This window comes from Streptomyces flavotricini (assembly GCF_020639365.1).
GTDB lineage: Bacteria > Actinomycetota > Actinomycetes > Streptomycetales > Streptomycetaceae > Streptomyces > Streptomyces flavotricini.
In genome coordinates, this window is the sequence record NZ_JAINUL010000001.1 from 5,095,431 (window position 1) to 5,325,330 (window position 229,900).

The 229,900-nt window shown below is 70.1% G+C and carries 191 protein-coding genes, 2 tRNA genes and 10 pseudogenes; 118 read left to right on the plus strand and 85 right to left on the minus strand.

Going from position 1 to position 229,900, the window contains the following annotated elements:
• Nucleotides 1-89 precede the first annotated feature (89 nt).
• Nucleotides 90-746 (minus strand): hypothetical protein, encoded by a 657-nt coding sequence (locus K7B10_RS23225; RefSeq protein ID WP_229338729.1) that lies wholly within the window; start codon nucleotides 744-746, stop codon nucleotides 90-92.
• A 250-nt stretch (nucleotides 747-996) separates the two neighbouring features.
• Here K7B10_RS23225 and K7B10_RS23230 point away from each other — a divergent pair, with 250 nt between their 5' ends.
• Entirely contained in the window at nucleotides 997-1,536 is a 540-nt protein-coding gene (locus K7B10_RS23230) for a GIY-YIG nuclease family protein (RefSeq protein ID WP_229338731.1), read from the plus strand.
• Between the two features lie 176 nt (nucleotides 1,537-1,712).
• Here the strand turns inward: K7B10_RS23230 and K7B10_RS23235 are convergent, their stop codons facing one another.
• The 3 genes from K7B10_RS23235 to K7B10_RS23245 all read right to left on the minus strand — a co-directional run bounded on the left by K7B10_RS23235 (nucleotide 1,713) and on the right by K7B10_RS23245 (nucleotide 4,128).
• A complete protein-coding gene (locus tag K7B10_RS23235) occupies nucleotides 1,713-2,495 on the minus strand; it encodes a competence protein CoiA family protein (RefSeq protein ID WP_229338733.1) in 783 nt (260 codons plus the stop codon).
• Between the two features lie 257 nt (nucleotides 2,496-2,752).
• Nucleotides 2,753-3,358 carry a hypothetical protein gene (locus K7B10_RS23240; protein WP_229338735.1) on the minus strand — a complete coding sequence of 202 codons (606 nt, stop codon included), beginning with the start codon at nucleotides 3,356-3,358 and terminating at the stop codon, nucleotides 2,753-2,755.
• A gap of 341 nt (nucleotides 3,359-3,699) precedes the next feature.
• Nucleotides 3,700-4,128: a hypothetical protein gene (locus K7B10_RS23245; RefSeq protein ID WP_229338737.1), complete on the minus strand. Its 429-nt coding sequence runs from the start codon at nucleotides 4,126-4,128 to the stop codon at nucleotides 3,700-3,702.
• Nucleotides 4,129-4,208: 80 nt separating this feature from the next.
• Between K7B10_RS23245 and K7B10_RS23250 the strand changes: the two genes are divergently transcribed.
• The 3 genes and pseudogenes from K7B10_RS23250 (at nucleotide 4,209) to istA (ending at nucleotide 7,884) form a co-directional block, all read left to right on the plus strand.
• On the plus strand, nucleotides 4,209-4,949 hold the full coding sequence (locus tag K7B10_RS23250; RefSeq protein WP_229338739.1) for a class I SAM-dependent methyltransferase: 741 nt from the start codon (nucleotides 4,209-4,211) through the stop codon (nucleotides 4,947-4,949).
• A gap of 71 nt (nucleotides 4,950-5,020) precedes the next feature.
• Nucleotides 5,021-5,923 (plus strand): aminoglycoside phosphotransferase family protein, encoded by a 903-nt coding sequence (locus K7B10_RS23255; protein WP_229338741.1) that lies wholly within the window; start codon nucleotides 5,021-5,023, stop codon nucleotides 5,921-5,923.
• A gap of 486 nt (nucleotides 5,924-6,409) precedes the next feature.
• A pseudogene (istA, locus tag K7B10_RS41640) lies at nucleotides 6,410-7,884 on the plus strand (IS21 family transposase).
• Nucleotides 7,885-7,917: 33 nt separating this feature from the next.
• Here the strand turns inward: istA and K7B10_RS23270 are convergent.
• Nucleotides 7,918-8,205 (minus strand): hypothetical protein, encoded by a 288-nt coding sequence (locus K7B10_RS23270; protein WP_229338745.1) that lies wholly within the window; start codon nucleotides 8,203-8,205, stop codon nucleotides 7,918-7,920.
• A gap of 50 nt (nucleotides 8,206-8,255) precedes the next feature.
• Between K7B10_RS23270 and K7B10_RS23275 the strand changes: the two genes are divergently transcribed.
• Complete coding sequence (locus K7B10_RS23275) at nucleotides 8,256-8,972, plus strand: ATP-binding protein (RefSeq protein ID WP_229338747.1); 717 nt, start codon at nucleotides 8,256-8,258, stop codon at nucleotides 8,970-8,972.
• A 554-nt stretch (nucleotides 8,973-9,526) separates the two neighbouring features.
• Here the strand turns inward: K7B10_RS23275 and K7B10_RS23280 are convergent.
• The 4 genes from K7B10_RS23280 to K7B10_RS40915 form a co-directional block, all read right to left on the minus strand.
• Complete coding sequence (locus K7B10_RS23280; RefSeq protein WP_229338749.1) at nucleotides 9,527-10,843, minus strand: hypothetical protein; 1,317 nt, start codon at nucleotides 10,841-10,843, stop codon at nucleotides 9,527-9,529.
• On the minus strand, nucleotides 10,840-15,639 hold the full coding sequence (locus tag K7B10_RS23285) for a ricin-type beta-trefoil lectin domain protein (protein ID WP_229345313.1): 4,800 nt from the start codon (nucleotides 15,637-15,639) through the stop codon (nucleotides 10,840-10,842). Before K7B10_RS23285 ends, K7B10_RS23280 begins: the two co-directional genes overlap by 4 nt.
• Before the next feature lie 947 nt (nucleotides 15,640-16,586).
• Nucleotides 16,587-16,973 (minus strand): hypothetical protein, encoded by a 387-nt coding sequence (locus K7B10_RS23290; protein WP_229338751.1) that lies wholly within the window; start codon nucleotides 16,971-16,973, stop codon nucleotides 16,587-16,589.
• A 189-nt stretch (nucleotides 16,974-17,162) separates the two neighbouring features.
• The gene (locus K7B10_RS40915) at nucleotides 17,163-21,410 is read right to left on the minus strand and encodes a ricin-type beta-trefoil lectin domain protein (protein ID WP_267501446.1); all 4,248 of its coding nucleotides are present in this window, start codon (nucleotides 21,408-21,410) and stop codon (nucleotides 17,163-17,165) included.
• 1,046 nt (nucleotides 21,411-22,456) lie between these two features.
• Between K7B10_RS40915 and K7B10_RS41320 the strand changes: the two genes are divergently transcribed.
• Nucleotides 22,457-29,047, plus strand: a complete 6,591-nt coding sequence (locus tag K7B10_RS41320; protein WP_229338753.1) for a polymorphic toxin-type HINT domain-containing protein — start codon at nucleotides 22,457-22,459, stop codon at nucleotides 29,045-29,047.
• Nucleotides 29,048-29,759: 712 nt separating this feature from the next.
• Here the strand turns inward: K7B10_RS41320 and K7B10_RS23305 are convergent.
• A pseudogene (locus K7B10_RS23305) lies at nucleotides 29,760-30,272 on the minus strand (tyrosine-type recombinase/integrase); the annotation flags it as partial.
• Between K7B10_RS23305 and K7B10_RS23310 the strand changes: the two are divergent.
• Genes K7B10_RS23310 through K7B10_RS23325 form a run of 4 tightly spaced genes read left to right on the plus strand, consistent with a single transcriptional unit; the run spans nucleotide 30,259 to nucleotide 35,221 of the window.
• Nucleotides 30,259-31,005, plus strand: coding sequence for a site-specific integrase (locus K7B10_RS23310; protein ID WP_229345786.1), 747 nt, complete (start codon nucleotides 30,259-30,261; stop codon nucleotides 31,003-31,005). The pseudogene K7B10_RS23305 and the gene K7B10_RS23310 sit on opposite strands and share 14 nt — an antisense overlap.
• A 54-nt stretch (nucleotides 31,006-31,059) precedes the next feature.
• Complete coding sequence (locus K7B10_RS23315) at nucleotides 31,060-32,757, plus strand: hypothetical protein (RefSeq protein ID WP_229338755.1); 1,698 nt, start codon at nucleotides 31,060-31,062, stop codon at nucleotides 32,755-32,757.
• A 2-nt stretch (nucleotides 32,758-32,759) separates the two neighbouring features.
• Nucleotides 32,760-34,841: a site-specific integrase gene (locus K7B10_RS23320; RefSeq protein ID WP_229338757.1), complete on the plus strand. Its 2,082-nt coding sequence runs from the start codon at nucleotides 32,760-32,762 to the stop codon at nucleotides 34,839-34,841.
• Nucleotides 34,838-35,221 carry a hypothetical protein gene (locus tag K7B10_RS23325; protein WP_229338759.1) on the plus strand — a complete coding sequence of 128 codons (384 nt, stop codon included), beginning with the start codon at nucleotides 34,838-34,840 and terminating at the stop codon, nucleotides 35,219-35,221. The genes K7B10_RS23320 and K7B10_RS23325 overlap by 4 nt, the downstream gene beginning before the upstream one ends.
• Before the next feature lie 13 nt (nucleotides 35,222-35,234).
• On the opposite strand, the gene K7B10_RS23330 is transcribed toward K7B10_RS23325, so the two are convergent.
• On the minus strand, nucleotides 35,235-36,770 hold the full coding sequence (locus K7B10_RS23330) for a tetratricopeptide repeat protein (protein ID WP_229338761.1): 1,536 nt from the start codon (nucleotides 36,768-36,770) through the stop codon (nucleotides 35,235-35,237).
• Nucleotides 36,771-37,076: 306 nt separating this feature from the next.
• Here K7B10_RS23330 and K7B10_RS23335 point away from each other — a divergent pair, with 306 nt between their 5' ends.
• The 7 genes from K7B10_RS23335 (at nucleotide 37,077) to K7B10_RS23365 (ending at nucleotide 44,061) form a co-directional block, all read left to right on the plus strand.
• Entirely contained in the window at nucleotides 37,077-37,562 is a 486-nt protein-coding gene (locus K7B10_RS23335; RefSeq protein WP_229338763.1) for a hypothetical protein, read from the plus strand.
• Nucleotides 37,563-38,261: 699 nt separating this feature from the next.
• The gene (locus tag K7B10_RS23340; protein WP_229338765.1) at nucleotides 38,262-38,978 is read left to right on the plus strand and encodes a tyrosine-type recombinase/integrase; all 717 of its coding nucleotides are present in this window, start codon (nucleotides 38,262-38,264) and stop codon (nucleotides 38,976-38,978) included.
• Nucleotides 38,971-41,433 (plus strand): tyrosine-type recombinase/integrase, encoded by a 2,463-nt coding sequence (locus K7B10_RS23345; protein WP_229338767.1) that lies wholly within the window; start codon nucleotides 38,971-38,973, stop codon nucleotides 41,431-41,433. Before K7B10_RS23340 ends, K7B10_RS23345 begins: the two co-directional genes overlap by 8 nt.
• Nucleotides 41,434-41,551: 118 nt before the next feature.
• Nucleotides 41,552-42,703: a hypothetical protein gene (locus K7B10_RS23350; protein WP_229338769.1), complete on the plus strand. Its 1,152-nt coding sequence runs from the start codon at nucleotides 41,552-41,554 to the stop codon at nucleotides 42,701-42,703.
• A 196-nt stretch (nucleotides 42,704-42,899) separates the two neighbouring features.
• Nucleotides 42,900-43,190, plus strand: coding sequence for a DUF6233 domain-containing protein (locus tag K7B10_RS41325; protein WP_229345318.1), 291 nt, complete (start codon nucleotides 42,900-42,902; stop codon nucleotides 43,188-43,190).
• 23 nt (nucleotides 43,191-43,213) lie between these two features.
• Complete coding sequence (locus K7B10_RS23360; protein WP_372481446.1) at nucleotides 43,214-43,543, plus strand: hypothetical protein; 330 nt, start codon at nucleotides 43,214-43,216, stop codon at nucleotides 43,541-43,543.
• Nucleotides 43,540-44,061, plus strand: a complete 522-nt coding sequence (locus K7B10_RS23365; protein WP_229338771.1) for a hypothetical protein — start codon at nucleotides 43,540-43,542, stop codon at nucleotides 44,059-44,061. Before K7B10_RS23360 ends, K7B10_RS23365 begins: the two co-directional genes overlap by 4 nt.
• Before the next feature lie 10 nt (nucleotides 44,062-44,071).
• Here K7B10_RS23365 and K7B10_RS41815 read toward each other — a convergent pair.
• Both K7B10_RS41815 and K7B10_RS23380 read right to left on the minus strand, forming a co-directional pair.
• Nucleotides 44,072-44,856 (minus strand): annotated as a pseudogene (locus K7B10_RS41815) (IS5 family transposase); the annotation flags it as partial.
• A gap of 42 nt (nucleotides 44,857-44,898) precedes the next feature.
• Nucleotides 44,899-45,120: a hypothetical protein gene (locus tag K7B10_RS23380; protein ID WP_229338773.1), complete on the minus strand. Its 222-nt coding sequence runs from the start codon at nucleotides 45,118-45,120 to the stop codon at nucleotides 44,899-44,901.
• 361 nt (nucleotides 45,121-45,481) lie between these two features.
• On the opposite strand from K7B10_RS23380, the gene K7B10_RS23385 reads away from it, so the two are divergent.
• Together K7B10_RS23385 and K7B10_RS23390 are read left to right on the plus strand one after the other, a co-directional pair.
• Nucleotides 45,482-45,835, plus strand: coding sequence for an Imm51 family immunity protein (locus K7B10_RS23385; RefSeq protein WP_229338775.1), 354 nt, complete (start codon nucleotides 45,482-45,484; stop codon nucleotides 45,833-45,835).
• Between the two features lie 671 nt (nucleotides 45,836-46,506).
• Entirely contained in the window at nucleotides 46,507-47,730 is a 1,224-nt protein-coding gene (locus K7B10_RS23390) for a NucA/NucB deoxyribonuclease domain-containing protein (protein WP_229338777.1), read from the plus strand.
• 51 nt (nucleotides 47,731-47,781) lie between these two features.
• Here K7B10_RS23390 and K7B10_RS23395 read toward each other — a convergent pair whose 3' ends face one another.
• Complete coding sequence (locus K7B10_RS23395; protein ID WP_229338779.1) at nucleotides 47,782-48,300, minus strand: hypothetical protein; 519 nt, start codon at nucleotides 48,298-48,300, stop codon at nucleotides 47,782-47,784.
• Nucleotides 48,301-48,549: 249 nt separating this feature from the next.
• On the minus strand, nucleotides 48,550-48,915 hold the full coding sequence (locus tag K7B10_RS23400; protein ID WP_308284625.1) for a lamin tail domain-containing protein: 366 nt from the start codon (nucleotides 48,913-48,915) through the stop codon (nucleotides 48,550-48,552).
• 906 nt (nucleotides 48,916-49,821) lie between these two features.
• Here K7B10_RS23400 and K7B10_RS23405 point away from each other — a divergent pair.
• On the plus strand, nucleotides 49,822-50,022 hold the full coding sequence (locus tag K7B10_RS23405) for a hypothetical protein (protein ID WP_229338781.1): 201 nt from the start codon (nucleotides 49,822-49,824) through the stop codon (nucleotides 50,020-50,022).
• A gap of 360 nt (nucleotides 50,023-50,382) precedes the next feature.
• Here K7B10_RS23405 and K7B10_RS23410 read toward each other — a convergent pair whose 3' ends face one another.
• Both K7B10_RS23410 and K7B10_RS23415 read right to left on the minus strand, forming a co-directional pair.
• On the minus strand, nucleotides 50,383-50,991 hold the full coding sequence (locus tag K7B10_RS23410) for a class I SAM-dependent methyltransferase (protein ID WP_229338783.1): 609 nt from the start codon (nucleotides 50,989-50,991) through the stop codon (nucleotides 50,383-50,385).
• Nucleotides 50,992-51,223: 232 nt separating this feature from the next.
• On the minus strand, nucleotides 51,224-51,601 hold the full coding sequence (locus K7B10_RS23415; protein WP_229338785.1) for a glycine-rich domain-containing protein: 378 nt from the start codon (nucleotides 51,599-51,601) through the stop codon (nucleotides 51,224-51,226).
• 154 nt (nucleotides 51,602-51,755) lie between these two features.
• Here K7B10_RS23415 and K7B10_RS23420 point away from each other — a divergent pair, with 154 nt between their 5' ends.
• From K7B10_RS23420 to K7B10_RS23430, 3 genes are all read left to right on the plus strand, one after another.
• On the plus strand, nucleotides 51,756-52,067 hold the full coding sequence (locus K7B10_RS23420) for a transposase (RefSeq protein ID WP_229338786.1): 312 nt from the start codon (nucleotides 51,756-51,758) through the stop codon (nucleotides 52,065-52,067).
• Nucleotides 52,068-52,446: 379 nt separating this feature from the next.
• A complete protein-coding gene (locus K7B10_RS23425) occupies nucleotides 52,447-52,797 on the plus strand; it encodes an HNH endonuclease family protein (protein ID WP_308284626.1) in 351 nt (116 codons plus the stop codon).
• A gap of 502 nt (nucleotides 52,798-53,299) precedes the next feature.
• Entirely contained in the window at nucleotides 53,300-54,115 is an 816-nt protein-coding gene (locus K7B10_RS23430; RefSeq protein ID WP_229338789.1) for a hypothetical protein, read from the plus strand.
• A 37-nt stretch (nucleotides 54,116-54,152) separates the two neighbouring features.
• On the opposite strand, the gene K7B10_RS23435 is transcribed toward K7B10_RS23430, so the two are convergent.
• A complete protein-coding gene (locus tag K7B10_RS23435) occupies nucleotides 54,153-55,604 on the minus strand; it encodes an NF041680 family putative transposase (RefSeq protein WP_229338791.1) in 1,452 nt (483 codons plus the stop codon).
• Between the two features lie 206 nt (nucleotides 55,605-55,810).
• Between K7B10_RS23435 and K7B10_RS23440 the strand changes: the two genes are divergently transcribed.
• Entirely contained in the window at nucleotides 55,811-56,170 is a 360-nt protein-coding gene (locus tag K7B10_RS23440; RefSeq protein WP_229338793.1) for a ribosomal protein L7/L12, read from the plus strand.
• Nucleotides 56,171-56,181: 11 nt separating this feature from the next.
• On the opposite strand, the gene K7B10_RS23445 is transcribed toward K7B10_RS23440, so the two are convergent.
• The 3 genes and pseudogenes from K7B10_RS23445 to K7B10_RS23455 form a co-directional block, all read right to left on the minus strand.
• Nucleotides 56,182-56,388, minus strand: coding sequence for a hypothetical protein (locus tag K7B10_RS23445; protein ID WP_229338795.1), 207 nt, complete (start codon nucleotides 56,386-56,388; stop codon nucleotides 56,182-56,184).
• A gap of 158 nt (nucleotides 56,389-56,546) precedes the next feature.
• Complete coding sequence (locus K7B10_RS23450) at nucleotides 56,547-57,395, minus strand: IS5 family transposase (RefSeq protein WP_308284627.1); 849 nt, start codon at nucleotides 57,393-57,395, stop codon at nucleotides 56,547-56,549.
• Nucleotides 57,396-57,475: 80 nt separating this feature from the next.
• Nucleotides 57,476-57,556 (minus strand): annotated as a pseudogene (locus K7B10_RS23455) (RacP protein); the annotation flags it as partial.
• 307 nt (nucleotides 57,557-57,863) lie between these two features.
• Here K7B10_RS23455 and K7B10_RS23460 point away from each other — a divergent pair.
• Nucleotides 57,864-58,313: a hypothetical protein gene (locus tag K7B10_RS23460; protein WP_229338797.1), complete on the plus strand. Its 450-nt coding sequence runs from the start codon at nucleotides 57,864-57,866 to the stop codon at nucleotides 58,311-58,313.
• Between the two features lie 841 nt (nucleotides 58,314-59,154).
• Here K7B10_RS23460 and K7B10_RS23465 read toward each other — a convergent pair.
• Nucleotides 59,155-59,784, minus strand: coding sequence for a winged helix-turn-helix transcriptional regulator (locus tag K7B10_RS23465; protein WP_229338799.1), 630 nt, complete (start codon nucleotides 59,782-59,784; stop codon nucleotides 59,155-59,157).
• A gap of 81 nt (nucleotides 59,785-59,865) precedes the next feature.
• Here K7B10_RS23465 and K7B10_RS23470 point away from each other — a divergent pair, with 81 nt between their 5' ends.
• From K7B10_RS23470 to K7B10_RS23495, 6 genes are all read left to right on the plus strand, one after another.
• Nucleotides 59,866-60,618, plus strand: a complete 753-nt coding sequence (locus K7B10_RS23470; protein WP_229338801.1) for an MBL fold metallo-hydrolase — start codon at nucleotides 59,866-59,868, stop codon at nucleotides 60,616-60,618.
• Between the two features lie 23 nt (nucleotides 60,619-60,641).
• Nucleotides 60,642-61,286: an NAD(P)-dependent oxidoreductase gene (locus K7B10_RS23475; protein ID WP_229338803.1), complete on the plus strand. Its 645-nt coding sequence runs from the start codon at nucleotides 60,642-60,644 to the stop codon at nucleotides 61,284-61,286.
• 3 nt (nucleotides 61,287-61,289) lie between these two features.
• On the plus strand, nucleotides 61,290-62,555 hold the full coding sequence (locus K7B10_RS23480) for a multidrug effflux MFS transporter (RefSeq protein ID WP_229338805.1): 1,266 nt from the start codon (nucleotides 61,290-61,292) through the stop codon (nucleotides 62,553-62,555).
• Nucleotides 62,556-62,824: 269 nt separating this feature from the next.
• Complete coding sequence (locus K7B10_RS23485; RefSeq protein WP_229338807.1) at nucleotides 62,825-63,010, plus strand: hypothetical protein; 186 nt, start codon at nucleotides 62,825-62,827, stop codon at nucleotides 63,008-63,010.
• A gap of 209 nt (nucleotides 63,011-63,219) precedes the next feature.
• Nucleotides 63,220-63,639: a hypothetical protein gene (locus K7B10_RS23490; RefSeq protein ID WP_229338809.1), complete on the plus strand. Its 420-nt coding sequence runs from the start codon at nucleotides 63,220-63,222 to the stop codon at nucleotides 63,637-63,639.
• Between the two features lie 75 nt (nucleotides 63,640-63,714).
• Entirely contained in the window at nucleotides 63,715-63,888 is a 174-nt protein-coding gene (locus K7B10_RS23495; protein ID WP_229338810.1) for a hypothetical protein, read from the plus strand.
• Nucleotides 63,889-64,001: 113 nt separating this feature from the next.
• Here K7B10_RS23495 and K7B10_RS23500 read toward each other — a convergent pair whose 3' ends face one another.
• The 3 genes from K7B10_RS23500 to K7B10_RS23510 form a co-directional block, all read right to left on the minus strand.
• Nucleotides 64,002-65,339 (minus strand): cytochrome P450 family protein, encoded by a 1,338-nt coding sequence (locus K7B10_RS23500; protein WP_229338812.1) that lies wholly within the window; start codon nucleotides 65,337-65,339, stop codon nucleotides 64,002-64,004.
• A gap of 81 nt (nucleotides 65,340-65,420) precedes the next feature.
• Nucleotides 65,421-65,603: a hypothetical protein gene (locus K7B10_RS23505; RefSeq protein WP_229338814.1), complete on the minus strand. Its 183-nt coding sequence runs from the start codon at nucleotides 65,601-65,603 to the stop codon at nucleotides 65,421-65,423.
• Entirely contained in the window at nucleotides 65,600-67,549 is a 1,950-nt protein-coding gene (locus tag K7B10_RS23510; RefSeq protein ID WP_229338816.1) for a prolyl oligopeptidase family serine peptidase, read from the minus strand. The genes K7B10_RS23505 and K7B10_RS23510 overlap by 4 nt, the downstream gene beginning before the upstream one ends.
• Nucleotides 67,550-67,780: 231 nt before the next feature.
• On the opposite strand from K7B10_RS23510, the gene K7B10_RS23515 reads away from it, so the two are divergent.
• Nucleotides 67,781-69,058 carry an MFS transporter gene (locus tag K7B10_RS23515; RefSeq protein ID WP_229338818.1) on the plus strand — a complete coding sequence of 426 codons (1,278 nt, stop codon included), beginning with the start codon at nucleotides 67,781-67,783 and terminating at the stop codon, nucleotides 69,056-69,058.
• 691 nt (nucleotides 69,059-69,749) lie between these two features.
• On the opposite strand, the pseudogene K7B10_RS23520 reads toward K7B10_RS23515, so the two are convergent.
• Together K7B10_RS23520 and K7B10_RS23525 are read right to left on the minus strand one after the other, a co-directional pair.
• A pseudogene (locus K7B10_RS23520) lies at nucleotides 69,750-69,883 on the minus strand (HNH endonuclease); the annotation flags it as partial.
• 202 nt (nucleotides 69,884-70,085) lie between these two features.
• Nucleotides 70,086-71,117: pseudogene (locus K7B10_RS23525) on the minus strand (ISAs1 family transposase); the annotation flags it as partial.
• Between the two features lie 79 nt (nucleotides 71,118-71,196).
• On the opposite strand from K7B10_RS23525, the gene K7B10_RS23530 reads away from it, so the two are divergent.
• Nucleotides 71,197-71,835: a hypothetical protein gene (locus K7B10_RS23530; protein ID WP_229338822.1), complete on the plus strand. Its 639-nt coding sequence runs from the start codon at nucleotides 71,197-71,199 to the stop codon at nucleotides 71,833-71,835.
• A 335-nt stretch (nucleotides 71,836-72,170) separates the two neighbouring features.
• Here K7B10_RS23530 and K7B10_RS23535 read toward each other — a convergent pair whose 3' ends face one another.
• Nucleotides 72,171-73,355: a barstar family protein gene (locus K7B10_RS23535; RefSeq protein WP_229338824.1), complete on the minus strand. Its 1,185-nt coding sequence runs from the start codon at nucleotides 73,353-73,355 to the stop codon at nucleotides 72,171-72,173.
• A gap of 134 nt (nucleotides 73,356-73,489) precedes the next feature.
• On the opposite strand from K7B10_RS23535, the gene K7B10_RS41645 reads away from it, so the two are divergent.
• The 3 genes and pseudogenes from K7B10_RS41645 (at nucleotide 73,490) to K7B10_RS23545 (ending at nucleotide 75,714) form a co-directional block, all read left to right on the plus strand.
• Nucleotides 73,490-73,930, plus strand: a complete 441-nt coding sequence (locus K7B10_RS41645; RefSeq protein WP_372481447.1) for a transposase — start codon at nucleotides 73,490-73,492, stop codon at nucleotides 73,928-73,930.
• Nucleotides 73,930-74,335 (plus strand): annotated as a pseudogene (locus K7B10_RS41650) (IS5 family transposase). The gene K7B10_RS41645 and the pseudogene K7B10_RS41650 overlap by 1 nt, the downstream one beginning before the upstream one ends.
• A 275-nt stretch (nucleotides 74,336-74,610) precedes the next feature.
• Nucleotides 74,611-75,714, plus strand: coding sequence for a S8 family serine peptidase (locus tag K7B10_RS23545; RefSeq protein ID WP_229338825.1), 1,104 nt, complete (start codon nucleotides 74,611-74,613; stop codon nucleotides 75,712-75,714).
• Nucleotides 75,715-75,942: 228 nt separating this feature from the next.
• Here K7B10_RS23545 and K7B10_RS23550 read toward each other — a convergent pair whose 3' ends face one another.
• The 7 genes from K7B10_RS23550 to K7B10_RS23580 all read right to left on the minus strand — a co-directional run bounded on the left by K7B10_RS23550 (nucleotide 75,943) and on the right by K7B10_RS23580 (nucleotide 88,154).
• Complete coding sequence (locus tag K7B10_RS23550; RefSeq protein ID WP_229338828.1) at nucleotides 75,943-76,926, minus strand: IS481 family transposase; 984 nt, start codon at nucleotides 76,924-76,926, stop codon at nucleotides 75,943-75,945.
• Nucleotides 76,927-77,006: 80 nt separating this feature from the next.
• Complete coding sequence (locus K7B10_RS23555; RefSeq protein WP_229338830.1) at nucleotides 77,007-77,168, minus strand: hydrophobic protein; 162 nt, start codon at nucleotides 77,166-77,168, stop codon at nucleotides 77,007-77,009.
• Between the two features lie 821 nt (nucleotides 77,169-77,989).
• Nucleotides 77,990-78,457, minus strand: a complete 468-nt coding sequence (locus tag K7B10_RS23560) for a lamin tail domain-containing protein (protein WP_229338831.1) — start codon at nucleotides 78,455-78,457, stop codon at nucleotides 77,990-77,992.
• 1,160 nt (nucleotides 78,458-79,617) lie between these two features.
• A complete protein-coding gene (locus tag K7B10_RS23565) occupies nucleotides 79,618-81,153 on the minus strand; it encodes an FG-GAP-like repeat-containing protein (RefSeq protein WP_229338833.1) in 1,536 nt (511 codons plus the stop codon).
• 77 nt (nucleotides 81,154-81,230) lie between these two features.
• A complete protein-coding gene (locus tag K7B10_RS23570) occupies nucleotides 81,231-82,793 on the minus strand; it encodes an FG-GAP-like repeat-containing protein (protein WP_229338835.1) in 1,563 nt (520 codons plus the stop codon).
• 224 nt (nucleotides 82,794-83,017) lie between these two features.
• On the minus strand, nucleotides 83,018-84,592 hold the full coding sequence (locus K7B10_RS23575) for an FG-GAP-like repeat-containing protein (RefSeq protein WP_229338837.1): 1,575 nt from the start codon (nucleotides 84,590-84,592) through the stop codon (nucleotides 83,018-83,020).
• Nucleotides 84,593-84,752: 160 nt separating this feature from the next.
• Nucleotides 84,753-88,154: an ALF repeat-containing protein gene (locus K7B10_RS23580; RefSeq protein WP_229338839.1), complete on the minus strand. Its 3,402-nt coding sequence runs from the start codon at nucleotides 88,152-88,154 to the stop codon at nucleotides 84,753-84,755.
• A 544-nt stretch (nucleotides 88,155-88,698) separates the two neighbouring features.
• Between K7B10_RS23580 and K7B10_RS23585 the strand changes: the two genes are divergently transcribed.
• Complete coding sequence (locus K7B10_RS23585) at nucleotides 88,699-89,223, plus strand: hypothetical protein (RefSeq protein WP_229338842.1); 525 nt, start codon at nucleotides 88,699-88,701, stop codon at nucleotides 89,221-89,223.
• 12 nt (nucleotides 89,224-89,235) lie between these two features.
• On the opposite strand, the gene K7B10_RS23590 is transcribed toward K7B10_RS23585, so the two are convergent.
• The 3 genes from K7B10_RS23590 to K7B10_RS23600 all read right to left on the minus strand — a co-directional run bounded on the left by K7B10_RS23590 (nucleotide 89,236) and on the right by K7B10_RS23600 (nucleotide 91,828).
• Nucleotides 89,236-90,453 carry a DUF6545 domain-containing protein gene (locus K7B10_RS23590; protein WP_229338844.1) on the minus strand — a complete coding sequence of 406 codons (1,218 nt, stop codon included), beginning with the start codon at nucleotides 90,451-90,453 and terminating at the stop codon, nucleotides 89,236-89,238.
• A gap of 2 nt (nucleotides 90,454-90,455) precedes the next feature.
• On the minus strand, nucleotides 90,456-90,974 hold the full coding sequence (locus K7B10_RS23595; RefSeq protein ID WP_229338846.1) for a toxin-antitoxin system, toxin component: 519 nt from the start codon (nucleotides 90,972-90,974) through the stop codon (nucleotides 90,456-90,458).
• 116 nt (nucleotides 90,975-91,090) lie between these two features.
• Complete coding sequence (locus K7B10_RS23600) at nucleotides 91,091-91,828, minus strand: hypothetical protein (RefSeq protein WP_229338848.1); 738 nt, start codon at nucleotides 91,826-91,828, stop codon at nucleotides 91,091-91,093.
• A 508-nt stretch (nucleotides 91,829-92,336) separates the two neighbouring features.
• On the opposite strand from K7B10_RS23600, the gene K7B10_RS23605 reads away from it, so the two are divergent.
• Both K7B10_RS23605 and K7B10_RS23610 read left to right on the plus strand, forming a co-directional pair.
• Nucleotides 92,337-92,657 carry a hypothetical protein gene (locus tag K7B10_RS23605; RefSeq protein ID WP_229338850.1) on the plus strand — a complete coding sequence of 107 codons (321 nt, stop codon included), beginning with the start codon at nucleotides 92,337-92,339 and terminating at the stop codon, nucleotides 92,655-92,657.
• Between the two features lie 18 nt (nucleotides 92,658-92,675).
• Complete coding sequence (locus tag K7B10_RS23610; RefSeq protein ID WP_229338852.1) at nucleotides 92,676-92,927, plus strand: hypothetical protein; 252 nt, start codon at nucleotides 92,676-92,678, stop codon at nucleotides 92,925-92,927.
• Nucleotides 92,928-93,114: 187 nt separating this feature from the next.
• Here the strand turns inward: K7B10_RS23610 and K7B10_RS23615 are convergent.
• Nucleotides 93,115-93,701: pseudogene (locus K7B10_RS23615) on the minus strand (IS3 family transposase); the annotation flags it as partial.
• Between K7B10_RS23615 and K7B10_RS23620 the strand changes: the two are divergent.
• On the plus strand, nucleotides 93,598-94,056 hold the full coding sequence (locus K7B10_RS23620; RefSeq protein ID WP_504967664.1) for an NsdA family TPR-like regulatory protein: 459 nt from the start codon (nucleotides 93,598-93,600) through the stop codon (nucleotides 94,054-94,056). The pseudogene K7B10_RS23615 and the gene K7B10_RS23620 overlap by 104 nt on opposite strands.
• 16 nt (nucleotides 94,057-94,072) lie before the next feature.
• Here the strand turns inward: K7B10_RS23620 and K7B10_RS23625 are convergent, their stop codons facing one another.
• The 9 genes and pseudogenes from K7B10_RS23625 to K7B10_RS23665 form a co-directional block, all read right to left on the minus strand.
• Entirely contained in the window at nucleotides 94,073-94,801 is a 729-nt protein-coding gene (locus tag K7B10_RS23625; RefSeq protein ID WP_229345320.1) for an NUDIX hydrolase, read from the minus strand.
• A gap of 327 nt (nucleotides 94,802-95,128) precedes the next feature.
• Nucleotides 95,129-95,695 (minus strand): annotated as a pseudogene (locus K7B10_RS23630) (IS701 family transposase); the annotation flags it as partial.
• Between the two features lie 446 nt (nucleotides 95,696-96,141).
• Nucleotides 96,142-96,477, minus strand: a complete 336-nt coding sequence (locus K7B10_RS23635; RefSeq protein ID WP_229338856.1) for a hypothetical protein — start codon at nucleotides 96,475-96,477, stop codon at nucleotides 96,142-96,144.
• A 17-nt stretch (nucleotides 96,478-96,494) separates the two neighbouring features.
• Nucleotides 96,495-101,114: a putative T7SS-secreted protein gene (locus tag K7B10_RS23640; RefSeq protein WP_229338858.1), complete on the minus strand. Its 4,620-nt coding sequence runs from the start codon at nucleotides 101,112-101,114 to the stop codon at nucleotides 96,495-96,497.
• Nucleotides 101,114-101,677 carry a hypothetical protein gene (locus K7B10_RS23645; protein WP_229338860.1) on the minus strand — a complete coding sequence of 188 codons (564 nt, stop codon included), beginning with the start codon at nucleotides 101,675-101,677 and terminating at the stop codon, nucleotides 101,114-101,116. Before K7B10_RS23645 ends, K7B10_RS23640 begins: the two co-directional genes overlap by 1 nt.
• The gene (locus K7B10_RS23650) at nucleotides 101,677-102,093 is read right to left on the minus strand and encodes a hypothetical protein (RefSeq protein WP_229338862.1); all 417 of its coding nucleotides are present in this window, start codon (nucleotides 102,091-102,093) and stop codon (nucleotides 101,677-101,679) included. The genes K7B10_RS23645 and K7B10_RS23650 overlap by 1 nt, the downstream gene beginning before the upstream one ends.
• 393 nt (nucleotides 102,094-102,486) lie before the next feature.
• Nucleotides 102,487-103,170, minus strand: a complete 684-nt coding sequence (locus tag K7B10_RS23655) for a peptidase inhibitor family I36 protein (protein WP_229338864.1) — start codon at nucleotides 103,168-103,170, stop codon at nucleotides 102,487-102,489.
• Nucleotides 103,171-103,367: 197 nt separating this feature from the next.
• Nucleotides 103,368-104,375 carry a CU044_5270 family protein gene (locus tag K7B10_RS23660; RefSeq protein ID WP_229338867.1) on the minus strand — a complete coding sequence of 336 codons (1,008 nt, stop codon included), beginning with the start codon at nucleotides 104,373-104,375 and terminating at the stop codon, nucleotides 103,368-103,370.
• Entirely contained in the window at nucleotides 104,372-104,938 is a 567-nt protein-coding gene (locus K7B10_RS23665; protein ID WP_229338869.1) for an RNA polymerase sigma factor, read from the minus strand. The genes K7B10_RS23660 and K7B10_RS23665 overlap by 4 nt, the downstream gene beginning before the upstream one ends.
• A 427-nt stretch (nucleotides 104,939-105,365) precedes the next feature.
• On the opposite strand from K7B10_RS23665, the gene K7B10_RS23670 reads away from it, so the two are divergent.
• Nucleotides 105,366-105,578 carry a hypothetical protein gene (locus tag K7B10_RS23670; RefSeq protein WP_229338871.1) on the plus strand — a complete coding sequence of 71 codons (213 nt, stop codon included), beginning with the start codon at nucleotides 105,366-105,368 and terminating at the stop codon, nucleotides 105,576-105,578.
• Between the two features lie 354 nt (nucleotides 105,579-105,932).
• On the opposite strand, the gene K7B10_RS23675 is transcribed toward K7B10_RS23670, so the two are convergent.
• On the minus strand, nucleotides 105,933-106,757 hold the full coding sequence (locus K7B10_RS23675; protein WP_229338873.1) for a hypothetical protein: 825 nt from the start codon (nucleotides 106,755-106,757) through the stop codon (nucleotides 105,933-105,935).
• 161 nt (nucleotides 106,758-106,918) lie between these two features.
• Between K7B10_RS23675 and K7B10_RS23680 the strand changes: the two are divergent.
• Nucleotides 106,919-107,076 (plus strand): annotated as a pseudogene (locus K7B10_RS23680) (transposase); the annotation flags it as partial.
• Between the two features lie 1,884 nt (nucleotides 107,077-108,960).
• Nucleotides 108,961-113,316 carry a golvesin C-terminal-like domain-containing protein gene (locus tag K7B10_RS23685; protein ID WP_229338875.1) on the plus strand — a complete coding sequence of 1,452 codons (4,356 nt, stop codon included), beginning with the start codon at nucleotides 108,961-108,963 and terminating at the stop codon, nucleotides 113,314-113,316.
• Nucleotides 113,317-113,431: 115 nt separating this feature from the next.
• Here the strand turns inward: K7B10_RS23685 and K7B10_RS23690 are convergent, their stop codons facing one another.
• Nucleotides 113,432-114,064, minus strand: a complete 633-nt coding sequence (locus K7B10_RS23690; protein ID WP_229338877.1) for an SMI1/KNR4 family protein — start codon at nucleotides 114,062-114,064, stop codon at nucleotides 113,432-113,434.
• Between the two features lie 170 nt (nucleotides 114,065-114,234).
• On the opposite strand from K7B10_RS23690, the gene K7B10_RS23695 reads away from it, so the two are divergent.
• The 6 genes from K7B10_RS23695 to K7B10_RS23720 all read left to right on the plus strand — a co-directional run bounded on the left by K7B10_RS23695 (nucleotide 114,235) and on the right by K7B10_RS23720 (nucleotide 120,391).
• Nucleotides 114,235-114,534, plus strand: a complete 300-nt coding sequence (locus K7B10_RS23695) for a hypothetical protein (protein ID WP_372481448.1) — start codon at nucleotides 114,235-114,237, stop codon at nucleotides 114,532-114,534.
• A gap of 174 nt (nucleotides 114,535-114,708) precedes the next feature.
• Entirely contained in the window at nucleotides 114,709-115,149 is a 441-nt protein-coding gene (locus K7B10_RS23700; RefSeq protein ID WP_229338879.1) for a hypothetical protein, read from the plus strand.
• A gap of 214 nt (nucleotides 115,150-115,363) precedes the next feature.
• The gene (locus K7B10_RS41330) at nucleotides 115,364-117,109 is read left to right on the plus strand and encodes a D-alanyl-D-alanine carboxypeptidase family protein (protein WP_229338880.1); all 1,746 of its coding nucleotides are present in this window, start codon (nucleotides 115,364-115,366) and stop codon (nucleotides 117,107-117,109) included.
• 144 nt (nucleotides 117,110-117,253) lie between these two features.
• Nucleotides 117,254-119,206, plus strand: a complete 1,953-nt coding sequence (locus tag K7B10_RS23710) for a DUF8823 domain-containing protein (protein ID WP_372481449.1) — start codon at nucleotides 117,254-117,256, stop codon at nucleotides 119,204-119,206.
• Between the two features lie 98 nt (nucleotides 119,207-119,304).
• A complete protein-coding gene (locus K7B10_RS23715; RefSeq protein ID WP_229338883.1) occupies nucleotides 119,305-119,508 on the plus strand; it encodes a hypothetical protein in 204 nt (67 codons plus the stop codon).
• A gap of 253 nt (nucleotides 119,509-119,761) precedes the next feature.
• Nucleotides 119,762-120,391 (plus strand): sortase domain-containing protein, encoded by a 630-nt coding sequence (locus tag K7B10_RS23720; RefSeq protein WP_229338885.1) that lies wholly within the window; start codon nucleotides 119,762-119,764, stop codon nucleotides 120,389-120,391.
• A gap of 53 nt (nucleotides 120,392-120,444) precedes the next feature.
• Here the strand turns inward: K7B10_RS23720 and K7B10_RS23725 are convergent.
• Nucleotides 120,445-120,517: transfer RNA gene (locus tag K7B10_RS23725), tRNA-Arg, on the minus strand.
• Nucleotides 120,518-120,849: 332 nt separating this feature from the next.
• Here K7B10_RS23725 and K7B10_RS23730 point away from each other — a divergent pair.
• From K7B10_RS23730 to K7B10_RS23740, 3 genes are all read left to right on the plus strand, one after another.
• On the plus strand, nucleotides 120,850-120,990 hold the full coding sequence (locus K7B10_RS23730; protein ID WP_229338887.1) for a hypothetical protein: 141 nt from the start codon (nucleotides 120,850-120,852) through the stop codon (nucleotides 120,988-120,990).
• Between the two features lie 112 nt (nucleotides 120,991-121,102).
• A complete protein-coding gene (locus K7B10_RS23735) occupies nucleotides 121,103-121,522 on the plus strand; it encodes a hypothetical protein (RefSeq protein ID WP_229338889.1) in 420 nt (139 codons plus the stop codon).
• 39 nt (nucleotides 121,523-121,561) lie between these two features.
• Entirely contained in the window at nucleotides 121,562-122,458 is an 897-nt protein-coding gene (locus tag K7B10_RS23740) for an FAD binding domain-containing protein (RefSeq protein WP_229338891.1), read from the plus strand.
• 3 nt (nucleotides 122,459-122,461) lie between these two features.
• On the opposite strand, the gene K7B10_RS23745 is transcribed toward K7B10_RS23740, so the two are convergent.
• Complete coding sequence (locus K7B10_RS23745; protein WP_229338893.1) at nucleotides 122,462-122,944, minus strand: RidA family protein; 483 nt, start codon at nucleotides 122,942-122,944, stop codon at nucleotides 122,462-122,464.
• A gap of 133 nt (nucleotides 122,945-123,077) precedes the next feature.
• Nucleotides 123,078-124,355 carry a M6 family metalloprotease domain-containing protein gene (locus K7B10_RS23750; RefSeq protein WP_229338895.1) on the minus strand — a complete coding sequence of 426 codons (1,278 nt, stop codon included), beginning with the start codon at nucleotides 124,353-124,355 and terminating at the stop codon, nucleotides 123,078-123,080.
• Between the two features lie 246 nt (nucleotides 124,356-124,601).
• Between K7B10_RS23750 and K7B10_RS23755 the strand changes: the two genes are divergently transcribed.
• From K7B10_RS23755 to K7B10_RS23765, 3 genes are all read left to right on the plus strand, one after another.
• Entirely contained in the window at nucleotides 124,602-125,354 is a 753-nt protein-coding gene (locus K7B10_RS23755; protein WP_229338897.1) for a TetR/AcrR family transcriptional regulator, read from the plus strand.
• A gap of 93 nt (nucleotides 125,355-125,447) precedes the next feature.
• Nucleotides 125,448-126,986 (plus strand): MFS transporter, encoded by a 1,539-nt coding sequence (locus K7B10_RS23760; RefSeq protein WP_229338899.1) that lies wholly within the window; start codon nucleotides 125,448-125,450, stop codon nucleotides 126,984-126,986.
• A 370-nt stretch (nucleotides 126,987-127,356) separates the two neighbouring features.
• Nucleotides 127,357-128,334 carry a sigma-70 family RNA polymerase sigma factor gene (locus tag K7B10_RS23765; RefSeq protein WP_229338901.1) on the plus strand — a complete coding sequence of 326 codons (978 nt, stop codon included), beginning with the start codon at nucleotides 127,357-127,359 and terminating at the stop codon, nucleotides 128,332-128,334.
• Between the two features lie 75 nt (nucleotides 128,335-128,409).
• On the opposite strand, the gene K7B10_RS23770 is transcribed toward K7B10_RS23765, so the two are convergent.
• Nucleotides 128,410-129,360, minus strand: coding sequence for a helix-turn-helix transcriptional regulator (locus K7B10_RS23770; RefSeq protein ID WP_229338903.1), 951 nt, complete (start codon nucleotides 129,358-129,360; stop codon nucleotides 128,410-128,412).
• Nucleotides 129,361-129,424: 64 nt separating this feature from the next.
• On the opposite strand from K7B10_RS23770, the gene K7B10_RS23775 reads away from it, so the two are divergent.
• The 3 genes from K7B10_RS23775 to pfkB all read left to right on the plus strand — a co-directional run bounded on the left by K7B10_RS23775 (nucleotide 129,425) and on the right by pfkB (nucleotide 132,734).
• On the plus strand, nucleotides 129,425-130,909 hold the full coding sequence (locus tag K7B10_RS23775) for an MFS transporter (RefSeq protein WP_229338905.1): 1,485 nt from the start codon (nucleotides 129,425-129,427) through the stop codon (nucleotides 130,907-130,909).
• A 119-nt stretch (nucleotides 130,910-131,028) separates the two neighbouring features.
• Entirely contained in the window at nucleotides 131,029-131,787 is a 759-nt protein-coding gene (locus K7B10_RS23780) for a DeoR/GlpR family DNA-binding transcription regulator (protein WP_229338907.1), read from the plus strand.
• A complete protein-coding gene (gene pfkB / locus K7B10_RS23785; protein ID WP_229338909.1) occupies nucleotides 131,784-132,734 on the plus strand; it encodes a 1-phosphofructokinase in 951 nt (316 codons plus the stop codon). The genes K7B10_RS23780 and pfkB overlap by 4 nt, the downstream gene beginning before the upstream one ends.
• 27 nt (nucleotides 132,735-132,761) lie before the next feature.
• On the opposite strand, the gene K7B10_RS23790 is transcribed toward pfkB, so the two are convergent.
• A complete protein-coding gene (locus K7B10_RS23790; protein WP_229338911.1) occupies nucleotides 132,762-133,544 on the minus strand; it encodes a DUF6227 family protein in 783 nt (260 codons plus the stop codon).
• Between the two features lie 192 nt (nucleotides 133,545-133,736).
• Here K7B10_RS23790 and K7B10_RS23795 point away from each other — a divergent pair, with 192 nt between their 5' ends.
• Nucleotides 133,737-134,378 (plus strand): vitamin K epoxide reductase family protein, encoded by a 642-nt coding sequence (locus tag K7B10_RS23795; protein ID WP_229338913.1) that lies wholly within the window; start codon nucleotides 133,737-133,739, stop codon nucleotides 134,376-134,378.
• A gap of 108 nt (nucleotides 134,379-134,486) precedes the next feature.
• On the opposite strand, the gene K7B10_RS23800 is transcribed toward K7B10_RS23795, so the two are convergent.
• Complete coding sequence (locus K7B10_RS23800; RefSeq protein WP_229345324.1) at nucleotides 134,487-134,897, minus strand: rodlin; 411 nt, start codon at nucleotides 134,895-134,897, stop codon at nucleotides 134,487-134,489.
• A gap of 281 nt (nucleotides 134,898-135,178) precedes the next feature.
• On the opposite strand from K7B10_RS23800, the gene K7B10_RS23805 reads away from it, so the two are divergent.
• Together K7B10_RS23805 and K7B10_RS23810 are read left to right on the plus strand one after the other, a co-directional pair.
• Nucleotides 135,179-135,790: a hypothetical protein gene (locus K7B10_RS23805; RefSeq protein ID WP_229338915.1), complete on the plus strand. Its 612-nt coding sequence runs from the start codon at nucleotides 135,179-135,181 to the stop codon at nucleotides 135,788-135,790.
• A gap of 168 nt (nucleotides 135,791-135,958) precedes the next feature.
• On the plus strand, nucleotides 135,959-136,198 hold the full coding sequence (locus K7B10_RS23810) for a chaplin (protein ID WP_229338917.1): 240 nt from the start codon (nucleotides 135,959-135,961) through the stop codon (nucleotides 136,196-136,198).
• Nucleotides 136,199-136,303: 105 nt separating this feature from the next.
• On the opposite strand, the gene K7B10_RS23815 is transcribed toward K7B10_RS23810, so the two are convergent.
• The 5 genes from K7B10_RS23815 to K7B10_RS23835 all read right to left on the minus strand — a co-directional run bounded on the left by K7B10_RS23815 (nucleotide 136,304) and on the right by K7B10_RS23835 (nucleotide 139,410).
• A complete protein-coding gene (locus tag K7B10_RS23815; protein ID WP_229338918.1) occupies nucleotides 136,304-136,651 on the minus strand; it encodes a hypothetical protein in 348 nt (115 codons plus the stop codon).
• Between the two features lie 167 nt (nucleotides 136,652-136,818).
• The gene (locus K7B10_RS40935) at nucleotides 136,819-138,015 is read right to left on the minus strand and encodes a chaplin (protein WP_267501448.1); all 1,197 of its coding nucleotides are present in this window, start codon (nucleotides 138,013-138,015) and stop codon (nucleotides 136,819-136,821) included.
• A 119-nt stretch (nucleotides 138,016-138,134) separates the two neighbouring features.
• Entirely contained in the window at nucleotides 138,135-138,368 is a 234-nt protein-coding gene (locus K7B10_RS23825) for a chaplin (protein ID WP_229338921.1), read from the minus strand.
• 246 nt (nucleotides 138,369-138,614) lie between these two features.
• Entirely contained in the window at nucleotides 138,615-139,025 is a 411-nt protein-coding gene (locus K7B10_RS23830) for a rodlin (RefSeq protein WP_229338923.1), read from the minus strand.
• 142 nt (nucleotides 139,026-139,167) lie between these two features.
• Nucleotides 139,168-139,410 (minus strand): chaplin, encoded by a 243-nt coding sequence (locus tag K7B10_RS23835; protein ID WP_229338925.1) that lies wholly within the window; start codon nucleotides 139,408-139,410, stop codon nucleotides 139,168-139,170.
• A 174-nt stretch (nucleotides 139,411-139,584) separates the two neighbouring features.
• Here K7B10_RS23835 and K7B10_RS23840 point away from each other — a divergent pair, with 174 nt between their 5' ends.
• From K7B10_RS23840 to K7B10_RS23880, 9 genes are all read left to right on the plus strand, one after another.
• Nucleotides 139,585-140,697: a DUF3344 domain-containing protein gene (locus K7B10_RS23840; protein WP_267501449.1), complete on the plus strand. Its 1,113-nt coding sequence runs from the start codon at nucleotides 139,585-139,587 to the stop codon at nucleotides 140,695-140,697.
• 19 nt (nucleotides 140,698-140,716) lie between these two features.
• A complete protein-coding gene (locus K7B10_RS23845; RefSeq protein WP_229338929.1) occupies nucleotides 140,717-141,934 on the plus strand; it encodes a glycosyltransferase in 1,218 nt (405 codons plus the stop codon).
• Complete coding sequence (locus K7B10_RS23850) at nucleotides 141,931-143,448, plus strand: exopolysaccharide biosynthesis polyprenyl glycosylphosphotransferase (protein WP_372481450.1); 1,518 nt, start codon at nucleotides 141,931-141,933, stop codon at nucleotides 143,446-143,448. Before K7B10_RS23845 ends, K7B10_RS23850 begins: the two co-directional genes overlap by 4 nt.
• Nucleotides 143,448-144,917, plus strand: coding sequence for an O-antigen ligase family protein (locus tag K7B10_RS23855; protein ID WP_229338931.1), 1,470 nt, complete (start codon nucleotides 143,448-143,450; stop codon nucleotides 144,915-144,917). Before K7B10_RS23850 ends, K7B10_RS23855 begins: the two co-directional genes overlap by 1 nt.
• Nucleotides 144,918-145,084: 167 nt before the next feature.
• Entirely contained in the window at nucleotides 145,085-146,779 is a 1,695-nt protein-coding gene (murJ, locus tag K7B10_RS23860) for a murein biosynthesis integral membrane protein MurJ (protein ID WP_229338933.1), read from the plus strand.
• On the plus strand, nucleotides 146,769-147,545 hold the full coding sequence (locus K7B10_RS23865; protein WP_229338935.1) for a polysaccharide deacetylase family protein: 777 nt from the start codon (nucleotides 146,769-146,771) through the stop codon (nucleotides 147,543-147,545). Before murJ ends, K7B10_RS23865 begins: the two co-directional genes overlap by 11 nt.
• A 5-nt stretch (nucleotides 147,546-147,550) precedes the next feature.
• Nucleotides 147,551-148,780 carry a glycosyltransferase gene (locus K7B10_RS23870; protein WP_229345330.1) on the plus strand — a complete coding sequence of 410 codons (1,230 nt, stop codon included), beginning with the start codon at nucleotides 147,551-147,553 and terminating at the stop codon, nucleotides 148,778-148,780.
• On the plus strand, nucleotides 148,773-149,540 hold the full coding sequence (locus K7B10_RS23875; RefSeq protein ID WP_229338937.1) for a YveK family protein: 768 nt from the start codon (nucleotides 148,773-148,775) through the stop codon (nucleotides 149,538-149,540). The genes K7B10_RS23870 and K7B10_RS23875 overlap by 8 nt, the downstream gene beginning before the upstream one ends.
• Nucleotides 149,537-150,679, plus strand: a complete 1,143-nt coding sequence (locus K7B10_RS23880; protein WP_229338939.1) for a GNAT family N-acetyltransferase — start codon at nucleotides 149,537-149,539, stop codon at nucleotides 150,677-150,679. The genes K7B10_RS23875 and K7B10_RS23880 overlap by 4 nt, the downstream gene beginning before the upstream one ends.
• 5 nt (nucleotides 150,680-150,684) lie before the next feature.
• Here the strand turns inward: K7B10_RS23880 and K7B10_RS23885 are convergent, their stop codons facing one another.
• The gene (locus K7B10_RS23885; RefSeq protein ID WP_308284628.1) at nucleotides 150,685-152,337 is read right to left on the minus strand and encodes a glycosyl hydrolase; all 1,653 of its coding nucleotides are present in this window, start codon (nucleotides 152,335-152,337) and stop codon (nucleotides 150,685-150,687) included.
• 294 nt (nucleotides 152,338-152,631) lie between these two features.
• Between K7B10_RS23885 and K7B10_RS23890 the strand changes: the two genes are divergently transcribed.
• The 5 genes from K7B10_RS23890 (at nucleotide 152,632) to K7B10_RS23910 (ending at nucleotide 157,971) form a co-directional block, all read left to right on the plus strand.
• Complete coding sequence (locus K7B10_RS23890; RefSeq protein ID WP_443735045.1) at nucleotides 152,632-153,936, plus strand: carboxylate--amine ligase; 1,305 nt, start codon at nucleotides 152,632-152,634, stop codon at nucleotides 153,934-153,936.
• A gap of 85 nt (nucleotides 153,937-154,021) precedes the next feature.
• The gene (locus K7B10_RS23895) at nucleotides 154,022-155,284 is read left to right on the plus strand and encodes an NAD(P)-binding domain-containing protein (RefSeq protein ID WP_229345332.1); all 1,263 of its coding nucleotides are present in this window, start codon (nucleotides 154,022-154,024) and stop codon (nucleotides 155,282-155,284) included.
• An 18-nt stretch (nucleotides 155,285-155,302) separates the two neighbouring features.
• The gene (locus K7B10_RS23900; protein WP_229338943.1) at nucleotides 155,303-155,599 is read left to right on the plus strand and encodes a hypothetical protein; all 297 of its coding nucleotides are present in this window, start codon (nucleotides 155,303-155,305) and stop codon (nucleotides 155,597-155,599) included.
• A gap of 12 nt (nucleotides 155,600-155,611) precedes the next feature.
• Nucleotides 155,612-157,699, plus strand: a complete 2,088-nt coding sequence (locus tag K7B10_RS23905; RefSeq protein WP_229338945.1) for a SpoIIE family protein phosphatase — start codon at nucleotides 155,612-155,614, stop codon at nucleotides 157,697-157,699.
• A gap of 92 nt (nucleotides 157,700-157,791) precedes the next feature.
• Nucleotides 157,792-157,971 carry a hypothetical protein gene (locus K7B10_RS23910; RefSeq protein WP_229338946.1) on the plus strand — a complete coding sequence of 60 codons (180 nt, stop codon included), beginning with the start codon at nucleotides 157,792-157,794 and terminating at the stop codon, nucleotides 157,969-157,971.
• A 40-nt stretch (nucleotides 157,972-158,011) separates the two neighbouring features.
• Here K7B10_RS23910 and K7B10_RS23915 read toward each other — a convergent pair whose 3' ends face one another.
• Nucleotides 158,012-158,470: a DUF6299 family protein gene (locus tag K7B10_RS23915; protein WP_229338948.1), complete on the minus strand. Its 459-nt coding sequence runs from the start codon at nucleotides 158,468-158,470 to the stop codon at nucleotides 158,012-158,014.
• 162 nt (nucleotides 158,471-158,632) lie between these two features.
• On the opposite strand from K7B10_RS23915, the gene K7B10_RS23920 reads away from it, so the two are divergent.
• Both K7B10_RS23920 and K7B10_RS23925 read left to right on the plus strand, forming a co-directional pair.
• Nucleotides 158,633-159,235: a DUF4352 domain-containing protein gene (locus tag K7B10_RS23920; RefSeq protein ID WP_229338950.1), complete on the plus strand. Its 603-nt coding sequence runs from the start codon at nucleotides 158,633-158,635 to the stop codon at nucleotides 159,233-159,235.
• Nucleotides 159,236-159,291: 56 nt separating this feature from the next.
• Nucleotides 159,292-159,783 (plus strand): DUF5949 family protein, encoded by a 492-nt coding sequence (locus K7B10_RS23925; RefSeq protein WP_229338952.1) that lies wholly within the window; start codon nucleotides 159,292-159,294, stop codon nucleotides 159,781-159,783.
• A gap of 59 nt (nucleotides 159,784-159,842) precedes the next feature.
• Here K7B10_RS23925 and K7B10_RS23930 read toward each other — a convergent pair whose 3' ends face one another.
• Together K7B10_RS23930 and K7B10_RS23935 are read right to left on the minus strand one after the other, a co-directional pair.
• Nucleotides 159,843-161,111 carry a cytochrome P450 gene (locus K7B10_RS23930; RefSeq protein ID WP_229338954.1) on the minus strand — a complete coding sequence of 423 codons (1,269 nt, stop codon included), beginning with the start codon at nucleotides 161,109-161,111 and terminating at the stop codon, nucleotides 159,843-159,845.
• A 63-nt stretch (nucleotides 161,112-161,174) separates the two neighbouring features.
• A complete protein-coding gene (locus K7B10_RS23935) occupies nucleotides 161,175-162,329 on the minus strand; it encodes a low temperature requirement protein A (protein WP_229338956.1) in 1,155 nt (384 codons plus the stop codon).
• A gap of 195 nt (nucleotides 162,330-162,524) precedes the next feature.
• Here K7B10_RS23935 and K7B10_RS23940 point away from each other — a divergent pair, with 195 nt between their 5' ends.
• From K7B10_RS23940 to K7B10_RS23985, 10 genes are all read left to right on the plus strand, one after another.
• A complete protein-coding gene (locus K7B10_RS23940) occupies nucleotides 162,525-163,949 on the plus strand; it encodes an MFS transporter (RefSeq protein ID WP_229338958.1) in 1,425 nt (474 codons plus the stop codon).
• Nucleotides 163,950-164,212: 263 nt separating this feature from the next.
• Nucleotides 164,213-166,483: a formate C-acetyltransferase gene (gene pflB, locus K7B10_RS23945; protein ID WP_229338960.1), complete on the plus strand. Its 2,271-nt coding sequence runs from the start codon at nucleotides 164,213-164,215 to the stop codon at nucleotides 166,481-166,483.
• 111 nt (nucleotides 166,484-166,594) lie between these two features.
• On the plus strand, nucleotides 166,595-167,380 hold the full coding sequence (pflA, locus tag K7B10_RS23950) for a pyruvate formate-lyase-activating protein (protein ID WP_229338962.1): 786 nt from the start codon (nucleotides 166,595-166,597) through the stop codon (nucleotides 167,378-167,380).
• A gap of 101 nt (nucleotides 167,381-167,481) precedes the next feature.
• Nucleotides 167,482-168,615: an MFS transporter gene (locus K7B10_RS23955; protein WP_229338964.1), complete on the plus strand. Its 1,134-nt coding sequence runs from the start codon at nucleotides 167,482-167,484 to the stop codon at nucleotides 168,613-168,615.
• Nucleotides 168,612-170,930: a molybdopterin oxidoreductase family protein gene (locus K7B10_RS23960; protein WP_229338966.1), complete on the plus strand. Its 2,319-nt coding sequence runs from the start codon at nucleotides 168,612-168,614 to the stop codon at nucleotides 170,928-170,930. Before K7B10_RS23955 ends, K7B10_RS23960 begins: the two co-directional genes overlap by 4 nt.
• Before the next feature lie 7 nt (nucleotides 170,931-170,937).
• Entirely contained in the window at nucleotides 170,938-171,537 is a 600-nt protein-coding gene (locus tag K7B10_RS23965; RefSeq protein ID WP_229338967.1) for a 4Fe-4S dicluster domain-containing protein, read from the plus strand.
• Nucleotides 171,534-172,187: a QcrA and Rieske domain-containing protein gene (locus tag K7B10_RS23970; RefSeq protein ID WP_229338969.1), complete on the plus strand. Its 654-nt coding sequence runs from the start codon at nucleotides 171,534-171,536 to the stop codon at nucleotides 172,185-172,187. The genes K7B10_RS23965 and K7B10_RS23970 overlap by 4 nt, the downstream gene beginning before the upstream one ends.
• Nucleotides 172,184-172,552, plus strand: coding sequence for a DUF6755 family protein (locus K7B10_RS23975; RefSeq protein WP_229338971.1), 369 nt, complete (start codon nucleotides 172,184-172,186; stop codon nucleotides 172,550-172,552). The genes K7B10_RS23970 and K7B10_RS23975 overlap by 4 nt, the downstream gene beginning before the upstream one ends.
• Nucleotides 172,553-172,554: 2 nt before the next feature.
• The gene (locus tag K7B10_RS23980) at nucleotides 172,555-173,982 is read left to right on the plus strand and encodes a NarK family nitrate/nitrite MFS transporter (RefSeq protein WP_229338973.1); all 1,428 of its coding nucleotides are present in this window, start codon (nucleotides 172,555-172,557) and stop codon (nucleotides 173,980-173,982) included.
• 97 nt (nucleotides 173,983-174,079) lie between these two features.
• The gene (locus K7B10_RS23985; protein ID WP_229338975.1) at nucleotides 174,080-174,301 is read left to right on the plus strand and encodes a hypothetical protein; all 222 of its coding nucleotides are present in this window, start codon (nucleotides 174,080-174,082) and stop codon (nucleotides 174,299-174,301) included.
• Nucleotides 174,302-174,305: 4 nt separating this feature from the next.
• Here K7B10_RS23985 and mscL read toward each other — a convergent pair whose 3' ends face one another.
• The 7 genes from mscL to K7B10_RS24020 form a co-directional block, all read right to left on the minus strand.
• Nucleotides 174,306-174,842, minus strand: a complete 537-nt coding sequence (gene mscL / locus K7B10_RS23990; protein ID WP_229338977.1) for a large conductance mechanosensitive channel protein MscL — start codon at nucleotides 174,840-174,842, stop codon at nucleotides 174,306-174,308.
• A 138-nt stretch (nucleotides 174,843-174,980) separates the two neighbouring features.
• Entirely contained in the window at nucleotides 174,981-175,415 is a 435-nt protein-coding gene (locus K7B10_RS23995) for a hypothetical protein (protein WP_308284629.1), read from the minus strand.
• 326 nt (nucleotides 175,416-175,741) lie between these two features.
• Nucleotides 175,742-176,434, minus strand: coding sequence for an orotidine-5'-phosphate decarboxylase (gene pyrF, locus K7B10_RS24000; RefSeq protein ID WP_229338981.1), 693 nt, complete (start codon nucleotides 176,432-176,434; stop codon nucleotides 175,742-175,744).
• A gap of 324 nt (nucleotides 176,435-176,758) precedes the next feature.
• Nucleotides 176,759-177,592 carry an S-methyl-5'-thioadenosine phosphorylase gene (locus K7B10_RS24005; RefSeq protein ID WP_229338983.1) on the minus strand — a complete coding sequence of 278 codons (834 nt, stop codon included), beginning with the start codon at nucleotides 177,590-177,592 and terminating at the stop codon, nucleotides 176,759-176,761.
• 83 nt (nucleotides 177,593-177,675) lie between these two features.
• Complete coding sequence (locus K7B10_RS24010; protein WP_229338985.1) at nucleotides 177,676-177,969, minus strand: FmdB family zinc ribbon protein; 294 nt, start codon at nucleotides 177,967-177,969, stop codon at nucleotides 177,676-177,678.
• 67 nt (nucleotides 177,970-178,036) lie between these two features.
• A complete protein-coding gene (locus tag K7B10_RS24015; protein ID WP_229338987.1) occupies nucleotides 178,037-179,371 on the minus strand; it encodes an MFS transporter in 1,335 nt (444 codons plus the stop codon).
• A 451-nt stretch (nucleotides 179,372-179,822) separates the two neighbouring features.
• On the minus strand, nucleotides 179,823-181,280 hold the full coding sequence (locus tag K7B10_RS24020; RefSeq protein WP_229338989.1) for a potassium/proton antiporter: 1,458 nt from the start codon (nucleotides 181,278-181,280) through the stop codon (nucleotides 179,823-179,825).
• A 289-nt stretch (nucleotides 181,281-181,569) separates the two neighbouring features.
• On the opposite strand from K7B10_RS24020, the gene K7B10_RS24025 reads away from it, so the two are divergent.
• Nucleotides 181,570-184,431 (plus strand): penicillin acylase family protein, encoded by a 2,862-nt coding sequence (locus tag K7B10_RS24025; RefSeq protein WP_229338991.1) that lies wholly within the window; start codon nucleotides 181,570-181,572, stop codon nucleotides 184,429-184,431.
• Here the strand turns inward: K7B10_RS24025 and K7B10_RS24030 are convergent.
• Complete coding sequence (locus K7B10_RS24030; RefSeq protein WP_229338993.1) at nucleotides 184,421-185,071, minus strand: 5-formyltetrahydrofolate cyclo-ligase; 651 nt, start codon at nucleotides 185,069-185,071, stop codon at nucleotides 184,421-184,423. The genes K7B10_RS24025 and K7B10_RS24030 overlap by 11 nt on opposite strands.
• Before the next feature lie 96 nt (nucleotides 185,072-185,167).
• On the opposite strand from K7B10_RS24030, the gene galU reads away from it, so the two are divergent.
• The 7 genes from galU to K7B10_RS24065 all read left to right on the plus strand — a co-directional run bounded on the left by galU (nucleotide 185,168) and on the right by K7B10_RS24065 (nucleotide 190,527).
• On the plus strand, nucleotides 185,168-186,070 hold the full coding sequence (galU, locus tag K7B10_RS24035) for a UTP--glucose-1-phosphate uridylyltransferase GalU (protein ID WP_229338995.1): 903 nt from the start codon (nucleotides 185,168-185,170) through the stop codon (nucleotides 186,068-186,070).
• A 4-nt stretch (nucleotides 186,071-186,074) separates the two neighbouring features.
• The gene (gene glp, locus K7B10_RS24040) at nucleotides 186,075-187,415 is read left to right on the plus strand and encodes a molybdotransferase-like divisome protein Glp (protein ID WP_229338997.1); all 1,341 of its coding nucleotides are present in this window, start codon (nucleotides 186,075-186,077) and stop codon (nucleotides 187,413-187,415) included.
• A gap of 74 nt (nucleotides 187,416-187,489) precedes the next feature.
• Nucleotides 187,490-187,969 carry a cyclic pyranopterin monophosphate synthase MoaC gene (gene moaC, locus K7B10_RS24045; protein ID WP_030865714.1) on the plus strand — a complete coding sequence of 160 codons (480 nt, stop codon included), beginning with the start codon at nucleotides 187,490-187,492 and terminating at the stop codon, nucleotides 187,967-187,969.
• Between the two features lie 128 nt (nucleotides 187,970-188,097).
• A complete protein-coding gene (locus K7B10_RS24050; RefSeq protein ID WP_229345333.1) occupies nucleotides 188,098-188,586 on the plus strand; it encodes a MogA/MoaB family molybdenum cofactor biosynthesis protein in 489 nt (162 codons plus the stop codon).
• A gap of 17 nt (nucleotides 188,587-188,603) precedes the next feature.
• Nucleotides 188,604-189,194 (plus strand): GNAT family N-acetyltransferase, encoded by a 591-nt coding sequence (locus K7B10_RS24055; RefSeq protein ID WP_229338998.1) that lies wholly within the window; start codon nucleotides 188,604-188,606, stop codon nucleotides 189,192-189,194.
• A gap of 154 nt (nucleotides 189,195-189,348) precedes the next feature.
• Nucleotides 189,349-190,377, plus strand: coding sequence for a divisome protein SepX/GlpR (gene sepX, locus K7B10_RS24060; RefSeq protein ID WP_229339000.1), 1,029 nt, complete (start codon nucleotides 189,349-189,351; stop codon nucleotides 190,375-190,377).
• A gap of 76 nt (nucleotides 190,378-190,453) precedes the next feature.
• Nucleotides 190,454-190,527: transfer RNA gene (locus tag K7B10_RS24065), tRNA-Ala, on the plus strand.
• 162 nt (nucleotides 190,528-190,689) lie between these two features.
• Here the strand turns inward: K7B10_RS24065 and K7B10_RS24070 are convergent.
• Nucleotides 190,690-191,187, minus strand: a complete 498-nt coding sequence (locus tag K7B10_RS24070) for a GNAT family N-acetyltransferase (RefSeq protein WP_229339002.1) — start codon at nucleotides 191,185-191,187, stop codon at nucleotides 190,690-190,692.
• 38 nt (nucleotides 191,188-191,225) lie between these two features.
• On the opposite strand from K7B10_RS24070, the gene K7B10_RS24075 reads away from it, so the two are divergent.
• Nucleotides 191,226-192,029 (plus strand): exodeoxyribonuclease III, encoded by an 804-nt coding sequence (locus tag K7B10_RS24075; RefSeq protein ID WP_229339004.1) that lies wholly within the window; start codon nucleotides 191,226-191,228, stop codon nucleotides 192,027-192,029.
• Here K7B10_RS24075 and K7B10_RS24080 read toward each other — a convergent pair.
• Nucleotides 192,011-192,751, minus strand: a complete 741-nt coding sequence (locus K7B10_RS24080) for a MerR family transcriptional regulator (protein ID WP_229339006.1) — start codon at nucleotides 192,749-192,751, stop codon at nucleotides 192,011-192,013. The genes K7B10_RS24075 and K7B10_RS24080 overlap by 19 nt on opposite strands.
• A gap of 148 nt (nucleotides 192,752-192,899) precedes the next feature.
• On the opposite strand from K7B10_RS24080, the gene K7B10_RS24085 reads away from it, so the two are divergent.
• The 4 genes from K7B10_RS24085 (at nucleotide 192,900) to K7B10_RS24100 (ending at nucleotide 196,501) form a co-directional block, all read left to right on the plus strand.
• Nucleotides 192,900-194,426 carry a flavin-containing monooxygenase gene (locus K7B10_RS24085; RefSeq protein WP_229345334.1) on the plus strand — a complete coding sequence of 509 codons (1,527 nt, stop codon included), beginning with the start codon at nucleotides 192,900-192,902 and terminating at the stop codon, nucleotides 194,424-194,426.
• Entirely contained in the window at nucleotides 194,423-195,364 is a 942-nt protein-coding gene (locus K7B10_RS24090) for an alpha/beta fold hydrolase (RefSeq protein ID WP_229339008.1), read from the plus strand. The genes K7B10_RS24085 and K7B10_RS24090 overlap by 4 nt, the downstream gene beginning before the upstream one ends.
• Entirely contained in the window at nucleotides 195,361-196,254 is an 894-nt protein-coding gene (locus K7B10_RS24095; protein WP_229339010.1) for an SDR family oxidoreductase, read from the plus strand. Before K7B10_RS24090 ends, K7B10_RS24095 begins: the two co-directional genes overlap by 4 nt.
• Before the next feature lie 76 nt (nucleotides 196,255-196,330).
• Complete coding sequence (locus K7B10_RS24100; RefSeq protein WP_229339012.1) at nucleotides 196,331-196,501, plus strand: hypothetical protein; 171 nt, start codon at nucleotides 196,331-196,333, stop codon at nucleotides 196,499-196,501.
• 76 nt (nucleotides 196,502-196,577) lie between these two features.
• Here the strand turns inward: K7B10_RS24100 and K7B10_RS24105 are convergent, their stop codons facing one another.
• The gene (locus K7B10_RS24105; protein WP_229339014.1) at nucleotides 196,578-199,859 is read right to left on the minus strand and encodes a S41 family peptidase; all 3,282 of its coding nucleotides are present in this window, start codon (nucleotides 199,857-199,859) and stop codon (nucleotides 196,578-196,580) included.
• A 173-nt stretch (nucleotides 199,860-200,032) separates the two neighbouring features.
• Here K7B10_RS24105 and K7B10_RS24110 point away from each other — a divergent pair, with 173 nt between their 5' ends.
• A complete protein-coding gene (locus K7B10_RS24110; RefSeq protein ID WP_229339016.1) occupies nucleotides 200,033-200,635 on the plus strand; it encodes a TetR/AcrR family transcriptional regulator in 603 nt (200 codons plus the stop codon).
• A 113-nt stretch (nucleotides 200,636-200,748) separates the two neighbouring features.
• On the plus strand, nucleotides 200,749-202,950 hold the full coding sequence (locus K7B10_RS24115) for an MMPL family transporter (RefSeq protein WP_229339018.1): 2,202 nt from the start codon (nucleotides 200,749-200,751) through the stop codon (nucleotides 202,948-202,950).
• 90 nt (nucleotides 202,951-203,040) lie between these two features.
• Here the strand turns inward: K7B10_RS24115 and K7B10_RS24120 are convergent, their stop codons facing one another.
• The gene (locus tag K7B10_RS24120) at nucleotides 203,041-203,466 is read right to left on the minus strand and encodes an SsgA family sporulation/cell division regulator (RefSeq protein ID WP_229339020.1); all 426 of its coding nucleotides are present in this window, start codon (nucleotides 203,464-203,466) and stop codon (nucleotides 203,041-203,043) included.
• 181 nt (nucleotides 203,467-203,647) lie between these two features.
• Here K7B10_RS24120 and K7B10_RS24125 point away from each other — a divergent pair, with 181 nt between their 5' ends.
• The 4 genes from K7B10_RS24125 (at nucleotide 203,648) to K7B10_RS24140 (ending at nucleotide 207,522) form a co-directional block, all read left to right on the plus strand.
• On the plus strand, nucleotides 203,648-204,706 hold the full coding sequence (locus K7B10_RS24125) for an energy-coupling factor ABC transporter permease (RefSeq protein ID WP_229339023.1): 1,059 nt from the start codon (nucleotides 203,648-203,650) through the stop codon (nucleotides 204,704-204,706).
• Between the two features lies 1 nt (nucleotide 204,707).
• On the plus strand, nucleotides 204,708-205,469 hold the full coding sequence (cbiQ, locus tag K7B10_RS24130) for a cobalt ECF transporter T component CbiQ (RefSeq protein WP_229339025.1): 762 nt from the start codon (nucleotides 204,708-204,710) through the stop codon (nucleotides 205,467-205,469).
• Nucleotides 205,457-206,251, plus strand: coding sequence for an energy-coupling factor ABC transporter ATP-binding protein (locus tag K7B10_RS24135; RefSeq protein WP_229339027.1), 795 nt, complete (start codon nucleotides 205,457-205,459; stop codon nucleotides 206,249-206,251). The genes cbiQ and K7B10_RS24135 overlap by 13 nt, the downstream gene beginning before the upstream one ends.
• Nucleotides 206,252-206,358: 107 nt before the next feature.
• A complete protein-coding gene (locus K7B10_RS24140; RefSeq protein ID WP_229339029.1) occupies nucleotides 206,359-207,522 on the plus strand; it encodes a serine hydrolase domain-containing protein in 1,164 nt (387 codons plus the stop codon).
• Nucleotides 207,523-207,616: 94 nt separating this feature from the next.
• On the opposite strand, the gene K7B10_RS24145 is transcribed toward K7B10_RS24140, so the two are convergent.
• The 4 genes from K7B10_RS24145 to K7B10_RS24160 all read right to left on the minus strand — a co-directional run bounded on the left by K7B10_RS24145 (nucleotide 207,617) and on the right by K7B10_RS24160 (nucleotide 211,054).
• Nucleotides 207,617-208,090: a YbaK/EbsC family protein gene (locus K7B10_RS24145; RefSeq protein ID WP_229339031.1), complete on the minus strand. Its 474-nt coding sequence runs from the start codon at nucleotides 208,088-208,090 to the stop codon at nucleotides 207,617-207,619.
• An 82-nt stretch (nucleotides 208,091-208,172) separates the two neighbouring features.
• Nucleotides 208,173-209,807, minus strand: a complete 1,635-nt coding sequence (locus K7B10_RS24150; RefSeq protein WP_229339033.1) for a penicillin-binding transpeptidase domain-containing protein — start codon at nucleotides 209,805-209,807, stop codon at nucleotides 208,173-208,175.
• A 120-nt stretch (nucleotides 209,808-209,927) separates the two neighbouring features.
• Nucleotides 209,928-210,134 carry a DUF333 domain-containing protein gene (locus tag K7B10_RS24155; RefSeq protein WP_229339035.1) on the minus strand — a complete coding sequence of 69 codons (207 nt, stop codon included), beginning with the start codon at nucleotides 210,132-210,134 and terminating at the stop codon, nucleotides 209,928-209,930.
• Between the two features lie 242 nt (nucleotides 210,135-210,376).
• Nucleotides 210,377-211,054, minus strand: a complete 678-nt coding sequence (locus K7B10_RS24160) for a tyrosine-type recombinase/integrase (protein ID WP_308284630.1) — start codon at nucleotides 211,052-211,054, stop codon at nucleotides 210,377-210,379.
• 126 nt (nucleotides 211,055-211,180) lie between these two features.
• Here K7B10_RS24160 and K7B10_RS24165 point away from each other — a divergent pair, with 126 nt between their 5' ends.
• Both K7B10_RS24165 and K7B10_RS24170 read left to right on the plus strand, forming a co-directional pair.
• Nucleotides 211,181-211,663, plus strand: coding sequence for a hypothetical protein (locus K7B10_RS24165; RefSeq protein ID WP_229339037.1), 483 nt, complete (start codon nucleotides 211,181-211,183; stop codon nucleotides 211,661-211,663).
• A complete protein-coding gene (locus tag K7B10_RS24170) occupies nucleotides 211,660-212,133 on the plus strand; it encodes an NUDIX domain-containing protein (RefSeq protein ID WP_229339039.1) in 474 nt (157 codons plus the stop codon). Before K7B10_RS24165 ends, K7B10_RS24170 begins: the two co-directional genes overlap by 4 nt.
• A 181-nt stretch (nucleotides 212,134-212,314) precedes the next feature.
• Here the strand turns inward: K7B10_RS24170 and K7B10_RS24175 are convergent, their stop codons facing one another.
• From K7B10_RS24175 to K7B10_RS24185, 3 genes are all read right to left on the minus strand, one after another.
• Entirely contained in the window at nucleotides 212,315-212,689 is a 375-nt protein-coding gene (locus K7B10_RS24175) for an HD domain-containing protein (RefSeq protein ID WP_229339041.1), read from the minus strand.
• Between the two features lie 25 nt (nucleotides 212,690-212,714).
• A complete protein-coding gene (locus K7B10_RS24180) occupies nucleotides 212,715-213,152 on the minus strand; it encodes a GntR family transcriptional regulator (RefSeq protein ID WP_229339043.1) in 438 nt (145 codons plus the stop codon).
• Nucleotides 213,153-213,275: 123 nt separating this feature from the next.
• A complete protein-coding gene (locus K7B10_RS24185; protein ID WP_229339046.1) occupies nucleotides 213,276-216,140 on the minus strand; it encodes an NACHT domain-containing protein in 2,865 nt (954 codons plus the stop codon).
• A gap of 142 nt (nucleotides 216,141-216,282) precedes the next feature.
• Here K7B10_RS24185 and K7B10_RS24190 point away from each other — a divergent pair, with 142 nt between their 5' ends.
• Entirely contained in the window at nucleotides 216,283-216,483 is a 201-nt protein-coding gene (locus K7B10_RS24190) for a hypothetical protein (RefSeq protein WP_229339047.1), read from the plus strand.
• 166 nt (nucleotides 216,484-216,649) lie between these two features.
• Here the strand turns inward: K7B10_RS24190 and K7B10_RS24195 are convergent, their stop codons facing one another.
• A complete protein-coding gene (locus K7B10_RS24195) occupies nucleotides 216,650-218,446 on the minus strand; it encodes a dolichyl-phosphate-mannose--protein mannosyltransferase (RefSeq protein WP_372481451.1) in 1,797 nt (598 codons plus the stop codon).
• A gap of 161 nt (nucleotides 218,447-218,607) precedes the next feature.
• Here K7B10_RS24195 and rsmI point away from each other — a divergent pair, with 161 nt between their 5' ends.
• The 9 genes from rsmI (at nucleotide 218,608) to K7B10_RS24240 (ending at nucleotide 229,683) form a co-directional block, all read left to right on the plus strand.
• The gene (gene rsmI / locus K7B10_RS24200; protein WP_229345336.1) at nucleotides 218,608-219,477 is read left to right on the plus strand and encodes a 16S rRNA (cytidine(1402)-2'-O)-methyltransferase; all 870 of its coding nucleotides are present in this window, start codon (nucleotides 218,608-218,610) and stop codon (nucleotides 219,475-219,477) included.
• Nucleotides 219,478-219,638: 161 nt separating this feature from the next.
• Nucleotides 219,639-220,139: a hypothetical protein gene (locus K7B10_RS24205; RefSeq protein WP_372481452.1), complete on the plus strand. Its 501-nt coding sequence runs from the start codon at nucleotides 219,639-219,641 to the stop codon at nucleotides 220,137-220,139.
• A 32-nt stretch (nucleotides 220,140-220,171) separates the two neighbouring features.
• Nucleotides 220,172-221,047 (plus strand): TatD family hydrolase, encoded by an 876-nt coding sequence (locus K7B10_RS24210; protein ID WP_229339049.1) that lies wholly within the window; start codon nucleotides 220,172-220,174, stop codon nucleotides 221,045-221,047.
• Nucleotides 221,048-221,168: 121 nt separating this feature from the next.
• Nucleotides 221,169-222,518, plus strand: coding sequence for a resuscitation-promoting factor (locus K7B10_RS24215; protein ID WP_308284631.1), 1,350 nt, complete (start codon nucleotides 221,169-221,171; stop codon nucleotides 222,516-222,518).
• 288 nt (nucleotides 222,519-222,806) lie between these two features.
• Entirely contained in the window at nucleotides 222,807-223,730 is a 924-nt protein-coding gene (rsmA, locus tag K7B10_RS24220; RefSeq protein WP_229339052.1) for a 16S rRNA (adenine(1518)-N(6)/adenine(1519)-N(6))-dimethyltransferase RsmA, read from the plus strand.
• Nucleotides 223,727-224,635 (plus strand): 4-(cytidine 5'-diphospho)-2-C-methyl-D-erythritol kinase, encoded by a 909-nt coding sequence (locus K7B10_RS24225; protein ID WP_229339054.1) that lies wholly within the window; start codon nucleotides 223,727-223,729, stop codon nucleotides 224,633-224,635. The genes rsmA and K7B10_RS24225 overlap by 4 nt, the downstream gene beginning before the upstream one ends.
• Nucleotides 224,636-224,710: 75 nt before the next feature.
• On the plus strand, nucleotides 224,711-226,042 hold the full coding sequence (locus K7B10_RS24230; RefSeq protein WP_229339056.1) for an acyltransferase family protein: 1,332 nt from the start codon (nucleotides 224,711-224,713) through the stop codon (nucleotides 226,040-226,042).
• 27 nt (nucleotides 226,043-226,069) lie between these two features.
• Complete coding sequence (locus K7B10_RS24235) at nucleotides 226,070-227,866, plus strand: ABC-F family ATP-binding cassette domain-containing protein (RefSeq protein ID WP_229339058.1); 1,797 nt, start codon at nucleotides 226,070-226,072, stop codon at nucleotides 227,864-227,866.
• 167 nt (nucleotides 227,867-228,033) lie between these two features.
• Complete coding sequence (locus K7B10_RS24240) at nucleotides 228,034-229,683, plus strand: outer membrane protein assembly factor BamB family protein (RefSeq protein WP_229339060.1); 1,650 nt, start codon at nucleotides 228,034-228,036, stop codon at nucleotides 229,681-229,683.
• Nucleotides 229,684-229,900: the final 217 nt, after the last annotated feature.

Consider the following 229,900-nt stretch of genomic DNA (forward strand, 5'->3'; position numbering starts at 1 on the left):
CTCCACACCTACAACCACCACCGCTGCCACACGGCACTCGGCGGACACCCGCCCATCAGCCGAATCAACAACGCTGCGGGTCAATACACCTAGCCGATGGCGGCTTCGGCGATCTCCGCGGCCGGGGTCCCGGTGTGCTTGGCCCATGCCTGGACGGTGGCGGCCAAGGCGAGAGCGGCCCCGTCCATGACGTGGCGTCCACCGTGCTGGGCGATCAGGCGCTGGTGGCTGCGGTGCGCACGGCCCTTGCGGGCCAGGGCCAGGATGTCGGTGGCGGCCCGCTCGCCGCGCCAGTGGCCCGCGGGAAGAGCTGTGCCGGCCAGCACTCCGGCCGGTGCGCCCCCGGCAGGGGCCGACCAGGCGTCCAGCAGGCTCAGGGACAGGCCGATACAAGAGGTACTCGTAGCGGACTGTTCCTGGCTCGCCTGCGGCCCGAGGGAGTCCAGCAGGCGGGCGGCATAACCTGTCTCGCCCTCGGCGAAGGAGGACGCGACCTGCCGCAGGAGCACTGCGGCTTCCGTGCGAGCCCGGCCGGTCGGGGTGAACAACGCGGTGTTGTAGCGGACGACGGCACGGTCCAGGGCACTCTGGAGCGTCGGCAGATCGGTGGGGTCCGTGTCGGCGGTGATGCCCACTTCAGCCAGGAGCGGCGCGAGCTCGCGCCACATCTCGTCGGCCAGGCCGGCCTGGTGCCGGATGGCAATCAGGGCAGGCGACTCGGGGGCGTCAAGGCGCAGATCCGTCATGGCTCCCATACTCCCCCGCGCCCTGGGCCCTCAGGGTGGGGTTCACCCGAACGAGGGAAACTCGCGGTGCGGGGCGCCGAGGGACCTGGGCTGCGCAGCCGGGGCCGGCCGCCCCCGCGGGCTGTCGGAAGTCGCCCAGCGAGGGGAGCGCTCAACTAGCCTGCTTCTTATGACAACTCCGCGCCAGCGCCCGGGAATCGGCGCATTGCGCCACCACCGGGGCATGTGCCTGCACGTACCGGCGGAAGCCGTGGCCGAGCTGACCGAGACGATCAGCCGTTCCGCCACCGCCGCCGAGCTGGAGGCCTTCGGCTACGGCGGGCCGGTCCTGGTCATGCAAACGGTCCGCACGACACTCCGCGCGGATGGGACACCGATCGACAAGACCCTGATCATGCAGGCCGCCAGCACGCCCATCGTGCGCTACCTGGACCCCGCCGACGCGGATGACTGGGAGCCCGAACAGGCAGCGCAGGCGCCCGATGGCCAGGGCATCCCCCTTCCCCGCAACCCTGCCACGGACATCGGCGCGGGCGCGGGCAAGGCCATCAAGACGTACGTCATCGGGATGGCCGGCTCCCCGATCGTCAAGATCGGCCAGACCTCGACAAGGGCAACCCTGCGGATGAAACAGCTGTTCCCCATCCTGGAAGTGGAAGGCGACTTCGAGAAGGCATTGCACAGGAGGTTCGCAGGGCACCGGGTACGCGGGGACTGGTTCGACCTGACCCCTCTGGGAGACCCAGCCCGCATCGTCATGGACGCGATCGAGGAACTCCGCAACATTTAGGACATGCCTCAGGCTGTGGGGAAGGCCCCTGCAGGGCCGAGTCTGGGCGTCCTGCGCTGGCAGTGGTGCGGGTCAGCTCCCTCGGTTCGGATATCAACTGGCAACCCCAGCACAGCACGTACCGCCGCCCAGACGTGTGGATACGGGTGAATCACCGGTCTGCGCTGTGCGTAGTTTCATGATCGGCTGGATTGGTGGTCGCGGGCTGCCTGGATGTCCTTGGGCGTGGCCCAGTGGTGGAGGCGGGGGTATGGCACCAGCCTGCTGTCGGGGACGAGTCGACCGTGAAGGACGTGGTCGACGAACTCGGATATCGGCTGGCCGGCGGGATGAGTCCAGGCCGCGTGGACGCCGTTGTGCCAGAACGGACGTGGGTCACATTCGCAAGGGCCGGCACTGAACTGGGTCACCGTCTCCAGTGTGTCCCGCCAGGGCAGGTCGGGGCGGTCCGGTCTCTGCAGGAGAACGGAGGGAACCTGGCCGAGCCAGCGGGTGCGGAACGGGGTGAACCACACGACGTCGGCGCCGTCGGCCTGGTAGCGGCGGGTTCGTTGCAGGACATCGTCCAAGGATGCGGAGGAGACCTGGGCTTCCAGCGCGGTGAGGTGCCCGTCGGGGCCGGCGGCCAGGACGTCGGCTCGCCAGCCTCCATGGGCTGCCACGGCCTCCACACTGACGTGGTGCCCGGCCGCGCGCGCGGCGTCGGCCAGGGCCCGTTTGAGCGTCCGGTGGGGTTCGCTCTCGCCCCGAGAGGGGCAGTGTGGGGAGCGGCGGTCGTGGGCGAAGAAGCGTGCGCCACGCGCGGAGGTCTTGGCGTGCATCGGGAAACCGCACGCGGAACAGACCAGCGCAGGCCGCGGGCGGGCCTGGTAGACCATCTCCCAGGGCAGGTCGTGGCCGAGACCCTCAAGAGTTGCGTCGAGCGTGCCGTAGTCGGCTGACGAGGCAGTGAGCGGCATGGGACGGCTCCTTCCTGACGGACAGCATCCACGTAGGTCGGCCCGCTCGTCCTGATCGGGGACTCGGGCACCGGCAAGTCTCACCTGCTGATCGGGGTCGGTACAGCGATTGCCGAGGGCTTGTCCGTCCCGCGTCACTGCACGGCCATCGCCGGCCGGCTCGCGTTCCGCTGCGCCTTGATCCAAGCCGGCACCGAGTCCTACTGCTTCCGCGTCACCGAAGCCGAGCGACGCAGCTGAACTGGCTGTTCGGCTGGTCAGTCGCGGCTCGAAAGGGGTGTCCGCAGTTCCACGCGAAGCCGGATCGAGGTGTCGATGGGCAGCCCGAGGCTGGCGAGCCGCAGATCCTTCGAGTAGGTCGCGATGAGGTCGAGGTCGCGCAGCTGGCGCTGGAGCTCTGTGATGGTTGCCTCGTCGAGGCCGGGTAGGTCCTCTTCTTGCTCAGCGATGTACTCAAGGTGTTCGTCCACAGCGTCCACGGCCCGTCGGCTGGCCCAGACCGCGAAGTCACGACACTCGAACAGGTAGCTGTGCGCGGCATAGAGCGTCGCGGCCGCCGCGTTGTCGTCCGCGTCCTCGGGACCGTCCTGCCCGTCGTTGTGGCAGTACTCGCTGAGCATGTACTCGGCCACACCCCGTTTCACGGCAGTGAAGGCGGTCGAGTCGCCGAGGGCGCCCTCCCACACGGAGTTCAGCAGCGGCCGCAGGCTCATCGTGAACGGTGCCCGCTCCTCTTCCAGCAGTGCCTCATGCCAGCGCATGAGCCGCTCAGCGATGCCAGCGGCGAAAACACCGCGCTCACTCGACGACATGGCCGTCAAGCGCTCTTCCACCGATGCCGACAACTCCTGCCGCATGTTCAAACCGAGCCACCCCCGAGTCGAGATACCAGCGAGTTCACGCCCGCCTCGGGGATCATCGCACCCGCCCCTGACAACGCCAGAAGGGCCGTCCGCCAATCTCGCGCGCACAAAAGACAGGCGGCCCCGTCCGCACCGCACCTGTCACGGACACGGGTCGGCAGGCCAGGCTGTTGGTTGGCCCGGCAGGAGGCTCGTGCGTGTGACGCAATTACACGGCCGGGCCCGTCAGGAGGCGGCCCGGCTTGGCCGGGAGGCGCTGGGTCGACGTGCGGATCACCCGGTGCCAGAAGCTCCTCGCGGCCCTGGGGGGTAGCTCACCCCGCCCCGGGTGAGGCAGCAGGTCATCCGGCGGCGGCGCCGAAGGAGGGTACGTCGTCGACGTTCGTATCCAGGCGCAGGCGTACGTACCGGATCGGGTGGCGGTAGACGCCGCCGCGGTCGATGGAGGTGTCGGTGCTGATCTCCGCGACGAGGTCCGGTTGGACGAGGGTGGTGTCGAGGACGTCGCGAGTGCCCCAGGCCGAGGAGAACTTCGCTCCGGTCCACGGATGTCCGGGGCCGGCCGGGGTGAGGTGCTCGGCGAGCGCCCGGGAAGCGTCGGGTCGCAGTGGGACGGTGCGGCCGACGGGGCGGAGGCGTCCGGTCGCGTCCTGGCGGCCGAGGATGAGGAGCTGGGGGCGTGCGATGGCGCCGGTGATCGCTTCGGTGCTGTTGCGGCGTCTGATCTTGGTCCTTGACTGCACCAGGGCCGGATTGACTAACTTGATCATGAATTCTCGCAGCGACGGGTGAGTGGCTGTTGGGGCATGGAGGTCCGGCCGGGGCATCCTGTAACTACTAGGCTGCGACAATGCAGTCTGCGGATCGGGACCAGGCGAACGACTACGACAGCTTCGCCGAAATGTTCTCGGCGGAGACCGAGAACAGTCTCGTAAACGCGTACTACGAGCGGCCCGCGATGTTGGCCCTGGCCGGAGACCTGACTGGCCGTCGGGTCCTGGATGCCGGCTGCGGCTCAGGCCCCCTGTCCGCTGCACTACGCGACCGCGGTGCCGTCGTCACCGGAATCGACGCCAGCGCCGGGATGCTGGCATTGGCGAGGCGGCGGCTCGGCGACGATGTAGCCCTGCACGTGGTCGACCTCTCCGATCCTCTGCCGTTCGACGACGATGCATTCGACGACGTGGTCGCGTCGCTGGTCCTGCACTACCTGGAGGACTGGGGTCCGACGTTGGCGGAGCTGCGGCGGGTACTCCGGCCCGGCGGACGGCTGATCGTGTCGGTGAGCCACCCTTTCGTGGCCTACGCGCACCGGGATCCTCGGCCCGACTACCACGCGACCACCAGCTACAACTTCGACTGGATTCTCAACGGGCAGTCCGTCCCGATGAAGTTCTGGCGCAGGCCGCTGCATGCGATGACCGGTGCCTTCACCACCGCCGGCTTCCGTCTTTCCGTCATCAGCGAGCCGCAGCCCGATCCGGCTGCCCGTGAGCTGTTCCCGGACGGCTTCCAGGACCTTTCAGCCAATCCCAACTTCCTGTTCTTTGTCCTCGAGGTGCCTCCGTCGGCTACCGGCTCAGGCAGCTAGTCAAGCGCGGTTCACGAGCGGAGCCAGAGTCGGCGCCTGCGCCTGCGCCTGCGCCAGTACTGTGGCTTCGTATGACCGACCTCGAGATCGAGATCACCGCAGACTTGGTCCATGACCTGCTTCAGGAGCAGCATCCGGACCTTGCAGGGCTGGCCATCCGCGAAGTAGTGGGCGGGTGGGACAACCAGCAGTGGCGCCTTGGGGACGATTTGGCCGTGCGCATGCCGCGTACAGAACGTGCCCCGGACCTCCAGCGTAAAGAGTGCCGGTGGCTGCCCATACTGGCTCCGCGCCTGCCGCTCCCGGTCCCCAACCCCGTAAGGATCGGTGAACCGTCCGCTCGGTTCCCCAAGCCCTGGACCATCATGACGTGGGTCCCCGGCGAGCCACTGGACCAGACCTCCATCAGTCGCGGCAACCACGCGGCCGACAATCTGGCGGCCTTCCTCACCGCGCTCCACGTGGAGGCGCCCGACGACGCGCCGATCAGCTCGGACCGCGGCGATCACCCCAAGAAGTGCACCGACGGCTTCGACTACTTCTTCCACGCCGTCGCCCCTGAGCACCTCGCCGACGAAGTCCGCGCCGTCTGGGACGACGCCGTCGCGGCGCCCGAGTGGGAGGGCCCACCTCTGTGGGTACATGGCGACCTTCATCCCGCGAACGTCGTCGTCTCGGACGGAACGCTCTCGGGAGTGATCGACTTCGGTGACATGTTCGCCGGCGATCCGGCATGGGACCTCGCAGCCGCCTGGGTGATCCTTCCCGCGGGCGCCGCCTCACGCTTCTTCGACGCATACGCGCAGGCGGACGCGTCGACGATCCGGCGAGCCCGCGGGCTGGCGGCTCTGAAAGGCCTGTTCCTCATGCTGATGGGCCAGAACGGAGACCGAGGCCTGCCAGGCGGCAAGCCGACCTGGGGACCCGCAGGCCGGGCAGCACTCGATCGCGTTCTGAAAGGCGGTTTGATGTAGGCACGGAGCGACGGTCCTCACCCGATACTCGCCGTCGAAACTGCCGCGATGTCGTGCTCGCGTCGTTCACGACGCCCTCCCCGTGGAGACGAACGGATTGTGCCGCGCCCTCTGGAGGAGTCGGTTACGCGTGAGGGCGATCACGTCTCCTGCCTACCACGAGGCACCAGCGCGGGAATGCCCAGGTCAACGGTTCGGGGCATGCCTGTCAGCCGTACGGCTTCGGTGTGCTTCTGCTGGAGCAGCGTCAGGGTCAGGTCGATGCCCTCGATTTCTCCGAGTGACGGCGGCCGTGGCAAAGTCCAGGTGTGCGGCCAGTTGAGTCCAGGCTAATGGCCACCGGAATTCCCGGCGTATGGCCGTCTGACCTGTGGTGTTCCTGATCGCTTCTTTATCTGAAGGAGACCCCTCCGTCCGGTTTGCTGGTGTTTGCGTGCATCAGCTACCGGCCGGAGAGGTCCTGTGACGAAGTCTGACAGAGAGATCATGGAAATCCTTGAGGCGTACGACCTGACCGGGACGGTCTGGTCGGCGGCGGCCTTGGCGGGGCACGACCCGAAGACGGTCAAGCGGTACGTCGAGGCCCGTGACGGCGGGCGCAATCCCTATGAGCGAGAGCCGCGGCCGAAGATGATCGACGCGTTCCTGGAGAAAGTCGAGGAGTGGGTCGAGCAGTCGAAGGCGACGATCCGCGCCGACGTGGTCCACGAGAAGCTCGTGAAGATGGGCTACCGGGGCAGCGCGCGCTCGACGAGACGGGCGGTGAACGCGGCGAAGACGGCGTGGAAGGCGGGCAAGCGCCGGACCTACCGGCCGTGGATTCCCGAGCCGGGCCGGTGGCTGCAGTTCGACTGGGGCGAAGGCCCTCGGATCGGCGGCCGGCGGACCTGGCTGTTCTGCGCATGGCTGTCCTGGTCGCGGTTCCGGGTCGTGATCCCGGTCTGGGACTGCACGCTGGGCACGCTGGTCGCCTGCCTGGACACCGCATTGCGCCGGATCGGCGGGGCACCGACCTATGTCTTGACCGACAACGCGAAAACGGTCACCGTCGAGCACATCGCCGGGATCCCGGTGCGGCACCCGCAGATGGTCGCCGCGGGCCGGCACTACGGCTGCCAGGTCGTCAGTTGCGTGCCCTACGACCCCGAATCGAAGGGCGGAGCGGAGGCCACGGTCCGTATCGCGAAGGCCGACCTGGTGCCCACCAGCGCGAATCTGCTGGCCGCCTACGACTCCTTCGCCGAGCTCGCTGATGCCTGCCTCGCCTGGTGCGAGCAGGTGAACTCCCGCCGCCACCGGGCAACCGGGCAGATACCCGCGAGCCGTCTGGACATCGAACGCACCACACTGCATGTCCTGCCCATCGAACGCTCGCGCTCGCACTGGGCGAGGAACGAGTGGTCGGCTCGGACCGCACCATCAGCTTCAACTCGGTTCGCTACTCGACCCCGCCAGGCCATACCGGCGCCAGGGTGTGGTGCCGGGTCGTCGGCGAGGAACTGTCCATCACCGCCCGCACCAACTCCGGTGATCTCTCGGAGATCTGGCGCCACCAGCTCTCCACCCCGGGTGTTCCGCAGATCATCGACGCCCACTATCCCGACCACCCTGACGGCCGCGGCATCCACCAGCCGAGGCTGCAGCCCCGCTCGGAAGCGGAGATCGCGTTCGTGGGCATCGGTCCCGGCGCCGGGCGCTGGCTCAAGGAGGCCGGGCCCGCAGGCGCCACCCGCATCCGCGCCAAGATGGCCCGCGCAGTCGAGCTGGCCACCGTCCTGGGCAACGACCGGGTCGACCAGGCCCTGGGCCTGGCGGCCACGGCCGGGCGCTTCGCCGACGAGGACCTGCTTTCGATCCTGGGACACATCGCGGACAGCAAGCCCGCCGGCGAGGTCGTCCGCGCGGACGAGGCTCACTCCGTCCAGAACGGAACTATCGCCTGGCAGGCCTTGGGCCAGTAGGCGATGCCCTCAGGATCACGCACGACTCCGCGGTCAGTCGCCGACAAACCAGAGATACCGGTGGGACCCCTGCTCGACGACTTGGCGCAACTCGCGGGCCCGTTCGACCCAGTCGCCACCGCAAGCGGCCGGGAGCCGGTCGAGTTCTGTCAGCAGGAGCGACACCTGCCGATGGTTGAAGACCGCATCCCCATACGGGATCAGGCCCCAGAGCATCGGGAACAGCCCCGGATCCAAATCACCGAAAGCAGACGTCCACTCCACCCCGCCTGCCCGAGCAACGACGTCGCCGCTGTCACCACGCACCTGCATATCGATCATCCGCCGAGCGTATCGGCGCCTATCCAGACCGACGAAGGAATTTAGAAGCCATGACGTTTCCCCAGGCCCCGGCTCTGCCCGAGGAACTCGACAAGCTCATGCGTCGCATGCGCCTGCCCTACATGCGCAAAGCGGCCCCCGACGTCCTGGCCACCGCACGCGCCCAACGCTGGGATCCCGCAGAGGTCCTGCGGCTGCTGATCTCCGAGGAGGTTACCGGCCGCGACGCTGCCACCCGGCGTCTTCGTCGCCACTCGGCGAACTTCCCCACCGGCAAGACCCTGGGATCCTGGCGGGCCGAGGACTCCACCATCCCCGAACCCACCCAGAACTCCCTGATCACCCTGGAATGGATCGGCCGCGCCGAGAACCTGGTGATCGCTGGCCCCTCGGGCACGGGCAAGAGCCACTTCACCGAGGGACTCGCCCAGGCCGCGATCGAGAAGGACCTGCGGGTGTCCTGGTTCACCTTGGAGACGCTGAGCGCCGCGATCGGCAAGTCGAAGGTCGACGGGTCCACCGCACGGACCGTCGCCCGGATCTGCCGCGCGGACCTCATCGTCATCGACGACATCGGCCTGCTGCCCGTCGGGGAAGACGCCGCCGAAGCGTTCTACCGCATCATCGACGCCGCATACGCGTACGCCGTGCCGCGGGCGACATGCGATTCCGCCTCGGATCCCGCCTCGCCTGACCCACCTCACCGCACACCGGCTGCACTTCGCCGGCGCGGTCTTCACCGGCAGCGCTACCCACTTCGGATGTGAGCGCCCGGCCCCGACCGAAGGAAGGAGCCCCGACACCGAGAAGGCGTCGGGGCTCCCGTCTTGTCCCGCGGCGGCTACGGAGCGGGGGTGAACTCCACCTCCGTGCCTCCGCACCCGGCCGCGATGTCCAGCAGCCGCTCCCGCTCCGCGCCGTCGGCGGCCAGGCCCCAGCGGAGCTTGGACCGGCCCGGGGGAGGACCAGTCGGGGCGGGCCCGGGCCAGCGGGGGGAGGCCGGCTCAGGCGTTTGCAGGTGTGGGCCGAACAGAAGGGGTGGCGGCCTCATGACGGAGGGTACTGAGGGCTTCAGTCGAATGGTTGGGGCGGGCCCGGAGACATCAGCCTCTTTGCCGCCCCACCCACACAGATAAATGAACGGTCAACCATGGCCGGATGTTCCCAGCCCGGACCCTCACCCGGCGGCAGCGAACCGTGGAGCGCCCCCGGGCCCCCGTCCAGGCGCACACATCGCCATGGCTGGTGTGGGCCAGAACGGCGCGAGCGCCCCTCCGGGCGGGAGGGGCGCTCTGATCGGGTAGGTGTTCAGGCGTGAGGGTCAGGTGCGGAGCACCAGGTGATCGACCGAGAAGAGGAGATGGTCTTCGCCGTATTGGAAATGGCGGCTGAGGTCCTCATACCGGGCGTACTGCTCCTGAGTGATTGGCAGCCGCAGGACCTCCAGTGTGCGCAGGAACAGACGGAATCCGAGGTCGGGGTCGACTTGGGTGACGACCTGCGCGAGTGCTTTCATCACGGTGGCGCCTTCGAGGGGGCGGAAGGCAGGGCTGATCACCGTGTCTGCGGCGAGGGGCGCCATTTGCTGAATCTCGCGCAGGACCGCATCACCGATATCGGCGCGGATGGCCGAGGTCACGGGGACGTAAGCGGGCGCGACCTCGGCCAGGTGCTCCTCGCACACGTCTGCGATTTGCGCCAGCCAATCCTGACCGCTGACGCCGCGCTCGTCGATGCTGTAACCCCGGTCCGTCGCCGCCAGCCACAGCAAGATGATCGCGTCATCGGAAAGGGTGGACTGAAGCACCCGCCGGGTATCTTCCAGCAGGATGGCAGCCTCGGATCCTGGAGGGCGTTCGTACCCGTCGCCCGTCACGGCGTTCCTGACAGCCGCACGGGCAGTGCGGTGGTGCCATCCCGCAGTGAACAATCTGGCGAGTCTTGAGAGTCCGAAGTCCCCCTCGATCCCCTGTCGGGAAGTGGTGACGGGCGGCCAGATGATGTGAAGGCCGTCGTGCACCACCGCCGGGGGAAACCCGAGCTGCCAGCCCAGTGCGAGCAGGCGGCGGTATCGCTCATGTTCGACGGGCACGGAACGCGCTTTGAGGACGCGGAGGAACAGCCGTAGTCCGAGGTCGGCATCGGCTCCAGTCGCCACCTGCTCCAGAGCGTCAACGAGGTCCGGCAGAGCCGAAGCACGGTTGAGGTCCGCGGCCATGGCCCGGATCTCCGCCACGACCGCCTGACACAAGACCGCGTCCCGTACTGGTCGAACCGGGGGCGGAGTGTGGGAGCGCCGGTTCTGCCGGAGTCGCGCAGTGGACAACTCCGAGAGCTTCTCCAGCCACTCACGGCTGTTCATACCGTGGTCGTGTGGGTCAAAGCCTTTCCCGGAGGAAGCCAGCCACACCGTGTGGAGAATGTGTTCCGGGAGCTCGGATGCCAGCAGCCGGCGAGCGTCCTCGCCCAGTTCGACGGATGCCTCGCCCTCGTACTGGTTGGCGAGTCCTTCCGCATATCCAAGCGCGGCAGCCAGACCGGTGCCGGAGCCCGAACGGCTGAGAAGCTCGCTCAAGGCAGTCAGTCCGAAATCGTCGCCGTAACCGAGCTGGTAATACGCAGGACGTTCCTGTGTCATGGAGCCACCCCCGTGGGGAAGGAGGTCATGATGGTGAATCCGCCACGTCCCGCACCAGTGTGCCCCGTTACCCGCATCACTTTCAATGTGACTGTGTTACCAGCGTTCGTGACCGTTACACCGTCCGGGTGGTAGGTCTTGCCCAGGGACGGGTAGGCATTCCACTGCCCTGTGATGTCCAGGACAACCTCACCGTCGTTCGCTCTGGCCACCTTCTGTTCGAACCTCTTCCACTTCTCCTTGTCCAAAACCCTCTGGCCACTCTTCACAGTAGTGAAGTGGTCGGCTATCACGCGGTCGATGGCCTGCTGGGCAATCTCCTGGCTGGTCCAGACCGAGTTCGGCATGCCCTTCCTTGCGGCCAGGGCGAAAGCTTCGGCTGGAGTCGGGTTCACGTGCTCCGCGAGCGTGTGTATCTCACCCCGATCCGCGTACCTTTTCAGGCTCGGCAGAAGCTCGTCGCCGAGGTTCATACAGTTGTGCACGAGTACGTCTGACGCTCGGGATCCTTCGGTGCGCACGTAGAACGTGTGCAGGCCGTTGACCGTGAGGTCGTAGACCGGTTGGGATGCCGAGTCGGTGGAGCTGCGGACCCCTGCCACCGTGACCGCCTCGCCGTTGGGACGGAGCAGTCGGTCCCCCGGGCGCAGTTCCGAGGCGAGGATCCATCCGCGCTTCTGGGCGTGGATCTTGTGCCCGGGTGTGGTGTCCAGGCTGCTGCCGTCGGCGAGGCTGATGGTGACCAGCTGGTCGGCCATGTGCTGGAAGGTATCGGTGACCGGCTCTGAGCGGACCATCCCGGTTTTCGGGTTGCCGGCCAGTAGGGCATCGCCAACCCGGAGTGAGCTGATCGGGCGATGTGATCCGTCTGCCATGAGCACGCGTGTGGCAGCCGGGAAGCTGTTCTTCTTGCATGAGGTGAGAACCGCTTCGGCCATGTTGGCCTCGTACTCGATGGCTGCCAGGGCCTGCGGATTGATCCGCAGCGACCTCAGCGCTCGTAGGGCGTCGGCGATGCCGATTCCGGTACGCATGGCGGCGTCGAGAGCCATGACACCGTCGGCGATGGGCCTGAGGATCTTGCCCGAGAACAGGAGCGCGACGTCCACGGCGGCCCAGGCGCATCCGCCCCAGCTTCCGCTCTCACCGCCGGGCCACTTCTGCCCACACTTGATCCAGTGCCCGAAGAGGATGTCCACCGGGTCTACGCCCGACTGGTACTCACCGATCGTGATGGTGTGCGTGACCTCGTGGGACAGCTCGTCTGTCGGGTACTGACCCAGATACATCGTCTCGTCCGCCGGACATGTGGCCCTCGACGGGTCCAGGACTTCTGCGGTGCACAGGTACAGGTCGAGGAACGCCTTATACCGGATCTTCACGGTCATCGTGCAGTCGCCCTTGTAGAAGAGCGCGTCGATCCAGCCTTCACAGCCGGCCGTCTTCTTCAGGGTCTCGGGCTCACCGGTCTTCTCCGTGTGGTCGATGATGTAGAACATGTGACCGATGGATGAGCCGGCTCCGTCAGGGACGGTGCCGGCCCCAATCTGGTTCGCCTTCGCGGCCTTCTCAGCCCTGTCGGCGCTTTCTTGGGCTTCCTTCGCGTACTTTTCGGCGTCCTTCGCCGCCTGTTCGGCTTCCGTGGCGGCAATGGCGGCACGGTCGGCGGCTGCCCGGGCGGCTTTCGCGTCCTGCTCGGCCCGGGTTGCAGCCGCGCGGGCGGCCGAAGCGTCAAGGGCTGCTTGGTCGGCGGAGGCGCGGGCTGCCTTGGCGTGGCCCTCGGATCGTCCGGCCGCTTTGTCCGCGGCTTCGGCGTCCTCTGCGGCTTGGCGGCCGTATTCGACGCTGCGGGCCAGCGATGCGGCGGCCAGGGATGACGACTTCGCGGCGTCAGCGGAGTACCCGAGAGCTTCCTTGGCGTAGGTACGGGCGTCCGATGCGTACCCTGCGGCAGTCGCGGCGTGCTCGTACGCGGCCTTGGTGTCGCCCTGAGCCTGCTCGGCGAGGGCGTTGGCCGCTGCGGCCTCCTCCTGCGCGTTTTTGGCGTGGGCGTCGGCGATGGCCTTCTGCTTTTCGGCGATGGTCTTGGACGCCTGCCCGGTCAATACGACCAGGCCCGCGGCCGAGTCGGTGGTGACGTAGGGCGAGCCGAGCTGGATGGCGTCGTTGGCGGGCTTGGCGACTTGGGCGGCCGCCTTGCCAGCGTCCACCGCGGCTTGGGCAGTCACATACGCGTAACCCGCCGCCTTGGCCGAGGCTGTCCACGCCTTGCCGGCCTCTACGCTCGCCAGTTCTGCCTGGGACTTGGCGGTTTTGGCCTGTTCGTCGGCCTTGTCGGCCTGCGCGACGGCAGCCCTGGCCTCGGACGCGGCGTGCTCGGAGGCAGCGATCGCGTCCGCGGCAGCGCTGGTCGCGGCCGTCACCGCGGCATCCGCCTTCAGCTTGGCGGCCTGAGCGGCGTCGGCGTCGGAGCGCGAGCGCTTGGCTGCCGCTTCCGCGCGGGTCGCAGCCGCATCTGCCTCACCGGCAGCCTTCGTCGCCGCGTCGGCTTCGCCGCGCGCCTTGCCTGCTGCCGTCTCCGCCTCCGTCGCGTACTTGTCTGCCTGATCGGCGGCCGTACGCGCGGCCTGCGCTTCCGTACCCGAATCCAGGGAAGCGGCATAGGCGGCCTTGGCGTCAGCCTTGGCCCGCGCGGCCTCGGCCTTCTGCTCCGCATCCCACGCGTCGTCCCGCTTGACCTTCGCGGCGTCCCGAGCCTTGACGGCGCCGTTCCTCCGCTCGACGGCGGTGGCCTCGGCGGTCTCGGCCTTGCCCCTGGCGTCCTTGGCTTTGGTCGCCTCCGCTTCCGCGCTCTTCTTGTGCTGGGCGGCTTCGGCCTGCTTGGCGGCGGCGGTCTCCTTCTCCTTCTTCGCCGTGGCTTCCTCCGCCTCGGCCGCGAGCCTCTTCGCATGGGCGTTGGCGGCCGCCGCCTTGGCATCGGCCTCCGCCTTCACAGCGTCACCAAGCTTTGCCTGGGCGGTCTCCGCGTCCTTCTTGGCGTTGTCCCTGTGTGTCTTGGCGGCGTCAGCAGCCGCCTTGGCCTGCAGTTCGGCGGTGTGCGCAGCCTCCCGCCGGAACTCCGCCTTCGCCTGCGCGGCCTGTGCCAGCGCGCGCTGCGCGATGGTGTCACTGTCCGCTCCGGAGGCACGGGTGGCGGCCTCGGCGGTCTCGCCCGCCTTCACCATGGCATCGAGCGCGGCTACAGCGCCCTTGGTGACCTGTGCCTTCTGCTGCCCGACCAGCAGACCACGGCCACGCGGCGCGCCGTTCGCGTCGGCTACGGCATAAGCGGCCTGCACAGCGGCGTCCGAGGCGGTGGCCGCCTTCTTCGCGGCCGCCGCCTGCTGCCTCAGGACGTCGAGTTGCTGCTTCGCACCTGCCTGGGCATCCGCAATGCCCTTCGCCGCCTGATCGAACTGAACCTGCGGCTGAACCTCACCGGTGTGACCGGAGGGCTTGATGTTCACCTGCTGCCGCGCGCTGCCGTCGCACCTGCGCAGCACCGCAGCCATGCCGGGCACGAGCGTGGGAATGTTCAGGCACTGGTCCGAGCCCAGATGTTTCAGCGGCGTGGTCGCGCGAGGAGAGTACGCCCAGGTCTGTGCCGGCCCGCTGTTACACGTGGCGACGTTGATCTCCGTGCCGAACCCGGAGCTGGTCTTCGCCACCTCCAGACACTTGAGCGAGTTCGCGTTGCGCAGGTATAGACCGTGATCGTCGGCCTGGAGCTGCCAGCTCTGCGAGGGGGACCCGTTGCACAAGTTGAGCTGGACGGGGGCACCGTCGGCCGTGCCCTGCGAGTCCAGGCACTTGCCCCGGGCGCCGGGAAACTCGATGGCGGAGCCTGCGTCACCGATCCAGCCGACCCCGCCCGCAGACCAGTGGTCGTTCCAACGGGTGAGATGGTCAGCGACCCACGAGTGGCCCAGCATCTGACCCAGGGACTCGGCGCCCGCGGCGAGCGCCTTGACGGCGTCCTCGCCAGCGTCCACGACCTGGTTGCGCTGGGCAGCTTGGGAAGCGATCTCTTGCTGCCACTCGGTGGCAGCGGCGGCGGTGATCGGGCCCAGCACCTTGTCCGGATCCATCGGATCACGCCAGGCACAGGAGGAGAACCGGGTCTTCAGGTCCTCGACCGCTATCCGGTACTCGGCTGTTCCCACCTCCGGCGCTGTTCGGGCGAACCCTCCGGCAGCCAGGAACATGCGTGCGTTGTCCGCGCCCGTGGGCTCCGCCGACCAGCTGGTGAGGTGCTTGTAGGCATCGCGCTCGGCGAGCGCGCGGGTCCAGGCGTCCCCGGTCACTTGCTGGGGGTCGGGATCCTTGCCGTAGAGCGGCGCACCCAAGTCCTTCACAGCTGTGGCGGCGGGCCCGGACGCCTTCGGGGTGGGGTCGTTGTAGAAGTCGCTCTCAGAGGTCCAGAACCGGTCGGCAGTCCACTTGCTCAGCCCGGTCTGGGTGTAGAAGTCCTGCTTCCCGTCACCAGGCGAGCCCGGAGGCCAGTGGAAGTCGGCATTGTTGATGCCGCCCGGGGTCGTCAGCCCCTCCAAGGGCTTCTTCCACGTGTCCCTACGGGAGTTGAGCGCCTTCATGGCGCTGTTCGCTGCGTCCCGGTCCTTCTGGTACGCGGTTGCGAGCGGGGTCTGCTCCCAGCGCTTGCGGTCGGCCAGGACGTGAAGCTTGTCCTGCGACTGATTGAGGCCATCCTTTGCAACCTGAGTCATAGCGGGACCGCCGAGGCGCAGGATGTCGGCCATCAGACACTGGTCCTGCCGCCACTGCTCGGCGGCGGTGTCATCGAGCCAGTCCGCAGAACTGCCCGCGGCACGGGCCCGTGGCCCGGCGTTGTCCACCGCACCGGGCTGAAGGGCCAGGCTGCCCAGAACAGCCAGCGCGACGACAGATGTGACGACCGGGGTTAGATAGGGGGATCTGCGCGATCCGGGTGGGAGCAAGGCTGGCTTGAGACGCAAGAAACCGTTCCTTCATGGCGAATGAAGGCGGGCGGGGAGCCACGAGAGAATGAGAATCAGCCTGCTGTCCCAAAACAGCAGCAGGTCACGCCGCCCGAAGCGGGGTTCCTGATGAACGATATTCGCGGCATGATCAATTACCCCCGTGCAGCGACGCTGTTCCCCCCGGCCGCCACTGACGCGTGCGAAGGCGAACCAGGTCAAGGCTGCCCTCCGCGCGTTGATCACCTTACCGGCGGTTAACTTTGCAGGCCAGGGCAAATTCAGCCGCTCGATGGGCGGCCGCCGGCACAGGAAACAACTCGGCGCTCCAACTCCATAAACAACAGCCGGCCCTCGCCAGCGTCCCAGACGACCAACTTGCGATCGAGGACCAAGCCGTACCGTGACCGGAAGTAGGCGTACGCCCTCCCTGTGAGATCCGGCGCTTCCATCACACGCCGGCCTGACCGGCGGACCCATCTTCCCTCGCCCCTCAAGGGCGGGCCCCGGCACGCAGCGCCTTCACCGCTACGCCGCTACGCACTCGCCACCTCCACGACTGCGCCACCCGACCCGACCGCCCACCACAACGCGATGCCTGAACGACAGCAGCGGACGGGGGCGACAACCGCAGCGGGGCCGTACATGCCCGACGACCAGCGCGTACGGCCCCGCCCTCGGATGGTGCCCTCACAAGCATCGGGCGCGGACGGCGAGGCCCCGCGGCCGCATCGTCGAACGTGCGGTGGTCAGTTCGGCATGTGGCGGGCGTAGCGTTCGTGGGCTGACTGGCGTGTGCAGCCGAGGGCGGTGCCGATCGCTTCCCAGGAGACCATGGCCTGCCGGGCTGTACGGACCGTGCCGAGGGCGAGGGCCGGGGTGGTGTCCTGGAGGCGGGCTACGGCGCGCAGTGCGGTCAGCGGGCTCGTCTTCGAAAGTTCGGTGATCCGGTCCTGGGGGGCAGTGAGCATCTGCTCGACGTCGCGGGGGATCAGGCCTTCGATGGTGGTGACGTGGTATTCCCAGTCCGCGAACGGTCCGGTCCTGGCCTCCTCGCCTTCAGTCGCTGTGACGTCGCCCCACACGACCGGGTGCGTGGCGTCCGCGCGCCAGCCGCATCCGCACGCGCCTTTCACCGCGACAGCGCGTTCGGAGACCGTCCGTCACTGTCCCACCACGCGGTACTCCCGCCCAAAGCCTCCAGTGGCAGGCCCTGAGAAGAGGTGTAAGGACAGGCGGAGTGGATGTTGCCGACCGCAAACGGCCGTCTTCCCCAACCGGGGAAGACGGCCGTCCTCAGGTCGCGAGTCGGAGAAACGGGATCGTCAGGGTGCGGGTACCGGGAGGGGCGCCGCATTCAGGCTGGTGTTGGTCCATCGCTGGGCGTCTGAGCCGTTGCAGTCGAACAACCAGAGCGGGGTGCCCGGGGTGGTATTGAAGTTGCCGAGGTCGATGCAGCGCCCGGAGACCGGGTTGTAGATCGATCCATCGGCCCGGTGGAGGAATTTCTGCGCCGGCGTTCCGTGGCAGGTCATGAGCTGAATCGGCGTCGTGTTGGCGGTACCGGCATTGGCGGCCTCCAGGCACATGCCCTGGATTCGAAGCGCCCCATCATCCTTGGTCTCGAACTTCTGGGCCACGGTGTCATTGCAGCTGGTGACCTGGATCTTGTTGCCGTCCTGGGCGAGGGCCTGGTCGTTGTCAATGCAGGTGGTCGGGGCGGCCGTCATCGAGATCCGGGTGGTGACCGCGGGAGCGGTGGGTGCGGCGGCGTACGGGTAGTAGGCGAAGTTGCTGACGCCACCGGTGAGGCTGTCCTGCGGGCCACCGTCGACCTTGAAGCGGCCGAACACGAGGGGCCCGCTCGGGGCCGGGCTGGTGGAGGCGGCGTGCTGACCGCTACCCGCCAGGACGCCGTTGACGTAAAGGCTCATCTGACCGCTGTCGGCGTTGAAAACGGCGGTCAGGCGGGTCCAGGCATTGGGCGTGAAGCGGGCGCTGTCGTTGACGATGTTGGTGAAGTCGAAGGGCCAGCCGTTACTGTCGGCGTTGGCCAGGGCGAAGTGCCAGAAGGAGTCCTTCGCGTCGGCGTAGAGGATGAACGAGCTGCTTCGGCTGGTGTCCTGGCTGGCGATGATGCCGGTCTTGTCGCCGGGCTTGGCCCAGGTGCTGAGCGTGAAGCTCTTGCGGGTGTCGACGACCGGAACTGCGGTGGAGATGGTCGACTGGGCGCCGTTGAATGCCGCGTACGGGGTCTGTCGGCCGCCGATGGTGTCGACGGTCCATGTGATACCGGATGCGGTTGCCGGGTACTTCTTGCCGGCATCGGCGCTCGGCGCGGTGGTGCTGCCTGGCTGTTCGGCCAGCTTCCACTGGGCAGCGGGCAGGGTCACATTGCCCATGAACACCGGAGTCGAGTCGACGCCCGTGACGGTTGGGCCGGTGGCGCCGTTCGGAGCGGTCCCCAGGCCCTTGAAGGCGAAGAGCTGCTGGTTGGTGTCGACGGCCCACAGATCCGGGATGCCGTCTCCGGTGAGGTCGCCGTCGGAGCCGACGCGGGGGTAGCGCGCGGGGTCGTACTTTCCGCTGATGGTGCCGGCGGTCGGGTTGGTGAAGCCGGTGAGGTCTAGTGCTTCCGGGCTGCCCTTTACCGAGAAGGCGTGCAGGGTGCCGTCGGTCTTGGAGCGGGCCCAGAGGGTGGGCAGGTCGGTGCCTTGTGCGCGGCCGGGTGTGAGCAGTTCGTAGCCGTCCCAGCGGGTGTCGTTGGCCGAGAGCAGGATCGCGCTGGAGGCCAGCTTGTTGGCTTGCAGGCCAGCTTTGCCAAGCCAGAGCCGTCCGTTTTCTATGAAGAGCAGGGAGGTCTTGGCGAGTGCGCCGTCTTGGGCGCTCTCGCCGGCCGGGGAGCCGAAGGCGGCGATCTGGGTGACCTTCGACCAGTCGGTTCCGTAGCTGTTGGTGGCGCAGGGGATGGTCGCGCCTGTGGAGCTCAGGCAGGTGGTCGGCTTGCCGATCGCGATGGGTGCCTGGCCGTCGAATCGGGCAGTGGCGTCGTTGGGGAAGATGTAGAGGTTGGGGTCGGTGGGTCGGTGGGCGATGAGATCGTCCACGTTCTTGGAGCCGAGGCTACCGCGGTGGGTGGTCTGGACGCCGTTCCAGGTGGACCAGCCAGTGGCGAGGTTGGGCCGGGCGGTGACGGCGCCGGCCGGGTCCGCGTCTCCGCCGATCTGGCGGAGGTTTCCGGCGCCGTCGGCGAGGAGGACGTCCGGCTTCGAGTCACCTGTGATGTCGCCGAAGACCGGGGTGGTGTTCGCCTTGGACGGGGCGTAGTAGCTGTAGGCGACGGGTTGGGACATGTTGCCCGCGACGTCCTGCGTCTGCAGGTACACGAAGTTCGTTCCCCAGCGCGGGGGCGTGACCTTGATCGTCGCCGCTCCGCCGGTGAGCTTGATGATGCGCGGGTCGGTGGCGGAGTCGGTGCACTTCCAGCTGGTGTCGGCTGCCTTGACGGGGTCGGTGGTCCAGCGGGCGCAGGCGAGGCCGGAGCTACGTCCGCCGCCTGCGGGGGCGGGGTCGGCGCCGGTCAGGGTGAAGGTGCCTTCGTCCCCGACGTGCTTGGGGAGGGCGCCGACGGTGCCGGAGGCGGGGAAGTCGGTGGAGGTGACGGCGGCGGTGGGCGGGGTGCGGTCGACGCGGAAGTAGCACCATTCGGTCTCGGTGCTGGTCAGGGTGCCGTCGGTGTCGCGGGCCGTCCAGCCGTACTGGTGGCCGTCGAGGAGTCGGCCCGCGTCGACGGTGGCGTCGCCGTAGTCGCCGTTCCAGCCGGTCTGGAACCAGGAGGTGGCGCCGCTCTTGTCGTCGTCCCAGAGCTGGAACGTCGTCTGGAGCTGCCGCTTGGTCGCCGAGTACGTCATGGTGGTCAGCGTGATGTTGTTGTTGGCGCTGACCCAGCCCGGGTTGTCCCACGGGTTCGCGGTGCCGGGCGTGCGGCAGTCGGCGTAGGAGGCGGAGTCGGCGAAGCCGGGGGTCGGCCGGGTGCGGGGCCACCACACCGTGGGCCTGACGGCGTACTCGACGACGACGTGCGGGCTGTTGGAGAACCGCTGGCGGTACTCCTTCTTGTTCTCGTCGTCGGGCGCGAACCCGAAGGTGAAGGTGGACCAGTGTTCCTTCGCGGCGCTCTTCATCTGGGCGGTGACGTCGTACTGGATGTCACCGGTGCCAGAGATGGTCGCGCTGCCGATGCGCGAGCAGCCGCCCATGCGGGAGCTCGCGGCGCACGGCTGGTTGGTCCACTTGGTGGGGTTGCTGATGCCGCCGGTGTGGTAGAGGCCCATGGGGGTGGGGGTGCTGGGGCTGGAGGAGGAGACGACGGTGGCGTTCAGGCGTGCGTCGATGACCTCGGCGTCGTACAGCGAGGAGTTGATCCCCAGTTGGAAGTAGGCGCGTTCGCGGCCGAACCTGGTGCAGGTCGATGAGTAGCCGCAGTAGCCGGCGGCGGGGGTGTTCTGGCCGTCTGCGGTGCCGTTGAACTCGTTGGTGTCGGGGTAGGCCTCCTGGACCTGGGACCAGGCCTGGGTGCCGTTGTCGAGGGTCGGGTTGATGCCGGGGTCGAGGTACCAGGGGCCGACGCCGTGGGTGAGCAGCGCGGCGTCCGGTACGAGCTGGATGCCCTTCGGGTCGACGGTGGTACCGATCTCGGCGATGGCTGCGGCGGAGCCGGGACCGTCGGCGCTGGACTCGGGTGCCCTGTCCGCGGAGGGGGCTGCCAGGAGCGTCGCGGCGGCGGACTTGCCGGAGGTGGCGCTCTCGGAGAAGGCGGGGGCAGCGGTTGCCGAGTCCCACATGAGGGATGTGGGGCTGGAGAAGCGGGCTTTGCCTTGGGCGTCCTTGGCGCTGATGTTGCCCGCGTCGTCGGCGGTCACGTTCAGGGCGGGTGCGTCGACGGCGAGGTGGATCTTGCTCAGGGCCGGGTTGGCTGCGGCTGTGGCGGTGCGCACGATGAGCACCTGGCTCCACCCGCCGAGCGTGTTGACGCTCAGTCGCAGGTCCACGTCTGGCAGGACGTTGGCGTACAGGGCGTCGTTGCCGTTGACGGTGGGCTTGGGCAGGTCGAAGGGCGCCTTGACCGCGAGCTTCTTGCCGTCGTGCGTGGTCATGGTGGCCATCGGGCCGGTGCCGCCGCCCGAGAGGCTGACGTCGGATACTGCGGCGACCGGGGAGAGTGAGCCGTCAGCGTTCGAGTGCAGTGTGGCGTCAGCGGGTCGCCACGCGCCGTCCTGCGTCTTGACGCGCTCCGGCAGGGGGGCCGCGTCGGTGGTGAGTGTTCCGCGCGGTGTGATGAATGTTTGCGAGTTGGTCGTGGTCAGGTGGTCCAGGAGTACCGGCTTCCCTGTGGTCCTGGCCTTTTCCCGGGCCGTGTCCACGGCCTTCTCCTCGGCGGTGGCCGCAGGCTTGGAGGTGGCGGCGGGCCACTGGTTGTCGGCCGGCCCCGTGCCGGCAGCCGCGAAGGCGGGCGGGACAGTGAGCAGGCCGGCTCCCGCAGACAGCACGGCGGCGCCGACCAGATGGAGCATGACCCGGGAGGACCTCCGGTGACGGAGCCCCCTCCGTCTCGGGTTCGGTGAAAGGGAAGGTGGCAGCCCCACGGCAGAGATCCTCGCTGATGGCGTCGGTAAACAGAGTTCAGGCGCACACTCCTTGCCGTCTGCAAACCTGTCAAAAACCTGTGTGGCGTGTATGTCCGGTTGATCACATGAAGCGACAGGTTGTCCAGCGCGTGAGATTGATCATGTAAGGGATTCCTAAGGAAAATCTGTACTGCGGGAGTTCCCCTCCTTAAAGTGCGTTTGATCCGGGCCATAGGTCCGGCTTTTTTGCGTTCTTGATCATGTGGGGGATTTCGTTGTCTCGTCGGAGTGGGCTGTTCGTGCGCGTGCGCACGAGACGGCCCCGTGTTGCGATGGTTGCCGCACTCGCGGTGCTCATCTCTGGTCTGGGGCTTCCCGCGGTTGAAGCCGCGGACAAGCCGCCAAAGGTCTGGGTTCCGCCCAAGACAGCCCTGCCCGGCGCGAAGCCGGTCAAGGGTTCAAACGCCAAGTCCGCTCCCCCGCAGGGGAAAGCACGTAAGAAGTGGACGCCTGACGCAAAGGCCAAGTCCCCTGCCGGGTTGGCCACCGTAGCGGTCGGAAACGGCGCGTCGGCAGGCGGTAATAGCGGCCAATCGGCTGTGCAGGCCGGTGATTTGCCGGTCTGGCTCGCACCTACGAAGGGTGCAAACCGCTCCGCGAAGCTGTCTGAACTCGCGACGGGTGGAAACGGCAGCGGCGACAGTGCCCTTCGGGTCGAGGTCCGCGACGCCGACAAGACGCGCGCGGCCGGAGTCGGCGGCGCGCTGGTGTCCCTGACGGACACTGCGGGCGCCGCCTCCTCCGGCAGGGTGGAGGTCGGTTTCGACGTTTCAGCGTGGGCCAAGACCACGGGTGCCAACTGGGGCGACCGCGCGCGCGTGGTCCGGCTTCCCGAGTGCGCTCTGACCACCCCCGGCGCCGCTGGCTGTACGACTCGTACACCCGTCGCCTCGCACCGGGATGCCTCTGGGCGTCTAGTCGCCGAGGTCGATGTGCCCAAGGCGCCGGCGTCGGGCACTGCCAAGTCACTGTCCGGCGTCCAGTCCGCTCCGGCGGCCGCGCCGCAGATGCTGGCGACGCAGTCCGTCGCGCTCGCCGTCGAACCGGGCCCGTCCGGTGCGAGCGGTGACTTCACCGCGACCCCGCTGCTGCCCTCAGCCTCCTGGCAGGCCGGCGCGAACGCGGCGAACTTCACCTACGGCTACACGGTCGAACTGCCGTCCTCGATCGCGGGTGGCGCGCCGAGCGTCTCGCTCGGATACGACTCCTCCTCCGTGGACGGCCGTACCGCGTCGACGAACGCGCAGGCCGGCCAGTTCGGTGAGGGCTGGGAGTGGCATCCGGGCTCGATCTCGCGCTCGTACAAGCCGTGCAAGGACGCGGGCATCAAGGACTCGGGCGACGAGTGCTGGGCCGGCGACATCCTGTCGCTGAGCCTGGCGGGCCACGCCGGCCAGATCGTCCGGGACGACACGAGCTGCGTCTACCGTCTCCAGGGCGATGACGGTACGAAGATCGAGCGCCTGACCGGCCAGCGGAACTCCGCCTGGAAGGGCGAGGGCTTCAAGGTCACCACGACCGACGGGACCCAGTACTACTTCGGCTCCAACCGTCTGCCCGGTGGCGACGGCACCGACCCGGAGGCCAAGTCGGTCTCCACGGTCCCGGTGTACTTCAACAGCGGAGCGGACAAGTGCCTCGGGGCCGAGACCCCGGCCAATGGCACGTGGCAGCAGCTGGGCTGGCAGTGGAACCTCGACTACGTCGTGGACCCGCACCAGAACCTGGTCTCCTACCGCTACGAGCAGGAGGACAACTACTACGGGCGCGGCGGCGGCCAGAACAACGGCACCGGCACCAACACGCTCTACCAGCGCGCCAGCTACCCGACCTGGATCGGCTACGGCCAACGCCTGCCCGACCAGATCACGGCCAAGGGCACTGCCACCCCGGCCGTCCAGGTCACCCTGAAGAACGCCGAGCGCTGCGTCCCCGGCGGGGCGGTCACCTGTGATCCGTCCCAGCGGAACAAGACGAACGCCAAGTCGTGGCCGGACACCCCGGTCGACCAGGAATGCGCGGCCACCGGCCAGTGCCTGAACCTGTCGCCCACCTACTTCACGACGAAGAAGTTCACCCAGCTCTACACCGAGGTGTGGACGGGGACGGCCTGGCGCAAGGTCGACACCTACGACCTGAGCCACTCCTTCCAGGACCCGGGCGACGGCACGTCCCCGACCCTGTGGCTCGACTCGATCAAGCGGACCGGCTCCAACGGCAAAACTGCGCGCGACCTGCCGCCGGTGACGTTCCAGCCGCTGCAGATCGCCAACCGCGTCGACGGCGTCGTACGGCGCCCGGACGGTACGGACGCCTCGGCGCCGCGGTACAACCGGCCCCGCATCCAGAAGATCACCACCGAGACCGGTGGCCTGATCAACGTCGCCTACAAGGCCCCGGAGTGCTCCCGCCTCAAGGGCACCATGCCGTCCTCCGAGGACGGCAACACGATGGCCTGCATGCCGGTCAAGTGGTACCTGCCCGGCCAGTCCTACCCGGACCCGGTCAACGACTGGTTCAACAAGATCGTCGTCCAGTCCGTCACCCAGCAGGACATGGTCGCCGGCCAGGTCACCACCGTGACCGACTACGAGTACGGCGGCGGCATCGCCTGGCACCGCAACGACTCCGAGTTCGCCGACCCCAAGACCCGGACGTGGGACCAGTTCCGCGGCTTCGCCACGGTCACCACCCGCACCGGCAACGGCAACGCGGCCGAGGCCCCGCGCACCAAGAGCGTGGCCACCTACCTGCGCGGCATGGACGGCGACGTCCTCGCCAACGGCACCAAGCGCAGCGTCAGCGTCCCGGACACCCAGGGCGGCTCGATCAAGGACGAGGACGTCCTGTCCGGCTTCGTCCGCCAGAACGAGACCTACGACGCCGACGGCGGCAAGGTCATATCGGACGAGGTCACCACCCCGTGGATCGGCCCGGTCACCGCCACCCGCGCCCAGTCCGGCGGCATGCCGGCCATCACGGCCCGAACGGTGAACACCTCCAAGGTCACCGGCCGCGCCAAGCTGGCCAACGGAACCTGGCGTACGAGCGAGCGCAGTTCGACGTACGACACGACGCTCGCCACACGCCCGCTGCAGGTCGACGACTGGAGTGACACCTCCCGTCCCGACCAGCGGCTGTGCACCACCTTCGAGTACCCGACCGGGCCTGCCGGTACGGTCGCGGAGGTCGCCTCCCGCACGCTCGTCCTGTCCGGCACCTGCGGCCAGACCCCGACGGCGGCGAACACGGTCGGCGACACCCGCAGCTTCTTCGACGGCCTGGCGTACGGGAAGGTGGGCTCCGCCGGGGACGGCACGGGCACCGAGGTCCTGGAGAAGTACGACGAGGCCGGGAAGCCCGTCTACCGTCTGAACTCCACCTCGACCTATGACGTCTACGGGCGTGTCACCAGTAACACCAACAAGACGCGCACGGACGCAGCCCACACGGGCGGCGCGGTGACGAAGACGACGTACAAGCCTGCCACGGGCGGTCTGCCGACGCAGGTCACGCACACCAACCCGATGGGCTGGAAGTCGGTCACCACCCTCGACATCGGCCGCTCGCTGCCGCTGAAGACGACCGACGAGAACCTGCGGGTTGCCGAGCGCGACTACGACGGTCTCGGCCGGGTGGTCTCCATCTGGCAGCCGGGACAGGACCGTACGAAGAACGACCTTCCGGTCCGCAAGTTCTCGTACGGGATGAACGGTACGAACGCGCCGTCGTTCGTTCTGAGCCAGGCGCTCATGAACGACAACTCGTACACCTCCAGCTACTCCATCTACGACGGTCTGGGCCGCGTCCGCCAGACGCAGGCCAGCACTCCCTCAGGCGTGTCCGGCCGCATGGTGACGGACGCGCTGTTCGATTCGCACGGCTGGCAGGTCAAGACCAGCGCCGCCTACTACACCGACGAGGGCGCCCCGGGCGCCGCGCTGTTCCTGCCCAATGGAGGCGTCAACCCCGACAGCAAGATCCCTGCCCAGACCGTCTCCGTCTTCGACGGTCTCGGTCGTACGACGGCATCCGTCTTCCAGTCCTACGGCGTGGAGCAGTGGCGCTCGAAGGCCGAGTACCCGGGAGCGGACGAGGTCCGGTCCATACCTCCGAAGGGCGGCTTCGCCAGCGCGTCCATCACGGACGGAACCGGGCAGACCGTCGCTGTACGCCAGTACAAGTCGAACACGCCTACCGGCGCGTACGACGAGACCACCCACGGCTACAACAGCCAGGGCCAGGAGCTGTGGCGCAAGGACTCGGCGAACAACCAGTGGACGTTCTCCTACGACCTGCTCGGCCGACCGGTGAAGTCGACCGACCCGGACTCGGGCGTCAGCACCACCGTCTACGACGACAGCAAGAACCTCGTCACCGTCACTGACGCCCGCAACAAGAGCGCCACCACCGTCTCCGACCTTCTGGGCCGCACGATCGCGACCTATGAGGGCACGGCAGTCGACCCGGCCAAGCAGGTGGGCGCTTTCACCTACGACACCCTGGCCGTCGGCAAGCCGGCCACCAGCACCCGCTACATCGGCGGGGCAACGGGCAGCGCCTACACCACGGAGGTCACCGGGTACGACAGCGGCTACCGCCCGCTCGGGACCAAGGTGACGATCCCGGCCGTCGAGAAGGGGCTTGCGGGCACCTACGAGTCCAAGAACACCTACGACGCGTACGGGCAGCTGCAGACCACCGAGCTCCCGGCCATCCCCAACGCGGGCCTGGGCGTCGAGACCCTGGCGTATGGCACTGACATCGCGGGCAACCTGACCTCGATCGACAGCCAGATCGGCGCGGTCGCAACCCCGTACGTCGTGGACCTGCGGTACGACCCGTACGGCCGGGCCATCCGTACCACCATCGGAAAGACGGCCAAGCAGGTCGTCTCCACCATCGACTACGACATCGCGACCGGCCGGCCCGTCCGATCCACTTTGGACAAGCAGACCGCGGCGACCGCCAGCGTCGACGCCGTCGACTACACCTACGACCAGGTCGGCCAGCTGACCTCGATCGGCAACACGCAGGACGGGGCAACCCGCGACCTGCAGTGCTTCACGCACGACTACCTGGGCCGGCTGACGCAGGCCTGGACCGACACCGGGACGCAGGCCACTGCCCCGCAGCCCAGCGTCCGCGGAATCGGCTCGTGCGCCAATGCCGGCGGCCCTGCCGTCGACAGCAAGGGCAAGCCGAGCGTGGGCGGTCCCGCCCCGTACTGGCAGCAGTACGAGTACGACAAGCTGGGCAACCGCACCAAGCTGGTCAAGAAGGACGTCACCGGCAACGCGGCGAAGGACACGACGGTCACCCAGACCTTCGGCGGCCCCGCCAACACCCCTTCCTCCGACCCCAAAACGGGCGGCGGCACCGGCGGCCCGCACGCCCTGATGACCTCCACGGAAACCGGCCCGTCCGGCACCAAGGCCACCTCGTACACCTACGACGCGGCCGGCAACACGGCGGGCATCACCACCACCGCGGGCACCAAGACCCTCACGTGGAACGACCAGGGCAAGCTCGACAAGATCATCGGTACCGGTGAGAGCGCCGGCACCAGCTACCTGTACGACACGGGCGGCAACCAGCTCATCCGCCGCGACCCGACCAGCGCCACGCTCAACCTCGGCACCGACCAGATCACCCTGGACACCGCCACCGGCAAGGTCTCCAACGCCCGCACCTACGGTGCGCCGGGCGGGCTGTCCATCACCCGCGTCACCACCGGCGGAACGTCCACGCTCGCCTACCAGAGTTCGGACCACCACGGCACGGGAGGCGTGCAGTTCAACGCCTCGGACCTCACACAGGTCCGCCGCGCCTCGGACCCCTTCGGCAACGACCGCGGCCCCCAGCCCGCACCCGGCGTCTGGGCGGGCGACAAGGGCTTCGTCGGCGGCACCAAGGAGAAGGCCACCGGCTTCACCCTCCTCGGCGCCCGCGAGTACGACCCGACAACCGGCCGCTTCATCAGCCCCGACCCGCTCATCGACGCGAACAACCCACAGCAGTGGAACGCGTACGCGTACTCCAACAACAGCCCCATCAACGCATCAGACCCCAGCGGACTGATGCCGATCACGTGCACCAACGACTGCGGCTCCGACTGGGAGTGGACAGAAACTCACACGTCTCCTCCCAAGTGGGGCGACGGGGAGCCCGACAGCAGCGATCTGGATGCGGCCAACGCCAAGGTCACCCAGACCAAGAAGAAGCGTGACCACCTCATCGGCCAGGTCGTCGACCTCATCGGTGACCTGATCGGCTACAACGACGCCCGGGACTGCTTCACCAAGGGCGACGTCATGGCCTGCATCAACACGGCCCTCAACTTCGTCCCCTGGGGCAAGATCGCCAAGGCCATCAAGGTCGGCATCAAAGCCTTCAAGATCTACAAGGAAGTCAACAAGGCCTACGACGCCGTCCACGCCGCCGAACGAGGAGCAGCCCAAGCCGCCGAGTCCTTCAGCAAGGCCAAAAAGGCCTTCAAGGAAGCCAAAGACGCCGAAGCCAAGGCAGCCCAGTCAGCATCGGAAAAAGCCGGCAAGGAAACCGCCACCGACAGCGCCGGCACAGAAAGCAAAGCCGGCAGAGAATCCTCGGACGCCGACGTCAAGGGCGGCGGCGCCGAGGCCAAGGCCGAACCGACCTCGTGCAACAGCTTCCCTGCAGGCGTCCGCGTTCTGATGGCCGACGGTACGTCGAAGCCCATCGAGGACGTCAAGGACGGCGACGTGGTCATGGCCACCGACCCGCAGACCGGCGAGAACCGGCCCAAGACGGTCACCACCACCATCACGACACCGGACGACAAGGACTTCACCGACCTCACCCTCACCGACGAGGCGAGCCCCCGCGGCCCGCCGACGGAAATCACCTCCACCTATCACCACCCCTATTGGAGTGAGACCCGCCGCCAGTGGGTCGACGCCGGCGAACTCACCCCGAACGAACACCTCCGCCAGCCCGACGGCACCACCGTCACCGTCACGGCCAAGCGCAACTACCCGTACGCGGTCACCACGCACAACCTCACCGTCGGCGACTTCCACACGTACTATGTGCTGGCGGGGGCTACGCCGGTCCTGGTTCACAATTGCGGTCCCGTATATTCGGAAATTTCCGATGGGCGCCGAGGTGCGGCCTATGCGGAGGTGTCCCCTCAGACTCTGGATGATGCGAGTGCTGGACGCATCGGCAGCGAGCCCGGCAAAAGGAAGCCTGATGGTTTCCGGAGTGGTGTAGGCGATTCTCGGGGCCACTTGATCGGCAGGCAGTTCGGCGGCGATGGGCGCGATATGCGAAATATTATCGTGCAGGGTGGAGTGCAGAATAATGGCGCCATCTCGGCGGCAGAGGACGCTATCGCGGCGCACGTTCGGAGTAGTGGAAATACGATCATGATGAGCGTGACGCCCATCTACGGGGAAGCGAAGTATCGCGCAACGCATGTTCGAATCGAGGCCGTAGACGACTTCGGCTGGTCGTTTGATCAGCTAATTCCAAATTTCTAGGAACTTGCCATGAGCGCGCTAAGTTCACTGACCCGCTTGTGTCCGCCACCGATGACACAAGCGGGATCACCCAGAGGGCTGCCCGGCGAGGCAGGTCTGGTCATCCCGCCAAGCCACACGGCCATGCTTGGACTCTATGGCCCCGGCTGTTTCAATGATTTCCTCTGGATCTACGAAAATTCGCGCCCTGATGTTTGGCCGAACATTGGAGCGCGTAGTCGAGAATCCTCGGAGATCCTTTCAGGGAAGGAGATTCCCGAGATTCGGTCCGTAATGGGGCGACTCGGCGCCGCTCCAGGTGACTTGATCCAGTGGGGGAGTACCGATAACGCGGATTCCCTCTTCTGGATCCCGGTGGGCCCAAAGGATCACTGGCCGACCCTGATTGTCGAAGCTGGGCAACTAGACTTCATACTGGTCGAAGAACAGTCACCAGCAGTCGTCCTCGGTCTCCTTCAAGGAACACTTGACTGTCCATTCTTCCCTGTTGAATTCAGGGATTCCGCTCCTCTTTTTGAGAGGTGGTCGGGCGGTCAGGTGGGTGACGATGGCGATTAGGGTTCCTAGCGCATCGAATTCCCTAGTGGGAGTATGTGAGCGTGGCTAAGGTGAACTGATCTTCCTTGCCATGAACAGGAAAACCGCGAGGCCCCCACAGGAGAGTTTCTGTGGGGGCCTCAGCAACTATTTGACGGCAACGGTGACGGCAACGTCAGCGGACGACAGGTGCGACGGGCGGGTCGTCGGGGCCGTGGTCGGCTGGGCAGAGGGCGTCGTCTAGGGCGTCGATGGCTCGGCGTTGCAGGTGGAGTCTCACGTGGGCGTAGACGCCGGCGGTGACGCCGATGTGGGCATGGCCGAGGAGCTCTTTGATGACGACGAGGTCGACTCCTTGCTCCAGGAGCAGGGTGGCGGTCGAGTGTCGTAGGTCGTGGAAGCGGATTCGGCGGAGCCTCGCGTGGTCGAGGAGGCTGCGGAAGCGGCGGGTGAGGTTGGCCGGGTCGAGAGGGCCGCCCGCCGGGGTGGTGAAGACGAGAGCGTTGTCCTTCCAGCCCGCCCGGGCCTCTTTGCGTTCCACTTCCTGTCGTTCCTGGTGACTCTTCAGTGAGTGGACGCATTCAGTGGGGAGTGCGATGCGTCGTTCGGATGCGCGGGTCTTGGTGGGGAGGGCGGTCAGGCCGCCGGTGTGGGTGCGCTGGAGTGAGCGGCGGATGCCACCAGTGCCGGCGCCAGGCTCGGGGATCGTCAACGCGCGTGCGGTGCTCCCGGAGGCGATCGCGAAGGGCGGGTCGGGACGCGCGGTGTACTGGCCGGTCTCGCTCCTGCGGGATCTGCGGGATTCCATGGAGTTTGACCGGCAGGAGGCGCTGGAGTACGGGCGCTCGCGCGGCTCCTACATCCCGACGCGGCGCTCGCTCCTGGTCGAGGATCCGGCACGGCCGCGGGTGCGAATGGGGGGCCGGTGGATCCCGGTGTCCCGCCTGGACGCGGCGGAGCGGCGCCGGCTGCTGGTGGCTACCCCGGGTGGCGGGTGGGAGCCGGCGATGGTGTGGCTGAACCAGTGGGGTCTGCCGATGTCGGCGTCGGGGTGGAAGCAGGTATTCGCCGACGCCAACGTTCGCTGTGCCGCGCGCGGGGTGGATCTGCGGGCGACGCCGCACATGCTGCGCCACTCCTACGCGGTGATCACGCTGGAGCTGCTTTGGCGGGGGCACCTGCAGGCACTGGGCGAGATGAACGAGCGGCAGCGGCTGACCTACCAGCGGGTCTTCGGGGATCCGCTGAACTGGGTTCGTATCCGGCTCGGTCACCGGTCGGCGTCGACGACGGCGATCTACCTGCACACCTTGCAGGAGCTGGAGATGCGGACCCGGCTGGAACTGGTTCCCGAGGGTGCGTGGGAGGCGCCCGGGTTCAGCGAGGAGGGCTGGCGAGAGCAGCCGGGGGTGGCGGCGTGAGCCGGGCAGGCCGCGGGCATGCGGCGACGGTGCCAGCCGGACCTGGTGCACTTCGTGGGCGAGGACGGCCGATCGCGGACCTTCCGCTTCGACGAGCTGCCGCTGCCGGGGCTGCACCTCGATCTCGCCCATGCTCTCGGAGCAAGGGTCGGGCCCGGCGGCGGCCGCCGTACGCAGCGAGCGGCCACGATCCACTGGCAGTCGATCAAGCGATTCGTGACCCTGCTGGCAACACTGCCCGTGCCGCCCGTGCGGGTGGAGGACTTTCGGGTGCGCCACCTGGAGCGGTACCTGATGCTCCGGCGCGAGACCTGCGGGGAGAAGTCCGCGCGCCGGAGCCTGCAGGATCTGCTGCTTCTCCTGCGGGCCGTACCCGGCCAGGACCGGCTGGACCGCAAGGTCATGGGCTACTTGGTCCGGCGGGGGCACGGCGTCGATGTCCAGCAGTCCTCCCGGCAGGGGTACTCCGACCGGGAGCTGGCCGCCATCATGGCCGCCGCACGCTCCGACGTGGTGGCCATCCGGGACCGCCTCACCGTCGGCGAGGCCTTGCTGGCCCAGTACCTATCGGACCCGGGGTCGCTGTCCGACGATGAGCTGGACCAGGGGGCGCGGCTGGCGGCCATGGCCCGCACAGGGCAGGTCCAGGTGGATTACAGAGGGCTGCCACTCGGCGAATTCGCCGCCGCCCGGCATGCGCAGGCGCGGCAGTTGTTCGTGCTGGATGGCGATCTTGCACCGTTGATGATCTATGCGACCGGGCTGACCGGGCGGAATCCCGAGACGCTCAAGGAGCTGCCTGCCGAGCACCGGCTGCTGGAAGGGCGGGCGGTGGTGGTCACGTTGACCAAGCGGCGGCGGGGCAAGGCCAACGCGCGGACCTCCGTGCACTGGAGCGTCGAGGCGGATCCGGCCCGGGAGCTGAGGGCGTTGGGAAGCTACTACCTGCTGTTGCACCGGATGATGGCCCGCAGCCGGGCCTTTTCGGAGACGGCGGGGGTGTGGTCTATCTGGGCGGGCAACGGCAAAGGGGTGCGCGCCTATGCTCCGGCGGCCGGGCATTGCGGGCCGTTCGACGCCGAGCTGACCCGCAAGCTACACCTGGGCGCCTGGGGTCGGCGGCACGGGCTGGTCGGCGATGACGGTCGGCCTCTGCAGGTGATGCTGACCCGGATCAAGCGGACCGTAGAGGTGCGAACGGCCAAGAGCGTGGGCGGGCACCTGCCCTCCGTCCGGGTCACGAACACGGCCGACACCTCCTTCGCGCACTACCTGCGCGCAGACCCGTTCGTCACCGAATGGGCGGCCGACGTCCTCACCGAGGCGATCACCGACGCCGAGCACCATGCCCGCGAGACCGTGATCCGCCTCGGCGGCGCCGACGCGGCCGACGTCCCGACCCAGATCCGCAGCCGCGCCAGCGACGGTGTACTGGACACGCTCGCGAGTGCGTGCGTGGACATCGACAACGGGCCTTCCGGCGGCCGGTGCCGGGAGTCATTCCTGACGTGCTTCACCTGCCCGAACGCCCTCGTGCTGGAGCGCCACCTGCCGGCCCTGCTCGCGCTCGCCGACACCCTCCAGGCCGACCTCCAGCACCGTGACGCCGCAGAGTGGGCCGACCGGCATGGTGCCACCTGGCAGGTCCTGACCCGCGACATCCTGCCCCGCTTCAGCCCAGCCCAGCGCGCCACCGCGGCTGCGGTGCGGCCGGTGCTGCCCCTGAGCCTGATCGACGGCCCGAAGGAATAGCCATGACCCACCCCGCCACTGAGCCGGTCCCCGAGGCCGGACCTGTGCCCGGTGATGCCCTGGTCCTGACCGGGCGGCCGCTGCGCCCGGAAGCCCGGCTGGAGCAGACGTCCCGCTTCGCCGACGGCATCTGGGTCCTGGACCCGGCCTGGCTGCGAGCCGACCGCAAGCCGATGACCCTGAACTTCACCGGCCTCCCGCAGCCGTTGGCAGTCACCGCCAAGCACCTGTGCCACGCCCTGCTCACCGAAGATCTACCGGCCGGCGAGCCGCCCCTCAGCATCGACAGCATCCGCACCTACTTCTCTTGCCTTCACGCGTTCCTGATGTGGGTCCACGCCCGAGGCCGCCCCCTCGCCGAGCTCAACGGAGACGACCTGGACGCCTACCACCACCATGTCGTGGGACTGCGGCTGTGCCCGAGCTCCACCCGGCGCTACCGCCGCGCGGTCCGGATGCTGTGGGCCTACCGCACCCGCCTTCCCCACCACCTGACCGAGGATCCGGTCCGCCGCCCCGTGTGGCAGGCCTTGGCCCGCGCCCACTCCAGCCACGCGGCAGAAAACCGCACCGACCGGATCTCCGAACCGGTCCTGGGACCATTGCTGATCTGGGCCATGCGCTGGGTCGAGGACTTTTCCGACGATGTCCTCCAAGCCCGCGACGAACGCGACCGGATCGACGCCCGGTCCCCCGCAGGCCCGGACCCGCTCACCGCGCTCGACGGGCTGCTGGCCGACTACCGGCGCCGGGGACAGCCGCTACCGGCAGCCCCGCCACGGTTGGGCACCGGCAGCAAGGACCCCGTGCCGAGTACGGCGTTCCTCGCGCGGCTGCTCGGCTACCCCGAGGACCGGATGAAGAAGGGCCAGGCCCGCCGAGTCATCGCAGGAGCCGCCCGCGAGCTCGGCGTCGACACAGACTGCTACCTCAGCCAACCAGCCCGGGGTCTGCTCGACGGCCGGCCCTGGGCGGACGGGATCTCGTACTACGAGACCGGGAAGCTGGAGAAACTGCTGCACATCGCCTGCTGGATCGTCATCGCCTACCTCTCTGGTATGCGCGACAGCGAGATCAAACACCTCAAGCGCGGCTGCCTGATCCTCCAGCGCACCCCGGACGGGACCGTCTACCGCCACCGCCTGCACAGCCTCGCCTTCAAGGGTGAAAACGCCCACGGTGTGCCCGCCGCTTGGATCGTCACCGCCCCGGTCGCCCGCGCCATCGCCGTGCTCGAGCGCCTTCAGCCCGACAATCAGCCCTACCTGTTTACGTTCCTGCCCAGCTCCCACCACCACCGCCAGTCGCCGACGCCCGGTGCCGTCTTCGACAGCAACACCACCAACACCGGCATCACCGCCCTCATCGGCTGGATCAACGCCTACTGCGCCCGACACTCACGCCCGGACGGCATCCCCACCACGCAGGGCCGTCTGCCGCACCTGACCACACGGCAGTTCCGCCGCACCCTTGCCTGGTTTATCGCCCGCCACCCCGGCGGCACCATCGCCGGCGCCCTGCAGTACCGCCACCAGCGCATCCAGATGTTCGAGGGCTACGCCGGCACCAGCACCTCCGGCTTCCGCGACGAGGTCGAAGCCGAGGAAGCCCTCACCCGCGGCCAGGTACTCGCCGACATGGCCGCCGACCCCGACCGTCCCCGGCTGACAGGACCTGCGGGCGTTGAGGCCGAGGCCCGCCTCACCGCCCTCGCCCAGTACGCCGTCTTCGACGGCAAGGTCGTCACCGACGAAGCCCGCCTGCGCCGCATCATCGCCCGCCACGACCCCCACCTCTACCCCGGCCGCTTCCTCACCTGCGTCTACAACCCCGACCGCGCCCTCTGCCGCCCCGCCACGACCTCGCCCGACATCCCGGCCATGGCCGACTGCCAGCCACTGGCCTGCCGCAACACCGCGCTGACGCCCGACAACCACCGCGCCGTCACCGAGCACATGGCAGAACTGACGGCATCCCTCGCCGACGGCGACCGCCTCGCCCCCTACCTTCGCCACCGGCTCACCGAGCAGCACACCGCCACCGAAGCGTTCCTCACCCGCCACACCCCGGAGACCAGCCCGTGAAACGCCCGCTGCCAGATACCGAGACCGTCAAGGCGGCCATCGACACCGTCCTCGAACAGGCCCTCGCGGCAGGACGCCGCCCGACCGTCACCGCAGTCGAGCGGCACCTCGGCATCCCGCACGCGACCTTCCACCGCCACTACCGCGACCTGGTAGAGGAACACTTCCTGCCCCGCGTCCCAGCCCCCACACAACCGGCCCCAGCCGAAACGATCAGCGGCCGCACGGAGGAGAACCTGAGCCGACTACGGCGGGAGAACACCGACCTGCGCCGCACCCTGGCCCTGTACGAGGCGGCCATCCGCCAGCTCGCCCTCGAAAACGACGCCCTCAGGCGGCAGGGCACGCTCATCGTGCTGCCCACCGGCCGGCACCCATAGAGGAGGGTGATCCTCAGGCGGGCCGGGGTGCTGCAAGCGTCTGGGCAGCCTCTGCGGCCTGGCGCAGATTCTCGGTGGGGTGAGCAAGGCCGTCGAGCATGGTTATCCCCGACCGGAGTGCTGCCTGGGCCACCTCGTGCAGACCGAGCGGCACAGCGGCCTGTGTGATGAGGAAGTGTTCCTCGGCGACCCTCATCCCCAAGCCGAGCTCGCGCCAAGCGAGGGTCTGACAGGACGGTTTCGGTAGATCAAGATCGAGCGCCAGCTGATTGGTAGGCGGCGGTGGCGGCGGGCCGTCAAGTAGCGTGACCGCCCGTTGAAGGGACTGCCAGGCTGCCTCGACCTCGCCGTGGCGGCGTTGCAAAGAGGCGAGGTTGACCAGGGCCGAGCCGCGCTTGTCGGCGTCGTCCTGCAGGGACGCGTGCAGGCTGCGCGCCCGGATCGCCTGCCCGAGATCCCCCAGGGCTTTGAGCTCGTTGGCGAGAGACCCGAGCAGGGCCCCATCACGCGGGCCTGTGTCATCGAGGATGCGTATGAGCGCGGCGCGGGCCAGCTCGGTCTGCCCTTGGCGGCGGGCCAGCGCCGTCCAGGTGAGGTCGTATTCGTCATGGGGATCCTGGCCGTAGTTCGACTCATCCCAGTCGGCCGCCCACTGGGTGAGGGCCCGTGCGGAATCGGGGAAACCGCCGAACAGGAAGTGGAAATCGGCGTCGGACTCCCGCAGAGACCGCAGCAGAGCGTGGTCCTGCGTCTCACCGTGCAGGGCGACCAGGACCGCGGCGAGGCGGAGTTCTTCGGTGGGGCCGCGGCGGACTTCCTGTCGCAGGAGTATGCGCAGAAGCTGCAGGTCGGCCGGCTGCCGGTCGTACTGGGCTGCGCGCAGGACGGTGGCCCGCCGTACCGGATCGCCCGCAATCGCGTCCCAGCAGTCGCGGTCCGCCCGCATCCGGGCCAGATCGGCCCGGCCGGGAGCGAGAACCGCCTGCCAGAGCGGCGGGCGCCGAAGACGGTCCAGCAACGCGTACGCGCAGCCTTCGTCCGCGTTCACCAGCAGGAACTCCGGCTCGGTCCGCAGAAGGGACTCCTGGAGCCTGCGCAGCAGCTCCCTCCTGGAGAGCTCGCGCAGACCCAACCCGCTGAGCAGCATGCTGCGATCGGCGTCCAGCTCAGGGCCGTAAGAGTCCCGAATCTCGTCTTCGGTCCGGTTGAACACCGCCTCCAGCACCTCTTCATCGGCCGCGAGGTCGAGTTCGGTGTAGTCGTGCCAGCCCGGCAGACCGAAGAGAATCTCCAGAGCCTCGTCCATGCCGGCGCCGATGAGGCCCGCTTCGCCCTCGGAGCTCGCGTACAGCACAGCCCCGTCGGCACATATGAAATAGGTTCCGCCGGTGTCATCGCCCGCCACGGCCCTCAGCGGCGCTCCGCTCGCCAGACGGACCTCTTCCACGTGCTCGGCCCGGTCAAGATCAAAATCGAAGGATCCCGCAGCCAGCCTCACCAGATCAGGATTCCGGCGCAGGACAGCAAGTACGTGGTCGGGGCGTGTCATGGCCGGACCGTAACAGCCGCCGCTGACACCAGATCGTGCACGGTCTCAATACTGGAGGGTTTGCTCAGCATGACCGGCCGGACACCGGACACCGCAAAACCCGCAGGGTCTCGGCAGCCTGCGCCAGCATCGGCTCGACCGGCGGCCTGAGCACCATCCCCAACTCCCTCGCGCCTTGGCCCCTATCCCAGAGTCGGCCAGGCCAGTCCCCTTCGGGCCGGTGGCGCGGCCGTCGCATCCACCATCCGAGGGGGCCAGCGGGCCGGTCAGACGGGTCTCCGGGGCCGACTGCGGCACGGTAGCGGCATGCGCCGCTGGTCCCTGCCCCTGCTCCTCGCCGCCCTCCTCACGGCTCCCGGATGCGTCACCGTCCACCCGGCCCCCGCCCGGCCCGCCAAGGTGACAGCTCCGGCAGACCACAAGCAGCCGGCCAGCCCTCGGCCCGCACGGCCGGACACCGGGCCGGGACTGCCCCTCTCCCGCCTGCCCGAGCCACCCACCACCCCCGAGCACGACCGCGCGCCCGCCCCCGCCCGCCGCGCGCCGACCCGCAAGGCATCCGACGAGACCCGGCACGCCCGGACGGCACCCCGGCACAGGGCCGCCCCGCCGAAGCACGCCGCGAAACCCAAGCCCAGGAAGGCCAAGGCGCGGCCGAGCCGTACGCCCGCCCCTCCGGGACGCCCCGCGACGGGCGCGGGGACCGCCGACATGACGGCCCTGTGCCGCGCCGCGCACGGCGTGACCAGCACCCCCATCACCGCCCTGTGCCACCAGACCTACGGCCGGTGACCTGCGCAGACTCGCGCAGAAATTCGAACATGAGATCTAATAGGAGGGACGTCCTCCGCACCGCCAGGAGCCCACGATGACCACCCCCGCACCCCCCGCCAGACCGCAGCCCGTCACCTGGGCTCCGAGCCAGACCGGACCCTGTGCCCGCTGGCCTGTTAACTGCACTAGTGACTCCGATTCCGGAGCGGGCTGATCCATGTCCTGAAGGAAGCTCCTGTTGTTAGACCTGCGCCACCAGCTGATCGAAGGCCGGGCTGATGTGCCCCGTGTCGGTTCGGTCATCGCGCTGGCACCATCCCCTGGTACGCCCTCCTGGACGCTGACGGCGCCGTCGTTACGCACGTTGTTCCGTACCTTCGAGGCCTGATCCTGGACGACAACCGTCCGGCGACCACGAAGAGCTACGCTCACGACCTGCTCCGCTGGCACCGGCTGCTGTGGTTCCTGGGTATCGACTGGGACCGCGCGACTGAGGCGGAGACCTCCGCACTGGTCGGATGGCTCCGCACCGCGCCGAACCCGCAGCGCCGCCGACGGAACCCCAACTCGCCGCAGGCGGGCTCGGTCAACCCGCGCACCGGCAAGCCCTACCTCAAGGCCGGATACGCGCCTTCCACGATCAACCACTGCCTGACTGTGGTCAGCGGCTTCTACGCCTACCACCGGCACTACAACCGCGGTCCGCTGATCAACCCTGTGCCTGAGTCGAAGGCACAGCGCCGGGCCCTGGCTCATCGAGCTCCGGACGACGAACTCCCGCAGTTCCGGCGGGCCCGGCTGCGCCAGCGGGTCCCCAAGACCGATCCGCGCTCGATTCCGGACGGAATGTGGGACGAGTTCTTCGCCGCGCTGACCTGCGACCGGGACCGGGCAGCCGTGCTGCTCTACGTCTCCAGCGGCTCGCGTGCCGGCGAACTCCTCCAGGTCACGCCAGGAGACATCGACTGGGCCAAGCAGCTGATCTGGGTGGTCACCAAGGGCCGGGACGACCGCGAGGCGGTCCCGGTCAGTCCGCAGGCCCTAACCGTCTTGGCCGCCTACCTCGACCGCATTGGGCTGCCGGCGGCCGATCAGCCGGTCCTTCGCACACGCCGGGGTCCGGACCGGCCGCTGACCTACTGGGCGATGCGGCGCGTGATCCAGCGAGTGAACGACAGGCTCGGCACGAACTGGACGCTGCACGACCTGCGGCACACCGCCGCGATGCGGATGGCAAACGACCCGAACCTCACGCTCGCCCAGGTCCGGGTGATCCTGCGGCACAACGACCTTGCGACCACCGGCCGCTACCTCAATGCCAGGGTCGAGGACCTCTTCGACGCCCTCCAAGCCCACTACACCCGACCGCGCGTCGAGCGGACGATCGCACCGGGCTACGACCCCGACGACTTCAAGGCGGTGTTCGGTGCCTAGCCGCGCGACAATCGAGATCTACACCTCCCGGCACCGGCGACGGAACTACAGCGAGCCGCGCGAGGGAACCCAGTTCCAGCGCGCTCTGCTCCAGGCCGAGCCCGCACCCCGGCCAGAGGTTCCGCCGGCCCCGTTCGGAGACCTGTCCTCGATCGGCATCGAGGAGTTCTGTGCCTTGGTCACCGATCTTCTTCGAGATAGAAACCGGTCGGTCGCCGAGAAGCGACGGTCCGGTATCCGCGGTCTCTTCGGCTACCTGGAGACCCTGCCCGGAGCCACCTGGCAGGAACGGTGGGACGCCAGCGTCTTCAAGGGCGAGGACGCCCAACCGGTGAACGTACTGGCCCCGCCCGGCTCGACGGCCCGGCGCAACAGTCTCGTGGCAGCGGTCAAGCTGGCCTTCTGCATGCGGATCATCCAGCCCTGCCTCAGCGGGTTTCGCGCGAACAGGTTCCCCGGGTACGCCGAACAGTTCCGGCTCGCGCAGACAGACCCGCGCCTGGATGCCTTCTTCGAAGCGGCCAGCAACCACCCTCGGCTCAGCACGGTTCATCAAGACCGGGCCAAGTTCGATGTGACCTGCGCGCTCACGACGCAGGGCATCGCTTTGGCGGATCTCACCCCTGCTGCGCTGCTGCACTACTCCGTGGAGAACAAACGGCTCGGTCTCACTCACGGGGCCTGCCACCAGGACAGGACCCGGTATGCGGCCCGCGGGGCCTGGGAGGTGCTGCGCGACATGGGGCACTTCCCGAACGGCACGGCACCCACGCTGCGAAAGACCCTCGCGCAGGGACAGCACTCGGTCGAAGGGCTCGTCGACCGCTATGGAATCCAGAACGCAGAGGTCCGCCAGCTACTCATCGACTACCTGCTGCGTCGCAAGTCCGACACCGACTACACCACCCTGGACCAGCTCTCCCGCCAACTGGCCAGCACCTTCTGGGCCACCATCGAACAGATCAACCCGCAGCAGGCGGACCTGGCCCTGAGTGCGGAGGTCTATGACCAATGGAGGGCGGAGATCCGGTATTGGCAGCACGACAAGTCGAAGGTCCGCATGGACGTCGCGGCCGTGCTACTGACGGTTCGCGGCCTCTACATGGACCTTCACACCTGGGCCGTCGCCGAACCCGAACGCTGGGCCCGATGGGTGGCGCCCTGCCCGATCCTGCCCCGGGACCTCAAAGGCTTCGGGAAACGCCGACGCGAGATCTACCGGCGGATGGCCGACCGCACCCGGGTCCGCCAGCCGCTCCTGCCCGTCCTCGTCGAGCACGTCGAGTCCCGGCACGAGCACCTGAGCAGCCTCCTGGCAGCCGCCCGCCTCGTCCCGCTCGGCACGGCGTTCGTCCACCGCGGCCGCCACTACGCCCGCAGCGATTCCCCAGAAGACCGCCGTCGGATCAAAACCGAGGCCGGGCCGACGATCCGGATCGTTGACCAGGAAACGGGCAAGACGATCCACCTGGACCAGGTCGAAGACCTCGCCTTCTGGGAGTGGGCCGCGGTCGAGATCCTCCGGCACAGCGGGATCCGGATCGAGGAGCTGACCGAGCTCACCCACCTCAGCATCCGCCAGTATCAGCGGCCCACCGGAGAGGTCATCGCCCTGTTGGTGATCGCTCCGTCCAAAGGCGAACGGGAACGTGTCATCCCGATGTCTCCCGATCTCTTCCACGCCATCGCTCAGGTCGTCCGCCGCCAGACCCGAAACCGGCGGGCCATCCCGCTCGTCAGCCGCTACGACCCGCAGGAACGACTCTGGTCGGACCCCATGCCCTTCTTGTTCCAGCGCCAGCGGGGAACAGCCCACGACGTTCTTGCATCACGCACCATCACGGGCATGCTGAGGCGGAGCTGCAACGAGATCGCCCAGACGAATCCCATGTTCACCGACACGAAGTTCACCCCGCACGACTTCCGCAGGCTCTTCGCCACCGACATCGTCAACGGCGGCCTACCCATCCACGTCGGCGCCGCCCTGCTGGGACACCTGAACCTGCAGACCACCCAGGGCTACGTCGCGGTCTTCGCCGAAGAAATCGTCCAGCACTACCAGGAGTTCCTCAACCACCGGCGGGGCCAGCGCCCGGAGGGCGAATACTTCGATGTCACGCCGCAGGAGTGGGCGGAGTTCGAGGAGCACTTCGACAAGCGCAAGGTCGAACTCGGGAACTGCGGCCGGCCCTACGGATCCCCCTGCCAGCATGAACACGCATGCATCCGATGCCCCATGCTGCAGGTCAACCCGAAGATGCTGCCCAGGCTCGCCGAGATCGAAAAAGACCTGGTCCTGCGCCGCAAACGCGCCGAGGAAGAACAGTGGCTCGGCGAGATCGAAGGCATCGACATGACCTTGACCTTCGTCCGCACCAAACAGGCCGACGCCGCCCGAACCGCCCACCGGGCGCCCGTCGCCCTCGGCATCCCGACCACCCGCCGGCCTGAGTAAGCCGACCCGAATACTCGATCTCGGCTCGCTCCTGACCACGCGGCTGACCGCGACCGCCCAGGCACTGAGACCGTCCCTCGCACGCAAGGGCTCGGATGCAGCCAGCTAGCATCCGGGCATGATACGAGACCAACCACCGAGGCCGCTCGCCGTCGGCGACGTCGTCGCCGTGTACTCCGAAGCGCTCGGTGCCTGGACCGCCTCGCAAGTCACCGGCCTCGACGCCGCGGCAAAGTCCGCTGCGGTCCTCGAACTGGACTGGTCCGGCCCCGAGCCGGCGACCGTGGCCGATCTTGGCGACGTGCAGCCGCTCCGACTCACGCACCACAGCTGGGGCGGCAAACTCTCCCACTGCAACCACGGGTGGCTCCTTCCGAAAAGCTTCACGGTGATCGGCTTCCTGCCCCCGCTGGTGACCGGACCCTCGTACGCCTATTCCCTGGCATGGGGGCGGGGCGAACAGCTGGCCAGGCAGCGGCACTGGGACAGCGGCGACCGCGAGGACTGGACTGCCCCGTACGCGCTGACGTGCACAGCCAACGAGCTGGCCGCCGAACACCCTGGCGGCGTCGTACGGGCAAGCGTCAAACACCTCACCGTCCGCGGGATCACCCAGCTTGACTGCGCCCACCTCGTCGCCGACTTCCCGAACCTGACCCGCTTGTCACTGTCGGGGAACCTGGGCACCCTCACATCGGCGGCAGCCCTGAACCAGCTGCCTCGGCTGCAGGGGATCACGATCACAGAACTGTTCGGGATGGGGGCATCAGACTGTCTGCTGCCGCCCCGCGTCCCGAAGCTGGAAGAGGTGTCGCTGTACGGGATTCCGGCGGACTACGCGGCCGCGATGCGCAAGGTCTGGCGTCCCCACGTGCGAGACGGAGTGCAGCTCGACGTCCGGGGAGCCCGCAAGCCGGAATGGGTCGCAGCCAACGCTGCCAACCCGCTCCGCGACTGGGACGGCCGCGAGCACATACCCCGCACTGCGTACCGCAAGACCATTGCCCAGTACAAGGGCACCCGGGACGCCTTCCTCGCCGAGATCACCAGCGGCGAGCAGCACGCCAACATCACGGAGATCGGGCGCGCCTTCGCAGCCGCCCTCAACGCACTGGACAGCCGCTCGCCCTTTATCGAGACCGTGGAACGCGAGGAGCTGTTCGACGCTCTGGACTTCCTGGTGGACGAAGCGCAGACATCTGCCGGACGTGACCTGTCCGCCGCTCGCACGACGCTGATCGAAGGCGTGAACTCCATCCGAGACTGGTGACCGCCGCCCATCTGCTACCACCGATGTCGCTCAGATTTGCTCGCCTTGACTAGTGCAGAGAAGCCACGCCCCCACGTGCCGATACGGAGTCGGGGCCTCGCCGCTCTGCGCGGCATGCAAGGTGCTGCGGCAGGCGCAGTACGGGGGCTGAGCGGTGTCCGAACTCCCGCCTGACCTGCCGCGTCTGCGCACCGTCGTGACGTATCTGCGCGGCGAGCTCGTCCGTGCCGAGCGGGCCCTGAATACGGCGGAGGAGCGCGAGGCCCTCGCCGCGCGGCGCCGACCGCCGACCGAGCCGCCCGCGTGGTTGATCGAGCGCGGTATCGGGGCGGGCCGGCTGCCAGTCCGCGTCCACGTCGGGGGCTGCTGGGACAGCCGAAAGCGCTGCGCTCCCATCGGCACCGATCAGGCACGGCGGGCTCTTGTCGAGGGGATACCCGCCTGCCCGCACTGTCGGCCTGACACAGCCCTCGGGATGCCGGAGTGAACGGCGGGCGGCACGGTGGAGGCATGCCCCCTGACCTGCGCATCGTCGTCTACCCCCCGGATGCCGAGGGCGGGCGCCGCGTCCGCGTCGACGGAGAGATCCTCGGCCGCGCCCTCGACCCCGCCGATCTCCTCGAATTCCTGCGCCGTGCCGGCCTCGACCCTGACGACGTCCGCATGGACGACGAGCTGCTCATCGAGTGGCGCGGCGGCGGACCGGCCATGTGGAGCCCGGACACCGGAGAGCAGTGGCGCAACCAGGCGGACAACACTGCAAGTCCTGGCCCTGCTTCAGCGAGGCCAGGACTTGCAGCTAGGGCGTGTGTCGGAAGTGCTTTAGGTTGGCTGATGTGAGTGCGCGGGGGCGAAGTTACCGATACGTCGGACCGGTTGAGCTGAAGACTGCGGTCCGGCCTGGCAGCGGCGGGTGCCCGATCCGCTCGGCGGCTGACTTCGACGGTTGGATCGCTGAGCGATCGGCAGCAGAGCTGACCGAACCGTTCACCTTCGTGGTCGGCACGGATGGTGTGCTTCGGCTGGCGCCGCGGCGAAGCGAGCACGTGGCCTGCGCTGGTGGGGACATGGTTCTCAGTGCCGGCGAAATCAGCTTCATGCGTGAGGCAGACCGGTGGGCCGTGGGCGAGGTCAGCAACCAATCCACCGGATACTGCCCGGACGTGACCTCCTGGCCGGCAGTCGCTCATGCTCTGGACGACGTAGAACTTGGGCGGCCCTCCGGCTTCACCCACGAGGTGGTGTTCCGGCGGTGTCCCGACTGCCAGGAGCACAACATCGTGCGCGAGGACGACTTCGTCTGCGTCTTCTGCGGCAGCGATCTGCCGGAGACGTGGAACGTGGATCCCACCGTGTGATGGCCATGGGTCACAGCCACTCGTTGATGGCCGCGACGAGGACGGTCGCCTCGTAGCGGACCGCGAGCTTGTCATATCGCGTGGCGACCGCCCGGTGCCTCTTGAGGCGGTTGATCCCGCACTCGACCGCGTGACGTTCGCGGTAGTCGACCGGGTCGAAGTACGGAGGCCGGCCGCTGCGGGAGCCTCTCTTCTGGCGGTTGTGGGCTTGGTCAGCGTTGTCCGGGATGGTGCAGCGGATCCCGCGTCGGCGCAGATAGGCGCGGTTCTTGCGGGAGCGTACGCCTTGTCAGTCCTCACGCGGTCGGGCCGGACGCGTGGCCGGCCCGGCCCGATGCGGGGTACTCGGACCTTGTTGAGCACGGGTTCGAACTGCGGTGAGTCCCCGCGCTGCCCGGCCGTGATCACGATCGTCATGGGCTTCTGGCCCTGCTCAACGGCGCGGTGCAACTTGGTGGTGAACCCGCCGCGTGAGCGGCCCAGCCCGTGATCATCGGGCTCGGTGAACACACCGCCCGGCGGTTCTTTCTGCAGGTCCCCTCGCTTGCGGGCCCCAGCCGCGTGCTGATGAACACGACAGACCGTGGAGTCGACGCTCAGGTCCCATGTGATCGCACCCTTCGCGTCGGCCAAGGACTGCAGCCGGGTCATGATCCGGTGCCAAGTTCCGGTCCGCTGCCACCGACGGAACAAGTCGTAGACCCGACCCCACGGCCCGTACTCGACGGGCACATCCCGCCACGGAACACCGGTGCGGACCCGATACCGTATGCCGTCGATCAACCGCCGCCGAGGTCAGAGTTCTGGCCGGTAGCCGGTGGGGTGTACGGGATCAGGCTAGTGCCGGTCACGACGCCAAGGCCGGTCACCCGGGCGCAGCAGGGTCTCCGGCGGCTGGCCGCTGGCGCGGCGCTGGCTCGCTGTGGCGGCGCCCACGAACAACAGCATCAGGAAACCCACCACGCTCAGCGGCCACCCGATGAACCAGCCGGCGATGAAGAGCAGAAGTCCCACCGCGACCAAACCCCTGATCCAGTCCGGTCCCTGCGCTTCAGCCACTGCCGCCCCCTCAGGTATATCGAGGCCACAGCGTACGCCCGCGATGGTCAGCCCGCGGCCGAACGAACAGACAGACGTACAGCCTGGGCGGTATGGGGGGGGCGGTGGACACGCGCCGCATGGGCGTGCCGACCGCAGGCCGGGGTTGTCGCGCGGGTGCCACCGTGGCGGTTGCACATTGGTAGACGGCGTCCCGGCTGTCCAGCATCGTCGACCGGTTCACCTTCAGCGGCGCGATCGTCGAGACCGGCACCGAGTCATACCGGCTCGCCCGCACCAAGGCGAAGTGGAATCCACGCCCGCTCAGCCTGACGGGCCACCCGCACCGGCCTCGGAACACGGCCCTCTTTACCATCCCTGCATGACCGACGCATCGACCCTGGCCCCGTTTCATCTGGACGAAGGCAGCGAAACCGACCGCTCCCACTGCCTCTATCTCTTCGAGATGGACCAAGTCGCCGACGTCTTCGAGGAACACGGCGCCGAGAGTAACGGTCACGGGTGGGAAGGCCTGGCAGAGTCATTGGTCCATTCCCACATGCCCGAAAGGGCCGACCAGCTCCACTTCGGATCAGAGGGCGACACCTTCGCAGCCACCAGCACCGACCTCACAGCCCTCACGAAGCTGGCCATTCTCCTGCACTGCGCCTTCCACAACCGCGGACTGCTCAGCCACTACATCCAGACGGCCGACCCACGCTTCCTCAACCGATAGAACCCCGCACGCGAGGGCGGAACAGACCCAAACCCAAGGCACCTCAAGCCGTTCCGACAGCACTATCCCGCTCAATGAAGCCACTTCAGACCCGGAAACGCGGGGCCGGAACCGCCGTCCACGGGCGCGCCGTGTGACCAGCTGAGCCAGTCGGTGCCGGGCGCGGGGCTGGCCCCGTTGCTCGAAGAGGCGCCGGCGGAGTGGGCGTTGACCGGCCTCGCCACCGCAGCCGATGCCACACCGCCGCACATGCCCAGACAGCAGCATCAGCCGTCTGCAGGCTGCTCGCAGTACGTGCCCCGTTACCGGCAAGGGGTGCCACGTGGAACCGCCGACACTGCGTCGGTGATCAGCCAAGGAGCTCGTGACATCGCGCCATAGACATGACACCCCCTCCAGATTGGGTCAAATGTTCGATATCACTTGGTGGTTGGGCGAGATCACTTGCCTACTCAACCTTGGGGGGAATCATCACTTTCGCACCATTGACACGTCATGTCTCTCAGTTAGCCGCTCTGGCTGCGGTGGCACTCGTCCTGCCCGGGGCGCCCACGGCCGCGGCAGCAGATGGAAGCACTGAACTCACCGCCCGGACGTACATGCTTGCGCCCGGCGCTGTCACTCCTTCGCTGGCGGAGCTCAAGGCAGGCACCGGGGCGCAGCGTCTGGGGATGGCTGCGCTGCCGGAGGATGCTGAGACGACTCCGATGGAGGTGGTCGGGCCGGCGGCTGCCTACGGCAAGCGGGCCAGCACCCCTGCCGCCGTCGCGCCTGCGGAGAAGCCTGCGGAGGCGCTGACGTTCATGTCGCCGGCGGCGGTGTCCTACCCGGAGCCGGCCCGGGCGCTGACTTTGGAGGAGTGCAGGGGCAATCTGGCGGGTGCCTCCCGGGTGTACGTCAAGTCCCGGTTCGCGGTGTGCACGGGGCTGAAGGTGACGACCGTGTGGGAGAAGCAGAGCGGTGCGGTGGGTACCAGCTCGTACACGGTCTATGTGCGGGGCACTGTTCCCAAGGAAGCCGACCGCACCATGTACTTCGATTACGACGTCACCGATTTCACCGCGGTCGGCAGTACCGGGGTCTCCGGTCTGAAGATCGGCCTCAAGAGCGACATCGCTGCGGACTGGCCGGCGGCCGCGACACCTGTCACGAGCAAGACCTTGCCGGTGACCAAGACGTGGCTGGAGATGCGGTCCAACCCCCACTACACCCATTCCGTGCGCTACGCGCCCGGGCAGGGCAGCGGAGCCGGCGCAGCTGATGTGGTCGCGGCGGTCTACCAGCCGGAGGTGACCTCGACTCTCCCCGCGGGCTGGGTGGGCGAGAGCCCCAAGACGGGCAAGCCCTTCATGTTCGCCCCGCGGTGGGACTCGGCCTCCTATCTGCGCAACTCCACCGGCGCGGGCAATCCCGCGAACAAGGGCGGCGCGGCGTTCAGCATGATCGCCACCCTGGAGTACAGCTCTCAGCCCGGAGCGCCGGAGCAGGCCGTGGCCGAGCACATCAAGCAGGCGTTCGCCAACCCCAAGGCGACCAAGCCGCTGAACGCGCTGAAGAACGTCCCCGGCGACACGATCCAGGAACCGCTGCACCGTCTGTTCCTCGACCAGAAGCGTCTCGAGCGCAACCGGGCCGTCGCCGTCCGGGAGTGCAAGCGCTACTGGGGTGCGAACTACACCGACGGCGGCAAGGAATGCGACGAGTTCCCCTTCGCCTCCACCTACGAAGGCTCCGCGATCGAGGAGTACGACACGCACGTCGAGAGGAACAACTTCTCGGTCCTGCCCATACCCGGTGACCAAAACGGTGCCGGCGGAACCCTGCTGCGCGGCTTCTACAACGCCAACCGCCTCATCGACGGCCCCGAAGACGGCTTCATCGTGAAGATCAACTGACCACGGCCCCACCGCAGTGGGCCCGGCACGCTCCCGTGCCGGGCCCACTGTTCACCCGGCCTTCGGCCAGAAATCGATCACGTACCGCTCCACCCCGTACGCCGTCCCCGTATCCCGCGTCACCCGCTCCACCTCAGCCCTGCCCGCGCACCTCACGCGGACCCTCCACAGACCTGCCTTCCCGAGCCGGATCAGGTCCTCGGACCGGCCCGAGCCCCAGAGGGCGACGTCGCCGGTGACCGACTCGTAGCCGATCTCCGCCCGCTCCTCCCACACCCCCTCAGCCGCGTCGGGCTCGCCGTCCCAGACCCTGGCCGTCACCGAGGCCGTATGCGTATGACCGGCACTGAAAAGATCGAACCGGCGGACGTGCTCCTGCAGGAAGACACCCCACCTGAAATCGTCCGGGAACGGCACGGGCACCACGCTCTCGTCCGACTCCTGGAAGCCGAACGACCGGAACTCCACCCTCGCATCCAACACCTGCTCCCCCAACAGAGCGGCCACAGCCCCCACCCTCCCCCAAGCCCGTACACGTTCACCCGACGGTAGACCACACAGCTCCACCACTCGCGGACTCCAGGCCACCACGGCACAGCCCGAAGCCGCCCCCGGACGCACACGACTGCGATGACCTCGTGCCCAACTACCGCGAGGCCCCGGGCCGGGTGCCTGACCGGTACAGGGCCGTGCGGGCCGCCACCCGAGAAAACGGCGACAGCCCGCACGCGCCCGCCAGTCAGCGTTCCCGCCCATGCGGGCCGGGCACCAACGGGCCGCCCGCCGTCCAGGCGGCCCCCCGGCAACCGGCCCCGCACGTCAGTGGTGGCGCCGACCCCACGACTCGGTGTCGACCGTACGGCCGCGGTCATCCCGGAGCGTGGCGGTGTCGGAGCGGTTGTCCCAGATGTAGTCGCGGCTGTTCTGGAACAGGTCCGTGCGGGTGTCGCGGCCGGATCCGGTGTGGATGCGGATGGTGGCGCGGCCGGCCAGGCGGACGTTGTCGAAGCGGTAGCGGTTGCCGTCGTCGTCGCGCAGGGTCCAGCCGCGCAGGTTGATCACGTCGCGGGTGGTGTTGGTGATCTCCACCCACTCGTTGTTCAGGGAGCGGTTCGTACGGTCGTCGTGTCCGGGGCTGTCGGCCTGGACCCGGCTTGACGACCAGCTCGTGCAGATCGCGGACACCTTCTTCCCTGAAGACGATGGATGACATGCCATCCGACGCCATCACGGCAGAGCCGAACTTGACGGCTTAGGTGCATGAGGTGTCTTTTCCTCGGCTATCGCGTGGGAAAGAGGTGTCGTTTTACGAAAGGGGCTTGCCCATCGCCGCTGACCTCGACAAACGGAAGATCATCGAATTCAGGGTCCCACCCCCAGTCACACCGGCGGTCCCCCGCGCAATGCACCCCTGCAGACAACCCTCCAGCCCCGTTCCGGTACAACCCTCTCCCATCGCGCGCTTGCCCTTCCCGAGCTCACGCCAGCCCACCTCCCTGACCCCCACTCCGGCCATCTCACAACGCACCGCAGCGCCACCCCCGCCCGACACCCAACACCAGCCTCCACAACCAACACCCACCCCCCTCCAGAGATATATGTCTGAGACCTCACCGGTCTGGAAATACGGCCTGACCTGCATGAACGTGGAGCGGAAGCAGGATGCAATTCCCCCTCTGTTTCCCCTATGGATTCCCCCCTTGTTTCCCCTCTAGGTTCCCCCGATGTTTCCTCCCTTGTGTGCCCAGCTCCAGCCCGCGAGGCCAGGTGTCCCGGAACCGACCCGTGCGTTCGGGCCCGGCAAGCGGGATCACCATCGGCCTCGGACGCAGCCTCGGCGGAGCATCCGCCGCCCGCCTGGATCGACAACCCCACCAACCCCCGGCGCTGACCTGCGACGGGTAAATGCAGTAGTGACTACAGAACCCCTCACTCACCGGTGGGTGACGGGCTTGTCCACTCACCCACCGCTACGCGGAGCGCCTGGCCGTGAGGAGCCGTCCCACACGGAAGTGCTCGGTGCTCAGGGTGACGGTTCCCACTCCTGGGGGCCGACGCCGCGCCACTCCACGAAGTCGGGGTGAGGTCGACATGCTCGGCACTCTCCAGCCCGGCGGCAGCGAGGAAGACACGGATGTCGGCCGGACGGTGCGCGACCCCGATGGCGATGCCGTCGTGGCGGACCCGGCGCCATCCCTACTCGTCGGGTGGGTAGACGATCAGCTTGGCGGCCATGTGCCCAGCCTCTTCCTCGGTCTCCCCACCGGCGCCTGGCCGCGCGCGAACGAGTGACGCCCCGCCACGTGAAGCGGATCGCTGCCACTCACGGACAGACACACCGGTGGCTTCGGCGGCGGGGTACGCTCGGAAGTACGGGATGCGGCCCTGGCCACCGAGGCCGCGACAGGGGTAGCACCCCGACATCGCGAGAGTTTCCGGCCGAGCGCTGCCCGCAGATTGCACCCCCTCGTGCGGGTGGAGCGGGGGCCGCCAGCGAACCTCCCTGCTCTCACCGCCGTCGCTGGCGAAGTCCTGGCCAGCCTGGAACGCCCGGACCACGAAGAGGTGATTGCAGGGCTGGAACGGTGCCGCACGCAGGCTGCGGCCATCAGCGCGAATACGGTCCAGCACATCCGCCAGTGGCCTGACCGTCTACGCCAGGGCCTTGATCAGCACCGTGTCGCCGTACCGGCCCCGAGGCGCCGGGACCGTTTGTGCCGAGACTCGACTGAACCCGGCAGCGTCCAGTGCCTCCGCCCACCGATGTGCCTCTCCTTCCCATCGCAGCACGAGACGCTGTACCCCTGGCCCTCCCCGCGTTGTTGGCGAGGCGCTCGGCCGAAGATGCGCGAGCACCAGCACCCCGCCGGAGCAAAGGCGTTGTCGCGCGGCCGGCAGAAGCCGGGCCGGGTCGGTGAACCAGTGTGCTCCGAACGCCGAGAACATGGCGCTGTACTGAGCGGTGTGCGTATCCAACCACGCGACGGCATCCGCGCGGTGCACGTCGATCGTGCTTCCCCAGGCCGCCCTGGCAAACCCCACCTGCACGGCGGACACGTCAATGCCAACCGCCGGCCGCGCGCCGATCGCGGCGCACCGGGCGAGTCGGTCACCGCGGCCGCAGCCGAGTTCCAGGACCGCCGATCCTGCATCCAACTCCAGCAGCTCCAGGCCCGGCCCGTGTCCAGGGTGGGGTGTCCAGGAGAACGCGGGCGACGGCGGCGCCGCGGTGCGGCGGGCGTACTCGTCCCAGTCGGACACACTCACTCCAGAGGGTGAGACGGACCCCGGCTCTCCAGAGGGGGCCGGGACTCTTGACTCAGGAGCGAGACGGAGGCCGCACGATGAACCCGCGGGCCGGAGCAGGCTCCGGGTCCCGGGACATCGGCTGCTGTGCCTCGCGCCAGCGCTCAACGAGCTCTGCGTACCGAGGGTCTGTCCATTCCTGCTCAGGCATGGCTCTGTCCTTCCGTCGGACGCAGCGTAGCGCCCGTCAGGCGGGCCGGGGTTTCACGTCTGGCTCGGACAGGCACTGCGGGGTGGGCATGGGCTGGATCGGCCCGCAGGCCGGTGAGTGCCACGTCTGCGCCGCGACGGTGATCGTGCTTTCCACCGGCCCGGCCCACAGCTCCAGATCGGGCTCGTAGCCGGTCGCGCGCATGGTGTCCAGAGTGAACTCGATGACGTCCGAACGGAAACCCGAGGGATCCTTCGGCGGCTCCGGGTAGTGGTCGACGAACCCGCCGAGCCGCGTGCACAGCTCGCGGTACAGCCGGGTGTGGAGGACGGCCGAGTGCCACCCCACGTCGACGACCGGAGACGGAGCCAGCGGAGTCCCCGGGTTGGCGGCGCAGGTGGCAATGAAAGCCACCCCTTCAACGACGATTCGCTCGGCCAAAGGCTGCGGCATTCCCGGGTTGTTGCTCCTGATGGTGGCCACCAGTCCCGAGAACGCGCTGTCGGTCAGGTGAACCGTTCTGACTTCTTTGCCGCTCCGTTGTGAGCCGTCAGAGAGGATGGGACACGTGCCCAAGAAGATTGACGCAGCCCTTCGTAGCCAGGCCGTGCGGTTGGTGACAGAGCACCGTTCGGAGTACTCCTCCGAGCGCGCACTGCACATTCAGGTCGCCGACTCGCTCGGTGTCTCCCGGGAGTCTGTGCGGCGCTGGGTGATGCAATACGAGGTTGACGCCGGCCAGGTCGCGGGCGTGACCAGCGATGATCGTGAGGAACTGCGTCGGCTGCGGGCGGAGAACAAGCGGCTTCGTGAGGTCAACGAGGTGCTGAAGTCCGCGACGATTTTCTTCGCGGGGGAGCTCGACCCCCGAAACCGCTGATCGTGGCGTTCGCCGATCAGGCGAGGGCTGCCGGATATGCCGTCGAGTCGATCCTCACCGCCTTGAATCAGGCTGGACTGAAGATCGCGCCACGAACCTTGCGGGCCTGGTGTGCCCCAGCCACCGGCACGAACCAGACCGCGGCCAGGATCGTGAGTGACGCCCTGGTCGAGGACGCCGTCCGGTCTCTGGCCTTCACCACCAACGCGGCCGGGCAGCGTGTGCTGGCTCCGGAAGGCCTCTATGGCCGGCGCAAGATGCTGGCCCTGATCCGCCGGACCCTGCTGCCCGAGGTCGGGTTCGGGGCCGTCGACCGGACCATGCGCGCGCTCGGCCTGGCCGGCGTCGTCCGGCCCGGCACTCCGCGTACGACGACGTCGTGGTCACGGACGCGGCCCGGCTCGATGTGGACCACTTCGTGCCGCTGGCGGAGGTGTACGACTCTGAACAGGTTCTGTGGTCCGCGGCGCGCAGGGAGGCATACGCGAACGACCAAGGCTCGCCGGACACTCTGATCGCGGTCTCCGCAGCTTCCAACCGGTCCAAGGCGGACAAGGACCCGGCCGAGTGGCTGCCCACGGACGGCTCCTACCGCTGCACGTACGCGGCGACCTGGGTCGCAACGAAGCTGCGCTGGGACCTGGCCGTCGACGAGAACGAACACCAAGCCCTCCTGGGGCTCGCCGAGGACTGCCCCACCACCACTGTCGTCTACGAACCCGCACCCTGATACCCGGTCGGCGCGGTCGGCGAAGAACACGGTCGTCGCCGACCGCAGTCAGGCGTCTGGGTCGAGGCCGGCCCGGCGGGCGGCGCGCCGGACCTCCTCAGACACTTGGATCCGGGGCAGGGCCGGGCTGCGGGTGAGGACCAGTCCGTCCGGCACCGTCCGTAGGCCGTGACGAGCACGACGAGCAGACTCGCGCAGAGCAGGACCAGTGGGGTGCGGCCGTACCCGTAGGTGGCGGCGTCCCAGCCAGCGACCGCCACGAGGACGGCGAGCAGAAAGCCGTCCACCGCGATGCGTTCACGACGACTCAGTATGTCCGGGTCCTTCCGACGTGTTCCGCGGCCGACCGGAGCCTGCCACCGGCCGCTAAAAGTGTGGATGGTCGTGACGTGGTTAAGCTTGTTCTTTAAGGTCGGACCCGCTGGCGAGATGCGGCCCGGGTTACCAACCGCCCCGAGCAAATCCGATGGCACCGACAACCTCCGGCGACAAGACTGCACCGGTGAATACCCTGCCACCGCCGCCCGACCCGCTCCTCCTGCCGGGACGAGACCCGCGCGCCCGCGACCTCGTTCTCGACTATGCGGAGATGCACGCTCTGGTTGCCGACCTAGTTCTGCCCGGCGGCGCGTCGATGTACGTCATGAGCGCGTTGGAAACTTCCCGCGAGCTCATCCGGCACTCCTACTACCGGTACGAGTTCGCCACCGTCGCCGTCACGCATTCCCTGTTCGCCCTGGAGCACGTCCTCGCTGAGCGTCTGGCCACGAACGAACCGCTCCACGTCCTCATCGAGCGGGCCACCGACGCAGGGCTCATCACGGCCGAGCTCGCCATCGAACTCGACCGCAGCCGATTGCTGCGCGACAAGCTCACGCAGGGCGCCGCGTCAAGTGCCGCCCTCCGCCCGATCCGGGCCGTCGCAATGCTGCGTGCCGTCTTCGATGCCGTCTCCGTGCTCCTTCGCCCACCGTCCGCGGCAGAGGCGACAGCCGCCGACGTGGGCGGAGCACAGCCCGAAGGAGGACTCGCCCGTTTGTGGGAGGACCACCTGCGCGCATTGTTCCCCGACGGCTTCCGCGGTGTGGACTTCGACGGCGTGGATCTGGTCCTCCTGGACGCCGATGTCGCCGGCCTCGTGCAGAGGGAGCTGAAGGGCGGGCTCGACGGCAGTGGCATCGCCTACCTCTGGGGCTGCATCGCCGACCTCGACAAGATCGTTCCTCTGATCAACGAGGAGTACTGCGCCTCCTACTTTGCGAATCTTCGGACGATGGCCCAGGTCGCAGCAGCGCCCTACGTCCCCACCGCGACGTGACCACCGAGGTTGAAACAAGCGGTCTCCCACGGCCTCGTCAGGGTCTGGCTCGGTTCCGTTCGATGATGCTCTCGGGTCGCTTGACCGTTTTGCCCACGTCGTAGCGGGTGGCGGGTCGCTGGTTTTTCGAGCCGAGGGGTCTGCCGGGGCCGGGCCGGGTGGGTTTGGGTGCACGGGCCGGACAGGGCAGGTGGGGGCGGAGGTTTCTGAACCCCCGGCGGACCCGGGCCGGGGTGAGCCTGTTCGGTTCCACCGGTCTCTCCCAGGGGCGGCGGACGTCCTCCGCAAGTGGCCGGGCAAGACGGAGCTGAGTGTGCGCGACGACGATCAGCCACGTCCAGCGGTCTGCCGCTTCCGGGGTACGGAGCTTCGGGCGGGTCCAGCCGAGCGTCTGCTTGATCATCCGGAACGTGTGTTCCAGGTCGAATCTCCGGAGGAACGCCTGCCAGCGCAGATCGACATCAGTGCCGGTCATTCCGGTGGCGGAGGACCACAGCCAGAGCGGAAGCGGGTCACCGCCGCCGGGTAGGCGGTTGACCCGCAGGCGGATCAGCGTTCCCTCGATGATGGGCAGTTCGCGGTCGTGGTCGATCCAGGCGGAGCGGGTGGTGAGCCTCGGGTGGAGACGGTCCCAGGCCATCGCTTGTGCGGTGCCGTAGCGGTCGGTGACCTGGACGGTCGCCGCATCGGGCTCGCCCCAGGTCTCGGGTTTGGCGAAGCGGAACTCCTTGCCGTGCTTCGGCGGTCGCCCGCCTCGGGGATAGGCGTTGGCGTACTCCAGCTGTGTGGGCGTGGGCCGGCGCATGACGCGGTCCGAGCGCATCCGGCCCAGGATCTCGACGGGCAAACCGTCGAGAAGGTGGGCCATGCGTGGGGCGTCGTAGCCGGCGTCGAAGACGACGAGGATGTCCGGATCGCCCTCGCGCCACCGACCGCCGGCGATGAGGTCTTCGACCACGCGGCGGACTTGGACGGCGGTGACCTCGGCGACGTCGTCCTCGGGCCCTAGCCGGACGGCGTCCAGCAGCTGGCACCAGGAGGTCCGGCCTGATTCGAGGGCGGCGACGAACGAGTACGGCCAGCCGGGGATCATCAGGTGCTGGTCCCGGCCGCGGCCGAAGGTGTGGCAGAACAGGCGGTCTGGGCTACATTCGGCGTCGGGCCGCAGCCAGTTGGTTACGTCCACGGCCAGGACGAGTCGGTGGTCGGCGGCCCGTGGCTGCGGCAGTGCGGCAAGCGTCCGCCGCAGCCGGCCGACGTCGATACGGCCCTCGTTCAACGCCGCGTACAACGCGCCGTGCCCTCGGCGATGCTCGGCCAGTAGTGTCAGATCCACCGGCGTTCTCACCGGCCCGTCCGCACACAGCAGGGCGTCAGTCAGCTCGAACAGTTCGTCGCCATACGCGCGCAGGCACGCGTAGAAGGCGTCTCGGAAGTGTGACGCCACAGCGAACGCATCCCGCCCGGCATCGTGATGCAGCAGACTCATTCCCCCACGGCCTTCGTGCTGGTCAAGTGCCTCTTTCGTCGGAGCACAGGATCAGGCGAAGGCCGTGTTCACGTCCCCGGAATCCACGTATGAGCGATCACGTTCGGGGCATCGTTCGAGGTCAGACCATAAAGAACAAGTTAAGTACCTGTTTGTGAGGCGCCCATGACAAGCAGCCGTGGCCCGTGGATGGTTCACTTGCCGGGATGGCTTGGGGTAGCTGGGGAGGGTGTGTGGAAGAGCCGGGTTTCCGTGTGCTGCTGACAGAGGCAGGCGACCGGAAGGTGGAGGTGGTCCGTGCGATCCGGACGGTCACGGGCCTCAGCCTTTGGAACAGCAAACTCCTGCTCGACCGCGCGCCCGTAGCGGTCACGGAGCCCAACTGGCTGGAAGTCGCAGATGAGGCGGCCAGGGCACTTGAGGATGCGGGCGCCTGCGCGACAGTGTTGTGCGACTGGTGCGACCGCACCGTTTCGCGGGGGGCTGGCCCGCTCGACTCGGCCCCGTGCAAGGGGCCATGGCCTGCGGAGACCTGCCGGGCGAGTTGCCAGTCGGCTGCGCTCTGAGTACTCCGCGGCTACTTGGGGTCCTCGCTGTCCCAGGGGTAGACGAACTGGCGGGGGCTCAGTTGCCAGTCGGCCAGTACGGTCGTCAGCTCCGACTCGCCGGCAGCGTCAGCAGAGGCGACGAGGACTGCTCCGATGTCGTAGTCGAAGCCCTCGATGCGCTCGCTGTCGTACTCCCAGTGCTCAAGCCGGAAGTCGCGGTCCGCGGCGCTGGGCACCCAGCCATGCTTGTGTGCCTCGGAGTCACGTGGGCTCTGCCTGGGGGCAATGTCCACGAATGCCCGACGGCCAGTCCGTGTGGCTGGGACTTCTGCCACCAGCCTCCTCCCGAGGCGGAGTGCGGTCAGCTTGTCGGTAGGCCAGTTCGAGGTGTCGTTCACGCGGCCCTATCTTGCTTGTCCTCCCCTGCGTCCGTGCAGATTTTCTTCTGGACGATCCTGCGGGTCATGAGGGTGATGGCGGCCCAGGTGATGAGGGCTTCGGAGTGCTGGACGAGTCGTTCGTAGTCTCTGGCGTGGCGGCGGGCGTGCATGAGCCAGGCCAGGGTGCGTTCGACGACCCAGCGCCGGGGCAGGACGACGAATCCGGTGGCGTCCTTGGGGCGACTGACCGTTTTGATGGTGAGGCGGAGGTACTTTTTGGCCCAGGCGACCAGCTGGCCGGCGTAGGCGGAGTCGGCCCAGACGATGGTGATCTCGGGGCGCATGAGCCGGAGACGGAAGAGGACTTCCTTGGCCGCGTCGCGGTCCGTCATGTCGGCCGGGGTGACCATGACCAGCAGCGGAAGGCCGCGGGTATCCACGACGATGTGGCGTTTGCGGCCGTTGATCTTCTTCGCGGCGTCGTAGCCGCGTGACTCCTTGCCGACAGTCTCGGCGGCCTTGACGCTCTGGGAGTCGATCACGGTGGCGACTGCTCTGGGGCCTTTGCCCATGTCACGACGGATGCGTCCGCGCAGATCGTCGCGGATCTGACCGACGATTCCGGCTGCGGTCCACCTCGCCATGAAGCCCCAGACCGTGCGCCAGGGCGGGTAGTCGGCCGGGAGGGCTCGCCACTTGCAACCCGTGTCGACGACATAGCGGATGGCGTCGACGATCTCCCGTCTCGGATGTTTCTCCGGGGCCCCGCCGACCTCGGTTTCGCAGGCCGGGACGGGGAGGATGGGTTGGAGCAGGGCCCACTCGGCGTCGGTGGTATCCGAGGGATAGCGGCGGATGCGCATCAGGGTCTCCCGGGGGACCTTGAAGAAGCGGAGCTGCGGGCCCGGCTTTTGCCGGGCCCTCAGTCCCCACGCGGGATTGATCAGGCGGTTGCGATGAGGTCGAGGGTGGATTCGATCGAGTTGAGCTGGGCGACGATGTGCTTGACCCACTTGTCACCCGAACCTGCACCAGACCCGATCGACCGACTGGTCCGCAGGCTTGACAACGATGATTGGGAATCAGTCACAGCTGCTCAGATGTGACTTAGCGCCGTAGTTGGCCCCGCCGGACAACTAGAACGCGAAATTTAGGACGCCGCTGACCTGCGGCAACGGTTCGGGTCGCGTCGATGTCGTCGAGAAGGCCTCGCTGGCCGGAGAACGCGCCGCTGGCCAGCGGGAGCGCCTGCGATGGGCAGTTCGCGCGTTGGCCCTACCCGCCAAGGTGGTTCCTGGCAACATCAATGGGATTCGAATATTGGGGGTCCCATGCGTTTCGGCATCCGCTTGCTCACTGTCGCCACCGCTACCGTTGCCACCGGAGTGCTGCTCGTCGGCTGCTCCTCGACCCCGGCCGAGGAGTTGGAGGACTGGTGGTCTTCGGGGGGGGGTGACGACAGGGTCAAGGCGCTGTCCGACAGCTCGAGCCACGTCAACACGGCGAGCATGCAATTGATGGACGACAAGCGCACCGCTTGTCAGGAGCTGCTGGCAGCGGTGGCCAAGGCGAAGAAGTACGGCACCCCTCCGAGCGAGAAGGCCAAGGGTTTCTGGGCGGAAGCCCTTACCGACTTCGAGCACGGAAGCAACGCGTGTGTCGCTGGGGTCGACCAGAAGGACGAGCCCCAGACCAACGAGGGCATCCGCGAGGTGCAGAGGGCCATCGGCATCCTGGCTTCTGCGGTGTCCATGATCAGGAGCGACCTGGAGGCCAAGTAATCCGGTGATTTGCCGGGATCGCCCGAACCGCTGATCGCCAAAACCCCGGGGCGCCCGGCCCTGCGCCCCCGGGTGACGTGTCGCCGGCTCCGCTGTCCCCATCGGAACCCCACCCGCGTTGTGCCAGGCGGCCCGGATGGCCGACGACCGCTGGGTCCTACCCCGGGTTGTACGCACAGATGACAGCCGGAAGGGTCCTGTACACGAAGAGGCGAAGTGCCAGCGCTGGAGGCATGCATCCCACAGCCATGTCGAAATGGACATCGGGTGGACATCGCCGCGCGGAAGATGACACAAGATTCGGGACCCTGCACCATCGCATTCCGCGGAGACGCTCACGAGGACCCGGCAGAGCGGACCGCCGCTGCCCAGGATGCTGGCTCTCCGGATGAAGTCACTGACGTCACCTTGCCGACCTCTCCATGGGCAAGGTTCCGGCGTGCCATCGGCAGGGCCTGGTAGGCACCTTCGACGCTTGACAACGGTCATTGGGCATCAGTCACACCGGTGATCGCATCCCTACCTCGGAGTAACCAATTCGCGCTGTGCGAATTCAGTTCGCGGCTACCGCGGCGACGGCGCCCAGGGCGACAGCGAGCGCCGCTGCGCGGGTCTTGAACAGCACGATGAAGTACCCGATTTCCGTGTGACACGTGTCCGCCGCACCAGCGGCGGAGTCGGACGCCGCCGGACTACCCGGCCGCCCCTGCACACAAGCCCATCCCCGCGCGGACCGCCCGCCCGGAGCAACCACAACCGCCCGCCCAGCCCTTACGCCCTGACCAAGATCGTTCTCAGCGCCAACCGCGGTACCGATGTTCCTACCAGTCTCACACCCGGATCAGCGGGGCAGGATGCGCAGTACTGCCTCGCGTTCGCCGCTGAGCCGCAGGCCCTGCTGCACTGCGGCGCTCAGATCGAGGTCGCCGAGCAGGGTCGCGGCCAGCAGGTGCGGCGGTCCGGTCAGTGACGCGGTGGGGTGGTCGACCCGGCCGGCGTGCGTGTGCACCGAGCCGTCCTTGACTTCGATGACCAGGTCCTCGCTGCCGTCGGCGTGCAGTTGTAGGGCGATTGCCGGCTGGTCGGGGCGGTGGTCGGTCAGTGCCCGGGCGGGCATGTCCAGCCAGTGGGTGCGGAAGGTGTCGCTGCCGCCCGGCTCACGCAACAGCGGCATGCCCCACCGGCTCAGCTCCCGCAGCACCGGCTCCAGCTCGCGGCCACGCTCGGTGAGGGAGAACAGGGTGGTGGCCACCGGCGGCGGGGCGGCCTCGCGGTGGATCAGGCCGGCTTCCTCGAGTTCGCGGAGCCGGTCGACCAGCAGGTTGCTGGCGATCCCGGGCAGCCCGTTGCGCAGGTCGGTGTGCCGGCACGGACCCAGGGCGAACAGTTCACGGACGATCAGCAGGGTCCATCGGTCGCCGACGGTGTCCAGTGTTTTCGCGATGCCGCAGTACTGCCCATAGGTGCGCATGCCACCACCCTACAACGTGGCGTTGAGATTCAAAACTTGCTTGTTGACTTTCTCAACAACGTCCGTCTAGCGTCGCTGCCCATGACCCCCACTCTTTCCGTGCGTCGGCTGGCCTGGGCCGGCGTCGAGATCCGTCTCGGCGACACCCGCCTGCTGATCGACCCGCTCGTGAACGTCGCTCCGCTGGCACCGGTGATGGGGCCGCCGCACCGGCCGGTTGACCCGGTCGATACCCCGCCCGGCACCCACGCCCTCATCACCCACCTGCACCCCGACCACTACGACCACGACCTGATCGCCCGGATCGCGGCCACCGGCACGATCGGCTGCCACACCCCGAGCGCGGCGGCGCTGCACGAGGTGGGCATCACCCCCGTCGCCCAGGACCTGGGCCAGTCACGCCGCATCGGAGAGCTGACCGTCACCCCGGTGACCTCGCTGGACTGGCGCGGCAACGACTGTGACCAGGTCGCCTGGGTCGTCGAAGGCGCCGGCCGGCGGGTCATCCACTGCGGCGACACCCAGTGGCACGGCAGCTGGTGGCAGATCGCCCGCGACCACGGCCCGTTCGACGTCGCGTTCGTCCCGGTCAACGGCGTCATCGCCCACTTCGAGGGCTACGCGGCCAACGTCCCGGCGACCATGACCCCCGAGCAGGGTGTCGAGGCCGCCGTCGCACTCGGCGCCGGCACCGTCTGCGCCATGCACTACGGCCTGTTCCACAACCCGCCGTTCTACACCGAACAACCCGACATCGAGCGGCGCTTCCAGCACGCCGCCGACGAGCGCGGCATCACCGCGGCCATCGTCGCCGACGGCCAGCCCGTCCTGTGACCATCCGAAACAAGGAGCAACACATGAAGATCGTCCTGTTCGGTGCCAGCGGCAACATCGGCCGACCCACCACCGAGGAACTACTGCGTCGGCGCCACACCGTCACCGCGGTCACCCGAGCCGGCCACGTCGACGGACTCGAGCACAAGGCCCTGACCGTGACCACCGGTGACGTCACCGACGCCGCCGCGGTCGCCGGCCTCGCCGCCTCCCACGACGCCGTACTGTCGGCCGTCGGCCCCCGGATCGGCCAGGAGAACGACCGCGCCACGATCGTCGGTGCCGCCCGTGCGCTGATCGACGGACTCCGCCGAGCCGGCGTCACCCGCCTGGTCACCATCGGCGGTGCCGGGAGCCTGCGCACGCCGACCGGCACCCGGGTCATGGACGACCCGGACTTCCCCGCGCTGTGGAAGGCCAATGCCGAGGCCCAGTCCGAAGCGCTCGACCTCTACCGCGGCGTGCACGACCTCGACTGGACGTACGTGTCGCCCGCCGCGGTCATCTCAGCGGGCGAGCGGACCGGGTCCTACCGCAGCGCCGGGGACACCCTGCTCACCGACGACGACGGCAACAGCCGCATCTCGTACGCCGACTACGCGATCGCCCTGGCCGACACGATCGAGAGCGGCACCGCGATCCGCCGCCGCATCACCGTGGCGTACTGAGCCATGAGCAACGACGACGCCGGCCGGCACACCCGATTCATCGTCCTGCTCGCAGCGCTCGTGGCCCTGGGACCATTGTCCATCGACAGCTACCTGCCCGGACTGCCGGACCTCGCCGGCGACCTGAGCGCCAGCGCCGCGGCCACCCAGCTCACCATCACCGCCTGCCTGGCCGGGCTGGCCATCGGGCAGCTGATCGCCGGGCCGCTGAGCGACACCTACGGCCGGCGGCGTCCGTTGCTGGCGGGCCTCGCCCTCTACACGATCGCCAGCGCGCTCTGCGCGGTGGCGCCCGACGTCCGGACCTTCGTAGGGCTACGCCTGGTCCAGGGCATCGGCGGGGCGTTCGGCATCGTCATCGCCAACGCCATGGTCCGCGACCGCACCTCCGGAACCCGCACCGCACGTCTCTTCTCCGCACTGACATTGATCACCGGCCTGGCGCCGGTCTTCGCGCCGGTCCTCGGCGGCCAGCTACTGCGCGTCACGGCCTGGCCGGGGATCTTCGTGAGCCTGGCCGTACTCGGCGCCGTGATGCTGGTGGCCTCCGCCGCAGGACTGCCGGAGACCCGGTCCTCCGCGTCACGCCAGCCACTGCCGGCTGTCGTCGGGCAGCTGCTCAGCGACCAGGTCTTCACCGGGTACGTCCTGGCCAACGGCCTGGTCTTCGCGGCGATGTTCGCCTACATCTCCGGCTCGCCGTTCGTCCTGCAGGAAATCCACGGCCTGTCTCCGCAGCAGTACAGCGCCGTGTTCGCCGTCAACGCCGCCGGACTCATCGCGGCCGCCCAGATCAGCGGCCGGCTGGTGGCCCGGGCCGGCGCCCGCGTGCTGCTGCTCGCCGGTCTGCTGGGCGCGACAGCCGGTGGCACCACGGTCCTGGGCGCGGTGCTGACACGGGCACCCCTGCCCGTGCTCCTGATCGGCCTGTTCGTCCTGGTCTCCAGCGTGGGCCTGGTCATGCCGAACGCCGCGGCCCAGGCCCTGGCCGACCACGGCGGACACGCCGGGTCGGCAGCCGCTCTGCTCGGCTTCAGCCAGTTCATGTTCGGCGGGGCACTTGCTCCGCTGGCCGGCGCGGGTGGCGCCACCGACGCCTTGCCGATGGGAATCATCGTCGCCGTGCTGCCGGCGCTCGCTCTGCTCACACTCGGCGTCCTCACCCGGTCGATGCCCGGTGAGCGCACTCGCAGGCCGGCTCGCCAAGGACGTGCCGGGCACCGGCGACCGCGCCGGCACATCGATCGCAGACGAGACGGCACCCGGTGAATCGGACCAGCGTCCGGCGAACAGGGTGATCCCGCGATCAGCGTGACGGACGTACGACGACGGCCTGGTGCAGCGACGCGTGGAACGCGAAAGATCGGCGTCCCGCCGCAACGAGGCAGGACCTCCGGGATCCGCCAGCTCGTCCTCCAAGCCCCGACACCCATCATCGCGAAGGCACTCGGCCACCACGACACGACCGCCACCCGCCTGGTCACCGAAGCCGGAGGAACCTGGAGTCGACATGCACGGCGGGCACCGCACTGGACGTCATGAGTTCCATCCGGGAAGACGTGATCAACGACGGCCGGATGGCCGGCTACAGCGAGGCCGACTGGAAGTCGAAGCTCGCCTACCACGTCATCGGCGGTGCGGTGACTCCCATGTACTTCCAGGACTACACCCTCGAGTCCTCGAAGGCCGGGTCCGCGGTACGGAGACAGCACACAAATACCTGACCGACACGACCAACTGATCGGGCAGCGAGAAAGCGAGATGGGGACGTCGATGACGAGGAGCACGGCACGCCGGGCCGTTCCGGTGAAAGCGTGGGCCGGGGCAGGAATATGCCTGGCCCTGCTCGGCGCATTCGGGACCTGGTTCCTCTTCGGGCACGAGACGTCCCCACCCTGCAATGGCCTGGCCGAAAACGCGAGCGTTGCTGCGGATGGCAGAGACCCGCACCGCAGCCGGACAACTCGCCGTTGTCCCCGCGGACGCGACCGGCTCAGAGCTCTCGCTGCCGCCGACGAAGAACGCCCGCGCTCTCGGGCTCCTGGACGGCATCGCCGACGCAGCCGTAAGCCAGAATGCCCAAGAGGCCCGGAAATGGCACACCACGGTCTTCGACCGTCTGCTCACCGAACAGGCAGACCAATCGGAGTCGGCCGGTCGCCTCACCGCCACGTGGCTCCAGGAACTCAAGAGCACCCCCGAACAGCAACGCGCGGAACGCCTGCGTGCCCAGGGCCTCGACATGGCCCGCACCTGGGCGCAGACCCGCTCCATGGACGAGCCCATCCGGCAGGACCTGCTCACCAAAGTGGAAACCAGCGCCCGCAACGCCCGAGAGGAAGTGAAGCACTGAGCTCACAGGCTCACCCGAGAAGCTCAAGCCTGCGCCGGCACGGGAGCGGCGGCGGGACCCGCACGGCTGGCCCCCGTGGACCGGGTAGTAGCCGCGGCCGCCGCGGGATCACTGGCCGCGCCCCGGCTCCGTACCGCGCTGCGCGGCGGGGTGACGAGCTCGGACCTCTCCGGCGGCTACTGGACCGCCACCCTCGCCACTGCCCTGGCCGAACACGCCAAGGACAAAGGACGGCGGTGTTCTGGGTGACCTGGCGCGGCCGCGCACAGTTCGCTGAGGACATGCTCAGGGTCGTGGTGACTTGCGGCCTGCCCGAGGAAACCCGAACGATTTACAGTCCCAACCCCCACCACACCCCCAACTCACACCGGGCGGGCGCCTGATCGGCGGGGCGGCGTCGGTCGGCGGCGCAGGGTGACGGGCAGCGCCTCCAAGCCGCGCAGCATCATCGTGTTGCGCCAGCGCAATTCGTGCTCCTGGCAGGCCAGGGTCGTTCCGGGGAAGCGGGCGAGGAGCGCGGTGAGCGCGATCTCGGTCTCCAGCTTGCCGAGCAGGGCCCCGAGGCAGCGGTGGATGCCACCGCCGAAGGCGAGATGGCCGGCGTCCCGGCGGTCGAGGATGAGGCGGTCGGGGTCCTGGAAGCGCGCCGGGTCGCGGTTGGCCGCGCCGAGGGACAGCAGCACGAACTCGTCCTTCGGGATCTCCACCCCGCCGACGTCCACCGGCTCGGTGGTGAAGCGGGTGGTGGCCATACAGATGGGGGAGTCGTAGCGCAGGAACTCCTCGACGGCCCCGGGCATCCGGGTGGGATCGGCGCGCAGCCAGGCGGCCTGGCCGGGATCGCGCAGCAGCGCGAGGCAGGAGGTGCTCAGCAGGTTCACGGTGGTCTCGTGCCCGCCGATCAGCAGCAGGGCGACCATGCCCACGATCTCGTCGTCCGTCAGTTCCCCGCGCTCGCGGGCCTCCAGCAGCTCGGTGAGCAGATCGGCGGGACGGTCATTGCGGCGGATACGCCGGTCGACGATGTCCAGGACGTACGAGCCCATCTCCTGGACGGCTCGCCGGACCGCCGCGTGGTCGCCCTCCTGGGTGACGATGGCGGTCGACCACTTCCGGTAGAGGTCGCGGTCCTCGGGCGGGAAGCCGAGCAGTTCGCAGACGACGAGGATCGGCAGCGGGAAGGCGAAGTCACGTACCAGGTCCACCGTGGCGGTGGTGGTGCGGGTCGTGTGGCGCGCGGCTGCCGCGTCCAGCCCGTCGAGGAGTTCGAGGGTGATGCGCTCGACCATCGGCCGCATCGCCTCGACGCGCTTGCGGCTGAACGCCGCCTGGACCACGCGGCGGAGGCGGGTGTGGTCGGGCGGATCGCTGCTGAGCATGTGGGTGATGTCGGTGCCCAGGTTGACGCCCTCGACCCGGCTGTCGGCCAGGGCCTGGGCGCGCCGCACGTCCTGCGCGAAGCGGGGGTCGATGAGCGCGGCCCGGACATCGGCGTAGCGCGGGATGATCCACAGCCGCAGGCCGCCGTCGCTGTGCAGCACGGAGACCGGGGCCGATTGCCGCATCCTGGCCAGGGTCGGGTACGGGTCGCTGAGGAACGTCGGCGGCTTCTGGCGCGGTTCCGTCGTCTCGGGCTTGTCCGGCCGGTGCTTCTCCGGCCGGGGACTGTTCGTCCGGGGTGCTGCCGTAGCTGTGGTCATGATGCTCTCCTGTCCTCACCGGTACGGCCGGCGCTGCGGCGGGGTGCCGGGCGTGGCACCCCGCTACGGCGCTGCTTGGGCTCACTGCTGAGGCGACTTCTTCTCCGTGTTCTTCTTCGTGCGGGTGGTGCAGGTCGGCGCCGGGTCGTTCGGCCGGACCGGGACCGCCTTGTCCAGGGCGGCCTGGGTGTCCGGATGAATGATGAGCCCGCGCTCCCGCTCGGTGGCGCTGATGGGGTCGACGCGCAGTCCGTGACGCTTCATGGGGTTGACCTTTCTTCGGTTTCTTCGGTGTGGTGGACGGGGTGGTGCGAGCCGGTCCGCCCGCTGTTGCGGCGGTCGGCGGTTCTGGGGGAGGCGCGCAGCGTGTCGTCGGCGTAGCGCACCATGGCGGCCCAGGCGGCGGCGTATCCGGCCGGGTCACGGCCCACGTCGTGTCCGCCGCCGAGCCACCGGACGCGATGCGGGACGTCGCGGCGCCGCAGCGCGGCGAGATAGCGCTCGATCTGTTCCGGAGGGCACTTCTCGTCGTCCGCCGAGGCGGCGAGGAAGAGCGGGCCGCGTACGCGGCCCACATAGGTCATCGGGCAGGCCGCGCGATAGCGGTGTGGCACCTGCTCGGGGGTGCCGCCGAAGAGGCGGTCGTCGACCTCCCGCAGCGCCGGCGTCGTCGCCCGGTACGCCGCCGTGTAGTCGGCCACCGGGGCGACGGCCAGCCCCACGTCCCACAGCCGGGGCTGGACGCCCATCGCCAGCAGCGTCAGATAGCCGCCCCAGGAGTAGCCGCACAGGCCGGTACGGCCCGGCTCCACGACTCCCGTGTCGATGAGGTGGCCGCGCACCGCGGCGAGGTCTTCGAGCTGGGCGAGGCCGACCCGGTGCCCGAAGTCGTCCCGCCAGCGGGGGCCGTAGCCCGTCGAGCCGCGGTAATTGGTGCGCACCACGGCGAACCCGGCCCGGACCAGGGCCTCGGTCCGGGCGTCATAGGCGTCCCGGTCGTGGGTGTGGGGCCCGCCGTGGACGAGGAAGACCGTCGGCCAGGGGCGGTGGCCCGCCCTGCGGCCGGGCGGGGTGGCCACAAAGCTGTGGATCTGCCCGTACGGCCGACGAGTCCACAGCTCGCGGCGCCCGGATCCGGTCGTTCCGCCGGGCGCCGTGCCGCGTGACGCCGTCGTGGAGCGGCCGGAGTGGCCGGAGCGGTCGGGACGTTCCGGGGGTTCCGGGCGCTCCGTACTTTCCGGGCTTTCAGGGCTTTCCGGGTGGCAGATCAGTGGCCGGGGCAGTTCGCCGTCGCGGCTCCACAGGCAGTGGACCGTGCGGTCGGGTGCGCAGGAGAAGTCGATGATCGTGCCCTCGGGCGTGGGAAGCACCGTCGTCGTACCGCGGTCGAGGTCGGCGCGGAGCAGGCGGCTGCGTCCCGCCCGGTCCTGCTGGACCAGCGCCGTGCGGCCGGGCCCGTACCAGCAGGCGGTGATCTCCGTATCGAAGTCGAGGGCGGAGCCGGGACCGTGCGTACGGATCCCCTCGCCCTGCCGCCAGAAGGCCAGGGTGTAGCGGCCCGCGCGTTCGAGGACGAGCAGCAGTTCCGGCCGTGCGGTGGTGAGGTCCGGGCGGAAGCCCAGCGCCCACACCGCGCCGCCGTCGCCGTCCCCCGCTGCGCCGGGGATGGCGTCCACGAGGACGCCGGAGGCCGGTGACCACAGCCGGACCGCGGCCGGTCCGGCCGGGCACCCCGCGGTGGCCAGCAGCCGGCCGCCGGGGGTCAGGCCCGCCACTGCCGCATAGCCGGGCTCCTCGGCCACCAGGCGGGCGCGCTCGCCCGGTCGGCCGAGGTAGTACCGCGAGCGGTCCGCGACCCCGACGCCGACGGCGGCGAGGCCGCTGAGGGGGTCGAAGGCCAGGCCGTGCATCCGCCCGGCGGGCACGCCGTCGAGCGCCGGGCGCGGGTGCCCGCCCTCGAACGGCCCGCGCAGCCAGCGGCCTTGACCGTCGGGAGCGGCGTCGAACCACCACAGGCCGTGGCCGTCCGGCTCGATGGCCGCGGTCTCCACACCCAGCGGTGCGGTGGTCGCCTGGCGGCGCTGACCCGTCGTCAGATCCCAGGCCACGATCTGCGGGAGACCGTCCACATACCGGGTCTCGACCGCTCGCCGCCCGTCGCGGGCGGCGAAGGACGGGACGTGCACCGCCGGTCCGATACCGCCGCTCATCGCCGTCCCTCCCTTCGCTGGTGTCCGCTTCCGCCGCCGGTGGCCTTGGCTGTGGTGGGCTCCGACGGCCATCACACTGCCGGACGGGCGGGCTGCGCGGCAGGGAAGAAAGCGCAGCGGCACCGGCAGTGGGCTCCTGCCGGTCCCTCCCTGGCACCGGACGGTGGGCGGGCGACAGGGTGCGGGGGCGACCACATGGTCCGGACCCACCGAGGAGAAAGGGGCGACCCGATGACGATCGCGGCGACCCAGCCCGGCACAGCCCCCGTCCCACCCGCCGGAGCGCCGAACGGCACACCGGGTGGCAGGCCGAGCCGTGCGCTGACGGCGGTCTATGCCGCGGGCGCGGTGACGGCGCTGGGCACCCAGATGACCATGCTCGCGCTGCCCTGGCTGGTGCTGGAGACCACCGGCTCGGCCACCCGGGCGGGCCTGGTCTTCGCTGGCCAGGTGCTGCCCATGGCGCTGCTCGGCTTCGCGGGCGGAGAGGTCATCCAGCGCCTGGGCGCCCGCCGGACCATGGTCATCTCCGATCTCGCCCGCGCTCCGGTGGTGGCGCTGATCCCGCTGCTGCAGACCCTGGGCGCGCTCAATCTGGCCGTCCTCATGGCGATCGTCACGGCGCTCGGGGCGCTGGCCGTTCCGTACCACGCGGCACAGCGGGTGCTGGCGATGGAACTGCTGAGCCCCCACGCCCGCTCTCTGGCCCGCGCCAACAGCGCGCTGGCAGGTGTGACGAACGGCTCGGCGTTCGTTGGACCAGCGCTCGCGGGCGCGCTGATCCCGCTGGTGGGGACCACATCGGTGATATGGCTGGACGCGGCCACGTTCGCCTTCTCCGGGTTGCTGCTGCTGCGCCGCGTCCCGGCAGGGGGTGGCGGGGCCGGAGGGTCCGCGGCCGGGCCCCGCGGCCTGTGGGCGGGGGTGCGGCATCTGCGCGGCGACTGGTTCCTGAGCCGGGCGATGCTGTCCACCGTGGTGTTCGGGCTGATGCTGCGAACCCAGATGATCACCATGCCCGTGCTGGCGTTCACCCGATTCGAGGGGGACGCCAGGGTCGGCGGCCTGCTGATCGCCGCCTATGGCGCCGGTGGCCTGGTGGGCTCGGTGGCCGCCTATGTGCTGGCGGCACGGGTCGCCCCCGTACGACTCGCCTGTACGGCCCTGGTCTGCGTCGCTCTGCCCCTGTGGACGCTCCTGGTGCCCGTGCCGGCCAGCGTGCTCGTCGCCGCCGTCGGCCTGTCATCGGCCGCCGCGCCACTGGCGAACGCGCCGCTGATGGGCCTGCTCTCCGCCCGGCTGCCGGACGGCTTCGGGCCCAAGGTGCTGCAGGCCGTGGTCACGATCAGCACCCTGGCCGGGCCGCTGGGCTTCCTGGCCGCGGGCGCCGTGCTGGACCGGGCCGGTGTCGCGGCGACCCTGTGGGGCGTCGCCGCGCTCGCGACGTTCGGCAGCGGCAACCTGATCCTGGCCCTGCGCCGCCTCCAGGCCACCGGGGACCCGGACTGACCTGGTCTTGCGAGAAGACCCCGGCGGACGAGGATCACGCGACGGCGGAGTTCACCGCAAGTCCTCCTCGCGGTACTCCGCGTCCGAGCCCGCCGCGGTGGCCTCGCGCAGCTCGATGCGGCGGATCTGGAGGCCACTGGTGATGACCAGCGACAAGCTCGCCTCCGCCTGCGCGCTCGAACGCCGGTCCCCCTACCTCGCCCGCGACCTGATCGAGTTCTCCCACCGGCTACCCGGTCCTGCGGGACGCCGCCAAGGCCCTCGGCCTGCCCCGCGAGGTCTGGTCCAGCCGGGACAAGCTCGGCTTCACCTCCCCCGTCCCCGCCTGGCTCACGCAGCACCAGGAACGTGAAGGCAGAGGGCTGCCCGGCCAAGGACACGTCGAGGTTCTGCCCGATGGGTCGCAGCATCGCACGGGTGTATGGATCGTCAATCAGAAGCAGCGTCGTGAGCGGCTCGACGGCGACCAGCTCGCCGCGCTTGCCGAGCTCGGCGCGGACTGGGCACCCTGAGCGGATGGGGGGACACCGCCGTCCGCCGCCAGGATGCCACTCAAACACCGGGCCAGCGGGGGCACCGTGTTCGGCGTACCAGGACACCGGGGCCGGACCCCCGCAGTCGTTGAGCGAGCACACGTCCAATGCCTTACGGACCAGCCCGGCAGATCCGTACTGTCCGTAAGGGGCCTTCCTGGCCCCTGCTGCGCCGGGTCCTGGTCCGCCTTGCTGCGGTTCGAGCGGGCCGTCACCGCGACCAGGAGGCCGCCTGGCCCTGGTCGTTCGCGTACGCCTCCCGGCGCACTGCCGTCCACGCCGAGGCCCCAGCTGGCGCAGGGCTTCGGCGTAGTCAGGTGATGTCCCTTTTGTGATCAGGCAAGCCCGAGGAGTGCGAGTGGGCGTCGTGGGTCGCGGGCATTGCGGCGGAGGGCGGCGGCGATGTTGGTGACGCCGGTTCGTTTCAGGGCGCCGATGGCCAGGTTCCGCAAGGTCGCCATCGCTCGCGGCGCGTTACCGGTCCTCAGCTGAGAGGCGTCCTCCGCGAACGTGGTGTCCCGGACATGGTGCAGGGCCTCGATGCTCCAGTGGTCGCGGATCAGCTGGGCGAGCCGGGCCGGGCTGGCCTGGTCGGCGGTGAGGCTGGTGACGGCATAGACGGTCTTGATGGTGGTCCTACCGGTCTTCCCGTTGGTGCGGCGCCGCTTGATCTGGCTGGCCTGCCGGGCTCCCGGAAACAGCAGGTTGTTCACGGTGGCGACCTTGATCCGGCGGATCTCCGAGCGTCCGTGGCCGGTGTCCTTGGTGCGGCCCTGGAGCGGGATGTCCTTCCAGGGAAGGGACTTGAGCTGCTTGCGGAGACTCTTCTGGTTGCCCTTGACGATCACGATGTAGTGAGCCCGCCTTCCAAGGAGGTACTCGGCGTGCTCGCGCTGGGTGTGCATCGCGTCGCTGGTGACGACCGTCCCAGCGAGGTCGATGACGGCATCCAGCAGGGGCCGGAAGCAGGTGATTTCGTTGGTCTTTTCGCCGACGTCGAGCTGGGACAGGACCAGGCCGGTGGTGTGCTCCATGGCGGCGAGCAGATGGATCTTGCGGCCTTCGGCCTTGGCGGCGCCACGCAGGCTCTTGCCGTCTACTGACACACCGCGCAGGCCGACGGCCGCCTGTGCTTTCGGGCGGCGGTCTGCGAGCCAGTGGCCGACCGCCCCGTCCAGGGTGTCCCCGTCGATGCGGGCCAACAGCCGGCGGACCGTCGACTCTGCGGGCAGAAGCCGTCCCGGCATCAGCGGGTCGGGGCGGAGGCCGAGGCGTTCCTGCACGTGGGCCGGGGCGTCGGCGATCCACTCGCCAACCGCCAGCAGCGAGGTCGCCCCGGCCAACACGGCGCACGCGGTCAGGGCGAGCACGACAGCCAGAGTGTGGCGGACCCCGCGCGCATCACGCGGGTCTGGCACCTCCGCGAGCCGTTCCAGCAACCCGGGGATCTCCTCAGGCCGGGGCTCGGGCTGCTGGCGGAGCTGTTCAAGAGCAGGCGGGATCGGCGATGATGCGTCGGCAGGCACGGTCTTCCACTCGGTTCACGGGGCGTCGAGAACTCCATGATCTTGGAACCCGTGCCTGCTCTCGTTCCTGGGATCGCCAGTGCAACAGACCGTCATGAACCAGATGCCGCAGAGTACGCCGAAGCCCTCGGCAATGGGGTGTGATAAAAAGCGCGGTGTGGATGCTGCGTTGACTGGACTGCTCGGGACAACGGTTGGTGCTCTCGCAGGATTCGCCGGAGCGTGGCTTGCCCAGCGCGCGCAGACGCGGATGCAGCGAGAGGAACGCACCCACCAGGAGCAGGTGCGGTGGCTTGCCGACAAGAAGCCGCTGTTTCGAGATCTGCTGGTGGTCTTCCGGCAGTGGCGCGAGGCACTGTTGGACGCGGGGACTGGAACAGACGATCTCGCAGGTCTGCGCCGATCGGCGCTGAAGTGGTCAGTGGAGGCTTCTTTGATCGCCTCGGAACCGGTACGACTGGCGCTCGACGAGGTGCAGGCCACCTTCGCAGCTGTTGAGGCCCAACTCCGCGACAGGCGCGTGTCGGTGGAGGAGAGCGGCATCGCGGCGCAGTTGGGCAACGGGCTGTCTGCGCTAGAGGACGCGATGCGGGCTGAGTTGAAAGAGATATTGCGCGGGCCACGTAGGAGGACCCGGTTGCAGAACCGGGTTCGCGCCATTGACCCGCGCACAAGCCCACCGGAGTTCTGGCCCACAACAGCCGGCTCAGATAGCTGACTCCAGACCAGCTTCACCACCGTCAATCCTCCCCCGCAGCCGGGCGGAGCGGCCCGGCAGGCCGAGGGCGCAGAGCAGCTCGTGGCGCAACCTGACCATGGCGCCCTGAAGCTGACCGGCGCCCACCAACATCGCAGCCGCCCTCCGCCGCAACGCCCGCTCTCCGCGCTGACCGCTCACCTTGCTCAGCCTCGCGTAATCACAAAACGGACATCATGCAAGAACGCCGAGGCCCTGCCAGCTGGCGGGGAGCGTCATTCGAACCGCGCGGTATTCGTGTGGCCGGTTCGGCAGTCCCATCAGAGTGGTGCTGCTTCGCCAGGTGGTCGGTGGATTCACCGGAGGATAACGGTGACGCCGCGGCTCTCGAGGAGTTGCACGGCTTCCTCGAAGTAGGTGAGCTTTCTGCCGTGGTCGGTGGTGAAGTTCAATGCATGGCGAGCGATGTCGGCGTCGTGCCAGATCAAGGTGAAGGGCCCGATGACGCCGCGTTGGCCGCCCAGGCAGTCATTGAGATCGTCCAGCCCCCGTCCGAACCAGCGACCGGGACCGATGAGTGCTTCGCCCAGCGCGCAATACAAGCCGGGCTTGTCAGTGATGAATCGTCCCTCAAGGTGATGGGTCCCCCCGGTCCGATCCGGCTCGCCGCCTGGAAGAGGGCGTATCAGGTCGAGCCACTCAGCTCGTCCCCCCGTGTCCAGTGAGGCCCACTGGTTGGGCGTCGTTGGGAAGCCCTGGTACCAGGTCTCCCAGATGCGTCGGGCACCCAGCGAGGGTCGATCGTCGTCCCCTCCGTCGGCGAGGGTGATGTCGATCAGGGACCCGCCCAGCACGGATGCACTGACCTTGGCGATCTCGAGACGGACCCAATGGGACCCCATCTCCCGCCCGAACCGGTCCAGTGCCACCAGTACCCCCCACTCCTGGGTCCAGGCTTGCGGGTTGCGCAGGGCGGCGAGCAGTCGCTCGCCGGGCTCGCAGCCAATGAGCTGCAAGGGGATGTCTGGGCGGACTTTGCGCGGGGCGAGGAGACCGTCGATGCTGTGGCATTCGCCGATAGGCCCGCCCCTGTAGTCCTCTTCGGCTACCGCGAAACGCGGAACGGCAGGCATGGTGCCAGGGCCGGAGCCGGGCCAGACCTCGCTGTGTTCGATCACGCCAGTGCCGACGATGACGTCGACGAGGTCCGGATCGGTCGCGTTGGGCGAGTGCGAGATGACGACCGTGTCCACCAGGGTCCAGGCGAACTGAGGGCCCTTCTCATCTGAGATGTCGACGTCCAGATTGCCCAAAGACCGGGTGGCCTCGTCAGGGAAGGCGAGCACATCGTGCCATGGGCCTGCGGGCGTGCACCCGCGCAGAGTCAGGAGTTCACGTGGCGGCGGCACCGGGTCGGCGAACAGTCCCTCGACATCGGCGCACCGCCCCCAGAAGTCGCTCTCAAGGTCAGCGTCCTGGCGGGTCAGAAGGTATCTGACCGGAAAGATTTGATCCCACGTGGCATGGTCCTCGACCCGCACGAAGCCTCCGAAAAGCTGAACCGACTTGGCGGGTCAACGATACGGAGCAACGTTCCCCGGCCTGCCGGAAGGGCCAGTCAGTTCTTGTATGGCAGATGTAACTGATCATTTCAGAATGAGTTTGGCTCAGGGGCTTGGCAGTTGGGCTGCTGGGCGGCAGAGTGCTGCAGGTGTCGGATGATCTTGTACCTGATGACCTGTGGGATCGCGTCGCCCCGTTGCTCCCGCCTCGACCGCCGCGGCGTCGGCGATATCCGGGCCGGCTGCCGGCGGATGATCGTGCGGCTCTGCGCGGGATCGTCTACGTCCTGCGCACGGGCGTGACCTGGGCGGACGTGCCGACCGAGGCAATCGGCTGCAGCGGGGTGACGTGCTGGCGGCGCCTGCGGGACTGGACCGAGGCCGGCGTCTGGCCCCGTCTGCACGCGATCCTCCTCGCGGAACTCCGCAAGGCAGGTCTGCTGGACATGGACGACGCCGCGATCGACGGCTCGCATGTCCGGGCCCTGAAAGGGGGGCTCACACCGGACCTTCGCCGGTCGACCGCGCGCGGCCTGGCAGCGAGCACCACCTGATCACCGACCGCCACGGAACACCCCTCGCTGTGTCTCTGACCAGCGGAAACCGGCACGACGTCACCCAGCTCATGCCCCTGCTGGACACCATCCCCCGCATCCGCGGCCTGGTCGGCCGGCCCCGCCACCGGCCACGGCGGCTGTTCCCCGACCGAGGCTACGACTACGACAAAGTAGCGACGCCTGCTCCGCGCCCGCGGCATCACACCAAAGATCGCCCGCAAGGGCACCGCCCACGGATCCGGCCTCGGCAAGACCAGGTGGGTCGTCGAGCGAACCTTCGCCTGGCTCCACCAGTTCAAACGCCTCAGCATCCGCTACGAGATACGAGCCGACCTCCACCTCGGACTGCTTCAACTCGCATGCAGCATCATCTGCTTGCGACGACTCAGAACCTCATTCTGAAATGATCAATAAGCCGACCGAGATCGTTACCCAGCACAAGCAGACCGCCGGCGAGCCCAGGGAGAGCGATTGATGAACGACAGCTGCTCCTGGTGACACGGTTCATACCGATCCCTCCTCAGGCGGTCGGCGCCCCGTGTGATGAGGTAGGTCCGCGCGAGATTACAGCGCATGTACACAAGGGGGCAGGAATGCAGGGCACCGTACGCCGAAGGTCGTGGCGGAGGACGGCGGGCATCACCGTCGCAGCGCTGGCGGTCAGCGCAGGATCGGTGATGCCTGCGGCAGCCGACACGGACCCGCCGGACTACCTCACGCCCATGAAGGCTCAGGAGATGTGGAAGGTCGCGGACGGCAGCGGCATCACGGTGGCCGTCGTCGACAGCGGCTTCAAGGAAGTCCCGGGCGTGCGGAGCGAGTCCGTCCTTCCAGGCGCGTCGATGATCTCGCCGCCGGTCGACGAGCCGGACAAGAAGTACTCGCCGCACGACGATGTCGACGGGCACGGGACCACCATGACCGCGGCGATCGTCGGTGACGGCACAGGAGGCGCCCCGAAAGGTCTGGCTCCCGGCGCCAAGGTCATGCCCGTCCGCACCAGCCTCGGCACGGCCATGGGCTTTGCCGCAGGCGCCGAAGGTGCCCAGGGGATCCGGTACGCGGCCGACCACGGAGCCAAGATCATCAATTTGAGCTGGGGCGACTACTACGTCTTCGAAAAGATCAAGGCGGCCGTCCAGTATGCCCAGAGCAAGGGGGTACTCGTCCTCGCTGCCATGGGAAATGAGGGCGAGGGCAACAACGCGAACAACTTGACCGCCATGATTCCGGGAGTCATCGGCGTAGGAGCCATCGACGAGACGGGGATGCCGCTGAAGCTCTCCTCCCACGGGCCGGACACGGACCTGGCCGCATACGGCAGCAAGACCCGGACCCGCTGCAAGGAGAACACCGGCTGGTGCGTGTCTGACGGAGGCACCTCGTACGCCACTGCCCTGGCCTCCGCCTCCGCCGCGCTCGTATGGTCGGCTCACCCCGACTGGACCGCAAACCAAGTCGCCCGCGTCCTCATCGAGACCGCCGGCAGCTCCGATGACGGCTCCAAGCGCACCGACTGGATCGGCTACGGGGCGGCACGCCCGCGCATGGTGCTGCTGGAAAAGGCAGGCAACCCGGGGGCACCCGACGTCGACCCCCTGGCCCCGTCCCCCACGAACACCCCCACCCCCGCCCCCAGCCAGACAGCTGACGCGCCAGCGGAAGCTGCGGCTGCGGCTGCGGCTGCGGGCCTGCCCTGGCAGTGGCTGGCACTCGGCGCCGTCGTCACCGCGGGCCTCGGCCTCGTCGGCACGCTGATCGTCAAGCGCCGCCGAAGCTGATCCTTCACCCATGTCCCCCACGGCTGCCGCCTGACAGGGCAGGCCCCGACTGATGCCGGGTGGGGCCTCCCCTGTGCGGGGGCCGATGCTGGGGGCCATCACCGTTTGCGGCTGGTGTCACGGTTCTTACCAATGCCCCCCCATGCGGGGAGTCCGCACGGCCCGAGGGTGACGTTCCGGCGCCGGGCGGTACTCCTGCCCCCTAGATGTGCAACTGCCGCAGCTCGATTACACCGGGGTCTGGGCCTTCTGCTTGAGGCGTTCGTAGGGTGTCTGGCCGCCGAGGGCGCCATGGGGGCGGTGGTAGTTGTAGTAGTCCTCCCACTCGCGGAGTTTGTCGTTGAAGACGCCGGTGTCATCGATGACTACGCCGTCGAGCATGCGGTAGAACTCCTCGGCGTCGATGCGATGGGAGCGTTCGACCTTGCCGTTGAGGTGCGGTGACGCCGGTTTGATGTAGGTGTGGGCGATGCCCTTGTCGAGGACGTTCCAGTGGAAGGCGGACTGGGACTCTGCTCCGTTGTCGGTCTGGATCACCTCGACGCGGAACGGCAGGCGCACCAGGACGTAGTCGAGGAACTGCACGGCGGTCTTCTGGTCGCATCGCGGGTAGATCCGCAGGACCCGAAGCCGGGTGCAGTCGTCGATAGCGGTGAACTGGTAGTACTTCGCTCGCCGCCACTTGGGCAGGGTTGCGGTGACCGGTGCCGCGGCTGACGCCTGCTCCGGGAGACCGATCGGCTCGATGAATTTTACGTCGATCTGGACTCGGTTGCCGGGCTGCTGCTTCTCGTAGCGGGTGTAACGCTTGTCGTTCCTTTTGTAGCGCTGAGAGGCCGGCAGGCGGCTCATCCCGAGCTTCTTGAGAATGCGGTAGACGGCGGAGCAGGCGATGTCGATGTCGTGGTATCGCTTGAGGTACATCTTGATCTTCATCGGGCCGAAGTGATAGTGCTGCCGCAAGTAGACGATCTTGTTGACGACGTCGGCCTCGGTGGCGTGGGGGCAGTGGTGGGGCTTGCTGGAGCGGTCCCTCAGGCCTTCGAGGCCCTCATCCTGGTAGCGGCGCAGCCATTTGTAGAAGCACGTGCGGCTGATGCCGTAGTAGCGGCAGGTCAGCGCGACGTTCCCGGTGACTTCCTCGGCGTGGCGCAGGACCGCCAGGCGATGCTGGGCCTGACGGTCCTGCTGCTGTTGCAGCGAAGGGGGCATGGCAGATCTCCGTCATTGTCGGAGACCCATGTGTAACCAACGTCCGGCAGTTTTATACCTAGGACGTGCCGCAGGCCCGGCTACCAGCGGTACCAGCGGCCGTTACTGCCCTTCGGACGCGCGACGAAGCCGATCAGCCACAGCACCAGGACCGCGATCGCGATCCACCAGAGGATCTTCACCGCGAAGCCGGCGCCGAGCAGGATCAGGATGAGCAGGAGAACGAGAAGCAGGGGAACCATAGTTATCAACCTCCGCAGCGGCGGGTGCCCGCCACCGTGACGGTCATGCGCTCGACTTTTACCCGGTTCTTATCCGCAGGGCCGGGTAGGAGCAGAGGCCCGCCGCCACATGGCGCAGTCGGTTCGCCCGGTCGGCGGCGAGGGGGTTTGCGGTCGCCGATCGGGAGCAGGCGTCAGGTCACGACCAATCCGGTACTACACGAGGAGGTCCCGATGTCGGGCACGGAGAAGACCAAGGCCACCGCCGAGCAGGCCAAGGGCAACGCCCGACAGGCCAAGGAAGACGTCAAGGACACCTTCCGCCACTGACCCGGGCGCCCGGACATGCAGGCCCCTGCTCGGGCCCCGACCCTCCCCCCGGGTCGGGGCCCGACCGCATGCCGGGCGCCACATGCCCGGGCGCGACCGCCGCTCCCTTCGGGCTCGAGCCACCAGTCCCGCGGCTGCTTCGGCTGCCGTGCCAGCGCAGGCCGGTCAGGTGCTGCTCTCCTCATCAGGTTCGCTCCCGCGCGTGCCCGCGGACGGCCGTGGACGCGAGTGCTGGGGGCCGGCCGGTGGGGGAAGTCGCATCGTTGGGGGCGTCACCGACCATTTGCGGAGCACGGGCGCGGTGAGCGGGCACGGATCCTGCGCCCCCCCGCGGGGGCCGGACGGACCCGAGACCGCCCGCCTCCCCCTGCCGGCTTGCGACTGTGCGGGCCGCCACCCGGTCAAGGGTGACGGCCCGCACACGCCCGCCAGTCAGCGATTCCCACCCCGTACAAGCCGGGCCTGGCGGCCGCCCGCCGTCCAGGCGGCCCTTCAGCAACCGGCCCCGCACGTCAGTGGTGGCGCCGGCCCCAGGACTCGGTGTCGACCGTGCGGCCGTGGTCATCGCGCAGCGTGGCGGTGTCGGCGCGGTTGTCCCAGATGTAGTCGCGGCTGTTCTGGAACAGGTCGGTGCGGGTGTCGCGGCCGGATCCGGTGTGGATGCGGATGGTGGCGCGGCCGGCCAGGCGGACGTTGTCGAAGCGGTACCGGTTGCCGTCACTGTCGCGCAGCGTCCAGCCGCGCAGGTTGACGGCGTCGCGGGTCGTGTTGGTGATCTCCACCCACTCGCTGTTCAGCGACCGGTTCGTACGGTCGTCACGTCCGGGGCTGTCGGCCTGGACCCGGCTGATCTCCACCCGCGGACGCTGCTGATGGTGTCCATCCTGCGCGGCGGCCGGCAGCGCGGCCGCGCCGACCACGGCCCCGGCAGCCAGAACGGTGACGGCGATACGACGGACTGAGGAAGAAACAGAAGCCATGGGTGACGCTCCCTCAAGAACAGCGCTCCACCAGCCGAAACAGGCCGGTGAAGGCACTTGCGGTGTCGGCCCGGATGAGCCGAGGGCCCCACTCTCGACCCGCCACACGACCGGCTGTAGCCCCTACCGGCGCCGGTTACCGAAACCAGAAATTTCCGTCACACTCACCTGCGCACTACACACATAGCGGTCAGTCATGGCCCTGACATTCACTGACCGTTACACCCACCCGCACCACCAGCCACAAAACGGAATCATGCTCTCCGGCGCACTCGCGGCCCGCCTCACCCAACCGGACTAGTTGATCAAGTAACAACCGTTCCGCGGAATTCTTCGCACCCACGTTCAGATACGCACGAAGATCCGAATGCGAGAAGACCCTGACCGGCCGGAGAGGGAAGGCGAGACGGGGCCCGGCCCCAGCAAGGCGGCGAGGTAGCCGAGGCGTTCAACACGTGGGGGCAGCGGCAGCCGTGGCCGGCCCCGCGGCAAAGGGCACTACAGGGCCCGTCGGGCCGGCCATCACCACCGAAGCGTTCCGAAGACACCTCGGTGACACCGGGCCGCCCCGGAGCCGCGCGCCGGCCGGACAGGTGCAGGCCGTTCGCAACCTCCAGACCCTCGGCCAGCCGCCCCCACATCATGCGGGCATACGCAGTCACCAGCGCCCGTGTGAGCTCTTGAAGAACGCGCCCGGAACGCCGCCCCGGTGACGACGACCGGAATGGTCCTGCGTGCAGCGCTGCACCGCACCATCAACCGCGCACCCGGTACCTGACAGGTCTTCACTGAGCGGGCCGGTCGTAGTGCTTCGGGACCCCGGCCCACACCCGGCCGGTGAAGCCGGACTTCGTTTTCCCCCTTCAGGTCGACGTGCACCACCCGCGTCCCGTCCGCCAGCTCCACAAGAAGTGGATCAGACCCCGCCACCCACCCCCCGACGCTCGCTCCGTGCGACCGAAACGGTTGCCGTCAACGGGCCAGGCCACGTCCCTGGGCCCGTTCGGCGTGAAGGGAACAGAGGCCTGAGCGGGTACGACGTGCTTCCGGCCTCACCGGACTGGTTCGTCCATCACCGCCTACCCACCGCTGCGGCCCCAGCCAACCCGTGGGTAGGCGGCCGCAGCGGAGCCCGGCCGGGATTTCAGGGCTGATGGCGGTCAGGCGGTGCCAGCGACGGTGCCGAGGTCGGTCCAGCCGCCGGCGGCGTCGCCGCCGTTCCAGACACGGACGCTCGTGGAGCCGTCGGCCGCGGTCAGGATGTAGTCGCTGTGTCCGTCGCCGTCGAAGTCGGCGAACGCCACCAGCCGGTGGTCCGTCGTCGTACCCGCCGTGACGGGAGCCCCGGGGACGGACCACCCGCCGTGCCCGTCGCCGCCGCGGTTGAGGTAGGTCTCCACCGAGCCGTCGGCGCGGACCGCCGAATAGTCGGCGTAGGCGTCCCCATCGAAGTCCGTCCACCGCACGCGGGTCGGGTCCGGGGTCACGCCGGTGGCGATGGTGCCACGCTCCTGCCAGCCGCCCCGGCCGTCGCCGCCCTTGTTGAGGTAGACGGTGACGGGGCCTTCGGGCCGGACCCAGGCGTAGTCGGTGCGGCCGTCGCCGTCGAAGTCCACGAAGCGGACCTGGCCGGTGTCGCGGGTCAGGCCGACCGCCACCTTGTCGGCGAGGCCCCAGCCGCCGTGTCCGTCGCCGCCGCGGTTGAGGTAGACGGTCACCGAGCCTGTCTCCGAGATCAGGATGTAGTCGGCGCGGCCGTCGCCGTCCCAGTCGGCGAAGCGCACCCGCCGTCGATCCGTGGTCAGCCCTGTCGCGATCTGACCGAGGTCCTCCCAGCCGCCTCGGCCGTCACCCCCGCGGTTCAGCAGTACGTGCACCGAACCGTTCGCCTCCACGAGGACGCGGTCGGCGCGACCGTCCCCATCCCAATCGGCCCAGCGCAGCCGGTCGGCGCCACCGGACTCGGTACCGGCCCGCCCCTTGTGGGTACGGACCGCGGTGCCCTCCGCGACGGCCCGGTCGATGCCGTCGAAGAACGCGTCGCCCATCTTCCGGTAGCCGGCATCGGTCGGGTGCAGGCCGTCGACCATCTCCCCGCGTACGAGGGCGGGCGCGTCGACGTAGCGGACCTTGGCGCCGGCCTGTGCCTTGGCCGAAACCCAGTTCTTCACGGTGGTGTTGAAGGCCGACACTCCGGGCGGCCCGGAGATGGGAATCAGGCCCATGACGACGACGGTGACACCGGGGCGCGCGGCGAGGATCTCGTCGGTGACCGCCGCGAGCCGGGCGGGGGCCTCGGCCTTGTCGGTCCCGCGGTCCAGGTCATTGACGCCGTGGTGCAGGAGGACGACGTCCGGCTCGGCAGCGCGTACCCAGTCGGTCACCTTTCCCCGGAAGTCGTTGATCATGGTGGCGCCGTGGGCCTCGTTGTCGGAGTCCGGGGCCGCACCGGACTGCCGCGAGCCGACGAAGTCCACGCGGAAACGGGAGTTTGTCTGGGACTTCTGCCACAGCTGGAGGCGGTAGCCGGCGTTCGTCGAGCTCTGGTACCCGTCGGTGATCGAGTCGCCCAGCGGCATGACCCGCAGGACCGGCGGCGCGGGGTTGTCGGCGGCGGCCGCGGGGGCAGCAGCCGGGAGGGCGGCCCCCGCTGCCAGAGCGGCAGCCATCGCGAGGGTGGTGAGGGTGCGTGACATGTGTTGCTCTGCTTTCTCGTGCATCTCGCGTGCTTCTTGTGCTTCGCGTGCTGCTCTCCCGCGTTCCTAGCAGGCGGTCAGGGACTGGCGGGGATGGCCCCGAGGTCGGTCCAACCCGTCGGGGAGGGGTCGCCGCCGTCGAACGCGTAGAGGGCGGTGCGGCCGTCGGCCTGTTGGAACAGGTAGTCGGCGTGCTTGTCGGCCGTGACATCGGCCAGCTGTACGCGGGTGTGGTCCGTGGTCACGCCGGAGGCGGTCCGGCCGACCAGCTGCCAGCCGCCGTGCCCGTCTCCGCCGCGGTTGACGTAGGTCGTCAGACTGCCGTCGGGGTTGACGGTCCAGTAGTCGGCCCGCCCGTCGCCGTCGTAGTCGCCCAGACGGACGCGGGTGCGGTCGGTGGTGGTGCCCGTGGCGGTCTGGCCGAGGTCGACCCAGCCGACGGCTCCGGCCCGGTCTCCGCCGCGGTTGAGGTGTACGCGGACGGCTCCGCTCTCCGCGATGGTCCAGTAGTCGGCGCGTCCGTCCCCGTCCTGGTCGGCGAAGCGGACCTGCTGGTGGGCGGTGGTGGTGCCGCGTGCGACCTTGCCGATGAGCTCCCATCCGCCGGAGCCGCTGACGTCCCCGCCGCGGTTGAGGTAGGCGGTGACGCTGCCGTCCGGCGCGATGTACAGGTAGTCGGCCCGTCCGTCGCCGTCGAAGTCGGCGAAGTGGACACGAGTGCGGTCGGTGGTGACTCCGGTCGCCAGGCGGCCGGTCTCCTGCCAGGCACCGGCCCCGGCTCCGCCGCGGTTGAGACGGGCCCGGACTTCCCCCGAATCCGCGATGGTGATCTGGTCGGTGCGCCCGTCGCCGTCGAAGTCCGCCCACCGCACGGGTCCGGTGCCGCCCGATTCGGTACCGGCCCGGGGGGCGGGGGCGTGCTGGGTCCAGCCGTCGGTGACGGCCTGTTCCAAGCCCTGGCGGTAGGCGGCGGCCATCTTGCGGTAGCCGCCGTCGTTGGGGTGGAGCCCGTCGGGCAGTTCGGTCGGCAGCTCCAGACGCGGCGGCTCGACGTAGCTCACGTGCCGGCCGATGGCGGCGCGGGCGGCGACCGCAGTCCGCAGGGCGGCGTTGAAGGTGTTCGTACGCTCGTACTGGCCGCGGGTGTCGGGGAGCAGCCCTTGGACGATGACGGTGGTACCGGGCCCGTTCGCTTGGATGTGGTCGATGAGCGAGGCCAGTTCGACCGAGGCGGCGAGGGGGTCGGCGTTGTGGGAATTGAGGTCGTTGATGCCCAGGTGGAGCAGGACGACGTCGGGGGCGGCGGCTGCCTGCCAGCGGTCGATGCCGTCACGGATGTTCTTGATGGTGTAGCCGCTGTGGCCCTCGTTGTCCGGGTCGCCGGTGCTGCCGAAGGAACCGGATCCGACGAAGTCGGGGGTGTAGCGCCCCTGCGCGGAGACCAGGTCCCACAGGGGTGCGCGGTAGCCGGCGCCGTTGCCGCTGCCCGCCCCGGCGGTGATGGAGTCGCCGAGCGGCATGATCCGCAACAGCGGAGGAGCGGGCAGCGGCGCAGCGGTGGCGGATGCGGTGCTCACGCCGAGTGCGGTGGTGGCGCCGAGGACGACGACGGCGGCGGCCAGGTAGGTGCTGCGCTTCATTGGTTAGGTGGTCTTCCGGGTGGTGGGACCGCCGGCCTGCGTACGAGGGCGGGCCCGGCAGAGGGGAGCAGGGTGCTGCTACGGGCGACCGCCCCCGGTCCCGCCCGGGGGCAGGACAGGAGGCGGTCGCTCACGACGGGGTGCAGGGAGGGGCGGGCCGGGTTCAGGCCGGGCGGGAGCGGGTTCGCCCCTGGAGGAACTCGGATTTCGCCCCGGGTGCCCGGTCAGGTTCCGCTGGCGACCTTGCCGAGGTCGATCCAGCCATTGCCCTTGTCGCCGCCGTTCCAGGCGAAGACGGTGGCGCTGTTTCCGGCGCCCGCGAGTACGTAGTCGGCGTGGGTGTCGGCATTGAAGTCGACGAACTGGACCTTGGTGTGATCGGTGGTCAGGCCGGTGGCGATCTGGCCGACGACGCTCCAGCCGGTGTTCGGGACGACGTCGCCGCCCCGGTTGAGGTAGAGGTCCACCTTGCCGTCGGGCTTGATGAGGAAGTAGTCGGCCTTGCCGTCACCGTCGCTGTCGGCGAAGCGGACCCGGGCGCGCTCGCTGGTCGACCCGGTGGTGATCTTGCCGGGGGAGAACCAGCCCTGGCTGCCGACGGCATCGCCGCCGCGGTTCAGGTAGGCCACGACGCCGCCGCCGTTGTCGAAAACGAGGTAGTCGGTGCGGCCGTCGCCGTCCCAGTCCGCGAAGCGGACCTTGGTCGGGTCGCTGGTAACGCCGACGGCGACCTTGCCGAGGTCCTTCCAGCCGCCGCGACCGTCGCCGCCCTCGTTGCGGAAGACGCTGACCGACCCGTCGGTGTTGATGAGGATGTAGTCGGCCTTGCCGTCGCCGTCGAAGTCAGCGAAGCGCACGCGGTTGCGGTCGGTGGTCAGGCCCGTCGCGATCTGGCCCAGGGGCTCCCATCCGTTGGGACCGGACTGGTTCCCGCCATGGTTGAGCCATACGCTGACCGCGCCGTTGTCGGCGACGTTGATGTAGTCCGGCTTGCCGTCGCCGTCCCAGTCGGCCCAACGGATCCGCTCGCTGCCGCCGGCTTCGTTCACCGCGCCGCGGCGCGGTGCGGTGACCTGGCCGATCCACGGGCCGAGGTCGTCCACGCGTGCGGCGATGGCGCCCGTGCGGGTCTCCGTCGACGGGGTGCCGAAGCACCCGCCCTGCCAGGACCGGCTGGCCAGGGCGGAGACCGCACCGGAGGCGTCCAGGAGCGGGCCGCCCGTGTCGCCCTTGCAGATCGCGTCGGTGCCCTTGCCCGTGATCGCGAGGGTCGTGGCGGTCAAGGAGTCCACGGTGAAGGCGCCGAGGTGCAGCTTGTCGGTCACCCACTCCGTCTTGGTACGCCCGAAGCCGGCGGCGGTCACCGAAGCGGCCGGGGCCGGGGCGGCCTTGGCGACGGTGGCGGGCTTGATCGCGTCGACGGGCGCGGAGAGGCGGGCCAGGACCACGTCGCGGTCGGCGCGCGGTGCGATCTCGGTGATGCCGAAGGTCTTGCCGTCGCTGAGGGTCGCGGTGGTGGCGAGCGCCGGCTTTCCGGCGGGGACGGTGGTTCCGGGGGCGGCGGCGAAGCAGCTGGCGGCGGTCAGGACCCACAGGCGGTCCACCAGGGTGCCGGTGCAGGCACGGCCGTTGGCCTCGTCGCCGAGCTGGAGCTGTACGGCGTAGGCGTGCTGACCGGCGGCGGGCTCGGGCCCGGTCACCGCGAAAGCGGGGAACGCCGGGGTCATGGCCGCCGATGCCACGGCGGTTGCGGCGAGGAGGCCGGTGATGCGCGCCGTACGGGGACGGGGTGTGAACATGCTTCTTCCTTCGAAACGGGGAGCCGGCACGGGCAGGTGCGCGGGCCGGCACGGATCGGCGCGGGGCCGGAAAGAGGGTGGCGTCCTGCCGCCTCGCGGACGCGGGGACGGCAGGGGTGGGGCGGCGGTGCTCGTGCCGGGATCCGGCCCGTCCACGGCGTCAGTGCGAGGAACTGAGCCAGCTGGTGATGGTCGTGACGGCTTCGCTGCCCGCGTCGTAGATTCCGTCGAAGCGTTCTCTGAGCTTCGTGGAGAGGACGCTCTCCGGAATGGAATCCATGGTCTTCTTGATGACCCTGCCCTTGCCGAAGGTGACGGCGCTGAGCGCCGTGATGGCGAGGGACTTCTTGAACTCGCCGCTGGTCCATCCGTAGCCCATCCCGGAGCTGACGGTGCTGGCCACGTCGAGGGCGAGAGTGAAGCCGCTGGCGTACACGCCCGCACCCACGAGGAAGGGGGCGGCGGGGGCGGTGAACCCCGAGAGTCCGGCCCCTACTCCGGCAAGGGTGAAGCCGACACTGATGCTTCCTGAGACGAGGGCCGCGGTGTGGAAGGTATGGGCCCACCACTTCGGGTCCTTCCAATAGGGCTCGGACTCCTTGACGGAGTCGTGCTCGGGCGCGTCCGCCGGGTTGGTTCCGGCCTCCTTCGCCTTCCGGATCTCCTCGGCAGCCCGCGCGGCGGCCTCCGCGATCTCGACCCGCCGCTTCTCCATCGCGATCTGTCGTGCCGAGCTCGCGGCGGCGGCAGCCGTACGCGCGTCCTGGCCGGCCTGGATCGCCGAGCCGCGGGCCGAGGTAGCGGACGCCTGCGCGGAGAAGGCGGAGGAGACCGCGCTGCGTGCGGACTCGATGGCCCGGTTGGCGGAGTACGTGGCCGAGCGCGCAGCGACGCGGGCGTTGGCAGCGGCCTCCTTCGCCTTGTCGGCCGATGCCCGCGCGTTCCGGGCCGACTCCTCGGCCTGGTCCGCGTAACCGTCCGCCTGTTGTGCGGCGGTGGCGGCCCGCGCGGCCGACTCCTTGGCCTTGTCCGCCCACTGCACGGCCTCGGCGGCGGCGTTACGGGCCGTGGCCGCCGCCTCCTGGGCGCGGGCGGCGTCCTCCTGGGCCTTGTTCGCGATCTTCGCGGCGCCGGCGATGGCACCCTGCATGGCCGCGATGTGGGTGGCGGAGTCGTGGTCGAGCTGCGCGGTCTTGTACTGCGCGGCGAGCACGAAGTTGCGCCGGGTCCAGGACGGCCCTTCCATGGCCGCCTGCGCGAAGGCCTGCGTGTAAGGGCCCGCGGTCCGCAGGAGGGTGGCGGTCGCGACCGCGTCGTCGTCCCGCAGCGCCTTTTCGCACCCGCCGGAGATGAACTCGTACACGGCCTTGGCCGACCCGTCGCTCAGCGCGGCGCCGGCGGCGGTGGCGACCCCGCGTCCGGGGTTCTCGTTCATGATCCGGGCGACCATGACGCGGTTGTCGGTCACCGCGGCCTCGATCGCACCCGTGGTGAGGAACTTCGCCGCCGCGTCCGGGTCCTGGCTCGCCAAGGCCGCGGTCGCGGCGGCGGCCACGGCCGGGGAGGAGGTCCTGGCGATGAAGAGGACGGTCTCCCGGTCGTCCTGCCGCTGGGCTATGAGCCGGTCGGTGTCGATCCAGGCGTGTACGTCGGCGTCGGCGCCGGCCACAGCGAAGCGCGCGGCCTCCTGCGACCAGGAGCCCCGGGACCCCATCAGGACGACTGCCGCCTTACGGCCGAAGGCGGCCGCCTTCGTGGTGTCGCCGGCCTTCAGGGCCGCCTCCGCCTGGGCGATGAGGTCCTTCGTGGCCTGGGAGGTCTGCTCGGCCTGGGTCCGCTTGCGGTCGGTCTCGGCCCGGTCCAGGGCCTCCTCCTGCACGAGCTGGCGCATTTCCTCGATCGCGCGCTGCTTCTCCTGGTCGAGGCGCTGCCACTCCGCGTCGCGGGCGCTGCGCTCCACCGTGACGGCCTGGGCCACGGCGTCGGTCGCCAGGTTGGCCGCCTTGGTGGCTTCGTTGGCGAACTCGGTCGACTTGTTGGCGTGGTCCACGGCCTGGCCCGCGTACTGCGCCGCCCACTCCGCGGCGGCCGCCGCCTTGTCTGCGTGGGCCGCCGCGCTGTTCGCTGCGTCCCGGGCGGTCTGCGCGGCTGCCGCGGACGCGTTCGCCAGACTCTGCGCGGTACCCGCGGCATTGGTGGCGATCGAGGCGTTCGTGCCGGCGATCTGCGCCTGCCGCTTGGCTTCGGCCGCCTGTCCCTGAGCCGCTCCCGCGGAGGCGGCCGCCGAAGCGGAGGCGTTCGCTGCCGCGGAGGCGTTGCGGGCGGCGGAGGCCGCCGCGACACCCGCACCGGCGGCGCGCGCCGAGGACTCGGCCGCGTATCCGGCGGCCTGCGCAGCGCTGCGAGCCCTGGCCGCGGCGTTGCGGGCGGCCACCGCGGCGTTTTTGGCGGCATTGGCCATGCCGGCGTCCTTGGACGCGGCGATGGCGGCGTTGTACGCGGCCGCCGCGGCTGAACCGGCACTCGCGGCCGCCTGGCTCGCTGCCGCGGCGGCGTAGGAGGCTCGGCGGGAGGCCTGGACCGCGGCGTGCGACGCGTTGATCGCGACGCGGGCCGAGTTGGCGGCCCCCTGCGCCGCGGCGCCCGCCGAACGGGCCGCCCTTCCCGCCTTGGCGACATCGTTCTGCGCCGCCTGCGCCTCGGCGGCTGCCTTCTCCGCCGCCGCCTTGGCCTTGGCGGACGCCTCGACGGCACGGGCGGAGGCCTCCTCGGCCTGACGCGTCTTCTCCTCGGCCTGCTTGCCCTCGCGTTCGACGACGGCGACGAGCTGCTCGATCTTGGCGCGCTCCTGGTCGCGGGCGCGAGCGATGTGCTGGCCGGTCCCCAGGAACCAGTCGATGTCCTCGGCCGTGCCGGACAGGGCGCGGTCGCCGTACTTCTGCATCTCCGGACCGGCCTGCACCAGCAGCTTGGCGGCCTCGACGCGCATGTCCTCCAGCCAGGCCGGATATTGCGCCTTGTCGAGGAAGTTCTCCAGCGCGGCCTGGCCCCCGTCGTTGAGGGCTGCGTTGCCCGCACGGTTGACGGCCTTGCCGCCCACGCTGAGCACCATGCTCGTGGCAACGCGCAGGTCTTCCACGATGGCCTTGCGGTAGCCGCCGGCGAGGTAGGCGGCGATGGCCGCGTCCCCGCTCTCGAAGGCGGCCGTGGCATCGCGGCGGATGCCCTTGCCGCCGCCGGCGATCGAGGTCATGACGGCGACCCGGTTGTCCTCCGCCGTCTCCACGGCGAGCTGGACGTTCAGGAACTGCTGCACGTCGGCGTCCGAGCCGGTCAACGCGGCGACAGCGGCGGCGCGTACGGCCTTCCCGCCCAGCATCCACGCCTTGACGACCTTGGCCCGATCGGTGTCCGGCAGCAGGAACGGGTCGGGCCCCTCGGCCGGGGGCGTGTCCGCCCATGCCGCGGAGGGATTGAGCACGAGGCTGGAGGTGGTGACCACGGCCGAGGTGGCCGCGATGGCGCCAAGAATGCGCCGCCTACTCCAATAGATGGTGTCCAAAACGGTCCTTCGCTATCGACGCCTGGCGCGCCGCAAGACAATGCAGCCCGGTCCAGAACAGCAAGGTATGAGTCGCGTCTTACAAGTCGGGGCCCGTCGGCGTTCCGGTGCCCGGCAGGCGCGCAGCATCACCCTACGGGACTCGCACATCTTTATCCATACGGAAGTTGATGAGAAATCAACGATGGTTGATGCACGCCTCGTCGACCCCTAAAGACCCCCGGAGTGGGCCCCCAATTACGGACATACCGTCATCAATATTGCTGATGATGGCGATCGGAGGCTGCCTGCATGTGATGCAAGCCACTCCTCATCTGTCTCGCGGCAGGGCGACAGAAGGACCGAAAGGGCCTGATTGGCCGTCACATCTGCTCGACGGGCTTGATTTAAACGCTGGTTGTGCGGTTAGGATCCAGAAGGAAGTGGGGGCTTCCACGAGATGACTGGCACGTAGGGGCGTCCACTTGGATGGGCGGCGGACCTTCCTATCCGCATGACACACATACATTCCGGCAAAGGCCCGGAATCTACTTATGGGGAAGAAATGAAAGAACGCAGGACGCTCGTGCGTACGATGGCCGTGGTGACCTCCGCGGCCGCCCTCGCATGGCTCGCGGTCACCGGCGCGGGCACAGACGGGGACAGCGCCGCGGGAGCCGCGGCCGCAGGCGCCATGCAGCCCGTCGCCGACGAGGGCCCGGGCTTCGCCATCGAGGACTTCGGCTACCCCAATGCCGACAAGATCCTCGCCGAGCGCAACATCGTGCTCAAGCGGGGTGACGGGCACATCGTCCTCGCCGAATGTGGCGATCCCGCGCTGATGGAGGTCTGGTCGCGCGAGAAGGAGAGGGTCTGCTTCAAGGTCACCGGCACCAAGGGCTACCTGGCTCTGGAGATCCCCGCCGTCTACGCGGTCAAGGGCAACAGCTACTCCGCGCAGGTCGACATGACCGTCGGTACGGAGGAACAGTCCTTCGACGTCAAGAAGAACGTCTGGACTCCGGTGGGCGAGAGCGCCGACAGCCAGGGCCGCGACTTCATCCTCATGGAAATCCGGACCAACAAGTAGACCCGGGCTCGCTCAGGCGCCGGCGGAAGTACGGCGGTGCGCATCCGGCTCCGGTACGAGGAGCAGGGCGCGCGACAGCCGCTGCGCGAGGTCGCGGTACTCGGCCTCCGCCTCACGGTAGGCACCCACCGCGCGGTTGCTCCGCTCGGTCCCGGCCTTCACGCCGCGGGCGCGGTCGGCCGCCGCCGTCCGCACCATCGCGGCCAGGCCCAGGACCGCCGCTTCCGATTCCGGCGCCCCCTGCCCCTCGGCCACGCGGCGGGCCCGCTCCCGTACGTCGTCGTCGAAGTACGGGCGTAGTCCGAGCATCCAGTCCTGGATGCTCGTCACCCTGTGGACCAGCCGCTGCTCCGGCCCTGCGTACCAGGGCAGTTCAAGGAGCGCCGGCTGGTCGGCGACGCCCTTCGCGGGGCGCACCGTTCGACGCAACGGGTTGAGCGCCCTGTAGGCCCACCACGGGCGCCAGACCCGTTCGATGAAGGGCGGCCCGAACACCGGGATGAGGCATCCGGTGGTGAGCACGAGGGCGCCGAGCGAGATGACAGGTGCCACACCCTCGTTGAGCTGTCTCGACCCGGACATGGCTCCGGTGAGTTTGACGATGCCCCAGAACAGGTTCATGCCGAACCCGATGACCAGCAACACCAGACCCCTGCGCAGGCAGACCACCTCTGTGGAGGCCGAGTCTTTCCGAGTCTCCTTGCTGATCTCAAGGGACCACTTCCAGGAGAGCACCGTGGTCGCCCCCGCGGCGACACAGTGCGCGAGCAGATAGGAGGCGATCATCTCCCGGATGAAGGGGGTGGAGGAGTAGTACGTGTCGAAGTCGCTCAGGCGCTCGTCCGGCGCCTCACCCAGCACGAAACAGCCGATGATGACCGCGCCGACCAGCCCGTAGGCGACGATCCAGCGGCGAACGCGGCGCCGCGTGGCGGCCTGGTGGCGCGAGTCCGCCCGCCAGTTCTCGATCAGTACCAGGAAGCTGCAGGAGGATGCGCACAGGATGACGTAGACCAGCGGGGCCGAGAAGTTGCTGACGCCCGTGAGCCTGTTGACCACGACGATCGTGGGCGGCGCGGAGAACGTCAATGCGGCACCCCCCAGTGCCAACGCGAGATTGACGGAGCGCACCATGGGCACCCGCCAGCCCCTCAACAATGCGGGAAACTTCACGATCAGCACGACGGCCAGCGCGCACGCCGGTATGTAGAAATTGACGCCTTGGTCCACAGTCAGCCTTCCAGAGAAGCCCAGATGCGGCCGGTCACGCCGTCGGAGGCGATGCGGCCCGGAGCCCCGTTCAGGTAGGGGCGGAACTTCGTCGCGAGCATCCGGCCGAACCGTTCCGCGCGACGTTCCTCCTCGATGCCCCCGTCCGTGCGGGCGGCCACCCGGGCCACGACATCGCTGAGATCCCACCGCTCGCCGAGCATGCGTGCCGCGGCCACGACACCGGCGGCACTGCCGTGGTGGCCGCCGCAACCGCCCTCCTTGCGGTGCCACAGTTCGTGCCCGAGGATGACGATCTGGTGCAGCGGGGAGGTCTGCGCCTCGACCGCGACCACGTCGAAGTCACCCATGTCGATCCACAGTCCGCTGACGGTGTCCGGCGGGAACTCCTCCAGCATGAGGCGCACTTCACGCCCGCTGCTCTGCGTCAGATACGTGCACAGAGCCGCGAGCAGGGCGGCGGGCTCATCGGGTACGACCGGGCCGATGCCGTTGAACAACTCGTCCCGGTGTCTTTTCATGTCGCGGGAAATCCCCACCGTGCTCCCACTCGCTTCCCCCGGCACGCCGATGCCCCCGGCGTCCCTACGTGATGACCACCCACACCCGCGGTTCCCCCGAACCGTGGAAAGTACCGTCAGTCGACAGACGTGCCGGACCGGTCCTGTCCGTTGCCCCGTTCCCGGTCCCGCTCCTCACGTGCCCGCCTGGCAACGGACTCGATGAGGGCGATCAGGGGCTGCGCCGTGTCCTCGGGGACGTCGGCGAGAGCGCGGGCCGCGTAGTCGACGACTCCCAGACCGGGTGTGATCTGGTCGCCACGGCGGTCGTTGCGCAGTCGCTGGAGATCCTCGTCCTGGCTGACGACGAGGCGTTCCAGCAGCTCCTTCCGAATGCCCTGCAGGACCCGGTCCAGGGCCTCGGCCGGCGGTGCGACGAGGAACTCGATGCTCTCGTCGAAGAATCCGGCGATGCCCGCCGCGTGGTCCAGGTTCGGCGCCTTGCCGGTCTTGATCATCTTGTCGAGCCACTGCGCGCTGGTCCCCGCCCCCGCGGCGATCTCCGCGAGTGAATAGGACCGTCGCTGCCCGTCCGGGGAAGCCTTCATCCGCGTCCTGCGCAGGAAAAGGATCCGCTCCACGACCTGCCGGTGGCGCGCTTCCACCGGGTCGTCTGCCTGCCCGGGACCCGTCACCGGTACGGGCTCTCCCTGGAGAAGGGCGTTCACCTGCTCGGCGGGCAACCCGGAAGCGTAGGAGAGGCCGCCGTCCCCGTCCACCCGCAGCAGGTCCTCGGCCACGAGCCCGGCCCGCTCCGCCAGCGCAACGATGTCCCTGGCAGCTGCGACCGGGTCCGGGGAGGGCTTCTCACTCACGCGCACTCCGGTGAACTGCTGGGCTGCTGCCAAGAACGGACATAGGAGGACGACACTAGCCACAGACCGCGAGGTAAGCAACCTCTGTTGACGCCCATCAACCGTGACTGACGAAGCCCCGACGCCCTTCCTCCACCTCGGCACGTACGCCGCCCCGGGCGGGGCGTGTCGTTCAGCCGCCGGGGGCGGGTGCGGGAGCCCCCGCCGCAGGGCCGGTGGCGTCCAGGTACTCCTCACGTGCGTCGCGGGGGCCGTTCGGCGAGACCTTCTCATACGAGGACCACACCACGAAGGCGCAACCGAGGGCGAGCCAGGCCAGAGACCAATGGGCGCCGGGCGCGGCCTGACGGGCGCTCCTGCCCCGGCACACATCGGCAAACAAAACTCCTCCACGCGTCATGCTCCACGACAGGCATGCGGCGTGGTCCTTGGACGGCGCAATCGCGATCACCAGCCAGGCGGAGCCGTTCTGAAAGGTCCGATCGGCGACTACGAGTCCCACCTGTCGGTGATCCGGAACGCAACCGTCCCGCTCCCCGCGGAGCTCACCGGTCTGCTCAACGACCTCGTGCGGCGACTCGACGGCCTGGCTACCCACGAGCCGCTGGTCGCGTTGAAGGCCCTCACCGACCTGCGGTACGTCATCGCCTGGAGCGGCCAGGACGCCGCCTACGAACTCGACGCCCTCGACATGCCGCTCAAGGACGTGGCAGCCGCGCTCGACACGAGCGAAACCGCCGCCCGCGCCTACCTCGACGACTGCGGCTTCGTGGATGACCGCCCGGTTCTACGGAGCCTTGTCGTCCAAGATGCCTGCCCTGCCCTGTGAGCCGCGCCGACGGCGGATGTGAACGCGGCTGGCGGAATCGCCGATGGTGACCGGCGGGTCCCTGCCGCGTTGTCCTTGGCGTGGAAAAAGGCTGGATCTGCTGGACACCTCTTCTACGGCGTCACCGAAGCCCGCCTGAAACTCATCAGCGACGACGAGGCGCGCGCGTTGATGGTACTCCTGGGCCTGCTCAATGACACTGTGCAGAGCGAGGAGATTCGCCGGGCGGCGGGCGAGATGCGGTTTCGTATCGACTCACGCCTCGCCTGAACCCGCTCCGGCCGCTACCGAACGGGGCGTACGGGGTGCGGGGCGGTTCGAGGACGAGAGTGGTAGCAAGGCCGGCCTGGCCAGCGTGTCGACACAGTGAGCGTTGGGGGTGGCGGCGGTCAGTGCCGCAGTGCGTAGTGGGTCAGGCGAGAGCGTGAGGTTGATCCCTGGGAGTGGACACCGGGTTTCATACGACGAGTGACAGCGTACGCGTCGTGATCAGCTGCTGTTCGAACTCGGCTTGTGTGCGGTAGCCGAGTGCTGAATGGCGGCGGCGCCGGTTGTAGCAGGAAAGCCAGCGGAACAGCTCGAGCCGGGTCTGTGCCCTTGAGGTCCAGCGGCGTCCGTGGAGCAGTTCGCGCTTGAGGCCCTGGAAGAACGACTCGGCGAGGGCGTTGTCGTAGCTCGAGCCGACCCGGCCCATGCTGCGTCGGATGCCGTGCCGGCGGCAGACGTCAGCGAAGGCGGCCGCGCTGTACTGGGCGCCCTGTCGGTGTGGAAAACGACGCCGTGGACCCTGCCGCCGCGGGCGGCAACCGCCATCTCGATCGCGTCGGTGACCAGCGAGGTGCGCATGTGGTCCCCGATCGACCAGCCCACGACCTTCCTCGAGCAGATGTCGATCACCGTGGCGAGATACAGCCACGTCGCGCCGACGGGTATGTAGGTGATGTCGCCGCACCACCTCGCCCTGGCCGCCGCTGAACACGCCTGCACGCTGCTGACAGGCGCACCCGGTGATGAAGTGCCATTCTGGGCTCTGGTATGGGGGCCGCCCGCCGCATCCGTGTACTCCCGCACCGCCAAAGTCCACGAGACCATCGGCGACCACCGCGCCGCCGCCGAACAGTACGCACTGGCCGCCACAGCACGCCCCGCGGACACTTACGCGAGGATCGTCGCCCTGGACCTGGTCGCGGGCGCCGAGATTCACCTCAAACGCGGCAGCATCGAGCAGGCATGCGCCGCCTGGCGCCGGGCCATCGACCACATGGACGGAGTCCGATCCGTACGTACCCGCAAGGCGGTCTCCCGGATGCGCGGCGACCTCGCACGCTTCCGGGCAAGCGGACTGCGGGCCGTGGCCGAGCTCGACGAACGCGGCCGCGAATTCCTCGCCGGAACCTGAGCCGTACCGCCGGCATTCACAGCCCGCCAGCGAAACGCCGAACGATCGGCTCCAGGTAGTCCGCATGCGGCCCGGTCAGACCGGCCAGCTCCTTCGGCGAACTCACCAAGGCGATGTCGTCCAGCTCTGGCTCACGGCCGCGAGCGTGCTCAGCGGCCGTGGCAGCGGCAAAGGCGGCACGCAATGCCGCTTCCGCTAGAGCCGGCGCAAGATACGTCAGGCCGACGCTGCCGTTCTCCCCGCGGGTCACGGCCCACAGCCTCAACGCCTCCGCACCGGCATCGAGCCCCAGCTCCTCAGCCAACTCCCGCGCGGCCTGGCCCGCCAGACCTGGCTCCTCCAGCCGTTCACCGGTCGGCGGCGGTTCTACGGAGCCGCCAGGCAACTGCCAACGGCCAGGCGCAGCCGTAAGGGCCGACATCCTGGCCACCAGCACACGGCCGTCATCGGTCGGCTGGACCACGTTCACGAACAGCGAGGGCAGCGCGGTGGCGCCGGGGACGCGGCGAAGGGCGTAGTGCCGATAGGTGACCCGCACCCAGGACAGGCGAAGGACGTGAGCGTCGGTGCTCGCCATTTCCGAACAGGCCACCACAGGACCGTCGAACAGGACCGGGTTGGCCTGGACCGCCATGTTCCACACCCGGTCCCTGGCCGCCTTGTCTGAGGGCGACAGCGGCGGCTCCTCGGCTTCCGTGAGCACGAGCCGTTCAACATCGAAGAGGTCAACCGTGGCGGGTGGCATCTCAGTCACCCATGCATCGTAGAACCCCGGAGATTGGCACCATCACAGTTCTGACACCTGTGGAGCGAACGCATGGTCCTGCGGCCACCTCACCGCTGGCTCACCGCTATCCGCGCTACTCAAGAGCGGGCCGAACGCCGCTGTGGTGGGAGATGCAGATGCGCTCCGCGCCGACGCGCGCATGCTAGTGGGTGGCGCTCTGCTTCGAGCCGGTCCAGCGCGCCATACAGGGCGTTCACAAGGCGCGCACGGTTCTGCACGTGAGCGACGTCGCCGCACGGTGACATCGCCGCGGGCGAGCTCAACGCACCATGATCGGTTCCCGGGCAGCGTTCGTACGAGACGAAATGCCTGTGGGACGAGGTACTCGAAGACGACCGTGTCGCTGATGCCGGCCCGACGGCAGCGTTCACGGTCGTCCGTCCACGATGTCGGCAGGTACAGGCGCCGGTCGATGAGGGTGCGTCCTCGGGCGGCGGCATAGGCGAGGAAGACCCCGACCTGGCAGTTCTCCGTCCGTCCCGCGGTCCCGGAGTACTGCCGCTGGACCCCGGCCGAACGCTCGCCCTTCTTCAGGAAGCCGGTGTCGTCCACGATCAGCACCGCACCGGGATCACCGAGATGCTCGACCACGTACTGCCGCACGTCGTCCAAGACCTCGTCCGCATCCCAGTCGATCCGGTTCAGCAGCCGGTGGATCCGGTCCGGACCCGCATGCCCGGCCTCCTCCTCCAGCGTCCAGCCGTTCTTCCGCTCCAGCGGAGCGATCAACCCCCGCATATACGCGAGCGCCGACTCACGCGGCTCCGACCTGGCAAAACGATGCACGAATCGCTCGTGCAAAGCCTTCAGTTCACCCACCCACGACCGGGCATCAACGAGTTCCCCACCCATGAACAGACCAACGACCAACCTGCCCAACCATCACGACAAGGACCGTTGCAGTATTAGCTTCGAGGGTGTTGGGATTACAGCAGCGGCACAGAGGCCCCGATGCCCCCGAGCACCCACGGTAGGACGATCTCTTCGAGCACGTCCGTGAACGAATCGTCCTGCCCGGTCGCATTCCGCCGAACGGCGCCTGCCGCCCGACACCGGGAACCCGCTGGCGACCGCCGGCTGGAAGCTGCCCTGCCCGGGATAGTCGTTGATGAAGTCCTGGACCGCCGTGTAGGTGCACACCTGCGGGACCCGGGCCATACCCGGGGGGATGCGCCGAGCCCCCTCGGTGGCGACGATGCGGTCGGGCGCGCGGCGATGCCCACGCGTGGTGAGCCGGAATGGACGGTCTCCCCGGACTCGACTGCGGCCTTTGAGTCGAGCACGTGTTCACGCTGCCGTTACTCACTCCCCGCGATGCGCTGGGCGAATGAATCCATGTATACGCGGTGTTCCACGCGGATCAAGGGTTTCGGGATTTCTCCCAGTGGTGATAGATCGACATCTTCGAGCTTCCCGCAACCGTCGAGATCTGACAGCGCGTGCAGTAGAGCTTCCAGGGCCACCCGGGACTCCTCGTGTGGGGCCAGCATGGCGATCAGGTCCCCTACCACTCTGGCTTGGGTGTCGGAGAGCAGGTTCACGAAGTCCTGAACGCGATCACTTGCCTCCGTGCGCACCGCTTCGTCGAGACTCAGAAGGTCCCGGAGGAAGTTGACGTAATATTGACTTTCCATATCTCCTGCTTTCCAAATCAGTGGGGGTAAGGTACCGGAAGATGACTGGGCCATGGTATGTGGGTGTCATTTACCGCCACCTCATTAAAGTTTTCACTATTTGGGTTTCCGATTCCCCTGTGGTAGAGCTGACCAGCCTCGTCTTGGAATTGGTTCCCGATCTGGATGCGGTAGATGGGGCCACTGCTGGCGTTGGGGCCGGCGTGTGGGCCGAGGTCAGGCCCGTGGACGCGCATACGCACCGTCTTACCCGTGACATCGTCCGTCCACTTCCACTTGATCCCGTGCTCGACACCACCCGGGATCGGCCTCCACGGCTCCTGCACGGCGTCCTTCGGAATGATGCTCAGCGGGTCTGTATCTCCGCGGAGGTCCCAGCCTCCATCCTGGATGCGGGGCGGACAGGGACTGAGCCCGAGCGGGTCGCTCCACGTGTGTGGGTTGTGCACGTACGTGACCGGGTTGTCAGCCGGGCCTAGCCCGAGGGGGTCCTGGCTGAGGTAGCGGGCCGATTCAGGGTCGTAGTACCGGAAGTAGTTGTAGTGGAGGCCCGATTCGGGGTCGAATTGCTGGCCCGGGAAGCGGAGCGGTGTGTATGCCGTGCCATCGCGGTTCCACATCGTCGTGCCCCAGAGGGTGGTGCGCGTTCGCCAAGCGAGCTCGCCCGACTCGTCCACGAGTTCCGTCGGGGTGCCGATCAGGTCGGTGACGATGGCGAAGAAGCGTTCGTCATCCGTGTCCGTGCGGCGCTCGGTCTGGGACAGGGGGCGCAGGCCCGCGTGGTCCCAGGTCAGGATGACGGTCGCGGTCGTCTGCTCGCAGAGGGTCGTGCCGTCCCAGGTGAAGTGGACCACCTCAGAAGGGGACTGCTTGGATACTCGGCGGCCCAGGGGGTCGTACGCGTACCGCCACACCGTGCCGTCCGGTGTAGTCACTGCGACGAGGCGGTCCTCCGCGTCCCACTCGTAGCGCCAGGTGTCGGGCTTCCGGGACAGGCGGGTCCTCTGTCGCAGGACGACCCGGCCTTGGCCGTCGTGTTCGTAGCGGACGGCACCCGCTCTGGCGATGCGAGTGCCCTCATACGTGCGGGCACCCGTCGCAGAGTGAGACGGGTGGGTCGCTGGCCACGAGGCTTCCGTCTGGTTTCCGGCGGCGTCGTACACATATCGCTCGGTCCATCCGTGTGCATGGACAGCCGTGACACGGCCGCCCAAGTCCATGTCGAAGCCTCGGTCACCGGAGAGGGCGTCGCTGATGCCGAGGAGGCCGCCGTCCACGCCGTAGGTGTAAGCACGGTGCTGGAGGCTGCGGCCCCCGGATGTGATGGTCTGGGCCTTCAGTCGGTTCATCTCGTCGAACGAGGACGTCAGCGCCACGAAGTCCGATACGGTGCGCTGCACCTCCCGGCCCACGGAGTCGAAGGAGAAAGAGATGTCGCGCCCGGACGTGGTGAGCTTCGTCCTGCGGCCTGCGGCGTCGTACGACCAGTCGCTGACCGCGCCGCCAGGTGTCGTCCTCCCCACCCGGCGGCCGAGCTCGTCATACCTGTACGTCAGCGTCCGGCCGTTGACCGTCTCGGAGTGCAGGCGGCCGTAGCGGTCCCGCAGGCGTTCCAGTGTGGCGTCCGGGCCGGTGCCTACGGCGAGTTCGTCGAAGATGTCGTATTCGAAGGTCGTGGCCCCATGGCCTTCGACCTCTTTGCGGACCACCTGGCCGAGCGCGTTGTGTGTGAAGTCGATGCGCTCGCCCAGGCCGTTCGCCCGGGAGGCCAGACGGCCCGAAAGGTCATAGTCGTAGCTCAGTGCCCGGCCGTCGAAGTCCGTCTCGGTGACCAGATGGCCTGCCGCGTCGTAGGTGTAGTCCCAGGTAAGGCCCTGGGGGTTGGTCACGCGCGTGAGCCGAAGGTTGGTGTCATAGAAGAACTCGTGGCGGATGCCGTCCGGGGCCGTGCGGGCCGTCAGCAGGTCGAAGTCCGTATATGAAAAGTGGGTCGTACCACCGATCGAGTCGGTGTGGCTGAGACAGTTGCCCTCGCCGTCGTAGGTCCAGGACTCCTCAGTGCCGTCCGGTGCGGTGCGGCGCGACGGCCGGCCCTCTACCGTCCACTCGATACGTGTCTGGGCGCCGAGGGCGTCCGTGACCTGGATCTTACGGCCGAAGGCATCGTGTTGGTAGCGGGTCGTGGCACCTGACGGGTCGGTGACCTCGATGGGCAGGCCCCGGGGGTCCAGGACCAGTCGGGTGGTGGCCCCGAGCGGGTCGCTCACCGCTGTGAGTTGGCCGGCGTCGTCGTACGCGAAGTGTGTGATTGCCCCCGAGGGGTCGGTGACCGAGGTGCGGTTTCCTCGCTCGTCGTAGGTCTGTCGCGTGACGTTTCCATCGGTGCCGACGATGCGTATCGGCATACCGTTGTCGTCGTAATCGGCGCGCGCCTGCCGTCCGTCCGGGCGTTCCAGCACTGTCATACGGCCGTGCTCGTCATGGGTGAAGCGGCTGACATGGCCCAGCGGATCCGTCCGTGCCAGCAGTCGGTTGTAGCGGTCGTACTCGAACCGGGTAACTGCCCCCAAGGCATCGATCTCTGCGACGACCTGGGAACGCTCGTCGACGACGAAGCGCTTGGTGTGGCCGAGGCCATCGGTGAGGGATGTCGTGCGCAGACCCGTTCCCGGGTCCGTATCGTCCCAGGTGAATCGGGATTCGACGTGGCCGTTCGTGCCGGACTGGTAGGTGCAGCGGCCCCGGTCGTCGTAGACGTATTCGTAGCGGCTTCCGTTGGTGTCGGTCCACGAGGTGATGCGGCCATGTTCGTCGCAGTCGAAACGCAGTGGACGGCCGCAGGAGTTGGTGACCCCGGTCAGGTGGCCGTTGGTGTAGCCGTAGCGGAGGATCTCCTGGTCAGAGCTGTCCGCAGCCGCGCCCGCGAGGTGGAGGGCCGTCACTCGGCCCTCGCTCGTGGTGAGCTTCAGGTGGTAGCCGCCGTGGTGGATGATCGAGGTCGGGGCGCCTTCTTCGTCGTGTTCGAAGCGGATCCAGCGGCCGTTGCGGTCGTCGAGCTGAGCCAGCAGCGCGAGCTCGTCGCTGTGATTGACGAAGTGCCAGACTCTGCCGGTGTCCGGATCGGTGAGGGTGTAGCCGTCGTGCACGCGGTTCAGCGGCCAACGCCGGCCGTGCGTCGGCATGACCGATACACCGGGGGCGGGGTGGGGGTATGCCAGCAGGCTGCCCTCCTCGCAGGTGAAGACCACGCCTTCCGCGTCGATCTCAAGCCGTTGATCCACCGTGGAAGACCAGGCCGGCCCGAACCAGTGGCCTGAGCGGTGCGAGGAATCGAAGGTGCGGCGGAAGAAGAGGGGCAGAGAGCCGGGCAGGGCGATGTCCATCTGCGGGAGCAGCATCCGGCCGGTCGCCATGTCGACCGGGTCGCCGTCGCAGACGTTTTCGCGACACCGGTTGCTGTTGTGGTTCGGGTCCTTCTCGTGGTCCCCTCGAGCCCCTCGCCCCTTGCCGCTCGGCAGATCGTCGAGGTGCTTGGCAGCCGTGCCCAGCTTCTTGAGGGAGCCGAGCCCCTTGGAGCCGATCAGATCGGGGATGAGCTTGCCGATGCCTTCCGAGGGGTCCTTCATGAACTCGTCCAGCATCTGCTTGCCCGCCCCCCACGGGTCATTGGCCATGGTGACCAGGCCCGCGGCCGTCGAGTTCAGGTTCGTGAGGTACTCGGCGGGATGGGCCAGGTTGTAGGGATCCATCGGGTTGAGCGCACGGGCGAAACTGACGGTGCCCGCAGCCCCCTTGACGACGCCGCCGACCAGGTGGGTGGTGGCGAGGTCGAGGTAGTCGAGGCCGTCGCCGAGCTGCTGGGCGTAGGAGGGTTTGCGCGGGGCGGCGTCGCGGGCCGCGCGGACCGCCGTACGGGTGGTCTCGGCGACGTCGTTGCGCTGCTTTCGGGCGCTGTCGAGCTTGTCCTGAGCGGCGTTGGCCAGGGCTTTGCCGGGGTCGACGAAGTCCTTGGCGTCGACCGGCCTCGGCGGCAGGGGGTCCTGCTTCTCCTTCACCGCGTCCTTGTAGACGTTGACCTGCTTGTTGTGCGCGTTTCGGGCGTCGGTGGAGACCTGCTGGGCGTGCTCGTACTCCGCCAGGGCCTCCTTCGCCTGGCCCTGCGCCCATTCGACGGTCTCGGCGAAGCGGCCCATCGCCTCGGCGGCCTTCCCGAACGCCTCGGCCGCCTTGAACCAGCGCGGCGGCTCCTTGGCCACCGCCTTCTGGAAGGCGTCCGCGGCCTTGCCCTTGAGGCCGTCGGGCTCGCCAATGCCCTTGAGGCCGTTTCCAACCTGGTCGAAGGAGGCCTTGAAGTCGTTCAGGTGCGAGACCTGGGAGCGGATCTTGGAGACGCTGCCGTAGACCAGCTTCTTCGGGTCGTCGGTCTGGCCGAGCTCCATCTCCGCGACGTCGGCGCCGAGCACGTTGGCGGCGGAGCGGCTCTTGTCGCGGATCCAGTCCCCGGCCTCGTCGAGGCCGACCTCCTCCGCGAGGTCGGCCGTCTTGTCACCGGCCCACTCGACGGCGTCGCCGACCTTCTCGACCGCGCCCTCGACCTTGTCCTCGACCGAATCGGGTATGAAGTCGCGCCAGCCCATCAGTTACCGCCCCCGTCGCCCTTCGCCTGCTCCAGCAGGTCCTTCAGGGACCCGATCTTCCCCGTCGAGGTCACCGTGTCCTTCGTGTCCGACCAGGTCTTCTTGATGTCCTCGGCGCCCTTCTCGAAGGACTCCTGGCTGTAGTCCGGCTTGTAGACGTCCGCGCTGAAGACGTCCCCCCAGCTCTTCTGCTCGATCTCGTCCTCACTCGCGTGCGGGTTTCCGTAGCCGGCGTTGACGGCCACCTTGAACGCGCCGTGGATGTACTGCTCCTCCTCCCACACCGTGCCCGCGGCGATGCCGAGGTTCCCGGCAAGGGTGGAGGCGTCCTGGATCAGCGAGCGCACGCCCCACTCCCAGCGCTCGCAGAAGTCCTCGAAGTCGGTGGCCAGGCCGGCGTGTCCGGCCTCCATCCCCGTCATCGAGAGGTCACTGAGACCCTCGCCCTGCGAGGCGCCCGCCGCGTCGGAGGACTCACGCAGCTCGGAGATGGCCGCGCGCAGGCCGTCCCGGATGTTCTTGACGGCCGCCGGAGAGACCTCGAGGTCCCCGTCACCCGCCATCAGGCCACTTCCGAGGACTTGGCCTCGACGTCCACCGCGCATGCATCGGGAACGATTCCGGCGACGGGCGGGAACATCATCGACCCGTCCGCATCGGCCACATCCACCGCAACCCCGGCGGGCCCGTCCACCTCCGGGACGACCGCGTCGACCAGTCGCGCACCCATGATCGCCAAGTAGGGCCATTCGCGGCCCGCTTCCCCACGTGCCTCGGCGAACCGGGCCATGGCCGCCTCGTCCGTGAACGCGTAGAACCAGCGGATTCCACCCGAGACAGCCGACATCAACCCGCCGTCGCCGTCTTCCGAATCGCCAGCGCGGGGCACGAGCAGTGCAGCCCGCCGAAACTCACCGAGCAAGCTCCCAGGGTCGCCGCTACCTGTTCGGTATGCGGCTATCTCTGCAGTCAGTCCCATGGCCTTTGGCCCCCTCCAAGGTCATCGACGTCCGAGTGGGAACAGTACCTTGATCAATAAATCGGCCGATAAGGGGTCAGGTGCAAGCGCACCTCGTTAGGACCGAGGTCCGGGAAGTCCGGCCGGTGCGGATGCTCCCTGCCGGGCGTCCGCGAGGGCTTCGGCCGAAGCAGCCCTGTGCAACTTCCCGCTACAAAGCCCCCCGCCACCCCCCGCCACCGGCGGAAACCAAGCCACCCGGCAGGCCTCGTCACCGTCTTCAGGCCCGAGCCCCGATACCCCACGGCCCAGCACCATCCATGAGCCGACAGCGCGAAGGGGCTGGCACCTCGAATGAGGTGCCAGCCCTTCATTGCTCTCAATGGCGCCGCGGCAGTCCCGAGGCGCGGCTGATTACATGCTCAGCGCGTCAGCCTTGTCGTTCCACGTGCCACCGTGCACGTACCCAAGCGTGGTCAGGTCGTAGCAGCTGCCGGCCGGTATGGACATCGACGGGTCCGGCTGGAAGTCCCGGAAGTCGATCAGAGTCCCGCCGAACTGCGGCCGGTTCACGCAGATGGAGCTGGCTTGGTCGCGGAAGCTCCAGTTGCTGAGGTTCTTGGTGCCGCCTGCGCTCCACTGAAGGCGTCGACCGCTGTAGTCGGAGTGCTCCCACAGACAGACCCATCCGCTCGCACAGTCCCAACTGGAGGACGTCGACGCAGGCGCCTGCCCGGCCTGCTGGCCTAGTGCCTTTCGGGTCTCGTTCGCCTTCTTGGCGACTGCGGCGTTCTCCTTCACCAGGGACGAGTCAGCCTCGGCCTGGCTGTCGAAGCACTTGACCTCGCCACTCGGCACCTCGGCACAGACCTGAGCACCCTGCCACCCCTGGGCGAGGTTGATCTGCTTGCCCTTGTAGGTCGCGATGACGGGCTTCGACGCGGCGATCTCACTGTTCATCTGCTGCTCTGCAGCCGGGCCGAGCGCCCCGGAAGCAGGCGCGGACGGCGACGGCGTGGCAGCCCCCGCCGAAGACGCTGTGATGAGCACGGCGCCGACGGCGGCAGTCACGGCAAAGCCGATACGTACGGAACGCATGGAACCACTCCCCCTGTTTGAACCACCTGACGGCAGCTCATATTCCAGACCTAGGCGTGCAGTTGGGATCAACCCCGCCGCATGCAGCCGGAAGAGTAACCAGGGGCCGCGACGCTGCGCGTGACCGAGATCACTCAACAGTGTCTTCTGCGGGCGAGTCGGTCACGCGATCGAATTCTTTGGCCTGAAGACGCACGCTACTGCTTCGGCGTCTGTCCGGCTTTGTCCGCGATACCCCGGCCGACGATGGCCACGGATGTCACTGGCGTTCCGGCCTTCCCCCACGCACTGTCTTTAAGGAGCACGGTTCGCTCGCCCAGCAGGCGCAGGCTGCCCTTATCGAAGATCCATTCAGTTCGCTCGCCCTTGTGGACGCGGGCAATCGCGACGCCTGTCCGGCCGGCGGCATCCGTTGCCTCGGGCACCAGGATGACGCCGGGGATGCGCGCGGCAGCCCGGTAGAGAGCGGCGCTCACGCCAGGAGGGGCTTCCACCGTCCGCAACAGATCACCAATCGCAACGAATGCTTCCTGATCGGGGCCAGTGGTCGATCCCGAGTCGCCTCCGTGATTGAGGCGGGTGTCGGCGTAGATCGTCTCCAACAGACGGTCGGGGTCCGTCGGGAGGGATTCGAGAAAGCGGTAGGTGGGGCCGTTGAGGCTGGCATTGTCCTTGCCTCGGGCCGGATCCGTCGCGCTGCCCTTTGCGTTACGTGTGAGTGTGCCGGCGGTCCCGTCCACAGATACCCAGCGCTCGGCCGATTCGTCTGTTCGGGCTGCCGCCATTCCTCCGCCCGCGGTCTCGGACAGGGACGTGGAGTGTCCGGTCGTTTTCGTGTACAGGAACTGGCCGTCCCGGACGGTCGGAGCGGGCGCCTCCTGCGCCACTAGAGCCACACGGTCCAGCAGCTGTACAGCCGCCGGCTCGGGCCGGGCGACGGGCGGGCGCTCGTCGAACCTGCTTACGCCGAAGGTGACGGCCAGCGCCACGGCACAAGTCGCGGCCCCGGCGGCGAGGAACAGAGCCAGAGGACGACGGATCGGGGTGCGGGCAGGTCGGGCGTCCCTTGCTGTTTCGCGCATCAGGTGCTCCTTGATCCGGCGATGTCCACGGAATGGCAGGTCTGTATCGGCAAGGCCGGGCAGGCGCAGGATGGTCTCCGCGCCCTCGGACGGGTCGAGTCGTCCGTCGTCGGCGGCATTCACAGGTTTCCCTCCCGTGCGGTTGGCGAGGCGGGGACGCGTCTGGAGGCTGGGGGCTCCGCGAGGTAAGCGGCTGCGAGTTTGCGCAGCCGGGCGCGGGCGCGGGAGAGCCGCGAGCGCACGGTACCCACGGGCACCCCGCATGCCTGCGCCACCTCGTCGTGGCTGAGACCGGACCACACGTGCAGAAGGAGAATCTCGCGGTCCGCGCGTCGCAGCCGGTTCAGAACGGCAAGGGCGGCAGCGGCCTGAGCCGCGTCGGTGATGCGGGAGACGACATCGTCCGCCAGGTCGGGGACGGTGTCTGAAGACGGAAGGCGGGCTATCGCGTCCCGGTGACGGCGGGCCGCCCTGCGGGTATTCCGTATGACGTTCGTAGCGATCCCGAACAGCCATGCACGATGGCTGCTGACGCTGTCGAGCGTTTCGCGGAGCCGCCACGCCTCAAGGAAGGTGAGGGAGACGATGTCCTCTCCCCCGGCACGGTCGGCGGTCATGCGGACGGCATGCGCATACACAGCCCGGGCGTGTGCCTCGTAGATTTCCGCGAACAGTTGGTGGTCCACACCAGGTAGTGTCCGCACACACGACTGCGTTGCATGTGACGTACAACACGCACCAGAAGGATCCTGCGTGAACACGTCTCGGCCGCCGAACTCGGGAGAGTCCGACCGGGCTCCTCACGGGAGTCACCCCGGCGTCGTTGCCGGAGTGCTTGAGCGACCGGTGAGCGGCAGGGTGGACGGATAGCGCAGGCCTGCGCGTGATCGTCTATCCGCCGGACGCCCAGGGCGGGTGGCACGTCCGCGTCGACGACGAAACCCTCAGCCGCGCGCTGAGGGGCCGGTGATCTTTGGAGCTACTGCAGCGGCTCGCTCTGATCGCGTGGCGCGGCGGCGGGCCGGGGGCTGGGCCCCGAAATCGGCGAGGAGTGAGCGCAGCGGTGCGGGCCGCCACTGGTCACGTTCAAGCCCCTACGGCGTTGTCCCCGGCGTGGACGAGACACTGGATCTGCTGGACGCCCTGCTCGACGGCGTGAGTGAGCCACGCCTGAACCTGATCAGCGAAGACGAGGCCCCGGGCGTTGATGGTGCTCTCGGGCTACTCGAGGACGCCAACCAGTCCGAGGACATCCGCCGGGCCGCAGGCGAGATGCGGTTCCGGATGGCTCACGCCTCGCCTAACCCCCGGCACCAGGCCGTTTGAGGTTACGGAGCCGGCTCGTCTCGTAGGCCCAGGTGGTCGGTCTGCTGCGCGAAGCCGGTGTCTGATCTGCGCCGGTCTTGGACGGCCTTGGGGCCGGCTGCCCGCGGCGAGAGCCGCATGCCGGAGCACGCCCTGGGCGGCGAAGTGTTCGTAGAACGCGGTCCGCTGCGCGTCGGCGCCAGCGGGGAGCCGCGCCGACGACCTGCTCCAGCGCAGTCGGCCAACATCGAGGGCAGGCCATGAGAACGGGAATGAGTGACTGAGACCCCGGCCTACGCGGCCTCCGCACCGGCTTCCCGGCCATGGTGCGGTCCGGCTGCTGGGGATGGTACGCCCGCTGGCGGACCATCGACATCAGCGAGACACCTTTCGGCGGCGCCGGACGAGGGCGTGGCCGGCCGCTCCCACCGCGGCCAGAGCGGCGGCGCCGAGCAGCCAGGGAGCCTTCTGGGGTGCGACCGCCGGGTCCTGGCAGCCGGGTGAGGCTGCGGTCACCCGATAGCGAGCCCAGATCTTTGCCGGCTTGCCCTCCTCCTTCCAGTGCACGGTGTAGAGGCCGGGTTGCGCATCGCACCGGATCCGGACCGTGGCGGTCACCCTCTTGTCGCCGTGCATCACCACCGGCCTCGTGAAGCCCGGAGACGACAGCTTGACCATCCCGTCGCCTCCCATCTCCAGCCCATCCTCGGCCTTCAACTGCCCCCCGGCCGGAACGGTCCGCACGTCCCAGGGCGACGCCGGCCACTCGGTGTCCGCGGGATACCGCTCTTCCTGGGATTCCGGCTGCCGCTGGGCAACCTGCCGCGCGCACTGCGCCCGCTCCGCTGCGTCGGCCAGCGCCACCCTGACGCTGCCCCACAGCCGGTCGATCGCGGGGCCGTTCTCATAGCCGAGTGGCGAGCCGAACCTCACCTCGTAGGAACCCGGTGCGGCCGTGCACGAGACCGTCACCACCGCCACCAGGAGGCTTTCATCCATCCGCAAAGTGCCGTCGGCAGCGAAGGCCGGAGAGGTCACCCGTACGCCGTTGAACGCGTCACCGGAAACCCGGGCCTCGGTGGTGACGCTGACCCGTTCACCGGGCCGGACAGCCAGCTCTGTACCGCTGGGCACAGGCCGCGGCGGATCCGCGCGAGGAGCCGCTAACGCGCTGCCCGTCCCTCCTGGCAGCAACAACATCAGCGCTGCGATGGCACCTATCCTCTTCGGTTTCATAACCATTTGAACCCATTTCTTGTCGATGACCGGGACCGGCAGTGACCCGCCAATCGACCGGGGGAGGCGAGCCGGCCGACCCGCTCAGGCGCGGTGTGATCCCATGCAGAATTTTCCAGCCCTCCGGGCGCCGCCGGTGGGTGATCGAGCGGACCATGTCCTGGCTGACCGGCTACCGCCGGCTCAACCACCGCTACGAACGCGATCCCCGCAACTACCTGGCCTTCCTCAGACTTGCCTCAGCCATTGCTGCTACAAACGACTCGTCCGCCTCACCACATAGGACACGGTCTTTAGGCGCCATTGATCCCCTTGCCGCACGGCGGGAACCAGCCATCGGGCGCTCAAAGGGCATGAAACCCAGTGTCTCTCGCACCCCAACTGGTCTAGCGTTTGCAGGTCGTTGGAATGATCAAGGTCTCCGCGGGGCCGGTCGGTCGGCGATCAGAGCCTGTCTTACGCACCGCAGGAACGTTCGACCTTAAATGAAATAGGTCACGAAACGGGGAGAAGTCGTTATGCGCAAGTACCGCCATTCGCCTCTCGGGGTAATAGCGGCAATATCTGCCGTTATTTTATGCCTGACAACTCCCCAGGCTGTCGCAGTCTCGGGTCCCGGTCAACCTCGGGTTCTGGCGTCTGCAAGTGAATCCACCAAGGAAATCGCCAGGGAGAATGCCGCTGCAGTGGCGCGTGGGGCCAACGTCTGCGGGCCTAGTTACAACCTTGCATCTGCGGACCCCCTGCCTTTTGGAGTGGCGCCGGCGCAGCGCAAGGGGGTTTTGTTCAACTACACAACGGCTGACAACAAGACCGCCTGCGCGATATTTGACAACAACACTGGCCTCAAGACTTACATGGAACTCAAGTCTTGCCCGGGCACCGATACGAATAGCAGTAAATGCAGCAAGGATGCCGGATACTTTCTCGAGTATGCGGGCCCTACATATACGAGCACGAGTGGTCCCAGGGGAACCTGTTGGGTCCACAAGGCATGGATGGCGCTCCTCATCGACGATGCCATCACGTACGGTTTCGTCTGCTAGTTGACCCTCTGTGCGGGCTGAGAAAATCTGGTTCCGCTGGCGAATCTGCCAAACTTGGGATCGAGGAAGGAAATTGGGATGCGTTCTCTGCAGGTGCCAGTGCGGGTAGGTTTAGCCGTTGGTGTTTCGGTTCTCACTGGAGCGTTTGTCGTCTCCTGCGGAGAACGGACCCAGCTCTCGTCGGGTAGTCAGGCATCTGTCCCAGCGCGAGGTGTGGCTCAGCCCGGATCCCAGTCTCCTTCACCCTCTTCGTCCTCAAGTTCCGGCCGGCCGTGTACTCCTCCGACACCGCCCACTCCGCTCGGCTGGGCGCCGCGTTCCGAGGCGGAACGCAAGGCTCACGAGGAGGTCGATCACTATCGGCAAGAGCTCGCGCGGCAGCTCGACCCGGAAGGGGTCAACCAGCCAAATGGCCCGCGAGAGCCCGAGCCGGATCTGGGCAAGCCGGTCTCCATCGAAGGTGACGTCGCAGCGTACGCTCCACACCGAGGGTCGGACGGTTCATCCTTGGTGGTCCCTGTGAAGATCACCAACTGTGGCGCGGCGAGGGCCTTTTACAAGGTGACGATTACTGTGACCGGTAAAGACTTCCAGGGAAGTGCGAACTTCGAGACTGCCGTGACCGGTGTGTATGCCGGCACCACGTGGCCCACAGAGGTCACAGTACGCGATTCAGGTAACCCGGCTCCGGATCAGCCTCGGGTGAAAATATCGGTCACGCGAAATGAGTAACCCCTGCGTGTGGCGAAACCAATGGATTTCCGGGCCTCAAGTGTGGACAGCTCGCCTCCGCCCGTGAACTCCATGGGAGAGGCCTGGAGGCTGGGGGGGTGCCCCACCGTGCTGTGGTTCGCGCATAGAGGAGGACAGTCAGAAAGTGTTTTCTGCTGAATTTGCTTGAGGTCGGTGAAAGCACTGTCGACTGTTGAAAATTTTGCTCCAGCGATGTGACGTCAGAATCTTTCTGAAATAGATCTTGACGCAGTGTCATGAAACGTCGGGCGGGGGGCTCGACGGGACAAGCCTCTTGTGTATGGGCAGGCACTGTCGCTCTGCGACTCCTGGCCGATGAGGGGACATGGTGAGCCCTCTGCTCCCTACATGCGAGGGAAGCCCTACTTGTGAAACGTATTTCCGGATCGCGGGTTCCTGCAGCGATTGTCTGCAGCGCCACGATGATCGCCGGGCTCTTACAGGGCCACGCCTGGGCCAGTCCCAGCTCTCCCGTACATTCCGGGCCGGGCGACGACTCGAGCCAGCTGTCCCAAGTTGCACCCGCCGAGCGGGAGAAGATCCTCGGCAAGGGATGGAAGACCTCGACAGACCGCGCATGGGCCACCAGCGGTGACCAGGACGGCTTCCACGTCCTGGTCGCCGATCAGAAAGCCGGCTACAGCTGGCGCACGGTAGCCACTCTCGCCGAGCCCGGCTTCGACGCGGACATGTGGATCGGCAACGCCTGCATCACCGGCTCGGGCAGGCGCGCGGTCGTCGCATACGCCCCGCGTACCTTCACCAACAAGCCCGAGTTAATGGCGCGGGGCGCGTTTACCGCGGTGGTGGACCTGGATTCCGGGTCCGTTACCAAACTGGACCGGCAGGCCTCGCTGGCCTACTTCAGCCCTGGCTGCGGCACCGGGGAGACGGCCGTCCTCACCCAGGCGGGCGGCGAGACGAAGAACCAGACCCGTCTGCTGACCGTGGACGTTGCCGCCGCGAAAGTCAGTCAGACCATCGAACTAGCCGGTCAGGTAACCTCAGCGATTCCGGTCGGTAAGGACATCGTGGCGGCGGACGCTGCCCGTATCACGAAGATCGACGAGCAAGGTCGCCGAACCGCCATCGCCCATACCACGCAGGTGCCATTCCAGCTCAAGGCCGACGCCGAAGGCGGCCTCGTCTACATGGACCGCCCTGAGGGCTCCAAGAACGAAGGTGAAGTCAAGCGCATCACCGCAGGCGACATCGCCCGCGGCGACGCAGCCAAGACACAGCAGGCCCTGCTTGCCCGCGGTGCGCTGACGAAGATGGATCTGACGAGCAGTGCCAGCGGCGCCGTCTTCATCACTGGTGACACCAAGGCTGCACAGCCGCTGCCCAAGACGGTCCAGCGCCGCCCGGAAGTCCCCAAGGAATCTCAGGCCACCACAGGCGGCAAGGCGCTGATCACCAGGGTCGACGCGGGCGGCGAGAGCGATCCGCGCCAGCAGCCCGACCTCGCGGCACAGTCGAAGAAGATCAGCCTAAGGGTTCTCGCCACGGGCAACGATGCGAACTTCACCGTTATCCCGACTGCACCCGCCGCGAAGGCCACTGTAGGTACTACGTCTCCCTCTCCAGCGCTGCCCGGCCCACGGACAGCCGCCCCGTCCGGACAGAAATCGTCGGCCCAGTCCGCAGCGATGTCATCCTCGCCAGCCGAAGACGAGCGCTACTGCTCCGTTGCTCGCAACGATCCGGCCAAGCAGGCCATGCAGCCCAAACCCCGGCAGGTGGAGTGGGCTGTTGATCAGATCATCAACGGGACCCTGGACAAGAACGTCTCGCGGCCGGCGAACTGGAAGAACCTGGGCATGGCCGCCTACCAGCCTCAAACGCTTTTCCCGAGGCTCGGGCTCAATGGCGGCGGCCGGATACCCGCGCAGGTGCTGCTGGGCATCACCGCGCAGGAGTCCAACATGTGGCAGGCATCCCGCGTGGTGGTGCCCGGTGTCACCGGCAACCCGCTAATCGGGAACTACTACGGGATCAAGTACGCGGCGAGCGGCCAGCAAACCGACCCCTGGGGCATCAACTGGTCTGAGGCCGACTGCGGATACGGAATCACCCAGATCACTGACGGCATGCGCATGCACGGCAAGGAGAAGCCGGGCGAGCAATCCCTGACCACACTGCAGCAGGAGGCCGCAGCGCTCGACTACACCGCAAACATCGCCGCCGGCCAGCGGGTCCTGGCCGACAAGTGGAATGTCACCAACCAGGACGGGCTGATCGTCAACAACGGTGATCCCAAGTATCTCGAGAACTGGTTCTTCGCCCTCTGGGCCTACAACTCCGGCTATTACCCCAAGGCCGCGGCCGGGAACAACGGCGGGCTGTGGGGCGTGGGCTTCACCAACAACCCGGCCAACCCGCTGTGGAAGGCCAATAGAGCCCCCTTCCTCGAAGGACCGGTCTCCGGGTCCAACGACTACTCGCACGCCAAGCACCCCCAGGACTGGCCCTACCAGGAGAAGGTCCTCGGTTGGGCAGCCCGCCCCCTCTCGGCATTGGAGTCGCCCGGCACAATGGTCGCAGGCTTCCGACCCGCCTGGTGGAACACCGACGCACTGAAGACCAAAGTCAAGCCGGCCGAGAGTCTGTTCTGCAGCGCCGTGAACAGCTGTGACCCCAGCAAGATCGGCCCGGACGACCAGAATAAGCCTGGGCTCGGCGCCTGCAACCGCGACGACCTCAAATGCTGGTGGAACCAGCCGGTCAAGTGGAAAGAGTGCGCCCTCGGGGAGTGTGGCAACGAAGTCATACGCTTCAACGACACATACAAGGAAGAAGCGGACGGCACCGCCTACCCGCCCAACTGCACCACCCAAGGCCTGCCCGCCAACGCCCTCATCGTGGATGACGTTCCCGACGGTACCCCCGTCTCACGGCCGGGCTGCACCCAGCCCAAGGCCAACAGTGGAACGTTCTCCCTGGACTTCGCCACACCAAGCGCAAGAATCGACTTCCAGCAGCTTGGCGCCGGCTACGGCGGCCACTTCTGGTTCGCGCATACCAGGAATGGCGACGAGGCCGGAAACCGTATGAAAGTCACGGGGACGTGGCAGGTAACAAATCAGCCGATGGGACAGCGTGAGGTTTTCGTGCACGTGCCCGACCATGGGGCGCAAGAGCCGCAGGCCGCGTATGAAATTGAGACACGCTGGGGAACTCAGACCAAGACGATAGACCAAAAGGGATCTGGTAACCGATGGGTTTCCCTTGGGTACTATGATTTTGGCGACAGATTGGCGGTGCGACTGTCAACTACGAGACAGAACGCCACGGGGGACCTCGACCTGGCATACGATGCAGTGGCGTTCGCTCCAAGCAGCTATAGCCCCCTGCCGCAGATAGCTCTACCGGAGCCCAACCCGGACTCCCTTCCGGACTTTTCATACGACATTCCGGAGGAATACGATTCCAGTGGCCCTCAGCTGCGCGGTTCAGGCTCTTCAGCTCCGCGGTGCCAGAGCCCGAATTTGCAGGGGAAGTACACCTGCACTCAGGTTGTGGACCCGGGTTCCTATACGCCGCCCAATTCTACAAAATTCCTCAGCCCCTCGGCAGCCAACGCATGGAGCCCACTCATTCCGCGTTGCGCGACAACCTCTAAACCGTACAGCGTGACGCGATTCGATGCCTGCTATAAGCGAGATATTCTCATCCAAGCTTGGTATCGGAACAACGGCACGTCGACCCTCATGGGAACGGTGTCGTTCCACCTTCTGCAAGAAATAAAAATTCCCCGCCGTTCAGCAGAAGGCGGAGGGGGCTTCTCGAATGGATTCAACACAAAAGTCACTTTGGAGCTTTTCGACGTACAAGGCACAATAGATAGAATCTCGGCAACCAATCTAGAAACCTCCTGCACTGTCGCCGTCTGCAACAACTCGACGTTCGCGAATTGGCCCGAAGGGGGTACATGGTTCGGCCTCACCGATCGACACAAAGCCAGTGCATCTGCCCTCATTCAATGGACAAATGGAGCAATCGATGCGGTTAATTTCTTCGACCTGAACGCATCGGTGAATTTCACAATTCCGGGATACAAGCCGGATGACATCGAAGGGGCCAAATGGCAAACCGTGCCACTGGGGCAGATCCGGTGCGACAGCAGAATGTCTACGGCACCCGCGTGTGTCATGTCTGGCCATAAGCCGGTTTGGAAGCTGGATGACCAACGCTATCCAGTAGCCGCCGCCTATTACTGGCTACTCCGCGAGAAACTCGCTTCCCATCCTGGAAGCCGCATGGAAAAGTCACCGCTACACCGAGAAGCCGACGGGCCGACTGCCACCGAAAATCGACGGCGGGTTTGCGATCGAGGTGTGGCGGCGAATCTTGAACCATGGTCCGCCCACCCGGATGCCCTCGGCGACTCAAGGGGGATTCAGTGCGATGAATTCCCATTTGCCCGAACCAGGGAAAGTGGCGGCCAGATTTACACGAACGGAAAGCCGTGCGTGCAACTGTTCGCTAAGCCCGTGAACGGCAAATGGATGCTCAACGCGGACGGTCGCTACGCTCTACCGTCCGGTGCCACCTGGCCTCAAATATGTGGCCGCGCGGCCATCCCTGGCATTCAGAACGAAGCCGCTGGCTCCGACCTCGGAAACTTCTACCTGGCAAACCGCATGCTGCACGACGACGGATTCTACTTCGAGTCGCCTCGATATGAGGGATGCAGCACGACTCAAGTCTGTACCATCCCGTAAGGGGATTTGATTACTGGGGGCGCGTCAGTCGACGCGCCCCCAGCTAGCTTTCTACGCTTGTTATTTATCTACCAAGATCTTTTGGGTTGCCGATGCTTTGGTAGGTAGTGAACGGCTAAGAAAATTGCGGATCATACCACTCGATGGTCAGTTCGCCGGGCCGCACTCGCGGCTTTAACCCTCCGGCAGTTCCGTGACCCCTGGCGGAAGAATTTATTTCACTTAGCATGCTCCGCAAGGAGGGCCATTTCGGCTGGTACTGCAAGCGCCCGTCGTCATAGGCAAGTACGGAACCGAGCAATGGGCCGGTACGATTGTCTAGAAACAATTGACCTCCAGCCGAGTCGCTGGCAATGGGTAGCCAATCTGAATGACAGGTAAGGCCGTAATTATCCACTAGCGTACCTCGTCGACGCTCGTATTCTATATCCTCCAGCATGACGGTGCGACCAATCAAAATTTGATCGACACTCTTGAGAGAGTACCCCCCGGGGAGATAGGCAGAAGGCGCGCCGCCGCGCGTGACAGGGGGGGCTCCATTGTGGCAGCAGAGAAGCGAGGGCAAGTCTGGATGGATGAAATGTCCAATTTCGCCAAGCCTCTCGATCTCGCTCTCACTAGCAGGGGGGTTTAGGGAGAGGAGCGTTCCTGGGGCATTTGCTTCTAGCCAAGTGTGAAACATTTCCCATTCCTCGGCCATTGATAGAATCTGCATTGAAGGCTCCTTGCTGAGGTTGATTTCCGTCACCCTGTGGCATTTTTCGCTTTTCGCCCACAAGTTGGCAAATTAGATTGATGGGGTCTTGCCCTCAACATACTGGCTCTGTTCACGAAGTTTCGGTTCTGGCTCACTTTCCGTGGAGGGCTGACTGAGCGTGATGTCGGTGGTGTGTGGTGGGATGGCCGGACTCTGCTGTCTTGACCCGCTGGGAGACCGCGCTGATGCCCGTGTACTCGTCTCTGACCCACGCCCTGGCCGCGGCCTTGGTCGATGTCCTGTGGTTCATCGAGGGCAGTGAAGACGAGCAGATGGATCCGGACGACGCCGTCAAGGTCCTGGAGGGTGTCGCCCACCTGGTCAGCCAGCTGTCGGGCGACCAACGGAGCGAACTGATAGGTCTGCTTGAGACGATGGCCGAAGCCGAGTCCGACCCCGCACGGCGGGAGTTCCTGGAAGGGTTTCCTGAAGGCTTCGGCCTCGTTGATGAGGCGGTCTGACCTGCGCATCACGAGTAGAGCAGGACACGCTTGCGGAGAAGACGAAAGCCGGCCCGGCCGAACATGTGCTGTTGGGCTGGTCGGCGGTGAGGGGTGAGGAGAGGACGGCGAGGTGTTTGACGCCGAGGTCGACTCCCACGGTCCCGGCTGCGGCCTGGCGACGCGTGGGGGAACATGGTTCTGGACCTTGCGACTGACGACGATGACGTTGTACGGGTCGGTGCCTGCGGTGGCTGCTCCTTTGCCGTTGAATATGGAATGGGCAACGGAGGTGACAGGCTGCTGGAGATCTCCCGGAACGGCGTGGAAGCCATCCACCTGGATCCTTCCCCGGACCATCCGCCGACGACGTTCTCCTATGCCAGGGACGGTGCGGACGTCTGCAGTTGCGGAATCGGCGAAGAAGTCTGGCGATGGGGCGAGCAGCCGGACCTACTGCTGCCGGAGCTGATAGCGGCTGGTGTACTCCACCCGGACGGCGAATACGCACGACCGGACGGCGAGTCCTACCTCGACCGCGACCGCCACACACTGGCGCTCATAGAGACCCGATTCAATCTTTTCCTCCCCCGCGACGAAGTCGTGAACCAGCGCCTGCCGGCCTTCCTCATCTGAGTAACGACCTAGTGCTGTGACCGGGAAGGTTCGCCGGGTTGAGCGGTCAGGCCGCGGAGGGTAGGGGTCTGCCGCCCCAGCGGATGCCTTTCTCGCTGCGGATTCGGGGCCTGCGGGTAAGCCCGCGGATTCCGCTTCGGCTTCCGGTCCGGACCGGCCGGCCGCCGCCAAGCCGTCGGCGGACGACAGCGAACGCACGGCCGTGTTCCGGGCCGTGAAGCCGGGTTCGGGGCCTGCGGGTAAGCCCGCGGATTCCGCTTCGGCTTCCGGTCCGGACCGGCCGGCCGCCGCCAAGCCGTCGGCGGACGACAGCGAACGCACCGCCGTCTTCCGGGCCCCGAAGGTGGATTCCGGGACCGGTGGCGCGGGCAAGGCTTCCGACGAGGCCGCGGACAGCGAACGCACCGCGGTCTTCCGGGCCGTGAAGCCCGATGCCAAGGCCTCCGCCCCGGCCGTGGAGAAGCCCGCGGCCTCCCGGCCCGTGCCGCCGAAGGCGGTCGGCGGGGAGCGGGCCAGCACCTTCGTGCCGCTGCGCAAGGACGACGCCCCGGCTCCGGCGAAGCCCGCGGCCGCGGGATCCGCCCCGGCGGCCCCCGCGGCCCCCGAGGCAGCCGCGCCGGCCCCCGTACCCGTACCCGAGCGGAGCGAGCGGACCACTCAGCAGCCGCTGCCGCCCAAGCCGCCGCTCGACATGCTGGCGGACCTCACCAACAACCCGCCTCCGCCGCCGAGCCCGATGCGCACGGCCGTCCGGCGGTTCAAGATCTACGCCCCGCTCGTCGTGCTCCTCGCGGTCGTCCTGGCCGTCGTCCAGCTCGTGCGCCCGATGCCCGAGCCGAAGCTCACGATGACCGCGAAGTCCTCGTACACCTTCGACGGCGGCAATCCGGTCCTGCCCTGGCCGAAGGAGGGCCAGGCCTACATGGCCGCCGCGGGCCTCGGCACCGTCGGCAGCTTCGGCGAGCAGAAGCCGGTCGCCATCGGCAGCGTCGCCAAGACGATGACGGCGTACGTGATCCTGAAGAACCACCCCCTCAAGAAGGGTGAGAAGAAGGGTCCGATGATCGACATCGACCAGACGGCGGTCGACGACGGCGCCAAGAGCTCCGAGGGCGAGTCCACGGTCGGCACCCTCAAGGCGGGCGACAAGATCTCGGAGTACGACGCCCTCGCCGCGATCATGATTCCGTCGGCCAACAACGTCGCGCGGCTGCTCGCGCGCTGGGACTCCGGCGGCGACCAGGACGCGTTCGTCAAGAAGATGAACGAGGCCGCCAAGGAACTCGGCATGGCCAACACCACGTACACGGACCCCTCGGGCTTGGACGCGACGACGGTCAGCACCGCCGAGGACCAGGTCAAGCTCGGTCTCAAGGTCGTGGAGATGCCGGAGCTGATCGCGATCACCAAGCTGCCGGAATGGACCGACCAGTACGGCAAGAAGTGGCGCAACTACAACACGCTCATCCCGGGCAACGGTGCGCTCGGCATCAAGACCGGCTCCACCACCAAGGCCGGCGGCAACCTGCTCTTCGCCGCCGAGAAGCAGGTCGGCGAGACCAGGCAGCTGATCGTCGGCGCGGTGCTCGGCCAGTACGGCGTCCCGATCCTCGACACGGCGATCGCGGCGAGCAAGCAGGTCATGCTGGCCACGCAGAAGATGCTGGTGAACGCGCCCGTCGTGAAGAAGGGCGACGTCGTCGGGTACGTGGACGACGGTCTCGGCGGCCACACCCCGGTCGTCGCCACCGCCGACGTGGAGGCGGTCGGCTGGCCGTCGCTGACGGTCAACGTCAAGCTCTCCGCCGGGGACGGCAAGCTGCCCCAGACCGCGAAGGCGGGCACCGAGATCGGCGTGCTGACCGTCGGCGAGGGGGCCAGCCAGGTGAAGGTGCCGGTGGCGCTGCAGAGCGACCTCGCCGCGCCGGGCATCGGCAGCAAACTGACCCGTGTCGGCTGACCGCCCCCGCCTCACCGCGTGATTCCGGCGCCCCGGGCAACCCCGGGGCGCCGCCGCGCGTCTAGCGACCCGGGAACGGCAAGCAGAAGTTCGATCGATGCTCCGGTGAACCCGGGGAGTCCGGGCCATCCGGGGAGTAGTGCAGTGACCACCGCTGAGCAGCAGGGCCAGGGCGACCGGAGTGCACCGGCGGCCGCCGGCGGATCCGGTGCGTCCGGTGTCGGCGACCTGCCCGAAGCGGCGCCCGGCGGCATAGGGGCCACCCCGAAGTTCCCGGACACCGCCGTCGCGGCCGCCCCCGGCGCCCTCTCCCCGGTCTCCCGATCCCTCGGCCTGCTCCGCCGCCACCCCGTGCTCGTCGCCACCGCGGTGGCCGCCCTCCTGCACGTCATCTGGTTCTTCAGCTTCGCCAACAGCGGCGGCGACCTCGCCGCCCAGGACGCCTGGGCCGAGTTCGTCGGCCGCCATCCCGACTCGGCGTACAACCTCGCCTGGTACGGCGGCATGCACCCGGTCTCGTACAGCGTGGTGTCCCCGTACGTGATGTACATGATCGGCGTGCGGACCACGATGATGGTCGCCGGTACGGTCTCGGCCGGGCTGCTCGCGCTGATCCTGACCCGCTGCCGGGGCAGCGTCCGCGAGCCGCTGTGGCCGGCCCTGGCCGGGGTGTACGGGCTGCTCTGCAACGCCCTGTCCGGCCGCGTCACCTTCGGGCTCGGCGCGATGTTCGCGCTCGGCGCCGTCGCGGCCGTCTTCTGCTGGCCCCGCACATGGGCGGAGCTGCGCTGGGCCAAGGCGGCCGTGGCGGCCCCGCTGGCCGGGCTCGCCACCGCCTCCAGCCCCGTCGCCGGGCTCTTCCTCGGGGTGATCGCGGCAGCGCTGTTCCTGAGCGGGCGGCGCCCGGGGGCGTACGCGCTGGGCCTGGCCCCGGTGGCGGTCGTCGGGCTGTCGGCCTGGCTGTTCCCGTTCTCCGGTACGCAGCCGATGAAGCTGGGCTCGGCCGCGCCGCCGTTCCTCTTCGGGCTGGCGATCCTGTTCCTCGTACCGAAGCGGTGGAAGACGGTTCGGATCGCCTCCGCCGTCTACGCCTTCGGGGTACTGCTGACCTGGGCGATCGACTCGCAGGTCGGCTCGAACGTCACCCGGCTGGTCATGCTGTTCGGCGGGGCCGTGCTGCTCGCGGCCCTCCCGTACGCGGTCCCGCGCAGCCGGCACTGGTACGCGGTGCTGTTCGCCTTCGTCGGCGTCACCGTCTGGATCACCGCCAACAGCATCACGGACATCGTCCGCACCACCCCGGTGGCCGCCTGGAACCGGGAGCTGGCCCCGCTGGTCGACCAGCTGAAGAAGGCGGGCGCCGAACGCGGCCGGGTCGAGGTGGTCCCGGCCAGCAGCCACCGCGAGTCCTCCGCCTTCCCGGCGTACGTGAACCTCGCGCGCGGCTGGAACCGGCAGGCGGACCTGGAGCGGAACCCGCTCTTCTACGACGACACCCTCACGGCGGCCAGCTACCGGGAGTGGCTGGACCGCTGGGCCGTGCACTACGTGGTGCTACCGGCCGACAAACCCGATTCGGGCGGTGAGGACGAGGCGAAGTTGGTGAGCGAGGGGCTCCCGTACCTCCGGCAGGTGTGGGGCGACCGGAACTGGCGGCTGTTCGAGGTCGACCGGCCGACGGACCTGGTGTCCGGGCCGGCCACGGTGGTCCGCGCGGGCGCGGACCAGCTGGTCGTGGACGTGAAGGCGGCCGGGCGGGTGCTCGTGCGGATTCCGCACTCGCCGTGGCTGGGGCTGGTGGACGGGGCCGGCAAGCCGGTGCCGCCGCCACAGGAGACCTTCGCGTCGAAGGCGCGCGGCGGGGGTGGGGGCGGCGGCTCGGGCACGCTGGCGAAGGAGTACGCGAACACGGCGGGGTGCCTGTTCAAGGCGGCCCCGGACACGGCGGGCGACGTGTGGACGGAGCTGCTGGCGCCGGGGCCCGGGGTGTACCGGGTGGCGGCGAAGTACCAGCTGCCGCGGGGGACGCCGTGCCCGGAGGAGCTGACCCGATGGCTGGCGGGACCGCTGGAGCGGCCGGCTCCGCCGCGCCCTTGATCGAGAATTTTTACGGTCGGTCCGGGTGCGTTGCTCCGCATATCTGCATACCATCCCAATAGTCCGATTGGGTGCTTCCCGAGGGAGTTGACGACGGGATGAGCAAAGAGCAGCAGAGGCAGGATTTCCGAGAGGCCTTCCAGACCCAGGAGCCGGATCGGCCGCCGCGCCCGGCAGGCCACGGCTTCGACGGTCTCGTGCGGAGCAAGGTCAAGGGCGGAGCGCACACGAAGGCGGCCCTGAAGCGGGCCGGCACCCCGCAGGGTGACCGCATCGGCGAACGCAGCAGAGGCCTGAGCTGATCCCGAGATCCACGCGCACGCGTCTCACCGAAGGCCCTCCCGGCTCCGGCCGGGAGGGCCTTCGTGTGCCGCCACATGCTCTCGCCGGGGGCTTTGGCCCTTCACGGGGCCGCGCCCAAATATCCGGACAACCGTTACATTGCCGACGGATTGCCGGAACGTGACCCTCGTAACGTGTTTTCGCCGCCAGGCTCCCGCCCACCCCCGGCCGCCAGGCTCCCGCCCGGCGGCCCTTCCCGGCCCGGAGAACACCATGCCCAGCACCCTCGCGCCCCGCACGCTCCGCGTGATCGTGACGACGACCCTGACACTGTCCGTCACGGGCGCCCTGGCCGCCTGCGGTGCCGGCGGCGCCCGGCTCCCGCCCGACCCCGAGGTCGGCAACGCGTCGGCGGCGGCCCCCGTGGCCGACACGACCACGGCTCTTCCCCCGTCGAAGCCGACCGGGATGAAGATCGACGCGGCGGGCGTGGACGCGAAGAGGATGGTCGACCTCAAGGTGGACGCCACCACCGGCGAGCTCGGCGTCCCCAACGCCGACACGGACGCGGACAACCCCGGCTGGTGGACCGGGGGCGCGACCCCGGGCGAGCGGGGCGTCTCCGTCCTCGTCGCCCACTTCGACACCAAGCACGGCCCGGCGCTGATGAAGAACGTCAAGGAGATCGGGCTCGGCGACCTGATCGAGGTCCCGCGCGAGGACGGCAGGACCGCCAGGTTCAGGATCCGCGAGATCGAGGACGTCGACAAGAAGGACTTCCCGACCGACAAGGTCTACGGCGAGACCCGGCGCCCCGAGCTCCGCCTGCTCACCTGCGGCGGCGGGATCAAGGACGGCCACCGCACCAACAACGTCATCTTCTACGCCGACCTGGTCGCCTGACCCGCCCCACGCGAAAGGGCACCCACCGATTTCGGTGAGTGCCCTTTCCGCTGTGCCCTCGGCAGGATTCGAACCTGCGACACCGGCTTTAGGAGAGCCGTGCTCTATCCCCTGAGCTACGAAGGCGGGGGCTTGTCGGAAACGTTGCCGGAAACCCCAGAGGGATCGCCCGAGCCGCCTCGACGAGCGTGCTGGTCAGATGACGTGCGCCTGTCTGGGTGGAGTTGCCCTCGCGGACACTTTCCCCGGCACACGCCTGGTAGCCGTCTGACCGCTGACAGCCTAGCGGATCGTGCTGGGAGTGGTCGCACGGATTGCAGCAGGCGCGGCTCCAAGGCGAGGGCATGGTCGTGACCTGGGGGTTCTGGAGGCCGGGGGGCGGAGGTTGGGGGCGTGGTGAGGGCGCGGGGGACGGCTGCGGCGTCCGTTCTGTCTGCTTGCCCCCTGGGAGCCGCGGCATGGATGCGCTGGCGGGGGTCGCCTCCGTACCGGCGGCCGCCGCGGGCGCGCCGTGGGCGACGGCTCCGCCCGTGCCCCGCACACCGTCCGCCGGCCCCGACGGGTTCGTCCACCGGGGTGTTCGGCACATCCCGCACTGAACTCCCGGCCCCCGGGAACCCGTTGGGCCCGCACTTCGGGGCCCGCCCGCCGAACTCCCCCCGCCCGCCGTTCCGCTCCCGCCGCCGCCGACCCGCGGGTAGCCTGTTCCGCATGGATGTGGGGGCATTGGTGACCGCGGGAGCCACGACCGTCATCGGGCTGATGGCTTCGGACGCGTGGACCTATACGAGCGGGCGGCTGGCCCGCCTCCTCGGCCGTTCCGAACAGGAGCTCCGCTCCTCGCGCGCCGAGCTCCTGCTGGCCCGCACCGACGGCGACGTGCCGGCGCTGGAGCAGTTCGAAGAGGACTGGCGGGAGCGTCTGCGGGTGGTCCTGGAGGCCGATCAGGCGGCCGTACGGGAGCTCACCGCGCTGCTGGACGAGGTGAACCCGGGCTGGCGGGGGACACCGTCGATCGTGAACACGGTCAGCGGCGGCGATTTCCACGGGAACAGTCAGGTCTTCATGGGGCGGGAATTCACCATCAACCAGCCCCCGCGGCAGCCCGATGACCGGGGGAATTCCGGCTGATCCGGTTTGAGGTCGTACGCCCCGGTCCATGGGACTCCCATGGAATTCCTTCGCCCCGCCGGCTGGGAGGAGGCGCTCGCCGCCAAGGCCGAGCACCCCGCCGCCGTGCCCATCGCCGGCGGCACCGACGTGATGGTCGAGATCAACTTCGACCACCGTCGGCCGGAGTACCTCCTGGACCTGAACCGCATCGGTCTGCTGCGGGAATGGGAGATCGACGGGGACGTCGTACGGCTGGGCGCGTCCGTCCCGTACACGCAGATCATGGAGCACCTGCGGGCGCGGCTCCCGGGCCTCGCCCTCGCCTCGCACACCGTGGCCTCCCCGCAGATCCGCAACCGCGGCAGCGTCGGCGGCAACCTCGGTACGGCGTCCCCGGCCGGTGACGCGCACCCCGCGCTGCTCGCCGCCGGCGCGCAGGTGGAGGTGGAGTCGGTACGGGGCCCGCGGCTGATCCCGATCGACGCGTTCTACACCGGGGTCAAGCGCAACGCCCTCGCCCCCGACGAGTTGATCAAGACCGTGCACGTCTCCGTGGCCGACGGACCCCAGCAGTTCTCCAAGGTCGGCACCCGCAACGCCATGGTCATCGCCGTCTGCGCCTTCGGCCTGGCCCTGCACCCGCGGACCCGGAGCGTCCGTACGGGAATCGGCTCGGCGGCGCCCACCCCGGTCCGGGCGAAGACGGCCGAGGAGTTCCTGGCCGCGGCCCTCGACGAGGGCGGGTTCTGGGAGTCCCGCAAGGTCATCACCCCGTCGATCGCCAAGCAGTTCGGGGAACTCGCCGCCGCTGCCTGCAATCCCATCGACGACGTCCGCGGCACCGCCGCGTACCGCCGCCACGCCGTCGGCGTCCTGGCCCGCCGCCAGCTCCTGTGGACCTGGGAGGAGTACCGCGCCGGCGGAGCCGGCGCACCGCGGACCCCGGCCCGGTGATCCTCAGACGCCCATCGGGGTGTGCAGCTCCACGACGACCTCCACCTCGACCGGCGCGTCCAGCGGCAGCACCGCCACGCCCACCGCGCTGCGCACGTGGATGCCCGCGTCGCCGAAGGCGGTGCCGAACAGCTCGCTGGCCCCGTTGACCACGCCCGGCTGGCCGGTGAACCCCGGATCGCTCGCGACGAAGCCGACCACCTTGACCACCCGTTTCACGGCGGACAGATCGCCGGCCACCGAGGCGATCGCGGCGAGCGCGTTCAGGGCGCACTGCCGGGCCAGCCCCTTGGCCTCCTCCGCCGAGACCTCGGCCCCGACCTTCCCGGTCAGGGGCAGCGCGCCGTCGATCATCGGGAGCTGGCCGGAGGTGTACACGTGGTGCCCGTTGACCAGGGCGGGCACGTACGCGCCCAGCGGGGCGAGGGTCTGCGGGAGCGTGAACCCGGCCGCGGCGAGCCGCTCCTCTGGGGTACCGGTCGTCATCCTGTCTCTCCTCGGTCTCGTGATCTCGGCGTGTCGGCGTGTCGGCATCTCGGCGTCTCGGCGGTGTCTCGGTCTCCTGGCGTCTTTCGGCCCCTCGGCCCCTCGCCCCTCGGCGTCTCCCGGCCGCGCGGTCTCAGGGGCGGGTGATGCGGACCTGGAAGCTCCCGTTGCGCAGCTCGCCCACCACCGAGATGCTGACGCCGGCCTGGTCGTCGGTGAAGGTCTCGCCCGGCCGGAACGGCGCGTCCGAGAGCTCCCCGTGCACGTTGGGCCGCCGGGTGCAGCCGCCGCTGCCGACCGCGCTGTCGGAGACGGTGACGGGCCCGCGCCCGGTGTCCACCTGGGAGTCCACCTTGTAGATCAGTACTCCGGGCTTGCAGATGGCCTCGTCGTTCCCGGCCAGGGTGCGCACCTCCACCGCGTACCCGGCGGTCTCCGACAGCGGTACGAAGGCCAGCTTGGTGCCGCCCTCCACGGCCAGCGGGGTCAGGGTGTGGTCGCTGACGCCGGATTTCGCGGCGCAGCTGATCTGCGAGCTGTCCAGCCAGCCCAGCTTCCACTTGTGCCAGCCCAGCAGGTCGTTGTTGGCTCCCCAGTCCTCGCTCATGATGTCCCAGTGCCCGACCGCGCCCCCGCCGTCGGCGGTGTAGAGGTCGGGCAGCCCGAAGACGTGCCCGTTCTCGTGCGGGAGCACCCGGTATCCGGTCTCCCGGTACGTGCCCGAGCCGTCGTCCTGGCGGCTGTAGACGAAGGACGTGTTCGCGAGCGGTACGCCATCGGCCATCGGGGCCTCGGCGTTGCCGGAGAAGGTCACCGAGAGCACGGTGTCCAGGGCGGACGGTCCGGCGTTCGGCGTGACGAGGATGTTGACCAGGTCGTATCGGCTGAAGTCCACCTCGGCGTCGGCGGCCTTCGCGATGTGCTCGACGAGCTGCCGGTAGCCGGGCTCGTACGCGGACCCGCGCTCGATCCCGTACGCGGCGAACGGCATCGGCATCCGCAGCCAGGTCCTTATCGGCGCCTCGGCCCGGTACGTGAGCCGGCCGTAGGAGCTGGTGCGGAACCAGTCGGAGGTCTGGGGGAAGAACTCCGCCATGCGGTCCAGGGCGGTGCCCTCGCCCTTGGCGTCCGGGAAGTCGATCATCAGGTTCAGCGCGCGGACCTCGCCGGTCGAGCGGGAGTACCCGGGTGGGGTCGGCAGCCCCTCGGACATCTGGACGCCCATCGCGCCGGTGATCCGGCAGGGTGCCAGCGCAGACTCGGCGCTCGTGGCCACGGGCCCGGCCGCGGAGTGGCTGCGGCCGGATATCCCGGTGCTGGCGGTGGCGGTGATCCCGAGGGCCAGCACGGTGAGGCCGATGTACGCGCCGGCGCGGCGTGGTCTGCGTATCCGGTGGCGGGTCTGCGGCATGGAGATCGCCTTCGGGTCCGCGGCAGCCGGCCGGGCCCGGACTGCGCTCTGTGCGATCACCCTCCGTCGGCTGCGGCGCGCCCGCGCGCCGGGTGCGTCCGAACGGGAACCGCGGCGTGAGCCAGGTCACACAAGAGAGTGAAATAACCGGGGAGGCAATCCCCGTTTGTACGTGAGTCCCGCAAAGCGGGGACCGACTCCCCGTTTGGGGGGCGGGTACGAGACCCAGGCCCAGGGAGGCCTCGCATGAAGCGCCCCACCACCCCGGCGGCGGACCCGTCCGCCCCGGCGGCGGCCGTGGACCTGTCGGCGGACCGGTCCGTGGATCCGGCGCTGCCGTCGGGCCCGGCGCGGTCGTCGGACGCGGCTCCCACCCCGGTCCCGCGGCCGCGGGCGGACGCCGTGCGCAACCGCGAGCGGATCCTGGTGGCGGCGCGCGAGGTGCTGGTGGAGCAGGGCTCGGGGGCGCCCTTCGACGAGATCGCCCGCCGGGCGGGCGTCGGCAACGCGACCCTCTACCGGCACTTCCCCGACCGGGCGGCCCTCGTGCACCACGTCGTGCTCTTCGTGATGGACCGGGTGACCGTCCAGGCCGAGGACTCCCTCGCCGAGGAGTCCGACGCCTTCGCCGCGCTGTGCCGCTTCACGCACGCGGCGGCGGACGAGCGGATCGGCGCCCTGTGCCCCATGCTCGCCGGGGACTTCGACGGCGAGCACCCCGAACTCATCGCGGCCCGCGAGGCCTTGGCGGCAGCCGTCGAGACCCTCGTGGCCGCGGGCCAGGAAGCCGGGCTGGTCCGCACGGACATCGGCGTCGGCGACCTGATGGTCGCCCTCTCCCAGCTCAGCCGGCCGCTGCCGGGCATTTCGTGCATGGCGGTCGACGGATTCGTCCACCGTCATCTCCAGCTGTTCCTGGACGGGTTGCGGGCGCCGGCCCGCTCCGAACTGCCGGGCGAGGCGGCCACGCTCGAGGACCTCAGGCAGAAAACCATGTGACGCCCCGGGTCGCGCCCGCTAGCGTCGTAAACCCGTCTCAAACAGTTTTAAAGATCATATTTCAGTCATTCCGCACAGTAAGTGGGTACCCCCATGTCAAAAACAGCCGCGCCCGCGCCGCTGGCTGCCGATCCCAGTCGCTGGAAGGCACTCGTCTTCATAGCCCTGGCCCAGCTGATGGTCGTCCTCGACGCGACGATCGTGAACATCGCCCTCCCGTCCGCCCAGACCGACCTCGGCATCTCCGACGGCAACCGCCAGTGGGTCATCACCGCGTACGCGCTGGCCTTCGGCGGACTGCTGCTCTTCGGCGGCCGCATCGCCGACAAGTGGGGCCGTAAGAACGCCTTCATCGTCGGCCTCATCGGCTTCGCCCTGGCCTCCGCGCTCGGCGGCGCCGCCAACGGCGAGGCGATGATGCTGGGCGCCCGCGCCCTCCAGGGCGCCTTCGGCGCACTGCTGGCCCCGGCCGCGCTCTCCCTGCTGGCCGTCATGTTCACCGACGCCAAGGAACGCGCCAAGGCCTTCGGCATCTACGGTGCGATCGCCGGCGGCGGCGGCGCCGTCGGCCTGATCCTCGGCGGCTTCCTCACCGAGTACCTGAACTGGCGCTGGACCTTCTTCGTCAACATCCCGTTCGCGATCATCGCGGCCGTGGGTGCGTGGATGATCATCCGTGAGCCCGCCGGCGGCCGCAACCGCGCTCCGCTCGACATCCCCGGCGTGATCCTGTCCACCACCGGCCTCGTCGCGCTGGTCTACGGCTTCACCCGCGCCGAGTCGGCCGGCTGGTCGGACGCCCTCACCGTGACGATGTTCGTCGCCTCGGCGGTCCTGCTCGCCGCCTTCGTGTTCGTCGAGTCCCGCGTGAAGTCCCCGCTGCTGCCGCTGCGCGTCCTGCTGGAGCGCAACCGCGGCGGTGTCTACCTCTCGCTCGGACTGGCCGTCATCGCGATGTTCGGCCTGTTCCTCTTCCTCACCTACTACCTGCAGGTCGTGAAGGGCTTCTCGCCCGTCAAGACCGGCTTCGCCTTCCTGCCGATGATCGCGGGCATGATCACGGGCTCGACCCAGATCGGCGCCCGTCTGATGACCCGGGTCCCGCCCCGGCTGCTGATGGGCCCGGGCTTCCTGCTCGCCGCCACCGGCATGCTGCTGCTGACCCAGCTCGAGGTCGGGTCCTCGTACCCGGCGCTGATCCTGCCGGCGCAGCTGCTGCTGGGCCTGGGCATGGGTACGGCCTTCATGCCGGCCATGTCGCTGGCGACGCACGGGGTGAACCCGGCCGACGCCGGTGTCGCCTCCGCCATGGTCAACACCTCGCAGCAGGTGGGCGGCGCCATCGGCACCGCGCTGCTGAACACGATCGCCGCCTCGGCGACGACCGCGTACCTCACCGACCACGCGGCAGCGGTCGCCGCGGGCGGCCCGGCGGCGAAGCTGATCCAGGCGCAGGCGATGGTGGAGGGCTACTCCTCCGCCATCTGGTGGGCGGTCGGCATCCTCGTCGCCAGCTCGGCCATCGCCCTGACGCTGATCAACACGGGCCGGCCGGGCGCCGGCGGTCCGGTCGCCTCCGGTGACGGAGCGGGTGCGGACGCCGAGGTGAAGATCCCGGTGATCGCCCACTGACGCGGCGCGGGAGGCCCCGGAATGACTGATGACCCCCGTGTCGTTCGAAATCGAACGACACGGGGGTCAGTCGTGTGCGGGTTGGGATGGGAATGGGTTGGTTGTCCGGGCAACCAGAAGCGGGCGAGGGCCGTCTTCAGGGGTGGAGCGTGCAGCCGCGGCGCACGTCGCGGAGTGTGACGGCGGTCACCCGGGCGTGACGGCGGGGCAGGATACTGCAAGATCTCCAAAAAGAGGGACCGGCGTGGGAATTCTGTCCCGATTCCAGTCGTTGTTTCCTTCGGAAGCGGGCACTCGGGAGAGTGTCCAGGGACGCGGAGCCGCGTCCCAGCAGCCGCACCGCGACCTAACTCATTGCAAGGGAGCACGCATGGCAACCCGCGCCGTCGCCCGTCGTCAGTCCAGGAGCAGCGCCCGCGCTGTGGGCGGGGAGATCGCCGACCGCGACCTGGTGGGCATGTACCTGGACGAGATCGCGCGTACCCCGCTGCTCGACGCGGCCAAGGAAGTGGAGCTCTCGCAGATCATCGAGGCGGGCGTGTACGCCCAGCAGATCCTCGACGGCGAGATGGAGCGCGAGGGGGAGACCCCGGCCCGCGAGGAGCTGGAAGCGCTGGCCGCCGAGGGGGAGCGGGCCAAGGAGATCTTCATCCGGTCCAACCTGCGCCTCGTCGTCGCCGTCGCCCGCCGCTACCCGCGCAGCGGCCTGCCCCTGCTCGACCTGATCCAGGAGGGCAACGCCGGCCTGGTGCGCGCCGTCGAGAAGTTCGACTACGCCAAGGGCTTCAAGTTCTCCACGTACGCCACGTGGTGGATCCGCCAGGCCATCACCCGCTCCATCGCCGACCAGTCCCGCACCATCCGCCTCCCCGTCCACCTGGTCGAGGAGCTCGGCCGGATCCGCCGCGTCCAGCGCGAGTTCAACCGCGAGAACGGCCGGGACCCGGAGCACGCCGAGATCGCCGCCGAGCTGGACTCGACGGAGAAGCGCGTGGGCGACGTACTGGACTGGGCGCGCGACCCGGTCAGCCTCAACATGTCCGTGGACGACGAGGGCGAGACGCAGTTCGGCGACCTCCTGGAGGACACCTCCGCGATCTCCCCGGAGCAGTCCGTCCTGTCCCTGCTGCGCAGCGAGGAGCTGGAGGACCTGCTGGGCAAGCTGGACCAGCGCACGGCCTCGATCATCAAGATGCGGTACGGCATCGACGACGGCCGCGAGCGGACGCTGACCGAGGTCGGCAAGCAGCACGGCCTGACCCGCGAGCGGATCCGGCAGATCGAGAAGCACGCCCTGCTGGAGCTGAAGCGGATGGCCCGCGACACGGGCTTCGACGCGGTGGCCTGACCCGGCCCGACCGCCCCCCGAACGAGCCCCCGGTGCCTACCCCCCCAGGCGCCGGGGGCTCCCCTTCGTCCGCGCTCATCCCTGCGGGGGCACGGCCGCGGTGAGCCGGGCCGCCAGCGCGCGGGCCGCCTCGGCCAGGAAGTCCGGGGTGTGCACCGTGAAGGGCGCCGCCGTCAGCGCCAGCCGGGCCGCGACCCACTCCGGGGAGTCCCCGCTGGAGAACCGGACCCGGCAGCCCCCGCCCACGGGCTCGGCATGCTGGCGCAGCCACCCCGGCAGCACCTCGGCCGGGGCCGCGAACGACACGTCCACGGCGTACGTCTCCCCGCCCCGCAGCCCCCGCCGGACGAACTCCGCCGCGTCCATCGGCAGCTCCCGCGGCGCGAAGCGGGCGCCCGTCGCGAACGGCTCCGCCACCCGGTCCACCCGGAAGGTCCGCCAGTCCCCCCGGTCCATGTCGTACGCCACCAGGTACCACCGGTTCCCCGTGCTCACCAGCCGGTACGGCTCCACCAGCCGCCGGGAGTCCGCCCCGTCCCGCGCCCGGTACGCGAACCGCAGCCGCTCGGGCCCCGCCACCGCCGCCGCGATCGTGGTCAGCGTGTGCGGGTCGATGCTGGGCCCGTCCCCGCGGGTCACCGCGATCGTGGCCGACTGCAGGGCGCCCACCCGCCGCCGCAGCCGCCCCGGCAGGACCTGTTCCAGCTTCGCGAGGGCCCGTACGGACGCCTCCTCGACCCCCTCGATCGCGTGCCCGGCGCCCGCCCGCAGCCCCACCGCGATCGCCACCGCCTCCTCGTCGTCCAGCAGCAGCGGGGGCATCGCGGCCCCGGCGACCAGCCGGTACCCGCCCTCCGCGCCCAGCGAGGCCTCCACCGGGTACCCCAGCTCCCGCAGCCGCTCGATGTCGCGCCGGATCGTGCGCGGGCTCACCCGCAGCCGCTCCGCGAGCTCGCTCCCGGGCCATTCGCGGGGTGTCTGGAGCAGGGAGAGCAGGGTCAGCAGCCGTGCCGGGGTGTCGGTCATGCGATCCACATTGCCATGGGAAATAGGACACCATCTGACCTAGATCCCGTCTAAGTTCTCTTCCATGACCTCCGAGACCACCTCGCCCGCCGACCGCCGCCGCTGGCTGGCACTAGCCATCGTGATGACCGCGTCCTTCATGGACCTGGTCGACGTCACGATCGTCAACATCGCGATACCCAGCATGCGCCAGGACTTCGGCGCCTCCACCAGCGCGATCCAGTGGATCACCGCCGGCTACGCGCTCGCCTTCGCCGCCGGTCTGATCACGGGCGGCCGTCTCGGGGACATCTACGGGCGCAGGCGCCTCTTCCTCGTCGGCGTCGCCGGCTTCACCGCCGCCTCGCTCCTGTGCGGCATCGCGGCCGACCCCGCCATGCTCGTCGCCTCCCGCCTCCTCCAGGGCGGCATGGCGGCCATGATGGTGCCGCAGGTCCTGGCGATCATCCACGTCACCTTCCCGCCGCACGAGCGCGGCAAGGTCTTCGGCATGTTCGGCGCGATCGTCGGCCTCGGCGCGGTCTCGGGGCCGCTGCTCGGCGCGCTGCTCACCGAGTGGAACCTCTTCGGCCTCGAATGGCGCACGATCTTCCTGATCAACCTGCCCGTCGGCATCGCCGCGGTGATCCTGGGCCGCAAGTTCATCTCGGAGTCCAAGGCCCCCAAGGCACTGCGCCTCGACCTGGTCGGCGTGGTCCTCGCCACCCTCGCCCTGGTCATGCTGATCTTCCCGCTCACCCAGGGCCGGGAGAACGACTGGCCGCTGTGGGGCTTCGTCTGCATGATCGCCTCCCCGCTGGTCTTCGCCGCCTTCATCGTCTACGAGAAGTACAAGATCAAGAAGGACGGCTCCCCGCTCGTAGAGCTCTCCCTCTTCAAGGTCAAGAGCTTCGCCGGAGGCATCGCGGTCCAGCTGGCCTTCGGCCTGGCGACCGGCATCTTCTTCCTCGTCTGGACGCTCTACATGCAGATGGGCCTCGGCTGGAGCCCGCTGCGCGCCGGTACCACCGGCATCCCCTTCTCCATCGCCGTCTCCGTCGCCGCCGGCCTCTCGGTCGAGAAGCTCGTCCCCCGGTTCGGCCGCAAGGTGCTCCAGGCCGGCGCGCTGACCATGGCCGCGGGCCTGCTCCTCTACATCTGGGAGTCGCAGCACTACGGCATGGGGATCGCCTCCTGGCAGATGGCCGCCCCGCTGGTCGTCATGGGCATCGGCATGGGACTGATCGTCGCCCCGCTGAACGACACCATCCTGTCCCAGGTGCCGACCGAGCACGCCGGCTCGGCCTCCGGCCTGATCAACACCACCGGCCAGATGGGCAACGCGCTCGGACTCGCGCTGACCTCCGTCGTCTTCTTCGGGTCGATCGAGGACGACCGGGTCCTCGGCGCACCGTACGTCGAAGCCTTCCGCGGCGCGCTGTGGTGGGTCGCGGCCGTGCTCGTGGTGATCTTCGCTGTGATGTTCGTGCTGCCGCGCAAGCAGGTCCCGATGGCGGAGCGCGAGGGCGGTACGCAGGCCCCCGCTTCCGAGGCCGTCCCCGTCGGGTAGCCCCGCCCCACCGCTCCCGGGCATGTCCGCTTCTGTTGGCGGACATGCCCGTTTGCTTTGGTTTGGCGTGCTATCGGCGTACAGTGGGGCGCAATCCGCAGAAACGGACGCGAATCCACATGTACGCAGCGGAACGCCAACAGGAGATCCTCCGCCTCGCCCGCGAGGCGGGCCGCATCGACGTCCTCTCCCTCGCCGACCGCTTCCAGGTCACCGCCGAGACCGTGCGCCGCGACCTGAACGCCCTGGACCGGGCCGGCCTGGTCCGCCGCGTGCACGGCGGGGCCATCCCGGCCGGCCGCCTCGACTTCGAACCGGACCTCACCGAGCGCGAGGCGACCCGGGCCGAGGAGAAGGACCGCATCGCGGCCGCCGCCCTCGCCGAACTCCCCGAGGGCGGGAGCGTCGTCCTCGACGCGGGCAGCACCGTCGCCCGCCTCGCCGCCGCCGTCCCCGTCGACTGCGCGCTCACCGTGGTCACCCACGCGCTGCCCGTCGCCGCCCGGCTCGCCGACCACGCCGGCGTCGACCTCCACCTCGTCGGCGGCCGAGTCCGCCACCACACCCGGGCAGCCGTCGACGCCTGGGCCCTGCGCGCCTACGCCGAGATCCGCGCCGACGTCGCCTTCCTCGCCGCCAACGGCTTCTCGGCGCACGGCCTGTTCACCCCCGACCTCGCGGAAGCCGCCGTCAAGCGGGCCGCGATGGCCGCCGCCCGCCGGGTGGTGCTGCTCGCCGACTCCTCGAAGGCGGGCCGGGAGCACTTCGCGTGCTTCGGCTCCTTCGCGGACGTGGACCTCCTGATCACCGACCAGGGGCTCGCCCCTGCCCAGCAGGCGGCCATCGAGGCCGCCGGTACGGAAGTCGTGCTCGTATGATCCTGACCGTCACCCCGAACCCCTCCCTCGACCGGACGTACGAGGTCCCCTCGCTGGAGCGCGGCGCGGTGCTGCGCGCGACCGGCGACCGCGTCGACCCCGGGGGCAAGGGGGTCAACGTCTCCCGCGCGGTGGCCGCCGCCGGGGTCTTCACGACGGCGGTCCTCCCGCTCGGCGGCGCCCCGGGCGCGCTGATCGCCAAACTGCTGGGCCTGCAGGGCGTGGACGTCACGGCCGTGACGATCGCCGGGCAGACCCGCTCCAACATCGCGCTCGTCGAACGGGACGGCACCCTCACCAAGATCAACGCGCCCGGCCCCGAACTCACCGCGGAGGAATCCGCCCTCCTGCTGGAGACCGCAGGCACCGCCACCGGCCGACCCGAATGGATCGCGGCCTGCGGCAGCCTCCCGCGCGGACTGCCGTCCGAGTGGTACGCCGACCTCGTCGCCCGCGCCCGCGAGAGCGGCACCCGCGTCGCCCTCGACACCTCGGGCCCGGCGCTGACGGCCGCCCTGCCGGCCCGCCCCGACCTGATCAAGCCGAACGCCACGGAGCTCGCCCAGGCGGTGGGCCGCCCGCTCGCCACCCTCGGCGAGGTCACCCGTGCGGCCCAGGAGCTCCGCTCCCGGGGCGCGGGCGCGGTACTGGCCTCCCTCGGCGTCGACGGGCAGCTCCTGGTGAGCGCCGAGGGCACCTACCACGGCACCGCCCCCGTGACCGCCGTCCGCAGCGACGTCGGGGCCGGCGACGCCTCCCTGGCCGGATTCCTCATCGCGGGCGGGACCGGCGCGAAGGCCCTCGCCTCGGCCCTGGCCCACGGCGCGGCCGCGGTCCAGCTCCCCGGCAGCGCCATGCCGACCCCCGCGGACCTGCACCCCGAAGCCGTCCACATCACCGAGAACCCGCCCGCGGCCCTGCACCTGTCCGCGCCCGCCCTGCCCTGACCGACAAGACACCCCCTGCGGCAGCCGTCATCGCACCCGTGCGCGCAGTTCCATCGCCCCGCGGGCGGCCGCCTCGCTCTCGTACACCTCGCACATGTGCCGCCCGTCCGGCGTCGCCGTGTGCTCGACCTCCCACAGGCTGAGCTCGGTCCCGTCCAGCAGCACGAACGAGTGCTCGTACAAGTTGAATCCGGCGGCGCGCCCGTCCGCCGTGAACGGCCGGGTCCCGAACGCCTGCGTGATCTGGTGCGCATACGCCGACCGCAGCAGCAGCGCCGTCCCCTCGCCCGGCCGGTCCGGGTTCTCCGCCCGCCGCAGCACCCGGCGGGCGTGGTCGGCGGACTCCTCCACCGCGTACTCCCGGTGCCGCCGCGCCGGCGAGCTCGCCGCGAACAGCGCGCTCAGGTCCACCGCATCGGTGTCCGGCTCCTCCTCGGCGGCGGCGAGCGCCGGATCCAGCGCCGGGTCGAAGGCCGCCTCCGCCGGGGCCTCGCCGAACAGCCGGGCCACGGCCAGGCAGGCCTCCGCCCTGCTCACGAAGACCTCGTGCCGGATCGTCCGGTCGCCCACCAACCGGTACACCAGCTCCCACAGCGACGCCGAACCGCCGTCCGACAGCAGGTACGTGTGCCGGTGGGTCTCCCGCCACAGGCCCGCCGCCGGACTGTGGTGGGTCGTGTGCAGGGAGGAGCTGTGCGCGAGCGCCGTTTCCAGGCGCTCGATTAACCGGTCAGGCAGGTCGAACGAGTTGAGGGCGCGGCCCAGGAGTCGCTCGAGGTGCGCCTCGGTTGTCTCGTACGGATCGCTCAAGGTGGGTCTCCAGGCCGTCGCAGCTTGTGACTTCGCGGAAGCTCAACGTAGCCCCTGGCTCTGACATCACGTCCGGGGTTCGGTAAAACGTCCGGGAAGCATCCGGGGTTCCCGCCACCCCTTCAGGTCAACTTGCCCTGGGATGGTGATGATTCGCCCGGGTCTGTGCCGGAGAGGGGGAACATGGCCCGTATGGCAACGAAAACAGTGGGCCTTCCCCACCAGCAGGGGCTGCCCCGGAGCAGGTACGAGGGTGAACCGGAGGCCGGACCGCGGGCGTTGGCCTGGCTGCTGGCGCTCACCGGGGCCGCCGGGGTGCTGGCCTCCTGGGTGATCACCCTCGACAAGTTCCTCCTGCTGGAGGACCCGGACTTCAAGCCCGCCTGCAGTCTGAACCCGGTGGTCTCCTGCGGCAGCGTCATGAAGAGCGAGCAGGCGGCGGCCTTCGGCTTCCCCAACCCCCTGCTGGGACTCGTCGCGTTCGGGGCCGTCGTGTGCGTCGGCGCGGGCCTGCTGGCCGGCGCCCGCTACCGCGACTGGTTCTGGCTGGGACTCAACGCCGGGATGCTCTTCGGAGTCGGCTTCTGCAGCTGGCTGATGGTCCAGTCCCTGTACGAGATCAACGCGCTCTGCCTGTGGTGCTGCCTCACCTGGGCGGCCACCCTGCTGATGTTCTGGGCGGTCACCGCCCGCAACGTCCGTACGGGTGCGCTGCCCGCGCCCGGCCCCGTGCGGACCTTCTTCACGGAGTTCGCCTGGGCCCCGCCCGCCCTGCACCTCGGCGTGATCGGGATGCTGATCCTCACCCGGTGGTGGGAGTTCTGGACCGGCTGACGCCCCCCACGCACGCCCGAGGGCCCCGGCAGCTGGACGCTGCCGGGGCCCTCGTCACATCGCTCCACGGGCACAGGGCCCGGACGGCGGAAAGCAGGGGAGCGGGAATCAGCTGCCGACGGAGCCGTTGCCCGACAGGACCGGGATGTTGTCCAGGATGTGGGAGAGCGGCTCGTCGCCCTTCGCCTGGGTGGAGTTCTCGGTGCACTGCTGGTTCATCGGGTTGGAGAGGACGTTGATGTCCTGGACGCCGACGTTGAGGGCCGCGAGGATCGACTGGGCGTTGACCTTGACCGGCAGGCCGATGCAGGGCTTGTTCAGCGTGCCCTGGACCAGGCCGAGCTGCGGGCTCATCGCGCCTTCGGTCTTCTGGTTGCCGTAGATCTGCGAGGCGCCGTTGCCGTTGACGGTGTTGATCCCGTTGTCGTTGCCGATGGCCATGGCCGGGGCGGCAACAGCAGCGCCCGCGCCGACGGCGGCGGCGGTGACCGCGGCAGCAGTCATGATCTTCTTGAGCATCATTGGTCCTTTTGTCGCACGAGTGCCCGCTAGTGGAGCGCCCTGGTCAACTGGCCTTCCCGGGGGTTGGTTCCGCTGCTTCACTCAAACGGCCCGTTCCGGCGGGGGATTTCCCCACCCCGGGTGAGCCTTCTGCGGACACGTGCGCGAAGCCCGTACGCAGCGCCCAGGGCGGCTCGGACCGTTCAAGATCCTGTTGCGCTCCGTAGAGGGTGTTCGCACGGTGGGTAAGGAAGCGGATCGCTCGGGTCCGCCTCTGTGCGACCACCGAAGGAAGTGCCATGCACCGCACGAAGCCGTCCCGCATCCGCGTCCTCGTCCCGTCGGCCCTCGCCGTCGTCATACTCTCCGGCGCGGCCGCCCCCGCGGGCGCCGCGGACGGTGACACGGCCGCCGCCCTCCGGAACCGGGTGGCGGCCGCCCAGCAACAGATCGAGCGCCGCGCGGAGGCCGCCGCCCCGGCCGGCCCGCTCGACGACCTCCTGGCGGGGATCACCGCCACTTTGGACGGGCTCCTCAAGTCCCTCCAGAACCTCCTGCCCGGAGTGACGCTCCCGCCGATCAAGCTGCCGACCCTGCCGAACCTTCCGGCGATCCCGGACATCCCGGCGCTGCCGATCCCCGCCCTCCCCGAGATCCCGTCGATCCCCGAGGTCCCGGAGATCCCCGACCTCCCCGTCTCCAAGCCGGCGGCTCCCGTCTCCAAGCCCGCCGCACCCGTTTCCAAGCCGGCGGTTCCGGCGGTGCCCGCGGTCCCGGCCAAGCCGGCGGCGCCCGCGGTACCCGCGGTACCCGCCAAGCCCGTCGCGCCCGCGGTTCCGGCACCGGTCGAGCCGGCCGTTCCGGCCCTGACGCCGGTGGAGAGCGTGCCTGAGGTCCCCGACCTCCCGTAGTGGGGGAGGAATGATCGCAGACGGCGGCCCGAAAACCGTGCGTGATTACGACTATTGAGCTGATCAGGTCTGATTGCGTGCGAGGCCGTGTCGTCCGGGAGTCCGGACCGTTTCGCTCGGTGTGAGCCCCGCGTCGGGGCAGAACATCGAACAGAAGGTGCACTTCCCATGAACTCTGCCAAGAAGGCCGCCCTGGTCCTGGCCTCCGCCGGTCTCGCTGCGGCCGGTGCCGCCGGCTCCGCCATGGCCGACTCGTCGGCCGAGGGCGCGGCCGTGGGTTCGCCCGGTGTCCTCTCGGGCAACCTGGTCCAGGTCCCGGTCCACGTGCCGGTCAACGTCTGCGGTAACACCGTCAACGTGATCGCCCTGCTGAACCCCGCGTTCGGCAACGTCTGCGTCAACGACTGACGTCAGTCGGCACACGTGACTGTGGGCGCCACCGGCCTCGCCGGTGGCGCCCACAGTCGTGTCCGCCCCCCGCGGTTCCCGCCGGGGGCGGGGGGCCCGACGGGCTCAGTGGGCCCCGCCGTTGAGCTTCACGCCGCCGAGGAGCGGGGACGCCTGGGTGGCCCCGTCCGCGACCTTGAGCACCTCGCCCGGCGCATTGTTGCGGACCTTGTTGACGCGCTGCGCGGTGTCCACGACCTTGGTGACGGTCTCGCCCTGTTCGGCCACGCCGTTGCTCAGGGTCTGCGGGAGCTGCTCGGTGACCGGGGCGAGCGAGTTGACGGCCTCGGTGGCTCCGCTCGTCAGGCTCATGGGGGGCATCGCCACCGGCGCTGCGGCGGCGAAGGCGGGGGCGGAGGCGCCGAGTGCGGCGACGGACCCGGCGATGACCGCGGCGACCTTCGTGAGCTTCATTATCGAAATCCTCTTCTTTCGTGGACAGAGGTGTCAGCGGCGACCGTCGCGCCGCTTTCGCCCTGCGTAACGATTCCCGTCCGGTCCGGAAACGCGTACGGCAACGGCCGGAGAATCCGACAAGGGATTCTCCGGCCGATATTTCTTCCGATTACCGGTACTGCCGGTCAGGCGTTTCGGGACCTCCGGTACAGAATGGCGCCGCCCAGGACCAGTGCCGAGGCGAGGGCCGCCGCGGCGCCGGGCTGACCCGCGCCGGTGGCGGCGAGCTCCGGGGCCGACACCTGCGCGGGGGCGGGCGCCGGAGCCGGTACGGGAGCCGGCGCGGCGGGCGTCACCGGGAGGGGCGCAGGTGCGGGCGCCGGCGCCATGTGGATCGGGGTGTCACCGGCGGGGGCGGCCGGCGGCTGGTCGGCGGGACGGACGACCTCGGGCGCCGGGTGCTCCACGAACTGGCTGCCGTGCGGCGGCGCCGGTGCGGGCGCCTCCTCGGCGACCGGGGCCGGGGCCGGGAGCGGCCGGGGCGCCTCCGCGACCGGCGCGGGGGCCGGGAGCGGGGCGGGGGCCGGGAGCGTTACGGGCGCCTCGTGGACCGGCGGCTTCGGAGCCGGGTGGGGGATGGGCTTCGGTGCGGGGTGGGGCTGGGGCGCGGGCCTCGGAGCCGGGTGTTCCGCCTCCGGCTTCGGCTTGGGCTGCGGCTTCGGGTGGGGCCGAGGCTGCGGCCGCTCGGGCGCCGGGGGAGCGTGGTGGGCCACCGGCGCCGGGGCCGGAAGGGCGTGCGGGTGGTCGTCGCACTCCTCCTCGTCCGAGCCGCCGTAGCCGCCCTGCCCGGGGTGTGTGCCGTGACCGGGCGGTCCGCCGTGGCTGCGGTGGTCCTCCTCGCCGGATCCGCCGTAGCCGCCCTCGCCGCGCGGCTCCTCGTACCGGGGGGCCGCGTGCCGCGGTGCGTGGCGGCGGGCCTCCTCGTGGCGGGGCTCCTCGTGGCGCTGCTCGGGCAGCGCGTGCCGGCCGCCCTGGTGCTCTTCGAGGTAGCGCTCGAACGCCTCGGCGTGCTCGGGGCTCAGGTAGCGCTCGTAGTCGCGGTCGGCGTGGTGGGCGTCCGAGCCGGTCGTGGTGGCGCAGTTGTTCCCGAATGAGGGGTTGAGCGCCGCTCCGCCGTCCACGCTGTTGCCGCACACGTTCGGCGAGAGGGTGATCGGTACCGAGACGCTGTTGCCGGACAGCACGCCCGGCGAATGCGAGGCCTCGGCCATCGACCCCGGGTGCGCGTAGGCCGCGCCGGTCGCGATCGACAGCAGGCTGGAGGCGGCCGCCGCCGTGAGCACCCCCTTGCCCAGTACCTTTCGGCTCAGTACCTGTCGCATGGGTCCTTCCCTGTCTACCGGCACTCCCGCCGGTGCTGAATCGAAGGTGGCCTCGGAGTGCACCGCCGTGCACTCCGAGGCCACCCCGAGGAGGTTTGCCCTTGCGGGCAGCCGCTTCGTCAGGCGTTGACGCAGGTGTTGCCGAACGCGGGGTTCAGCAGGCCGATCACGTTGACGCTGTTGCCGCAGACGTTCACCGGGACGTGCACCGGAACCTGGGCGAGGTTGCCGGAGAGCACGCCGGGGGAGCCGATGGCCTGGCCGTCGGCGACCGAGTCGGCCATGGCGGGCGAGGCGGCACCGGCGGCCACGAGAACGCCGGCGGCCAGCACCACTGCCTTCTTGTACGTCATTTGTTTTCGATCCTTCCCGCAGAGGCTTGTCCACTGCAGAAATGACAACGAGTGGATCCGGGAAAAGAAACCGGAGATTTTCCCGGGTGGCTCCGTGAATTTACCCGGGCTCGCACCCGGCCAGAATTCATGCCGGATTTACGCGCTATTTCAGGCGGGTGTGCGCGGCGCGACCGGGCCGAGTGGACAAGCGGCGAGGCCGCCGCGACCCGGAGGGTGCGGCGGCCTCGCTTGCACGGGCTGCGGTCAGCTGCCGGCGGACACGTTGCCGGACAGGACCGGGATGTTGTCCAGGATGTGGGAGAGCGGCTCGTCGCCCTTCGCCTGGGTGGAGTTCTCGGTGCACTGCTGGTTCATCGGGTTGGACAGGATCGGGATGTCCTGGACGCCGACGTTGACGAGCGCGAGGATCGACTGGGCGTTGACCTTGGCCGGCAGCGCGATGCAGGGCTTGTTGAACGAGCCCTGGATGAGCGCCATCTGGGGGCTCATGGTGCCGTAGGTGGCCTGGTTGCCGTAGATCTGCGAGGCGCCGTTGCCGTTGACGGTGTTGATGCCGTTGTCGTTGCCGATCGCCATCGCCTGCGGCGCCATGGCGGCACCGATGCCCACGACCGAGGCTGCGGCAGCCGCAGTGGCCATCATCTTCTTGATCATTGTCGTCCCTTTTTTGCTGGATTGCCCGGTAGTGGAGCACCCGGATCAACGGCCGCGCCCCGGTTCGGGTTGCGTGGCTTCACCCGGATGCCTTGGTTTCGAGCGTCCTGATTGACGGTTCGGCTGACAGCCGGACCGTCGGTCAGGCGTTGACGCAGGTGTTGCCGAACGCCGGGTTCAGTGCGCCGACCAGGTTGGCCGTGAGGCCGCAGACGTTCACGGGGACGTTGACCGGGACCTGGACCAGGTTGCCGCTCCCGACGCCGGGGGACTCCGCCGCGAAGCCCTCGGCCGCGGAGTCCGCGGAGGCGAGGCCCGCGCCGCCCATCAGCACCGTGGTGCCGGCGACCGCCAGGGTGGTGGCGCGCATCAGCCTCTTCTTCATCTCCGTTTTTCCTTTCGGATCGAACAATGGTGCACCGCATAACGACCCGCCGCCTGTGAGGGTGCGTGTTATCGCCCAAAAGGCCGTACGAGCGAGTCCGGCGTGATTTCCAGCCTGATTTCTGACAAAGTTCACTCCTGTTTTGTCCCCTTGATCGAAAATGGAGACGGGGTCATGGGTTCGTCCCGCGGAATCCTCGGCACGCTCGGTCTGCTGTCCTGCCTCGTACTTTCGGCGAACGTCCCCGCTGTGGCCGCACCACCGGGCCCCGCGGTTCCCGCGGTGCGGGAAATGGCCAAGATCCCGTTCACCCAGCGTTACCAGGCCGTCCAGCGCGGCGGACTGGTCCGCGCCTCCAACTCCTCCATCGCCTGCCGCCGGGAGGAGGCGCCGGACGCCGAGCCGTGCGCCGAGGTCAACCGGGGCGCGGCGGGGGTCAACGGCGACTTCGACATGTTCTACAGCGAGGTCGACAAGGACCCGGACACGTACAACTCCACCCGGGCCGAGCTCAAGGTCCCGCACGGCGCGAAGGTCTCGTACGCCCGCCTGTACTGGGGCGGGAACCTGCGGGTGGGCGAGCAGAAACCGCCCGAGGACAACGGCCGGGTGCTGGTCGCCGAGCCGGGCGGGGCCTACAAGGAGGTCCTCGCCGACACGGTGATCGGCCACCGGACGGACGCGGGCAGCGATGCCTACCAGGCCTCGGCCGACGTGACCCCGATGGTCCGCAAGGGCGGCGCCGGCATGTGGACGGTGGCCCAGCTGAACATCGCGATGGGTCATTCCGAGGTGGGTGCCTGGGGTGGCTGGACGCTGGTCGTGGCGTACGAGCACCCGCAGGAGCCGGTGCGCCGGATCTCGGTGTGGGACGGCTTCGAGTCGATCGCCGCGGGGGCCGGCGCGGGGGCCGGCGAGACGGTCGACATCACCGGCCTGGACGCGGTCGCCGGGTCGGCGGGGAAGGCCGGGGTGGTCGCGTACGACGGGGACCGGGGGACCCTCGGTGACTCACTCACGGTGACCTCCGACAGCGGCCGCCGGGTCAACATCAGTGATGCAGAAAATCCTTTTAATGATGTTATGAATTCCACGATCACGGAATTCGGGGATCCCTCGGTCGTGCGACAGCCCGAACGCATGAACAATCTCGGATATGACGCGGACGTGTTCGACCTGAGTCCCGCCCTGTCCGGTGGTGCCCGCAGCCTGAGCTTCAGGTTCACGGGCGAAAGCCAGGGTCAATTCCTCGGTGTGCTCTTCGTTCAGACAGACGCGCGCCGCTGAACGTAGGAGACCACTCCGCGTGCCGACACAGCCTTCCCCTGCGCAGCCCTCCCGCGCGCAGGCACCGATTCCCCGCCCCCTCTCCGTCCTGCACCTCGTCCAACCCGTCGACGGCGGTGTCGCCCGCGTCGTCGTCGACCTCGTCCGCGCCCAGACGGCCGCCGGCCTGCGGACCGCCGTCGGCTGCCCGCTCGGCGGACAGCTCGCCGACGCCGCCCGCGAGGCCGGGGCGCAGGTGCTCACCTGGCGCGCCGGCCGGGCCCCCGGACCCGACCTGCCCGCCGAAGTGCTCGGCGCCCGGCGGGTGATCCGTCAGGTCCGGCCCGACGTCCTGCACGCCCACAGCGCCAAGGCGGGCCTCGCCGGGCGGCTCGCCGCGCGCGGGGCCGTCCCCACCGTCTTCCAGCCGCACGCCTGGTCCTTCGACGCCGTCGGCGGGGCCACCGCCGCGCTCGCCCTGCGCTGGGAGCGGTTCGGTGTCCGTTGGGCCGACCGGGTGCTCTGCGTCAGCGAGGCCGAACGCCGGGCCGGAGAGGCCGAGGGCATCGCCGCCCACTGGTCGGTGATCCGCAACGGCGTGGACCTGGACCACTTCCGCCCCGGCGACCCCGACCGCGAGGCCGACCGGGCCCGGGCGCGAACCGAACTCCCTTTGCCCGCCGCCTTCCTGGGCGACGGGCCGCTCGCCGTCTGCGTGGGCCGGCTCTGCCAGCAGAAGGGCCAGGACATCCTGCTCCGGGCCTGGCGGGAGGTGCTCGGCAACGTTCCCGAAGCCCGTCTCGCCCTCGTCGGCGACGGCCCCGACACCGAGCGGCTGCGCCGCACCGCCCCGCCCGGGGTGCTCTTCGCGGGAGCCGCTCCCGACATCCGACCGTGGCTTCGGGCCGCCGATCTCGTTGTACTGCCGTCGCGGTGGGAGGGCATGGCGCTCGCCCCGCTCGAAGCCATGGCCTGCGGTCGACCGGTCCTGGTCTCCGACGTCAGCGGTGCCCGGGAGAGCCTGCCGCCCGGCCAGGGACGGCTCTGCCTGGTACCGCCGGAGGATCCGACGGCCCTGGCCAAAGCCCTGGGCCGGCTGCTCGCCGAACCGCGGCTGCTCGCCGAACTCGGGGAGCAGGCCGGGCAGCACGCCCGGACCGACTTCGACGTGCGGCGGACCACGGACGCGGTCACCGGCCTGTACCACGAACTGCTGGGCAGGCCCCGGCCCTTGAACCAGGAGCGCATCAGCCGATGACGATGGACAGCGCACCCGCCCGGCACACGGGGCAGGGCGGCACGGGGCCCGCCGGCGGCACCGCCGGCACCGCAGCCGTCCGACGGTCCGTGACCGCCATCCACCCCCCACGCAGGCCCCGGGCCGACCCGGCCAGGCCACTCGCGCGGCCGCAGCGGGTCCGGCGCCGCGACGGGGTCCTCCCGCTGCTGACCGCCGACGCGCTGGCCGCCGTACTCACCACGACGGTCCTGTCCGCGCCGGGGACGGCGTTGCCGGCAGGGGCTGCCGCCCCGATGGCCGTGCTGGCCGCCGCGCTGCACGCGCAGGCCGGGCTGTACCGGCCGCGGCTCGCGCCCTCCGCGCTGCTGGAGCTGCCCGCGGTGGCCGGGCGGGCCGCCGTCCTGTGGTGCGCCTTCGCCACCGTCGTGGCCGCCACGGTGCCGGGCGGGGCCCTGGGCTGGTCGGTCCTGCTGGGCGCCGTCTGTCTGCAGACCGTACTGACCTGCACCGGGCGCGGGTTCGTCAACGAGCTCCGCCGCCGCGCGGCCCGCCGCCGGCCCGCCTCCGCCCTCGTCGTCGGCCCCGGCGCCGGGGCGAGCGCGGTCGCCGCCGCCCTGCACGGGCGTCCCGAGTACGGGCTGCGGCCCGTCGGCCTCGCCGACACCGCCTCCCCCGAGGAGGGCGGCGGTGGCGTACCGGTGCTCGCCACGCACGAGGACATCCGGCGTGCCGTCATCCAGAACTCGGTCCGGCACGCGGTGTTCACCCGCCCGCCGGAGGCCGACGAGCGCACCGCCTCCCTGGTCCGGCTCTTCCACGACCACGGTTGCCGGCTCTGGCTCGCCGACCCGGCCGGCACCGCCAAGGTGACCGGCATGCGGGTGGCCCAGCCCGCCGACCAGCTGTGGGGGTACGCCGTACAGCCACTGCTGCCGCGTCCGTCCCGGCCGGTGGAGCGGTGGGTGAAGCGGGCCATCGACGGGCTGCTGGCCGCGCTCGCGCTGATCGCCGCCGCGCCCGTGATGGGCGTCTGCGCGCTGGCCGTACGGCTCTCCGACGGGCCCGGGGTGATCTTCCGGCAGGAGCGGGTCGGCTTGTACGGGCGCCCCTTCACGCTGCTGAAGTTCCGCACCCTGCGCGCCGACGAGCACGAGTCCGCCACCCGGTGGACGGTCGCGGGCGACAACCGGATGAGCCCGATCGGCTCCTTCCTGCGCAAGTCCTCGCTGGACGAGCTGCCGCAGCTGTGGAACGTCGTACGGGGTGACATGAGCCTGGTCGGACCACGGCCGGAACGGCCCTTCTTCGTGGCGAAGTTCAGCACCGTCCACCCCGGCTACGAGGCCCGGCACCGGATGCCCGTGGGCATCACCGGGCTCGCCCAGATCAACGGCCTGCGCGGGGACACCTCCATCGAGGACCGGGCCCGCTTCGACAACCACTACATCGACACCTGGTCGCTGTGGCAGGACCTGTGGATCCTCGCCCGCACCGCGGCCTCCTTCTTCCGCTTCCGGCTGGGGGGCAGCTGATGAGCCTCGCCGTGACCCCGTTCGGCGCGGCCGCCCGGCCCGACACGGCGGGGCTGCTGCGGCGGCACTGGCCGCTCCTGCCGCTCGCCGCGACCGTCCTGCTGCTCCTCGCCCCGATCGCGGCGGGCGACGCGAGCACCTCCGGCAAGGTCGGCCCGGCCGACGCCGCCTCACTGGTGCTGGTGCTGGTCTGCGCCGTGCAGGCGCTGCGCGGCCGGGTGCGGGAGCTGAGCCCGCTGGGCGTGGCGGTGCTCGGCGTGCCCGCCGTGGGGCTGGCGGTCGCGACCGCCACCGCCGGGGACCCGTACGCGGCGCTGCCCGGGTTCGTGCGCTACCTCCAGGTGTTCGTCCTGGTCCCGGCGGCGATCGTGCTGCTGGTGCGCGACGCCGGGGAGTTCCGGCTGGCCGCCGGGTGCTTCGTGGTGCTGGCTCTGGTGCAGGGCGCGGTGGGGGTCGTACAGTTCGCGACCCACACGGGGGCCTCGTACCAGGGCGAGGACATCCGGGCCGTCGGCACCTTCGGGCCCGGCGACGTGATGGGCATGGCCACGGTGGTGGCGTACGGGCTGGTCGTGGCGACCGCGGCGGCGCTGGCTCCGGGACTGCCGGGCCGGGTACGGCGGATGGCGGGCGGCGCGGCCCTGGTGCTGGTGGTGCCGCTGGTGCTGTCGTTCAGCCGGGGTGCGTGGATCGCCACGGTCGGCGCGGCGCTGCTGGTGATGCTGCTCGCCGGGATCCGGCGGGCGCTGAGGGTGCTGCTCGCGCTGGCCGCGGCCGCGGTGGTCCTGGTGGGCGGGTTCGGGGTCGGCTCCGAGATGGTCGCGGAGCGGCTGACCTCGATCACGCAGGTCTCCAGCGCCCCCGACCAGTCGGTGACCGACCGCTACACCATGTGGGCCGCCGCCGAGTCGATGTGGCGCGAGCGGCCGGCCGTCGGGGTGGGACTCAAGGGCTTCCCGGCCAACCGGGACGGGCACTCCTCGCTGGGCCTCTCCTCCGGCAGCGACACCGCCGGCGCGGGGCAGGCGTTCATCCGCCAGCCGCTGCTCTCCCCGCACAACATGTACCTGCTGGTCCTGAGCGAGCAGGGGCTGATCGGGCTGACCGCGCTGGCGGGCGGCTGGGCGGCGCTGCTCGTCGCGGGCCTGCGGCGGTGCGCGGGCGGCGGCGGCGGGATCCGGGACTGCGGGCTGATCGCGATCGGGCTGTTCGTCTGGCAGCTGACCGACTTCCTGTACGCGGACATCGGCGGGCCTTCCACCGTCCTCACCGGGGTGATCATCGGCCTGGCGGCCTGGTGGGCCCTGCCGTCCCCCTCCGGAGGGGACACGTTCCCCGACGGTCCCGGCCGGGCCGGGGTCCGTACGGCCCCCGGCCCGGGACGCGGTCCCGGCGGGGCCGCTGCGGCGGGAAGGCGCACCGGCCTCGTGGCCGCACCGCGCGCCGTTCCGGGTGCGGACGGCCGGTGACCGATACGACGCCTTGGCGGCCCGCTTCCGGCCCCCCGGCCGGGGCGGGCCCCGCCCGCGTCCCGGGCACGTCGGCCCCGTCTTCCGCGGCGGTCCCGCACGGCTCCGCCGGAACCCGGTCCCCGTCCGCGGGCGCAGCCGGAGCCCGAGCCGAGCGCGGTGTCGGGGTGGCGGCGCGGGCCGCGCGCCGCGGGCTCCCCAGGGCCCCGGGGCCCGTACGGGACGACCCGACCGCCGGCCCCCAGGGCGCGAACGCGGCTCCGGCTCCGCTGGGGCGGTTCCTGGCCAAGGCCGCCGCCGTCACGGCCGGACTGACCGCCGCCGGGGCGGTGTTCGGACTGTTCCGGGACCAGACCATCGCGCACCTCTTCGGGGCCGGGCACGACAGCGACGCCTTCCTGATCGCCTGGACCGTGCCCGAGATGGCCTCGACGCTGCTCATCGAGGACGCCATGGCCCTGCTGATGGTGCCCGCGTTCAGCCAGGCCCTGGCCCGGCGGGCGGCCTCCCGCGCCGGGCTCACCCGCAAGGAGGCCCGCTCGCAGGACCCCGTCCGGCTGCTCGTGGGGGCGACCCTGCCACGGCTGGCGGTCTTCCTGGCCGCCGTCGCCTCCCTGCTCGTCGTCGCCGCGCCGCTCGTCGTCGCGGTGCTCGCGCCGGGACTGCCCGATCCGGCGCTGGCCGTGGAGTGCACCCGGATGACCGCGCTGACCGTGCTGTCCTTCGGGATCGCGGGGTACTTCAGCGCCGCGCTGCGGGCCCACCGCTCGTTCGTGCCGCCGGCCGCGATCTACGTCTCGTACAACGTCGGCATCATCGGGACGATGATCGCGCTGCACGCGGTCTGGGGGGTGCGGGCGGCCGCCGCCGGGGTGGCCGCGGGCGGGCTGCTGATGGTGCTCGTCCAACTGCCCGCGTTCGTCCGGAACGTGGGCTTCGGACCACCCCGCGCCAAGGGTGCGCCGCGCAGCCAGCGCGACCGGGACCGGCCCACCCTCATCGCCTTCGGCGTGATCGCTCCGGTGATCTTCTTCGCGGTGTTCCGGCAGTCGCAGGTCCTGGTCGAGCGGTTCCTGGCGGCCTCGCTGCCGTCGGGGGCCATCTCGCACCTGAACTACGCGCAGAAGGTCGCGCAGATGCCGATGGTGCTGTCCCTGATGATCTGCACCGTCACCTTCCCCGTCGTCGCCCAGGCCATGGCCGGAGGGGAGCGCGAGAAGGCGAGGCGGCGCGTCGAGCAGGACCTCGCGCTGGCCTCGCTCGCCGTCCTCGTGGGCAGCGCCCTCGTCATCGGGTACGCGCCCCAGATCATCCAGGTCCTCTTCGAACGCGGCGCGTTCACCCACCGCGACACCCTGGCCACCGCCTCCGTCATGCGGGTCTACGCCCTGGGACTGCTCGGCCACTGCCTCGTCGGGGCGCTGTCCCGGCCCTTCTTCTCGACCGCCCGGCCCACCTGGTTCCCGGCGCTCGCGATGGGCGCCGGACTCCTCGTCAACGTCGTGGCCGGCGCCTTCGCCGTCGGCTGGTGGGGCACGTACGGCATCGCCGCCGCCAACGCCGCCGGCATCTCCACCACCGCCGCCCTGCTGCTCACCGGGCTCGGCTCGCGGATCGTCGCCATCCAGGTCCGCCGGGTCGCGCTCAGCATCGGCCGGCTCTCCGTCGCCGCCGTCGGAGCCTGCGGCACCGGCTGGATCGCCGGGCCGATGATCCCCGACCCGCTGCTCAGCGCCGCGCTCGGCTGCCTGCTCGTCCCCGCCATGTTCGGCGCCTGCGGCATGGCCATACGGGCGCTCGAAATCACCGCCCTGCCCGCCCAGATCGCCCAGATGACCCAGAGGTTCCGCAATGCCCGCTGACACCCGCACGGCGCAGGCCGCCGCGGCGGTCCCCGCCCGCCGGACCGCCTCGCCGTGGGTCCTGATGTACCACTCGGTCGCCGAGTTCACCGACCCGGCCGAGGACCCGTACGGCATCACCGTCACCCCGGGCACGCTGGAGGCGCAGCTGCTGTGGCTGCGCTCGCGGGGCCTGCGCGGGGTGTCCGTCGGCGAGCTGCTGCGGGCCTGCGCGGCCGGGCGGGGCGCCGGGCTCGTCGGGCTGACCTTCGACGACGGCTACACCGACTACCTGACCCGGGCGCTGCCGCTGCTGCGCCGACACGACTGCACCTCCACGCTGTTCGTGCTGCCGGGGCGGCTCGGGGTGGACAACGTGTGGGACCCGCTGGGCCCGCGCAAGTCCCTGCTGACCGCCGAGGGCATCCGCGCGGTCGCGGCCGCCGGGCAGGAGATCGGCTCGCACGGGCTGCTCCACCAGGACCTCACCGCGGCCGCCGACGACATCCTCCAGCAGGAGCTGAGGGGCAGCCGGGAGCTGATCCGGGAGCTGACCGGGACCCTGCCCGAGGGGTTCTGCTACCCGTACGGGCACCTCGACGAGCGGGTCGTCGAGGCGGCGCGGGCCGCCGGGTACGGGTACGCCTGCGCCATCGACCCGGGCCGGCTGGCCGGCCCGCACGCCCTGCCGCGCACCCACGTCAGCCAGGCGGACGGGCCCGGGCGGCTGCGGATCAAGCAGCTGCGGCACCGGGTGCAAGAGCTGCGGCGGGCGGTGCGCCGGTGAAGTCGCTGCGGGCGCTGCACATCATCACCGGGCTCGGGGTCGGCGGCGCCGAGCAGCAGCTGCGGCTGCTGCTGCGGCACATGCCGATGCGCTGCGACGTGCTGACGCTGACCAACCCCGGGCCGGTGGCCGAGGGCCTGCGGGCCGACGGGGTCCGCGTGGTGCACCTGGGGATGCGGGGCAACCGGGACCTGGGGGCGCTGCCGAGGCTGGTGCGGTTCATCCGGCGCGAGCAGTACGACCTCGTGCACACGCACCTGTACCGGGCCTGCGTGTACGGGCGCCTGGCGGCCCGGCTCGCGGGGGTCGGGGCGACCGTGGCCACCGAGCACTCGCTCGGCGAGGGCGAGATCGAGGGCCGGAAGCTGACGGGCGGCGTGCGGGCGCTGTACCTGGCCAGTGAGCGGCTGGGCGCGGCGACCGTGGCGGTGTCGGACACCGTCGCGGCGCGGCTGGAGGCCTGGGGGGTGCCGGCCGCGCGCGTGCACGTCGTACCGAACGGCATCGAGGCCGTCCGCTTCCGCTTCGACGAGGGGGTGCGCCGGGCCACCCGGGCCCGGACCGGGCTGCCGGAGCGGGCGTTCGTGGTCGGCGGGGTCGGCCGGCTGGTGCCGGGCAAGCGGTTCGACTCGCTGGTGCGGGCGGTGGCGGCGCTGCCCGGGGCGCACCTGCTGCTGGCCGGGGACGGGCCGGAGCGGGCGGCGCTGCGGCGGCTGGCCGCGGAGCTGGGCGCGCAGAGCCGGATCCACCTGCTGGGGGAGCGGGACCCGCTGGGCGACAGCGCGGACGGGCGCACGCCCGGGATCCCGGCGCTGCTGGCCGCCATGGACGTGTTCGTGTCGCCCTCGCGGGAGGAGGCGTTCGGGCTGGCGGTGGTGGAGGCGCTGGCCGCGGGGCTGCCGGTGCTGCACGTCACCTGCCCGGCGATCGACGACCTGCCGGCCGCGGAGGCTCCGGGGGCGCGCCGGATCGGGACCGGGACGCAGGAGCTGGTCGCCGCCCTGCGCGGGCACATGGAGGCCGGCGCGCGGCGCCTGCCCCAGCCCCCGGTGGCCCGCCGCTACGACATCTCCCGCAGCGCGGAGCGCCTCCTCGCGGTCTACGCCCTGGCGCTGCCGGGGGCCCGCCCCGCCCCGGTGGTCGGCGACGCCCTGATCGACGCACCACCGACGGGGTCCCCCGAGCGGGGGACCGAAACCACTCCCATCCCTCCAGGAAGGCACGTACATGGCTGACACCGCCGATCCGAAGCAGGCCGACCCGAAGAAGGCCGATCAGAAGGCCGATCAGAGGAAGGCCGAGAGGAAGTCCGAGCAGCGGAGGACCGACCGCCGCCGTCGCAAGGTGCGGCTGCTGCCGCCGCCCGCGTGGTGGCCGCTGCCCGCCGCCGCCCTGCTGGGGCTGGCCGCGGGCGGGGCGTACGGCGTGCTGAAGGCGCCCGAGTACGCCGCCACCAGCTACGTCGTCGCCGTCCCGGACGACACCACCGAGCCGGCCACCGCCCTCGGCTTCGCCCAGGCGTACGCCCGCATCGCCACCAGCAGCTCCACCCTCGGCTACGCCCAGCCGCGCGCCGGCATCAGCGCCCGCCGGCTCCGTACGCAGGTGCGCGCCGAGACCTCCCCCGAGTCCCCGATGATCGCCATCACCGGGACCTCGAAGAGCGCGACCGAGGCCGCCGACATCGCCAACGCCGTCGCCGACGCGCTCTCGCTGAGCAGCAATCAGGCCGCCAAGAACACCGGCGTGCAGCTGCTGCTCTTCAACCAGGCCGTCGCGCCGAGCGAGCCCGCTTCGCCCTCCGCCGCCATCAGCGGGGCCGTCGGGCTGTGCGCCGGCGGACTGCTCGGCGGGCTGTGGCTGCTCGCCCGGCCCACCGCCCGCACGCGGCGGCCCGAGGAGCGCCCCGTCGCGGAACCGGTCGTCGAGGAGTACGCCTCCCTGCCCGCCCAGGGCGACCACACCGAGACCAAGGAGAAGGAGTCCGTGCGATGACCTCGGGCTCCGCCGGGGCCCTGTCGGTGACGCTGTGCCGCGACCCCCGGCAGTTCGCCGCGCTGGAAGAGCCGTGGAACCGGCTCTTCCGGGCCTGTCCCACCGCCACCCCCTTCCAGAGCCACGCCTGGCTGCACTCCTGGTGGCTCTCGTACGGCCGGGACGGGCGGCTGCGGATCGTGCTCGTCCGGCGCGGCGGGGAACTCGTCGGCGCCTGCGCGCTGATGCTCGTCCACCGGCCGCTGCCGCTCCTGGTGCCGCTCGGCGGCGGCATCACCGACTACTTCGACGTCCTGGTGGACGCCGCGTACGCCGACCAGGTCGTCCCGGCGCTGGCCCGCGGCCTGCACCGGGCCGCGCGCGGCGCGGTCGTCGACCTGCGCGAGGTGCGGCCCGGTGCCGCCGCGGAGGCGCTGTACGGCCAGTGGCCGGGGATCCGCAGCAAGCTCACCGACTCCACCTGCATGGAGCTGCCCGCGCTGCCGTTCGACGAGCTGGTCAAGCGGATGCCGGCCTCCGGGGCCCAGCGGGTCCGGGCCAAACTGCGCAAGACCGACGCGGCCGGGATCGAGGAGCGCGAGGTCACCGAGCAGGAAGTGCCGCGCGCCGTACGGACGCTGCTGCGGCTCCACGAGAAGCAGTGGCGCGGGCGCGGGGTGACCCCGGAGCACCTGAGGCCCCGCTTCGCCGAGCACCTGACCCGTGCCACCCGGCGGATGGTGCGGGTCGGCGAGGGCCGGCTGACCGAGTTCCGGCTGGACGGGAAGGTGGTGGCCGCCAACCTCACCCTGCTGTCGGGGGCGCTCAGCGGCGGCTACCTGTACGGGGCCGACCCGGACCTGCGGACCCGGAAGGTGGACGTGGCCACGCTGCTGCTCCGCTACGAGGCGGGCCGCGCCCTGGCGGAGGGCCGCCCGGTGGTGAGCTTCCTGCGCGGCAACGAGCCGTACAAGAACCACTGGCGGCCCGAGACCGTCGTCAACCAGCGGTTCCTGCTGGCCAGGACGGCGCTCGCGCCCCTGCTGCGCCTGCACGCATCGCAGGTGACGGGGCGCGAGCGGGCGGTGGACGCGCTGCGCGAGGCGCTGCCGGCCGCCAGGGACTGGCGGGCGCGGCTCAACGAACTGCGGGTCCGATGACGGCTCTACCAGGGCCAGAAGCCGGAGTCCTCGCCCCAGTCGACCTTGACGCAGACCGACTGCTTGCCGACCAGCTTGGAGAGCCACTCGCCGAAGTTGATCGGCACGCACCACTCCGTGCTGTTGACGGGCGACTCGGCCGGCTGGGGCTTCGGCACGGCCGGGGGCAGCACCGGCGACGGGACCGGGACCGGGACCGGGACGGGGTCCGGGCTGGGGCCCGGGCCCACCGGGGGCTGCGGCGACGGGAGCGCGGGCGAGGGCACGGGTTCGGGAGCCGGCTCGGGGGAGGGGCTCTCGGGTGCCGGGAGCTGCGGGCTCGGCTCGACCGGGTCCGGCGACACGGGGACGGGGACCGGGTCCGGCGACACGGGGACCGGGACCTCGGGCGACGGAACGGCCGGCGTGGGCACGGGCACCGGCTCGGGGACGGGCACCGGGGCGGGCTCGGGCAGGGGGCTCGTGCCGGGGCTGGGGCTGGTGCTGGGGCTGGTGCTCGGGGTCTCGGGCGACGGGACCGGCAGCGGGATGCCGGGGGTCGGCAGGCCGGGGGTCGGGATCACCGGCGAGGGCACGGGGACCTCGGGCGTCGGAATCGAGGGGGTCGGCACGACCGGGGTCGGGATCACCGGCGTGGGGACGACCGGCGTCGGGATCACCGGCGTCGGGACGACCGGGTCCGGCCGCTCGGGCGCGAGCGCCGCCCGGAAGGCCTTCGCGGACCGCGGGTTCTGCTTGCACTGCCACACGCCGTGCGGGCAGTAGTCGGTGATGGTGTGGTAGAGCGGCTTGTGCTGCTCGATCCACTTCAGCATGCGCTGCACGTACACCGGGTTGTCCCCGTGCCGGAACAGCCCCCACTCCGGGTACGAGATCTCTTTGCCGTGCGCTTTCGCGAAATCGACATGCTGCTGGAGCCCGTACGGCTGGCTGACCATCTCGTCGAAGGTCTTGCCGGGAGCCTGGTCGTACGAATCCATGCCGACGACGTCGACCACGTCGTCACCCGGGTAGCACTTGGTCCAGCCGATCGCGTCCGACCCGCGGTTGGGTGCGAAATCGAACTTGAACTGCTGGCCGGGGACGGAGCGCATCGTGTTGACGATGCGGTTCCAGTACTCCTTCCACCCCTCCGGGTCGGGCGCGCAGCGGTGCGTGTACGTGGCGCCGTTCATCTCCCACCCGAGCACGATCACCGTGTCCGGAACGCCCAGCTCCACCAGCTTGTGGGCGAGCCGCTCGAAGTGGTGGTCGAACTTCCCCTCCGCGCCGGTCCGGATGAGCCGGGCCACCTCGCGGTCGGGGACGTGGTCCTCGTTGTGTTCCTGCATGGGCACGTTGAGGACGAAGAGCCGGTCAGGCCTGGCCCGGCGCCACTGGGCCCAGGCCTCCAGGAAGTCGGGGTTCTCGATGCGGGCCCACCGGTCCCCGGGCAGATAGGTGTGCCCGACCCGGATCTCCTTGCCGCCCAGCCAGCGCGACAGCTGCGGGATCCGGGCGACTCCGCTCTGGCCGGAGTCGAGAAACGCGCCCATGGCGATGTCGGAACCCTGGGGCTGCTCCTTCTCGGGGGCCGCGAGCGCGGCCCCGGTGGCGAGCAGTCCGGCCGTCACCGTACCGATACAGGTGCTCGCCAGTCGGCGGTGTGGTCTGGGCATGGCGTCTCCCGAACTTTCCTGAATCGGTGTGCTTGTCAAAGACGTTAGGCATCACATCTGACGAATGGCCTGTCCGGTGACCGCCGCCTAGGCCATTCGCAGCTGCGTATCCTCCCCGCTTGGTCCGACTAGGTGAAAGACACCGTTCCCATGCACGCGTTCGACGGCCATGTGCCCGCAGTAGTGCTCAGACTCGATCGGAATCCGTTCCACCACGGAACCCTCGGCGCCGTCAGATCGCTCGGGCGCAGGGGCGTGGAGGTCCATGCCGTCGTCGAGGCCGGGGGAGGTCCCATGGGGCGTTCGCGCTACCTGCGCGCCGTACACCCCGGGCCGGCCGGGGGGTTGGACCCCGAGGCTCCGGAGACGCTGCTGGAATGCCTCGTCGGGGTGTCGGAGCGGATCGGCGGGCCCGCGGTGCTCGTCGCGATGGACGACCTGAGCGCCATCGCCGTCGCGCGGATCGCACCGATGCTCGACGGGCGGTTCCGGATCCCCCACCAGCCCGACGGGCTGCCGGCCCGGGTGGCGGACAAGGCCGAGCTGTCGCGGCTGTGCGCACGCTGGGACGTCCCGCACCCGGAGACGGTGATCCCGGCGAGCGGGGCCGAGGCGGCGGAGGCCGCGTGGCGGCTCGGCCTGCCGGTGGTGGCCAAGTGGAGCCGCCCCTGGCTGCTGCCCGCGGGCGCGGGGCTGCGCAGCACGACGCTCGTGCACACCGCCGCCGAGGCGCGCCGGCTGTACGAGCGCACGCAGGAGGCGGGGAGCCGGCTGCTGCTCCAGCGGTTCCTGCCGGCCGGGACGGACACCGACTGGTTCTTCCACGGCGCGTTCGGCCGGGGCGGGCATCCGCTGCTCGCGGGGTCGGGCCGCAAGGAGCTGTCCTGGCCGGTGCGGACGGGCCTGACGGCGGTGGGGCGCTGGCTGCCGGACCCGGCGGTGGAGGAGGCGGGGCTGCGGCTCGCCCGGCGCCTCGGCTACCAGGGGATCCTGGACCTGGACTTCCGCCGGGACGAGAAGGGCTGCTTCCGGCTGGTGGACTTCAACCCCCGGCCGGGCGCGCAGTTCCGGCTCTTCACGGACGCGGGCGGCCTGGACGTGGTCCAGGCGATGTACCTGGACCTGACGGGGCAACGGGTCCCGGAGCCCGCGGGCGGCCTCGGCCGGGTGTTCGTCGCGGAGAACTACGCCCTGCTGGCGGCGGTCCGCGGCCGCCAACTCCCGTGGCGCTCGGCGGCCGAGGGGCGGGCGTCCGTTCCCGCTCCCGCACGGGCCGAGGAGTCCGGGGCCGGACGAGGCCGTGCCGGGGGAGGGCGGCCCGGGCCCGTACGGGTGGCGCCGCGGGCGGAGCGGGGGCGGGTGGAGGCGGCCTGGTTCGCCGCCGACGACCCGATGCCGTTCCTCGCGATGCTCGCCGCGTTCCTCGGCAGGGGCGCGGGGAAGGGCGTGCGCGTTCTGCGCGGTGTCCCGGCGCACGGCCGGCGTACGGCACGAGCCGTGGTGCGCGCCCCGCGCCAGCGCGCGCGGGGCCTTACCCCGTCGGCGCCCCCGGCGACCCCGGCCGCCCCCGCCGAACCGGACGAGCTGGTGACCAGGTGACGCCCCGCCACCCGCCCCCGACCGCCGTCGGGGGCAAGGGCACTGAAGCGGGGCCCATGAGACTGGAGGGACAGCGGTGACGCGGATGGACGACCTCGTGGTGGTCGGCGCCGGGCCGTACGGGCTGTCGATCGCCGCGCACGCGGCATCGGCCGGGCTCGGCGTACGGGTGCTCGGACGGCCCATGGCCTCGTGGCGGGACCACATGCCCGAGGGCATGTACCTGAAGTCGGAGCCCTGGTCCTCCAACCTGTCCGCGCCCGACGGCCGGCACACCCTCGCCGCGTACTGCGCCGACCGCGGCATGGCCGCCGAACACGGCAGCCCGCTCCCGATCGACGTGTTCAGCTCGTACGGCATGTGGTTCGCCCGCCGGGCCGTGCCCGAGGTGGAGGAGGTGACGGTCACCGAGGTCTCCCCGCAGGGCGAGGGCTTCCTGGTGCGCACCGCCGAGGGGCCGCCGCTGCTCGCCCGTACGGTCGCGCTGGCCGTCGGGGTGATGCCCTTCGTGCACCTCCCCGAGCCGCTGCGGGAGCTGCCCCCCGGGCACTGCTCGCACAGCAGCGGACACCGGGACCTGACCCGGTTCGCCGGCCGGGAGGTCGCCGTGATCGGGGCCGGGCAGGCGGCGCTGGAGACCGCCGCCCTGCTGGCGGAGAACGGGGCCCGGCCCTGCCTCGTCGCCCGCCGCTCCCGGCTCAACTGGAACACCGTGCCCCAGCCGCTGGAGCGTCCGGTGCTGCGCGCCCTGCGCGAGCCGCACAGCGGCCTCGGCACCGGCTGGCGCAGCTGGGTCTGGTCCGAGCTGCCCTGGGCGGTGCGCCGGCTGCCCGCGCCGACCCGGGAGCGGATCGCGGCGACCGCGCTCGGGCCCGCCGGGGCCTGGTGGCTGCGGGACCGCTTCGAGCGGAGCGTCCCGGTGCTGCTGGGGCACCGCCTGCACCGGGCGGCGGCGATGGGAGAACGGACCCGGCTGGGGCTGACCACCGCGGCCGGGGAGTCCGTCGTACTGGACGTCGCGCACGTGGTCGCGGCCACCGGGTTCACCCCGCACATGGGGCGCCTGGGGCTGCTGGACGCCCGGCTGCGGGCCGTCCTCACCACCGTCGGGGACGGCGGCACACCGGAGCTGAGCGCCGGTTTCGAGTCCTCGTGGCCGGGACTGTTCTTCGCGGGACTGCTGACGGCTCCCTCATTCGGCCCTTCCATGCGATTCGTGCACGGTGCGGGGTTCACGGCGGGGAGACTGGTCAATGGAGTCCGAAAGCGCCTGGGGGGCGCCTTGAGGATCAGGCCGGATCAGCGAGCGGCGTCCGGTTCCGGGCATCCCAAGACGTCTCTGAGGTGAGGTCGAGAGGGGACCGCGATGAGTGCGGAGCAGCGAGCACAGGGCGGCCGTGGCTGGGTGCGCATTCCCGCGAGCCGGGCGGAGCAGCCCGGCGCCGGGCCCGCGGCGCGGCCGGCCGCGAGGCCCGCGGCCAAGGCCGCCGCCCCGCCGTACGCCCCTCCCGTCCACGGCGCACCCGGGCACGCGGCACCCGACCAGCCGACGATCTACCTTTCCCTCGTCAAGCGCTGGCAGGAGGCCGGGCGCACCCTTCCGGGGCATCCTGACGAGGAGTGGGAGCGGTTGATCTCCCAGCCGTGCTGGCCCGGCCGTTAGGTGGTGTGTCTCGTGGCAGCGGCGGAGCGCGACAGATCCGGGCAGGGCAGCCGGGACCCCGTGACCGGGCCCGGCGAGCGGCTCGCGCTGAACGGCATGGGCAGCTTCGAGTGGGACCTGGACGCCGGCACGCTGACGCTGGACGAGTCCGGGCTCGTGGTCTTCGACCTGGAGCGGGAGGAGTTCGACGACACCCCCGAGGCGCTGGGGCTGCGGATCCCGCCCGACGACGGCGCCCGGCTGGCGGAGTCCACGCAGGCGGCCCTGGACGGCGGCATGGAGACGTACGGCTCGTACTTCACCGTGCAGCGGCGCGACGGCGTCGACCAGTGGACGCACACGCAGGGCCGGATCCTGCGGGACGACGGGGGCCGGCCCCGGCGGATCGTCGGGATCGTCCGGGACGCGACGGCCGAGCTCGCGCACGCCACCGTGCTGCGCAAGCTGGAGTCGGCGAGGGCGCAGCAGGCCACGATCGTGCAGCGGACCACGGAGGCCCTGTCGAGGGCGGTGACGGTCGACGACGTCACGGCCACGCTGACCGGGGCGGGGGCGCTGGAGCGGCTCGGTGCGGAGGGGCTGGCCCTGGGGCTGGTCGAGAACGGCGCCATCAAGATCATCGCGCTCAGCGGGGAGTCCCTGGAGATCCTCAGCGAGCGGCGGTTCACCCGGCTGGACGGCTCGCTGCCGCTGTCCCAGGCGGTGCTCACCCGCAAGGCGCGCTTCGTCACCTCACTCTCCGACCTGGCGGGAGAGTTCCCGCTGCTCGCGGACTACCTGCGGCGGATCCGCTTCGACGCCGCCGCCTACCTGCCGCTGATCGCGCAGGCCAAGGCCATCGGCGGGCTGGTGCTGTTCTACCGGCGGCGCAGCGATTTCAGCCCGGAGGAGCGCAACCTCTGCCTGGGCCTGGCCGGCATCGTCGCGCAGTCCCTCCAGCGGGCGCTCCTGTTCGACCAGGAGCGGGAGTTCGCCACGGGCCTGCAGGCCTCGATGCTGCCGCGCCGGATCCCCGAGATCAGCGGCGGGGAGATCGCGGTGCGCTACCACTCCGCGTGGAGCGGACGGGAGGTCGGCGGGGACTGGTACGACGTGATCGCGCTGCCCCGTGACCGGGTCGGCATCGTCGTGGGCGACGTACAGGGCCACGACACGCACGCGGCGGCGATCATGGGCCAGCTGCGGATCGCGCTGCGGGCGTACGCGGGCGAGGGCCATCCGCCGTCCACCGTCCTGGCCCGGGCCTCCCGCTTCCTGGCCGAGCTCGACACGGAGCGCTTCGCGACCTGCATGTACGCGCAGGTGGACCTGGAGACCGGAGGCGTACGGGCGGTCCGCGCGGGCCATCTCGGCCCGTTGATCCGGCACACGGACGGGCGTACGGGCTGGCCCAACGTGCGGGGCGGACTGCCCCTCGGGCTGGCCTCGGTCTTCGAGCAGGAGGACTTCCCCGAGACCCGGCTCGACCTGGTGCCCGGGGAGACGCTGGTGCTGTGCACCGACGGCCTGGTCGAGGAGCCCGGCACCGCCATCACCCAGGGCATGGAGGCCCTCGCCCACGCCGTGCGCAGCGGCCCGCAGGAGGCGGGGGCGCTCGCCGATCACCTCTCGGACCGGCTCTGGGAGCGCTGGGGCTCCGGGGACGACGTGGCACTGCTGGTGCTGCGCCGGGCCCCCGACCCGGGCACCCACCGGGCCCCGCGGATCCACCAGTACATCCACCAGGCGGACCCGGAGGGGCTCTCGGAGGCCCGCTACGCCCTGCGTCAGGCCCTGCGCGACTGGGGCATGCCGGAGCTCGCCGACGACGTGGAACTGGCCGCGGGGGAGCTGCTGGTCAACGCACTGCTGCACACGGACGGCGGGGCGGTGCTGACCATGGAGGTGCTGCCGGAGCCGGTCCGGCGGATCCGGCTGTGGGTCAAGGACCGCTCCAGCGTCTGGCCGCGCCGGCGCACCCCGGGGGAGGCCGCGACCACCGGGCGCGGGCTGCTGCTGGTGGACGCCCTGGCCACGCACTGGGGCGTGGAGTCCAGGGGCGACGGCAAGGCGGTGTGGTGCGAGTTCGACGTCGCGGGCAGCGTACGCGGCGTGGGGTGAGCGCGCGGTCACTCCGAGTTGTGGGATGGCGGGGCCGGAGTGATGATGCGGTCCATGGAAGGGACGACCACCACTCGGACCGGGATGCCCCCGTGCACCGGTTGAACAAGCGGCCGGGCAAGGGGGCCGCGACCGCACTCCTCGCGCTGCTCCTGCTGGCCGTCGGCGTACCGGCGGCCGTGCACCGTGCGGCCGGGCGCCCGCACGCGGATCCCGGCTGCAGCACCGTCGCGTTCATGTCGATGACCGGCGTGGCCCCCACCTGCCGGTAGCGGCCGCCACCGGCCGCGGGCGGGTCCGGCCGGCGCCGGCTCAGCGGTGCTTCTCCTCCAGGAGGACGTCCCGGTCGGCCTGCGCCAGGGAGGACACGCTCAGCTTGAACCCGGAGTGCAGGCTCGCCGTCTGGAGCCGGGCCTGCGCAGCGGCCGCGCCCGGGTGCAGGTTCACCAGGTCCCGGTCCGCGTCGGCCGACGCGGACCAGTCGTGCTCCTGACCGTCGCACTCGGCCTCCTGGCCGCCGAAGCCCAGGCGGGTGGTGGCCCGGTCGCCGGCGTCCTGGGTGAGCGTGACCTGGATTTGCACTCCACGGGGTGACGAGGGCGCGCACGCGTAGGTCCCGTAAAGGGTGACGTGGCCTTCGGAAATATGACCGACTCCCCGTACGGAAATCGCATTCTGGTGGGAGCGGGCGTCGGCCGGGGCGGTGAACGCGGTGGCGGCGGCCAGTGCGGAAAGCACCGTCACGGCCAGGCGGCGGGTGGGAACTCGCATGAATCCTCCATGGGGGTGGGTCGGCACGAAAGCGCCGAAACGCATTGTGCTGGCAGATGGCGGGCAACTCCCTCCGCACACTCGTGTCGGTGTGTGCAATTGCCCGCTCGGGCGCGTGAGACTGACCGGAAAACCTCCCGAAGGTCCCCGAAGGGATCACGCATGCGCCAGTCCGCTTCCGTCCTCGCCGCCGCTCTCCTGCCCTTCCTGCTGTTCGGTGCCACGGCCTGCTCCGGCGCCCCCGAGGGGGCCGCGCTCGCCCCCGCCGCGGGCCCCGCCGTCCCCGTGGACGACGGCGCTCCGGGGGCCGGTGAGGATCCCGCCGCACCGGAGGGGGGCGCGGCCGCCTCGAAGGACGCCCATGTGGGCGACTCCGTACGGGTGCGCGGCCGCCAGGTGGGCCGGCACCTGCAGGCCGTGCTCAACGCGTACGTCGACCCGGCGGTCAGCGTGGAGAAGAACTACGCCCCGGCCGCGGGCAAGCGCTGGGTGGCCGCCTCGATGTCGTTCGTCAACGTCGGCGGGGACTCGTACGGGGAGCTCGGGCACATGTGGGCGTACGACAGCGCGGGCGGGCGCCACGGGGTGGTGCCGACCGGTGAACTGACCACCGGGAAGCCCCTCGTCTTCGATTCCCTCGCGGTGGGCCGGCGGGCCGAGGGGTGGGTGGTGTTCGAAATCCCGGAAAAGGCGCGCATTGTGCGCCTCCAATACCAGGACGCGAACATGCGGGCGAATTCCGGAGAGGGATTCTGGGTCGTATAGCCCGCCCGGGTGAAAGGCCGAAAAGGCGCGGCGGAGAGAGCACTAGGGTGCGGCGCATGACTTCAACTCAAGCCGAAACCGACCGGTCCCACCTCGGCACCCTTTCCGTGCTCGCCTGGATCGGCGACCCCTCCGAGGGCCACGACATCCCGTACCTGCTCGCCTACACCCTCGGTGACGGGCCGCTGGGCGCGGAGGCCGGGGAGAAGGCCGCCCGCGGGCTTCTGGAGGAGATCGGCCTGCCCATCGGTGACGTGGTCATGGACGGCACCCGCAACCCGGCCGGCTTCCCCGTGCAGATCGTCCTCGCGGACAACCAGGTCGCGCTGACCCTGCCGGGGCTCAACGCGACCTGCACCGCCCCCGACGAGTGGGTCGCCGCGGCCAACGAGAGCGGCCAGGCCTACTTCCTGTTCGCCACGCGCGCCTGGCCCGAGGCGGTTCCGGGCAAGCCGGTCGATCCGAAGACCCTCCAGGAGTTCGCGGGCGACGAGTCCGTGCTCACGGGCAGCGCCCACTGCGTGCTCGCGGTGCGCCGCCTCCAGTAGGGACGGCCCCCCGCTCCGGCCGCCGGGCTCCCAGCCCGCCCGGTGGCCGGTACCGCACCTCAGGGGCGTTCGAAGGCGAACTTGAGCGAGCGGACCCGGTTGTCGAAGTTCGAGCCCGCCAGGTCCGGCAGCCCCACCGCCCGCAGTCCCACCGGCCGGGTCAGCAGCTCGCGGAACAGGGCCTTCATCTCCACCCGGGCCAGGTGCGCGCCCAGGCAGAAGTGCGGGCCGCCGCCCCCGAAGCCCAGGTGCGGATTGGGCGAGCGGGTGATGTCGAAGGCGTCGGGGTCGGGGAAGACCGCCTCGTCGCGGTTGGCGGAGGCGTAGTACAGCACCACCTTGTCGCCGGGGCGGAACAGGTGTCCGCCCAGGGTGTGTTCGGCGGCCACGGTCCGGCGGAACTGGATGATCGGCGTCGAGTGGCGGATCATCTCGTCCACCGCTCCGTCCGCGTACGTCTCGAAGTCACCCAGCAGCAGGTCCCGTTGGCCGGGGTGGTCGGTCAGCAGGGTCAGCCCGTGGGTGATCGCGTTGCGGGTGGTCTCCACCCCGGCCACCATCAGCAGCGAGAAGAACGCGCCGAGCTGGCGGGCGTTCAGGGCTTGCCCATCCACGTCGGCGCTGACCAGCGCCGAGATCAGGTCGTCGGTGGGGTTCTTGCGCCGCTCACGGCCGATGCCCGCGACCATCCGCTGCATCTTGGCCAGGGCCCGCAGTCCGCGCCCGGGCATCCGCAGCCGCGAGGCCAGCCCCCGCTCCACACCGATGTTCTCCGAGGCGTGGTTGACGCGGTCGGCGATCTCGGCGCGGTGGCGCTCCGGGATGCCCATCATGTTGCAGATGACCTCCAGCGGCAGCCGGGAGGCCACGGCCGTGACGAACTCGTCGGGCTCCTGCGCCAGTACGTCGTCCACGATCCGGGCGGCCACCGCGTGGATGTCCGCCTCGGCCGCCGCCAGCAGCCGCGGGGTGAACGCCCGCTGCACGATCTTGCGCAGCTGTGCGTGGTCCGCGCCGTCCAGGTTGACCATCGAGTCCCCGAACAGCGCCCGCACCCAGCGGGCCGGCTCGGGCGTGGTCACCCCGGGCGCGCTGGCGAACACCTTGGGCAGCCGGCTCGCCTCCTGCACGTCCGCGTGCCGTACGAGGGCCCAGTGCCCGCGGCCCTTGCCCTCGGGCACGTAGACCGGGGAGTCCAGGGCCCGCAGTCGGGCGAACGCCGCGAGCCGGGCCGCCGGGGGCTGCTGCCAGAACGCCGGGTCGGCGAGCTCCCCGTACTCCGCCACCGCCGCGCCCGTGTCCGCGTACCGCTGTACCGGGACCTTCATCGTTTCTTCTCCCTGTCGCCGGCGCGCTCGCCCTGGCCGCCGCGGCCGTGCCGCCCGCCGTCCTCACGCACCAGAACGCTCCCGGTCGGCCAAGGTCACGCCCACCGCGACGGCGGCGGAGGCGACCAGCCCGGCCCAGAGCACCGCCTGCGCGCCGGTCCACGCGCAGGCGAGGATCGCCAGCGCCGTGAGCGGCAGCACCAGCTGCTGGGCCGTGCCCCGCTTGAAGTGGCGGGAGTGCAGGAGCCAGACGAAGGCGAGGAAGAGCGCCGCCGGAACGCACACCGCGAGGTTGGCGGCCAGCGCCGAGACGTGGGCCTTGCCGATCGCGTGCTCGACGGCCACTTCGAGGCCGGCGCCGATGGCGGCGGCCGACGCGAAGATCACGTAGTGCCCGTACCCCCACGGGATGGCCTCGCGGTTGCCCCGCAGCCGGTCGTGCGCGGGGACGGCGAAGTAGATCCACCAGGACGCGAAGACCAGCAGCAGCCCGCCGGCGGCGATCGGCAGCAGCTCGCCCAGCGCCTCGTGCTCGTCGATCGCCGACTGGACCGCGACCGTGCTGGCGGCGATGGTCTCGCCGAGGACGATGATGGTGAACAGGCCGTACCGCTCGGCGATGTGGTGCGGATGCCAATGGGTCTGGTAGCTGCGCTCGGCGACGGCCGGGATCAGCAGCTCGACCAGCACCAGGATCATGAACAGCCACCTGCGGGAGTGCTCGGGGGCCATGAGCAGCGCCACCCAGCCGGCCTGGCAGACCAGCAGACCGATCGCGTACGTGAGCGCGGTGCGCCGGGCCGGCCCCTCCTCCCCGGCGGCGGCGCGCAGCCACTGCACGGTGAGCGCGAGCCGCATCACCACGTAGCCGAGGACGCAGATGGTCCAGTCGTTGTCGTTGAAGGCGCGCGGGATCCCCGCCGAGTAGATGAGCACACCGGCGATCTGCACGAGGGTCGCGATCCGGTACGGCACGTCGTCGACGTCGTAGGCGGAGGCGAACCACGTGAAGTTCATCCAGGCCCACCACACACCGAAGAACACGAAGAGGTAGCCGGTGATGCCGGCGCCGACGTGGTCTTCGGCGAGCGCGTGGACGAGCTGGCGGCCGGCCTGCGCCACGGCGACGACGAAGCAGAGGTCGAAGAACAGCTCCAGCGGGGTCGAGGCCCGGTGGCTCTCGCGCCGGCTGCGGGAGGTCATCCGTACGTACGTCATACCGCACAGGACAGCAGCCGTACGCCGGTCGGCAGGCGAGGCGCGCGGCCGGAGCCCCAGACCTACGCACTGTGGGCGACGGGACCTTGTCCTTGTCTGCCGCGCGACGTTCTCCTCTGATGCCGGGGGCCCGCCGGGACGGAGGCTGGATGGGTCAGGACCCTCAGGAGTCTTCTCAAACCCCCAGGACATGCCATGAGTTCCGCCACGCAGGATCTGCGCACGGAGACGGGCCGCCGCGCACAGGCGCCCGATCCGGCGCAGTACCGCCCCGGCCGCACCATCACGGACTGGACGCCGGAGGATCCGTCCTTCTGGCGGACCACGGGCAAGCGGGTCGCCACCCGCAACCTGTGGATCGCGGTGCCGGCCCTGCTCGTGGCCTTCGTGGTCTGGCAGGTCTGGAGCATCACGGCGACGAACCTCAAGGACGTGGGCTTCGGCTTCAGCCAGTCGCAGCTGTTCTGGCTGACGGCCGTGCCGGGCGTCACCGGCGGCACGGCGCGGATCCTCTACACCTTCCTCGGGCCGATGATCGGCCAGCGCCGCTTCACGGCGATCTCGACACTGGTGCTGATCGGCCCGCTGCTGTGGCTCGGCTTCGCCGTGCAGGACCCGCAGACCCCGTACGGCACGATGATCGCGATCGCCGCGCTGTGCGGCATCGGCGGCGCCAACTTCTCCTCCTCGCTGGCGAACATCGGCTTCTTCTACCCGAAGCAGGAGAAGGGCAACGCGACCGGCGTCAACGGCGGGCTGGGGAACCTGGGCGTGTCGGTGGTGCAGCTGCTCACCCCGATCCTGATCACCTCGTCCGTGCTGGCCATCGGGGCGGGCCAGAAGAAGGCCGACGGCTCGGAGATCCACCTGCAGAACGCGGCGTTCGTCTGGGTCCCGGTCCTGATCGTGCTCGCCGCCGTCGCCTGGTTCGGCCAGAACGACCTGAAGGTGGCCTCCACCCCCTTCAGCCAGCAGAAGGTCATCTTCAAGCGCAAGCACAACTGGCTGATGACCTGGCTGTACGTCGGTACGTTCGGCTCCTTCATCGGTTTCGCGGCGGCCATGCCGCTGCTCATCAAGACGACCTTCCCGGCGTACTCGGTGGCGACGTACGCCTGGATGGGCCCGGCGCTGGGCGCCCTCGCCCGCTGGGCGGGCGGCTGGATCGCCGACAGGCTGGGCGGCGCACGGGTGACGATCCTGTCGTTCGCGGGCATGGCCGGCTCGATCATCGGCGTGATCACCTTCCTCCCCTCCGGCTCCGACCAGGGCTCCTTCCACGGCTTCTTCCTCTGCTTCCTGTCGGCGTTCTTCTTCTCGGGCATCGGCAACGGCTCGACGTTCCGCCAGATCCCGGTCATCTTCCGGAGCCAGCACCTGAAGGGCCTGACGGAAGGGACCCCGCCGTACGCGGCCGCGCTGAAGCAGGCGGAGATCGAGTCGGGCGCGGTCACCGGTTTCACGGCGGCCATCGCGGCGTACGGGTTCTTCTTCATCCCGGCGATGTTCGCCAACTTCGCGGTGACCAGCGCGATGTGGGGCTTCGTGGGCTTCTACGCGAGCTGTGTGGCGGTGGCCTGGTGGTTCTACGCCCGCAAGGGCGCCGAGGCCCCCAGCTAGGCCGTGCCTTTCGGATCAGGGCGGGGCCGGACCATCCGGCCCCGCCGCCGTTTCCCACACTTTGTGAATCCGTTCACAAGTACGCAAAGGGCTTTCGGTCCGAGGGAACCTGCAGGTCGGCCGGGGTGCGGCGGTGGAGCCTTCGCGCGCGGCGGGACCTTCGGGCCGCAGGTCGGGACCAACGCGGCGGCAAATGATCGATCAAACGGCGTCCAATGGAATCAAGCAACGAGGCGACGGATCTGGATCGAGAGGTGCCGGCCATGACTGCCATCCCCGCGGAGACCACCGAGAACGGCGAGGCCTGGGAGGGCTTCAAGGGCGGTCTGTGGCGCGACGCCATCGACGTACGCGACTTCATCCAGCAGAACTACACGCCGTACGGGGGCGGCGACGAGTTCCTCGCCGGCCCCACCCCCCGCACCACCGCCGTCTGGAAGGTCATCACCGACACGTTCCCGCGGGAGCGCGAGAAGGGCGTCCTCGACGTCGCGTACGACATCCCGTCGACCATCACCGCGCACGCGCCCGGGTACATCGACCGCGAGAAGGACCTGATCGTCGGCCTCCAGACGGATGCCCCGCTCAAGCGCGCGATCATGCCGTACGGCGGCTGGCGCATGGTCGCCGGCGCCCTGGAGACGTACGGCTACCCGGTCTCCGAGGAGCTGGAGAAGGTCTTCACGGAGTACCGCAAGACCCACAACGCCGGTGTCTTCGACGCCTACACCCCCGAGATCCGCGCCGCCCGCAAGGCCGGCGTCATCACCGGGCTGCCGGACGCGTACGGCCGCGGCCGCATCATCGGCGACTACCGCCGCGTCTCCCTCTACGGTGTCGACCGCCTCATCGCGGTCAAGAAGGAGGAGAAGGAGGAGCTGAACTCCCTCTCCGCGAGCCCCCGCCCGCTGGAGGAGACGATCCGCCTGCGCGAGGAGCTCTCCGAGCAGATCCGCGCGCTCGCCGAGCTCAAGGCGATGGCCGCCTCGTACGGCCACGACATCTCCGCCCCCGCGCGCACGGGCCGCGAGGCCGTCCAGTGGCTGTACTTCGCCTACCTGGCCGCCGTGAAGGAGCAGAACGGCGCCGCCATGTCGCTGGGCCGCACCTCCACCTTCATCGACGTCTACCTCCAGCGCGACATCGAGGCCGGGGTCCTGACGGAGGAGCAGGCGCAGGAGCTCGTCGACGACTTCATCATCAAGCTCCGGATCGTGCGCTTCCTGCGCACGCCCGAGTACGACGAGCTGTTCTCCGGTGACCCGACCTGGGTCACCGAGTCCATCGGCGGCATGGGCGAGGACGGCCGCCCGCTGGTCACCCGCACTTCCTTCCGCTACCTGCAGACCCTCTACAACCTGGGTCCGGCCCCCGAGCCGAACATGACCGTCTTCTGGTCGCCGCGGCTGCCCCGGGGCTTCAAGGAGTTCTGCGCGCGCGTCTCGATCGACACCTCCTCGGTGCAGTACGAGTCCGACGAGCTGATGCGCCCGCGCTTCGGCGACGACACCGCGATCGCGTGCTGCGTCTCGGCGATGCCGGTCGGCAAGCAGATGCAGTACTTCGGCGCCCGCGTGAACCTCGCCAAGACCCTGCTGTACGCGATCAACGGCGGCCGGGACGAGAAGTCCGGGGAGCAGGTCGGCCCGGCCGGCGGTGCCATCACCGCGGACGTGCTCGACTACGACGAGGTCATGGCCAAGTTCGACGCGCAGATGGAGTGGCTCGCCGACACGTACGTCCACGCGCTGAACGTCATCCACTACATGCACGACAAGTACGCGTACGAGCGCATCGAGATGGCGCTCCACGACCGCGACGTGCGGCGCACGATGGCCTGCGGCATCGCCGGTCTGTCGGTGGCCGCCGACTCCCTGTCCGCCATCAAGTACGCCAGGGTCGGGGTGGTCCGCGACGGGACCGGGCTGGCCGTCGACTACACCGTCGAGGGCGAGTACCCGGCGTACGGGAACAACGACGACCGGGTCGACGGCATCGCGGTCTGGCTGGTCGAGGAGTTCATGCGCAAGGTGCGCCGCCACCCGACGTACCGCGGCGCCGAGCACACCCAGTCCGTGCTGACGATCACATCGAACGTGGTCTACGGCAAGAAGACCGGCAACACCCCGGACGGCCGCCGCGCCGGCGAGCCGTTCTCCCCGGGCGCCAACCCGATGAACGGCCGCGACACCCACGGCTACGTCACCTCGGCGCTGTCGGTCGCGAAGCTGCCGTACGAGGACGCCGAGGACGGCATCTCGCTGACCAACACCGTCACCCCCGACGGCCTGGGGCGCACCCCCGAGGAGCGGATCAGGAACCTGGCGGGCGTCCTCGACGGCTACACGGCCGGCGACGGCTTCCACATGAACGTCAACGTTCTCCGTCGCGAGGTGCTGCGGGACGCCATGGAGCACCCGGAGAACCACCCGCAGCTGACCATCCGCGTCAGCGGCTACGCGGTGAACTTCGTCCGGCTGACGCGGGACCAGCAGCTCGACGTGCTGAACCGCACCTTCCACGGCTCGCTGTAGCCCGGAGGGCCGTGCGGTCCGGGGCCGGCCCTCATCCGGCTCCGGACCGCCCACCAAGGATCTCCGACCGAGATCGAGAAACGACGGACCACAGCTCGAGGGGCGCCTGCCATGACCATCCTGCTTCCCCTTCCCACGACCCTGGCCGCTGCCGCGACCCACCGGCCCAGCGAGGGCTCGGTGCACTCCTGGGACCTGTCGACGGGGGTCGACGGGCCCGGGACCCGCTTCGTCACCTTCCTCTCCGGATGCCCGCTGACCTGCCTGTACTGCCACAACCCCGACACCTGGCGGATGCGGGCCGGCAAGCGCACCCGCGCCGACGACGTCATCGCCGAGGCCCACAAGTACACGCGGTTCATCGCCGCCGCCGACGGCGGCGCCACCGTCTCCGGCGGCGAACCGCTGCTCCAGCCCGTCTTCACGGGCGAACTGCTGCACCGGATGAAGCACGAGCTCGGGCTGCACACCGCCCTGGACACCTCCGGGTTCCTCGGCGCGCGGGCCACCGACGCGCTGCTGCGCGACGTGGACCTGGTGCTCCTGGACATCAAGTCCTGGGACCACGAGACCTACCGGAAGGTGACCGGGCGGCCGCTGCGGCCGACGCTGGACTTCGCCCGGCGCCTGGCCGGCCTCGGCAAGGAGGTGCACCTGCGCTTCGTGCTCGTGCCGGGGCTGACCGACGCCGGGGAGAACGTCGAGGGCGTCGCCGCCTTCGCCGCGGGCCTCGGCAACGTCTCGCGGGTCGACGTCCTGCCCTTCCACAAGCTGGGGGAGGGGAAGTGGCAGGCGCTCGGGAAGGAGTTCACGCTGCACGACACCCCGTCGCCCACGGCGGAGCAGATCGAGCGGGCCAGGGCGGTCTTCGAGCAGCGGGGGCTGACGGCGGTCTGAGCCGCGGGAGCGGTGCGGGCCCGCTGCACCCTCACTCGTCCGGCCCATCCTCAACTACGTTACAACGGGACTAATCGGTACAGACCGCCTAGCGTGGTGCTGTGCCCGAGCCCTCAGAAACCCTCGCCGCGGAGCCGCCGACGCCACCGCCCCCGTCCGTTCCTCCGCGCCCGGCAGAACCGCCGCTGACGGGGACCCTCCCGCCGGCCGGGCCGTCCGTCACCGCACGGGCCACGCTCGCCGGCACGCTCGTGTCGGTCCTGCTCATCGCCGCGATCGTGCTCGGCAGCCGGCTCCTGCGCGACTTCGACTCCGCGCTGCTCCCGTACGCGGTCGCCACCGTCTTCCTCGCCTTCGGCGTGGCCTACCGGTACACGGTCTGGGTCTCCGCGCCCGGCGCCCGGCGCCTGTTCAAGAAGGGCTTCGGCAGCTTCTTCTCCGCCGCCAACTTCCGCAAGGCCCCCACCGCCGTACCGCGGATGATCGCCACCTACCTCGGCTTCCAGAAGTTCCTCGGCGCCCGCTCCCGCTCCCGCTGGGCCGCTCACCAGCTGATCTTCTGGGGCTGCCTGCTGGCCGCGGCGATCACCTTCCCTCTCACCTGGGGCTGGTTCACCTTCACCTCGTCCACCGGCTCGGGACCGGGCTACGAGATGCGGATCTGGGGCTTCAAGGTCCTCGGCTTCAACGCGCTGAACGTCGTCGGCTGGCTGATGTTCCACGGCCTGGACATCGCCGCCGTGCTCGTCATCCCCGGTGCCTCGTACTTCCTGTGGCGGCGGATGAAGGACCGCGGGGCCATCACCGGCCAGCGCTTCGCCTACGACCTGCTGCCGCTGATCTGCCTGATCGTGATCTCGGTGACCGGGCTGCTGCTCACCTTCTCCTCGATCTTCCTGCACGGCGGCGGGTACGAGTTCCTGGCGCTGATGCACATGGTGTCCGTGGTGTTCACCCTCATCTACATCCCGTTCGGGAAGTTCTTCCACATCGTCCAGCGGCCCGCCGCCGTCGGCATGCAGCTGTTCAAGTACACCGCCCGCCAGGACGAGGAGGTCTTCGCCTGCAAGCGCTGCGGCGAACCCGTCGACACCACCCCGTACGTCGAGAACCTGCGCGGCACCATGCAGGACCTGAAGCTCGACTTCAACGCCTTCGTCGAGTACTGCCCGCGCTGCAAGCGGGTGCTGCGCGGCAACGCCTACCTCGCGCACGTCAAGAAGGGCTTCAAGTGACCGCGACGGACCCCGCCAAGGCGGCCGCCCCACCCCTCGACCCGTCGATCGCCCCGCCCGGCACGCGCAACTTCCGCGACGCGGGCGGCATCCCGGCCGACCAGTGGCACGCCGACCAGAACGGCGAGACCCTCGTCCCCACCCACTGCTGCTTCTGCGGGGTGCAGTGCGGGATGTACCTGCGGGTGGACCGCGGCGGCAAGGTCTTCGGAGTGGAGCCCCGCAACCACGACATCAACCGGATGCGGCTGTGCCCCAAGGGGATCAACGCGTACCAGCAGGTCAACCACCCCGACCGGCTGACGGCGCCGCTGATGCGCCGCTCCCGGGACGAGGAGTTCCGGGAGTGCTCCTGGGACGAGGCCCTGGACTTCACCGTCTCCGAGATCCGCCGCATCCAGGGCGCGTACGGGAACGACGCGTTCGGGCTGCTCGGCGGCGCCAGCCTGTTCTCCGAGAAGACGTACCTGGTCGGCAAGTTCGCCCGGGTCGCGCTGAAGACCAAGCACGTCGACTACAACGGCCGCCTGTGCATGGTCAGCGCCGCGGGCGCCAACAAGCTCGCCTTCGGCATCGACCGGGCCGGCAACCCCTTCTCCGACATCCTCCTCACGAACTGCCTGCTCATCGCCGGATCGAACGTGGGGGAGTGCTTCCCCGTGATGACCCAGTACCTGTGGGGCGCGCGGGACCGGGGGGCCACACTGATCGTGGTCGACCCGCGTGAGACGGCCATCGCCCGCACCGCCGACATCCACGTCGCGATCAAGCCCGGCACCGACTCGGCCTTCTTCAACGCCGTCCTGCACGTCGTCGTCGCCGAGGGCCTGACCGACGAGGCCTACCTCGCCGCCCACGCCACCGGCTGGGACGAGGTCAAGGCGACCGTCGCGCAGTACCCGCCCGCCCGCTCCGCCGAGATCTGCGGGGTCCCCGCCGAGCAGATCGTCCAGGTCGCGCGTGTCTTCGCCGGCGCGGGCAAGGCCATGGCATGGCACGCCCGCGGCATCGAACACCACTCCCAGGGCGTCGAGAACTGCCTCTCCGTCATCAACCTGTGCGTCGCCACCGGCCACCTCGGCAAGCCCGGCGCCGGCTACGGCACCATCACCGGCCAGGGCAACGGCCAGGGCGGCCGGGAGCACGGCCAGAAGTCCGACCTCCTCCCCGGCGGCCGCTCCATCACCAACCCGGAGCACCGGGCGCAGATCTGCCGGATCTGGGGCATCGAGGAATCCGAACTCCCCGGCGCCGGGACCTCCATGATGGAAATGGTCTGGCAGATGCAGCGGCGGGAGATCCGCGGCCTCATCGGCATCTGCAACAACCCCTTCGTCTCCCTCCCCAACTACGCGGTGGTCAAGGACGGCTACGACACCGCGGAGTTCCACGCCCAGTTCGACTTCTTCCTCTCCGAGACCGCAGCCAACGCCCACGTCGTCTTCCCCGTCACCACCTGGGCCGAGGACGAGGGCGTGATGGCCAACGCCGAGGCCCGCGTGGTCAAGCACAACAAGGCCCAGGAGCCCCCCGCCGGGGTGCGCACCGACACCTGGGTCATCTGCGAGCTGGCCCGAAGGCTCGGCGCCGGGCAGCACTTCGAGTTCCCCGGTTCCCGCGAGGTGTTCGAGGAGCTGCGGATCGCCTCCGCGGGCACGGTCAACGACTACTACGGCATCACCTACGACCGGCTGGAGGAGACCGGCGGGATCGCCTGGCCCTGCCCGTCCACCGAGCACCCGGGCACACCCCGGCTGTTCGAGGACGGCCGGACCTACCACCCCGACGGAAAGGTCCACCTCCAGGTCGTGGAGTGGCATCCGCCCATGGACCCCTACACCGACGAGTTCCCCCTCTCGCTCACCACCGGCCGCACCGTCGCGCACTTCCTCTCCGGCAACCAGACCCGCCGCCTGGGCGCCCTCGTCGAGCAGACCCCGCGCCCCTGGGTCGAGGTCCATCCCTCGCACGGCTTCCGCAACGGCGACCCGGTCAGGGTGGTCACCCGCCGCGGCAGCGAGGTCTTCCCGGCCCTGGTCACCGAGGCCATCCGCCCCGACACCGTCTTCATCCCGTACCACTGGCCCGTCCCGACGGCCGCGAACGCCCTGACCATCGACGCCCTCGACCCCCGCTCGAAGATCCCCGAGTACAAGGTCTGCGCCGCCCGGATCGAGGCCGCCGAGCGGGTCGACGAGGTGCCCGCGCCGCCCACCGCCCCGGGCCACGAGGCGTACCCGGAAGCCCAGGCCTCCCGCACCGACCGCCTGCCTCCCACGTCCCCGCAGGGCCGTGGCACGGCGGAGAGGAGCTGACCCCGCCATGATGGGCCGCACGATCTTCATCGACCCGGGGCGCTGCATCGGCTGCCAGGCCTGCGTCTCCGCCTGCCGCGAATGCGATTCCCACCGCGGCAAGTCGATGATCCACCTGGACTACACCGACCCCGGCATGTCCGTCGCCTCCCTTCCGACCGTCTGCATGCACTGCGAGGACCCGGTCGCGCCCTGCGCCGAGGTCTGCCCCGCCGACGCGATCCTCGTGACCGCCGACGGTGTGGTCCAGCAGGCCGACACCAGCCGCTGCATCGGCTGCGCCAACTGCGTCAACGCCTGCCCCTTCGGAGTCCCGAAGATCGACCTCCAGGCGAAGCTCCAGATGAAGTGCAACCTCTGCTACGACCGCACCGCCTACGGGCTGGCACCGATGTGCGCCACCGTCTGCCCGACCGGCGCCCTCTTCTACGGAACCCTCGAAGAGCTCCAGGCCGAGCGCCCCGGCGTCCAGGTCGCCGACTCCTTCGCCTTCGGCGACGTCATGGTCAGCACCGGGGTAGCGATGGTCGTCCCCGCCGACAAGGTCCAGTGGCCCGTCCCCGGCGGCCTGCCCGTCGTCGAGATCAACGGAGTGGATGTGCGATGAGCCTCACCGAACCGCCCCCGCCCGCCACGGGACCGGAACTCGCGGGAGAGGACGCCGCCGAACGGCTGCGCGACCGGATCAGCGCCGACTCCCTCACCACCCGCCGCGACTACCTGCGGATCGTGGCCACCGTCTCCGGCGGCCTCGCCATCGGCGGTGTGGGCGTCGCCTCCGGCATCCTGCACCGGCACGGCGACAGCGACGGCCTGCCCCGGGCCAAGAAGGTCGCCGACCAGCTGGCGCCGGGCGAGTCCCTGGCCTTCCGCTTCCCCGGCGACGAGGACCGGGCCCTGGCCGTACGGCTGTCGGACGGCTCCCTCGTCGGCTACTCCGCCGTCTGCACCCACCTGGCCTGCGCCGTGCTGTGGCGCGAGGACCGGGGCGCCGACGGGGAGCTGTACTGCCCCTGCCACGAGGGCGTCTTCGACGCCCGCACCGGCGAGGTCACCGCGGGCCCGCCGCCGCGCCCCCTCCCCAGGATCTTCCTGACCGAAGAGGTCGACGGCAGCGTCTGGGCCGTCGCGACCGCCCGGTCGGGAGAGCCGGCGAAGGAAGCCCTGTGCCGGCAGTTCGGCGAGTCCCGCCCCGAGATGGCCCGCAGGCTCGGCTGCGCCGGGGCGGAGCGCGCCACCGAGAGCAGGCGGACATGAGCGACGGCGCGCTGCCTCCGCGCCCGGACTACCGACCGGGCAGCGCCCAGCCCCGGCTGAACCGGCCGGTGCGGGAGCGGTATCCGCAGATCCGCCCCACCAGCGGCTACGGAGACCCGCGGATCCGGCACACGGGCCCCGGCCCGGGCTCCGGCTCCGAACAGGAGCCGGAGCGCTCCTCGAAGCTCAACGCCCGTCTGACCCTGGCCCTCACGGTCGTGATCGGCCAGCTCTGGGGGCTGACGGTGACCGTCAACGAGTGGATGGAGGGCAACACCGGCACGGTCTGGTGGGGTGCGGGATTCCTGATCCTGTCCTTCCTCGCCGTGCTGGGACTGTGGCTCCTCGACCCGAAGGACCGATGACCATGTCCATACCCACCCCCGCCCCCTCCCCGGTGCGCTCGCACCGCCGGGAGACCTACAAGCCCGGTGCCACCATCGGAGACTGGCGGCCCGAGGACGAGGGCTTCTGGCAGTCCACCGGCCGCACCGTCGCCCAGCGCAACCTCTGGGTCTCGATCCCCGCGCTGATGCTCGGCTTCGTGGTCTGGCAGGTCTGGTCGGTCACCGTGGTCAAGCTGAACGACGTGGGCTTCGGCTTCTCGAAGTCGCAGCTGTTCTGGCTGACCGCCATCCCCGGCATCACCGGCGGCACCTTCCGGATCCTGTACACCTTCATCGGGCCGATCTTCGGCGAGCGGAAGTTCACCGCGTTCAGCACGATCATCCTGATCGCGCCCATGCTGTGGCTGGGCTTCGCGCTCCAGGACACCGGCACCCCGTACTGGGAGCTGGCGCTGATCGCCGCCGTCTGCGGGATCGGCGGCGCGAACTTCGCCTCCTCGATGGCCAACATCGGCTTCTTCTTCCCCAAGCGGGAGAAGGGCAGCGCCAACGGCCTCAACGGCGGCCTCGGCAATCTCGGCGTGAGCGTGGTCCAGCTGGTCGCCCCGCTGGTGGTCACCGCCGCGGTACTGGGCGCGCCCGCGGGCGGTCCGCAGCGCGACGCGAAGGAGAACACCGACATCTGGCTCCAGAACGGCGCGTTCCTCTGGGTGCCGCTTCTGGTGATCATGGCGCTGCTCGCCTGGTTCCTGATGAACGACCTCCGGGTGGCCGCGGCCCCCTTCAGCCAGCAGAAGATCATCTTCAAGCGCAAGCACAACTGGCTGATGACCTGGCTCTACGTCGGCACCTTCGGGTCCTTCATCGGCTTCGCCGCCGGCCTGCCCCTGCTGATCAAGAACAATTTCGAGGCACAGGGCTACCAGGCGACCACCTATGCCTGGATCGGCCCGTTCGTCGGCGCGCTCATGCGCTGGGCCGGCGGCTGGCTCTCCGACAAGATGGGCGGCGCCAGGGTCACCATGCTGTCGTTCGTCGGCATGGCCGCGTCCCTGGTCGTGGTGGTCTTCGCGCTGCCGTCGGGTGGCGACCAGGGCAGCTTCTGGGCGTTCTTCATCGGCTTCCTCGCCGCCTTCGCCTTCTCCGGGCTCGGCAACGGATCGACTTTCCGCCAGATCCCGGTGATCTTCCGGGACCAGCACATGCGGGAGGCCGAGGGCAAGGGGGCCGAGGCACAGGCCGCGGCCCTGAAGCAGTCGGAGATGGAGGCGGGCGCCGTCACCGGCTTCTCCTCCGCCATCGCCGCCTACGGGTTCTTCTTCATCCCCGCGATGTTCGCGGCCATGGCCGTCACGAACGCCCTGTGGCTCTTCATCGGCTTCTACGCCACCTGCCTCGCCGTGTGCTGGTGGTTCTACGCCCGCCCGGGCGCCGAGGCCCCCAGCTGAACCGGCGCCGGGGTCGGGGCAGGGGCCGGGGTTGGGGTCGGGGTCGGGGCAGGAGCGGGGTCGCGGACCGGGGCGGGGGCGGCCGTACCCTGGAGGCATGAGCAGCGCCCCCGCCTCCGACCCGCAGCCCTCGCAGCCCGAGCCCCGGCCCGAGGCCGCCCCCGCGCCGCGTCCCAAGCCCCGGCTCGTCTTCGACGACCCGCTGGACCAGCAGTCCTCGGACGACACCGACCGCGGGTGGGGCGAGCGGCCGGCCTCCGCCGGAAGCGCGGCCGACCTGGCCCGCTTCCTCGACGAGAAGCCGCCGCACCACGTCTGACCTGTTAGTACCCCGAGCCGGGGTGACCGTACTGGCCGCCCTGGCCGCCCTGGCCGCCGTACCCGCCCTGGCCGCCCTGGCCATTCTGGCCGCGCTGGGCGATGAGCTCGTCCCGGATCTCCTTGAGGACGACCAGCTCGGTGATCTCCATCGTCTCCTGCACGCCCTCCTTGGCCCGGCGGCGCTGCTCCATCCTGGCCAGGTACTTCGACATCGGCAGCACCATCAGGAAATAGACGACCGCGGCGGTGATCAGGAACGTCAGCGCGGCGTTCAGCACCGAGCCCCAAAGGATGTTCACGCCGATGGCATCCCCCTTCGCGTCGATGCCGCAGGGGCCCTTCAGGCAGGACGTGTAACCGTCCAGGCTCTTCGTGCCGATCGCGCCGACCAGCGGGCTGATGATCCCCTTCACCACCGAGTTCACGATGTTCGTGAACGCGGCGCCGATGACGACCGCCACCGCCAGGTCGACCACGTTGCCGCGCATCAGGAAGGCTTTGAAGCCTGCCAGGACGCCTTCCTTCTTCTTCTCGCTCACTACTGGGCCTCTCTTCGAATCCGCCGAACATGGAGCCAACGGTTCCGAAAGCTACGGCAGTCCGGGCCCGGCGTGTCCAATCGGGGCAGGACTGGTGGGGACGTGACTGAACGCCAGTCCGATTCGACGCTGTCCGCTTCAGCACAGTGTCACCGCCAGTCGCGCCACCGCGCCCGCTCCCACGAGGGCCCGCGCCGTGTCCCTCGGCACCGACAGGACGACCAGCGCCCCGGCGTCCGCAACACCCTTCTCCGGATCGGGCACTTCGGCGACGCGGGCGCCCGCGGCCACCACCCGCGGCGGACCCGCGCGCTCCGCCGCGACCACGTCCACCCGGTCCCCGGGCCGCAACAGCCGCACCGTCGCCGCGTCCGCGATGCGCACGGGTGCCGACACCCACCGCACCACGGCCGGCGGGGACTTCACCTCCGGGGGTGCGGCGCCCCGCGAGGCCTGGGCCGCCTCCGTCCCGCCCACCACCGCCAGCGCGGCCGCCAGGACGGCCAGGCCGCCCGACGCGGCACGCCGCCGGCGCCGGACGGCCCGGCGCAACCGGTCTGCGCCCCGGCCCACGCGGAGCGGGGGGAAGGACGGGACCGGGCGCGCGGGGGGACACGTGGAAGAGGGTGAGGAACAAGGGGACTTGGACATGACGGCCACCACCGGTGAATCGGATTCCGATGCCCGGACCCAGCGCCCGGACACCCCTCACGATCCGCCGTCCCGCGAAATCCCGCTCAGGCCTGTGGACAGTCCCCACCCTGTGGACAACCCCGTCACCCACACGAGTGGGCGGCCGTCAGACCCGGCGATCTCCCCGCGACCCCCGCCGCACCGCGGGCGAGCTGCTGCGGGGGTCGCGGGGGAGTGAGCACCGGCCCGTCACCCGCCGGTGCCCGCTACCCGCCGGCCCGTACGCGGCGCAGCGCGGCCACCGGGTCGGCGGCCCGCGTGACCGCCCGGCCCACCACCACGTGCGAGGCCCCGGCGGCGAAGGCGGCCCGCGCCGTCCCGGCCCGGGAGCCGTGCTCGCCCGCGCTCCCGCCCGCCAGGGTCACGCCCGGCGTCACGATCAGGGCCCGCGGCCCCAGCGCGTCCCGCAGTGCGCCCGTCTCGCCCGGGGCGGCGATGACCCCGTCACAGCCGGCGCCCACGGACAACCGGGCCAGTCGCAGCACCTGCTCGTCGGTGGTCGCGTCGATGCCGATGTCGGCGAGATCGCGCCCGGTCATGCTGGTCACCACCGTCAGCGCGAGCACCCGCAGCCCGGGGAACCCCCGGGCCGCGTCCACCGCCGCGGCCATGATCCCCGTACCGCCCATGGCGTGCACGGTCACCATGGACGCACCCAGGGCGCCCGCGGCGCGTACCGCGCCCGCCACGGAATTCGGGATCTCGAAGAGCTTCAGGTCCAGGAACACCTCGTGCCCGCGCCCGACCAGCTCCTCGACGAGGCCCGGCCCGGCGGCGGTGAGCAGCTCCAGCCCGATCTTGTAGTGGCCGCAGGCGTCCCCGAGGCGGTCGACGAGCGCCTCCGCTTCCCTGCGACCCGCGAAGTCGAGGGCGACGATCGTCCGGCTGTCGTTGATCACCCGGCCATTGTGCGGCGCGGCCCGGCCCGTCGTCCTCAGGGCCCCCCGCGAGGGCGCGCGGAGCGGTCCCGTACGCGTCACGGGCCGCACGGGCCCCACGGGCGTCACCCGGCGTCAGAGTGCCGTCGGGGTCCTCGTGGCGGCGAACCGCGCCACCGCGTTCCGGAGCCTTCGAGGAAGCCGGGCGGGTCGCCCGCGACGAGGCCGGACCCGCCGTTCGCGGAGGCGGCGAAGGCCGCGAGGACGGCGTCCACCCGCGCCGTGAGGTCCGCGGCCCAGGCCCGGATCCAGGCCCGGAGCCAGGCCGCGTCGAGGCCTCCGCGCTCAGGGCAGTTCGATGCCCAGGTCCCAGCCGTCGTGGGCGTGGGTGCACAGGCAGGCGCGGGAATCCGTGGCGGGGAGGGCCGAGACCGCGTCGAAGAGGACCTCGCGCAGGCGGCCCACGTTCTCGCCGAACACCTTCAGGACCTCGGTGTGGGACACCCCCTCACCCGTCTCCGCGCCCGCGTCCAGGTCCGTGACCAGAGCCATCGACGTGTAGCAGAGCCCGAGCTCGCGGGCGAGGACCGCCTCCGGGTGGCCCGTCATGCCGACGACCGACCAGCCCATCGCCGCGTGCCACTTGGACTCGGCGCGCGTCGAGAAGCGGGGTCCCTCGACGACGACCATCGTGCCGCCGTCCACCGGCTCCCACTCCCGGCCGCGCGCCGCCGCCAGCGCGACCGAGCGGCCCACCGGGCAGTACGGGTCGGCGAAGGTGGTGTGCACGACGTTCGGCACGGTTCCGTCGGGCAGCGGCTCCCCGTCGAAGAAGGTCTGGGCGCGGGACTTCGTACGGTCGACCAGCTGGTCGGGAACGAGCAGCGTGCCCGGACCGTACTCGGTGCGCAGGCCGCCGACCGCGCACGGGCCGAGGACCTGGCGCACGCCCACCGAGCGCAGCGCCCACAGGTTGGCCCGGTAGTTGATCTTGTGCGGCGGGACCTTGTGGCTGCGGCCGTGGCGGGGGAGGAAGGCGACCTGGCGCCCGGCCAACTCGCCGAGGAAGAGGGAGTCGCTCGGGGGCCCGTACGGGGTGTCCACCCGGACCTCGGAGACGTCGTCCAGGAAGGAGTAGAAGCCCGAGCCGCCGATGACACCGATCTCTGCGTTAGCCATGCCGCCACCCTAACCGGGCATGCGCAAGGCCCCGCCGCCCGGAAGGGCGACGGGGCCTTACGAAGATCGGACGAAGCCGGGGATCAGGCGGCCGACGTGGAGCCGGTGCTCGTGCTCGACGTCGAGGACGACGAAGAAGCGGCCGGAGCGGCGGCGGGCGTCGACGGCTTCGAGGTGGCAGGGGTGCTGCTCGACGAAGCGCCACGGCTGTCGTTCCGGTAGAAACCGGAACCCTTGAAGACGATGCCGACCGCGGAGAACACCTTCTTCAGGCGTCCGTGGCAGTTCGGGCACTCGGTCAGTGCGTCATCGGTGAACTTCTGCACGGCCTCAAGGCCCTCACCGCACTCGGTGCACTGGTACTGGTAGGTCGGCACGAATTTCCTCCTGGCACTCTGACTCGATGAGTGCTAACGACGTTCCATGGTGACGTATTCCGGCCGATCAGTCCACCGTCACCGGCACGCGGTGACCGACACCACGCTCGTTCACCCGCGCAGCAGGGGCCTCGGGGGCAACGGTGGCGGGCGATCCCGCCGAGGAGTTGATGATCCGGCTCGGGGCCTTCGGGGCCAGGCTCGAGCGCAGCGCGAGCAGGGTCGCCAGCGCCAGCACGGTGCCCGCCATCGGCACCAGGAAGCCGTACGAGGACCCGTGCGCGTCCGTCAGGCGGCCGGCAAGGGTCACGGCGGTGGCCTGACCGAAGGCGACGGCGCCGGTCAGCCAGGTGAAGGCCTCGGTCCGGGCGTTCGCCGGGATCAGGGACTCGATCATCGTGTAGCCGGTGATCAGGGCCGGGGCGATGCACAGGCCGACGACCAGGCCGAGCGCGCCCAGCAGGATCATCGAGTGCGCGGTCCACAGGACCGAGGCGGCCACGGTGAGGCCGGCGTAGCCGAGCAGTAGCCGGCGGCGCGGGCCGATCTTCCAGGCGATGGCGCCGCAGGCGATGCCCGCGGTCATGTTGCCGGCCGCGAAGACGCCGTAGAGCAGGCCGTTGGCGCCCGGGTTGCCGATCTCGTTCGAGAAGGCGGCCAGCGACACCTGCATGCCGCCGAAGACGGCGCCGATGCCGAGGAAGGCCACGATCAGGACGCGCAGGCCCGGGAAGGACAGCGCGGAGGCGTGCTTCTCGCCGTCTGCCGCTACGGCGTGCGGCTTGGGCTGGGTGGCGCGCTGGGCGGCGAAGACCAGACCGCCGGCCAGCGTCAGCGCGGCCTCGGTGATCAGGCCGGCGGCCGGGTGGACACCGGTGCACAGCGCGGTGGCCAGCACCGGGCCGACGACGAAGGTGAACTCGTCGGTGACGGACTCGAACGCGGCGGCCGTCGGCAGCAGCGGGGAGCCCTCCAGCTTGGCGGCCCAGCGGGCCCGGACCATCGGTCCGACCTGCGGGACGGAGGCGCCGGCGGGGACGGCCGCCAGGGCCAGCGCCCACACGGGAGCGCCCAGCAGCGCGAGCGCCACGAGGGTGCTGACGGCCGCGGAGTGCATGAGGACGACGGGGACCAGGACGGCGCTCTGGCCGCGGCGGTCGGTGAGCTTGCCCATCACCGGGGCGGACAGCGCCATCGAGACGCCGGTGACGGCGGCGACGATGCCGGCGCTGCCGTAGGAACCGGTGGTGTGCTGGACGAGCAGCAGGATGCTGATGGTCAGCATGCCGAAGGGGAGCCGGGCGGCGAATCCCGGGAGAACGAAGCCGATGGCGCCGGGCGTGCGCAGGAGCTGCCCGTAACCGGGGCGTGCGGACTTGTCGGTCGTGACCGCGGATGTCACGGCCTGGCCTTTCCGCTGCCTGGTAGAGCGTCCCCGTCTGCGGACGGTGTGCCGCCTCGTGAGCGACCGCACCCGTACATGTGGGAGCCCCGAGAGCTGTCCTCTTGCGCAGAACCGAGTGATACCTGGGCGCCCACTGCGGGAGGGAGCCACGGCCGCTTTGCGGTCGCGCCAGCTCTGCGTCAGGCAGAGTTGGTTCGATGTGGTGTGCCTTTATCGTACAGGCAGACCACATGTGTGTCCTGTGATTCCGGCGACATGCGGTGCCTTCACCTGCGATTAACTGGAAGTTCGTATTCCGCGACCCGTGAAAGTGGGGTGAAACGGCCCGGAAACCCTGAAAACACAGAATTAGAACGACACTCTAACGCTCTGTTGAAGTCAGGTCCGGCCCGCGTACGGGCCGCACGGGATCCGTCCGGACCCCCATCGGCCCCCGCTCAGGCCCCGCTCAGGCTCCGTTCGAGCCCGTCCCGAGCCATCCGGCCAGCTTGCCGCCCCGGGCCACCGCCCGCAGCCGGGCCTCCGCCGCGTCCCGTACCGGATCCGTGGCCACCACGAGCAGCTCGTCCCCGCGCCGCAGCACCGTGGACGGCAGCGGTACGAAGCTCTTCGCGTCCCGGACCACCAGCGTCACCGAAGCCCCCGGCGGCAGCCGCAGCTCGCTCACCTCGACGCCGTGCATCCGCGAGGCCTCCGGAATGGCGAAGGACAGCAGGTGCCCGCGCAGCTTCTCCAGCGGCGCCGACTCGATCCCCAGGTCGGCGGCGGCCGCGTCGGAGTCGCCGAGCTCCAGCTTGCGCGCGAGCCAGGGCAGGGTCGGGCCCTGGACCAGGGTGTAGACGACGACCAGCACGAAGACGATGTTGAAGACGCGGTCGCTGCCCTCGATCCCGGTCACCATCGGGATGGTCGCCAGGATGATGGGCACGGCGCCGCGCAGCCCCGCCCACGACATCAGGGCCTGCTCCTGCCACGGGATCCGGAACGGCAGCAGGCTGACGAAGACCTCCAGGGGTCGCGCCACCATGGTCAGCACCAGCCCGATGACCACGGCCGGCCAGAAGTCGTGCACGAGCTCGTGCGGGGTCACCAGCAGGCCCAGCAGCACGAACATGCCGATCTGGGCGATCCAGCCGAGCCCGTCCGCGAACCCCCGGGTCGCCGGCCAGTGCGGGAGCTTCGCGTTGCCGAGGACCATGGCGGCCAGGTAGACGGCGAGGAAGCCGGAGCCGTGCGCGATCGCGCCGGCCGCGTACGCCGACACCGCGATCGCCATCACGGCGATCGGGTAGAGGCCGGAGGCGGGCAGGGCCACGTGCCGCAGGCCGTACGCCCCCAGGAAGCCCACGGACAGGCCGATCGCGACGCCGATCAGCAGCTCAAGGGCGATCTTGCCGACGAGGACGTACCACTGGTCCACGGGTCCGACGGTCGCGAAGGCGACGACCAGGATGACGACGGGGGCGTCGTTGAAACCCGACTCGGCCTCCAGCACACCGGTGATCCGGGAGGGCAGCGGGACCTTGCGCAGGACGGAGAAGACGGCCGCGGCGTCGGTCGAGGAGACGACGGCGCCGATCAGCAGGGCCTGCCGCCAGTCCAGCCCGACCAGGTAGTGCGCGCCCGCGGCCGTGACGCCGACGCTGATCGCGACGCCGACCAGCGACAGCACGATCGCGGCCGGCAGGGCCGGTTTGATCTGTTTCCACTTGGTGCCCAGACCGCCCTCGGCGAGGATCACGACGAGCGCGGCGTAGCCGATGACCTGGGTCAGCTCGGCATTGTCGAATACGACGTTGCCTATCCCGTCCTGGCCTATCGCTATGCCTATGCCGAGGTAGATGAGCAGGCTGGGGAGGCCGCTGCGTGAAGAGATGCGTACCGCCGCGACGGCGACGAGCAGCACGAGCGAGCAGACCAGCAGGAGCTCATTGAGCGTGTGGACGGTCAGTGGGCGGCCCTTTCCTCAAGTTGCCCGGCGGAACGTTCCTCCAGGCGACAAGTCCGGCAAGATCGGCAGGTACTTCGTTACCTTACCTAATATTTGACGCGCCCTTTACGCGATACCCACATTGTGAAACGCCTGTTCGGCCCTGTCCTCGTCACCTCGACCCCTGGCGGATCAACGCACCCGGTGCTGCGCCTATGGTTGCTCCCAGCACTCCCAGGACCACCCTGCCCCTCTAAGGACAGCGATGCCCGCCAACGAAACCGCTCCTCCCGTCAAGAAGAGGGGACGACGCGCCCGTCTGATCGTGCTCGTGCTGGTCCTGGCGCTCCTCACGGGCTTCGGGTACGGGACGTACTGGAGCATGGACAACGTCCGTGCCTCGTTCCCCCAGGCCACCGGCACCCTCAAGGTCCCCGGCCTGACCGGGACCGTCGAGGTCAAGCGCGACTCCCACGGCATTCCCCAGCTCTACGCCGACAACGACGACGACCTCTTCCGCGCGCAGGGCTTCGTCCACGCCCAGGACCGCTTCTGGGAGATGGACGTCCGCCGCCACATGACCTCCGGCCGGCTCTCCGAGATGTTCGGGCCCGACCAGGTCGAGACCGACGCCTTCCTGCGCACGCTCGGCTGGCGCCAGGTCGCTCAGGCCGAGTACGACACGAAGCTGTCGGCCGAGACGAAGAAGTACCTGCAGGCCTACGCCGACGGGGTCAACGCGTACCTGAAGGGGAAGTCGGGCAAGGACCTCTCCGTCGAGCACGCCGCCCTCAAGCTCAGCGACGACTACCGGCCCGAGCAGTGGACGCCCGTGGACTCGGTGGCCTGGCTCAAGGCGATGGCCTGGGACCTGCGCGGCAACATGCAGGACGAGATCGACCGTGCGCTGATGTCCAACAAGCTCACGCAGGCGCAGATCGACGAGCTCTACCCGCCGTACCCCTTCGACCGGAACAAGCCGATCGTCGACGCGGGCAAGATCGAGGGCGGGAAGTACGCCCCCCAGGGCGCGGCCGCGGGCTCCGCCGGCGGGGGCTCCGGCAAGGGCTCCGGCGGCGGCACCACCGGTTCCCAGGGCTCGGCCACCGGCTCGCAGGCCTCGGCCAACGGTTCGCCGTCCACGCCCACCGGCCTCGCGGACGACACCACCGCCCAGGGCGCCACCGTGGGCCTGCGCACCTCGCTGACCTCCCTCGCCAAGACCCTGGACAAGGTCCCCGCGATCCTCGGCCCCAACGGCAGCGGCATCGGCTCGAACTCCTGGGTCGTCTCCGGCCAGTACACGACCACCGGCAAGCCGCTGCTCGCGAACGACCCGCACCTGTCCCCGCAGCTGCCCTCGGTCTGGTACCAGATGGGCCTGCACTGCCGCACGGTCTCCAACCAGTGCAAGTACGACGTCGCCGGCTACACCTTCTCCGGCATGCCCGGCGTGGTCATCGGCCACAACGCCGACATCGCCTGGGGCATGACCAACCTCGGCGCCGACGTCACCGACCTCTACCTGGAGCAGGTCAAGCCCGAGGGCTACGTCTACGACAACAAGGTGGTCCCCTTCACGACCCGTGAAGAGGTCATCAAGATCGCGGGCGGCAAGAGCAAGAAGATCACCGTCCGCACCACCAACAACGGTCCGCTGATCTCCGACCGCAGCGACGAGCTCGGTACGGTCGGCAGCCGGGCGCCCGTCTCCACCTCGGCCCCCGACCGCGGCAACGGCTACGCCGTCGCCCTGCGCTGGACCGCACTGGACCCCGGCAAGTCGATGGACGCGGTCTTCGGCCTCAACCGGGCCAAGGACTTCGCGGGCTTCCGCGCCGCCGCCCGCGACTTCGAGGTGCCGTCGCAGAACCTGATCTACGCCGACAACAAGGGCCTCGCCGGCAACATCGGCTACCAGGCCCCGGGCCGCATCCCGATCCGCGGCGCCGGCGACGGCCGCATGCCGGCCCCGGGCTGGGACTCCAAGTACGCCTGGAAGGGCGGCAAGGACGGCAACGCGGGCTACATCCCGCAGGACGAGATGCCGTACGACTACAACCCGGCGCGCGGCTACATCGTCACCGCGAACCAGGCGGTCGTGGAGAGCGGCACCGGCGCGGGCAAGTACCCGTACGTCCTGACCACCGACTGGGGCTACGGCGCCCGCAGTCAGCGGATCAACGACCTCATCGAGGCGAAGACCAAGGACAACGGCAAGATCTCCACCGACGACATGCGCACCATGCAGATGGACAACAGCAGCGAGATCGCCGCGCTGCTGACCCCGATGCTGGCCAAGATCGAGGTCTCGGACCCGGACGTGCGCTCCGCGCAGAAGCTGCTGGAGGGCTGGAACTACACCCAGGAGCCCGACTCGGCGGCGGCCGCGTACTTCAACGCGGTCTGGCGCAACATCCTCAAGCTGTCCTTCGGCGACAAGATGCCGAAGGAGCTGCGGATCGAGGGCAGCTGCATGAACGTCCAGGAGGAGAGCAGCGGTCCGGTCGACGACCTGGCCAAGACGGTCCGCGAGTGCGGTGCGCGCGAATCCGACTCGGCGCAGCCGGACGGCGGCGACCGCTGGTTCGAGGTGGTCCGCCGCCTGGTCAAGGACGAGAAGTCGGCCTGGTGGCAGACGCCGGCCGCCCGCAACCAGCCGGCGACCACCACCCGCGACCAGCTGTTCGCCCGGGCCATGAAGGACGCCCGCTGGGAGCTGACCGCCAAGCTCGGCAAGGACCAGTCCACCTGGAGCTGGGGCCGCCTGCACCAGCTGACGCTGAAGAACCAGACCATCGGCACCGCGGGCCCGGGCTTCATGCAGTGGCTCCTCAACCGCGGCCCGTGGAACCTGGGCGGCGGCGAGGCCACCGTGAACGCGACCGGCTGGAACGCCTCCAGCGGGTACGGGGTGACCTGGGTCCCGTCGATGCGGATGGTCGTGAACCTCAACGACCTGGACAAGTCGCGCTGGATCAATCTGACCGGCGCCTCGGGCCACGCGTACCACGACAACTACACGGACCAGACCACGATGTGGGCCAAGGGCGAGCTGCTGGAATGGCCCTTCGGCAAGGAGGCCGTGGACAAGGCGACGACGGAGACCCTGACGCTCAAGCCGTGAGCGGCCCCCGTGCCGTGAATCTGACCACCCCCGACGGGGTGGCCACCGCTTGAACGGGGTGGTCGTGCGGTTCCTCCGGGACCCGCGCGACCACCTCTTCGTCGTAGAGGAGCACGACCAGCGCGGGATGCGCCCCGGCGCGCGCCAGGCGCGCCAGCACCCGGTCGTACGAGCCCCCGCCGCGCCCCAGGCGCATGCCGCGCCCGTCCACGGCCAGCCCGGGCAGCAGGACGGCGTCGGCGGCCGTGACCGCGTCCGGCCCGAGCCGGGGCCCGGCCGGCTCCAGCAGCCGCATCTTCCCGGGGTGCGCGGCCTCGGCGAGACTGCCCGGACCTTCGTACGCGGCCCAGTCGAGGTCGTTGTCGGTCAGCAGGACGGGAAGCAGCACCCGCTTCCCGGCCGCGCGCAGGGCGTCCAGCAGATCGCGGGTGCCGGGTTCGGAGCCGACGGAGACGTACGCGGCCACCGTCCGCGCACCGGCCAGCTCGGGCAGTCCACAGGCGGAGCGGGAGAGCGCGCGGGCCGACGTACGCAGGAATTCGGGGGGCAGGGCCCGGCGGGCGGCGAGGAGCTCCCGGCGCAGCGCGGCCTTTTCGGACGGGTCGGACGGGTCGGACGGGTTCGGCGGTTTCTCTACCACAGCTGACTCTGAATTCCTTTCAAATCGGGGCAATGTCGGAGCTATTAACCGGAATCAAGCCCGGAGCGGTCCGCGTGACCCACTATCGTTCTGCCCATGACTCAGTTGCACCCTGTGATCAAGAAGGCCGTGATCCCGGCCGCAGGTCTCGGCACCCGCTTCCTTCCGGCGACGAAGGCGACGCCCAAGGAAATGCTCCCGGTCGTGGACAAGCCGGCCATCCAGTACGTGGTCGAGGAGGCCGTGTCGGCCGGCCTGGACGACGTCCTCATGATCACAGGACGTAACAAGCGTGCGCTCGAAGACCACTTCGACCGCAACTACGAGCTGGAATCGGCCCTCATCGCCAAGGGCGACGACGACCGCCTGAAGAAGGTTCAGGAGTCCAGCGACCTGGCCGCCATGCACTACGTCCGCCAGGGCGACCCGCGCGGCCTCGGCCACGCCGTCCTGTGCGCCGAGCCGCACGTCGGCGACGAGCCCTTCGCCGTCCTCCTCGGCGACGACCTGATCGACCCGCGCGACCCGCTGCTGCGCCAGATGACCGACGTGCACGCCCGCACCGGCGGCACGGTCATCGCGCTCATGGAGGTCGACCCCGCCAACGTCCACCTGTACGGCTGCGCCGCCGTCGAGGCCACCGACGAGGATGACGTCGTCCGGATCACCGGGCTCGTCGAGAAGCCCGACCCGGCGGACGCGCCCAGCAATTACGCGGTCATCGGACGGTACGTCCTCCACCCCGCGATCTTCGACATACTGCGGGAGACCGAGCCGGGCCGCGGCGGGGAGATCCAGCTCACCGACGGCCTGCAGAAGCTGGCCGCCGACGAGAGCGTGGGCGGCCCGGTGCACGGCGTGGTCTTCCGGGGCCGCCGCTACGACACCGGGGACCGCGGGGACTACCTGCGGGCCATCGTCCGCCTCGCGTGCGAGCGTGAGGACCTGGGCCCGGAGTTCCGCACCTGGCTTCACCGTTACGTCACGGAGGAGATGTAGCACTTTGAGCAGCCGCGCACCGCAGGACACCGGCCACGCCGCCCAGCGTCTGTGGTCGGTCGACGAGCACCTCGCGGACGTCCTCGCCGCGATCCGGCCGTTGGAGCCCATCGAGCTCCAGCTGCTCGACGCCCAGGGCTGTGTCCTGGTCGAGGACGTCACCGTGCCCGTCGCGCTCCCGCCCTTCGACAACAGCTCCATGGACGGCTACGCCGTCCGCACGGCCGATGTCCAGGGCGCGAGCGAGGAGTTCCCCGCGGTGCTGACGGTGATCGGGGACGTGGCGGCGGGCAGCGCCGAGCTGCCCGCCGTCGGCCCCGGCCAGGCCGCCCGCATCATGACCGGCGCCCCGCTGCCGCCGGGCGCGGAAGCCGTCGTGCCGGTCGAGTGGACCGACGGCGGCACGGGCGGCGGGGCCGCCTCCGGGATGACCCCGGCCAGCGCCGCGCCCGAGGGCTCGGGCGGCGAGGTACGGGTCCACCGCGCGGCCGAGGCCCGCGCGCACGTGCGCGCGCGCGGCAGCGACGTCCAGGCCGGGGACCTCGCGCTGGCCGCGGGCACCGTGCTCGGCCCGCCGCAGATCGCGCTGCTCGCCGCCATCGGGCGGGGCACCGTACGGGTGCGGCCGCGCCCGCGCGTGGTCGTACTGTCCACCGGCAGCGAGCTGGTCCAGCCGGGCGAGTCGCTGGCCGCGGGGACGATCTACGACTCGAACAGCTTCGCGCTGGCCGCGGCCGCGCGCGACGCCGGGGCGATCGCCTACCGGGTCGGGGCCGTGGCCGACGACGCCGAGACCTTGCGCTCCACCATCGAGGACCAGCTGATCCGGGCCGACCTGCTGGTCACGACGGGCGGGGTGAGCGTCGGCGCGTACGACGTGGTCAAGGAGGCGCTGACCTCGGTGGGCCGTGCGGACGAGGAGGCCGACGGCGGGCGGATGGACTTCCGCAAGCTCGCCATGCAGCCCGGCAAGCCGCAGGGCTTCGGCACGATCGGCCCCGACCACACCCCCCTGCTGGCCCTGCCCGGCAACCCGGTGTCCTCGTACGTCTCCTTCGAGCTCTTCGTGCGTCCCGCGATCCGCGCGCTCATGGGCCTGGCGGACGTCAGCCGGCCCAGCGTGCGGGCCGTCCTGGAAGCGGACAAGGCGCTGGGCTCCCCGGCCGGCCGCCGCCAGTTCCTGCGCGGCAAGTACGACGCGCAGGCCGGCACGGTCAGCCCGGTCGGCGGATCGGGCTCCCACCTGATCGCGGCACTGGCCCACGCGGACTCCCTGATGGTCGTACCGGAGGACGTCACCTCGGTGGAGCCGGGGGACGAGCTCGAAGTGGTCCTGCTCGGCTGAAGTACGGCCGGTGCGGGTAGCGTGTTGCACCACACAGGCCCTTGCGGGGCCCGGAGCGGGAGCGGCACGAACCTATGAGCACGCACAGCAGGCTGACGCACATCGACGAGGCCGGCGCGGCCCGGATGGTGGACGTCTCGGAAAAGGACGTCACGACGCGGACGGCACGGGCCAGCGGGCGCGTGCTCGTCTCCGCGCGGGTGATCGAGCTGCTGCGCGGTGAGGGCGTGCCCAAGGGTGACGCCCTCGCCACCGCGCGGATCGCCGGGATCATGGGCGCGAAGAAGACCCCCGACCTGATCCCGCTCTGCCACCCGCTCGCCGTCTCCGGGGTGAAGGTGGACCTGTCGGTCGCCGACGACGCCGTCGAGATCCTCGCCACCGTCAAGACGACCGACCGCACGGGCGTCGAGATGGAGGCCCTGACGGCCGTCGCGGTCGCCGGGCTCACCGTGATCGACATGGTGAAGGCCGTCGACAAGGGCGCCGTCATCACGGACGTCCGGGTGGAGGAGAAGACCGGCGGCAAGTCCGGCGACTGGAGCCGCGCGTGAACGCCCCGCGCGGCGGCGACGCCTTCAGCCACGTGCCCGCGGCGGCCGGGTCGTCCGGGGCCGCCCCCGCGGCCGGGCCGGACGAGGCCGGGCCCTCCCGGGAATCCGGGCGCGCCCCGCGCGGGCTCGTGGTCACCGCCTCGAACCGCGCCTCGGCGGGCGTGTACGCCGACCGGGGCGGTCCGCTGCTGGCCGAGGGCCTGGAGCAGCTGGGCTTCGCGGTGGACGGCCCGCGGGTCGTCCCCGACGGCGACCCGGTCGAGCAGGCGCTGCGCGAAGGGGTGGCCGCCGGGTACGACGTCATCCTGACCACCGGCGGCACCGGCATCTCGCCGACCGACCGCACCCCGGACGCCACGGCGCGGGTGCTGGACTACGAGGTCCCGGGCATCCCGCAGGCCATCCGCGCCGAGGGCCTGGTGAAGGTGCCGACCGCGGCCCTGTCCCGGGGGCTGGCGGGAGTGGCCGGGCGCACCCTGATCGTGAACCTGCCGGGCTCGACGGGCGGGGTGCGCGACGGACTGGCCGTCCTGGCCCGGATCCTGCCGCACGCCGTGGACCAGATCCGGGGCGGCGACCACCCCAGACCGGCGGAGCCTTCCGGGAGCGCGAGCTGAACGGACCTACCTGGCCGGTGGTGCTCACCGACGGCGACGTCACGCTCCGGCCGATAAAACTGCGGGACCAAGACGCGTGGCGCGAGGTCAACCGGCGCAACCGCGACTGGCTCCGGCCGTGGGAGGCGACGATTCCGCCGCCCGCGCCCTGGGGGCCGGTGATCCACCGGCCGACGTACCGCCAGATGGTCCGCCACCTGCGGGCCGAGGCGAACGCGGGGCGGATGCTGCCGTTCGTCATCGAGTACCGCGGGCGCCTCGTCGGCCAGCTGACGGTCGCCGGGATCACCTGGGGCTCGATGTGCGCGGGCCACGTCGGCTACTGGGTGGACCGCGAGGTGGCGGGCCGGGGCGTGATGCCGACGGCCGTCGCGCTCGCCGTGGACCACTGCTTCGCGAAGGTCGGGCTGCACCGGATCGAGGTCTGCATCCGCCCGGAGAACGGGCCGAGCCGGCGGGTCGTGGAGAAGCTGGGCTTCCGCGAGGAGGGACTGCGGCCGCGCTACCTCCACATCGACGGCGCGTGGCGCGACCACCTCGTGTACGCGCTGACGGCGGAGGAGGTCCCGGAGGGGCTGCTGCGCCGCTGGCACCGCGCCCGCGCATAAACGAATAACTGTTCGAATTAATGGGGGGCGGAGCCGATTCGCCCATAACCTGATCCGAAGAATCACAAAAAAAGTCCGTGATATCAGCCGGTTCGCGCGACACACCGGCCCAATTGGCGGATCCGCCCGGCCGCGCCCCTCTACGGTGTGAGGTGTGAGCAGCAGCGGCCTCATCTACGCAGTCATTGTCGGGGCCTGGGCCGCCTACTTGGTGCCCATGTGGCTCCGGAGGCAGGACGAGCTGAACGAAGCCCGTCCGACGGAACGCTTCTCCACTGCCATTCGGCTGCTTTCCGGCCGGGCGGGAATGGAGCGCCGTTACGCCAAGGGGCTGCGTGAACGCGGCGACCAGGAGGCCGGCCCCGAGCACCGCGCGGACCCGGACGCCGCGACGGAAACGGTGAATTCCGTGGACGCCGACGCCCGGGCCGTCGCCGTACCCCCGACCAGGGCGGAGCCGAGGTCGGCCGTGGCGGAGCGGCACCGGCGCGAGCAGCGCCTCCAGGTGCTCGCGCGTCGCCGCCGTACCACCGCGCTCCTCTTCCTGGTCTTCACGCTGGGTGCGGTCGTCGCCGCGGTCGGCGGCCTGGGCTACCTCTGGGCGCCCGCCGTGCCGGCCCTGCTGCTGAGCGCGTACATCGTGCACCTGCGGGTCCAGGAGCGGCGCCGCTACGAGTTCACGATGGACCGGCGGCGCGCGGAAGCCGCCGCCCGGCAGCTGCGCGAGAACCGCCCGCGCCGGCGCGAGCCGGAGGCGGCCGCCTCCGGATCCGAACCGGACCCCGCGCCACCGGTCTCCCCGCAGGAGGCCGGACGGCGCGCGCTGGTCGAGCAGACCGACCACGCGGAGTGGGTGGACCAGCAGCGCGAGCGCGAACGCGGCCCCGCCCGCGGTGACAGCTGGGAGCCGGTCCCGGTCCCGCTGCCGACGTACGTGACGGCCCCGGTCGCCCCGCGCGCCACCGGTCCGGTGACCCCGGACGCCTGGAGCGCGACCCGCTCCAGCACGGCCGAGCCGACCGACCCCCGACTGCGCGCCCAGCCCTCGCCGGCGGCGAAGCCCGAGGCGAAGCCGGACCAGAAGGCCCACCCGAACGCCCGCCCGCGCGGCCAGGGCCGCGGCCGCACGCCGCTGTTCGACCAGTACGAGAGCGACGACCGCCCCCGCGCCGCGAACGAGTGACCGGACCTGCGCGGACGCTCCCCGGTATCGGTTTTGGAGCACCGGCGCGGGGGTGCTAATGTTTCACACGTCGCAAGGGCCTGTGGCGCAGTCTGGTAGCGCACCTCGTTCGCATCGAGGGGGTCTGGGGTTCAAATCCCCACAGGTCCACAAACGACAGTTCGCGGGTAGCTCCCGAGAACGTCATGAGATCCCGTCAGGTCGAAAGACCGGACGGGATCTCGGCGTTTGCGGGCTCCCGCGCAGCAGGCGCATTCGATCCCGTCCGGCCGGAAGGCCGGGCGGGATCCGTCCGTTCCTGAGCCGGTCGGCTCAGGAGGAGCGCAGGGGCTTGGCCATGCAGCGGCTGGAGTCGTACGCGCGGTAGTGGCCGAACTTCTCGGCGAGCGTGTAGCCCGAGGAGAAGTAGAGGGCTATCGCCTCCGGTTGCCGGTCTCCCGTCTCCAGCACCATGCGGGTGCGGCCCGCGGTGCGGGCGTCGGCTTCCAGTTCCGCCAGGATGCGGCGGGCCAGACCCAGGCCCCGGGCCTCGGGGACCACGTACATGCGCTTGAGCTCGGCGTCGCCGTCCGAGTAGCCCTCGTCGTTCTCGTCCTGGCTGCGCCAGCCGCCGCTGGCCACGGGTGCGCCCGAGGCGTCGTACGCCAGCAGGTACAGGCCCTTCGGCGGGGCGAACATCGCCGGGTCGAGGGGTGTGACATCGCCCTCACCGCCGTAGAGCACCTGGTATCGCAACTGGACCTGGTCGTTGAGTTTGAGCGCGTCCGGGTGGTCGTACGGCACGACGCGGAGCTCTATCCCGTGAGACATCAGAACATCGTACGGAACGCTCCCGTTATGGTGCGGGGATGCTCACTGTGACCTCCGTGAATGTGAATGGGATCCGCGCAGCCGCCAAGAAGGGCTTCTCCCCGTGGCTGGCCGGGTCGGACGCCGACGTGGTCTGCCTGCAGGAGGTGCGGGCCGAGGAGGGGCAGATCCCGGACGAGGTCCGCAAGCCCGACGGGTGGCACACCGTGTTCGCACCGGCCGCCGCCAAGGGGCGGGCCGGGGTGGCGCTCTACACGCGCCGCGAGCCCGACCGGGTGCAGGTGGGATTCGGGAGCGAGGAGTTCGACACGAGCGGGCGCTACCTGGAGGTGGATCTTCCGGGCGTCACCGTCGCCAGCCTCTACCTGCCCTCCGGCGAGGCCGGGACCGAGAAGCAGGACGAGAAGTACCGGTTCATGGGGGAGTTCCTGCCCTACCTCGAGGCGCTGAAGGTGCGCGCCGCCGCCGACGGGCGCGAGGTCGTCGTCTGCGGCGACTGGAACATCTGCCACAACGAGGTCGACCTCAAGAACTGGAAGACCAACCGGAAGAACGCCGGCTTCCTGCCCGAGGAGCGGGAGTGGCTCGGGGAGGTGTACGGCACCGCCGGGTACGTGGACGTCGTGCGCAGCCTGCACCCCGACGCCGAGGGGCCGTACTCCTGGTGGTCCTACCGCGGGCGGGCCTTCGACAACGACGCCGGCTGGCGCATCGACCTCCAGGTCGCGACCCCGGGGCTGGCCGCCAAGGCCGTGAAGGCGTTCGTCGAGCGGGCCGAGACGCACCCCGAGCGCTGGTCCGACCACGCGCCCGTGACGGTGGTCTACGAACTCGGGTCCTGAACCCCGGACGGGGCCGCCGAAGGGGCTGAAGGGGCCGCGGGCGGGGTCGCGGACGCGGTTGCGGAGGCCAGGAGGCGGTCCATCGCCATGGTGAGCTCCGCCTCCACCACGCTCTTCGCGAGGGGGCGCAGCCGCGGCAGCGCCTCCTCCGTCAGATGGGCCGAGATCAGCTCAGTGAACAGGGCGGCCATCGCGTCCGCGTGCTCGCGGACCCGGCGGCCCGTCTCCAGCACCGCCGCGAGCGGGACGCCTTCGCGGACCAGCGCCGAGGAGACGTCCAGCAGGCGGCGGCTGACGTGCACGATCGCGTCGCCGTCGGTGGCGAGGTAGCCGAGGTCCAGGGAGGCCGCCAGGTTCTCCGGGGTGACCTCGCCCTCGAAGTAGTCGGCGAGGGCCTCGGGCGTCAGGCGCACCGGGGTCTCCTCGGACCAGCCGATGCCGAGCAGTTCGCCGAGCTGGCCGACGTCGCGCCCGTTCTCGAAGGCGGCGGTCAGCTCGGCGATGCCGCCGAGGGTGTGGCCGCGCTCCAGCAGGGCGGCGATGGTGCGCAGCCGGGCCAGGTGGTGCTCGTCGTACCAGGCGATCCGGCCCTCGCGGCGCGGCGGCGGGAGGAGCTTGCGCTCGCGGTAGAAGCGCAGGGTGCGGACGGGGATGCCGGCCGCCTCGGCCAGTTCCTCCGTACGGTATTCACGCACTGTCGTCCCCGCTTCCGTGTCTTCCACAGGCGCAGCCTATGGCGTACCGACAGTAACTTTCCGGGCGCGACCTCTACCCATGAGTACGGAGCTGCTCTAGTCTCCCGATTGTGCCAGTGATTGCTGGCAGTGTTGCGCTGTGGGGCTGCGGAAGGCGGCGGGCATGAGCGGTGGCATGGGCGGGCGCGAGCACGTACGGGTGGCGGTGATCGGGTCCGGGTTCGGCGGACTGGGCGCGGCCGTACGGCTGCGGCGCGAGGGGATCACGGACTTCGTCGTCCTGGAACGGGCCGATTCCGTGGGCGGGACCTGGCGGGACAACAGCTATCCCGGGTGCGCCTGCGACGTACCCTCCCATCTCTATTCGTTCTCCTTCGCGCCCAATCCCGACTGGCCGCGGACGTTCTCGGGGCAGCCGGCCATCCGCGCGTACCTGGAGCACGTCGCCGACACCTTCGGGCTCCGCCCGCACCTTCGGCTGAACTCCGAGGTCCGGATGATGCGCTGGGACGCCGACCGGCTGAGGTGGGAGATCGAGACCTCGGCCGGCGAGCTCACCGCCGACGTCGTCGTGTCCGCGACCGGGCCGCTGTCCGACCCGAAGACGCCGGAGATCCCGGGGCTCGCCGAGTTCCCGGGCAAGGTCTTCCACTCCGCGCGCTGGGACCACGACTACGACCTGCGCGGCAAGCGCGTCGCCATGATCGGCACCGGCGCCTCGGCCATCCAGATCGTGCCGGCCATCGCGCCCGACGTGCAGCGGCTCACGCTGTTCCAGCGGACCCCGCCGTGGGTGATGCCGCGCACCGACCGCGCCATCAGCGGCGCGGAGCGCTGGCTGCACCGCCAGCTGCCGTTCACCCGGGCGGCCCGCCGGGGGCTTCTGTGGGGGATCCGGGAGCTCCAGGTCAGCGCTTTCACCAAGCGGCCGAACCAGCTCGGGCTCATCGAGTCGCTGGCCAAGGCCAACATGGCACGCTCGATCAAGGACCCGGCGCTGCTGGCCAAGCTGACGCCCTCGTACCGGATCGGCTGCAAGCGGATCCTGCTCTCCAGCGAGTACTACCCGGCGCTGGCCCGCCCCAACGTGGACCTGGTCGCCTCCGGGCTCAAGGAGATCCGGGGCTCGGTGCTGGTCGCCGCCGACGGGACGGAGACCGAGGTCGACGCGATCGTCTTCGGCACGGGCTTCCACGTCACGGACATGCCGATCGCGGACCGGGTGGTGGGCGCGGAGGGCCGGACCCTCGCGGACCACTGGAAGGACGGGATGCAGTCGCTGCGCGGGGCGACGGCGGCCGGGTTCCCGAACTGGATGACGATCATCGGGCCGAACACCGGGCTCGGCAACAGCTCGATGATCCTGATGATCGAGTCGCAGCTCAACTACATGGCGGACTACCTGCGCCAGCTGAACGTGCTGGGCGGGCAGGTCGCGCTCGCGGCCCGGCCCTCGGCCGTGAACCAGTGGAACCGGCACGTCCAGACCCGCATGGAGCGGACCGTGTGGAACACGGGCGGCTGCACCAGCTGGTACCTGGACGCGCAGGGCCGCAACACGACGGTCTGGCCGGGCACGACCGGCGAGTTCCGGAAGGAGACGCGGAGCGTGGACCTGTCCGAGTACGAGGTCATCCGGCTCCGGGAGGCCGGGGCCGAGCGGGTCCCGGCCGGCGCGGAAAGCGCGGAGGGCGCGGCGTGAGCCGGCCCGCGTACGTCACCTCCGGGCGGTACGCCCCGCCCGCGGCCCGGCGGGAGCTGGTCGCGGTCTCCGCCGACGGGGCCCGCCTGCACGTGGAGGAGCACGGGGAAGAGGGCGCGCCGGCCGTGGTGCTCGCGCACGGCTGGACCTGCTCCACCGCCTTCTGGGCCGCGCAGATCCGCGAGCTCGCCCGGGACCACCGGGTCATCGCCTACGACCAGCGCGGGCACGGGCGCAGCCCCGGTGCCTCCCGCTACGGCACCGACGCCCTCGCCGACGATCTCGTGGCGGTCCTCGGGGCCACCCTGGCCCCCGGAGAGCGGGCGGTCGTCGCCGGGCACTCCATGGGCGGAATGACGATCATGGCGGCCGCGGGGCGGCCGGAGTTCGCCGAGCACGCCGCCGCCGCGCTCCTGTGCAGCACCGGCAGCGCCCGGCTGGTCGCGGAGGCGCTGGTCGTGCCCCTGCGCCCGGGGCGCGTACGGACCCGCATCACCGGCGCGGTCCTCGGAGCACGCGCCCCCCTCGGCCCCGTCACGCCGGTTGCCAAGAGGGTGCTGAAGTACGCCACCATGGGTCCCGGGTCCGCGCCCGACAAGGTCGAGGCCTGCGCCCGCATCGTCCACGCCTGCCCCACCGGTGTCCGGCACGCCTGGTCCGAGGTGCTGGCCGGGCTGGACCTGGAGGCGAACCTCGCGGAGCTCACCGTGCCCACCGCCGTGATCGGCGGCAAGAACGACCGGCTCACCCCGATCGTGCACGCCCGCGGGCTGGCCGCGGCCCTGCCGCACTGCGTGGGGCTGACCGAGCTGACCGGCATGGGACACATGACCCCGATCGAGGCCCCCGAGGCCGTCACCAACGCCGTACGCGAGCTGACCGTCCACGTGAAGCACCCGAAGAACGCGACCGACGACCTGAAGGAGAAGACGCCGTGAGCGCGAGCAGGAGTCTGGAAGGCCAGGTCGCCGTCGTCACCGGCGCGGCACGCGGGGTCGGCGAGCTCCTCGCCCGCAAGCTGTCCGCGCGCGGCGCGAAGGTGGCACTGGTGGGCCTGGAGCCGGAGGCCCTCAAGGAGGTTTCGGAGCGGCTGCACACCGACAGCGGGCACTGGCACGCCGACGTCACCGACCACGAGGCCATGGCCCGCGTCGCGCAGGAGGTCAAGCAGCGCTTCGGCAAGGTCGACATCGTCGTCGCCAACGCGGGCGTGGCCGCCGGCGGCCCGTTCGCCGAATCCGATCCCGAGGCCTGGCGCCGGGTGATCGAGGTGAACCTGATCGGCGGCGCCGTCACCGCCCGCGCCTTCCTCCCCGTACTGGCCGAGAGCCGCGGCTACTTCCTCCAGATCGCCTCGCTCGCCGCGATCACCCCGGCGCCGATGATGAGCGCGTACTGCGCCTCCAAGTCCGGTGTCGAGGCCTTCGCGCACTGCCTGCGCGCAGAAGTCGGCCACAAGGGCGTCAGGGTGGGCGTCGGCTACCTCTCCTGGACCGACACCGACATGGTGCGCGGCGCCGACCAGGACGAGGTCATGCGGGAGCTGCGCCAGCGGCTGCCGTGGCCGTCGAACCGCACCTACCCGCTGGGCCCGGCCGTGGACCGGATCGTCGCCGGCATCGAACGGCGCTCGCCGCACGTGTACGCCCAGTGGTGGCTGCGCGGGATGCAGGGCGTGCGCGGCTACCTGCCCGGGATCATCGCGACGGTCGGGCAGCGGGAGATGAAGCGCTTCGAGCCCCGGCTGACGAGCGTCTCCCGGGGGCTGGTGGGCGCCGGAGGCGCCGCCGACGAGAAGGAGCGGGCGCTGGGCACAGAGCGTCATTGATCGAAATGCGAGCTTTGTCCCCTCGTGCAAATCTGGTCGCAGCCCGGTCCCCTACACCCCTCCAGGAGTGAACAGCATGGGCATCAAGGACCAGTTCCAGGACAAGGCGCAAGAGCTCGAGGACAAGGCCAAGGCGGCCCGGCAGGGCGCGAAGGACGAAACGTCCGAGCGCGGTGCCCACGCCTCCGGCCAGGCCAAGAAGAAGGAAAAGGTCCACGACGAGCTCGACGACAACTGGGACTTCTGACGCCCGGAGTTCGTGGCGGAAGGGGCGCTGCCCGTGCGGGTGCACGGGCAGCGCCCCTTCTCCGCGTGTCCCCGCCCTACGGCCGCGGCGGCAGCTTCGGACGCTTCAGGTCCGGTACGTCCGCGTACCCGGGCGGCACCGCGGCCGGCTCCTGCTCCAGCAGCTCCACCGCCAGGAACACGGCGTCGTCGAGCTGCGCGTGCCGCCCCTCCGCCCAGTCGAGCGGGGTCCGCAGGATCGCCAGGTCCGGTTCCACGCCGTGGTTCTCCACCGACCAGCCGTACTCCGGGAACCAGGCGGCGTTCATCGGCACGGTGATCACCGTGCCGTCGCCCAGGGTGTGCCGGCCGGTCATCCCGACCACCCCGCCCCAGGTGCGCTGGCCGACCACCGGACCGAGCCCGAGCAGCTTGAAGGCCGCCGTGATCATGTCCCCGTCCGACGAGGTCGCCTCGTCCGCCAGGGCCACGATCGGACCGCGGGGCGCGTTGGAGGCGTAACTGACCGGCTGGGCGTTGCGCGTCAGGTCCCAGCCGAGGATCGAGCGGGTCAGCTTCTCCACCACCAGCTCGCTGATGTGCCCGCCCGCGTTGCCGCGCACGTCCACGATGAGCGCCGGCCGGGACATCTCCATCCGCAGGTCCCGGTTGAACTGCGCCCAGCCCGAGCCGCCCATGTCGGGGATGTGCAGGTAGCCGCACTTGCCGCCGCTGAGCTCCCGGACCACCGCGCGCCGCTTGGACACCCAGTCCTGGTAGCGCAGCGGCCGTTCGTCGATCAGGGGCACGATCGCCACCCGGCGGGCCCTGCCCTCGCCTTCGGCGGGTACGAAGGTCAGCTCGACCGTGGTGCCGCCGGCCGCCGCGAGCAGGGGATAGGGACCGGCCACCGGGTCCACCGGCCGCCCGTCGATGTGGGTGAGCACGGCGCCCTCCCGGATGCCGGTGCCGGCGAGCGGGGAGCGGGCCTTGGAGTCGGAGGATTCGCCGGGCAGGATCCGGGCGAGCATCCAGCCCTCCTCGCGGGGCACGAAGTTGGCGCCGAGCAGACCGATGGGGCGGTGGTAGTGCGGCGGGCCCTCGTTGCGGCGCGCGGGGGAGACGTACGCGTGCGAGGTGCCGAGCTCGCCGAGCACCTCGCGCAGCAGGTCCGCGAACTCGTCGGGCGAGGCGACCCGTTCGACCAGGGGGCGGTACTGGCGCAGCACGCCGTCCCAGTCGATGTTGCACATGTCCGGCTCCCAGAAGTACGCGCGGATCAGCCGCCCGGCCTCCTCGAAGGCCTGGCGCCACTCGGCCGCCGGGTCCACCTCGTGCAGGATGCGGCGCAGGTCCAGGTAGACGGTGGAGTCGCTGTCGCCGGACTCGGTCGAGGGGACCGCGCGCAGGTCGCCGTCGTCGTTGACGACGAGCCGGGTGCCGTCGCCGCTGACCGCGAACCAGTCCAGCCCGGAGGCCAGTTCGCTCTTGCGCGCCTTGGTGATCTCGAAGTGCTCCAAGGTGGGCTTGCCGCTGGTGTCGGTCGGGTTGGCGAAGGTTTCGCCGAGCGCGCCCGAGATCGGCCAGCGCAGCCACACCAGCCCGCCGCCGCTGACCGGGTAGAGGGCCGAGTACTTCGACGCCGTCACCGGGAACGGCGTGACGCGGCTCTCCAGCCCCTCCACCTCCACCATGACGGCGCCCTCGCCCTCGGCGGACTCGCCGTCGCCCGGGTCGAGTCCGCCCGCCGCCGGGCGCCCGTCGGGGGTGAAGGCGAAGGGTGAGGGGGTCGCCGAGGACAGCGGCACCAGGTAAGGGCGGCAGCCCAGCGGGAAGGACAGGTCGCCGGTGTGCACGTCGTACACCGGGTCGAAACCGCGCCAGGACAGGAAGGCCAGGTAGCGGCCGTCGCGGGTGAAGACCGGATTCTCGTCCTCGAAGCGGCCGTTGGTGACGTCCACGACGGAGCGCGGCCCGGGGCCGGAGATCCGGGCCATCTTGATCTGGCGCAGCGAGCGCCCGATGCCCGGGTGCGACCAGGTCAGCCAGGCCCCGTCGGGTGAGAACGCCAGGTCGGTGACGGGTCCGTTGATGGACCGGATCAGCTCGGTCACCTCGCCGTCGGACTCTTCGCCCGCGTCGATGAGCAGCAGCCGACCGTCGTTGGAGGCGATCGCGAGCCGTTCCCCGTCCGGATCGGAGAGCAGCTCCAGTACGCGGCCCAGCTCACCGGAGGCCAGCCGGCGCGGCTCCCGGTCCCCGGAGGCCCGCGGGAGGTAGGCGATCTCGATCGCGTCCTCGCCCTCCGCGTCCGTCACGTACGCGACCTGTCCGCTGCTGCCGAGCATCTCGGGCAGCCGCACCCGTACGCCCGGGGTGTCGGCGATGGTCCGGGCGGGCCCGTCCCGGTGGGTGAGCCAGTACAGGCTGCCGCGGACGACGACGGCGCTGGCCCGTCCGGTGGCGTCGACGGAGAGCGAGTCGACGTGGCTGGCGGCCGGGACCTGGTACGTACGGCGGCCTGCGCGGGGACCGCCGAGGCGGACGTCGAGCCGGCGCGGGGCGGCCTCGGGGGCGAGGGAGTCGACGAGCCAGAGGTCCCCGCCGCACTGGTAGACGACGCGGGAGCCGTCGCTGGAGGCGTGCCGGGCGTAGAACTCCTCGTGGTCGGTGTGCCGGCGCAGGTCGGTGCCGTCGGGCAGGCAGGAGTACAGGTTGCCGATGCCCTCGTGGTCGGAGAGGAAGGCGATCCGGCCGTCGACGAACATGGGGGCGTCGAGGTGGCCCTCGATGTGCTCCATCAGCCGCTGGCCGTGCAGCCACAGGCGGCCGGTGGCGCCGCCGCGGTAGCGCTTCCAGGCGGCGGGCTCGTGCGGGGGCTTGCCGGTCAGCAGCAGGGTGCGCCGCTCGCCCCCCGGCTCCTCGTGGACGGCGATGTCGGAGACCGGGCCCCACGGCAGCTTGCCGCCGGGCGAGCCGTCGGTCGGCACGCTGTAGGCCCAGGCGTAGTAGGAGAAGGGCTGCCCGTGCGAGGACACGGCGAGGATGTCGCTGCGGCCGTCCTTGTCGGGCGGGGTCCAGCCGCAGACCCGGGTGTCGGTGGCGCCCCAGTAGGTGAGCTGGCGGGCCGGGCCGCCGGCCACCGGGGCGAGGTGGATCTCGGGGTCGAGGCTTCGCCAGGTCGTGTAGGCGATGTTCCGGCCGTCGGGGGAGAACCGGGGGTGGCCGACCCGGGTCCGGTCGACGGTGATCCGCCAGGCCCGGCCGGGGGCTTCGCCCGCGGGGACCAGCGGGGCGACCCAGAGGTCGTCCTCGGTCGCGAAGCACAGCAGATCGTCGTGGAGGTGCGGGAAGCGGAGGTACGCGCCGTCGTGACTCACCCCACAATGCTTTCCGCGCCGGGGGGGCCTGGCAACTCGTACAGGTGATCCATGCCCCGTGGCGGGTGACCCACGCCACCCGCCTAAGCGAAACGGAACGGTTTCGTTTCGTTGGTGGTGGGGGTATCGTCGTCGGTGTACGAAACGGTTTCGTTCGGACGGGAGGTACGGAGATGCCCGAAGACGTCTCGCCAGAGGTTTCGTCGCGGCGCAGCCGGATCACCCCCGAGCGGGAAGCCGAGCTCCACGAGGCGGTCCTCGACCTCCTCCGCGAGGTCGGCTACGAGGCGCTGACCATGGACGCGGTCGCCGCCCGTACCAAGTCCAGCAAGGCCACCCTCTACCGCCAGTGGGGGAGCAAGCCCGAGCTGGTCGCCAAGGCCCTGCGGTGCACCCAGCCGACCTCCCTCCGGGAGATCGACACGGGCACGCTGCGCGGCGACTTCCACCGCATGGTCGAGCTCTCCGACAACGCGCAGATGGCGAAGGACACCGCACTGCTGCGGGGCCTCGCCCACGCCGTACACGCGAGCCCCGAACTGCACCAGGCACTGCGCAGGCTGCTCATGGAGCCGGAGATCTCCGGACTCGACGAGATCCTGCGACGCGGAGTGGAGCGGGGCGAGATCGCCCCGGACTGTCCCGCGGTCCGTTTCGTGCCGCACATGCTGATCGGCGCCTTCATCGCCTTGCCGCTGATGGAGGACCGGTCCGTGGACCAGGCGTTCCTTGCCGACTTCATCGACTCCGTGGTCTTCCCCGCCCTCGGCGTCTGAGTCCCCGCGACTCGTTCCTGCTGCTCCTGACACGCCGCTCTCGTCGTCGGGCCGGCTCTCCACGCCCTGATCCGTCCCGGATCCACCACGACCTGAACGGGAGAACCGCCTCCGTGGCTACCTTCCTCTACCGACTCGGCAGGGGCGCCTTCCGGCGCCGAGGCCTCGTCGCCCTGCTCTGGGTGGCACTGCTGTTCGCCGCCGGCTTCGGCGCGGCGACGGCGTCCGCACCCAGCTCCGGCTCGTTCTCGATACCCGGCACGGAGGCCCAGAAGGCCTTCGACGTGCTGGACAAGAAGTTCCCGGGCATGGCCGCCGACGGCGCCACCGCCCGTATCGTCGTCAAGGCGCCCGCGGGCTCCTCGGTCAACGACGCGAAGAACAAGGCCCAGGTCGAGAAGATCGTCTCCGATCTGAAGGGCGGTCCGGGCAAGGCCCAGGTCGCCTCGGTCGCCGACCCGTACCAGGCGCAGGCGGTGAGCCGGGACGGCTCCACCGCGTACGTGAGCGTCAAGTACACCGTCACCGGCATGGAGCTGAAGGACGAGACGCGCGACGCGCTCAAGGACTCCGGCACCGGGGCCAAGGCCGCCGGGCTCACCGTCGAGATCGGCGGCGACGCCCTGATGACGGCCCCCGAGACGGGCTCCGGCGAGATCGTCGGCATCCTGATCGCGGCGATCGTGCTGGTCATCACCTTCGGCTCGCTGGTCGCGGCCGGGCTGCCGCTGCTGACCGCGATCATCGGCGTGGGCATCGGCGTCTCCTCCATCACCGCCCTCGCCAACGTGCTGGACCTCGGCTCCACCACCTCCACCCTCGCGATGATGATCGGCCTCGCGGTCGGCATCGACTACGCCCTCTTCATCGTCTCCCGCTACCGCGCGGAGCTCGCCGAGGGCCGGGCGCGGGACGAGGCCGCGGGCCGGGCCGTCGGAACCGCCGGCTCCGCCGTCGTCTTCGCCGGGCTCACCGTGGTCATCGCCCTCGTGGGCCTGGCCGTCGTCAACATCCCGATGCTGACCAAGATGGGCTTCGCGGCCGCGGGCACCGTGGTCATCGCCGTCCTCGTCGCACTGACGCTGGTCCCGGCCATCCTGGGCTTCGCGGGCAAGAAGGTCCTGCCGGCGGGTACGAAGAGCAAGCTGTTCGGCAAGGGCAAGCCGGCCGGCACCGAGCCCAAGGCCAACGGCGGCACCCGCTGGGCCCGCTTCGTCCTGCGCCGCCCGATCATGGTGCTGCTCGTCGGCGTCATCGGCCTCGGCGCCATCGCCATCCCGGCGAGCAAGCTGGAGATGGGCCTGCCGGACGACGGCGCCCAGCCCGTCTCCACGACCCAGCGCAAGGCGTACGACCTGCTGTCGGAGGGCTTCGGCCCGGGCTTCAACGGCCCGCTGCTGGTGGTCGTCGACGGCGACAAGAAGCTCGCCGACGCGACGGAGGCCCGGATCAAGGGCCTGGAGGGCGTGGCCGCGGTCATGCCGCCGACCCCGAACGAGGCCGGTGACGCCTCGGTGATCACGGTCATCCCGAAGGACCGCCCCTCCTCGGTGGAGACCGAGAACCTGGTCCACACGATCCGCGACGGCAGCGGCGACGACGTCCTCGTCACCGGCGCGACCGCGATGAACATCGACTTCTCGCAGAAGATGAACGACGCGCTGCTGCCCTACCTGGCGCTCGTGGTCGGCCTCGCCTTCCTGCTGCTGATGGTGGTCTTCCGCTCCATCCTCGTTCCGCTCAAGGCGGCACTCGGCTTCCTGCTCTCGGTGGTCGCCGCCCTCGGCGCGGTCGTCGCGGTCTTCCAGTGGGGCTGGCTCGGCTCGCTCTTCGGGGTGGAGCAGACCGGTCCGATCATGAGCATGATGCCGATCTTCATGGTGGGCGTCGTCTTCGGCCTGGCCATGGACTACGAGGTCTTCCTCGTCACCCGGATGCGTGAGGCGTACGTCCACGGCGAGCGCCCGGGCCAGGCCGTCGTGACCGGCTTCCAGTACAGCGCGCGGGTGGTCGTGGCGGCCGCCGTCATCATGATCGCGGTGTTCTCCGGCTTCATCGGCGCCAGCGAGCAGATGATCAAGATGATCGGCTTCGGCCTCGCGATCGCCGTCCTCTTCGACGCCTTCGTCGTCCGCATGGCGATCGTCCCGGCGGTGCTCGCGCTGCTCGGCCACAAGGCCTGGTGGCTGCCGCGCTGGCTGGACCGGCTGCTGCCCAACGTGGACGTGGAGGGCGAGAGCCTGCGCAAGCACCTCGAAGGGTCCGCCGGGTCCCCGGACGGCCCGGACAAGGACCGCGAGCTGGTCAACGCCTGACCCGCGGTGTCCGCACGACCCGGCCCCGCACCTGATCGCCAGGTGCGGGGCCGGTCCCGTTCCGCGCGGGTCCCGGTTTTTCCGGGCCCGTTACGCCTGCCGGGTGACGGCGGCGTTCGTACGGCGCAGGAAGCGGCGCAGCGCGGCGATGTCGAACTGGATCACCGCGACGCCTTCGGGGGAGTGGAACTCGACGACCGCCTGGACGCGGCCGCAGGGCCAGACGCGTACGTCGCCGGTGCCGGTCGGGGCCTGCAGGCCCGCTTCGAGGAGCGCCCGGGGGAAGACCCACTCGTTCTCGGTGCCCTCGGGGGAGAGTCCGGCGGGGAAGACGATCCGTACGGCGAGCGGCTCCGCGGGGGCGAAGCGCAGGGCGACCGGGATCTTCCGGAAGAGCGGGTCGTCGCTGATCACGCGGGCGGTGACGCGGTCCTCGACGGAGGCGGCGACGACGGCGGTGGCGACGGCTGCGGCGGCGGCTGCGGGAGCGGGGGGATTCTCGGCGGTGGCTGACACGACAAGACTCCTCAAATCGTGACATCTAAGTCCGTATTGTCCCCAGCCTCGCACATTTCCACGAATCCGCGCGGAGGTATTTGTGCAGCCCACGCTCTTGCCAATCATTTGCAAGTGGGCACTATTCTTAAACGGTTAAAGAGTTTGTCAGCTCAAAGACCGCAGGAAGCGGAGCAGCCCCATGCATGTGCCCGACGGCTTCATCGACGCCCCCGTCTCCCTCGCCGCAGGTGTCGCCGCCGCGGGCGCGGTGGCCGTCAGCCTCCGCGGCGCCCGCCGAGAGCTCGACGAGCGGGCCGCGCCACTGGCCGGGCTCGTCGCCGCGTTCATCTTCGCCGTCCAGATGCTGAACTTCCCCGTAGCCGCCGGAACCAGCGGACACCTGCTGGGAGGGGCGCTCGCCGCGATCCTCGTCGGCCCCTACACGGGTGTCCTGTGCGTGTCCGTGGTGCTGCTCATGCAGGGCGTCCTGTTCGCCGACGGCGGGCTGACCGCCCTCGGGGTCAACGTCATGAACATGGCCGTGGTGACCGTGGTCGTCGCGTACGCCGTCTTCCGCGGGCTGCTGAAGCTCCTGCCCGACACCCGCCGCTCGGTCACCGTCGCCGCCTTCGCCGGAGCACTGCTCTCGGTGCCCGGCGCGGCTTTCACGTTCACCCTCCTGTACGCGCTCGGCGGGACCACCGACGTCCCGCTCGGCAAGGTGTTCACCGCCATGGTCGGCGTGCACGTGCTGATCGGCATCGGCGAGGCCGTGATCACCGCCGCGACCGTGGGCGCCGTACTGGCCGTGCGCCCCGACCTGGTGCACGGGGCGCGCGGGCTGGCCGCGCCGCTGAAGCTGCGCGTCGGCGGCGAGCTGGTCGACGCCCCCGCCTCCGCCCCGGCCGCCCTCCCCGCCACCGCGCGCTCCACGAAGCCCGTGTGGGTCACCGGCCTGATCACCGCGCTCGTCCTGGCCGGGTTCGTCTCCTTCTACGCCTCCACCAGCCCCGACGGCCTGGAGAAGGTCGCCGCAGACAAGGGCATCGACCAGAACGTGAAGGAGCACGCCAGCGCCGACTCCCCGCTCGCCGACTACAGCGTCAAGGACGTCGACGACGCCCGTCTCTCGGGCGGCCTCGCCGGCGTCATCGGCGTGGGCGCGACCGTCGCCGTCGGCACCGGGATCTTCTGGACCGTGCGCCGCCGGCGCGCGCAGGACCTGACGGCCGCCTCGACCGCGTCCACGGCGGTCTGAGATGGGCGCGGGACACGCCCACAAGCTCTACCGGCACGGCCACTCGCCGATCCACGCCCTGCCGCCCCACTGCAAGCTGGCCGCGGCCTTCGCCTTCGTCCTGGTCGTCGTCTCCACACCGCGCGAGGCGGTGTGGGCCTTCGGGCTGTACGCCGTCCTCATCGCGGCGGTGGCGGCCGCGGCCCGGATCCCGGCCGGGTTCCTGCTGCGGCGGCTGCTGATCGAGGTCCCCTTCGTGGCCTTCGCCGTGCTCATGCCCTTCGTGGCACAGGGCGAGCGGGTGGAGGTCCTCGGCCTGTCGCTCAGCGTCTCGGGACTGTGGGGCGCCTGGAACGTACTGGCCAAGGGCACGCTCGGGGTCGCCGCGTCCGTCCTGCTCGCCTCGACCACCGAGCTGCGCGCGCTGCTGCTCGGGCTCCAGCGGCTGAAGCTGCCGCCGCTGCTGGTGCAGATCGCCTCCTTCATGATCCGGTACGGCGACGTGATCACCGACGAGCTGCGCCGGATGTCGATCGCCCGGCGCTCGCGCGGCTTCGAGGCCAGCGGGATCCGGCACTGGGGGGTGCTGGCCAAGACCGCCGGAGCGCTGTTCATCCGCTCGTACGAGCGCGGTGAGCGGGTCCACCTCGCGATGGTCAGCCGCGGCTACGCCGGCTCGATGCCGGTGATCGACGAAGCCGTCGCCACGCGCGCCCAGTGGGCGTACGCGGCCGTACTCCCGGCGGCGGCCCTCGCCGTCTGTCTGATGGGATGGACCCTGTGACCCCCTCTCCCGCTGCCCCTGCCGCTCCCGCCTCCCTGGAGGTCTCCGGCCTCGCGTACGCCTATCCGGACGGGCACCAGGCCCTCTTCGGCGTGGACCTCACCGTCGGACAGGGCGAGCGGGTGGCCCTGCTCGGCCCGAACGGCGCCGGCAAGACCACGCTGGTGCTGCACCTCAACGGCATCCTCGGCGGCGGGGTCGGCACCGTGAAGGTGGCCGGGCTGCCCGTGGAGAAGCGGAACTTCGCCGAGATCCGGCGCCGGGTCGGCATCGTCTTCCAGGACCCCGACGACCAGCTGTTCATGCCGACCGTGCGCGAGGACGTGGCCTTCGGCCCGGCGGCCGCCGGGATGCGGGGCGCGGAGCTGGAGACGCGGGTCCGCGAGGCGCTCGAGCAGGTCGGCATGGAGGCCTTCGCGGACCGGCCGCCGCACCACCTGTCGTTCGGGCAGCGCCGCCGGGTCGCGGTGGCGACCGTACTGGCCATGCGGCCGGAGATCCTGGTCCTGGACGAGCCCTCGTCCAACCTGGACCCGGCCTCGCGCCGCGAGCTCGCCGACATCCTGCGCTCGCTGGACGTGACGGTGCTGATGGTGACCCACGACCTGCCGTACGCGCTGGAGCTGTGCCCGCGTGCGGTGATCCTGAGCGAGGGGGTCATCGCGGCCGACGGGCGCACGCAGGACCTGATGTGCGACGAGGAGCTGATGCGGGCGCACCGGCTGGAGCTGCCGTTCGGCTTCGACCCGCGCACGCCCTCCCTGGCGCGGCCCTCGCACTGATCGGCGCCGTTTCCCGCAGGCCCCGGGGAAGGAGACGGATCCGGTCCGTGTTGGACTCTTGGGGCGGACCGACCAAGCGGCACCCGCGGCGAACGAGGAGCAGGGACGTGGACGTCAACGGGACCGTGGCGGAGGGCTTCGAGGCCGTCCGGGACGCTTTCGTACGCAACTTCGAGGTGCTCGGGGACCGGGGCGCGGCGGTGGCCGTGTACCGCGGCGGCCGGAAGGTCGTCGACCTGTGGGCGGGCCCGAAGGACGTGGACGAAGCCGGCGGGCCCTGGGCCTCCGGTACCGCGCAGGTGGTGCGCTCGGCCACCAAGGGCGTGGCCGCCGTCGTACCGCTGCTGCTGCACCAGCGGGGGCTGCTGGACATGGACGCGCCGGCGGGGGAGTACTGGCCGGAGTTCAAGGCGGGCGGCAAGGAGCGGACGCTGGTCCGGGACCTGCTCGCACACCGGGCGGGGGTGCCGGCGCTGGACGTCCCGCTGACGCCCGCGCAGGCGGTGGACGGGGTTTCGGGGGCCCGTGCGGTCGCCGGGCAGCGCGCCTTCTGGGAGCCGGGTTCCGCGCACGGCTACCACGCGCAGACGTACAGCTGGCTGCTCTCGGAGCTGGTGCTGCAGGTGACCGGCGCCTCGCTGGGCCAGTGGCTGGCGCAGGAGGTCACGGGGCCGCGGGGGCTGGAGTTCTGGATAGGCCTGCCGGCCGGGGAGACGGGGCGGGTGGGCCGGGTGGGGCCGGTGGAGCCGCCCGCGGAGAGGGCGGGCGGACTCAGGACGCGGCCGCGCAGGAACGTTTCGCAGGCCTGGGAGGACCCCTCCTCGCTGACCCGGCGCGCCTTCGCGGCGATCACGCCGCTGCCGGACGAGAACGCCCCGGAGTTCCGGGCGGCCGAGCTGCCGGCTTCGGCGGGCATCGGCACGGCGCGGGGCCTGGCGGGCGTGTACGCGGCGCTGCTGGGCGACACGGAGGACGGCCCGGGGCTGTTCACCCCCGACACGCGCGGGCTGGCGGCCACGGAGCTGTCGGCCGGTCCGGACCGGGTGCTGGTGGTCAACACGCGCTTCGGGCCGGGGTACATGCTGCACAGTCCGGCGTCGCCGCTGCTGTCGGCGGGCTCGTTCGGGCACCCGGGGCGGGGCGGATCGCTCGGCTTCGCGGATCCGGAGACCGGCGTGGCGTTCGGGTACGTCACGAACGCGCACGCGAAGTCGGTGACCGCCGATCCCCGGGCCCAGGCCCTGATCCGGGCGGTGCGGAGCTCCCTGTGACGCGGAGCTCCCGGTGACGCGGTGACGCCGCCACGCGGCGCCCCGGCGATCCGACGCGACGGCCCGACGCCCCCGTCCGGGAGCGGCCGGACGGTCAGCGCTCGCGTACGTCGGCCAGGGCGGCACCGGCGTGGGCGATCAGCTCCCGCGGGGGCATCGGGAACACCGAGTGCGGGGTTCCGGCCGCGGCCCAGACCACCTCGTGCGCCAGCAGCGAGTGGTCCGCGAGGACCCGGGTCCGGGTGCGGTGCCCGAACGGGGGCACGCCGCCGATCGCGTAGCCGGTGGTCTCCCGGACCAGCGCGGCGTCCGCCCGGGTGACCTCCTGCGCCCCGAGCTCCCGGCGGACCGCGTCCACGTCGACCCGTGAGGCCCCGTCCACGAGGACCACCACCGGGACCCCGTCCGCCGCGAAGACCAGCGACTTGGCGATCTGGCCGAGCTCGCAGCCGATCGCCGCGGCCGCGTCGGCGGCGGTCCTGGTGCCGTCGGGGAACGTGCGTACGCCCACGTCGAGCCCCAGCTCGGCGAGGGCCTGCGCGAAACGGGGGTGGGTACCGGTCGTCATGCGGGCACGCTAGCGCCCCGCCTCCCGCTCCCGCCACGCCGTTCCGCCGCGCCGCGTCGTCGCCCGCCCCCCGGACCCGGCGTCAGGACGCGGACAGCACCGACGCCACGATCGGGCCGGCCGCGTCGGCGCCGTGGCCGCCCGCCTCGACCATCGCCGCCGCGGCCACGTCGCCGCTGTAGCCCGTGAACCAGCTGTCGGGGCTGCCCGCGCCGTCGACCTCCGCCGAGCCGGTCTTCGCTCCCTTGTCGGAGCCGCCGACCGCCGCCATCGTCTTCGCCGCCGTGCCGCTGCTCGCCGTCAGCTTCATCATCCGCACCAGCTGCTGCTGGACCGACGGCTTCATCTGCCGTCCCGCCTGCGCGATCGGACGCCCGTCCAGCTCCGGCGAGACGAGCAGCGGCTGGTGGAAGACCCCGCTGCGCGCGGTGGCCGTGAACGAGGCGACGTTCAGCGGGTTCATGGTGATCCGGCCCTGTCCGATGTACTCGGCGGCCGCCTCGGCGCCCTTCGCCTCCGGCACCTGGCCGTCGGCCGATCGGATGCCCGTCTTCCAGTTGTCCAGCCCGAGGCCGAAGACCTCCCGGGCCTCCTTCGCCAGCGCCGAGTCGTCGTCGACGTCGTCGATCTGCTTGATGAAGGCGGTGTTGCAGGACTTGGCGAAGCTGGTTGCGAAGTTCGCGCCCGGCAGTTCGAAGTTGTCCAGATTGTGGAACGTACGGCCGCCCCAGGAGGCGTCCTTGGTGCACTCCGCGGGCCGGTCGGCCGCCGCCTTGCCCCGGTCGATCAGCATCGCCGCCGTCACGATCTTCATCGTCGAGCCCGGGGCCCGCCGCCCCTCCATCGCCGCGTTGAAGCCGTCCTTGCGGTTGTTGGCGACGGCCAGGACGTGCCCGTTGCTCGGCTGGACCGCGACCACCGAGGACTCCGGGTACTTGGCGACGGCCTTCTCGGCCGCCGCCTGCACCTTGGCGTCCAGGTACGTCTTCAGCGTGCTCGGCTCCCCTTCCACCAGCGTGAGCAGGGTCCGCCTGGGCGCGTCCTGGGCGGCCGGCTCGATCCACAGCTCCGCCCCGGTCCTGCCGCCGGTCTTGCCCCCGTACGTCTGGCGCAGCTGGTCGAGGACCGGCCGGAGCGAGGGGTACTTCTCGGCGCTGAGCTCCTCGCCGTTGTGGTCCACGGCCTTGACCGGCGGGGCCGCGGGCGCGCCCGCGCGCAGCTTCTCGTCCTTCTGCAGCTGCGGGTGGATCACCGAGGGCTGCCAGTCGACGAGCGGCTTCCCGCTGGTCAGCCCACGTACGACGGTCAGCTTGGACTCGTACGCGAGCGGCTTGGTGGCGCCCTCGTACGTGATCTCCGCGGCGACGGCGAACGGGATGGTCGTACCCGCCTGCGTCCCCGGAGTGATCACGGCCCTGGACACGTACGCCTTGGCCCGGTAGTCGGCCACGGCGGTCTGCGCGGCCTGCACGTTGTTCGTCAACTCCGCCGCGGCCCGCGCGTCCCCGGCCGCCCAGGCCGTCAGGAAGGCCTTCGCGGTCTGCGCGGCCTCCTTGTCCGTGACGGGCCCGCTGCCCTTCTCGGCCCGGACGGCGGTGTCGCCGCCCTTGCCGTCGTCGCCGCCGTCCCCGACCAGCGCGTACACCCCGTACCCGGCGCCGCCGAGCATCGCGAGGAACACCCCGCCGACGATGGCACCTTTCGCCGCCCCGTTCACGTACGTTCCTCCCCAGATCCCCGCGTTCTCTGAACATGTTCAAAGAACCTCTGGTGCGGACCTTACGCTGTGCAAACCGAACGCGTACGGCTTGTTACCAGACCGGAACACCGCGGCCGGTCAATTGACCGCCACCTTGCTTCCGTCGGGGAGCACGCACACGGTGCCGGCATAGGGCTGGTTGACCACCGTTCCGCCCTGGGCCGTGCACTCCGCGGACGTGATGGCCGGGGACGCCGCCGCCTGCGCCGTCACGGCACCAAGGGCGCCTGCGCCGGCCAGGGCCGCCGTGGCGAGGGCGAGGCCGAGCAGTCTTCGTATGCGCATGACGCTTCACCTCCTCCTTCCAGCATGGGCACGGCCCGTCACCGCCGCGAGCGGTGACGGGCCGTGCCCATGCTGGAGGGCTCGGACGCTAGACCCAGCTGTCCAGCCACATGCGACCGCGCCAGGAGTCCATCGGGAGGGTCTGGCCCGTGTAGATCGGCCAGAAGTAGATGGAGTTCCATCCTTTGGGGCGCCTAGGGCCCCGACCAGCCAGTTCCCCGGCAGTCGGGGCCACCGTGGGCTTACTGGGCCGTCTCGGGGCCGTGATCATGGTCCGGAGGGGCCCCGAAGAGGCCGTCCACGGCCTTCCGGGTCCGGCCTTCGCTGCTCGGCATCAGGTGCGTATAGGTGCGCAGGGTGAACCCGGGATCGGCATGGCCCAGGTACTGGCTCAGCGCCCGGATGTTCTCGCCCGCGTCCAGCAGGACCGAAGCGTAGAAGTGCCGCAGGGCGTGCATCCCGTGCTGAGGCGCGGACGCGTAGCGCTCGCCTTCGTCCGCCGGCGGGATGATCCCGGCGAGGGCGAGGGCGGGCTTCCACATGAAGTCGTTGAAGTAGCTGACCCGGACGAAGTTGCCCGTCGACCCGCTGAAGATGAGTGACTTCGTCACGGGCGGCCCGGCCGGCGTCCGCCACGGCAAGGTGACCTTGACCGGCGGGCACAGCTTCGAATGGGCGCGCAGAGCAGCCGCGACAGAGCGGGGCAGCGGGACGGAACGCGTCTTCCCACCCTTGGGAAGGGCGAACACGTACTTCCCGCGGATTCGCTTCAGCTGATGCTGCACGCGGACCCACTCCCCGTCGTAGTCCAGCTCTTCCACGTCGAGCCCGAACACCTCGCCCTGCCTGAGGCCGCATCCACTCGCGACGTCCACGGCGGTCCGCAGGTGCCCAGGCAGCGCAGCACGTACCGCGATCACCTGAGTGGGCGTCCACGGCGCCACGCGTGGCTGTGCGGGCTTGGGAACCTGAACGGACCTGGCCCGGCAGGGGTTCTTGGTGATCAGCCCGTCATCAACGGCAGCGGCTACCCGCACCGTTCGTACGTGCCGGCTGACCTCTGGCTCCAGTTGTTCGGGAGGGCGGAACGGGAGATCGGCGTGCTGGTGCACGCAGGCGTTTTCCTCGCCGAGAATCCGCGTTGGCCGCAGCTGCTCAGGCTGAAGGCGGCCGGCGGTGTTCGGGCCCGAATCCTGCTCGGAGACCCGGAAAGCCCGGAGATCCGGCGCCGAGGGGAGGAGGAAATCGGCGAGGGCGTGGCCTACAAGGTTCGCGAAGTGATGAAGCTCTATCGCCCTCTGTGCTCGGTGCCCGGGATCGAATTCCGGCTCCACCGGTCGACTCTGCACAACTCGCTCTACCGCTCGGATGATGAGTGGTTGGTGAACACGCAGGTATACGGGGTGAGTGCCCCCCTGACGCCGGTTCTTCATCTGCGCAAGGTCGCCGGTGCTGAGCTGGTCTCCACTTATCAGCAGAGCTTTGAAAAGGTCTGGTCCGAAGCAGTTCCCATTGAAGGGGGAGCATGAGCCGCCGTACTGACTATTTCGACGATCCCAACGCGCCGAAAGCTAACAACATCGTGCCCGCAGTTACGGCGTTCGTCGTCAACGATGCGGGCGATGTACTGATGGAGCGGCGATCGGACAACGGCCGTTGGGGCATGCCGGGCGGCGTCCAGGACATCGGGGAGAACATCGCGGGAACGGTGGTCCGGGAGGTCCTGGAGGAAACCGGGGTCCTCGTCGAGGTTGTCGGCCTGGTGGGTATCTTCACCGACCCCGGGCATGTCATCGCGTTCGCGGATGGGGAAGTGCGGCAAGAGTTCTCGCTCTGCTTCCGGGCACGACCGGTCAGCGGTGAGATCAAGGTGAGTTCGGAATCCCTGGAGGTCCGGTGGATTCCCCGAGCGGAGATCGAGTCCCTTGACGTATCGCCCACCACCCGTCGGCGGCTGACGGAAGGCTTCCGGGACTCACCGCTTCCCCTGATCAGCTGAGCTCAGACCGCTCTGTCTCCAAGCTGCGCTGACGTACCCGGGCGACCCGGGCCAGCAGCTCCGGTCGAGCCGCGGATACGGCCCGGAACACGACGTGATCCGGGCCGTATCGGTCGAGTACCTCGGTCAGCCGCTCCGCCGGATCAACGAGCGCGCCCACGGGGCTGCTGGTCAGGTCGCACTAGGTGATCGCGTCCACCAGCGCAGGTTCTGCGGGGCCGAACTCCGCCAGTATCTCGCTCAGCCCCAGCTCGGAGGCTTCCCAGGGGGACGAGGTGTGGAAGGCCACGACACTGCACAGCCGGGGGTCGGCGCCCACCACGTCGCGCAGATAGCGCGCTCCGTCGATCATGTGCTGCCCCGTTTCCACGGCTGCTCTCGCGTACCCGACGTCGTGCGCGATGGCCGCTGCGGCCAGTAGTACCGCGTCCTCGCCGAGGGCCGGGGCCAGCGTCAGGGCCTGGGAGTAGACGCGCTGAGAATGAGCCCACCGGGTCGGCAGGCTTTCGGCAAGCAGAGACTCCGCGAGATCGTGAGCCCACTTGGCCAACTGCATGTGAGTTCCCCCAAGCTGTTGAGAATCAGGACGCCGGGCCCACGAACCGCCCGACTCCGTGCCGAGCGTGAATGTGCCCCGCGCCTTCGAGTTCGTGAACGGCGCGACGGACGGTACCCCTCGCGACCCCGTACGACTCGGAGAGCTCCGCCTCGCTGGGGAGTCGAGCGCCGGCGGGCAGGTCGCCCGTCCGAATGCGGTCCAGCAGCTCCGTCATGATCCGCTTGTACGGGGCCACCTGTGACCCGCCGCCGACCTGGCGGCCGACCCCGGCGACGGTGGTCACGTCGCCAGCTTCCTCCAGTGCGCGAAGCGCACGACGGACGGTCGTGCGGGCCACACCGAACTCCCGCCCGATCTCCGCTTCGGACGGAAGGCCGTCGGGGTAGGCTCCCTCGGCGATCCTTGCCCGCAGGGCCTCCGAGATCGTCAAGTACGTCCCGCGAGGGCTGGGGTTCGTCACACCTTCCTCCTTCTTTCGCCCCGTGCACGGCGATGCCATCCGGCAACCGCAAGTTCCAGCTTCGCACGTCGGTGTCCTGGCAGAGGGGGCTGCTCGCGGGGCCGTCCGTGTGCTCCCGCTGGTCTAGGGACGCATGATGCGTACGACATCGGGCGCAAACGCCTCGGTGCCGGTGACGCGGGCGAAGCCAGCCACGGTAAGCGTGATCAACTCTGGTAGCTCGGCGAGAGGGCTTATGTCTACTTCGCTGGCGCTCTGGGCCGCGCTGATCGAGAGCGAGCGGACTCCTGGGAAGAGATCGATGATGGGGGCCACGACGCCGGATAGCGTGGTGAGGGTAGCGTCGGTTATCTGCGAGAGCCATCCGATCCGTGGACGCTTAAGTGTTCCCAGATCAACCTCCCACAGATCCATGTGGCTAAGGCGGGCTGGCAGCGCGACTCTGCTGCGGGGCAGAAGCTGCGGTCCGTGAAGCGACAACCGAGTCAGGTTAGGCCACTGGTCGAGCATGCTGAGGAAGCCGGTGTGATCTACATCGAGCCACTCAAGTTGCGGAAGGGCGGGTACACGGGAGGGCGTGAGTAGATCGAGTCCCCAGAGCTGCAGCGAGCGGAGTTCTGTCATCCGCTCCAGCGGCCCGAGGGTTCGGAGCGTGGGGATGTGGCTTAGCGCGAGCTTGTTGATCGCTGTGGTGGCAAGGCTCGTGAGGCCGCTGACCCGCGAGCAACCGTCTAGCCGTAGCTCTTCAAGATGCGGAAAAAGGCTGGTCAGTTGACCAAGATCTGGAAGCTGGCTATTTCCCCAGAGCCCTAGAGACCTAATCTGTTCTGGGTGGGGCATCTTGCCGATCGTGTATGCAGAGTGGTTCCCGTGAAGGGTGATCCGTGTGACCTGGAGAGGCTGGATCGCTTGAATCTGTCGAACTTCCGTGACATGAACATTCGGGAGTTCACCGGTCATGGGGGCGAGTACCTGTGCCACATACTCGTCCGGGTCGAAATTGGTCCACCCTGTACACAGTCCCAAACGTACCCCAAAGTCGCGTGTGCCACTGAAAGACTTAAGGTATGCGAGTGCGCCGTCGCCGCCGATCTCCTTGGCGGTGTGGATGGAGTAGCGGGCCAGCCGCGCGGGCGTATCGGCCGCACTAGGCATTAGGTCGAGCACGAGTGGCCCAATACTGCCTAGTTCGATCGCGTCCTGCCAGGATTGCGGCGGAAGTAGGGATCTGGCATTCGTCTCGACTTTCTCGCGGGTGGCTTCGGGAAGCTCAGTGGCGTGCCTCAGGCAGGCCAGTGCTACTAGGGCGAGCCTCTTACGATTCGTGTCCTCATCAGAGCGGGCAAGAATGGCTTCCAACAGCACAACCCGCTCATCTTCGCGGGCATGAGCGACCGCCATCCGTACGACGTCTTCCCACTGCGCGTCGTGCGCGTTGCGGGCGATGAGCGGAAGATCGCGGGCCTCAACGGCTGCCTTCGCACCGAGGAAGTCCTGAAAGGTCCGGTGGACGAAGTCGATCGTGTCTGGTGTAGGCGTGCGCAGCAGGCCGCTCCGCCGCAGTAGGTGGTTCAGCACCTGCGTCGCATCACCTTGTTGGGCAACCGCGTGCATCGACTTCAGGGCCTCGGCCATGATGGCCAGCGCGGTGTCATGAGGCATCTCCGTTTGGCTGTTGCGGACCAGCCAGTACGCAAGCTTTTGGAGAAGCTGCACGCTCTCCTTCTCGCTGAGCGTGATGCCCTCGGGAGCCACGACCTCGCGTTCATGGTCCCGGCGGTAGAGGAACATCGTCAGCGCTGCTTGGTACAACTCCACGCGGTCGTGGGGTAGCTGACCCCGTCGGTCTCGGTGCAGCGCGCATACGAGCGCGCACAGCAATGGTGTGGTGGTCAACAGTGACAGGTCTCGCTTTGTCCGGACCTGTTCCTTTAGATCGTCCTCTAGGCCGGCGAGGTGGGCTTGTACTTCGGGGTCGTTGGTGCTCGCCTTGGCTGCCGTGTGCCAGCGGGTGACGAAGACGGTTACATCAGCGCGGCTCATCGGTCGGACCGTGAGCTCTCTGAAACCCGACGCGGCCAGCCAGCCCTCCGACACAGCCGTCGGGCGCGTGGTGACCACGAAGCGGACACGCTTATATGCCGCGACCAGCTCGCGCAGCCAGGTCCTAGTCCGCTCGCGCATGAGTTCAGGAACTTCGTCTAGCCCGTCGACCAGCACGATCGCACGTCCTGAGTCGAGGACCCGATCCGCCCACCCTGAGGGCTGGGCGCCGGTGAGTGGACAACCCACGGCAGCTAGGAACTCTTCGGGGGTGGGCAGCCCTTCTCTCCGACCCACGAGTGTGCGGAGCTGCAGGACAAATGCAACCTGAGACTGGTTGGGACTGTCGTCGGGTCCCGGCAGGTCCCCGCTTGCAGCCGCACAGGCGATCCATTGGAGCAGTGTGGTCTTGCCGCTGCCGGCCAGGCCTCTGATGAGCAGAAGGTTGTTCCGGCGCAGGGCATGCTCGGCGCGTTCGACCCGCTGCCCCTGATGGGCCGTGTCCGCCAACTCCAGGCTCAAGTAGGCCGCGTCCAAAGGCCAGCTGGAGGCAGCCGGGCCACGCAGGTCCAAGCCGACAACGGTCAGCTCGCCATGGCGGGTCTTGACGTAGTCACGGTAGCGGGTCTCGAAGGCGACATCGTCCTCCGGAACGGGCCCGACGGGTTTGGTGGCCTTAGCGGTTCCGCCGCGTGCCGAGATGGGGCCACTCGGTCCAGGGCACGCCCTGCGATGAGCGAGCAGCGTTTCCAGGTCCAGACGCAGGATGGGCGCCAGCGCGGCGAGGGTCTCCTCAGTGGGAGGCACAGGGGAGTTGAAAGCCTGACTCACGGTGGTACGACTCAGTTCCGAACGGCTGGTCACCGCCTTCATGCTCAGCCCCCGACTCAGCCGGGCGACTCGCAGGGTTTGTTGCAGCAACGCCAGCGGGTCTGTCTCGCTCATCGGTACGTCGCCCCCAAGGTGTTCAGGAGTGTTCATTCTGAACCAGGCCGCTCATCACCGAACACCGAAACCTCGAAGGTCGTGGCAGCGAGGCGCCCCAACTACGGCTCAGGCGCCCACTACATGAAATCGGAGCCCTGTCATGACCTTCGGAACTCACGAAGCCCTGCTCGCTATGGCCGTTCTCGTTGCCTTCTTCGTGGGCCTGCTGTGCGCGGTAGTGGCAGGTGTACTTGCCAAGGCGGACGGTGCGACGATCCCCGAAGCCGTCACCCGCGCTGGAGTGGCGTTCGCAGCGGCGATGGGGGTGGCCACGGGGCTGCTGACCCTCTTCGGGGAATGACGGGGAGCAAGTTCGGGCCCCTATGGCGTTAGCAGTGACGGAGGTCGGGAGCCGCGCCTTGGGCCGTCTGTGGGCCGTCTGGAGGCGGCCCACGATGGCCAGCAACCACCGTCAACAACCACGACGGGCCCGGCACCAGAAGGTGCCGGGCCCGTCGTTTTGGCTGCTAGACCCAGGTGTCCAGCCACATGCGACCGCGCCAGGAGTCCATCGGGAGGGTCTGGCCCGTGTAGATCGGCCAGAAGTAGATGAAGTTCCAGACGATGAGGAGGACCAGCACGCCCGCCGCGATCGCGCCCAGCGCGCGTCTGCGTTCCGAAGAGCCCGACGGGCCCAGCAGGGCGCCGATCATCATCGCCACCGCCAGGCACAGGTACGGGACGAAGACCACCGCGTAGAAGAAGAAGATGGTCCGCTCCTGGTAGTTGAACCAGGGCAGCAGGCCCGCGCCCAGCGCGCACGCGATCGCGCCCGCCCGCCAGTCACGGCGGAAGAACCACCGCCACAGCACGTACAGCAGCGCGAAGCAGCCCGCCCACCACAGCAGCGGGGTGCCCAGGGCCAGCACCTCGCGGGCGCACTTGCCCGCCTCCGTCGCCGGGCAGCCGTCCGTCCCCGGGTCGGGGGACTCGTAGAAGTAGGAGACGGGCCGGCCCAGGACCAGCCAGCTCCACGGGTTCGACTGGTAGGTGTGGCCCGAGGTCAGGCCCACGTGGAACGCGTAGACCTCCGTCTCGTAGTGCCACAGGCTGCGCAGCCACTCCGGCAGGAACGACAGCGAGCTGTGCTGGTCGTTCTTGGCGGCCCAGTCACGGAAGTAACCGCCCTTGCCGTTGTCCGGGGAGAGGATCCAGCCGGTCCACGAGGCCAGGTACACCGCCACCGCCACCGGCACCGTCGACAGGAAGCCCGGCAGCGCGTCGCGGCGCAGCATCGCCGCGTACGGGGCGCCCGCCCCGGCGGTGCGGCGCGCGGCCGCGTCCCACAGGACGGTCAGCACGCCGAAGAACGCCAGCACGATCAGGCCGTTCCACTTCGTGCCGAACGCCAGACCCAGGCAGACGCCCGCCAGGATCCGGTACGGGCGCCAGCCCAGGCGCAGCGTCTCCGCGACGGTGACGTCCGGACGGGTGCGCCCCTCGTCGTCCACCGGGAGCGCGTCCGCCAGTCTGGCCCGCGCCCGGTCCCGGTCGATGAGCAGCGCCCCGAAGGCGGCCAGGACGAAGAACATGAGGACGAGGTCGAGGAGGGCCGTGCGGCTCATCACCAGGTGCAGGCCGTCCACCGCGAGCAGCGCGCCCGCCAGGCAGCCCAGGAAGGTGGAGCGGAACAGACGGCGTCCGATCCGGCACAGCATCAGCACCGACAGGGTGCCGAGCACCGCCGTCATGAACCGCCAGCCGAACGGCGTGAAGCCGAACATCCACTCGCCGAGCCCGATGACCCACTTGCCGACCGGCGGGTGCACCACGTAACCGGGGTCGAGCGGGAGGGAGACCCCGTCGGGGTTGGCGAGGATCGACTTGTCGATGTCCTTGGGCCAGCTCGCCTCGTAGCCCTGCCGGACGGTGGCCCAGGCGTCCTTGGCGTAGTACGTCTCGTCGAATATCACCGCCTTCGGGCTGCCCAGGTGCACGAAGCGCAGCACCCCGGCCACCAGCGCCACCAGCAGCGGCCCCGCCCACGCCAGCACGCGCTGCCAGGTGCCCGCCGCGGAGAGCGGGACGCCGAGCGCCGCCCACAACTGCGCGGAGGGCCGGGCGTACGGGGGCACCAGGCGGGCGCGGAGGTCCGGACTCGGGGCGTCCGCGCGCCCGGAGCCCGGGCGCGCGGCGCCGACGGGCGGCGCGTAGCCGAAACTGCGCAGGCGGCGCAGCCAGGTGGACGGCTGGTCTACGCGCCCCGCCGGAGGGGCGGGCGGGGCCCCCGCGGGGCTGGGCGGCGGCGTCGCGGTACTGGTCACCGGCTCATCGTAGGGAACGCAGCTGTGCGAACCCCAGTGCCGGGGACCCTCGGTGCCTGTGCCGGGTGGGACGGATGACGTGTGCCGGGCGGGACGGCTGAGAGGATGGGCGGGTGACGACTGACCAGCCCACCGGCTCCGAAACCCCCTCCTCGCCCTCCATCTCCGCGGGCTCCGCGGGCGTGCTCGTGCTCGCGGGCACCCCGATCGGGGATCTCGCCGACGCCCCGCCGCGGCTCGCGGCCGAGCTGGAGCGGGCCGACGTGGTCGCCGCCGAGGACACCCGGAGGCTGCGCCGGCTGACCCAGGGGCTCGGCGTGCACACCACCGGGCGCGTCGTCTCGTACTTCGAGGGCAACGAATCGGCGCGCACGCCGGAGCTCGTGGAGGCGCTGGAGCAGGGCAAGCGGGTGCTGCTGGTGACCGACGCCGGAATGCCGTCCGTCTCCGACCCCGGCTACCGGCTGGTCGCCGCCGCCGTCGAGAAGGACATCAAGGTCACCGCCGTGCCCGGGCCGTCCGCGGTGCTCACCGCGCTCGCCCTTTCGGGGCTTCCGGTCGACCGCTTCTGCTTCGAGGGCTTCCTGCCGCGCAAGGCGGGCGAGCGCCTCGGCCGGCTCCGCGAGGTCGAGGGCGAGCGCCGCACGCTCGTCTACTTCGAGGCCCCGCACCGGCTCGACGACACCCTCGCCGCGATGGCCGAGGTCTTCGGCGCCGACCGGCGGGCCGCCGTGTGCCGCGAGCTGACCAAGACGTACGAGGAGGTCAAGCGCGGCGGGCTCGGCGAGCTGGCGGCCTGGGCCGCCGAGGGCGTGCGCGGCGAGATCACCGTCGTCGTGGAGGGCGCTCCGGCAGCCCGGCCCGGCGACGTGGACGCCGAGGAGCTGGTGCGCAGGGTGCGCGTGCGCGAGGAGGCCGGGGAGCGTCGAAAAGAAGCCATCGCGGCGGTCGCCGCCGAGGCGGGAGTACCCAAGCGGGAGGTCTTCGACGCGGTCGTCGCGGCAAAGAATGCGGCTCAAAAGGTGCCGTAAGACGGTAAAGGGCTAACCTGAAAAGCAAAGCTCAGACCGCGCACCGGGCGCTTTGGGACATGAGTCGCCCAAAGGCCGTCCAACAGTCGACAGGGCCTGATGCGCTCCTGCCCGAAGAGGCGTCCACTGGCAATGGCACCAGTGGAACAAGAGGAGCTGGCATGAGTGAGATCGCAGACACCTCGGTACCCGTACCCGCGCCCGCAGTGGCCGTACCCGTCTCCCTGCCGAAGCCTGGTGTGCACACCGTGCACGAGGCCTACTCCTTCGCGTGCATGAAGTGCGGCTACGCCTGGGAGCAGGGCTACGAGATCGAGCACCACGTCGACGGCAAGGGCCAGCCCTTCATCATCTACACCGTCCAGGGCGAGCGGGTCCCTTCCCCGCTGTCGAACCCGACCTGCCACAACTGCGGCGGGCACGTGGTGCGGATCATGCGAGAAGGCCAGGTGTCCTCGGTTCTCGGCACGATCGACAAGCTCTACCACCACCGCATCTCGCCCGGGATCGCCGGCCCGGTGCCGGCCGGCGCGAACGTCCCGCGGGCCCCGAAGCAGCGCACGACCGCCCCGCACGACGCCCCCGGGCCCGTCTCGGTGGACGAAGGCGCGCGGCGCGGGAGCTGGCTCTCGCGGCTGATGAGGCGCTTCCGCCGGTCGTGAGGGCCTGAGGGACCGGTCATAAGATCGGCTCCATGAGCACTGCCTCCAAGGACACCCCGCCGCCGCTGCCCGAACCCCTCCGGGTGGCGGTGGCGGATTCCCACACCCACCTGGACATGCAGGGCGGCACCGTCGAGGAGGGCCTCGCCAAGGCCGCCTCGGTCGGCGTGACCACCGTCGTCCAGGTCGGCTGCGACGTGAAGGGCTCCCGCTGGGCGGCCGAGACCGCCGCCGCGTACGAGAACGTCCACGCGGCCGTCGCCCTTCACCCGAACGAAGCGCCCCGCATCGTGCTCGGGGACCCCGACGGCTGGTCCCGCCAGGGCGCCCGGGCGGGCGGCGGCGAGGCGGCGCTCGACGAGGCGCTGGCCGAGATCGAGGAACTCGCGAAGCTCGCGCAGGTGAAGGCGGTCGGCGAGACCGGGCTGGACCACTTCCGCACCGGACCCGACGGAATGGCCGCGCAGGAGCGTTCCTTCCGCGCCCACATCGAGATCGCCAAGCGTCAGGGCAAGGCCCTGGCCATCCACGACCGTGAGGCACACGCCGACGTCCTGCGCATCCTGCGCGAGGAGGGCGCGCCCGAGCGGACCGTGTTCCACTGCTACTCCGGGGACGCCGAGATGGCGCGCGAATGCGCCGCCGCCGGGTACTACATGTCCTTCGCCGGGACCGTGACCTTCAAGAACGCCGCCCCGCTGCGCGAGGCCCTCGCCGTGGCCCCGCTGGATCTGGTGCTCGTCGAGACCGACGCCCCGTACCTCACCCCGGCGCCGTACCGCGGACGGCCCAACGCGCCGTACCTCATTCCGCTGACCGTACGGGCGATGGCGGCGGTGCGGGGGATCGACGAGGACGCGATGGCCACCGCCCTGGCGGCGAACACGGCGCGCGCCTTCGACTACTGAGGTCCGCCGGGACCACCCGCCCGCCCGACACGCTGGGTAGCCGTCCGACTTTGGCGAGTGACGGACGTCCGCTAGGGTGCCGTGCCCGAACCGATGGGGCCGGACCAGTGGAGCGAGCGTCGTGAGCGAGAGTCCTTTCACCGGGGTGTACGGGAACGACGCCGTCGCCCCGGACCCCGAGCCCGCCGTGGTGCCCGCCCCGCGCACCGGGGACCGGCGGTCCGCCCGGCGACGCAAGAGCGCCGCCGAGGCGGCCCCCCCGCCCGCCGCCCCGACCGGCCGGCGCCGCGGCGCACCCGCCGGGGGCGGCGCGGACCTCGCGGCGCCCGTGGCCACCGGCCGGCGGCGGCGCGGCGCCCCCGCCGCAGCGGCCGCGGGCCACGGCAACTGGCGGCGGATCGTCCCGCAGGCGCTGGTCGTCGCCTTCCTCGCCGGCGGCACCACGGCCTTCGTCGCCGCCGACAAGTCCGTACGGCTCACCGTGGACGGAGAGCCCCGGACCCTGCACACCTTCGCCGACGACGTCGGCGAACTCCTCGCCGCCGAAGGCCTCGGCGTCGGCCCGCACGACCTCGTCGCCCCCGCCCGCACCGAGGCCCTCGGCGACGGCGACGAGATCGTCGTCCGCTACGGCCGCCCCCTGCGCCTGACCCTCGACGGGCAGAGCCGCCAGGTGTGGACCACCGCGGGCACCGTCGAGGGGGCCCTGCGCCAGTTCGGCGTCCGCGTCGAGGGCGCCTACCTCTCCGCCCCGCGCACCGCCCCCGTGCCCCGGGCCGGGCTCGCCCTCTCCGTCCGCACCGAACGCAGCGTCACCTTCATGGCGGACGGCCGTGAGAGCACCGTCCGCACCAACGCCGCCACCGTCCAGGAGGCCCTCGGCCAGGCCGGGATCACCCTCCAGGGCCAGGACACCACCTCCGTCCCGCCCGCCTCCTTCCCGCGCGACGGCCAGACCGTCACCGTGCTGCGCATCACCGGCACCCGCGAGGTGCGCGAGGAGCGCATCCCGTACGAGACCGAGCGGACCGAGGACGACGACCTGTTCGCCGGCACCGAGGTCGTCGAGCGGGCGGGCCGGCCCGGAGCGCGCCGCGTCACGTACGTCCTGCGCACGGTCAACGGGGTCCGGCAGAAGCCCCGCAAGGTCGCCGAGGAGACCGTCCGCGAGCCGGTCACCCAGCTCGTCAAGGTCGGCACGAGACCGCTGCCCACCTCCGTCGCGGGCGCCGACGGCCTCGACTGGGGGGCGCTGGCGCAGTGCGAGTCCGGCGGCCGCCCCTCCGCCACCGACGCCTCGGGCACGTACGGCGGCCTCTACCAGTTCGACGTCCGCACCTGGCAGAGCCTCGGCGGCTCCGGCCGCCCCCAGGACGCCACGGGCCAGGAGCAGACGTACCGGGCGAAGAAGCTCTACGTGCAAAGGGGCGCGACCCCGTGGCCCCACTGCGGCCGAAGGCTTTACCGGTAGCTGCCAAAGTGACCCTTCGCGAGTGGTGTCGTTGACCGGAAGAGAGCACCGGCGGTCCGTGTTGACCTCGCCTACCCCACGCGGTGCCCAACGCGGCTCGCTCAGGACACACGGTGGCGGCTCCATCCGGGGGTCCGCGTAGTCGGCCGACACCGGCCGCGAGGAGCAGCGTCGGGCGCGGGATTCCAGCTCCACGCCCACGCCACCCCTCCGCGGTGGGAACGCGTTCTCGCACCGGACACTCTGGTCCGGCTCGGGATCGCCCAGCCGATCTGAGACGCTTTACCGGTGAGCACCGCAGAGCAGCAGCCCGAGAGCACGACCAGCAGTACGACCAGCGCGACCTCCGACGCCCTTCTGGGACCGGCGGACATCCGTGAGCTGGCCGCCGTACTCGGCGTGCGGCCCACGAAGCAGAAGGGCCAGAACTTCGTCATCGACGCCAACACGGTGCGCCGCATCGTGCGCACCGCCGAGGTGCGGCCCGACGACGTCGTCGTCGAGGTCGGGCCGGGGCTGGGGTCGCTGACGCTCGCGCTGCTGGAGGCCGCCGACCGGGTCACCGCCGTCGAGATCGACGACATCCTGGCCGCGGCGCTGCCCGCCACCATCGAGGCGCGGATGCCGGAGCGCAAGGACCGCTTCGCGCTGGTGCACTCCGACGCGATGCTGGTGGAGGAACTGCCCGGGCCGGCGCCGACCGCGCTCGTCGCGAACCTGCCGTACAACGTGGCCGTGCCGGTGCTCCTGACCATGCTGGACCGGTTCCCGACCATCGAGCGCACGCTGGTGATGGTGCAGGCGGAGGTCGCCGACCGGCTGGCCGCCGAGCCCGGCAACAAGGTCTACGGGGTGCCGTCCGTCAAGGCCAACTGGTACGCGCACGTCAAGCGCGCCGGGTCCATCGGCCGCAAGGTGTTCTGGCCCGCGCCGAACGTGGACTCGGGCCTGGTCTCGCTGGTGCGGCGGGCCGAGCCGATCAAGACGACCGCCACGAAGGCGGAGGTCTTCGCCGTCGTGGACGCGGCCTTCGCGCAGCGCCGCAAGACCCTGCGGGCCGCGCTGGCCGGCTGGGCCGGCTCCGCGGCGGGCGCCGAGCAGGCGCTGGTCGCCGCCGGTGTGTCCCCGCAGGCGCGCGGGGAATCCCTGACGGTGGAGCAGTTCGCGGCGATCGCCGAGCACAAGCCCGCGGCGGAGAGGCCCGCGCTGTGAACACGAGGAAGAGCGTGACCGTACGGGTCCCGGCGAAGGTCAACGTCCAGCTGGCGGTGGGCGCGGCCCGGGCCGACGGCTTCCACGACCTGGCCAACGTCTTCCTCGCGGTGTCCCTGTACGACGAGGTGACGGTCACCCCGGCCGAGACCCTGACGGTCACCTGCGCCGGCCCGGACGCGGACCAGGTCCCGCTGGACCGTACGAACCTGGCGGCGCGGGCGGCGGAGGTCCTCGCGGCCCGCCACGGCCTGTCCGACGCGGTCCACCTGCACATCGCGAAGAACATCCCGGTCGCCGGGGGCATGGCGGGCGGCAGCGCCGACGGCGCCGGCGCCCTGCTGGCCTGCGACGCCCTGTGGGGCCTGGGCACGCCCCGGGCCGAGCTCCTGAAGATGTGTGCGGAACTCGGCAGCGACGTGCCGTTCAGCCTGGTCGGCGGAGCGGCGCTGGGCACCGGGCGCGGGGAGCTCCTGACCCCGGTCGAGGCGGGCACCTTCCACTGGGTGTTCGCGGTCGCCGACGGCGGGCTGTCGACGCCGGCGGTGTTCCGCGAGTTCGACCGGCTGGCCGAAGGCCGGAGCGTCCCGGTCCCGCAGGCCTCGCCGGCGCTGCTCGCCGCCCTCGCCTCGGGCGAGGCGGACGCCCTCGCCGCGACCCTGGCCAACGACCTCCAGACGGCGGCGCTGTCGCTGCGCCCGCAGCTGGCCGCGACGCTGGAGGCGGGCACCTCCGCGGGGGCCCTGGCCGCGCTGGTCTCCGGCTCCGGCCCGACGACGGCGTTCCTGGTCCGCGACCCGGAATCCGCCCTCAAGGTGGCCGCCGCCCTCGAAGCCTCCGGCACCTGCCGCACCACCCGCACGGCCACCGGCCCGGCCCCGGGAGCGACGGTCCTCTCGTCCTGAGGCGCCCGGGTACCCAGGGCGAAGTGAGTATCTGCGCTCTGTTCCCGCCCGGGTCCCGGGCGGGAACGTGCTCCCATGGGATACGCCGCGCACAGCATCGAGGACCTCGCCGGGGCCACGCCCGCGAGCCGGGACCGGTACGTCGACCTGTTGCGGGTCGCCTCGCTCGGGACCGTGCTGCTCGGGCACTGGCTGATGGCCGCCGTCAGCAGTGACGGCATAGGGAACCTGCTCGCCCTCGTCCCCGCGCTCCAGGTGCTCACCTGGGTCCTGCAGATCATGCCGGTGTTCTTCTTCGTCGGCGGGTTCTCGCACGCCCTGTCGTACCGCTCCCTGGCCCGGCGCGCCGAGGGGCGGCCCGTCTACGCGGCCTTCCTGCGGGCCCGGCTCCAGCGGCTGCTGAGGCCCACCCTCGTCTTCGTCCTCGTCTGGACCGCAGGGGCGCTCGCCGTGCAGCTCGCCGGCGCGGGGGAGGGGAAGCTGACCGGGGCCGCCCTGCGGCTGGTCACCCAGCCACTGTGGTTCATCGGGATCTACCTCGCCATGGTCGCCTTCACCCCGGCGCTGCTGGAGCTCCACCGGCGGTGGGGCTGGGGGGCCTTCGCCGCGCTGGCCGGGGCCGCGGCCGCCGTCGACGTACTGCGCTTCGCGCTCGGCGTCCCGTACGTCGAGTTCCTGAACTTCGGCCTCGTCTGGCTCGCCGTCCACCAGCTCGGCTTCCTGCGCGCCGACGGGCGGATCACCCGGCCCGGGGTGCTCGCCGCCGCCGGGCTGCTCGGCGCCGTGCTGCTCGTCGCGTACGGGCCGTACCCGCTGTCCATGGTCGGGATGCCGGGCGAGAAGGTGTCCAACATGGCCCCGCCCACCCTCGCGCTCCTGCTGCACGGGGCGTGGCTCGTCGGAGCCGTGGAGCTGCTCAAGACGCCCGCCGCCGCGCTGCTCGCCCGGCCCCGCGTCTGGCGCCGCGTCGTCGCCGCCAACGGGATCGCCATGACCGCCTTCCTCTGGCACCTCACCGCCATGCTCGCCGTGTACGCCGCCCAGCTCGGCCTCGGCCTGCGCCTGCCCGCCCCCGCCACCGCCGCGTGGTGGGCCCAGGTCCCCCTCCGGCTGCTCGCCGCCGCCGCGCTGACCGGCGTACTCGTCGCCCTCTTCCGCCGCTTCGAGGCCCCCGGCCGCGGCGGGGCCGAGCCCGGATCCGGGCCGCGCGCGGCCTTCGGTATCACCCTGTGCCTGCTCGGCGTCCTCGGCCTGTCCATGACCGGGCTCGGCGGCCTGCTGGAGGGGCACAGCGCCACCCTGGTCGCCCTGCCGGTCACCGCGCCCGCCGCCATCGGCATGGCTCTGGGAGGCTGGCTCCTGGTGGAGCGTCCGGCGCCGGTCCGGAGGGTTAGGCTGAGGGGCTGATCCACACCCTTCCCTGGAGCGCGTCTGATGGCCGTCAATCTGGTCAATGTCGAGGCAGTCGGCAAGGTGTACGGAACCCGTGCCCTGCTCGACGGCATCTCCCTCGGCGTGTCCGAGGGAGACCGGATCGGTGTCGTGGGCCGCAACGGCGACGGCAAGACCACCCTCATCCGCATGCTCGCGAAGCTGGAGGAACCCGACACCGGCCGGGTCACCCAGAGCGGCGGCCTGCGCATGGGCGTCCTCACCCAGCACGACTCCCTCGACCCCGCGGCCACCATCCGCCACGAGATCATCCGGGACATGGCCGACCACGAGTGGGCCGGCAACGCCAAGATCCGCGACGTGCTCACCGGGCTCTTCGGCGGCCTCGACCTCCCGGGCTTCGGCCAGGGCCTCGACACCGTCATCGGGCCGCTCTCCGGCGGTGAGCGCCGCCGCATCGCGCTCGCCAAGCTGCTCATCGCCGACCAGGACCTCCTCGTCCTGGACGAGCCCACGAACCACCTCGACGTCGAGGGCATCTCCTGGCTGGCCAAGCACCTCCAGGAGCGCCGCTCCGCGCTCGTCTGCGTCACCCACGACCGCTGGTTCCTCGACCAGGTCTGCACCCGCATGTGGGACGTCCAGCGCGGCACCGTGTACGAGTACGAGGGCGGCTACAGCGATTACGTCTTCGCCCGCGCCGAGCGCGAACGGATCGCCGCCACCGAGGAGACCAAGCGGCAGAACCTGATGCGCAAGGAGCTCGCCTGGCTGCGCCGCGGCGCCCCCGCCCGGACCTCCAAGCCGCGCTACCGCATCGAGGCCGCCAACGAGCTCATCGCCGACGTGCCGGAGCCGCGCGACAAGTCCGAGCTGATGCGCTTCGCCAACGCCCGCCTCGGCAAGACCGTGTTCGACCTGGAGAACGTCACCGTCCAGGCCGGGCCGAAGACCCTGCTCAAGCACCTCACCTGGCACCTCGGCCCCGGCGACCGCGTCGGCCTCGTCGGCGTCAACGGCGCGGGCAAGACCTCGCTGCTGCGCGCGCTCGCGGAGGCGGCCCGTACGCAGGGCGACGTCCAGCCGGCCGCCGGGTCCGTCACCGTCGGCAAGACCGTCAAGCTGGCGTACCTCTCCCAGGAGGTCGGCGAACTCGACCCGTCCCTGCGGGTCCTGGAGGCCGTGCAGCGCGTGCGCGACCGCGTGGACCTCGGCAAGGGCCGCGAGATGACGGCCGGTCAGCTGTGCGAGCAGTTCGGCTTCACCAAGGAGAAGCAGTGGACGCCCGTCGGCGACCTCTCCGGTGGCGAGCGGCGCCGGCTGCAGATCCTGCGGCTGCTGATGGACGAGCCCAACGTGCTCTTCCTCGACGAGCCCACCAACGACCTCGACATCGAGACCCTGACCCAGCTGGAGGACCTCCTCGACGGCTGGCCGGGCTCGATGATCGTGATCTCCCACGACCGGTTCTTCATCGAGCGCACCACCGACACGGTGATGGCGCTGCTGGGCGACGCGAGCCTGCGGATGCTGCCGCGCGGCCTGGACGAGTACCTGGAGCGCCGGCAGAAGATGATCGAGGCGGCCGCCCCGGCGCCCGCCCCGGCCGCGGCCAAGTCGAGTGCCTCCGGCGACGCGCGCGCCGCGAAGAAGGAGCTCCAGAAGATCGAGCGCCAGCTCAACAAGATGTCCGACCGCGAGACGAACCTGCACGCGCAGATCGCCGAGAACGCCACCGATTTCGACAAGGTCGCCAAGCTCGACGCCGAGCTGCGCGAACTCATCTCGGACCGGGACGAATTGGAGATGCGCTGGCTGGAGCTGGCCGAGGACGCGTAGGCGGCGTCGGAGGCCGGGGCGGGCGAAGGCTCCAACTGACCGGATAACGGCGCTGTCACGGGCCGGTCCTCCCTTGGGAACAGGGGCTGGACCGGCCCGATGTAAGAGCGCTGTCAGTGATAGAAAGGTCATCCCCCTACGCCACCCGACGCCGAAGGTATGCGCTGATGACCGAGCCGCCCCAGCCGCCGAACCAGCCGCCGACACCTTCCGGTTACGGTCACCTGCCCGGTCCGCCGCAGCCCGGGTACGGATACCCGCAGCAGGGCGAGAACCCGTACGCGCAGCAGCCGCCGACGCAGCCCATGCACCCGATGCCGCAGCCGCCGATGCCGCAGCAGGGCCACTTCCCGCCGCCCCCCGGCATGCCCACCGTCGGCGTGCACCCGGCCGGGGGCGCACCGCGGCCGAAGAACAGGACGGCGGTCGTCGTCGCGGCGGCCGTCGCCGGCGTGCTCGTCCTCAGTGCCGGCGGCTACTTCGCCTTCCTCGACGGCGGGGACGGGGATCCGAAGAAGCCCGTCGCGCAGGGCTCCGCCCCCGCCGACGACAAGCCCTCCGCCGCGGTGGACAAGGGCGACGGCAGCGGCAACGGCGGCAAGGAGTCCGAGGACCTCAACGCCGGCCGCAAGCAGGGCGAGGACAAGACCCTCTGGCTCAAGACGGCCAAGGTCGACGGTCCCGGCCTGGGCGTGGACTCCGCCGGCCAGTGGATCGTCGGCGACACCGTCGTCAAGAGCGTCTGGAAGAACCTCACCGCGTACGGGGTCACCGACGGCAAGGAGAAGTGGACGCTCGCGTTCCCCACTCCCATCTGTTCCGTCACCAAGCAGACCACCGCCGAGTCCAAGACCGTCGTCATGGTCAAGGACGGCGACGGCGACTCCGCCACCTGCAACCAGATGAAGCAGGTCGACCTCAAGGCCGGCAAGGAGGGCTGGACGAAGGAGGTCCCCAAGGAGGGGCTCTTCGACATCATGACCAGCCCCAGCCTGGGCATCACCGGCGACACCGTCGCCGTCAGCCGCAGCGGCACCGCCAGCGCCTTCAAGGTGAGCACCGGCGACAAGCTCTTCGGCAGCGCCAACGCCGAGGGCTGCAAGCCCGACTCGTACGTGGCGGCCAAGAACAAGATGATCGCCATCTCGACCTGCTACGACGACGACCTCTCCAGCGAGGTCTCCGACGCCGACCCGGTCACCGGCAAGAAGACCTGGACCTTCAAGCTGCCGGCCAAGTACAAGGTCGGCGCCGTCTACTCGCTCGACCCCCTCGTCCTCGACATCGGCAACCAGGACAAGAAGGAACGTGCCATCGTGGTCCTCGGACCCGACGGGAAGCAGCGCGCCACCGTCAGCGGCGAGGGCAGCTTCGCCACCGAGTGCACCAACGGCCTCTTCCGCTCCGTCGAGGTGTGTTCCACCACCGCCGTGGACGGCAACACCCTCTACATGCCGACCGTCGCCGAGTCCGGCAAGGCCAACGAGATCGTCGCCTTCGACCTGGACAGCGGAAAGGCCAAGTGGCGCACCCCGGCCGGGGACGGCCGCACCATCACCCCGCTGAGCGCCGCGAACGGGCAGCTGATCGCCTACCGCAAGGCCACCTCCGAGCAGGGCGGCGAGGTCGTCTCGATCCCGGCCGCCGGTGGCACGCCCACCGTGGTGCTGCGCAACCCGTCGGGAACCTCCGCCCCGATCGAGAGCAGTTTCTTCACCCCGATCGTCGACTACGTGGACGGCCGGCTCTTCGTGTCCCAGTCCCGCCTTCTCGCCAAGGGCGCCGCCGAGAAGCTCCTGATGGTCTTCGGCAAGTGACGAGCAGCAAGTCCCCCGAGCCGCCCACCGAGAGGCAGTAGCAAGCGATGAGCACCCCGCCGCCCCCCAACCAGCCGCCCGCCGGCGGCTTCGGAGCGCCGCAGGAACCCCCCGCCGGGGGCTTCGGCGCGCCGCCGCCGGTGCCGCCCGTGCCGCCGGCCGCCCCGCAGCAGCCGCCGGCCGCCCCGCAGCCGCCGACGGCGCCGCAGCAGCCGCC

Excerpts from the sequence above, each read along its gene's own strand:
- K7B10_RS23715 (WP_229338883.1), top strand. The coding sequence starts at position 119,305 with ATGAGCAAAGAGCAGCAGAGGCAGGATTTCCGAGAGGCCTTCCAGACC.
- K7B10_RS23730 (WP_229338887.1), top strand. The coding sequence starts at position 120,850 with ATGGATGCGCTGGCGGGGGTCGCCTCCGTACCGGCGGCCGCCGCGGGC.
- K7B10_RS23885 (WP_308284628.1), bottom strand. The coding sequence starts at position 152,337 with ATGCCCAGACCACACCGCCGACTGGCGAGCACCTGTATCGGTACGGTG.
- K7B10_RS23675 (WP_229338873.1), bottom strand. The coding sequence starts at position 106,757 with ATGTTGTTGCTGCCAGGAGGGACGGGCAGCGCGTTAGCGGCTCCTCGC.
- K7B10_RS24185 (WP_229339046.1), bottom strand. The coding sequence starts at position 216,140 with ATGAGCGAGACAGACCCGCTGGCGTTGCTGCAACAAACCCTGCGAGTC.
- pfkB (WP_229338909.1), top strand. The coding sequence starts at position 131,784 with ATGATCCTGACCGTCACCCCGAACCCCTCCCTCGACCGGACGTACGAG.
- K7B10_RS23650 (WP_229338862.1), bottom strand. The coding sequence starts at position 102,093 with ATGGGACTGACTGCAGAGATAGCCGCATACCGAACAGGTAGCGGCGAC.
- K7B10_RS23875 (WP_229338937.1), top strand. The coding sequence starts at position 148,773 with ATGGCTGACACCGCCGATCCGAAGCAGGCCGACCCGAAGAAGGCCGAT.
- K7B10_RS23510 (WP_229338816.1), bottom strand. The coding sequence starts at position 67,549 with ATGAGCGGCGGTATCGGACCGGCGGTGCACGTCCCGTCCTTCGCCGCC.
- K7B10_RS23925 (WP_229338952.1), top strand. The coding sequence starts at position 159,292 with ATGACTTCAACTCAAGCCGAAACCGACCGGTCCCACCTCGGCACCCTT.
- K7B10_RS40935 (WP_267501448.1), bottom strand. The coding sequence starts at position 138,015 with ATGCGACAGGTACTGAGCCGAAAGGTACTGGGCAAGGGGGTGCTCACG.
- K7B10_RS23385 (WP_229338775.1), top strand. The coding sequence starts at position 45,482 with ATGACCGACGCATCGACCCTGGCCCCGTTTCATCTGGACGAAGGCAGC.
- K7B10_RS23350 (WP_229338769.1), top strand. The coding sequence starts at position 41,552 with ATGATACGAGACCAACCACCGAGGCCGCTCGCCGTCGGCGACGTCGTC.
- K7B10_RS23310 (WP_229345786.1), top strand. The coding sequence starts at position 30,259 with ATGCCACCAGTGCCGGCGCCAGGCTCGGGGATCGTCAACGCGCGTGCG.
- K7B10_RS23915 (WP_229338948.1), bottom strand. The coding sequence starts at position 158,470 with ATGCGAGTTCCCACCCGCCGCCTGGCCGTGACGGTGCTTTCCGCACTG.
- K7B10_RS23560 (WP_229338831.1), bottom strand. The coding sequence starts at position 78,457 with ATGGCTTCTGTTTCTTCCTCAGTCCGTCGTATCGCCGTCACCGTTCTG.
- K7B10_RS23595 (WP_229338846.1), bottom strand. The coding sequence starts at position 90,974 with ATGAAAAGACACCGGGACGAGTTGTTCAACGGCATCGGCCCGGTCGTA.
- K7B10_RS23250 (WP_229338739.1), top strand. The coding sequence starts at position 4,209 with ATGCAGTCTGCGGATCGGGACCAGGCGAACGACTACGACAGCTTCGCC.
- K7B10_RS23985 (WP_229338975.1), top strand. The coding sequence starts at position 174,080 with ATGAGCAGCGCCCCCGCCTCCGACCCGCAGCCCTCGCAGCCCGAGCCC.
- K7B10_RS23625 (WP_229345320.1), bottom strand. The coding sequence starts at position 94,801 with ATGCCACCCGCCACGGTTGACCTCTTCGATGTTGAACGGCTCGTGCTC.
- K7B10_RS23440 (WP_229338793.1), top strand. The coding sequence starts at position 55,811 with ATGGCTTGGGGTAGCTGGGGAGGGTGTGTGGAAGAGCCGGGTTTCCGT.
- K7B10_RS24135 (WP_229339027.1), top strand. The coding sequence starts at position 205,457 with ATGGACCCTGTGACCCCCTCTCCCGCTGCCCCTGCCGCTCCCGCCTCC.
- K7B10_RS24145 (WP_229339031.1), bottom strand. The coding sequence starts at position 208,090 with ATGACGACCGGTACCCACCCCCGTTTCGCGCAGGCCCTCGCCGAGCTG.
- K7B10_RS24085 (WP_229345334.1), top strand. The coding sequence starts at position 192,900 with ATGGGCGGGCGCGAGCACGTACGGGTGGCGGTGATCGGGTCCGGGTTC.
- K7B10_RS24170 (WP_229339039.1), top strand. The coding sequence starts at position 211,660 with ATGAGCCGCCGTACTGACTATTTCGACGATCCCAACGCGCCGAAAGCT.
- K7B10_RS24025 (WP_229338991.1), top strand. The coding sequence starts at position 181,570 with ATGCCCGCCAACGAAACCGCTCCTCCCGTCAAGAAGAGGGGACGACGC.
- K7B10_RS23620 (WP_504967664.1), top strand. The coding sequence starts at position 93,598 with ATGTCGCCGCACCACCTCGCCCTGGCCGCCGCTGAACACGCCTGCACG.
- pflB (WP_229338960.1), top strand. The coding sequence starts at position 164,213 with ATGACTGCCATCCCCGCGGAGACCACCGAGAACGGCGAGGCCTGGGAG.
- K7B10_RS24190 (WP_229339047.1), top strand. The coding sequence starts at position 216,283 with ATGACCTTCGGAACTCACGAAGCCCTGCTCGCTATGGCCGTTCTCGTT.
- K7B10_RS23865 (WP_229338935.1), top strand. The coding sequence starts at position 146,769 with ATGCCCGCTGACACCCGCACGGCGCAGGCCGCCGCGGCGGTCCCCGCC.
- K7B10_RS23900 (WP_229338943.1), top strand. The coding sequence starts at position 155,303 with ATGAGTGCGGAGCAGCGAGCACAGGGCGGCCGTGGCTGGGTGCGCATT.
- K7B10_RS23800 (WP_229345324.1), bottom strand. The coding sequence starts at position 134,897 with ATGCTCAAGAAGATCATGACTGCTGCCGCGGTCACCGCCGCCGCCGTC.
- K7B10_RS23435 (WP_229338791.1), bottom strand. The coding sequence starts at position 55,604 with ATGAGTCTGCTGCATCACGATGCCGGGCGGGATGCGTTCGCTGTGGCG.
- cbiQ (WP_229339025.1), top strand. The coding sequence starts at position 204,708 with ATGGGCGCGGGACACGCCCACAAGCTCTACCGGCACGGCCACTCGCCG.
- K7B10_RS23880 (WP_229338939.1), top strand. The coding sequence starts at position 149,537 with ATGACCTCGGGCTCCGCCGGGGCCCTGTCGGTGACGCTGTGCCGCGAC.
- K7B10_RS40915 (WP_267501446.1), bottom strand. The coding sequence starts at position 21,410 with ATGCTCCATCTGGTCGGCGCCGCCGTGCTGTCTGCGGGAGCCGGCCTG.
- K7B10_RS23970 (WP_229338969.1), top strand. The coding sequence starts at position 171,534 with ATGAGCCTCACCGAACCGCCCCCGCCCGCCACGGGACCGGAACTCGCG.
- K7B10_RS24125 (WP_229339023.1), top strand. The coding sequence starts at position 203,648 with ATGCATGTGCCCGACGGCTTCATCGACGCCCCCGTCTCCCTCGCCGCA.
- galU (WP_229338995.1), top strand. The coding sequence starts at position 185,168 with ATGACTCAGTTGCACCCTGTGATCAAGAAGGCCGTGATCCCGGCCGCA.
- K7B10_RS23740 (WP_229338891.1), top strand. The coding sequence starts at position 121,562 with ATGGAATTCCTTCGCCCCGCCGGCTGGGAGGAGGCGCTCGCCGCCAAG.
- K7B10_RS23770 (WP_229338903.1), bottom strand. The coding sequence starts at position 129,360 with ATGACCGACACCCCGGCACGGCTGCTGACCCTGCTCTCCCTGCTCCAG.
- K7B10_RS23940 (WP_229338958.1), top strand. The coding sequence starts at position 162,525 with ATGAGTTCCGCCACGCAGGATCTGCGCACGGAGACGGGCCGCCGCGCA.
- K7B10_RS23655 (WP_229338864.1), bottom strand. The coding sequence starts at position 103,170 with ATGCGTTCCGTACGTATCGGCTTTGCCGTGACTGCCGCCGTCGGCGCC.
- K7B10_RS23930 (WP_229338954.1), bottom strand. The coding sequence starts at position 161,111 with ATGAAGGTCCCGGTACAGCGGTACGCGGACACGGGCGCGGCGGTGGCG.
- K7B10_RS24205 (WP_372481452.1), top strand. The coding sequence starts at position 219,639 with ATGAGTGAGATCGCAGACACCTCGGTACCCGTACCCGCGCCCGCAGTG.
- K7B10_RS23640 (WP_229338858.1), bottom strand. The coding sequence starts at position 101,114 with ATGGGCTGGCGCGACTTCATACCCGATTCGGTCGAGGACAAGGTCGAG.
- K7B10_RS23585 (WP_229338842.1), top strand. The coding sequence starts at position 88,699 with ATGAAAGAACGCAGGACGCTCGTGCGTACGATGGCCGTGGTGACCTCC.
- K7B10_RS23570 (WP_229338835.1), bottom strand. The coding sequence starts at position 82,793 with ATGAAGCGCAGCACCTACCTGGCCGCCGCCGTCGTCGTCCTCGGCGCC.
- K7B10_RS23780 (WP_229338907.1), top strand. The coding sequence starts at position 131,029 with ATGTACGCAGCGGAACGCCAACAGGAGATCCTCCGCCTCGCCCGCGAG.
- K7B10_RS23805 (WP_229338915.1), top strand. The coding sequence starts at position 135,179 with ATGCACCGCACGAAGCCGTCCCGCATCCGCGTCCTCGTCCCGTCGGCC.
- K7B10_RS23855 (WP_229338931.1), top strand. The coding sequence starts at position 143,448 with ATGAGCCTCGCCGTGACCCCGTTCGGCGCGGCCGCCCGGCCCGACACG.
- K7B10_RS23815 (WP_229338918.1), bottom strand. The coding sequence starts at position 136,651 with ATGAAGCTCACGAAGGTCGCCGCGGTCATCGCCGGGTCCGTCGCCGCA.
- K7B10_RS23470 (WP_229338801.1), top strand. The coding sequence starts at position 59,866 with ATGACCCCCACTCTTTCCGTGCGTCGGCTGGCCTGGGCCGGCGTCGAG.
- K7B10_RS23450 (WP_308284627.1), bottom strand. The coding sequence starts at position 57,395 with ATGCGCATCCGCCGCTATCCCTCGGATACCACCGACGCCGAGTGGGCC.
- K7B10_RS24240 (WP_229339060.1), top strand. The coding sequence starts at position 228,034 with ATGACCGAGCCGCCCCAGCCGCCGAACCAGCCGCCGACACCTTCCGGT.
- K7B10_RS23490 (WP_229338809.1), top strand. The coding sequence starts at position 63,220 with ATGGCAGAGACCCGCACCGCAGCCGGACAACTCGCCGTTGTCCCCGCG.
- K7B10_RS23505 (WP_229338814.1), bottom strand. The coding sequence starts at position 65,603 with ATGAAGCGTCACGGACTGCGCGTCGACCCCATCAGCGCCACCGAGCGG.
- K7B10_RS23750 (WP_229338895.1), bottom strand. The coding sequence starts at position 124,355 with ATGCCGCAGACCCGCCACCGGATACGCAGACCACGCCGCGCCGGCGCG.
- moaC (WP_030865714.1), top strand. The coding sequence starts at position 187,490 with ATGAGCACGCACAGCAGGCTGACGCACATCGACGAGGCCGGCGCGGCC.
- K7B10_RS23320 (WP_229338757.1), top strand. The coding sequence starts at position 32,760 with ATGACCCACCCCGCCACTGAGCCGGTCCCCGAGGCCGGACCTGTGCCC.
- K7B10_RS23275 (WP_229338747.1), top strand. The coding sequence starts at position 8,256 with ATGACGTTTCCCCAGGCCCCGGCTCTGCCCGAGGAACTCGACAAGCTC.
- K7B10_RS24230 (WP_229339056.1), top strand. The coding sequence starts at position 224,711 with ATGGGATACGCCGCGCACAGCATCGAGGACCTCGCCGGGGCCACGCCC.
- K7B10_RS24070 (WP_229339002.1), bottom strand. The coding sequence starts at position 191,187 with ATGTCTCACGGGATAGAGCTCCGCGTCGTGCCGTACGACCACCCGGAC.
- K7B10_RS23485 (WP_229338807.1), top strand. The coding sequence starts at position 62,825 with ATGAGTTCCATCCGGGAAGACGTGATCAACGACGGCCGGATGGCCGGC.
- K7B10_RS23565 (WP_229338833.1), bottom strand. The coding sequence starts at position 81,153 with ATGTCACGCACCCTCACCACCCTCGCGATGGCTGCCGCTCTGGCAGCG.
- K7B10_RS23235 (WP_229338733.1), bottom strand. The coding sequence starts at position 2,495 with ATGCCGCTCACTGCCTCGTCAGCCGACTACGGCACGCTCGACGCAACT.
- K7B10_RS23555 (WP_229338830.1), bottom strand. The coding sequence starts at position 77,168 with ATGGTTCCCCTGCTTCTCGTTCTCCTGCTCATCCTGATCCTGCTCGGC.
- K7B10_RS23550 (WP_229338828.1), bottom strand. The coding sequence starts at position 76,926 with ATGCCCCCTTCGCTGCAACAGCAGCAGGACCGTCAGGCCCAGCATCGC.
- K7B10_RS24155 (WP_229339035.1), bottom strand. The coding sequence starts at position 210,134 with ATGCGCATACGAAGACTGCTCGGCCTCGCCCTCGCCACGGCGGCCCTG.
- K7B10_RS23465 (WP_229338799.1), bottom strand. The coding sequence starts at position 59,784 with ATGCGCACCTATGGGCAGTACTGCGGCATCGCGAAAACACTGGACACC.
- K7B10_RS23285 (WP_229345313.1), bottom strand. The coding sequence starts at position 15,639 with ATGGCCGACATCCTGCGCCTCGGCGGTCCCGCTATGACTCAGGTTGCA.
- K7B10_RS24210 (WP_229339049.1), top strand. The coding sequence starts at position 220,172 with ATGAGCACTGCCTCCAAGGACACCCCGCCGCCGCTGCCCGAACCCCTC.
- K7B10_RS23795 (WP_229338913.1), top strand. The coding sequence starts at position 133,737 with ATGGCAACGAAAACAGTGGGCCTTCCCCACCAGCAGGGGCTGCCCCGG.
- K7B10_RS23735 (WP_229338889.1), top strand. The coding sequence starts at position 121,103 with ATGGATGTGGGGGCATTGGTGACCGCGGGAGCCACGACCGTCATCGGG.
- K7B10_RS23270 (WP_229338745.1), bottom strand. The coding sequence starts at position 8,205 with ATGATCGATATGCAGGTGCGTGGTGACAGCGGCGACGTCGTTGCTCGG.
- K7B10_RS24100 (WP_229339012.1), top strand. The coding sequence starts at position 196,331 with ATGGGCATCAAGGACCAGTTCCAGGACAAGGCGCAAGAGCTCGAGGAC.
- K7B10_RS23980 (WP_229338973.1), top strand. The coding sequence starts at position 172,555 with ATGTCCATACCCACCCCCGCCCCCTCCCCGGTGCGCTCGCACCGCCGG.
- K7B10_RS24235 (WP_229339058.1), top strand. The coding sequence starts at position 226,070 with ATGGCCGTCAATCTGGTCAATGTCGAGGCAGTCGGCAAGGTGTACGGA.
- K7B10_RS23545 (WP_229338825.1), top strand. The coding sequence starts at position 74,611 with ATGCCTGCGGCAGCCGACACGGACCCGCCGGACTACCTCACGCCCATG.
- K7B10_RS23890 (WP_443735045.1), top strand. The coding sequence starts at position 152,632 with ATGGGGCGTTCGCGCTACCTGCGCGCCGTACACCCCGGGCCGGCCGGG.
- K7B10_RS23965 (WP_229338967.1), top strand. The coding sequence starts at position 170,938 with ATGATGGGCCGCACGATCTTCATCGACCCGGGGCGCTGCATCGGCTGC.
- K7B10_RS23755 (WP_229338897.1), top strand. The coding sequence starts at position 124,602 with ATGAAGCGCCCCACCACCCCGGCGGCGGACCCGTCCGCCCCGGCGGCG.
- K7B10_RS24110 (WP_229339016.1), top strand. The coding sequence starts at position 200,033 with ATGCCCGAAGACGTCTCGCCAGAGGTTTCGTCGCGGCGCAGCCGGATC.
- K7B10_RS23255 (WP_229338741.1), top strand. The coding sequence starts at position 5,021 with ATGACCGACCTCGAGATCGAGATCACCGCAGACTTGGTCCATGACCTG.
- K7B10_RS23225 (WP_229338729.1), bottom strand. The coding sequence starts at position 746 with ATGACGGATCTGCGCCTTGACGCCCCCGAGTCGCCTGCCCTGATTGCC.
- K7B10_RS23280 (WP_229338749.1), bottom strand. The coding sequence starts at position 10,843 with ATGACACAGGAACGTCCTGCGTATTACCAGCTCGGTTACGGCGACGAT.
- K7B10_RS23390 (WP_229338777.1), top strand. The coding sequence starts at position 46,507 with ATGGCTGCGCTGCCGGAGGATGCTGAGACGACTCCGATGGAGGTGGTC.
- K7B10_RS23245 (WP_229338737.1), bottom strand. The coding sequence starts at position 4,128 with ATGATCAAGTTAGTCAATCCGGCCCTGGTGCAGTCAAGGACCAAGATC.
- K7B10_RS23575 (WP_229338837.1), bottom strand. The coding sequence starts at position 84,592 with ATGTTCACACCCCGTCCCCGTACGGCGCGCATCACCGGCCTCCTCGCC.
- K7B10_RS23745 (WP_229338893.1), bottom strand. The coding sequence starts at position 122,944 with ATGACGACCGGTACCCCAGAGGAGCGGCTCGCCGCGGCCGGGTTCACG.
- K7B10_RS23835 (WP_229338925.1), bottom strand. The coding sequence starts at position 139,410 with ATGAAGAAGAGGCTGATGCGCGCCACCACCCTGGCGGTCGCCGGCACC.
- K7B10_RS23850 (WP_372481450.1), top strand. The coding sequence starts at position 141,931 with ATGACGATGGACAGCGCACCCGCCCGGCACACGGGGCAGGGCGGCACG.
- K7B10_RS23645 (WP_229338860.1), bottom strand. The coding sequence starts at position 101,677 with ATGGCGGGTGACGGGGACCTCGAGGTCTCTCCGGCGGCCGTCAAGAAC.
- K7B10_RS23825 (WP_229338921.1), bottom strand. The coding sequence starts at position 138,368 with ATGACGTACAAGAAGGCAGTGGTGCTGGCCGCCGGCGTTCTCGTGGCC.
- K7B10_RS24175 (WP_229339041.1), bottom strand. The coding sequence starts at position 212,689 with ATGCAGTTGGCCAAGTGGGCTCACGATCTCGCGGAGTCTCTGCTTGCC.
- K7B10_RS23335 (WP_229338763.1), top strand. The coding sequence starts at position 37,077 with ATGCGCCGCTGGTCCCTGCCCCTGCTCCTCGCCGCCCTCCTCACGGCT.
- K7B10_RS23475 (WP_229338803.1), top strand. The coding sequence starts at position 60,642 with ATGAAGATCGTCCTGTTCGGTGCCAGCGGCAACATCGGCCGACCCACC.
- K7B10_RS23765 (WP_229338901.1), top strand. The coding sequence starts at position 127,357 with ATGGCAACCCGCGCCGTCGCCCGTCGTCAGTCCAGGAGCAGCGCCCGC.
- K7B10_RS23830 (WP_229338923.1), bottom strand. The coding sequence starts at position 139,025 with ATGATCAAGAAGATGATGGCCACTGCGGCTGCCGCAGCCTCGGTCGTG.
- K7B10_RS23405 (WP_229338781.1), top strand. The coding sequence starts at position 49,822 with ATGCTCGGCACTCTCCAGCCCGGCGGCAGCGAGGAAGACACGGATGTC.
- K7B10_RS23840 (WP_267501449.1), top strand. The coding sequence starts at position 139,585 with ATGGGTTCGTCCCGCGGAATCCTCGGCACGCTCGGTCTGCTGTCCTGC.
- K7B10_RS24075 (WP_229339004.1), top strand. The coding sequence starts at position 191,226 with ATGCTCACTGTGACCTCCGTGAATGTGAATGGGATCCGCGCAGCCGCC.
- K7B10_RS23895 (WP_229345332.1), top strand. The coding sequence starts at position 154,022 with ATGGACGACCTCGTGGTGGTCGGCGCCGGGCCGTACGGGCTGTCGATC.
- K7B10_RS23330 (WP_229338761.1), bottom strand. The coding sequence starts at position 36,770 with ATGACACGCCCCGACCACGTACTTGCTGTCCTGCGCCGGAATCCTGAT.
- K7B10_RS23360 (WP_372481446.1), top strand. The coding sequence starts at position 43,214 with ATGCCCCCTGACCTGCGCATCGTCGTCTACCCCCCGGATGCCGAGGGC.
- K7B10_RS23935 (WP_229338956.1), bottom strand. The coding sequence starts at position 162,329 with ATGACGTACGTACGGATGACCTCCCGCAGCCGGCGCGAGAGCCACCGG.
- K7B10_RS23635 (WP_229338856.1), bottom strand. The coding sequence starts at position 96,477 with ATGGAAAGTCAATATTACGTCAACTTCCTCCGGGACCTTCTGAGTCTC.
- K7B10_RS23515 (WP_229338818.1), top strand. The coding sequence starts at position 67,781 with ATGACGATCGCGGCGACCCAGCCCGGCACAGCCCCCGTCCCACCCGCC.
- K7B10_RS23920 (WP_229338950.1), top strand. The coding sequence starts at position 158,633 with ATGCGCCAGTCCGCTTCCGTCCTCGCCGCCGCTCTCCTGCCCTTCCTG.
- pflA (WP_229338962.1), top strand. The coding sequence starts at position 166,595 with ATGACCATCCTGCTTCCCCTTCCCACGACCCTGGCCGCTGCCGCGACC.
- K7B10_RS23775 (WP_229338905.1), top strand. The coding sequence starts at position 129,425 with ATGACCTCCGAGACCACCTCGCCCGCCGACCGCCGCCGCTGGCTGGCA.
- K7B10_RS23480 (WP_229338805.1), top strand. The coding sequence starts at position 61,290 with ATGAGCAACGACGACGCCGGCCGGCACACCCGATTCATCGTCCTGCTC.
- K7B10_RS23810 (WP_229338917.1), top strand. The coding sequence starts at position 135,959 with ATGAACTCTGCCAAGAAGGCCGCCCTGGTCCTGGCCTCCGCCGGTCTC.
- K7B10_RS23700 (WP_229338879.1), top strand. The coding sequence starts at position 114,709 with ATGGTTCTGGACCTTGCGACTGACGACGATGACGTTGTACGGGTCGGT.
- K7B10_RS23720 (WP_229338885.1), top strand. The coding sequence starts at position 119,762 with ATGCCCAGCACCCTCGCGCCCCGCACGCTCCGCGTGATCGTGACGACG.
- K7B10_RS23975 (WP_229338971.1), top strand. The coding sequence starts at position 172,184 with ATGAGCGACGGCGCGCTGCCTCCGCGCCCGGACTACCGACCGGGCAGC.
- K7B10_RS23500 (WP_229338812.1), bottom strand. The coding sequence starts at position 65,339 with ATGACCACAGCTACGGCAGCACCCCGGACGAACAGTCCCCGGCCGGAG.
- K7B10_RS23460 (WP_229338797.1), top strand. The coding sequence starts at position 57,864 with ATGCGTTTCGGCATCCGCTTGCTCACTGTCGCCACCGCTACCGTTGCC.
- K7B10_RS23760 (WP_229338899.1), top strand. The coding sequence starts at position 125,448 with ATGTCAAAAACAGCCGCGCCCGCGCCGCTGGCTGCCGATCCCAGTCGC.
- K7B10_RS24005 (WP_229338983.1), bottom strand. The coding sequence starts at position 177,592 with ATGGCTAACGCAGAGATCGGTGTCATCGGCGGCTCGGGCTTCTACTCC.